Origin of the sequence: Bacillus luti, from assembly GCF_009739945.1 — a bacterium.
GTDB lineage: Bacteria > Bacillota > Bacilli > Bacillales > Bacillaceae_G > Bacillus_A > Bacillus_A luti.
On record NZ_CP040336.1, the window covers coordinates 2735767 to 2966452 of the forward strand.

A 230686-nucleotide genomic window follows, 5' to 3' on the forward strand; every position below is an offset into this window, starting at 1 on the left:
GATTTATCAGTAATGTTTTTCACTTCTTCTTTTGTACCGTGTAATACATCTTCATATCGTTGTTCAATATAACTTTTTCCTACACGATCATTCCGGTTATATCCACGCACCAAATAAGAATCTAAGTTTTCTTTCGGTAATCCTTCTTCACTACTCGTAATATTTCCTAATACGGAACGAAACAAATTACCGTTTACATAATTACGTTCCCAATCAACCGTCGCATCTACTCCTGGAAAATTCGCAAGGTTTTCACTTATACGCGCATACTCTTCATCTGTTACATCTTTTTTAATAATTTGTGGCGTTAGTTGATAACCTGAACTCATTTTACTTTTAATAGCTAACACCTTTAAATCTTGTGCTGTTAATTCTGCCAATTCTACTTCTGTAACGCGGCCTCGTCTTAAGTCTTCTATTTTTTTATCTAACTCTTTTCCCTCTATTCCCTTTTCCTTAAACTTTTCTATATCTTTTTTAGTAATCTTTGTCTCCGCACGTTTCGGATTCAACTGCATCCAGAAATCCTTTTTATCAATTTCAGTTAACTTATTTATATCTTGCTCAGGCATTTCAAGCATTTCCGCCAAGTCTTTTGCTGTTTTTAAAATATCTTCACTCGTAATCCCCTTTACCCTTGTATACGTAATCGTTCGAAGAGATTTATTATTAACGACTGTTTTCCCTTCTCGATCTAAAATTTGTCCACGTGGAACTGGAATACTAGTTATTGCATTTTGACTGCTTTCTACTTGGTTCTTATAAGCCTCTCCCTCAACGATTTGTACTTTCCCTAGCTGCATAATAATAGCTGCGAATAGTAAAAATATGCAAAGGAACATTATATTTAATCGAATTGATATATATGTCTTCTGCTTCTTTCCTTTTTGTTCTTTCATAAATCCTCCATTTAATCCTTTCCGGAATTGCTACAAATACTAAAAGCATTCCTTATATATTAGATACCGATGACCGGTTATAAATATCGTCTCAATTTTTTGCTTACTCCTTGTAAGCTTCCATTCCTTTTCGTTTAGCTACGTAATTCATAACTCTCCCTCCCTATTTTCTCTCTATTTTTTTGTGGCTTGTATTAGAAATGCTAAACTGTATAATGACTCTTATTAAACTTACACATAGACTTGCTAGTAAATTTTCATACGGATTATTCCTTTCTTCATGCTGTAATACTTAATAGACAACCTAAATAAGAAAGTTGTTCCACATTTACAAAAAAAATAATTAACTATAATATGGAATAGGCTAAAAAGGGAGGGTTTTATGTTACATACAAAAATAAAAAAATGGAGATTTATAGCGGTTCTTTCTATTGTGGGTGTGATTTTAATAATTTTATTAAAAAGCCATTTCGTTTCAATAACTATCGAAACTTCTTCAGCTGAAAGAGGAGAAATACTTGATCAAAATGGTGTAATACTAGCTACAAATAAGAAAGTTAAGTCTCTATATTGCACTTCTAATGATGACAAGCTATCGAAACAAGATACAGCAAACACATTAGCTTTTTTCAATCAATTTTCAAGCGAGTTTCAACATGATATTTCTACAGAGAACATAAAATCTCAATTACAACATTCTTGTAAAAAACAGACTATGAATGATATACCGTTATACTCTGATATAACTGAGAATGAACTTGCATTCATAAACAAAAACAAACCGAATAATGTAATAATTAACGATGAATGGATTCGATATTATCCTAAACACGAAATTGGTTCACAGATAATTGGGTATATAGAACATGATCTTAATTCAAAACATATAGCTGTTGGAAAAAGCGGGATTGAGTTGCAATATGAAAATGATTTAAAAGGAAAAACAGGTAAAACTCTTATTTTTAAATTGAATAATAAAAAGTTCTTATGGAACATTCAAAAAGTTCAAAAAGGAAAAGATGTCCGGCTAGCTTTAGACTCTGAGTTGCAGCAAAAAACAGAGGAAGCATTAAGATCTCAAATTAAGAAAACACCTGATGCTAAGGCTGGTTATGCTGTGGTGAGCGATGCAAAAACTGGCGCAATTTTAACTATGGCCAACTCGGCAGTTTTTGATCCAAATATATTAAATACACATGTATCACCTAAAATAGATAACATAAAATCACTTTCGCAAAATAAAACAATTCAAAAATTAAAGTATGGTGAATCTTATGTAAATATGGCTTCTACTATAAAGCCACTTACTATTTTAATTGGATTAAATGAAAAGCTTTTTCAGCCTGAAGATACTTATTTAGATAAGGGTACTTTTCAGTACGATAATCAAAATAACATTACGAATGCACCTGGAACACCAACAGGTGAGATTACACCACGGCAGGCTATCATTAATTCATCTAACACATTTATGACAGCAAAAGTAGCTTTGCCTTTATTCAACCAAAATAATGGCAATATAGAAAAAGTGGCAAATATATGGACAGATTATTTAATGCAATTTGGCCTACGTTCTAAAACCGGGATTGATTTACCCTTTGAAGAAGACGGACAATATGAATTCCATCCCTCTAATAAGTTTGAAAATGGAATCTCCGCTTTATTAAATGCCTCTTGGGGAGGAAATGAAGTGCATACTCCTCTTCAACTTGCTCAATATGCAGCAACTTTGGCAAGTAAAGGTGATAAATATAAACCTCAAATCGTAAGTGCTATTATTGGTCAAGATGGTAAGGAAACAAAAAAGTTTAAACCAATTTTAGAAAGTTCAAATCGTTACCCAATGAACTTTTGGCGTGTCGTACAAGGTGGAATGAGTCAAAATATAGAGGAAATTAAAAAGCTGCCCTTTGACGTCGCAGGTAAAACAGGTATTACAGGTTTTCCGAATGAGCAAGAAAGAATGATAAATCATTCTCTTTTCATTGCATATGCTCCTACCAAAGATCCACAGATTGCCGTTTCTGTCGTTATTCCTGGTAGTAATTCAGAAAAAAACATCGCTGCTCTCGTTACATCAGAAATTTTAGAGTCCTGGAATACTCTTCAAAAAGAAAATAAAAACAAAGAGGAAGGTTCATTTTAATGAACCTTCCTCTTTTACCATATAGAATCTATATTTATAATTTTCCACACACCTTCATTATTCTTTTCAAACATAAATGAATATTTAATATCAGTTAAAACATACTCTTTTTGTACATATCCAGTATTACCGTTAATTGTCGATATTTTTATATATCCATCATTCTGCACTTTTTCTGGAATCCAAGCCTTTACCATTTCATTAGATACTTCATATAAAACTTGTGATTCTCGCTTTGGTTCAGCTAAAATTTTTGTTTTATTTCCAGTGACAGTTGCATATATAAAATGGGCTTGCTTCGGTTCGTTACTTTCTGTCAATCCACTTGGTACTTTATATACTTGTTTTGTATCATTTGCAAACTCTCCCCCCATTGTAAGAGCGACTTGCAACTCATGAAAAATATCTTCATCAAACTTCAATTCATCCTTCTTATAACTCTTCCCTTTAAATAAAACTTCATCATTTAACGCTCTATACAAGTCATTTTCATTTTTTGCATTTGTACTTTGATATAAATCGTTCATAAATTGTTTTAATGTTGGATCTTGAGCAGACTCGTCTTTTGTTTTAGGCTTAATTTGAGTACTACTTTGTACCGGTGATTTATTATCATCAAGCCAAGGTTGTTGAACAATAAAAAATAAAAATGTACAAGCTAAAACCACTACAATTGGCAATGCCTTTTTACGAAATGATCTTGTCTGTTTTGGAGAATCTACCTCATTACTTTGATATATAGATTTCTTTATTTTATAAATATATTCTTCTTCATCTTTACGGTGTTCCATTGGGCCTTTTTTTAATTTTCTATACCAGTCAGGATTTTGTTTATTGTTCATCACTACTACCCTCCTCTATTAATTTTGAAACCTTACTTCTTGCTCTACTTAATCTAGATTTCACAGTTCCAATGGATACTCCTAGTGTTTCAGCCATTTCTTCATAAGATAATTCATATTTTGCGTCCAATATTATTATTTCACGGTGCTTTTTAGGTAGTTTTAATACAACTTTCCACACATCATTCATTTCTTCTTGCTTAAAAAATTCTTGTTCTGCCGACTGGGATTGCTTATCGTCACTAAAAAATCCTATTAAAGAAATCCTTTTAAAATAGGAGGATTTCAAATAGTTTATTGCCGTATTTCTTGTAATTTTTAATATCCACGTTTTAATAGATGACTCCTTTCGAAATGAATTCCAATTTTTAAATACCTTTATAAATACATCTTGCGTGATATCATCCGATAAGTGTGGATCTTTCGTAATAATAAATGAATAATTCCATACATCTTGCCAATAGTCTTTTATAATATAGTCCAGCTCATCATGATTACACTTTTCAATAAACGTCTGTTCCATTTCCACACCTCAAACTTATTTGAATAAATATAAAACTGCCCTCACTTTTATTATGGTTTCAATATATAGACAAGATACAAGTTTCATTTGTTCCATTGTTTATCTTTTTTTGATAGAAAAATCCTCTTGAGAATGTAAAGGTGTGCAATGACAGGATCCTAAAAAACAAGTAAAGCATACGATGTTAAAAATACACTCATAAAAATCTGATTATTATTTGTGAATTTCACGCAACACTCCACTTTTATCACCTTTTTTCTCGGAGACGTCAACCTTTCAAAAATGAAAATAAAGATGATTTATCAACTCTCTGTAGCCATAGTAAAAAAGCATTCTCGATTAACAAGAATGCTTTTTTAAAATATAATTGTTCTATATTTCACGCAATTTATACCTTTGAGTTAAGCAAACCTATAGTGAATTTACTAGAAGATTTCAACTTATAATAAGGTATTATTTCTGAAAAACATGTTTCACTTTTTCGCTTGGAACATTGCTCCCTCCTCTTCCTTTTACATCTTCAATCATCATGGTTACAATCATGTCTGGCTCATTTGCATCAAAAGCCGCAAACCATCCCAGTTCTTTTCCGTCTGCCTCTTTCGATTCTTTCAATTCTGCTGTACCTGTTTTACCAGCAAGAGTTACACCATCAACCTTAGCAATTCTACCAGCGCCATCAGGGTCATTAATGACTTTTATTAATGCACTCTTTAATATGTCTTGATTCTTTTTAGAAATCACATTTTCTTTCCAATTCCCCGTAACTTTCGATTCTTTTAAAAGATGAGGCGACGGAATATTCCCTTCATTCACAATCGGTGCATATGTTAGTGCTAAATGAAGTGGTGTCATTAATACTTGTCCTTGCCCGTATCCCGTGTCTGCTAGTTGAATATCATTTTTTATCCCATCTTTTGCAATGATTGAAATAGGAAATTCGTATTCGATTGGTAATTTTTCATGAAATCCGTATTTCTTAAATTCATTTACATACTGATCTTTCCCCATTTTCAAAGCTTGTTGAGCAAAATAAATATTATCAGAGTACTTCATTGCCTTATCAAAATCAATTGGACTTGCATCCTTCACACGTGTTACATAATAATTTCCCCAAGATGAATCTTTTGTCCACTTTAATCCTTGAATTTTAAATTCTTCCTTAGGATTTATTGTATTTGTTTCCAAACCAATTGCACCTGTAATCGTTTTAAATACAGAACCTGGTACGAATGCTTGTGTGAAGCGATTCATCATTGGTAGTTTCGAGTCGTTATTCCATGCTTCTCGTTGGGCTTTTGATGCTCCTCTAACTATTATATTTGGATTATAAGCAGGGCTACTTACAAGCGCGATTGTTTCACCTGTTTTAGGATTGACCGCTGCACTAGAGCCTGCTTCATTTTTCATCTCATTATAGATCTTTTCTTGAATTGCAGCATCAATTGTTAACGTAACATTTTCTCCTGCTTTTGCTTCTTTTTTTGCTACATTTTTAATTTCTTTCCCATTCTCATCTTCTATAAATACGCGCCCTCCCTTTTCACCACGCAATTTATTCTCCAGTACTTTCTCTAAACCTGTCTTACCTATTAAATCATCTGCTTGGTAACCTCTTTTTTGAAGTGATTTTAACTCTTCTGCATTCACCTTTCCTATATATCCAGTTAAATGTGCCGCTGCTTCTCCTAATGGATACGTACGAATATTTACTGGGTGAGATGATACTCCTTCTAATTCTATATAATCATTCTGTCTAGCTCCCTCTTTTAAAATACCAATTGGTACAAAAGAGTCTGGTTTTATCCATTTCGCTGTAAGCTTCTGATCGACCTCTTCTATAGACATATCCAGTAACTGTGCTACTATTTCTTTTGTTTGCGCCGCCGTTTCGCCTAGTTTCTCCGGAATAATTCCAACCTCAGTCGCTTTACCATTCGTTGCAAGACCTTTCCCATTTCGATCATATATTTCTCCACGTTTTCCATGTTCTGTTTGCATACGTACTTTGTAATCATTTTTCATACCTGGAAAAATGAAATCTGGTGTCCAATCTATTTTCCAAGTATCTTTATCTTTCACAAGTTTTGCTTCATGGATAAATGAAGCTGTTCCTCCATCCGTATCCATCTTAACTTCAAAAAGAAAAAGCCCTTTATCGTTCGTATTCTCTCCTTTCGTTTTAACTTTTAAATTCTTAACTCCAATACCCTCATAGATTTTTTGATATTTCTCTGTGAATTCCTTTTTAGAAATCGTTTTTTTAGCATGTTCTGATAAATGATCATACATATTTGCAAATTTTTTATCATTCCATAAATTGATATATTCTTCAAATGCTTGTTTTGGCGGTTCGTTTTTATTACATCCTACCAACATAACTACAAAACAAAAGAAAAGTAGCATCCATATTTTTTTCAATTCAATCTTCTCCCTTAGTTAAAAAATATTTATTCCTTTTTTGATATATTAAACAAAAAATGTTCTAACTCTTAATAGACAGTATAAGTAATGAAATTGTTCCACATTTATAAAAGAATTTTGTTTATGTTTAAGTTTCATTTGAAGCGGAAGATTTTAAGATTCTTACAAACAAAAGAAGTATATCTATTTAGCAATGACCATCATTACTAGTTTTGTTTTAACAATTTTATTTAAAATACTTTTTAGTTCGAGTTTTCCGATCGTATCTTTTTTGCAGATATTTGATACAAAAAAGAACCCTTATACTAAGGGCTCTGCAACAGAAAATATCAAAAATATAAACAATAAAAAGAATAACTTAAAAATTTATAGGCACCCTATATATTTCTTTTCGCATCAAAAACCCCTGCGCTATATGCGACAGGGGTTTAGCTCATTCTAAAGTTTATTTAGAAGAGTCATGTACAGGCAAACTATTAAAAATCAATTCAGCAACTTTTACATAGCCTTTTGAGTTTGGATGAATTAAATCAGTAGACCAAAGCGTATTGTCATTAACTAACTGATGATTCCAAAAGTCGATATGATGAAGCTTATATTCTCTACTCAGTGAACGTATAACATCATTTGCCTCTAATAATTGTTCTTGTATTACTTGTTTTTTTTCAGAAGAAAAAGGAAGCCTCACTGTAAAATCTGGAAGGTTTGCTATAATAATATCAGCATCTGTTTTACTTAATTTATCTATCATAAATTCCATTTCGTTCTTATATGCTTGATGATTCCAACGTCCTTTTAATACATCGTTTGCACCTGCAATTAGACTAACCAAATCTGGTTTAAAAGTTAATGCTTTTTCCAATTGCTGCAAGCGAATTTCTTTAGTTACTAACCCACGCTTTGCAAAATTAACATATTCTATATCGTTTACACACAGTTGAACAAAATGATCTACCCAGCTTTTTAATGCAATTCCCTCTACTTCATCCCCTATCCCCTCTGTAAAACTATCACCAATCGCTACAAATCGCTTCCACATATGTACTCCCCCTTTATTATTATCCATATCTATACTATACAATAGCTCTCTACGTAATTGTTATTTCTATGTGTTTTTCGATTTCATTTACATTCCATTTTAGTATGTTTACATTTAGAATCCAAAATTGACCGATTCCAAATATACTCAGGAATCGGTCATATTCGTTTACTAAAGAAATAAAATCCCTATAGGTATTATACTTTTTTCAAAAAATGTGTTGTTCTTTGTTTTGCCCAGTTGATACATTTCTTTTCGATGAAATGATACGAAACTATAAAAAAAGTAGTGTCATTGCAATGCACAAAGTGGTTTAGAATATCTAATTTCGTTATAGACCCTTGCCACTATCCTAGAACCAATCCCGTAGTCCTACCACTTCATACGACGAAAATAAAATAAATAAAACAAAGGTAACGATTATCCAAAAATAATAAGGAATATAGATTCTTACAAATCTCTTAATTAAATATCCCCAATAATTTGTTTGCCCCTTATTAGACACAAGAACAGGAAATTTAGTTTATATAATAATCGGCCATTCATTTGTAGAATCTATGGCAATACTCATACAGATCTTGCATAAATTAATGATATAATAAATCTTGATATTTTTTGGGTTTAACATAATTTGATTTTTTACTCGTCTTTAATCAATGGGAGTCTCAAATAATGAATGTCTCTATTTCATTAATCTTTTAAGAATAAAAATCAATTTTCCAGAAAGGAGAGTATGTATGATAGGGATAGTGGCATTATTCATACTGTCATGGATTGCACTTCAAATCTTCGGAAAACAATCTCTCTCAGTATTAGGTTTACTGCCAACAAAAAAACGAACCAAACAATTTATTTTCGCATTCCTATTTACAAGTATGTTATGCGCGTTGGTACAAAGTATAGATTTCTTGATTACACATCAATATTGGAAACTCAATCCAACCTATTCATTTATGAATTTTCTCACAGTTTTTTGGTGGAATATAAAATCTGTTCTCTTCGAGGAACTTATTTTCAGAGGAGCATTACTATATATAATAATGCAAAAAATTGGAGAAAAAAAAGGGGCTGCTTTTTCTGCTATTTGTTTTGGTATCTATCACTGGTTTTCTTATGGATTATTTGGAAGTTTCATACCAATGATTCTTATCTTTTTAGCAACCGGATTCTCTGGTCTTGTCTGGGCTTATGCTTTTCAAAAAACAAAATCAATGCTATTACCCATTGGATTTCATTTAGGATGGAACTTCACACTCAATCAAATTTTTTCAAAAGGTCCATTGGGAGATCAGCTTTTTATCTCTGTAAAAGGATTTGACTATGTCCAGCTCGTAGGAATTCCTTCCTTATTTCATTTTTTATTACCCAACATAGCCGTGCCACTCTTTACTTATTTATTCATTAAGTTTTATATTTGTAAAACTCAAACAAAATCAATAGCTTCTACACAAAAATAATTCAAAACTCAAATAAAAAGGAGCATGATAGCTCCTTTTTATGTTGAATCTCGTATTGATACTAAAAAACAGTATCCTTAATAGTTTTTCTAATAAGAATTTATAAAACTTCGAAGCTCTTTTTTTAAATTAATATTTAGTTTTATCCTATAAACTTAGCCTTTTACTATATCAACCGCACTATCCCATATACCGCTAAAGAAAGATCCAATTTGGCGCATAAAACGTGTAAACCAATTTGCTTGTTCTACATCAGTTTTTGTTACAAGGTCTATTTGTAATGATTTACCTGATAAAAACCCAGGATCTGTACTATCTTTAGGTAAGATAATCATTTTACTTATTGTTACACCTTTTTTAATAGGCGCTTCTTGTTCTTTATTCGATACTTTAAATTCTTTTTTATAAACGTCTTTGTTGCCCTTCGGCATTGGAAGGGAAATAGCTTGCTTCGTTTGAACTACTACATCTTTGTCTTTCGCATTTGCAACTCGCAAAGTTTCATGCCCTTTTATTACTGCATCTTTTCCGTAGATATTCTTCATTTCAAAATTCGCAAATCCATAATCATATAATTTCTTTGTTTCATCAAAACGTGCTGTATGAGAGTTTGCTTTTATTACTACAGAGATTAGACGCATACCGTTTCTTTCTACTGTACCAGTGAAGCAATCACCGGCTTCTGGAGTAGTCCCTGTTTTCAACCCATCTACACCTTCGTATTGCTTAATTAAACCTTTTAACATCATGTTAAAATTCACCATATCAATTGGATACTTGCCACCCTTTTGGAATGTTTTTTTTGGGATTTTTGCTGTATCTAACATTTTTGGAAAATCTCGAACGAGACGTTGTGCTAAAATTGCACAATCTCTTGCGGACATTTTATTTTTCTCGTCTAGGGTTGTCCCTTCTGGATGATGTCCTTTTAAATCATAGTTTGTTAAGCCAGTAGAGTTTACAAATTTATAATTTTTCATTCCAAACTCTTTTGACTTATCATTCATCATTTTCACGAAATCGGATTCTTTTCCAGCAATTTCTTCAACTAAAGCAATTGTTGCACCGTTTGCAGAGTAAATTGCCATTGCCTCATATAACTCTTTTACTGTATAAGAGCCACCATTTTCTAATGGAACGTTTGATAATGAGCGATCCTGTGAAATCTTATATGCATATTCAGAGATTTTAACTTTTTGATCCCATTTAAGTTTTCCTTTATCCACCGCTTCATGAACTAAGTATTCACTCATCATTTTTGTCATACTAGCAATTGCTAGTGATTCATCCGCATTTTTTTCATATAAAATTTTTCCGGAATTTGCTTCTACTAAAATTGCTGATCCTGCTTCTACGTCTAAAACAGGAACTGTTTCCGCTGATGCGCTCCCAGATGTAACAACTATGCTACAAAATAGTGTAAGCACTGTTACTATTACAATGATTTTTTTGTAAAACATACCTTCCAATTTTCTTACCTCCAATATCTTTGTACTCAAAAAAACGATATTCTTGCATAATCCCTATAAAATAGACAGTTTTATCAAATTCTATACATATAAAACGTTAGAATCGCTTTCATATAGACCATCTCATCCTACACTTTTAGGCGCACTGATACTTTGTATTCCTACACACGTCCCTATTTTTAATACCTTTGTATTTTTTAAAATGATTCGTACTTTCATATTTTTTAGGATTACAATTAATAGACAATCTAAACAATACATTTGTTCCACATTTACAAAAAATAAAAAAACTACATCCTATATAGAATGTAGTTTTCCTCACAGACTTATCTATTTTTTACTTCCTTGTTATAAAAATCATATAATAATTCAATAGATGAACTAGATAAAAAAGGAATTGCCTTCTCAACTAATTCTCTATCCCAATCAAACCAACGCATTTCCATTAGCATATTCATTTCCGTATCAGTGAACCGTTTCTTTATTTCTTTAGCAGGATTACCAACAACTATTGTATACGGCGGAACATCTTTACATACGACAGATCCTGCTGCAACGATTGCACCTTCACCGATTGTAACGCCAGGCATAATAATAGCATTCATCCCAATCCAAGCATCGCTTTTAATGACTGTATCGCCCTTCGGTTCATATGAATTTTCAATTTGCTTAGCGAATGGATATACTGTAATCCATTCTGAGTGATGATTATGATTACCACCCATTAAAATGACTACTCCACTGGCAATACAAACATAGTTCCCAATAATGAGTTTATCAAGGTGCCATCCCATCTGTTCAATCGGATTGAAAAGCGCTCGGGATTTAGCATCGCCCCACAAATACCTTACACAGCCATCTTCAAAATTTTGATGACCATAATATCCGGAATAATAGGAGTACTCACCTACTTCAATAAATGGATTTGTTACTATATCTTTTAAATACTTCGTTTCTGACCAATGGTTATATAATGGATGCTTCATAACTTTATTCCTCGCTTCTAAGTATTGTAGATTTTTTGCAATTTACTTAGAAGCTTAATACGACTGCGACATTTTTTAGCTTTCTCAAACGACGAATCATTATCTTCAAGCCTTTCTTTTATAATAAAAAAATCATAACGTGATAAATTACATAAGTCAAATTGTAAAATTATGTACTGAAACTTAAAGTATGAATTGAAATTTCAGCATTAAAACCATCGAGTTTTCAAATAGCAAATCCCAATTACATATAATACAGATTTCTTAGCTATACATCTAACTTCTTTCTTAAATTAGCCTTAACTCCCTCGATATAGTTTTATTTTTTATTGATTTGTCTGATAAATCAATAAATGTTAATATGATTATAGAAGATATTATCATCCATTAGATTTCACAGCTAGTTTTTCACAAAAACGATTTCTGAATCCTTAAGTAAATAGGAGGTTTAGAACATGAAACTTTTAAGGCAATCAACAATTATTGGTGCATTGACTGTTGGAGGATTTTTATTTTCGAATACAATTGGTACGCTCCCACCTGTGTCTGCTGAATCGCAACTTACACAAAAAGAATCACGATTTTTAGATAATTGGCGGTGGCAAAGCTATTTTTTATTACACCATAATGCAGATTTTATAGAAGAATTGGCAGTTGGTGACTTAAAACATGGAGATACATTCGATGTTACTATATATACTGGTGGTAAAGATACTGGTATTGTAAAAATATATAGATTAAGCGAAAATGAAAATGATGAAATAAACTTGCATAGATATAAAACCATTTATGACTCAGGTTTAAAACATAATTATGGTAGATTTGTAACACCTATTACTACGGTTTATAATCCAGGAACATACGTAGCCGTTATGAAACTTGGAGAAAATTATTATTATGGGGGCAGCTTTAAAATCTCAAAATAATTTACGTTTATCTAACCAGTAAATATATATTGCATACTATTGTTATTAGATAAAAACTATTTTAAAAGCTCCTCTACCTTATATAAGATAGAGGAGTTTTTTCATTGTTTGCCCTTTTTAAGGGTTAAAAAAACCTTACTTTCTATATAAAGTGAAACTTTAATCAGTGGGGGTTTTCTTCATCCCCCACTGATTATTAGCCTTCACCAATCGGAATTTTATGGGCAGCCCGACCCCCACCTAACTTCTTTGCTTCCGCTGAATTTTGAGGTGGGGGTCTTACTGCCCATTAAAGCGGGATAAATTATCATTTTTATTCAACAACTGTTTCCACCTCTTTAAGTTCTACAATTCAATATGCAATATTGCATATTCTATATGTTAGATTTAAAAACATGTGATAATTAATTTATATAAATATCTTAAATGGATATTGAAGGGGGAATGCTACATGTCTTTCTATTCTTGGTCTCCTCTTATTTTCTTAGTAGTTGTTGCAATCATCATTTCTATTAAAGGGATTAAGAAACAATAATTTATTATTTGGAGGTGAAATAATGTCATTTGCAGCATGGAGTGCAATTTTTATGACTTTAATCGGAGCAATATCTGGAGCAATCTTTGGTACAATTCCTTCTAGAAATAAGAACAAAACTATCAACTAAAAAACTCATAATGAAAATTAACATCCATAGTTCTCATAAAGTGGAACTTAAATCAGTGGGAGTTTTGTTCACTCCCCACTGATTATTAGTTGAACCAATCGGGCTTTTACGGGCAGTTGATCCCCACCCTAACTTCTTTGCTTTCGCCGAATTTTGAGGTGGAGGTCTTACTGCCCGTTAATGCGGGATAAAATTCAATGCAAAAAAGTAGCCTATAAAATTATATAGGCTACTTTCATTATTACTTAGCTAATTCTTTCGTACCCTTCATTACATCAACGAAAAATCCCCAGTTATTCACTACAGAAGAGATACTGATATGTTCATCTGGAGTGTGAACATTGAATATATCTGGTCCGAATGAAATCGCATCTAATTCAGGCATTTTTTGAACGAATGCGCTACATTCAATTCCAGCATGTACAGCGAAAATTTCAATATCTTTATTGTATTTTTCTTGATGCACTTTTTCAAACAAATTACGAATTTGTGAATTCGGATTGTATGGCCATTCTGGATACTCTGACTCTATTTCAAATGTAGCACCAACTAATTCGGCAATATATTTAATTTCCTCTGCAACATGTTGTTTTAAACTACTTACAGAACTTCTCACTTCGTTACGTAATTTAATTTCATCTTGCAACGTTTCAATAACACCTAAATTTGTTGAACTTTCTACAAGACCTTTAATATCCATGCTCATGCTTTGAATGCCATTTGGAGTTAAGAATATTGATGAAATAAGCTGCTTTTGTGTTTCTTTAGCAAATACTTTTTCTACTTTATCATCCAATTTTGTAAGTGTAACATGAACATCTGGATCAACAGCACGCATTTCTTCTTGTAATACTCGTGTCCATGACTCTAGTTTTTCTTCTACTTGCTCCAAATCTTCTTGACGTAATAAAAGTGTAGCTACACTTTCACGCGGAATTGCATTCGTTTTTAATCCGCCGTGAACTTCACTTATATTAAAGTGAATATTGACTGATAAATCACGTAAAACACGTCCTAATACTTTGTTCGCATTCCCGCGTTGTTTATCAATCTCCATGCCAGAATGTCCGCCTTTAAGTCCGCCAACATATAGACGATATGTATCCATATTTACCGGTGCTTCTTCCCAAATTACAGGAATTGTTTCAACTGCCTTTGCACCGCCTGCACTACTTACAAGTAATTTATGGTCTTCTTCAGAATCAATATTAATAAAAATCTTTCCGTCAAAGTTATTTGCATCAACTGCAAAAGCTCCGCCCATTGTTGTTTCTTCTTCAGTAGTTATAACAACTTCAAGTGCTGGATGCGGAATATCTTTTGAGTCTAATAAAGCTAATGCATATGCAACTGCAATACCATTATCAGCACCTAAAGTTGTTTGATTCGCATATAACATGTCTCCAATAATTCGTAATTCAATTGGATCTTTTTCAAAATCATGTACCGTTGCTTGGTTTTTTTCGCATACCATATCCATATGCCCCTGAATGATTATAGCTGGTACATTTTCATAGCCAGCAGTTGCTTCTTTTTTAATGATGACATTTAATGCTTCATCTTGAATAACTTCTAAGCTGCGCTCTTTCGCAAAATTTACTAAGTAATCACTAATTTCTTTTTCATTACCAGATCCTCTAGGAATCTTTGAAATTTCTGCAAAATGATAAAATACAGGGTGCTTTGTTAATTGTTCTAAAGTAGAATACATTTTTAAGCTCCTCTCAAAATGACAAAATAATATGTAAGTCTTTTATCATTATACCATGATTCATTATTTTACCTTTCTTTTAACTTTTTAATATGTTGTTCATTTTATGTACAACACTCTTACAACATTGTAAGGATGTTGTAATCTATTTCAATTTTTCTCATTTCATAATAGCCTTATACTGTGTAAAGAAACCAATTGAAGGAGATACCGAAAAAGTAGAAGATAGAAACTTACGAAACTTTACGCTACCCGCATATGATGAAGACGGAGTCAAAAAACAAATTACATTTAGAAGTACAAAAAAAGAAAACGACCATAAATTAAATGAAAATGCGTTTTTACGCCTTTATGTAGATCAAGATGATGATAATAAAAAGGAAATATCATCAATTGAAGTAAAGTCCTATGAAGAAATTCAGAAATCAGATTTACCTACAAAAGTACAAGAAAAATTTAATATTAAATAAAAATAAAAGAAAATGCGCTATGCATTTTCTTTTATTTTTTTCACCTGTATAAATTTCGAACTATTACTATTCATAAGTTTTTCTAAACGATTTATATTTTCCGTTAATGCACCTTTCACAAGAGAGAAATCTGTATTTGATTCTTCTTTTTTTTCTTTAAAAAACGAAGACTTTTGTACATTTATTTCAGCCATCTCTTCTCCCCCTTTTCAAAAGATACAACCTTTTATTTATATTATATAGCAAATGTAGACAGAGTGTACACTTATGATTTTCTTTTTAATTCTTCTTCTAAATCTTCTACTTGCTGCAAAGTATCTCCTTTTATTAAAGAAAAATCTGTTATATCTTCATTTTCTTCTTTAAAAAAATCATTATCATAATCTTTTATCACTACAATCACCTCTACGTGCTAGTGTAGGAATGATTGTCCGATTTTATACAAGGTTATCTAAATTTACTTTCCCTTTATGTATAAGTGAAAAGGACAGTAGAAAACCCTGTCCTTATTTACTAAAATAACTATGATGTATCGTTAAATTATATACATTTTCAAAATCTCGATCTTGCAGGTTATGTTTCTTCCCATCAATAACAATGAAAACATCACTCACTATTTTTGCTGGTATAATTCCGACATTTTCTACTTGCACCGCTTTCTGCTCATTCAATTGCTCGATGTGTTCAAACGGAACGATAATACTAAATTGAGAACGGATACCGCGAAAGTTTGTATTTAATTCCTTTGCTGCTTCAAATACAACAATTTTCGCCCCAATCTTTTCCCCATATGAATCTAAAAATGCATTTAAACTTTTGTATATTCTTCTTCCGTATGCCATTCCATTGTACCGAATACTGCCGGATTAACATTTTGAATAATTGTTGTGTAAATTTCTCCTCTTGCTTTAGAAGCAATTAATGATCGTTTTATCGATTGGACAGTCTTGCCGATATCACTAAATTTTGCTCCCCATATTTCTGAAATATTTGGTGTTAAAATAAATGCGATATCAACGAAAATAACCATTGCAGTGAACATTAAAAGATTTTTCCAGAGGGTTAAATCAATTCCTTTTATCATGAAATACACGGTGACTGATATTATAAACAAACCATACCAAGTCTTTCTAATACGTTGCTTTTTCTCCTCGTATAACTCTTCATTTCTCCAATAAAAGAAAACAAGTACTAGAAAAACGATTGCTAAAATAAATAAGCCGATTCGAATGTTAGAGATCACCAATGACATCACCCTCCATTCAAAAACTACTCACGATATCATTACATGCACAAGCAGCTCTCTTTATGACAAAAGACGTGGACAAGCTTCTAAATTTAGCTATAACGCATATACATTAGAAGGTGCCACGTCTTTGATCATGAATCTACATTGTATATGTAGACAAGCATGCGTTTCAAATTTTCATGTTAAAAAGAAATATGTTTCGGAATTTCCCCTTCAGGTACTTCTCCGTCCATACTTAAGTAATAATGACGAATTGGACGTAAATCATCATCTAATTCATACACGAGTGGTATGCTCGTTGGAATATTCAACGAAACAACACCATCGCTTGAAAGGTTATCTAAGAATTTCACTAGCGAACGAATCGTATTACCGTGCGATGAAATAATGACCTTTTCACCATTTTTTAATGATGGCGCAATTTCTGAATGCCAATAATCAAGTACTCTTTTCTCCGTATCCACTAAACATTCTGTCAATGGAAACTCACCTTTTTTAAGTGCTTTATATTTTGGGTCATTCATTTCATACCTAGGATCATCCTCAGTAAGAGCAGGTGGTCTCACATCGATACTTCTTCTCCAAATATGAACTTGCTCCTCACCATATTTTTTCGCAGTTTCATCTTTATTCAACCCTTGCAATGCACCATAATGTCTTTCATTTATCTTCCAAGATTTATGTACTGGAACCCAGGCAAGATCCATCTCATGAAGTACAATCCATAACGTCCGAATTGCTCGTTTTAATACAGATGTATAAGCAACATCAAAAGTATATCCGTTTTTCTTTAATATTGCTCCTGCTTCTCTTGCCTCACTTAGTCCATTCTCTGATAAATCTACATCTGTCCAACCAGTAAAACGATTTTCGAGATTCCATAAACTTTGTCCGTGACGAATAAGTACAAGTTTTATCATTATAATTCCCCTCTCGGAAATGTGAATTTTGTTGTTCCATTGCGTACACCTATAAAGTTTTTGGTAATGTAATTTTTTTATTCATACATACTATGGTTAGGTTAATCCATAGTTTCCACATACATGGATAGAATTTGTTTTTATTCATACTATAAAAACAGAAGCTTTTTCATTATTTTTGCTCAACTGGTAGTTCCCGTTTTGATATCCATGCATCAAAACCAGAACGACTATTTGCCATTTCATTCATAACTTGATGCCAATTTTCTTCACACGATTCACCAAATTTTGAAAAAATGGCACCCATTTGTTGTCTTTGTACATCACTCAGTTTTTTCTCTAAATCGGCACCTTTTTCTGTTAAAGATAACTGTTTCACACGACGGTCATGTGTAGCTTCATTACTCTCAATTAATCCCTTTTCCACAAGTTGACGCAGCGGCCCGTGAAGAGCTTGTTTACTTATTTCTAGCAGTGATAATAACTCATTTACACTTATTCCTGGAAAGCGTGCGATAAAAAATAAAATTCGGTGATGCACTCGTTGAATGCCATACTCTTTTATAATTTCATCTGGCTTTTCAGTAAATGTTTTATATGCAAAGTAAAATAATGCTAATGCTTCATTCATCTGTTCTTCTTTATGTTGTGTCATCTACTTTCCCCCTGTATGTAAATTATACCACAATCCAATAATCAATATTTTAATGACCGCATTGGAACTTCTTTAGTCTATTGAAATATTCATTGCAGAATTAGGAGATGATTCACTTGAAAACGCAATATACTGTAAGTACATATTTATTAGACCGACTAAGTGAATTAGGAATTGAGCATATTTTTGGGGTCCCTGGTGATTATAATTTGGCTTTTTTAGACGATGTACTAGCACATGAAAATGTAGAGTGGATTGGCAATTGTAACGAATTAAACGCAGCATATGCAGCAGATGGGTACGCTCGCATAAAAGGAATCGCTTCTCTAATTACTACTTTCGGCGTTGGAGAGCTAAGCGCCATGAACGGAATTGCTGGCTCATACTCAGAAAACGTACCAGTTATAAAAATCACAGGTACACCAACAACAACAGTAATGGAAAACGGAGCACTTGTTCATCATACGTTAGGTGATGGAAAGTTCGATCATTTTTCCAATATGTATCGAGAAATCACGGTGGCACAGACAAATTTAACAGCTGAGCATGCTGCTGAAGAAATTGACCGTGTACTACGTGCATGTTGGAATGAAAAACGACCTGTTCATATTAATTTACCGATTGATGTATATAATAAACCAATTAATAAACCGACAGAACCTATTATAAATAAACCTATTTTAAGTAATAAAGAAGCATTAGATAAAATGCTTCTACATGCCATTTCAAAAATAAATAATGCCAAAAAACCTGTTATTTTAGCTGATTTTGAAGTGGATCGATTTCATGCCGAATTAGATTTACTGCATTTCGTAGAAAAAACTGGGTTTCCTATCGCAACGTTAAGTATGGGGAAAGGAATATTTCCTGAAAAACACCCACAATTTATAGGAGTTTATACTGGTGATGTTAGTTCTCCATACTTAAGAAAAAGAATTGATGAATCTGATTGTATTATTAGTATCGGTGTGAAATTAACTGATACTATTACCGGCGGCTTTACACAAGGTTTTACGAAAGAGCAAGTGATAGAAATCCACCCCTATACTGTGAAAATTATAGATAAAAAATATGGACCAGTTGTAATGAAAGATGTTTTACAACAGTTAAGTGATGCAATTGAACATCGCAATGAGGAAACACTTGATATTAAGCCATTAATTTCAGAATCACTATCTATTACTGAAGAATTTAACCCAAAAGAACAAATGATTACACAAAAACGTTTTTGGCAACAAATATACCACTTTTTACACGAAAACGACATTTTAATTGCAGAGCAAGGAACACCTTTCTTCGGTAGTGCTACTATCCCTTTACCGAATAACACAACATATGTAGCGCAACCATTATGGGGATCAATCGGCTATACATTACCTGCCCTACTTGGTACACAGCTCGCTAATTTATCGCGGCGCAACATTTTAGTTATTGGTGATGGTTCTTTCCAATTAACTGTCCAAGAGTTATCGACTATACTACGGCAAAATTTAAAACCGATTATATTTTTAATCAATAACAATGGATACACTGTTGAACGTGCAATTCACGGCCAAAATCAACCGTATAATGACATACAAATGTGGGATTACACAAAACTAACGAACGTATTTGGAACAGAAGAAAAAAGCCAAACATTTAAAGTAGAAAATGAAACAGAGTTAGCAGAAGTCTTAACAAAAATAAGTATTGATAAGAATCAACTTACCTTTGTTGAAGTTGTAATGAGCCAAGGGGATCATCCTGAACTGTTAGCTAAACTTGGGAAAAGATTCGGCCAACAAAATTCTTAAAAAGAAAAGCGTAACTGTAAATAGGTTACGCTTTTCTTTTTTAATCTTTATTCAGCAAGAGTTAACTGCCAAGACACACCATATTTATCATTTAACCAACCAAATTTTTTACTAAACGGATAGGCACCTAAAGGCATAAGTACTGCTCCATCTTGAGCTAGTTTATTAAAAGCCGTTTCAATTTCTTCTTCCGTATCACAAGTTACATAAAGAGACATAGCTGGTGTAAATGTAAAATTATGATTTACATAACTATCAATGCACATGAACTCTTGCCCGTGTAACGTAAAAGTTGCATGAATTACAGTTCCCTCTTTACCAGGTCCATTTTCATCGTAGCGAGAAATATTTACAATTTCCGATTGATCAAATAGCGACGTGTAAAAGTTCATCGCTTCCTCAGCTTTTCCTTCAAACATTAAAAACGTAGTAATTTTTTGATTTGTGTTACTCATATAGAGACAACCCCTTGTTATGTATTTATGCAAAATATACATCAGTCAACAAAACCGAACGTATATTCTTATAAGTGTATTGTCTATAAAAACGATGAGTTTGTCAATTATCTACTTTCTTACTTCTTCTTAAATAATGCTGTCCAAAGAAATGATTCTCCAAACATAGTATTTGGTTGTTCAATTTGTTTCATCTTTCTAATTTCAATCACTTCAAATTCTTTAAATATCTCTCTTAATTTCTCTTCTGAATATGCTAGACCACCTTGTAAACTCCATCCTCTATATACGTCCCAATCTGTTATTTCTGATCCATTTCGCTCATCTAAATCGCCTGCCGCAAAACATGTTAATCCAAAATAACCACCCGATCTTAAAGATTTTTCAATTAACTCTATATAATTCATTCTTCTATGTGGTGGAATGTGATGAAGACAACCTGAATCATACACAAGATCAAATTCATTTTGAGCCTCTAAATTAAAAATCGAATCACAAATAAATTCAATTTCTACCCCTTTTGCTAAAGCCCGCTCTTTCGCCCAATTAATGCCTTCTATAGATAAATCCACTGCGGTTACATCAAATCCTTCATTTGCTAGATAAATTGCGTTTCTACCCGGACCACATCCAAGTTCTAGTGCTTTTCCTTTTGAAACCCACTTTTTTTGTATATACGAAACTAGGTTCTCATCTGGTACATTTTCAAAAAATGGAACATCTTTTTCTCTATTCGTATAAAATTCATTCCAAAACGGTTCTGCCGGTCTTAATAATGAATCTAGCATTTTTAAAATATCTTCATGATTATGCAACGTTTCATTTTTCACTTGTATCCCTCCAAATTTAAATAGCCAGAAAATTATTATATATCTTTTAGAACTTTCAGACAAATGGAAAAACTCCTACATTCAATAGGAGTTTTTCTATTTAAAATCCAAGTATAGATAACCATTTTAACAACTTCTCTTCTCGCGTTTTTAAATCATCGTTCCAAAGCTTACCTAACTGTATTTCACTTACAATTTCTCCGTCCACCATAAATAGGGCTCTTTCTGTTTTCGCTGCTACCTTTACATCATGAGTCACTAACATAATAGTAGTTCCATCACGGTTAATATTTAATAGGATTTGCATTACTTCTTCTGTTGATTTTAAATTTAGAGCACCCGTTGGCTCATCAGCAAAAATAATATTTGGATTATTAATGAGCGCTCTACATATAGAGACCCTTTGTAATTGCCCTCCAGATGCTTCGGTTATATAATGAGACGCTATATCACTTATACCCATTTTCCTCATTAGCTCTAGAGCACGTTTATTTATTATTTTCTTACTCTCACATTTCACTAAATATGCAGACAAAATGATATTATCAAATAGATTCAAGCTTCTAAGAAGGTTGCTCTGCTGAAAAATAAATCCTATTTCAGTAAGGCGCAATTTGGCTAACGCTTCTTCTTTCATATATGATAATTCTTTACTATCAACTTTCACACTTCCAGATGACATTTGATCCATTCCGCTAATAGTATAAAGTAACGTCGATTTTCCGGAACCAGAAGGTCCCATAACCGATACAAATTCTCCCTCGTAAACCTCTAAATCTATATTTTTTAGCACGTGATAATTTGCATTTCCAACTATTGAATATGCTTTGTTTAATTGCTTTACTTCTAAAATTTTTTTCAAGTTATACACCCCTACTCCCCATTTGGCTTTACATCGTTTGTTTGCTTCATAGTAAAACTACTGAAAAGTGCTGTTGCAGTCACAGATATAAATAAAATAGCTGGACATATTACATAAGAAACGATAGGATTTACGACAAACTTTATATGAGCTGCTCCCATAAACGAGCCCAACCAACTTACTAATATTTCACCAAACGTAGCAGCTAAAAATGTCCCAGTTAAAATACCTATTAATACAATGACAATTGAGCGAGTTACATACTGTATACGAATATCTTTGCTAGAAAAACCAATACTTTTCATTATTAATATTTGGGAGGAGTCTTTTGCCAATAACATTTTAAAAAACATTGCAGTAATTAAAACTGATATCAATATTGAAATCCAAATTGACACTTGAGTCACGAGTCTTAATTGTTTAATTGTCTCTCCTAAAGTTTGCTTTAAATAATCATCCGTATCTGTTATTTTTGCTGAATGAAAATTTTGTTTATATTCCTTCACTTTTTCTTGCAAATTTACATTAGGATTCAAATCTACATTTACTACATACCATAATATATTTTCAGTATTATAAGAAAAACTAGCTTTAGCTGTTTTCCCACCGTTCGTTACATCTTGATACATACCACTAATAGTTAGTGTTTTCTCTTTCCCATCAACAAATAAAACAATATTATCCCCTACATTCTTTTTTAATTCATTTGCGTTCATATAAGAAAGAGCAATTTCATTTTCATTTTTTGGTGCCATACCTTGAATATAATCTAATGGAAATTTAGTAAAGTCCCCCACTTCTACATTTAAGTTTTCATGTGTACCATCAGCGTTTACCATTTTAAATGTACTCGTTACAAATGCTGCATAATTTTCTACTTCATCATCATTTTGTAAATATGATATAACGTCCTTAAACCGTTTCTCTATATTTTCAGTTTGCTGTAAATCTATTCGAATATCACTTTTTCCTGTTCCCATATAATTTACAAACTGCGGTGACTGAATCGTATACAAAAAGTTAACAGGTACAACAATCATGAACACCGCTATTATTAAAACGAGACTTAACACTCTGTATAACTTAAATCGCTTCACAACATCTTGTATACCAATAAATATATTTACATTTTTAATTTTTGATTTATTGAGTGAAAAGGAGTTTTTAATCTTTCTTTTTCCTAGTTTATCTCTTGATCGTAAAGCATCTATTGCTGTAATTCCCCTAAATTTCCGCAAAATGATGCGACAAAACAGGAGAATGACTAAAAATAACAATGTTGTGATTATTAATGGCACAACATTGTGTAAAATACTTTTATCTGCCGCCCCCATATAAAGAGTGATATTAGAAGTGAATATCTTTGTAACAAATAGTGAAAGTATATATCCACATATACATCCACCAGCTGAAATAACAACATATTTTGTTACATATAGTTTTTGAATATCTTTACTTGTAATGCCGATAGCTTTCATAACACCAATTTCCCGATAGTCTTCTTCCATCGAAGTAATGATCGTAAATCTAATACATAACATTGCAATTAACATTAATAATACGCTTATTATGATAAGCACTGTAGCTATTATTCCATCTGTTAATGAATTGAGTGTTTTAAATAGTGAATACGTAATAGAGGGGCCTTTTTGAGGTAAATTCGATGACTCGTATAAATTTTCAAATTCATTTATTTTATTTACATCTGTTAACTGAAATTCAATAAGGTATTCACTTTCTTCAAAATTTCGTTTTATGCTTTCAAATTCTTCATCGCTTATTACAAATCGTTTTGAACTAACAATTGATGGGTTCATTTGAACATCACGAACGAATGCTGATATCGTAAATTCTTGTTCAATATTATTTTTTATAATCCATATTTTATCTCCAATACGCAAATTATACTTTTGCATATAATAAATGGGTACACCTATTTCCCCTTTCCTAACATCGACCACTTCATTATTTAAATTTAATAAAAAGTCAAACTTACTATTTTGTTTAACGAAGCTTATATCCATTACACTATGATGTTCTGCTTGATTTTTCTTCTTTATAAAAATGTTAGATCCATTTATTTGAACCATCTCAGCCGTTTGCTGTTCTTTTACAAAAGGAGTTTTCGCTACAAACGAATCAATTGATTTTTGGTTTATTTTTCCGGCATGCATTTGTACGAAGTGAGGTGCGCTTGATACTTTAAACAATTGATCCATGGAGTTCAATAGATTGATAACATTACTTGAGGCACTAGCCATTAAAAGACTCGATAACATGATAAACATAAATAAAATGGTAATTATCATTTTATTTTGAGAGAAATCTCTTTTTAATATTCTCCTAATCATATGAAGCTAGTTCCCTTCATTCGATAATATTTTCTTCGTCACAACCGCTATTAATATCATTATGAAACTAATTGCTAATATAGGTAAATAAATTTTCATACTGAATTCTTCAAACATAAAACCATAAACGACTTGCCCAATCGGTGCCATACATTGAGATACAGCTGTTATAATTGCCATTACTTTTCCTAGATTTTCATTTGGTGTTTTCTTTTGAACTACAGTAATCACATAAATGGATACAATTGTCATAATCATTGCAATTAGAATAGAAGAAAGCATAAAGAGGATAAATGGTGGGTAGTATCCTAAATTAAGAATAAATGGTGTAACTGATAGTGCCATTGGTATTACTAATAAAGCTATTAAAAGCATCCAATAATACAATGTTTTCATCTGTAGCTTTTTCGCAAAAAAACCTATTGATAATGCACCTATAATAGTTGCAAAATCGATCAATCCCATTCCGATTCCATATAACGTGTGGCTACTTTCCAATGTTACTCGTATAATAATTGGAGCACCAACAACAAACAGCGGTGTTAGTATTAAATTTAGTAATGCGGCTAAAAGCATAGATTTCAAAATAAATGATTGTTGTAAAACATATACAAAACCTTCTTTCATATCCTTTACAATTGTCGGTATGATATGGCTTTCTTGCGCTCTTTTTATAAAAGGTATTGTAATAAACATCTCTAAAATCGCAGATAAAAAGAAAGCGAGGCAACTTATTATTACGAGCATTTTCAAACCAATTATGCCGTACAATATTCCTCCTAATACAGGAGAAACTATATTAGATAATGCTTGCACACCATTTACGATACCGTTCGCTTGTTCTAACCTTTTCTCTGGAACTAATTGCGGAATACTCGCCATTACAACTGGTGCGTACATTGCACTAATGACTGCTAGTAAAAACATAATTGTTCCAATCAATAGAATAGATACAGATCCATTAAATAATAAAACTATAAAGCTTAATACAATCACAGCATTGATAAAATCAAAAATAACCATTAAATTACGGCGATTGAAACGATCTGCTATTGCTCCGCCAAGAGGTGCTAGCAGAAACGGAATACTCGTTATTGCATATAACCCTGCGAATATATCTGCACGCCCTGTTATATCTAATACATATAAAGACAGGGCAAAACGTAATAGTGTTGAACCTAAAATAGTAATAATTTGCCCACTCACCATTAAGTGAAAATCTTTTATAGAAGATTTTATGCTGGTTGGCACCTTAATCACATCCTTCATGTGAGTTAGACCGACTGTCGGTCGATAAACATCAAACAGAAAATTACTATTTCTGTTTGATTAAAACTTCCATCATGTAATCAAAAGCTCCCTCTTTCGCTCCAACAGATGCTTCCATCATTTTAATATAAGCCTTAGCTCTTCTCATCACTTCTTCTGGTTTCCACTGGAATAAACCATCATCAAATATGACTTGTGCTGAAGAGAGTAATAATTCAATTGTTTCTTGTGGGTATGGAGTAGAAAATATGCCTTCTGCGATTCCTTGTTCTAAAACTTCCGCTAATACAGGAGATAAATGAATAATGGATTGTACTAAACTTTTTTGATGCATTTCTGCATTATTTGGTTGATGAAATTGCTCAATCATTTTATCTTTTACATCCCCTGATTTCGGCGATTGTTCCATCAAAACTCGAAATAACTTTTCTAATACTGGGATATTTGAATTAGAAACGATTACTTTCGCTTTTGCAACATCTTCTTTAATGATCCTCATAATAATTTCATCCATTACTTCTTCTTTCGACTTAAAATAGTGATAAAACGTCCCTTTTGCTATCCCTATTTCTTTTAAAATGTCATTTACTGTTGTTTTCGTATAACCTTTCGTAATAAATAAACTTTCAGCAGTTTCTAAAATTTCCTTTCGTCGCTCCTCATACTCCTTTACAATTCGCATTCACGTTCTCCTTCCTGCCAGACCGACTGTCGGTCTATTTAAATTATATGTTTAGTTAGTAAAAAGTTTCCTAATTATTGTACATATACAACACCACACTTTTTATTTCCTTTATGTATTTTAAAAATTATTTTAATACGGTAAATGAAATTTTAAGATTACTCCTTAGCATCCCCCTCCACTCATATCGACTTCAATGTACAAACAAAAAAGAGCCGCAACGCATTGCGACTCTTCCATAATAACTATTTAACGGCCACGTCTTTGCTGACCTTGTTTTGTACTACTTTTCTTATTACTTGGCTTATTAAATGATCGATTGTTATCATTTCTCGAACTATTTCTTGAATCGCTTCTTGAGCCATTTCTCGAATCACGTCTTGAATCACTTCTTGAACCTTCGCGGCTATCTCTTTGACGATATTGATCTGATTTCTTTGGAGCCGGCTTTGGTAACGGTTTTCCATTTTCATCTACACGTTTTATCTTCGGTTGTTCGATTATTTCTCTTTGCAATGGTGCACCAAGCGTTTTTTCAATTTCTTCTAAATGTTTTTCATCTTTCGCTGCAACGAACGTAATTGCAAGACCAGATCCACCAGCACGTCCTGTTCGGCCAATGCGGTGAATATAGCTTTCTACATCCTCAGGAATATCAAAGTTAAATACGTGCGTTACACCATCTACATCAAGTCCACGAGCTGCTACATCAGTCGCAATTAAGTACTGAATTTTAGCTTCGCGGAAACTCTTCATAACTCTTTCACGTTTCGCTTGAGGTATATCACCATGAAGTTCAGCACAATTATAACCTCTCCCTTTTAAATCATCATATAGCTTACTTGCTCTAACCTTTGTACGGCAGAAAATAACAGCTAAAAATGGCTGGTCACGATCCATAACAAAACGAAGTGCATCTGGCTTTGCACGATCCGTCGTCTCAATGACACGCTGTTCAATGGTATCTACCGTTACTTCTTCACTTTGTACTTGAATCATTTGCGGCTCTTCCATATAACGCTTCGCCAATTTTTTAATATCCTTTGGCATCGTTGCTGAGAATAACATCGTTTGTTTACTACCTGGTGTCTCATCTAAAATATCTTCAATATCATATAAGAAACCGAAATAAAGCATTTGATCCGCTTCATCTAGTACAATCGTTGAAAGATTACTTAAATCAATTGTTTCACGTCGTATATGATCTAATAATCGTCCTGGTGTCGCTACAACAATATGTGTATTACCTTTTAATTTTCTCAATTGTTGCGCTACATCTTGTCCGCCATAAATTGCTAATACATTAATATCTTCTCTTTGAACAAGCATTTTTTTAATTTCAGTTGTAATTTGCAGTGCTAGCTCCCTTGTTGGTGCAACAATTAAAGCCTGAACATCACTAGACTCTGGATCGATTTTTTCTAAAATCGGTAACACGAATGCTAACGTTTTACCCGTCCCTGTTTTCGCCTGCCCAATAATATCTTTACCTGACATAATAACAGGAATTGCCTTCTCCTGAATCGGTGTTGCTTCTGTAATTCCATTTTCACGTAATGTATGATTAAAAGTTTCACTAATTCCTAATTCTAAAAAGTTTTTCAAATAGACCACTTCTTTTCCTTATTTTTCACATTAGCTTTCATTGTACCATTTGTTTCGCCAAATATGAAAAATAAAAAAATTCTTATCTTCTTTTTTTATATTCATCCTGTACTAGATGAACAAATTCTTTTTGTTTTTTCTCGGAATTCATTAATGCCCCCATGTTAGTAGTAGACAAAATGAACTTTTTAATTTTTCTATTACTCCAAATTAGTCTTGTATACTTTTTATCTTCGTGTAGCCTTCGAAACCACTCGTATTCACTTAACTTTGCAATATGATGTTTTAATTTCATATCATTTCGTGGATAAAATATAATTATATCCATTATTAGATCAAATAATAAACTCATCTTCTCTCCTCCTATACATATATATTTCAATGTTACGGAAATATAGTTATAGGGTGATAAAATTGACCACTACATTCATAAAAATTTTTTGCATATTTATCTTATTATATTTTCAATCCACCACAATTATTATGGCGAAACCTCAAACAGATGTAATAAGTGCATTCAAACATGCCTTACTCAAAAATGATAAAAAATTAATGCAGTCATATGTAACAGAAGGAGTTGAACTACCTACTTTCCAAAAGGAAAAACCTATTCATGAAATTAAAATAGTACCATCTCCAAAAGAAGATACCACAATTCTTATTTCTTATTTCAAAGGCACTAATGATGAATTTACTATCGGTTTCATTTTAGAAATAGTAACAAAAAATAATAAAATATCTCAAATGAATCAAATTTATGATGGGAATCCACTTATGAAAGAAGCTACTATCGTAAAAGAATATGAAATGAAGCGTAAGGAACATATACTTACTCCTACAAAATTCCCGTTCGAAATTCACGAATTTCAAGGGTACATCTATAACGATTACTTAAACCTCCAATACTACAATGAAGATATTAATGGGATTTTTAAAATCACTGTTTCACCAGTTCAAAACAAATTAGGCTTCTATGTACTTAGGGGAGCTAAGTTCTACACCTTAAAAAATAATATAAAAGCATTATATAATCCTCATTTTGATTCAGCATATAAGCTTATCTTTCAGCAGAATGGTTTTCAATATACAATTGCAATTGGTAACAAACGCTATATACAAGGAAAATATAACGTAAAGGATTTACTTCAAATTGCAGAATCTATGAATTAAAAAACCGATCTTTTCTATATAAGAAAGATCGGTTTTTTATTATTTTATATATTGAAATTCCCTCCATGATAGCAATAATACTGCGCTGCTTTAAGACTTTTAATCCTATTTAAAGACTGTTCCGCCCTTTCTATATCTAAACAAAAATTCGGATTAGCTATAACTAACTCTCGATTCTCTTGAACCGCTGCATCTCCTGTAATTACACAGTCTAAATTCGGAAAATATAATGAAATATGCCCCGAAGTATGTCCTGGCGTTTCCACTACTTGACATTCATTATTCAAAATCATTTGACCATCATGTACTTTTTCATCGACGGAAATATGTTTTATATTTTTTAACTGTTGTATAAACCATTTACCAAATTCTTTTTCTTCATTTGGCATACGTTCTAACATTTCTTCAGCTTGAACTAATCTCTCTGATTTTATATCACCATTAATGTAGTGGGATTCAACTTCACTAGCAATAATATTAATGTGAGGATATTTCACTTTGAAATCATATAAAGATCCTATATGATCGTCATCATAATGGGTAATAATTATATTTTTTAAGTTTTTCATCTCATATCCATGTTTTAATATTGCATTTTCAATTAAGGGTAAAAAACTTGGATATCCTGTATCGACTAACGCTAATTCATTATGTAATATAATTAAACTTGGATAAATACATTGTTTTTGCCCGTTAAATTCGAATTCAATTGGTAGTTCTATTATTTTCATTTTTCTTCCCCCATACCGCTTATAAAATGCATAATAATAACTAAATCATACACATACATTTTACTATACATATCAACAAATAATTTGCATCCAAATATCCATTTAGTTCAAATCCACGTTTAATATGTCATTTCTATATAACAAAGAAAAAAGCACCCGTTATGGATACTTCCTTATCTTACCTGCTCAACTACATAAATCAAATTGGGTCTATCCGAAACCTGATATGTATAGTCTTCATTTTTATGCATATATGTTTCTATCCTATTTATCACTTCAAACATCCTGTCTGAATTCGCACTGAAACGAGATACTGAATCACATAAAACTATTGACCCTTTCTTATAAAAATTAATAATTTCATAAATATCTCGTTCTAAACAAACTTCCCCTACTTGCAAATCCTCTTTCGCTTCATAGTTATAAATCCCCATTCTCATCTTCCCCTCAAATTGTATTTTTTCTTACAACATCCCCTTGTTACATAAATAATACCACGATAAAATTCTAAAACTCAAACTCGTCGGCTTCATTTGAGAAAATAAAAAGGCCATCACCGAAGTGACAACTTTCAAGAAGACGGGAGAAAAGAGAGGGAAAAATGGTTCAAAACAAATTAACACCTGAAATGCTAGATGAAGTGGCTAATCTTGCAATTAATACCAGAATTACATTAGAAGCTTATGAATCACCAGCGAGTAAAGGGGCTATTCAAGAATTACAGCAGAGATTAATGTAAAAAATGAACTTTAATACGTATTACCACCAAACGTTACCTGCGTAGTCCCTTTACTTGGAACGAACACATACTATGTAACGGAACATTGTTCAAAATAATCCACATTATATTATTTTGAACAGGTATTCCCCTATTTTTATGGAAGTATATAATTAAGAAAAACAATAAAATTGATTAATCTCTCACTTCTTTGTCCATCCTTTTAAAAAATCTATGTTTTTATAAAAGGAGTGTTTATATGGAGAAACAGACACTTTGGAAAAAGTTCAAAAAAAGCTCTGTAAACCTCGGTAAATCCAGCGTATATGAAAGTATTATTTTATTCTATACAATGAAAAAGAAAGAATTACCTACTAAAGCGAAATTCATAATATTAGCCGCTTTATCTTATTACGTATTAACAATCGATTTCATTCCAGATATAGCTGCTATTATTGGGATTGGCTTATTAGATGATGTTTTAGCAATTGCTATAGCGCATAAATATGTTATGCGCTATAGCAATTGCTAAAATTCGAGAAAAGAGTAAATTGAAAATGGAGTCATTATTTACTTCCACACAAGCATAATAAAAAAAGAGCTAAGATAATTTCTCTTAGCTCTTCTTTCATAAAATTAATGTTTATAAATACTATTTCACTTCATTAGCGACAAAAAAGTGCTCACATACACTTGATATGCGCTGTAAGTCTACGTTCCCACCAGATATAACAGCTACTACTTTTTTTCCTTTTATATAACTATCAACTTTTCTTGCAAGAAGTGCAGCAGTAGCTAGTGCGCCTGCACCTTCTACAACAGCTTTCCCGCGTTGTAATAAGTCTTTCATCGCTACTTCTAGCTCTTTTTCTGATACTGTTACAATATCATCTACTAATTCTTTTACAACTTCAAAAGTTAAATTTCCTGGTATTTTAACCGCACAACCATCTGCTATAGTAGGTGCCTCATAATGTTCTACAATTGTGCCTTTGTCATAAGATGCCTTCATCCCATGAACATTGTCTGCTTGGACACCAATTATATTAATGGATGGATTAAAAGATTTTAATGCAACAGCAATACCAGAAATAATCCCGCCGCCACCAATTGGTACAATGACAGTATCAACATCCCACATATCATCAAGAATATCTAATCCTATTGTACCTTGACCAGCCATTACTTCTACATCGTCATATGGATGTAAGTATGTTTCACCTGTTTCCCTAATAATCTCTTCACATTTTGCTTTCGCATCATCAAAGGTTTCACCATGTAAAACTACTTCAGATCCATATCCTTTAGTTGCATCAACTTTCGCCTGAGGTGCAGAAATCGGCATAACAATTTTACTCTTAATACCGAGTAAATGAGCAGATAAAGCAATTCCTTGCGCATGATTACCTGCTGAACATGCAATAACTCCTCTTTCTTTTTCTTCGTCTGTAAGCTGTGACATTTTATTAAATGCGCCACGGAATTTAAAAGAACCCGTTAATTGCATATTTTCTAATTTCAAGTGAATTTCTCCACCTGTTTTACTAGTCAAATAAAAAGATTTTACTAATGGCGTTTTACGGGCATTTCTGTCTAAAATGTTTTGAGCTTTTTTAATGTCTGCTATATGTAATGGTAGTTTTTTAGTTATCATATTAACACCTCTTCTAATGTTCTATTCCTAAGTTTTCGTAAGTCGCAGCTCCTTTATACGAAACCATCTATGTTAAAGACAATTCTTTATATATGAACCCCGCTCTGTAATACACACATTTGCAAACAATTCAACATCCTCTTCATATCACGCTCTTTATAATGATTTAGGCATGCAATTTGGATCCAATTATTCTTTTGTGAATACGCTGATTCATAATGGACAATATATCCTTGTAACGCTAACGCATCTCCTACTGCTTTAGAAGAGAGACCTTCGCTTAATACAATAGTAAGTATAATTGGCGCGGCATGTTCTTTAGGTGAAACAAGTTTTAATCCTATACTAATAATAGCTTCTTCCATATAATCATATGTCTCTTTAATTTTCACATATACTTTTTCATCCTCAAATCTCTTCAATGCTTCTTGCAAAGCATAAATTAAATTCCACGAATGAGAATATGGAATGCTTTCATTTTCTTCGTACATACCAATGTCCATATAGGCCGGTAATGTCTCGTTTACTTTCACATTGTGATTATGAAAAACGAAAGATACTCCAGTAAACGATTTAATTGCCTTTCCACTAACACCGCTTGCAAAATACACAGCCTTTAAATCTATCGGTATTGCTCCAATCGAACTAATACAATCTACACATAGTTTCATTTGATGCGTGTTACAAAGAGCATTTAGCTCTTCTAAATTATTTAACATTCCAGTTGATGTTTCATGGTGAACGAACCAAAGCCATTCATAATTTCCAGTTTCCACTATTTTTTCTAATTCTGTATAAATAAACGGTTCTCCCATTTCTTTTTTATACGTATCAAAATGTAATTGCGCGCGTTTTGCGTGTCCAACTAATCTATTACCAAATTCCCCATTTGTTAATACTAGTCCTTTTCCTTTTAAAGAACGTAATTGTAAAGCAATTGCATCATTCGCTAATGTCCCTGTTCCTAACATTATTTGTACACGCTTTGCTTTTGTCATCTGAAGTAATCGTTTCTTTACATTACCTATCGTCACTTGAAATGACTTAGAACGATGAGAAATAGGCTTCGTAGCAAAAGCCTTTTGAACATGCTCTTCAATATCTACTGGGCCAGGTAAAAACGTATATTCTTTCATCATAATGCTTCCCACACTAGATTGTTCAAACATAGCAGGTGTTACATACATGGGCTGAAAAGCAGCTTCTTCTGTACCTACTAACGTATGGAAAGGTTTGAATCCCATTTGCTCATATAAAGGTAGTTCGCGTGTTGTAGCAGAAATGAGTGCCAATTCATATCCATTTAGAAGCAGATAACGATGTAGAAAACGAATTAATCCTAACAGCGCTCTCCCATTTCGATATTCACGCTCTACTGAAAGTAAACGAATTTCATATACATTTTCTCCATATTCTTGCAAATAAAAATCTAGATTTGAAATTTTATAATCTAACGAGAATGGTCGTTTTCCTCGCAATGCAACCATACCTACTAACTTATCATTATCTAAACAAATTAAATATGTATTTTCTTCATGAAAACGATCAATACGAACACGCTCTTTCGTTTCTTCATGTTGCGGAATTTCTTCTACAAATGTTTTATAATTCAATTTATGTATACTTTCAAATTCCCAAGCTTGATCAGCCACTTTATAAATTAACCCCATGTTTTATCTCCTTTGTGTATTTAATAAAATGATAAGTGGAGATTAACCCCACTTATTAAAAGTTCATTTCATTCTCGGTTTACATATAAAATAAGTACAATTATGAGAGCACTTAAAATAGTCGTAACAATAGAGTATGAATACAAAATCATGCAAACTGGCAAACAAGCGATTGTAATTAAACCTGGCTTCGTAAATCCTTTAAAGATTAAATAAAAAATAATAAAAACAGCAACAAGAGTAAGCGCTATCAAATAATCAAATGCGATTAGTCCTCCAATAAATGTCGAAATGCCTTTACCGCCCTTGCCTTTAAATAAAATTGGATAGATATGTCCAAGTAAAACAGCCAGTAAAGCTAACATTACAAATGTAGAATCTTCAAAAAGGTATTTTGCAATAGAAACTACAATCGCCCCTTTAATTGCATCACCTAAAAATGTAGCGATGAAATATCCTTTTCCATATACGCGCCCCATATTTCTTGCACCAGGATTTCCGCTTCCTTCATCTCTAATATCAACGTTATGTCTCCACTTTGTTACTATATACGCGGTCAATATGTTGCCAAATAAATAAGAAGCCACCAAATATAAAAACTGCATACTATTAATCATGTAATCATTCACTTTCTATATGGGAATACATATACAATATTCAATGACTATATATATTGTACTTTTTTATCTACATCCCTTTATACATTTTAACATCATATTTTTACAAATCATACAAAAATTCTCATGCTTCTATTTTTTAAAATATAAACCCTTCATTAAATGATATGTTCCTTTCACTGCTGATTGTGATATAAATGTAACTTCTCCTATACTCTTCTCACAGCATTTCTTAAATTCATCGTATATTTCAGGAACGAAACGCAATATGCTGCCACTTACTGCAATTGGAGTGGATAAATCAAACTGCATCTTGTTATAAATATCTACTGTAATTCTTGCTAATTCTTTTCCAGCTTGCATCATAATTTCATGTGCGTCATCATTCCCATTTCTCGCTTCCTCAATAATGAATGGTGCAATTGCTGCAACTTTGTCTTTTGAAGAGCTATATACTAGACTTTTTATGTGAGACGATGTCAAAAGTTGAAACTGATCTTGAATACTTAAGCTTAATGGGCAAAGTGGAATTCCTTGATCAAATTGATTTGCTATTCTCTTTAAACCTTGCAACGCAATCCAATATCCACTTCCTTCATCACCTAAAATATGTCCCCATCCACCGCTATACTCGTACACTTCTCCTTTCTTTCCTAGACAAATCGCGCCTGTGCCGCCAATTGTTAAAATTCCATCCTTTCCTTGTAAAGCAGCTGTATGTGCAACCATTGCGTCATTAAAAATTTCAATTTGTGTTCCGTACTTCTTTTTTAGACGTTCTGTTAATTCATTCGTATGTGCTCCACCTACACCTGCTAATCCTAAACAAATACAAACGCAATATCCATTTAATAAACCTTTTTGACATTGATCAATCGCCTCCATAATATGAAAAAGCGCTTCTTCAAAATCTATTAATATGTTTCCAAATCCACTTGTAGCTCTTACAAGTTCGTTTCCGTCTTTATCAAATGCAATTGCTTCTGTCTTTGTTCCCCCGCCGTCTACTCCAATCATATACTTCATATGTTCGCCTCATTTTCATCATCTTATTGGAGGGAATGTTGTATTCCCTAAAACTACAGATTGCTTTGCACCCGTTGCACTTGGCACATTACTCGGATTACGATGATGCGTTTCGTTCGCTAAAATTGCAAAGGCAATTGCTTCTTTCGCCTCTGAAGAATAGCCTATATCTTCTTGGTTGAATATTGCGCACTTTTCTTCCTTCAATCCATTTCGCACCATTTCAACAAGGGTACGATTATAACTGCCGCCACCCCCTAAAATCACCTCATTGATTTCATAATACGGCAAAATAAACTCCTTATAATGATGAACAATTGAACTTGCTGTAAACATCGTGACAGTGGTCAATATACTTTCTTTACTATACTTTTCAAATCGTTTTAATAATTCACTTACAAACTCTTTTCCAAATTGTTCTCTACCTGTTGATTTTGGTGGTTTCAAGTTCAAAAATGGATGATTCATACAATATGTCAAAATTTCATCTACAACTACTCCCTGTTTTGCAATCTCACCATTTTGATCATACGGCAACTGAAATAACCTTTGACATACTTCATCAATTACCATACTCCCTGGACCAGTATCAAAAGCAATTACACTCTCATTACTTCTTTTACTTGGAATCACTGTAACATTACCGATCCCGCCAATATTTTGTAGTAGTCTATTTTTAGTTTGATGACGATACAAAATGACCTCTGAATACGGCACAAGTGGTGCACCTTGTCCCCCTGCTGCCATATCCATCGTTCGAAAATTAGAGATAACTGCCGTGTTCGTTTCGTATGCTATTACTGCTGGTTCCCCAATTTGCAATGTGGACGGTATCATATTACCATCTTGCTTTGGTTGATGATAAATCGTTTGTCCATGAGAACCTATTAAATCTAACTGTTCCAAAGAAAAATTGGCCTCTTTACAAACTTCCTTTACAGCATTGGCAAAACATAAACCAAGCTTAAAATTTAAACTGCATATGAGTTGGACATTTGAACTTTCTATCGATAATGATTGTTGTATTTCCTTTTTTATCTCATCACAAAATAGAACAGTAGTAAAATGTAGAAGTTCGACCTTAGACTTTACACCACTCCCTTCTATATGAACGAGCGCTACATCTATTCCATCTAATGAAGTACCGGACATTATCCCTGCAATATACATAACATGCATGACCTCCTATTTACTAAAAAACAATCATGTAAGTGAAAAACGTACAACCAACTGAAAATAATATAAATCGAAAACACAACTGAGCTTTTGATGCAAACGAGCCATCAATGAAAGAAACAACTACAGTAAGTAAAATACTTGCCGCAATGCTTGTAACGAGCCATATACTATGCATTTGTGATAGATTAAGCATTCTTAATAAGGGTACAAAAAGTAAATTCGCACATATTACTCCAAATAATAATAAAAATACACCTTTATAACTAAATTTTATATGCATCCCATTTCACCCTCTCTGGATTTCATGTGAAAGAAGTGATAGGCAAAATGCCTATCACTAAAAAATAAAACATAAAACTTACGAATTAACAGATTCTCCGTCACCATTCTTTTCAATTTCAAGCATATTTTTGTCGTACATTTTAAAGAATGGTAAATAAATAAGGAATGATATTGCTATATTTATTAAAACTAATACAACTGCACGCCAATCTCCTCCTGTAGCTAAATAAGCGCCTATTGGGGCTGGTAATGTCCACGGCGGCATTATATGAGTTGGTGTTACAAGTCCCATTGTAGTTGCAGCATACGCTATCGTAGCTGTTACTAGCGGTGTAATAACGAAAGGAATAATTAAAATTGGATTCAATACAATCGGTAAACCGAAAATAACCGGTTCGTTAATGTTAAAAATTCCAGGCACAATACAGGTTCTCGATAATGCTTTCGAATATTTTGATCGACCAAATACGATCATAGCTAACACAAGCCCTAACGTTGCTCCCGAACCACCAATCCATATAAACCATTGATAAAACGGCTCCGGTGCAATGAATGGAAAGTGACTCGCACCACTTGCCACAGCTTCACCATTCTTTCCTAAATATACATCCCAAAGCGGTCTCGCCACTGTTCCTACAACAGATACACCATGTATTCCGAAAGACCAGAAAAACGTAATTAAAAATACGGGTATAATAACGCCAAAGTAACTGTCACCAGCTTTTACTAACGGTGCGGCTAATTTATCTACAACGTAATGTACATCCACTTTAAAAACGACAGTAATAAGACTCATAATGATAATAACGAAAGCGGCAGGTATAAGTGCTTCAAACGAACGAGATACTGATGGTGGCACTTGTTCTGGCATTTTGATTGTGACGTTTTTCTTCTTACAAAACCTTAAAATCTCCACTGATAAAATGGAAACAATCATCGTCACGAATAATCCATGACCTCCGAGATTTGTCATTGGAAGCATAAATCCTTTTTTATCAATTAATTCAGGCGTTAATGTTAATAGCAGTGAACATACTGCAAGCTGTGCTCCTGATAAAGCATCTAACTTATAACTTTTCGCTAAATTATATCCTATTCCAAATGCTATATATAAAGACATAATAAACATCGTTAACCGATATGGTATTAATATACTTGTTTGATTCTTTAATGCCCACACTGATATGAAACTATCTTTCGGTAATGGTGGAAATGCTACTATTAAAAAGAAACTTCCTACGATAATAAATGGTAACGCCGAAATAACTCCATCTCGAATTGCTTGTAAATGCCTCTGTTCAGAAAGCCTTGCCATCGGTCCAGATAAATTTTTATCAAGAAACGTGACAAACTTATTCATAACGCTTCCCCCTAACTCATTAATTCATTTACAGTTTTCAATAATGTTGGTCCACCAAGCGGTGTGTATGCTTGCGGCGGTATGATACCGCAAGGAACAGACTCCTCTTCTGCAAATTTTTTTACTGAATCAAATCGATGTCTAATTTGAGGTGCAACCATTACAACATCCCAACCATTCTTTACTTCTTCCTCTACCTCACTTGTTCCAATTGCATGCACTTCCATGTTCACACCATTTTTCTCCGCTTCTTTTTTTAAAGCGTTTACAACAATTGCGCTGGACATTCCTCCAGAACAAACGAATAAAACCTTCATTATTGAATCCTCCTATACTTATAAATTGTTTCCTTCAAATGAAAGAAAGTTTCACTTTACTAACAAGCATATGAAGTAGTGAAAGAATTTAGTTGTGATGAAAGTAAATTTCACCAAAAATATTTTTCCTATTAAATTAATGTTTCAATATTTATTTTTCTCAATTGTCAGAACAACCTCATCTCGGATATTATTTTAGTTAACCATATAATAAGGAGGCGTATAAATGATCATGAAACGTTTATTAATGATATGTTGTATCGTCATCTTTTTTATTCCTTTCTCTTTCATTTCCCCTCACTCTACTTACGCTGAAGTAAATACTACGTCCAAAAAACACGAATTACGTGCTGTATGGATCGCATCTGTTCTTAATATTGATTGGCCCTCAAAAACTAGCTTACCTATTGAAAAGCAGAAACAAGAATTTATTAGATTGCTAGACGATGTAAAAAACACTGGTATGAATGCAGTGGTTGTACAAATTAAACCAACTGCTGATGCTTTTTATCCTTCCAAATACGGTCCTTGGTCTGAATACATTACGGGTACACAAGGAAAAGACCCTGGAAACGACCCACTCGCATTTATGGTTGAAGAAGCACATAAAAGAAATATAGAATTCCACGCATGGATTAACCCATACCGAATAACGATGAATCATACTGATATAAATCGATTATCAGACAATCACCCTGCAAGACAACATCCCGATTGGGTTGTACCATATGGCGGAAAGTTATATTACAATCCCGGTATTCCAGAAGTGAAAAAATTTATAACAGAAGGTGCTTTAGAGATCGTGCAAAATTATGACATTGATGCCCTTCATATGGATGATTATTTTTATCCATATAAAGTAGCGGGCGAACAATTCCCCGATCAAAAAACGTACGAAACATATAATAACGGTAGCTTTACAAATATAGAGGATTGGCGACGTGACAATGTAAATGAACTTGTCAAAGGTTTAAATACTGCTATTAAACAAGAAAAATCATACGTAAAGTTTGGCATAAGTCCGTTTGGCGTATGGCGAAATATAGCCGACGATCCGACTGGTTCTAACACAACCGCAGGTCAAAGAAACTATGATGACCTTTACGCTGATACACGTGAGTGGATACAAAAAGGATATATAGATTACATTACACCGCAAATTTACTGGAATATTGGTTTCACACCAGCTGCATATGACATATTAGTAGATTGGTGGGTAAAAGAAACAAATAATAAACCGATCCACCTATACATCGGTCAGGCGGCTTATAAAATTAATAATAACTTTGTCCCTGCTTGGTCTGATCCTGAAGAATATCCAAAACAAATTACATTAAACCGGCTATATCCAGAAATAAAAGGAAGTATGCATTTTAGCTTAAAAGATATTAATAACAACCCACTAGGAGTAAAAGATAGACTCGCAAAAGACATATATAAACATCCTGCATTAATCCCGCCTATGCCTTGGCTTGATCATGAACCACCAAAACAACCTACTTTAAAAGGTGCTATTCCAAGAGAGGGAGGTATTGCTGTAGGTATCATTGATGATAGAGAGAATGATACTGCTTATTATGCCATTTACCGCGTGAATGGAAAAAATGAAGTGGATATAAAAAATCCGAAAAATTTACTTACTACTGTAAGAAAAATAAAACTTGGAGAAATTTATGTAGATAAAACAGTTATTTCTGGAGAGACGTATACGTATGTAGTAACTGCGGTTGATCGATTGCACAATGAAAGTGTTGCATCTAGTAAGACCACTATAAAAGCAAAATAGTATACAACAAAAAACTACCTATTCTTTTATGAATAGGTAGTTTTCATACTATCATTTAAATACTAAACTACATAATTTCTTTTAATAAAGTGTTAGCACTTTTAAGTATTTCTCCGCCATCATTCATTAAATTCGTAGCTTTTTGCATTTTATTTGTGTTTCCCTCATCTAAAGCTTCTGGAGTTAATTTCGCAGACTGATTAAATTTCTCTAAAGCCTGCATATATAAACTATTAACTTCTTTAAATTTATCAGGTACCTGAACATTTGGTGGATTTTCAGTTACATCTTGTAACATGATTAAGCTAGCAGCTAATTTAATCGTCCATTCTTCATTCCCAATCTTATTATTAATTAATAGATTACCCGTCTGATTTAAAGAATCTGTAAGTTTTTTACTATGAGTAGCATATGCTGATCTATAATTTGATTCCAATACTTTTTGTTGTGTTTCTACCTTGCGTGCCTCCGCTTCAGCTTTCTTTTTCACTTCCTCTTCTTGCTTACGTTGCTCTTCTTCTGCCTTTTTCTTTGCTTCTTCTTCTTTCTTCTGTTTCTCTTCTTCTACCTTCTTCTTTTCTTCCTCTTCTTTTAACCTATCTGATTCTTCCTTTTGTTTAATCTTTTTTTCTTCCTCTGCTTTTTCGGCTGCTTCTTTTTCAGCTTTTTCTTTTTCCTTTTCCTCAGCTGCTAATTTCTTCTCTTGTTCTTTTTTCGCCTTTTCAGCATTTTTTTCTTCCTCTAGTTTTTCTTTTTCCGCTTTCTTTTCATCTTCTTTTTTAGCTGCTAATCGCTTCTTTTCTTCCGCTTTTTTATCCATTTCAGCTTGTTGTTCCACAGTTATTGGATAAAAGATATGACTTAAAGTTAATGAAACTATAAATACCGATAAACATGAACCAAAAATAATAGCAAATTTTTTCAAGCGTGAACGATATTTCTTTATAACTAACGTCCCTATCATAGCAATAAAAAATACTATCGCTCCAATTAAAGCAATCATCCCAATAAACATTAACAAAGTATCCACTATTTAAATGTACTCCTCTACTTATGTATTTCATAAGACCCAAACTAGTTATCTATACATGACTTTGGATATTTTTATATAAAAACACTTTTTTTTGGAATCTTACATTTTCAACATTTGTCAGTATAGCAATAATAATGTCATATTAAAAGTCTTTTACTTACTTATTAATACTTCAACTAATTCCGCAATTTCTGATTAAACTATAATTTTTATCAAAATAAAAAGAGACCCCTTAAAAAAGCTATATTTATCAGCTTTTTTAAGAGAATCTCTCCTACTTATTTTTAAACTTCTCAGTCGCTGCTCTCATCTTCACATTCAAATCATGATCAATGGCATCGCGAATATCTCGCTCTACTTCTTCCAGTTCTTTTTGGAAATTTTGCAAGTAGATTTTTAATTCTTCTTCTTTTTCTGGTCGTTGTGATGGTGGTAATTGTACAACTAAAGATAACATCGCTGTTAAATCTTTCATTAAGAACGTTTCAAGTTTATGTTGTTGTTCAAACATACGCTGCTCTTGATAGTACGGCAGTGCATTTAATACTGAGATTGTAATATCATCAACCGTTTTTTGTAATGAAGGATTTATTGAACGTTTATACGCTTGAATTGTATTTAGTGCATCTGGATATCGATCATAAAAATACAATTTATAAAACGATAGGTCTGTCGGTTTTACTGTTTGTTGTGATTCTTGTCTTAAGAAATCTTTCACTTTCATAGTTGCTAAGTCGATATCTTCATTTGTAAGCTTTTTTGTTGTTTTTGCCATTACATGTACTTTTTTCTGCTTTTCTTTCGGTAACATTGAGAAAACTTGCTCTCTCGTACGTTGTCCTGATGCACAGAAAAGAGTATTTAATGTATGCTGTTCTTTCTTCCCTTCCGTACGAATCCAGCGATAAAAGAGTGGATGTTGTGTAAATTCTTGTAGAAACGGTAATGATTTATTCGACAACTTATCTAAAGAATCGTGTGCTCTTTTATATGGTTTCGTCCATGAAAAATACAGTTTTCGTCCGAAATATACAACTAATACAACGACAGTAAATGCGATTAAAAGTAATGTACCTAACAGTACTAGTACTGTTTGAATGAAACTCATTTTTTCACCTCCTCTAATAATCTGCTATTTCCTTGGACGCTGAATGAGTTTCTGCTTCATCTCATCGTTAAATGTGTCTAGTTCAATAACAAACTTCTTACTTGACTCGATAATACGTTCTGATGATTTCTCAGAAGCTTCAATCGCAGCGAATACGTTTTGGAATGATTCACGTAATTTATCCATACTAATTGCAGGATTTTCAAGAAGTTTTGTTGTTTCTTCTGTATTTTGTTTTAAAGCTTGTGAGTTACTTAATACCATTGATTCAATTGCTTCATTTGTCGCATTTACAGCATCAATTGTTTTACGTTGATTTGTTAATGCCAGTTGGATAGCAGCTGAAACTGTTACAACGTTTTGCGTCATCGTAATTGCATTACGAATTGCTTCTGTTAATTTTTCGTTATTTTTCTTAATGATGTCTACAGATGCGATAGATTGTAATAATACACTTTTCGCTTGCTGCATATTACGTGTACGTACAAGTATCTTTTCTAATGCATCATTAATTAATGGAATATCTCTTTGACGCTCTGGATTTTGCTTCTCAGCTTCGAGCATGCCGGCAAGCTTTTTCCCTAAGTATACTTGTTTATCAAGAGCGTGAATTTTATCGTGCGATTGCTCCTTAAGCATCTCAAGACCAACTGTATCTTCTTGTAAGTTATCACGGCCAATTAAAAGTGATCTTATAATCTCCTCGATTTGCTTATCTATAGATTGATATTTATGCACGTATGTTTCAAGAGGGTTTTTCTTAAATACTTTAAACATTATTTTTTTCATACCACTTGCTTTTAATGAGTTTGGATCTAATTCAGATACTACTTTTCGTAACTCTAACAATGTATTTGGAATTTCTTCATTTTTCCCATTTATCATCGCTGTTACAGGACGTTTTAACGCTGATAACGTTTGTCCTGCTGCTTGTTGCTCTTTATCCCCTAAATCTCCTAGCTGAGACAATACTTTTGATAAATCTGTATTTTGCTCGCTATTTAACTTTTGTACATAAAGATCAGCTTCTTTATTCAGTTCTTCTAGTTCTTCATCTTTTATAACTGTATCTACTACTACCTCTACATTATTGTCTTTCACAATCGATACAGGTTCTTTTTTCTCGAGTTCAGTCAACAAAATCGCTCCTTTATTTATATGTGCGAATTTATATGCACTATATTTCATCTATTATATCGTATTTCATATACATTCTGACTGCTTGAAATCGATTTTTTAGAAATGCCTGTTTATGCAGTCATTCCCTGTTTCTTACTATAAGTATACCTGTAATCAACATAATTTTCCTCAGACTTAAGACCTAGAGAACAACATGCTGAAGACGGATTCTTCGTATGTTACCTATATAATTTGCGTTCTTACCCTTATGCAGTGCTCATCTTTTGACATCTATCCGATTTCAATGTGATACTTATATTACGTTCCCTTCTATTTATTCTTGCGCGCTACAAATGCTCCCTTTTGAAACGCTAATAACACTGTTTCAAATGTATCATCTTCTTCGATCATTTTTATAAACTCAGCTAATTCACTCGCATGAGAAGTTGCATTATCGACAACAAGAAGGCCTTTTGGTTGTAACATACGTTTAATATGCTCAAGCCACCACATATATTGTGTTCGCTCTGAATCTAGGAAAATAAAATCAAATGAATGATCTAATTGTGCATCTAAAAATGCCCCCGCTTCTTGATTATGAACATCGATTCTTTGTAAAAGATTTGCCTTTTCAAAATTTACAAGTGCCTCTCCTACTCGTTCCGAAGAAAGCTCGACAGTTGTTACATTTCCATTAGTTTCTTCTACCGCACTTGCTATCCAAAGTGTAGAATAGCCATTAGAAGTTCCAATTTCTAAAACGTTTTTTGCATTACTCCCTTTAACTAAAATCGATAAAAATTGCCCCATCTCACGAGAAACATTCCTTAATTTTTCTTCCCGTATTCTTTTATTCCGATCATGCTCTTCTCCATATTGTTCAAGTTGCAATAATAATGAATCTAAAGTATCCATTCTTTTCATCACCTTTCCAAGCAATATGATGAAAAAGCTCTTGCTGCCCGTCTACTTTTTATTATATGCGAAACAAAAACCTTTTTCCCGTTATATGACAAAGATTTATAATTTTTTATAGCATATTGTTTCGTTTTTTGGTAAAGTTAATTTCTACGTGCAATTATTCCATTCATATTATTTCACATTGAAATTGCAGTTATAAAATAATATAAACCCCATTTAAATGAATCGGTATTTCAAATTCAATTAAGCGCCCTTTTCGGACGCATTTTCTTTTGTTTATATATTTCTTAGAGGAAAGGATGCTTACTTATGAACGTGATTAGCTTAGATGCTGCTAGAAAACGAAAGCAGCATAAACAATTAATGATTACTATACCGATTATTACACGTATTTATGAAGAAGACGGGGAAATTAAATTTGAGGTAGCCGGCGAAAAAGATGTACCTCTTGAAATGTTAGAAAAGTAATAAAATAAAGACGCATTTCAGTTGAAATGCGTCTTTATTTTATATTTAAATGCATAAGTTTTTCAGGATTAACCATCATATAAATGTTTGAAATTTTCTCATCGTCAAATGTAAATGAAAGTACATAAGTCACTTTATTATTTATTGAAACTATAACTCCTGGTGTACCATTTACCTTTTTGAATTCAACTGTATACTCCTCTGTCAATCGTTTTGCAATTCCAAAGAGCAAACGTATAATTTTATCCGCAGAATAAATCGGATTAATAGCCGTTGTAACTTTACCGCCACCATCTGATTTGAATATCGCATCTGTTTTTAATACTTCTAACATACCTTGTGCATCTCCACACTGTAAGGAAGATACAAACTTTTCAACATAAGCAGCCATTTTCTTTGTGCTTAATTGTGATTCCTTCGGTTTCTCCAAAATGCTTTTTCGTGCACGTTGAAAGATCTTTCTGCAATTCACACTACTCTTATCAACAATCGAAGCGATTTCTTCGTAGTCATAACCGAAAACCTCTCTTAATATGAAGACAACCCTCTCTACCTCAGACAATTGTTGTAAAAGTAATAAATATGCCGTAGAAATTGATTCTTTCATTACAAAGGACTCTGATGGGTCATCACTCTCTTCCACAAATGGCTCTGGTAACCACATTCCGACATATACGTTACGTTTATGTGCTGCTGAACGTAATTTATCAATTGAGCGATTGGTTACCATTTTACATAAATATGCTTTCATATTTTCTATAGATTGAACATCCTCCAAATTATTAAGCGATATAAATACATCATGGACGATATCCTCAGCATCCATAACACTCCCAAGGATTCGGTATGCTAACGAAAATAATAATGATTGATACGTTTCATATAATTGCTCCGTTTCCATGATAAACTGCCCCACTTTCGGATTGCTTTAAAATGTGTAAGGCTGCACGTTTTCCGCTTGCTACCGCAGCATCAGCTAATATTTCATCATGCCCTGCCCAATCTCCTGCAACGTAAACACCTGGCATTTCTGGTATATTAGGGCCCGGTTTTTCAACACGGTCAATATGAGGAAAATCATGTACTACCGTTATTTTCGGTAAATATTGCCTTGCAACAACTTCCCTTTTCCAATTTGGATGTAACAATTCCATCGTATTTTCTAACTGTTCTTTATCTTCATAAATATGATTCATCTCTAACACAGGATTATGATACTTAATTAAACTCACTGCAATTGATCCATCTTCACTTAATTTAGCTGCTCTTGATTGATTCGTAAAAAATATAGGTTGATCTAATCCCAATGCAAAATGATGCAAAGGATTCGGCAATTGTTTTAAACCAATATCTAACGCTGCCACGGTCACTGGTATAGATTGTTCACTCCATTTTTGCAAACTTGTTCCTTCAGCACCTTTTATCATTTTACAAGCCTCTTTCGGTGAAATTGTTACAATGACTGCATCTGTTTCAAATACTTCATCGTCAAAACAGTATATTCTTTGTTTCCCTTCACAATGCTCTATTTTCAAAACATGCTTTTTAGTCAGAAATTGCACACCATTCGTATTCGCTATATCCCTTAAATTTGTTATTATCGTCTCCCAACCACCATCTACATAAAGTACTCCTTCTTTCATAGAAAGCTGTATTTGCTTTAGTACTGAAGATGCTAATTGTATTGTTGGAGCATACGTATATGTTGTTGTTCGGCATAATGCATAAAATATATTTCGAACCATTGGATCTTTAATTTCATTTTCTGCCCATGTAGTTAGACTCATTTTAGGAATTTTTCCTACATCTAAATTCCCTAACTGAATCATAAGACGAGAGAACTGTACTTTTGCAGACCATGAAAGTAACGGCGTTGATAAAATAGAGCGAAAATCTGTTGGGATGGTGAAAATATCCCCTTTCCATATTCCGTGTGCTTTTGTAGATGGGATTCCACCTGGAAGATTCATACCTAGTTCATTAAAAGCTATAAACGCTGCCCCGCCTCTATATAAAGCATGTGCACCAAGATTCATACAAATGCCATTTTTATTTATAGTCATCCCTCGACCACCTAAGTGACTGGACTTTTCTAATACAATAACTTTCCTTCCAGCTTTCGCTAAATATATAGATGCTGTTAATCCAGCAAGCCCACCACCAATAATTGCTACATCAAAATTTTTCATAATAAAATCCCTCCTTATCCGTTCTACATACGAGACGAACGATTAAGGAGGGATGTGACATTCCGTTACACATAATTTATTTTTCCTAACCACTTTATTGCAGTATCACCTGTCAAACAGTGGCTTAAAACTAATTTATATTCCAGAAAGTGTTCGTGAACCTTTTCTGGAATTGTAACAGTTATACCTTCTACAAATGAATTTGTTTACATAATAATATTATTTTCTAACTCATTACATGCTGGTGCCAAATTTCACTTTCTTCTTCACTCATCCCTCCTATTACTTTTGAAAAATCTATTTTTCTATCAAATGAGTCTTTTAACATATAAAATTGTTCAAACGATCCTGTAAATATTTCTAATGAATGAGAACAACAAATCGTTTCAAGGTTATCAATTGTTGCGCCATCTAATTCTAATTCCTTTATTCCTTTCATTTTACCTAATGCCGCTCCATCCTTTACCTTTGTATCTGTCAACTTTATATTTTGAATTGACGCATTGTGTTCAAAGCAATTTAAATTAGCAATGATGCTATTTTCAAATTCAATTGTTATTAACTTATTTAAATTTTGTAAAACAAGCAAATCCAATTCACTAACATTTTCTAAACCTAAAATATGTAAATGCTTTAAATTATCTACTTTTGAAATTGCATAGAGCTGCTCACGATTTGAAATATGTACAGTAAGCGATTCTAACTTTTTAAACTGCGTTAGTAACGAAAAATCTTGAATACTAGTATGTGAAATATCTAATTTTTTTAATGATGGCATTTCTACAAGTGCCGATAAATTATTTACATTCGTCTTCTTCATGTTCATTTCTTCTAAGTGCTGCAAATGTAATATTGGTGTTAAATCTTGTACCGGATTATTAACTAAATATAACTTCTTTAAAGAATTCATTCGTTCTAATCCTGTTAAATCTTTAATTTCATTTCCAGATAAAATTAGTTCTCTCACTTCTGTGCACATCTGTAGTGGACTTATATCTATCAACTCATTTCCACCTAAATATAACCTCTTCTCTCTAATAAACTTGTCTGCACGTTCAGATGTCCCCACTATATCTTTCCAATTCTCATCTAAACTATCGTACCAACCTTTAACGTTTTTTTCAGATTGAAATATAAATTGAGGATGTAAAACAGGTAATTCAATATTAAATAAAGCGTCTAAAAAATGTATATTATCGTTAGCGCCATAACTCCAATATAAATAATCTTCCTCTTGGTGAATGGTGAAATCTTTATTTTTTAGCTTTTGTAAAATAAATAGTAACAAATCTGAAATTCTATTTGCAATTACATATTTTACTTCTTCATCTCGTCCAAAATTAATAACTTGTCCCACTTTCCCCTTTTCCCCCGGATCAACATCTATTCCAATATTATTCCCTCCATAATCCTTACTAATAGGTATCCAATTGCGATTCACATAGCTTTCCTTAATGCATTCTGTTGGTATTGAAAATGCATCAAAATTAAAAAACGCATCATCTTCAATACTTTTCCATACTCTCCACTCATCCAAAACTTCATCTAATGAGAGAAATGGCAAACCAAAAAATAATCCTGGTCCTGATTTAACCTCACCGTTATGCGCGAGATACAGATTACGTAATTCGTCTGGAAATGAAATCCCCATTTCACTTTCGGCATATTGAATTTCTTCTATTGTTGCAGGTGCATTCAAAAACGGTTTAAAGTAATTTTTCAATTCAACTTCCAACTCTTTTAAAATAGTATGATTCATTTTCTACACTCCCCTTGCATTCCATAATAAAAAAGCGCTATCAATTACATTAATTGTAATTAATAGTGCTTTTTTTCGCAACGAAACTAATTTTATACTATTTCTTCTTAATCCAATCATACTGTATACGTACTAATAACAGTATAATTTAACAAACTAAAAGCAGCGCCCTTTCACATTTCACCAACTAGACTCATACCCTAATTTCAGATTGCAATCCAGCACAAGAAAGGCGGGTAATACGAATGACTTCTCATATTGACTACACCTCCCCCTCAACTAATTTCACTTATGATTTAAATAAAAGTAATTTTTTTCAGAAAGATGCCCAAAATTATATAAATGTACTTGGCATGAAACAATTAAACACTTTAGAAAATACTTCTTTATTAGATATTTATTTAAGTTCAGGTAATGTTGTAGAACCACATATTCATCAAAATGCAGCTGAGCTTGTTTACTGTATTTCAGGATCTGCTGTTGTTTCTTTACTTAATCCTTTTACAAATCAAATATTAAACTTACCGATAAACCCAGGGCAAGTTGCCAACATTCCACGAGCGTGGTGGCATTACGAAATCGCTTCAGCGGATCATACTCATTTATTAGCGATTTTCGATGCACCTACCCCAGAAGTTATTTTTGGTTCTGATATTTTAAGATTAACTCCCGCTAGTATGATGGCTCATACGTATTGTCTCAATGAACAACAATGGAAACAAGCAGTATCTCCTATTCAATCCACTACAGTAATTGGTCCTCCGGTAAACTGTAACCAAAACCGTGAAATAAAAAATCAGCCAACTCAGCCCCCTGTTCAACAACATAATCTATATTATCAAGATACCTATTACTTCCCTCCTTACTGGGGTTATTAATAAATATCTTTTAAATAGAATCATCATTTATCTCTTCGGAAAATACTGAGGAGATATTTTATTGTACCTTCTCTTCCTATTCTTTATCGTAACAATTAATAGTGTACATACATATAATATTTATATAATTAATTGGAGGTGATAGTACTATGAGTAATTATAACTATCGAAAAAACTACTCTCATAATAAAAATAGTAGCTCGTCAGCATCCTCTCAGTCTTCGAATTCCCAATCTTCCAATTCCCAATCGCAAAGAGATTTAGCTGAGCAAGGCTATGTAAAGAAAAAAGGATGTAACTGTAATAAAAATAAATAGTTTATTTTATGGATGAATTCTATTTTAGTAGAATTCATCTTTTTTGTTTTATGAGGAATTTTTCAAACAATATAACATACTTCATAAACTATAAAATGGTCATTATCCTTATTTTTTATACAACCTAACAAAGAATAACTAATCTATTAATTTATGACTTATTCTTCGCAAAAAATATAGTCCTTCCTAGATTGACTAGGAAGGACTATATACAAATCTCTGTTTAATTTTGAACTAAACATTGTAACGAATTAAACGATATTAATACCTGCACTTACAAATCCAGCTACTGCTGCTACTGGACTTGCTGCTGTTAATGATACGTACAGCAGTATTTGATCTCCCGCAACTACTGGAATATTTTCAGCTATGATACCTGATGCTGTATCCAAAATAGCAATTGTAGTAAATGTTGGTGTTAATAATAAAGGTGCTCCTTGTACTGTAAACGTATTACTTCCTGCAGGTGCAATTAATATTTGCATCTGAATTTGTACCGGTGTTAATACCGTTAATGCAGCTGTTGCACTAAAGAAACCTGCCAATGACGTAATAGTTCCTGCACGTGGTGCTACAAATGCATAATCACCTACACCTAAAGCTAACGTGATACTAGTTCCACCCGCTATTCCTACGCCAGGTTGGCTAAAACCAAATCCGAGAAGAGTTCCAGTGTTAGCTACTAACGCGTTTACTAGCGCAGCTGGAGTTGTACCTGAAGCATACGGAATAATAGCTCCTCCGCCAGTTGCTCCTGTCACTCCTGTTGCACCAGTTGCTCCCGTTGCACCTGTTGCTCCTGTTGCTCCTGTGTCTCCTGTTGCACCTGTTGCTCCCGTTGCTCCTGTTGCTCCTGTGTCTCCTGTTGCTCCTGTTGCTCCTGTGTCTCCTGTTGCACCAGTTGCTCCTGCTCCTGTTGGGCCTGTTGCTCCTGTGTCTCCTGTTGCTCCTGTTGCACCAGTTGCTCCTGTTGCTCCTGTGTCCCCAGTTGCTCCTGTTGCTCCTGCTCCTGTTGGGCCTGTTGCTCCTGTGTCTCCTGTTGCTCCTGTTGCACCAGTTGCTCCTGTTGCTCCTGTTGCTCCTGCTGCTCCTGCTCCTGTTGGGCCTGTTGCCCCTGTTGCTCCTGTTGCTCCTGTTGCTCCTGTTGCTCCTGCTGCTCCTGCTCCTGTTGCACCTGTTGCTCCTGTTGCTCCTGCTGGACCTGTCGCTCCTGTTGGACCTGTTGGGCCTCCTCCTGGAGTAGCACCGATTAGTTGAACTAATAAGTTTAATAGCATTTGTAAATTTGCAGGATCAATAATTAATGAAAAGAAGAATGGTGCAAGAGCACTGTAGAATTGTTGTAACAAGGAAAGTAACTCGCTTAAGTTTGGATTAGGAGATTGTAATACAGTGATAATGCTTGTAATTAATTCTTTTAAATATTTACCTTCTGGAGAAGGTGGTAATTCATTTAGTAACGCGAGTAGTTGCGTAAACAAATTGAGTAAAACTAATCTGTTTGCGTCACTTGGATTTGCAAAAAACGCTGCAACTGCCGAAATCAAAGAATTTAGTATAGCTTTTAATCTATCTAATTGCTCGCTACTAATTGGAACCGTTTGTGGATTATTACAACAATCTGGTGTAAAAACTATCGGATTGCAGTTATTATGACCAAAACAATTATTATGTGTCATTTATTTCCTCCTTACTTATTTTGTATTCGAGTGTTTTCCTATTTTAAGAACAATATGAAATGTAATAAAAAAGAGTCTGCGTTATATGTCTAACTTAAAATAGAAAACATGAATTATAATTAAACTTTAAAACATTATTTAATTATGTTCATGACTCACATATTAATTATATGTTTTTAATAATTGACTGCTTAGATTAATCACCTAAACTGAAGAGTTTATTTTATTTTTCCACGTTTATCTCTTAGGTCCAAACACACATTTTAATTTGAATACAAAAACTCAAATTCACCATTAATTTATTTCCCGCAAGTAATAATACTACTTTTTGCATATAAATATAGATTATTTCCTTGCTAAAATTGGGTTCATCCTATAAACATGAAGCCGTTTCTATTATAGAGAGTTCTCATACAATATAGTGGACAAGTTATTCTATACTTCGATCCAATAAAATATGAAAAGGGGTGAAATTTAATTGCCTATCATTCAACCATTTATGGCATCTAGAAGATTTACATCTACACTAAGTGCTGGAACAGGTACAGGTGCAGCTTTCGCGATTGCTGCCACAGCTTGTTTAAACGATGCCGGTACTACTGCAACTGCCTTTCCGAATTTTACGTATTACAACTTCTATGTAAATGGCATTCTACAGCCAAGCGTGAATTCCAGTGTTACTACTGGTCCTACTGGTGCGATTACAATTCCTGGCGGAGATGCATTAGACGGCGGAATTCCCATTACAATTGAGTTTATCGTCACTTAATTTTATTAATGTAATTTTGAACAAAAAAGACAGATTCCCTTTCATCGAAGGATCTGTCTTTTTTAATTAATAATAATAAATTGTAGTATAATTGAAGACCCTTGAGAGGGTGGTTGATCATCTAATATGGAGAGCTTCCCTGCACTAACTTCATAAAATGGTTGTGGCTGTAAAATTCCATTAATAAACAAATTAATATACGAAACCTCACTTGGAGATAATATCTTTGTTGTTCCATACTCTACTATCCCATCTTCATCTGTAAATATCAGTTTTTCTCCATCTGCAAAAGTGTAATATAATAAATTGGTTGTTGGTATAGGTCCAATAAATCCAGGTTCTCCTGTTGGTCCTGTTATACCCGTTGGCCCCGTTACTCCTGTTACTCCCGTTGACCCTGTTACTCCCGTTACTCCCGTTGACCCTGTTACTCCCGTTACTCCCGTTGATCCTGTTACTCCCGTTACACCTGTTGATCCCGTTGCTCCTGTTACTCCCGTTGCTCCTGTTACTCCTGTTACTCCTGTTACTCCTGTTACTCCTGTTACTCCCGTTACTCCTGTTGATCCTGTTATACCTGTTACACCTGTTGCTCCCTTTGATCCTGTTGCTCCTGTTATACCTGTTACACCTGTTGCTCCCTTTGATCCTGTTGCTCCTGTTACTCCCTTTGATCCTGTTGCTCCCGTTTCTCCTGTTGCTCCCGTTTCTCCTGTTGCTCCCGTTTCTCCTGTTGCTCCTGTTGCTCCCATTGGAATATAAATTGGTGGAAGAGCTGGAAATGTAGGTCCAATATTCTCAGGTCCTACCATACCTTTATTCATCGATAATTTGTCATTCCGTTTCATAACACTACCTCATTCCACTTAATTTTAACAAATTCATATTAGGCTCTATCATTAAGGAATACTTTCAACTATTCAGCATAGTATCCATCCTTAGTTTAGTTGGAGATAATTCAACAGGTTCCTCTTTAACAATTATACGAATCAATCAAAAAATGATTCATTTATTTCCATAGTCAACTACCCCCCACTGAGATAAAACGTTTCAGTGGGGGCTTGAGTTTGAATGCTAGGTCTTTTCATCTATCGCTAGACAGTTTGACGCTCTAGCATTCATGCCACCTGACGGTAACACCCCAAGTATGTTTTTGGTTGGTACTGGCAACGAACTATCGTTTTCCCACTTGCACCACCCTTTCGAAAAAGAGCAATTCTTCCTTGTGGAAGAAGCCACCACTCAGATGAATCCGGCGTGTGCTACAAGCCCCGACAAGTCGAGTACACATGGATGGTTGACGCACCCACTAAGCTATGCGCGAAGCAACTGCCTTACGTTTTTGCACTTTTAATAGAATCGGCGTTTTCACTTTCAGATTGTCATCTAATTCTACAACTTTTGATTTTTCCAATGTATTCAGCGCACCATTAATATCCGCATGGATACATGTTCCTGCTTTACTTTGGTACAGACCGCGCGTGATTCGTTTGCCACTAAAGCGATAATGGGTCCTATCCTCCTTAGACCAAACTGGAACCGGATCTTTATCAAGAAAACTGGCTTTTGAGGTATAGCTTTCTTCTTGTTTTAAAAATCGTATACCTTCTTTTATACATTTATTCTCAATCGCTGCCATCAGTTTATGAAATGGGATTTGAACAAATGTTTGATTATTCTTTTTTCCCATATCAGCTTTTTGTTTCCAACCAGCGCTATACCCTACGACAACCGTATCTATGTTGTATGCTCTCACTTTTTTGAACAACAGGCCTACAGTTTGTGAAATGTAACCATTTATTTGTCGTTCTCGTTTATGCCAAAGTGCAGCCATTTGATTCGTTACAACACGTTTAGAAAGTCCATTCTCCATATTTTTCTGTTGCAGATTACGTATCATTTTGTTGAAGTACTGGTTAATGGATTTTAATTTTTTCCCATCAATTAAAAATGCATCACCTGTATTTGTCACACAACTTAACAATCTGTCTACACCTAAATCGCAACTCAAAGCGTTACTCGTAGTCGTGGATGGTTTCTTCATTTGAGAAACGTGCATGTCATATGTGTAATGCACCTCAAAGAACCGACCTTTTTGCTTCGGTACAATCTCAATGTAGGAGATTTCTTTATTTCTTAAGTTCTTTGGCATACGTATTTGAATGGAACCGAATTTTTTTCTGAATGCCACATTCATCGGAATCATCCAATACCCGTTCTCATCCACTTTTGGAACTTGATAGATTTCAATGATTCGTTTGTCAGTGGAACGAGAATAATTCGGAAACTTCGGACGCCCCGTGAACTTCTCAGGATTTTTCTTCCACTGTTCCATTGCTTTAAAAAAGCTCTTCACTTCTGTAAATAAGGCTCTACGAATCGCTTGAACAGAGTTTGATTGCATGCCCCAGTAGTTTATATCGGCTTGCATAGCAGTGTCCACTTCTTTTACGGTAGCCATTTTATTATCGTTCAAATAACTTTGTTTCATCGTGTACAATCCAACATTTCGCAACGCTTTTGAGCTATGTGACATGCGTTGCAGTAAACGAAATTCTTCTGCAGTAAGGCAAGCTCGTCCGATATTCTGTTTCTGCGTGAATCGCTGTATATTTTCTCTTTTCTTTTGTTTCCGTAATACTTTCACTGCTTTCTTTCTAGCCATTGTTTTCACCACCTTTCTTAGAGAGTTCATTACAATTAATTACTTTTGACAAATCAATATTTAGAACGGAACAAAATGTGAACATGGTCTTCATCGTAATTCTTTTTGTTTCAAGTAGCTAAATGATTATGATTATCATTATCTAATTTCGTTGTCCTACGATATATTCCCTCCTTATCTAGGGCAGATTATATCGTAAGACAAAAGAAACAAAATTGTTTCGTCTACCTGTTGACAGCAATTCATCTCCACCTGAATTGTTGGGCTTCACCCGTAACACAAATCAGATGGAGTCTTCTTGCCGAAAAGGATAAAAATAATGATATTCAAATGATTATATATCGATGATCAAACAATAAAAATAAATTGTACTATATGTATAGTAGAAAATATCTATATTAAGTGTTATGTTGACACTCAAATGAGTGTCTTTTTTGTAAATTACAAAAAATAAAAAACCATCCCTTAAAGATGGTCTTATCGTTACACCTTTCTTTATATTACTTAATATAAGTACAAGCTTAAGTAACAGGATAATAAATTGTCATACTTAATCGAGTTAATGTTTGTCCTGAGTTTTTATAAGTGTGCGCTCTATCTGCCATAAAACGAATTGAATCTCCGTTACTTAATTTATATTGGCAATCATTTACTTCAATTGTCAATTCCCCCTCAAACACAGTAATAAATTCTTCCGTTCCTTCTTTATGCGCTTCGGAGCTTAATTTTCCTTCTGTTTCAATTTCAACTGTATAAATTTCAAAATGTCTATCATCTTGGAAAGGAAAAGAGGTATAAACTTTATATTTTCCATTGTCTTCAGACAATACTTGAACATCATTTCGTAAAACTACTTTCGTATCCGGCTGTGGATTATTGATTAAGGAAGTAAAAGAAACTTTCAATCCATTTGCAATTTTCCATATTGTAGTTAACGTAGGACTTGATTCTCCTCTTTCAATTTGTCCAATCATCGTTTTACTTACACCAGTTAATTGTGAAACCTTTTCTAAACTTAATTTTTCTTTCTCTCGAATTGTTTTTAAATTTTTCGCCAGAATAAGTTGAATTTCTTCCATAAAAAACACCTCTACACTATATACAATATAACGACCGTTATGTATAATAAAAAGCACACGTTATATTGTTCTTTTCGGTCATTATAACATACCATTTTATCGGGAGGGTTTTGAAATGCCTATATTTTCTTTTTTATTATTTGTTTTTATAAGTAGCTTCACACCCGGTCCTAACAATTTTTTAGCTATGACATATGCCAATCAACATGGGTTAAAGAGGGGCATACAATTTTGCATTGGCGTAGCTTTCGGTTTTTTCATCCTCACTTTCTTATGCAGTTTCTTTAATGTTGTACTCATTAATATACTACCCACAATCGAATTGCCTTTAAAAATTTTAGGTGTAGCGTACATGCTATATTTAGCTTTCAAAATACTTACTAGTAAAGGCAATACAGAGCCCACTGAAAAAAATAATACAAACTTATTTACAGTGGGGATATCCCTTCAATTTGTCAATCCTAAAGGGATATTATTTGGACTGACTGTAGTATCGACTTTTATACTCCCTTATTACCAATCTTATTTAAGCTACGTTTTCTTTTCCTTATTTCTAGGTTTAGTCGGTTTAATGAGTACGTTTAGTTGGAGCCTATTCGGTTCAATGTTTCAAAAAATATTATTAAAACATAATCGATTATTTAACATCATTATGGCTATTTTATTAGTTTTCAGTGCATTTTCAATTGTAGTAAATTAAATTCAAATACTATATTTCTTTTCTTATTAAAAATATTCTATTCCAATAAAGTTGAAATTCTCTATGTATCTTCCACTTACGGGCAGTCCACCACCTCACCTAACTCCTTTGCATTCGCGTAATTTTGAGATAGACATCTTACTGCCCAGCAAATAGCGGGATAAAATTAGAAAAAGAGGATTACTAAAAACAAGTAGTCCTCTTTTTCGATCTATCGATATTTAACTCTGCCGCTAAACCACAATCTTTTTATTTAACTTCATACCACCAACCTTTACGATCAAGGTAGTCCGTCATTCCACTAAGTTGGGCATCTGAAGTTGGTTCAGAAATAAAATACGTTAAACCATCAGATTGTAAGATAAAATTAGCTGTCATTTTTAAGGATGTTAATGCTCCCATAACATCAGGCGTTTCATATGGTGAAAAAGCTCCTGATTGGATGATATTTTGTTTTGATGGCGGAGTTGTCCCGCCTGATTGTCCCGTTAAAGCATAAACGATTGAATTAGAGATCTTATCCACATCCCATTTTGCCATATCTGATTCGTTATCGATAAATCCAAGTTCAATTAAAATTGCCGGTGCTTTTGTATTTGCTAACACATAAAGATCTTTTCGTTCCTTAGCACCACGATTTGACCAACCAATATCTTTTGAAAGTTGCGCCGCTACTTTTGCTGCTAACGCCTGCTGGTCATAGTAAAGCACTTCAACACCATTAGCATTCGTATCATACGAGTTTAAGTGAAATGAAATGACTAAGTCTACATCGTGCGAGTTCGTTTTTGCTACAATGTTACTTAAATTTTGTGCTTGTGTTGTTCCTACCTCATCAGTATCATCATAAACTGTATGTCCCAAAGCTCTTAATTTATTTACAACCGCATCCTTAATTTGTCGATCCATAATGTGCTCTTTCCGATTCCCATAATTTGCACCCTGTACTATACTATTGTGGCCTCCATGTAAACTATATCTAGCCATTGTTCTACATCCCCTTTTTTATTACTATATTCAAAGCTCGTCTTATTGTCCGGCCAAATATTCAATATAGTTACAACAAACAATAAATAGGGCGCTAATCTGTTTGATAACTTTTGAATTCTAAATTATCTATCCTCTCAAACAAAGAATCTCCAAAATAAAAACCACAACTGCCATTTTAAGTTGTGGTTTTTATTTTGAAAAAGGCCATAGTTTACTAACCCCTTTTGTAATTATTTTTCGATTTATCCTGCCACTTATCACCTTTTCACAATCCTCATTCGTAAATTCCTTTATTATAATACAAAAAATAAGATATAATATAAGGTACTGTTCTTTAGGAGGATTATAATGGCTGATAAGTATAAATTTTTCATTCTCATTGTTATAACATTTTTTTCTTTCTTTTCTTTAATAAAAGATTTCCGTAACACTTCAATAAGTTTCTTTTGGGGAAGTTTTGTAATTCTGACCAGCTTCATATTACTATTAACACACGCTTTAGAGTTAACGCATATTCTTCTTTATTCAACCAAAATAGCTCTTGAAATTGTTACAATACCACGTAAATTATTACTTCCATTTATGACTTAATTTCTATTTCGTTTCTATTTACGTAACATGTATAGAAATGGATATCTATTTTCTAATTATCGTTGCAATTTTAAAAATGAAACGTTAATGAGTGACAGTTTTATTCCTCCCCCACTCATTATTTCTCCTTAAATAATAGAATACATCCTTTTCAATTCATTTCTTCGCGTTCTGTAATAAAATATGCAATATTTCATATTTTATTATCTCAATATTACTTTATTAACTTTCGATTAATAAAAAACCATCCGTATCATGCGGTAAATCAACATTTACAATTTAATTCCATATTTTATTTTACTAATTTTATTTTTAAACATTATATTCAAATAATTATATTGGAATTTCCTGTTCTATACATCCACATATATTTTATGTATTATGTAACAGAAGGGTAATTAAAAGACTTACTCTTTGCTATTGAGGGAAGAGCCTGAGAGCCATATCAGGCTCTTCTTTGTCTATGTACCCTGTCAAATAATGATTTGATAACACAAACAAAATACTACTTCCTTAAATCCGACTCATTATTTACATCCAATTCTTTCGTTGTTAATTCCTCTTCGTAACTTAAAAACTTCCATTTTAATTCATTCATTTGAACTAAGCTGCTTTACATATAATGGATGTGCAAAAATATTAAAAATGCGATTTCTCCTTTCCAGAGAAACCGCACCATATGAATTTTTTATTAAATTTTAAACTGACTTGTATATAAATCGAAATAAAACCCTCGATCCTCCATAAGAGATTCATGATCTCCCCGCTCTAAAATACTTCCATCTTTTATTACAAGGATTTGATCTGCCTTTTCAATTGTTTTGAGTCGATGAGCGATTACAAAACTTGTTCGACCACTCATTAAATTGTTTAACCCCGCTTGAATTTGTAATTCTGTTCTCGTATCAATATTTGAGGTCGCTTCATCAAGAATTAAAATATCTGCATCCGCTAAAATTGCACGTGCAATCGCAAGAAGTTGTTTTTGTCCTTGACTTAAATTCGATCCTTCTGAGGCAATCTCTGTTTCATATTGATTCGGTAAATGTTTAATAAACGAATGTGCTGATGCTGCCTTAGCTGCATTGATTACTTCTTCATCACTAGCATTTAATCGGCCATAACGGATATTATCCATAATCGATCCAGCAAATAAATACGTATCCTGTAAAACTACTCCTATTTTACTTCGTAAAGAATTAATGTCATAATCCTTTATATCTTTTCCATCAATTTGAATTTGACCTTGCTGTATATCGTAAAAGCGAGTTAACAAATTAATGATTGTTGTTTTTCCCGATCCAGTCGGACCAACTAAAGCAATTGTTTCTCCTGGCTGCGCTTTAAGGCTCACTTCTTTTAAAATCATTTTATTTTCCGCGTAGCCAAATGAAACATTCTCAAGTGCGACATGCCCCTGTAAATTTTGTACAACGCATGCATCTTTTTTATTTTGAATTTCTGGTACTTCATCCATAATTTCAAAAACACGTTCTCCACCAGCAACTGCCGCTTGAATTGTATTCATTAAAGTTGCAAATTGACTTAATGGTCTTGAGAATTGACGCGAATAATTAATAAAAGCTGCAATGACACCTACTGTTGTCATTCCGTTTAAAACCATAACTGATCCAGTTCCAATTACAAGCCCCATTCCTAAATTATTAATAAAGTTCATACTCGGAAAAATAAAGGCTGAAAATGTATCCGCCTTCGTAGCTGAAATTCTTAGCTGTTCATTAATTTTATTGAAATTTTGTACGGTTTCTTTTTCTTTCCCATATAACGTTGTAACATCCGCACCAGTTATAGCCTCCTCAATAAACCCATTTAATTCCCCTAAATCTTTTTGACGCTTCGCAAAATTTTCACCACTATAGGCGACTAGTTTTTTTGTAACAATAAACATAATAGGTACTGTAATTAAAGTTACAATTGCTAAAATCCAATCTAATGCAAACATCGCAATCGTCACACCTATAAAAGTTAACGCTGATGAAATAATTTGCACAACGCTTTGTGTCAACGCTTGATTCAAATTATCGATATCATTTGTCACACGGCTCATTAAATCGCCTTGAGAACGTACATCAAAGAACCGTAAAGAAAGCGTTTGGATTTTCTCAAAAATATCTTGGCGTATTTTTTGAATGGTTTTTAATGCAACGTTAATCATGACGTATGTTTGTAACCATGTTAAAAACACCGTTACACCGTAAATCGCTATAAGTAGCATACACATTCTTGCTGTACCACTTAAATCTTTCGGTACAATATATTGATCTATAGTTACCCCCATAAAATAAGGACCTAACAACCCAAGTAGCGTCGTAACAACTACTAGAAATATAACGAACATAAGTGCAGCCTTTTGATACCCCATATAGTTCCATACTCGCATTACAGTTCCTTTAGTATTCTTCGCTTTTCCCATCTTCGGTGCGTTACGTCCACCTTTATTTGCAAATTGCCCTTGAAAATTACGCATGTTCTTTCCCACCTTCTTTATCTAAGTTGCCACCTTGGGAAAGATAGATTTCCTGATATACATCACATTGTTCTAACAGTTGTTCATGGGTACCATCACCAACTAATTCACCATTATCTAGTACGAGGATTTTATCAGCATCTATTATAGATGAGATTTTAGAAGCAATTAATAATGTCGTAGTTCCTTTATATTCTGTTCTTAATGCTGATTGAATTTTTGATTCTGACCTAGCATCAACCGCTGATGTAGAATCATCTAATATAAGAATCGATGGTTTTCTTACAAGCGCTCTTGCAATAGATACGCGTTGTTTTTGTCCACCTGATAAATTTGTCGCACCTTGTGTTAAATTGTATTGATAAGATTCTTCCAGCTTGTTGATAAACTCCGTCGCACAAGCTGAAGAAGCTGCCATTTCCAGTTCATCACGCGTGGCATCTTCTTTACCATAACGTAAATTCCCTTCTATACTGCCTGAAAATAACAATGCCTTTTGTGGTACAAAACCTATTGATGCACGCAATTTTTGTAAATCATACGATTTAACATTTATTCCATCTATACATATTTCACCATGATCAACATCATAAAGACGTGGTAATAGTTTAGCTAAAGTAGATTTCCCACTACCTGTTGATCCAATAATCCCTACTTTTTCCCCTGTTCGTATACTAAATGAAATATCCTTTAAAACATATTCATTATTTTTCGTGTAACTATAACTAACATTTTTAAAGTCAACATTTCCCTCGATTTCCACAGGGACGAATGCTTTTGTATCACTCATAATATCAACTTCCGTATTTAAAACTTGCTGTACACGGTCTGCAGATGGAAAAGCTCGAGCAATTTGAATAAATACCATACTAATAGACATAAGTGACATTAAAATAATATTCAAATAGTTAATAAATGCCAAGATCGCTCCCACTTGAAGAGTTCCATTAAATACTTTTTCTCCACCAATCCATAATGTCGCAACAATCCCACCACTTACAACTAACATAATGATTGGCATCATTATGGAAATAAGCTGCACAGCTCGAATATTTATCTTCGTTAAATTTGTATTAACATTTCCAAACTGACCAATTTCATATTTTTGTCTTACATACGCTTTTATAACACGGACACCAGATAAGTTTTCTTGTAACTTTGTATTCACTTTATCTAATGCTTCTTGTACTTTTTTAAACGTTCCGCTTGCTTTACTTGCAATGAATATAATCGCCAGTAATAAAATCGGAACGACTACAAGTAATATAGGAAATAACTCTCGAGCTGTTACAAAAACGATAATTATACTTCCTATAAATAACAACGGGCCACGAACAAGAACACGTAATGTCATCGTCATCGCCGATTGAATTGAAGTAATATCATTTGTCACAATCGTTAATAATTTTCCTGTTCCAAATGAATCACGATTATTGCTAGAAAAAGTTTCTATTTTCGCAAAGACATCTTTTCGTATGTCTGTTGCAAAATTAACAGCTGCTTTTGTAGAATACATCATACACCCAAGTCCTCCAACTAAACCGAGCGCCGCTGCCCCTATCATAAGAAGCCCCATTTTTATTACATAATTTAAATCCCGATTTGCAATCCCAACATCAATAATATGTTGCATAATAGTCGGTTGAATTAAGTCCATCGCAACCTCAAGTACCATAAATAGCGGTCCAATAATAGCGAAGAACATGTATGGTTTTAAATACTGTAATAGCTTACGAAATGATTTCATACATAATCTCCTTTTCCCATGAAATTACCACTGAATAATCTTTATCCCTCCTTATTTAAGCAATATAGTTTGTAATTTCTTCATTACTTCTATTATATTATGTAAATTAATATTTAACATTATTAAATGATAAGTATTAATTTCTATCTGGTCAATAAATTTGCTTTTTATTACGGAAATATAAAAACCGCATTCTTCGTTATAAGAATGCGGTTTTTCATCTATATTTGTTAAATTTTAAAATTCAGTCTCGAATTCATTATTACTAGATGGACTACATGTGTAAAAATCTATTTTAATAGGCTTATCATCTATGTCCTCCAGCAAGATACTTTTTAGAACTCCGTTAATACTGGGAATTTATAACCTTTAAAATCTAACTCTTTACTGCTTCGAACCATTAAATACTTACTAGACTGTACTTCTGTAAATTGTACATCCTCAATTCCTAGTTGATCTGGAGAAAAATAAAATTCAATTTCTGTAAATTCTTCATTAATTTCTTCACATAATTCATCTAAAACTGGAAGTACAGGTGCGAACACTCCAAATAATTTCAACTTTTGATCTTTTACTTCATATACAATTAAAGCATCTAGTTTTTCTGAATAATACAGTTTTTCATTCCAGTTTGAGTTATTCATATTCAAATAAAACGAAGACTGGAAGTTTAATGTTGAAAATATGTTTGAAAGCCTTTGACTACTATCAACAGTCTCATGTATTAACTGTCTATCCTCTTCAGTATGATAGTCTAACTTTCTAAGTAAAGAATCCTTATTATTACTTTTATCGTATGGTATAGTCATCAGATGTTCCTGCACAACTTTAAACCCAAATGATTTATATAATTCTGGGGTTTCAGTAAACAATAACGCACAATTACATTGCTTATCGATTTCTTCTATCATCCTACTCATTAATTGCGTCATTAATCCTTGTCTACGAAAATTAGGATGCGTCATTACTGATTGGATGCCCGCTGCATTTATTCTTTCACCATTTATTAGCAATGGTAGTGAAAATGCCGCAACATTTGCAATTACCTTATCTTCTTGTAAAAAGGACAAAGCTTTATATGTATCATCCCAATATCCTTTCTCCGAAAAATCATTCAATGTTTGACTTGTAATACCAAACACTTCTTCAAATAAAGGAAATAACTGCTCTCTTTCTGGTTCTTCTATTAGAAGATTTGCAATTTTTTCAACATTCCCCATGCTGTACCTCCATACGTCAATTCCATTAATTTAGATATACTTGTATGACCTACTCATAAAATAATAGGCCTTACAAATCAATATAGTATCATAAAATATAAAAAAATAGTCTAATAAATTTTATGTTTCGATCATTCGAAAATAAGTCGAATAAACCAATATTAAGATTTTTGAATATTAATAAGTTAATTACATAAAAATAGTGCTTTCTAGTTAGCTTTTACTAATAGAAATGCACTACTTATAATAAAATTTATTTATTCTTTTTCCCCTTCAATTCTCTCTTTCGTACTAATTTCTTCTCCCTTCATTCGTTTTTCAAATGTTTTTCGCCAACTAGTAGAAAGTGCTTTTACTCCCAAAATTCTATGTACGCCTTCAACATTTTGTTTCTCCTTATGCATAATGCGATTAGCAAACGCTACTGTAACACCTTTCGGGTCAGAATCTAGCCATTTTAACGTATCGACATGTGATACCCATCCTTCTTTTAATACTCGAAAATAAAAACCTGTATATCCTGTTTCTTGAAAATATAATGGCAATTTCGGGACATTGTATTTCTTCGCTAATTTAAAACAAGGTTGCCTTGGCTGCGTTACTTGTACAATTGCTTCTCCAAGTTTAAAAGTATCACCAATACAAACATCTTCTTCCCGCAAACCACTCACCGTTATATTTTCTCCGAAGGCCCCATATACAAGATCTTGATTCAATTCTTTTTCCCAATATTCATAATGATCTCCCGAATAAACACAAACAGCTTTATCTACTCCGCCATGATGAACCAAATCCGCCTGACCATCTCCTTTAAATTTTAGAAAAGATAAATATATAGGTTCCTTTGTTTCCACTTTATTAATACCTGTTTGAATTAACTTTCCTCCATACATAACTTCCTTGGGCAACCCTATATTTAAAGATAGTACCTCATACACTTTATTCATCGTAATCGCTCCTCTTACTTATCGCACAATTTTCGAAAGGTTAATCTATTCTTTCAAACTCTCTGCCTATTTTTTAATTTTAAATGACAAGAGGTGGGAAAAACGTAATACTTAATCAAATATCTCTGCTACGATACTTATCTAGACTTACTTCCAACACCCTTCAATTTATTTCTAATAAGGTGATTATAAACTTTACAAAATCATTGTTCAATTCGATTATTTATATAATAATGATAGGTATAACCTATCATTAAACTTGAGGTGATTCCAATCGAATTACGACAACTAAAATACTTTTTAGCTGTTTCAAAAGAGTTGCATTTTACAAAAGCAGCTGAGAAATTAAACATTTCACAACCTTCACTCAGTCAACAAATACGTGCATTAGAACACGAATTGGGTATGCCACTTTTTGATAGAATTGGCAAAAAAATATCTTTAACTGCAGCAGGTAAAATTTTGTTATTACATACTAAAACGATTTTTCGTGAAATTGAACAAGCTCGTTCTGCTATTCAAGATTTAAATGGATTACAACATGGCTCCTTAACAATCGGCTCTTTATTAACTGTCGTAAATTATTTACTGCCACCAGCCATATTAAATTTTAACAAACTATACCCAAATATCGAGCTTTCTGTGTTAGGGCTTCGTACTGGAGATATTCTAGAAAAATTGTTACAAAACGAATTAGATATTGGTATTACATTTTTACCAGTGCAAGATAAAGAAATTGTTTCTATCCCACTATATAAAAGTGAACTTACATTAGTTGTCCCAACCGGTCATACATTAACTGAACGTAGCCATATATCTATTGTAGAATTACAGGACTATCCTTTAATTCTGTTACCCAAAAATTTCTTTTTAACTGAACTCATTACATCTCATTGTCAACAGTTTGACTTTACACCAAAACCAATTCTAGAAATTAGTACAATGGAATCTTTAATTCAAATGGTCTCAAAAGGTATGGGAATTACAGTGTTACCAAAACCGTATATAGACTTTTTGCAAAACACAAACATTCAAGCTCTTAAAATAAAAGATCCTACTCCAACGATTGATATCGGACTTATCTACAGGAAAGATAAATATATGTGTGCTGCAACTCGAGCATTTATTGAGCAACTAAAAATAACCGTGCATTCTTTACAACACTAAATGAACAAAAGAGATTGTCCTATAAAGCCATTTCGCAACGACCTAGTAGAATAATCTCTTCTCATAATAAAATAAAACTTTACATTTTTTGTTTTTTCTATAATAACCTATTATTCATTTAATATTTTGTGTTCCTTTCTATATAAAATAAGGTATTTTTTACAAGTGAACGATCTTGTCACTAGAGCACTTTTTTAAGTGCTCTTTTTATTTATTAAACTTATACATAATGAATTTTTTATTAGACCTTTTCATTTGCTTATAACATTTCCAACCACTATAATCGTATAATTCTTCTTACATTTTCCTTTCACGTTGTATCTCACTTTCGATACATTCTTTAATTTCCCTTAATAATCCTTGAGATTTTATATACTTGCTTTCCAACTTTATGATTCGCTTTTTGCTAACTTCACCTCCTATGATTGCTCGTCATAGGAGGTGAAGTTATAAATGAAGAAAATATTGGTTTACATCGAACTGCTGTTAAACTAAGTTTAATTAGTTCAACACTCCTCCCTATTTTTCGTCATTCACTTTACCAACAGGTTCAACGGTATTGATTCAGGAAGCAGAACCCTTATATATAGTGAACCCATGTTCCTTATATAAGGGTTTATATTTATGACATTAGAACTTATTTTTATTTTTAAAGGCTTTTTCCTTATACGTGTGTGCAAGCTAATTCATAAACTATATTGTGTAAGTGGGTGAATGATAAGGATGGTGTAAAATGAGTGAATTTAAAAAGAAATTTCATATTCCATGCGAATGTTTTGGCCCCCCTTTACCTCCACCGGAAATTGGTCCGACAGGTCCAACAGGTCCAACGGGTCCAACGGGTTCAACGGGTCCAACAGGTTCAACGGGTCCAACAGGTCCAACAGGTCCAACAGGTCCAACAGGTCCAACAGGTCCAACAGGTCCAACAGGTCCAACAGGTCCAACAGGTCCAACAGGTCCAACAGGTCCAACAGGTCCAACAGGTCCAACAGCAGTAGGGTGTTGTCCTTGTACTAATGTTCTTGACAACCCTGGATTTGACGAACCACCATTAATAGGCGATTTAGTTCCAGGTTGGAATCAAGTTGGGAATGTTGCAGAAGTAGGTGTTCCAAACGTTCATAGTGGTCGTATTCTTTCAAATGGGACACTTAGTCTCTTAGCTGTGGCAATTGGAGCAGGTGGAAGTATTAATCAATTAGTTGATGTCGACGAAGGTTGTTGTTATACACTTTCTTTTGCTGCAGATGTAAGGGATGGTGCATTTCCTATAGCTTCTGTATCTTTCCCAGAACTTGTTGGACACGGATGTCCTCCTCTTGCTTCAACTCTTGGCACATTAAATATTCCACATATTATACCAGTTATGAACCAACCGCAATCTGGTTTCCAACATTTTGTTCTTGTTGTTTGTATACCTCCTGGTGTTACTATGGCATGTGTCGCTTTTCAAAATATTGCTACAGGTGGAGAAGGCCCAACAGCTTTTATTGATAATGTTGTATTTCAGCCTACAGGTGGGCCTTGTACTTCATGTTCACAAAATTTCTAATGTATTGATGTACTTGAAGCTTTTCATTTTGCTGGTGAATCCCACAATTATTAAAGAGAGCCTTTAGGCTCTCTTTTCATATTAAGCATCACCATATACTCCCATATTCTGAGCACACTCCTGTATAGTCCCAATACGTATGAGCGATTCACCTTTGTAAACGGTATACCCTCTTAGGTGCACTATTCCGCTCTCCCCCCGCTATTAAAATATCGTTTTGGTCCAAATTTATAAAGCGGATTTTATCTTTCTGTATAAGCAGTTCTCCTTTCTAATGAATAAAATATATAGATATTCCCCAAAAAGGAGAGTAACATAAATATGGCAGATTATTTTTATAAACATGGTAAAAAGTACTATAAAAACCATTCACATTCTCACCATACAAAAGAGGACTGTTTCATTAAAACGCATACGATTGCTGGTTCAAATATACCGTTAGATATTATCGTACCAGCTAACACCTCAAGAGTAGTTTTTGAAGATTCTACTAATAATCATAATAAAACATTACTTCAGTTTCATGTTCCTGGTACTTCTACGCCCATTGTAGTAACTATTCGTACAAGAAATTCTCGTAGACCAATTACCGCTACAATAGCTACAGGTGAAACAAGGATTCTTCAAGTGGAAAATTTTGAAAGCCTAACAGTCACAAATAATACAAATACAAGTAGCGATATTGGTATTTTTATTCAAAAAACGTTTTGCATCTGCTGTAATAACTACAATGATTATTATAAAGAACAATCACGTTCTCTTAACCAAAATGATAACTGTTTTATCGAAACCCATACCATAGCCGGTTCGGGAACCCCCTCAACCGGAAATGTGCCTCTATCTATTATCGTACCCCCTAACACTTCAAGAGCGGTTTTTGAAGATTTTACTAGTAATCACAACAAAACATTACTTCAGGTATCTGTTCCTAGCGGTTCCGGTTCTATTGAAGTAACTATTCGTACAAGAAGTTCTAGCAGACCCATTATCGCTACAATAGTTCCTAATGAAATAAGAATTTTTCAAGTAGAAGATTTCCAAAGTCTTACTCTAACAAATAATTCCGATGTCATTGATTTTATTGATATATTTATTCAAAAGACATTTTGTATTTGCTGCAATGATCAGAACAATCCTTGCGATGAATGTTGCCATAAATACGACCATGATTATGAGTGTTAGATTAACCGCCAAAAGAACCCTTTATATAAAGGGTTCTTTTTCTTTCACTCCACTCGTTTTCCTGTTTTTTTATTAAAATGACGTTTTTAGTGAACTACCATCACTTAGTATTTCTTACGATTTTACTTAAAGTGGGGGCTTCTCGGTTAATCGCTACTTTTGATAGCTAATGAATTTGTCTTAGGGTAGCCAAGCTAACTCCCTTGTTCTAAAGGTTATTTTGTTACTATTGATGCCAACGCTAATAAGCGGATAGATTCCTCATTATTTAATTTCATTGTTTTACCAAAATTCACCTCTTATAAGACTGATTATAAGTTAAACCAATCGGGATTTTATGGACAGTTAATCTAAATCCCTCGTATTCGTCGAATTTTGAGGTGGGAGTCTTACTGCTCGTTAATGTGGGATAAATTTCAATGTACCTTTTTAGATATTGGAATATATTTTGTGAAATATGCCCCAACTAGCAATAATACGATTGAAAATAGCCAAGTAATAATACCACCAAAATGAAGCCAATATGCTGTCAAATTTAATATTGCGAGTAATAAACAACAAATAGAAGTTAATAAACTTTTCAATCCTGTTACCCCAGCTCTTTTTCTCTTTTTATAAATAACATACATTGAGATAACCAAAGCAGCAACAATAAAAATTGGTAATATAACTTCTAACAATGACATCCCCTCCAATATATTTCCATTTCCCTTCATTTTATCACCTTATTCTTATCCCTACGTATCTTTTTATCTTTTAGGTATACAATCATTTTTCTCTTCTCTCCAAAAGTTAGTATACGTTTTATTTTTAAAGTTCACATTCACCTCAGAAAACGGCAGACTTTCTCCTACTTTCAATGAATACCAATCATTTAACAGTGGCGATCCAAAACAAATATTCATTGTACGATTATGTAAATCAAATAAGACGGAATGCAAAGTTCCAAACCATTCTTCATAATTATGTACTGTCAGCCCAGTAGGATACTCTCTTTCTACTAATCTTTTTAAAGACTCCATACTCACTTGTTCATTTCGATTTAAATGTTCATGTAAAATGTGATATCTCTTTGTAGATTGTTCTAATTTTCTATTATTTAATTTCTGAATAGATGAACTAACTGCATGATTCGTTGATACGATGAAAGCTTGATTGCCATCTTCATTTGTTGATATGGATTTATGCCCGTCAAATATTTCAATATTTGCTGCATTTATAGGATCAGCTACAATTAAATTAATATTACTTGCAATAGGCAGTTCTTTTATTAATGATATAGCTTCCTGAACATTTTTACATGTCTCCAATAATACCCGGATTACGACAAAACATTGTAATCCATTTACCTTTGGTTTTCTTAAACCTTCAATATTCCCAACTGGTTGACCACATGCAGAAAATGTAACAGATAACCCATGCTCGTTAACCCCTTCCGTTCGGCCAAAATATTGAGTAGAAAAGCCACTATGAGCATGCGCCCCTTCAACATGAGTTGAACAAAAACGCATATCATCTATTTTTGGTGACAAATCATAATTTCTTAATACATATGTGTGTTTTGAATCTGTCTTTTTAGGTAATACGGCACAATGACTACAACCTGCTTTTAATAGTGTTTGATAATAATACATCATATTCTCAGATGGAATTTTTAACACTTCACAAAACCCTTCAATCTCTTCATTAATTCCTGGACAATATTGATTTAATATATTTCTAGATTCTGTCCAATGGTTATGCGATATTAAGTTTTCTTCCTGTATAAATTGCGGAATAAGATAAGGATGTTGTTTCACAAATTCACCTTGTTGCTTACCGATTTCATAATGACTTCCTTTGAGCGATGAAAAATACCCCTTTACTTGATACATCTAATTCCCCCTTATTGAATTTATCCATATCGTACCAAATAACCTTTATTCATTCTTGATGTTTTTTGCTACCTTCCCTTAACGCCATCCTATTTTAAAATCTCTACTAACAATTATTTGCTAGCTAATTAAAACCTTGCTAATATTACGATAATAGTAGTATTTCAAAACAAAGTAGATTTATATCAAACTGGCAAAACAGTACATTGAACCAATTTATAAGCAATGATCCTATTCATGAAATTAAGAAACTTATTTAACAGAACAAAAGGAGAACATACCCATGAGTAAATGCAAACCAATTGATGAATTAACGATTGAGGATTTGAAACAAAACCCAATATGGGAATGGGCAATAGATGAAGAAGAAAACGAAGAGTATGATGAAACATGGGTAACACCTGCATTAACCACTAATTTTACAGAAGAGTTAAATGGTTCAATAGTACTAGGCGAATTACTCTTACATAACGGCGAAAAATTCCCTATGATGTGTGAAATTGATATTGAAAATGATGAGGTATTAATTAGGTCTGTAGTTTACTATACCGAAAAAGAAGATAAGTATATTGCTATAGCAGATGTAGTAAAAAACCTTGAACTACCTTTAACAATTCATATAAATCTTACTATTAATGAAGAACATAAAACTTTAATATTTTCCGCGAATAAAATAGATATTTATAAAAACGCTATAAAAACTAATTTATATTAAATTCTCACAAAAGTAAGAACTAGGAATCTATAGCTTCCTAGTTCTTATAGTACTTGTGTAATTCTATACTAAATAATCCCTTCCTCCACCAACGCTTCTGCGATTTGAACCGAATTCCAAGCTGCACCTTTTAATAAATTATCTGAAACAATCCAAAGATGGAATCCGTTTGGCGTATCAAGATCTTTACGTATTCTCCCGACAAATGTCTCTATTTTCCCTTCTGCATATAATGGCATTGGATACAACTGTTCACTAGGGTTATCTTGTAAAATAACACCTGGTGCATTTCGCAATACTTCTTTAATTTCCGCTACAGTTGCTTCTTTTTCAAGTTCAATATAAACCGATTCTGAATGTCCTGATACAACTGGAACCCGGACACAAGTAGCTGCCATTTTTAGGTTGGAGTCTTCTAAAATTTTCTTCGTCTCTTGAATCATCTTTACTTCTTCAAAGGTGAAATCATTATCTGTGAATATATCTACTTGAGGCAGTACATTAAAAGCAATTGGGTAATGCTTTTTATCTTTTTTTGCTGGTAATATGGTACTCTCCATCTCCTCACCTGCAAGCATAGACTTAGCCTGTTCTTTTAATTCATGAATCGCATGAATGCCAGAACCTGATACAGCTTGGTATGTGGAAACGATAATTCGTTCCAATCCGAGTACTTTTCGAATTGGTTGGAGCGCTGTTACCATCTGTAATGCTGAACAATTTGGCACCGCTATAATACCTTTATGCTCCTTTAAAGTGTGCGCATTTACTTCTGGAACAACGAGTGGTACATCGTGCGCCATTCGGTACTCACTCGTGTTATCAATTACGATTGCACCACTAGAGACTGCGTGATTAACAAATTGTCTAGATACCTCTCCCCCAGCACTAAAAAAAGCAATATCTACACCTATAAAGCTATCTGTTTTTGCTTCTTTTATGACTATCTCCCGCCCTTTAAATTGTATCGCCTTACCAGCAGAGCGTTTTGACGAAAGCAACGTAACTTCACCTATATTAAACTTTCTTTCTTTTTCTAACAGCTCAATGATTTTTTGTCCTACTGCTCCTGTAGCCCCAACTACAGCTATATGATAGCCCTTTTCACTCATTTTTTCTCCTCCAATATCAAATGAATAAATATTTCTATAACTTCATTTTATAAAGAATTTAATCATTTGGAAAATTGAAATATATGATATAATCATTCACAAATCATGATAATAAAAGAGGGATCATTTATGGAAATGAGACACGTTAAAACATTTTGTGCCATTGTGAAGTATGGTAGTTTTTCTAAAGCTGCTCATGTATTAGGTTATGCGCAATCTACTGTTACAGCGCATATGAAAGCATTAGAAAACGATTTACACATTCCTCTTTTCGATCGGTTAGGGAAAAAAGTACTTCTTACAAAAGCAGGTCATCAATTTCATCCTTATGCATTAGAACTACTTGCAATTTATGAAAAAGCACAAGAAATCCCTCAAAATGGTGATTATTTGGAAGGTACATTAAGTATTACTTCTAATGAATCATTAGCGGTGTACCGATTACCACAATTATTACGTACTTACAAACAGAAAAATCCGAAAGTAAATATCGTACTTGAAACAAACACAAATGAACAAGCATTACAAAAATTACGTGAAGGAGAAACAGATGTTATCTTTATCATTGGAGAAAGTATAGAACATAATGATTTTATTACGCGCACTTTTTGTAAAGAAACATTTGGTTGGATTTTGCCTATCCGTTCTCCCATACACGCTGATCCATTTCGTTTATTACAGGATACTCAGTTTATTTTTACTGAGCAAAGCTGCGGCTATAGGCCAATGGTCGATTGTTTTTTACGTCAAAGCGGAAATATTCCAGAGAAAACATTTGAAACTTCCAATGTTGAGGTAATTAAACAAGCTGTAATGTGCGAGTTAGGAATTTCAATTCTTCCTCACATCGTTGTACAAGAGAATTGCCAAAAGGAACAAATACAATTTCAACCTATTGAAACTCCAGCTATTATTCAAAGTCATGTAATCTACCATAAATCTAGATGGGTATCCCCTGTAGTACAGTCGTTTCTTTCACTATTAAAGGTAATAAAAGTATAAAAATAATATTAAAGAAAACATGAGTTGAAATCCTTTGAAGAATATCAACCCACGTTTTCTTTAATACTACTTATATAGTCATCTTCTTTTTATTAGATGATGCTTTTTCTTTAACTAGAACGAATATGATCGGAAGGACAAGTAAACTAGCAATTGCACACATTATTCCCAAAGAAGAAAACGGAAAACCATTACTTACGGTAAGTGACGCTACGCCAGAAGCAATAGTCATCCCAATATACATAGCAGAGCTATTTAATGCCATCACAGTCCCCCGCACATCTGGTTTTAATTCTGAAATTAGTGCCGTTAATGATGCTTGACCAAACCCAATAAATAAACTCCAAATTATATGTAAAGCTATTGCAATTACTAGATTTTTTATAGAAATCGAGAATAATATTACACTAATTGAGGTTGCAATACTGGCAATGAATATAACATTCTTCTTTCCAATTTTATCAGCAAACTTTCCACCCAAAATATTACCAGCTATACTACCAACTCCCGCCAGAAAGATTACAATACCTATTTCACCAACGGAAAGTCCAAAGTTATTCCCATAATAAACACCTATGTACGAAAACATGCCATGTAATCCAATTGTCCATAGAAACGTTGCTAATAATGCAAATAAAACTGAAACATTTACTAAAACTAATTTAAATGGTGCACCTAACGTTTTCGCTATAGAAACATGCACATCATTTCTCTGTTTTTCATTTCTTAATATGTGATTAACTAGTAATGTAATAAATAAAGTTAATAGTCCTATACTATAAAATGTCCACTGCCATTTTCCTACTTCAGATAAAAATGCGCCTATAGGTACTCCAATGACTGTCGAACCTACCATTGCTCCCATAATTGTTCCCATCGCTTTTCCTCTTGACTCATATGCAACTTTATCTCCTACTAATGCAAAAATACTTGGCATAATCATCGCACCAGATAAACCTGTTAGACCACGAAATAATAAAAGCATTTCAAAATTCTTCGCTAATCCCGTACAAAATGTAGAAATAGAGAAAATAGCAAACCCTATTATGATCATACATTTCCTTCCAACTCTATCAGACATCGTTCCAAATACGGGTGCAGTTATTCCATAACAAAGTGCATAAATAGTAATTAATAACCCTCCACTCCCATCAGGGATGCTGATTGTTTCTGTAATTACTGGTAATAAAGGTGCCACTAATAATGAATCTAACCCAACAAAAAAAGCTACAATTGCCAAAATACGTATCATTGACTTTAACTCCATATATAACTCCCCTTTATTTCATATATGAAATAATTCTTTGTTATTATTCCTTCTTCAATTTTTACTGCACCAGTTTTTATTTCATATATGAAGTATTTATATAAATAAAAATGTAACAGAGTGTTACATTTTTACTATATTTCATTCAAATGCTTCTTCCACTTTAATAATAAAGCCTCTAAATACCCTTCTTCTTCCTTCGTAAAACAACCACAATTCTCTTTTAAAAAATCACTATATTGCACATCTACTTGCTTTTTCGTTTCTTCACCTTTTTTAGTTAAATAAACGAGCGTTTCACGTTGGTCATTGGGGTTCTTCTCTGTCATTACGTAACCATCACGCTTCATCCTTTGAATCATTGTTGTCATATTACTTGGAACACATCCCATGTTTTCAATTAACTTTGACATAGATACTTTCCCAGATTTTGCGAGTACTTGAATCACTCCAAATTGTACGTAACTTATATCATACTGTTCAATTTCCTTATCTAGATTTTTTTGGAGTAAATGATAAACATCACGAATATTACCGTAAAGCTCTCTATTATTCATATGTATATTTAAGCCCCTCTAATTTATTTCACATATGAATCATATTCCCATTTATTTCTTGTGTCAACAAAAACACCTTTGTAATTATGGCAACAAAGGTGCTTCAAAACCAGCATATCTCTTATTTATTAGGCTGTCCCCCACCTGCAATTAATTTACTACCTGAATATGTACCTTTTTGTATAAACACTTGATTAATTAATTCTTTTTGCTCCTTTTCTGACATTACTCCTTTTCCTTCGCCTAAATTCCCACTTTGTAATTTCCAAATCTTATTGTGATCCGCATCAACCTTTTCGTATTTCCCTTGTTTCCATCGTTCTAAAATATCCACATATGTACTTTTCTGTGTTAGATCATTACTGTTTACGATATCTAGTAAACTCTCAATACGTTCTTGTGTAATAAAAATATAGCCCCACTTTTGATCTGCTTTCGTTTTTTGATGTGCCATTTCATGTAGCGCTGTCTGTATGTTCTCATCTGTCCATTTAAAGTTTTTATTAAAACCACTATTTGGTAAGGAATGATTGCCATTTTCTAAAACCTTTGCATCTTCTGCCTTTACGTTACTATCAGCTAGTACTTCTACTGCTGGAGCCGCTGGTGTTGTCTTCTTCGCAACTGGCTTACTATTATTCAAATAATATATCATACCATATGTTAAACCTACTCCAATTACCGCCATACCAGCTATAATACCTATTATTTTAAATAATGTTTTCATCTTGCTTGCTTCCTCCCGCATATCCCATTCATAATATCTATTTATCAAAACAGATGTAGCGTCTCTTTTTCGCAACTTAAGCTTACTGCAATTTTTTCATACTAATTAGCATAAACATAACTTTTACTTTCTAGAAATGTAGCAACTCCATCCTCATCGTTACTTTTAGTAATAAATTTAGCAACTAACTTTAATTCCTCAACAGCATTGCTCATTGCTACACCAATCCCACACTTCTCTATCATTTCCATATCATTGTAGTCATCTCCAAAGGCAATAACTTCAGATACGTCTCGATTTAAGTGCTGTAGAACATGTTGAATACTATTCCATTTTGAAACTTCTGCATGCATAATTTGACACAATGTTCCGTCATCTGTAATAACTGCCTTGCATTCATCAGGCAATTCTTTAATGAATTCCTTATTTATTGAGCCTTTAGTACAAATAATTGCTTTAGAAGCTGTTTCAAAGTCTAAATCTCTTACATCCATAATTTCACATGGTACATTACCAAAATAATTAGTAACATCAAAATTTGAATACAACTTATCACCTATTTCAATACAAATCTGATGAAGATTGTACTTTTTTGCTATTTCTATGATTTCTAAAATGTCATTTTTAGAAATCTTCATTTCATATAAAATATCACTACCTTTAAGAACTAGAGCCCCGTTATAACAAATGATAATCTCACTCTTTAACACGCTGGGAATATACTGTTTTATAGCTCTTGGCGGCCTTGCTGTAGCAAAAATTAATTCGTCTCCATTATTTTTACATTCCCTTAAAATATTAATGGATTTCTCTGAAATTGTTTTATCACTTCTTAATAAAGTCCCATCAAGATCTGAAATAATAATCTTTTTCATACTTACCTTTATTCTCCTTTCGCAAATAATAACTCGAAATATTGATTATTGATTGAATCAACAGATCTTCTGCAGGCAGTTAATCTTTACCTACCTTTTCCTCAATTCAATTTCATATCTCATTTTCATTTATTACATATTTCCTATTTCCTGAACCACATATATATTTCCTTATATTATATTTCTTTTCTTTATAAATTGAAAGATTATTCTGTCAAAATAACTCATCTATTTCAAATACAAATCCATCTCTAAGCATTTGGTTTTAAATTTATAAACATATATGCTAGCCGAAATATAAAGGAGATGAATAAATATGAGTTTATTTTATAGCGGTTTAACTTTTTTAAACTTTGATGATACGTATTTATTACAAAATAAACTTCATTCTTATTCACATGAAGATATTGATTTTAGCCATTTAGCACACTCAAATCTGTATTGCGAGATTCCTTCTTTAATGCGTATAAAACGGAAGTTATATCATAGAAAGCAAAAAGGAGTCACTTTTATCGGTTCTGGAAATTATCATTATGTATCTTATTTACTACTAAAAGAAATAGATGAACCATTTAGCCTTATTTTATTTGATCACCACACTGACATGAACTTAAAAGAAGAAAATGAGCATACTCTTATTTCTTGCGGTTCATGGGTATCATTCGCTCTTCAAAATAACCCGAAATTAAAGAAAGCAATTATTATTGGACCTTCTTCTGTAACGATCCATTCTAATGATTATTCATGCGTTGAAGTGTTCCCGATAGATACATCAAACGAATTATCCGTACCTACAATACTTTCGCATATTCATACAGAAACTATATATGTAAGCATTGATAAAGATGTTTTAGATTCAAAAGCAACAATTACGAATTGGGATCAAGGATATATGCAACTCTCTACACTTTTAAAATGTATTCATTCTCTTATTAGGAATAAAGACGTCTATGGTATCGATATTTGTGGTGAACTACCAGTTTATCCTTCTCAGCTCTTTCTAGCTAAATATACAAATGCCATTAAGAAAAACGAAAAAGCAAACTTACAAATTTTACAATCAATATATAATACGTCAACTACCCCCACTGAGATAAAACGTTTCAGTGGGGGCTTGAGTTTGAATGCTAGGTCTTTTCGTCTATCACTAGACTGTTTGACGCTCTAGCATTCATGCCACCTTATGGTAACACCCCAAGTATGTTTTTGGTTGGTACTGGCAACGAATGATTGTTTTCCCACTTGCACCACCCTTTCGAAAAAGAGCAGTTCTTCCTTGTGGAAGAAGCCACCACTCAGATGAATCCGGCGTGTGCTACAAGCCCCGACAAGTCGAGTACACATGGATGGTTGACGCACCCACTATGCTATGCGCGAAGCAACAGCCTTACGTTTTTGCACTTCTAATAGAATCGGCGTTTTCACTTTGAGATTTTCATCTAATTCTACAACTCTTGATTTTTGCAATGTATTCAGCGCACCATTAATATCAGCATGGATACATGTTCCTGCTTTACTTTGGTACAGACCACGAGTGATTCGTTTACCACTAAAGCGATACTGAGTCCTATCATCCTTAGACCAAACTGGAACCTTATCTTTGTCTAGGAAACTGGCTTTTGAAGTATAGCTTTCTTCTTGTTTTAAAAATCGGATGCCTTCTTTTACACATTTATTCTCAATTGCTGCCATCAGTTTATGAAATGGGATTTGAACAAATGTTTGATTATTCCTTTTTCCCATATCGGATTTTTGTTTCCAACCCGTGTTATACCCTACGACAATTGTATCTACGTTACATTCTTTCACTTTTTTGAACAACAAGCCTACCGCTTGTGAAATGTAACCATTTATTTGTCGTTCCCGTTTATGCCAAAGTGTAGCCATTTGATTCGTTACAACACGTTTTGACAGTCCGTTTTCAATATTTTTCTGTTGGAGATTACGTATCATTTTGTTGAAGTACTGGTTAATGGATTTTAATTTTTTCCCATCAATTAAAAATGCATCACCTGTATTCGTTGCGCAACTTACTAATCTATCTACACCTAAATCGCAACTCAAAGCGTTACTAGTAGTCGTGGATGGTTTCTTCATTTGAGAAACGTGCATTTCATATGTATAATGCACCTCAAAGAACCGACCTTTTTGCTTCGGTACAATCTCAATGTAGGAAATTTTTTTATTTCTTACGTTTTTAGGCATGCGTATTTTAATGGAACCAAATTTTTTTCTGCATGCAACATTCATCGGAATCATCCAATACCCGTTCTCATCCACTTTTGGAACTTGATAGATTTCAATAATTCTTTTGTCAGTGGAACGAGAATAATTCGGAAACTTCGGACGACCTGTGAACTTCTCAGGATGTTTCTTCCACTGTTCCAACGCTTTAAAAAAGCTCTTCACTTCTGTAAATAAGGCTCTACGAATCGCTTGAACAGAGTTTGATTGCACGCCCGGGTAGTTTATATCGGCTTGCATGGCATTGTCCACTTCTTTTACAGTAGCCATCCTGTTATTGTTCAAGTAACTTTGTTTCATCGTGTACAACCCAACATTTCGCAACGCTTTTGAACTATGCGACATGCGCTGCAGTAAACGAAATTCTTTAGCTGTGAGGCAAGCTCGTCCGATACTCTGTTTCTGCGTGAACCGTTGCATGGTTTCTCTTTTCTTTTGTTTCCGTAATACTTTCACTGCTTTCTTTCTAGCCATTGTTTTCACCACCTTTCTCAGAGAGTTCATTACAATTATTTCTTTCCTAAGATCGTGTTTTTTCTTAGGAAAGAAATAATTTTGTAACTGTTAATTACTTTTGACAAATCAAGATTTAGAACGGAACAAAATGTGAACATGGTCTTCATCGTAATTCTTTTTGGTTCAAACATCCAAATGATTATGATTATCATTATCTGATTTCGTTGTCCTACGATATATTCCCTCCTTATCTAGGGCAGATTATATCGTAAGACAAAAGAAACAAAATTGTTTCGTCTACCTGTTGACGGCAATTCATCTCCACCTGAATTGTTGGGTTTCACCCGTAACACAAATCAGATGGAGTCTTCTTGCCGAAAAGGATAAAAAAACAACGAGTGCCTCATATGGCACTCGTTGTTTTATGCACGATGTTCTTTTAACCACTTCGTAATATTACCTAACCTCGAAACATCAAAACGTCTTTCTTCACACACATTTAAACTGTTTAATTTTTTTACAATTTCTAGTTCATTCGTTTTTACACTTTTCGCTTCAATTATTTTGCAGTACCCGTCTGTAACGGTATTTAAATTTTCATAATAACGTTGAAACGATTTTGATATATGTAAATGTTTTTCAAAGTTTCTTCTTCTTTTTGTCTCGTCAGATTCTTTCCGTTTTCTAAGTTCTTCATCATTCGTATATAAATAAAAATATTGATCTGGAAAACCAATTTCCCTATGTATCATCTTTTCTTTATAAAAGTTTTCTATTAAAGATAACGGTTGATTAAATATTTCAAAATGGAAACACCAATTATAACTAAGTGGCTGATAAATGTCGCCATCAAGTATTACTAATTCATATTGCTCTGACTTCTGCACTGCTATTTTCCAGCGCTCTACTTGTTTTTCAAAATACCATGTTCTATGTTCATTTTTTGGTCTTTCAAATAAAAAATTCACTTCCGGTATAATGTACGCACCATAATTTTTTTCTAACTCACGACACGTGCTACTCTTACCAACCGCACTAGCTCCCTCAAACGCTATAATCCCCATAGTTTCCCCCTCTTTTATTAACTAAAATCTCGTTGTTTCGTTTTTCTCCCCCATAACTGTTTCCATAAAACAATTGAAGCGATAGAGAGCATTATTGTTGTAATGATACTCCCCTCGATTCCGAATGAACCTCCATGAAGGATTTCTGCTCCATTTGTTACAGGTTTAAATAATGGCGTTGAATATATCGTCATGCCACTAACTGCAAAACCGTATACATTATATTGCGACCAATTCCACAGCGAATGCCACGCGCATATCCCCCAAAGACTACTGTCTTTTAAAACGTAAAAAGCTGCGAATACACCAACTAATATTATATTCGATATCGAAAGAATTGTAATACCTGGATTAAGTAAATGAAGAAAACCAAATAAAAAAGACGTCACAATAATCCCAACCCATATACGGCTTCTAACAGAAAGAACTGGGAATAACCAACCTCGAACAACAATCTCTTCTGTTGCACCTTGTATTAAAAAAGCAACTAAAGATTCTACAATTCCAAGTATAGCGGTTGGTGTAATTTGTTGCATTTGTAGTTGTACAATTCCTGTTAATACAAGTATCATTACTGGTATTGAAATGAAAACAAAACCTATTAATGCACCTCTCAAATATTTTCCAATCCACTGATTTCTCCAAAATCCAATTGATGAAATTGATCTTTTCTCTACAAATCTAATCCAAAAAAACACAAAAAATATAGCCCCGCCAAACGTAAGTATCATCTCAATATCACTATAAATCGCCTTAGAAAACGTTGTTTCTGCTTTCGGTAAAAACAGCATAAATAACATAAATAATTCACCTAACGTTAAAAATACAATTGCAAGTATAACCGCGAATACAGGATGAACCTTTCTTCTTCCTTCTTTTGCTGCTTCAATTATTTTAAATTGGGTGAGTTGCAATATTCTCTCCTCCTTAACAATTACATCACCTTTATTCTTAAATATATATCTTTTCCCTCATACAAATTTTTAATAAAAATGTTCTTAGTTTAGCATAAACCAAAATTAGGAATAATATATAAATAAAAGAGATGCCTTTGTGTCTTTTACCAATTTCCCATCCTATTTCTTACTGGTATTACCAGCACTTGCTATTTCACACCATTTGTTGTAAGATAGTAATTAAGGTCAATTTAACACTGCATTTTCTTTGCATATTATCAAGTATCAATCAGGGACATTTCGTCCTCCTTATGGGTCTTTGATAATATGTGAAATTTTATTTTCATTCAAATAAGGCCGATCATATTGTAATCTTTTTAAATTTTAGGAGGCATTACCATGACATTAACAGGTAAAGTAAAATGGTTTAACAGCGAAAAAGGTTTCGGTTTCATCGAAGTTGCAGACGGTAACGACGTATTCGTTCACTTCTCAGCTATCACTGGCGACGGCTTCAAGTCTCTTGACGAAGGTCAAGAAGTTAGCTTCGAAGTTGAAGACGGTAACCGTGGACCTCAAGCTAAAAACGTTGTAAAGCTATAATTCAAACAATAAAAAGGTTGTTACCAGCTCGGTTAACAACCTTTTTAATATATAACTAAAATTTTTACATAAAAGGAGTGGTTACATGTATCGCAATCGAAAGAACGATGTAGCAGAAGTACCACCAGAACAAACCCCTGTTTGGGAATGTGAATCAGAGGATTGTTTAGGATGGATGAGAAAGAACTTTTCATTTGAAGAAGAGCCTAAATGCCCTTTATGTAAAAGTAGCATGAAAAGCGGAGAACGTTTATTACCTAAGTTAGGTTAATTTTACTTACCCCCTCTTTTAATAAGAGGGGGTTTTTATTATAAATTTATATCCTCTAAATCAGTTCGTACAATAGAATATACTAATGCATCATGTTGCCTATTTCCTTGATGAATATACCCACGTAATAATCCTTCCTTATGAAATCCTATTTTAGATAACATATTACACGAAGTTATATTTTCAGGATATGTAATAGCTCCTATTCTAAATAAACCTAAATCTCGAAATCCGTAATGAATAATTTCCTTGGCTGCCTCTGACGCATAACCATTTCCCCAATATTGAGGGTGTAAATCATATCCAATCTCAGATCGTTTACTCCATAGTTGTAAATTATTTAGTCCGATTGTTCCTATTAAGGTATTTGTTTCTTTTAACACAATCCCCCATCGTATCGCTTTTTTCTCAAAGTAATTTTTTGAAAAAGACTCAATCATACGAGAAGCTTGTCCAAACTCTGTAAAAGAATTCATACCATAATAACATGTTACTTCATCCAATGAAAAGATTTCATATATTTTTTGACAATAAGATTGTTCTATTTCTACTAAACGTAAGCGTTCTGTTTCTAATATAGGAAATGCCATAACCATAGGATCACTCCTTTCTCTCTACTCATTTATTATAGCAGAAAACATAGGTATAATTAGGAAAGTCCTCAATGTCCCATTAATCAAATATTTCAAGAGAAGCTTATCCTCTTAATTCAATACGAACTAAGAGTAACCCTTCTTACTTTTGCATGATTAGAAAAAATAAAGAGATGATCAAAATACTGTGATCACCTCTTTATTCCTATTTATGTGCAACTAATGCCCAATGACATGGAGCTGTTTGTCTCCAATTTATACTTGAAAAACCAGTTTCTCTAAGTAGTATATCTAACTCATTAACAAACGGATATACTTCTGTACTATCCCACTTCCTCCCGATTCGTTCTCGCGCTTCATTTAATGCAAAGTTAGATGCGAACATAATATCTAAGAGAAGAAATTCCCCTTCTAAAATAACACCCTACCCCATACATTTATGGTAAAATATAGTTAATATATTATTTTATTGCGGAGGTGTAAATTTCCTATGTATATTTTCATCGGCTTATCCCTCTTACTCATATTACTCATTTTTTTATTTGCAAAAAAGGTCGCCCCAAACTCATTCATGATGACTAGTTTTAAAGGCAATAGCTTTAAGACATTTTCAATCAGCATTTTAATCGCTGCCACTCTTTCTCTTTCATATGGAATCTATCACGCAGCAACATATCAACCTAACTATTTAGATATCACATTGCAAAACCAAAACTTTACTGTTTTCGGTAATGTTGGAGAGCTTGGATATTTTTCAGAAGAATTACTAAAAAAAGATAGCGAAGCTGAACTACATTTTGCCTCTTGGGAACCAATGCAATTAAATAATCCAGTAATAACAGTAAAGTATCCTTCAGGTAAACAGGAAACATGGAAACCGAACATAACATTACTTCCTACCAATAAATTAAAAAAGAAACATGGTATAAAAGAACTTTATCAATTCTCATCATATTCATTTAAAGAATCCGGTAACATAACATTAACAATTACCGAGAATAATACAACTAATAAAAAGGTCTCAATTCAAGTGAAATAAATAAAATGTCTCTCCAGCATAACGGAGGGACATTTTATTTATTTATTTATTTATTTATTTATTTATTTATTTATGTATTCTATATTAATTTGATGTTTCATTTAATGTTGCAATTATTTCATTTGCAGTGTTCTTTCCATTTCCAATACAAGCACCAATTCCAACACCGTAATAAGAAGCGCCCGCTAAGTATACATTCGGATAAAGGTCCGTCATTTTTTCTTGTAATGATTGAACTGCTTGATTATGTTCTAAATGATATTTCGGCATTAAATCTTTCCAATTCGTAACTTCAACTACTTCTGGTTCACCTTTTATTCCAAGACTTTTTTCAATATCATATAAAGCTACTCGTACTAATTCTTCTTCACTATAATTTTTAATCGTTTCATATACCGGGTTTGTGCTCTTATAAAACATTCTTACTAATAGTTTTTGTTTGCCCGATGTATGTTTCCACTTCCGACTTGTCCATGTACAAGCATCACAATGCAAATCACTGTTTTCCGTCACGATAAACCCTGTTCCATCAGCCGGTAGTTGTTCATCTAGTATGTCAAAACCTAAGTAAATACTTATTAGAGATGAGTTTTTGAATGTATTAAACTGTTCATTCAACTCATTAGACTGTAATAAAGTTTGCGCGATATCATGCGGAGCTGCTAAAACAACATAATCTGCTTGGATTGACTCATGATTTGCAAAAGAGACCTCATATCGATTTTCTCGTTTACTTACAGCTGTCGTTACAGCACCTTTTTTTATGTCAGTCTCATTCAGCATTTCTTCTAAGCGATCTATTATAGTAGATAATCCTCTTTTAAATGATACAAACTTTTTATTTCCTGCTGATTGAAATTGTTTTTTATTCTCTTCAAAACCTTTAATAATACTTCCATATTTATTTTTATAATCCAGTAAATACGGTAATGTAGATGCCATTGTAAGTTCATTCAATTTACCAGAATATACACCTGAAAGTACAGGGGCAATTTGTCTTTCTACTAACTCTTTCCCTAAAAAGCTTTCTAAAAATACAGCAAGTGATGTATCTTTCGTAAACTCTTTATTTTTCGTTATGAAATCTTTTAAAGCAACAATTTTCCCTTTCGTTGAGACTAGCGTACTGCTAAACAACGACCGGGCGCTCATTGGTATCCCAAATATAGTGTCAGAAGGAATTGGATGTAACATGTTATTAGAATATATGTAAGAAATACCTGTTTCATTATATACCATTTCTTCTTCTAAATTTAAATCTTTTACAAGCGGCATAACATGTTCATTACGAGCAACGATCGAATCTGCTCCTGATTCCATAATAAAATCTTTTTCTTCTACACTATGGATTTTACCACCTAAATACTCTTCTTTTTCGACAAGGACTAAATTTAAATCGATATCATAATCCTTTTTTAATTTTTCTAAATAAAACATAGTAGAAAGTCCAGTTATACCTCCACCGATAACAACAACTGTTTTCATATTTGCTGCGCTCCTAACCGATACAATTAATAATTCCTTTTTTATTATACCCAAAAGTCCTCATATCCGACTAGCAGCTTGATCATTCTGTAAGAAATTAGACAATATATTTGAACACATTTATGTTTATACTCTTAATTAATAAATGCCCTAAATGTATTATTACTCAATAAAAAAGAACTATAACAGTTTCAAATCACGTCATAGTTCTTTCTATTTTACAAACATAAAGTAATTAATCAATTTGTCTATTTCTTGACTCAATGTCAGTACTTTTTCATGTTGAAATCCATAATCCGATACTAAATATAAAAGCTCTTCTTTTTTAATCTCAATTACTTTTTCTAATTTCGATAATTCCATGTCGTTTTATTTCTCTCCAATAATAAAATGTATGTATTTTAGTATAGCCTACTTACATAATTAGTAAAAGTAAAACGAGCATGTAAAATCTTACAAATTTCAAAATAATATACTACCAACAAATAAGAGACTCAAATTAAGTCCCTTCCGATTATCACATACCATTAAGAATTTATAATATAACAAAATTTTTCTAATGTTATATCTTTATATTCTGGATCCTTCTTTATATGATCAAAATAACTATATGAAAATTTAAAGACATGCCCAAAATCCCAATCTAATTCACTATAGTCTTTTGCCCAAAATATATTTTCAATTGGTAATACATTTGCACGTTTAGATTCGATTAAAGGTAATCGATCTATAGGTGAGTGTAAATTTATTTCAGTATTCGGCTTGAGTTTTTGGCTCGCTCGCAGTACGTATACTAGTTTCAAAAGTGGACGTATCCCTCGTTGAAATATATCTCTATGCCCTAAATCATACATAATATTGATTGCGTGAGAATAAGTAAGCATATGCCCAATTAAATCATGATGCGATTCCGCTCGATAAATAATATTAAATTTTGTTAGCTCATTTAAAATAAATTTCGATAATTGTTTCGGACTTTTCAATTCACTTTGTATCTCGTCCTCAATACGTAATTGCTTTACTTCTTTCGTCTTAAAACCAATCCATGATCTACCGGGAATTGTTTTTTGAAACGATAATATCAAGTTAGTAATCCCCTCAATATCTTGATAATTTCCCCAATTTCGCAACTCTTGCATAGCTAATAAACTTAATGCTGCATAAATGACGTTATGGCCCACCCAATGAAGTTCATCAATCGTATGTTCCAAAGATTTTATAATCATATTCTCGGCAATTTGAAAATCAATTTCTTCTTTATGATTAATAATCTCACCTATCTTTTGCTTATTCAGCATCATCCTTGTTTGCGAATAAATATTACGTGCTGTTTCTTCATCAATATTATTATCTTTCACGAAAAAATAACTAGCAATTGCAGCTGCTCCGAAATGTGCGTGCCAAATATCATTTGTTTCTTTTTTACATTGAGATATAATTGAAAGCCCATCTTTTAAAACACTATTATTTTTCATCTTTCTATCTCCCCATAATAAAACTCAATTTATTTTCATCCTAAAGATGGTGTCAACACAAACAAGATGTGATTCACTTTATCACTCTTATTCAAGAAGCGATGCTTCACGTTCGGCGGGATACGCACAACATCACCTTCTTCTAAAAAGTATTCTTTTCCTTCTAATTCCACATACACTTCTCCTTTCATAACAACAGCAATTTCTTCCTTCTCTTCATGTGAATAGTGACTTTCTGTTGTATTTGCTTTTTTATTTAAATCCATCATTAACATTTCAATACGTGCTTTCATGAAATCCGGTGTTAACACATCATATACGATGTGATCGCTATTTTCCCTATATACTTTCTTTCGATCTTTCTTCTTAGAAATGAGTGAATCTGTATCAATATCGTTAATAAACAGTGTAAATAGTGGTACATTTAATGCTTTCGCTATTAATTCCAAAACACTTAAAGAAGGATTGGCATGTCCTCTTTCAATTTGACTAATTAGTGACGTACTAATCCCTGCATAATCAGCAAATTCACGAATTGTCATATTATTTTTCTTACGATAACTTAAAACAGTTTGTCCAAGTCGATAGTGAATCAAAATAACTACTCCCTTTCGTCCATCATAATGTATGTTTCATTCCCGTTGTGCTGACATAATAAACAAAGTCAAATAATACTTCCTTTCATCTTCTAGCCCTTATATACTTACCTTTGTACATTATATCGTAAATATTACATTATAATAAACAAACTATCGGAGGGACAGACTTTGAAATCATCTACTCTTTCATATTTCATCTTATTTTTTGGCGTATTCGCCTTATCAACTTCAGCAATTTTTGTAAAATTGGCCGCTGCTCCTGCAGTAATCATTGCTTTTTACCGCTTATTATTTGCAGCAATCATTCTACTACCATTTCTAATATGTAATAAAAATAATCGAAACGAGCTGAAAACATTAACGAAAAAACAGTGGAGATTCGGTTTCATATCTGGGCTATTTTTAGCTGCACATTATGTATTATGGTTTGAATCATTACGATATACTTCTGTAGCAAGCTCTACAGTTATCGTAACGTTACAACCTTTATTCTCAATGATTGGTGGTTATTTTTTATTCAAGGAGAGGTTTACGAAAGGAGCGGTTCTTGGTTGTTTCATCGCTATTTCAGGAAGTATCGTCATTGGATGGCAAGATTTCCAAATAAGTGGAGAAGCTTTATACGGAGATATTTTAGCGTTTATTGCAGCCGGAATAATTACTGCTTATTTTTTCATTAGCCAACACGTTCGTAAAGATTTATCACTTATTCCGTATTCAGTAATTAGTTATGGAAGTAGCGCCTGCTTTCTCGGTATATTTGCTTACATGCAGCAAGAATCTTTCTTCCATTACTCTACACAAACATGGTTGTCCTTCATAGGATTAGCTTTCATTGCAACGATTTTAGGACAAACGATATTCAATTGGTTATTAAAATGGATGAGTACTACTGTAATTTCAATGAGTATTTTAGGAGAAACAATTGGAACATGTATTCTAGCTTATTTTATTTTAAATGAAACAATTTCATTACAACAATCACTAGGAATCTCACTCATTTTTATTGGATTAGCCTTATTTTTATTACAACCGAAACTACCAAATCACAAATAACAATCCAAAAAGCATGACATTGATTTGTCATGCTTTTAACAATTAATTATGTACAAGTAAACCATCCGGTCTAAAACGACTCATCATAATTTCATTAATAAACTTTCCGTGAGCCTTTAAATTCCCTACCTTTATCCCCTCTTCTACAAATCCGAATTTTTCATATAGTGCTTTTGCTTTCGGATTTGTTTCTAAAACACCAAGTTCTACTCTCTCTAACATTAACCAATTATCTGCTAAATCAAGCATCTTTGTAAGAAGAGCTTTCCCTACACCTTTATTATGATATTTGCTATCTACCCCGATAAACAAATCAGCCGAATGAGATCTTCGTCCCGGACTTTGGGTTAAGCCAATAAAACCTACAACTTTTCCATCATACTCTGCAACGAATTCAAATTGATTTGGTGCTAAGTTTCGAATTCTATTTTCCATAGCGTCCACACGCATGCTAGGTAAAAAAACCATATAAGGTAAAACGTCATCTTGTACACATATATGATGAATCGCTCTAGCATCTTGTATTTCTACTGCTCTAATGTTAATCTCCATTTTCATTCCCTCCATATAGACCTACATTCTTATAACTCATATTAAATCTCTTCTCATTCGTATTTCTTTATGTTATTTTTATATAATTATATTTATATATCATCCAACTAACTAACTTTCCTTAATTGTTGGTTTGTTTAATTATTTACTCGATTATACAATGCCAGCAAATCTTCTATTGGAATACCATTTATTTTCATACCGTTTACATCACAATTTTCTATTTCCATATTTTTAAGATTACTATTACTTATCATGCTACGTTCCAAATCACATCTATTAAATGAAATAGGAGCCTTCTCTTTCCCAAGGTTTGTATCTTTAAATTGAACTCCACCTAAAGTCACCAAACTAAATTTACTGCCAGAAAGATTTAAATCTGCATATGAAGAACTTCTAAAATTAATATTTCTAAACTTGGATTGACTTACATTACAATTGCTCATATTCATATTCATTACATTGCTACCAACAAATACACTATTTTTTAAATTCACTTGATAATACTCTGTATTTTCCAAGTTACAATTTTCGTATTGGCCATTTTCCATATCTTCATTTTTAACTACACTTTCTTTGTTTGAGCTCGTCTCTATTCTTTTCACGTAACAATACTCATCTTCCGATTCAAAAATTGTTTGGTAGCCCATCTTTGTATAAAAGTGGTGATTATTAATTTGTCTACTCGATGTTTCGAGATCCCAAATCCTTACACTTATAAATTGATCTTCTATTAATTTTATAACTTGTGATCCTATTCCTCTTCCTTGGTATTTAGGATCTACAAAAATACGATCGATTCTGCCGTAAGATTTACCAGAGATCGTAATTATAATTCCTCCGATTATTTCTTTATCCATTATCACTTTGAAAGAATCCAATTCTTCAATCGAATATTTCATCATTTCAACGGAAGAATATCCTGGTGGTTGAATGTTATAATCAATGACATCATCTTGACCACATAACCATTGTTTTACTTCTTCATCAAAAGTTCTTTTCATTATTTCCGTTAACTCTTCTGCGTCTAAAATTGTAGCTTTTTCTATAGATATTATCGTCATTTTTGTTTTCCCCTTTATGCTTACAAACCAATAACTTTTGTTTTTAATATTTTCCCCATTATTACATAAGGAACATCATCTTTACTTGGATAAAATGGATCCAATATATTTACCCAATCTAATCTTTCATATAACGAACGTGCCTTTACATTGCTTATTTGTGTTGTTAATACACTCGTTCTATTTGAAATACCGTTTAATAATCTATTATGTAATTTCGTTCCAAGACCTTCCTTTTGATATTTTGGGTGAACTGCTAACTCTACAAATTCAAAACAATCTTGTAACCATTCCTCTACTTTCTCTATATGTAATGCTTCTCTCATTAATTGATTATAGTACTGTCCTTCTAATGAGCAATAACCATACGTAAAACCAACTATTTCATTTTCATCATTTATTGCTACTATCCCTTTAAAATCTTCATATTCTATATGTCTTTTCACTCGCTCGATCATTTCATTGAAATTTGTTTTCTCAAATGCTTTACAATATAAATTTGCTATATTATGAATTAGGATCTCATCTTTTTCAATGCTTACGAATTCCACTTTACTTCCCCTTATTAAAATATTTAAAAACAAAGAAAATTAACACTAATCACTCTCTTTACTATTAAACTACAAATCACCCTATATTTTCCACAATTACTTAGTATTAATGAATAATAGAAGAGACCATGCAATATAAACATGATCTCTTCTATTATTCATTTTCAATTGTATATAATTAAAAATTGGTTGTTATTTCAGCCACTCATTGCAAGTATGACTTAATTCCTGCAAACCTTCTATAAATCGACTCGCATGATATCCATCACAAACCGAATGATGAACTTGCAATGAAACTGGTAGCATAACCTTATTTTCTTCATTAAAATATTTCCCACAAGTTATAATTGGTACTAGAAAATCAGCATCATTATTAATATTAAGATTAAATCCAGTAAAACTAGTCCAAGGTATGCTAGAAATCGGAAATACATTCGGCGGAATATTTTCTTTCGTGAAAAGACCATGAACATTAGCATAGCATCTCATATCTTCTTCATAGTTTTTATAGAAAATATGGAAATCACTATAATAATCCGTCCATATACTCGAAAAAGATTTATCATCTTTATGAAAAACTGTATAGCTGGGTATCATTTCCTCCCAATAGCCTAAAACTCCTTCATCATTAAAACATGTTCGAAATTCTTTATGTTTATTTATTATTCTCGAAATTATATAAATAAAAGTCGGATAAAATTTAATTCCCTTTTGACGTACTTTCTCTGTCAAAAGTGTAATATCAACATTTGCTGTCATACTAAACGTACATTTTAATTTTAAATAATGTTCAAAATACTGCTCTCTATTCCAATTTTCTCTATCAATTACATGAAACTTCATTTTAATAGCCTCCTAAAATTTTCTTTTTATTTTAGAAGGCTAATTTCCTTGCTTTCACCATAATTGTTCACTCCTAACCGTTTACATTTCAACCTAATTGTTTATTTAATTATATAACATCTATAAGAATCAATTCACATATTTCTGGAAATCCATCCACATACTATACATACATCAAATGAAATTTGGAGGATTCATACATGAATAACAAAAATGTAAATAAAAAAGAAACTGTTACCGAAAATGCTACACCAATTCAAAATAATAACACTGTAAATCTTACTATCGAAGAACAAGCAATGAACGGCTTATATGGAATGCCAGAAACCGATATTGAAGATACTGATCATGCTGCAACTGATGATTTGACTTCAAAAAATTAATTACATTGAAAAAAGCCAAGGAAAGTATCCTTGGCTTTTTCAACTATGCATCCACTTTTGGGATTTCTTCATTCTTTCTTGAAAGTTTTCCTGGCCAAAAAGCAAAGCGGCCTAAAACAACTGTAATTGCCGGTACAAGTAATGGTCTTACAATAAATGTATCTAGTAATACACCGATTGCTGTTACAATACCAAATTGTACTAAAACTTGAATTGGTAACGTACCTAACACCGCAAAAGTTCCTGCTAAAATTAAACCTGCCGATGTAATGACACTACCTGTTTGTATAACACCATTTTTTACTGCATCCAAATGATTTTGTGTCTTTCTGTTTTTCCATATTTCTGAAACCATAAAGATATTATAATCTTCACCTAAAGCAACTAAAAATACAAATGCGTATAACGGTATTGCACCCTGAATAGCCGGTGCTCCCATACCGAAATGAAGTAATATCCATCCTGCTCCTAATGCCGAGAAGAATGATAAAACGACCGTTACAATTAAATAAATCATCGCAACAATTGATCGTAAGTAAACAAGTAACAATAAAGCTATAATACTAATCATTACTGGAATAATAACTGCTTCATCACGTTCTGTAATTTGCTTTGTATCATATAATGAAGCCGTTTCTCCACCAATCCATAGTCGATCTTCAGCATTACTAATCTCTGCATCTTTTAATACTTTTTCTACACTGTTTTTCAATTTAGGGATTTGATCTAACGCTTCAATTGAGTATGGATTTTCAGCTAAAGACACCTCGTACATTTTAATTTGCTTATTTTCTTTACCCTCTTTTGGATCTTTCACTGTTTTTACGAAAGAAAATTTCTCTAATTCCTGTTTAATAGGAAGCTCTTTTCCTTTCGTATCAACAACAACTTTTACTGGTGCTAGTTCTCCAGCTGAAAAATGATCACTAATTAACGTAAACCCTTCGCGTGAAGGCATATCTTTTGGAAACGATTCTAATAAGTCATACGTGTATTGAATACGTGGTACAAATGAAGCCAATCCACCTAATATAAATACAGTGAGCATAATTATTGTCCACGGTCTTCGTACTACAACATCTCCAAGTTTTTCACTAAAGATACCTTTTGATTTTTTAACTTTTACTATCTTCTTTTTCTTTCTTGCAAATTCCTCATTCATTGAAGCTGTTCTTGGGATAAATGGGAAGAATGCCGCTCTACCGAAAATTAATAAAAACGCAGGTAAAATTGTTAAAGCAGCGATTCCCATAATGAATACAGCAACACTAAATGGTATTGCAAATCGATGAAAGGCTCCATAATGAGCAAGTAATAATGTTCCTAATCCAAGTACGACAGTTAATGCACTCATTATTATTGCTCCGCCAGATGCTTTAATCGCAAGTTGCAATGCTTTGTATTTACTTTCTTCTTCTAACAAGTACTCCCGATATCTCGAAATTAAAAATAGACAATAATCCGTTCCAGCGCCAAACAGTAATACTGTCATAATTGATATCGCCTGGGCATCTACTTTAATCCATCCATGATCGGCTAAAAAACCAAGTGTAGGACTAATAATACCGTATGCAAAGCCAACAACAAGTAAAGGTAAAATTGCTAAAACCGGTGAACGGTACAATAAAATTAATAACACTAATACGAGTAATACGGTAGCAACTAATAATTTCACATCTGCTTGACTAAATAAACTAACTGCATCCGTTTGAATCCCTACCGGTCCAGATAAGCGAACATGTAAACCGGAGTCGTTTATTTTTTGTTTAAATGGATCTTCATCCACCTTACTATTCACTATTTTTCTTAAATCTTCAAGATTTCCTTTTAATATATCCGTCCCAGCAGATTTATTAAAGAATACCGGCGTAACAAAAGATGTACCATCTTTTGATGCGCTTTTTGATAATACTTGTTCCGGTATTGTATCAAATGGTGGTAACATTGATTGTTCTTTTAAAGGATTAGTCTTTAACTCTTTATAAACATCCTGTATGAGCTTATAGTCCTTTGACTGTAGTCCACCATCTCTATGCCATACTACTAATAACGGATTCCCTGCATTATTCGGAAATTCTTTTTTCATTAATGCTTCAGCTTGCTGCGACATAGCAGTTTCAGGTAAATTTTTCGGATTCGGTTCTTTCGTATTATTTACTTGTGGTAACGTAAATGAAAGTAATAATGTAATAAGGACCCAAACCGATAAAGTTATCCATTGCGTATTTTTCCCTGCTACAAGTCTCCCTAACATATGTAACGGGTGCTTTTTCATAAAAAACCCACCTTCCTTTTTTCCTCCATTATTAATTATATATACTGGTCGGTTAATTAATCAAGAATGAATAAAAATTTGTGTTATAATTATCTTAACAATACATGTCAGGAGCGAATGAATTTGGAACAAAAACAACGTCCTCTTGGAAGGCCTCGTCAAAATAAAAATACAAAATCTACAAAAGAACTAATTTTAGAAGTTGCAACTCGATTATTTCTTACTCAAAATTATCAAGTAGTTTCCATGGATGAGGTCGCGAAGGAATGCGGTGTTACGAAAGCAACCGTCTACTATTATTATTCAACAAAAGCCGATTTATTTACCGCTACTATGATTCAAATGATGGTGCGTATACGAGAAAATATGTCTCAAATACTCTCTACAAATAAGACTTTAGAAGAAAGATTATTGGACTTCGCTAAAGTCTATTTACATGCAACGATGGATATTGATATGAAGAATTTCATGAAAGATGCAAAACTATCGTTATCTGAAGAGCAATTGAAAGAATTAAAAGAGGCTGAAGACAGCATGTATGAAGTATTAGAAAAAGCAATCGATAATGCAATGCAAATTGGAGAAATCCCGAAAAGAAACGCCAAATTTGCCGCTCATGCTTTCGTATCTTTATTATCAATCGGGAATTTTAAAGATGAAAATCACAATCCTATTCTTCCAAATATAGATGAATTAGCACAAGAAATCGTATCTTTTTATTGGAACGGGTTAAATCATTAATATTAAATAAATTTCCTTTAATAAACGAGCACGCTTGAAATAATTTCAAACATGCTCGTTTATTATTTATTAAGATTGTAAATGCATGTAATAATTAGATTGTTTTTTAGCATCTTTTCATATGTTTTGTCATTCCAATCGAGAATGCTTCAAATCCGATAGCTTCATAGTAAGGTTGCAATTTTTCTACACACATAAGTTGTGGAATAACCTTATGTTGTTCACAGTGCTGGATTAATCGTTTCACTATTTCTTTTCCGATGCCACTAGACTGATATTTTGGCAATACACCAACTCCACAAATAATGCCTGTTATGACTCCATCTGATATGACACGCCCCATCCCTACTAACTTCTTATCATCAAAAACATAAATTGCATACCAACTTTGTTTACACATTCGTTCTAACTCGTTAACCGTTAATTTAAGAGAATTCCATCCTAAAGATTCATATAACGCTAATAATCCATTGAAGTCTGTTGGGTGTTCAATTGTGTAGCTTATACTATTATTCATGTGAATACTCCTTATTCTCTCGTTTGTTTGTATTTCGTAAAATTACCCTTAATATGAAATGAACTTAAACAAACTTCCATAAGAACAATATAATTCCTTCTCAACATATAATAAAAAGAAGTTAACCTCACCACAGTTAACTTCTTTTATATAAAACTACCATTATATTATCAACCAAAAATCATACAGCTACATACGATAAGAACGAACAAAACTAATAAACTATTTGAGAAATAACCCATAAAATACTACCCCTTTATTAAATTATGTAATAGATTTTATCATAAAATGATTTACAACATAATAACTGAAAAAGACATTATATTCATTAGTTATATACGTTTAGTAATATTTTATTTTCGATCATATTCTCCTTTCCTAAAACAACTACTCAAACACATCCACTTCAGTCCACATAAATTCAAAAACGACAAATTAGTAAATGAAAATTTACCATATTAAATTAAATTAATTGATTTATAGTTAAATTAGTAATAAAATAATGACTAAATCCATAAAGGAAGAGAAAACAATGTCCCATAAAAAATTATTAAACGAATACATGAATTTATTATTAAACATGTCAGGTACTTTTAAATTACTATCGGAGAAATCCTCTGAATTTACACATTTGGAGCAACATGTAGTGGAGTATATCGCTCAACAAAAGGTGCCTGTAAATTTAAAAATGATTGCTAGTTATTTAAACATCCCTAAGCAACAATTAAGTGTGACAGTACGTAACTTAGAATTAAACGGATATATTGTAAAAAAACAAGATACTATAGACAAAAGAGCTATATTAATTTCTCTGACAGAAAAAGCTGAAAAGGTACACTATGAGAGGTGGAAACAAATTTATAATAATTTCACAGTTAATCTCGATAAATTATCTGAAGAAGAGCAACGAGATTTAACTTATGGACTATATAAAACAAATAGAATGCTTTCAAAAATGTTAAATAACGACTAAATATATTGTTTATTATTAAACGGAGGATGTTTCATGGTTAAAGAATTAGATTTACAATCCGTACAAGGTACGATGCTTATTCCGCTCTGGGGGCGAGCATATGGTAGTGAGAAAAACAAGGATATTTTAGATGATACAGAAGCTATTCGGATTATTAAAGAATGTGATTTTAACTTTTCAACAATAGCAAATACCTTTGGTGAATACGGATGTATCACATACATTACCCGGGCACGAAAAATAGACGATACGATAAAAAGATTTATAACAAAACATCCGAATGCTACTATTGTCAATATCGGTTCTGGACTAGACACTACTTTTTCAAGAATTGATAATGGTACAATACACTGGTATAACCTTGATTTACCCAACGCAATCTCTTTTCGAAAAACGTTAATTGAAGATACACCGAGAAATATTAGCATTTCTAAATCCTTTTTTGATACTTCTTGGTTTGACGATATAAAATATGATCCGAACGATGGTATTCTTTTTATATCAGCAGGTGTGTTTTATTACTTTAAAGAAGAAGATTTAAAAGAAATCATAGTCGCTATGTCAAACCGGTTTCCTGGAGGAGAATTATATTTTGATGCTGAATCAAAATTCGCATTGAAGCTTTCGAATTCTACTGTAAAAAAATCTGGTAATAACGGTGCTATGATGTATTTTTACGTAAACAATCCAAAGATAATAGAAAAATGGTCATCTAACATAAAAGTGTTAAATTGTTCCCCGTTCTTTAAAGATATACCTACAAATAAAGATTGGGATGGAAGCACACGTATAATGATAAAAATTGTAAACTTAATAAAAATGTTGAAATTTGTTCATTTGCGGTTCGAAAAATAATAAATAAAGTAGACCTTAATAAATTTTAATTTAGGGCATAGATGTTAAACTTAATAAAATCAAAGGCAGGACATATTTGATATGTACAAAATGTTCCTGCCTTTTTATTATGGGGATCGGTTCATCACCATCTAGCTAAGAATTTGAAATATGTCAAAATCAAAAGTTTCATCACACTACAATTTCCTATGAGAATCCAGTGCATGATTGAAGAAAAACAAGCTAAATAAAAAATCACAATAAGCTGCCCATACGGACAGCTTATTTAGTCGGGTAAGCGGGGGGCATCGCTGCCCCCAACTCCCCTCAGAACCGTACGTGACAGTTTCCCATCATACGGCTCAAGCCTTCTTTTTATCCGATTTCAGTCCCTTTAGTATAGGCAAGGTAAGTGAACTAATTTTAAGTTTAAATTAGACAATATGAGGTGTTGCGGAACAGGCATGTCTTTTACGACTACCTTTTCCCCGTTTTGTAGTGGAGTTTTGCAGATAGCGCAGCGGTAACCTTGTTTTCTAGCCAGCTTCATTCTATCCATCGTGTTTTCCGTATCAAATACCTTACGGTCTCTTTTTTCCCAGTATTCTTTCAATGTTGGGTCATCAGGACTATTTTTGAATTTCACCATGTTGTGTCTCTCAATCTTAATCCATGACATATGTAAGAGTTGGATATTTGTTTTCGGGCAGGTTGGTGTCCAAGCATTTCCACCATGATGTGGATGCCTGTAATATCTTGCATATATCCATTTCCACGACTTCTTTGGATGGAGCTGTCGAAGATGTTTGCCGATTCTCCAATAGATATAGCTATCCATTGTACCAAAGATTTTCTTAGAAACGACATGTTTCCAGTATTGCCCGTATCCTCTGATAATAGGATTAAGCACTCGGATGATTTCTCCGATGGGTTGACCCCTCATGACACGTAAAGTATCTCCAATTTTCTTCTTCGCTTTCTGTCTACTGCCCTTACTTGGTTTGATGAACAGTTTATTCCCCTGTTCAGTTTGGTACTGCCGAATCAAGAATCCTAGGAACTCAAATCCTTCCTCAATATGTGTAACCTTCGTCTTTTCAGGGCTTAATTCCAATCCCCTGTCCTTTAAGTAGGGACGAAGTCTCATATATACAGAGAGTGCTTGTTCTTTTGTCTCCGTTAAGACCACAAAATCATCTGCGTAACGGATAAGGGTAAATTTGCAAGCAGGATTCATAATATAACTATCATTAGCTTTATAGTTTTTCTTGTAAGTAATTCCCAAGGTTTCTTCCATTCCATGAAGGGCAATGTTAGCGAGAAGTGGCGAGATAATTCCTCCTTGCGGAGTACCTTCTTGCGTTTCCGCGAAAAAGCTTTGCTCCATGTATCCCATCTTGAGCCATCGCTTCAATAGTTTTCTTCCTGGGAAGTAAGAAGTTTGTTTGAGTATCCACTCATGGTTGAGATGATCAAAACAGCCCTGAAAATCTCCTTCAAATATCCATTTCTTCTTTGTGCCCCCGTTGATTCTATTGAAAATGCTTCGTATGGCATCATGGGTACTTCGCTTAGGACGAAACCCGTAAGAAATAGCTTCAAATCTGGCTTCCCACTGTGGTTCAAGGGCATTTCGCACTATATTTTGATATACCCTATCCTTTATAGTTGGGATGCCCAACGGTCGCAATTTTCCGTTTTTCTTCACAATGTATATACGTTTTGCTGGTTTTGGTCGGTGTTGTAGCGTATTTAACTTTTTGAGTTGCTCATAGAGAAGATTTCTTTCTCTGCGACTCAAGGCTGTATGTTCATCAACACCTGCTGTTCGCTTTCCTTTATTCTGCTGTGTTACTCGTCTAATTGATAACAGTAAGTTTGCTTCGCTTCTCATGAGTAAGCGTTGAAGTTTTCTTACCTTTCTTTGTTGCTGTAACTGTTCGGCACGGTAAATTCTTTGTCGTAACTTCGTCACATACATCTGAACTGCTTTCCAGTTTGTATACGAGACGTGCGCCGACGCTCGTTCTGAGGTGTTCATAACTGCACGCTCCTATTCGTCAGAAGATAACTTACAAATGTATTTCCATGTTGAAGACCTATAAGAAGTGGGCTCCCTTTCAGGCTTGTCATGGGTTTGTCCGTAAGGACGACAATATCCGCTCAGTTATACATATTTCTATGCTTTCCTGTTTCCTTTCGGCTAGCGGCTTTTGCTTTCTCTTATATCCTTTACCCTCTGCCACATCGTTTGACTTTACAGTCATCCTACTGCTTGCGCAGATGACATAGGGCTTACCAAGTTTCACATTCCACAGATACGACAGGGTTAGGTGGACTCTTTACTCCGGATAAGTTGCGGGATGCAACGCGGCAGTATTATGAGAATGCCTTTCCTCTTATCAAGACCTGGGTAGAGCTGTACATTATCCCAAGCTAACGATTACGAAGCTTACGAGCCTTCACTCTCGTTCACCGTACCTGTCTTCTCCTAGCGGTATTCCGAGTCATGTACAGACTCTCTGTTTCCACATTTCCTCATGCAACCCACGAGCCCGTTACCAAGTCCGCAGTTTCGGATGGAGATAGACTTTGCATCTAATCTAGTAGCAGAAGCTACCCTGTGGGAATGCGACTTCTTGTCGCACCATAATTATCGTTATTGGAAGCTAATTTTTAATATTGCAGCAATCCCTTGCTCATTTTTGGATAACGAATAATTAATATTAATAAATCTCCGTTTCATTAAACAATTTACTTTATATATTCCAATAGTCACTATTTATATCACTGTTATATTTATATTCAATTTTTTCCTTTCCACACTTTTCACACTTATAAAAACTAGCTGTACCGATCTGTCCCGTTTTAAAATTTTCACTATCTTGAGTTTTAATAAAGTTATATATATGAATACATTTAGGTTCTTTTACCTTATTTATCAATTCCCTTAACATAAAGTAATCACTCTCCTTTAAAGAATATTCCTCGTGGATTTCTACATTTATAAAATTCTACGAAATATTTTCAATCAATGACTACGTTATGCCTTAGCGTACAAAATTCGTGAGATGTTGGTGCTCCCTCTTCTATGCTTAACTTGCATACTTTGCAAATTTCTTATCTATGAAATGAGCAATGATAAAGATAGCGGGAATAAACAGTAATTTGAGCAGGGAAATGTGTGTTATACCTGTTTTTTGGATATAAACATTAAGGAAAATTGCTATCAGTACCAGAGTGAACGCCCATTCCTTCAGAAATATTCTTCTTATAGAACCCTTTTTCATACATACACCTCCCTCTTCTCAATTATATCATTTAGATAATACACATATAAAAAAGTTTTCTTGTATATCCTATACATGCTTGGTTAACATACCGTCTCATTATCGGTAGCAAAAAAAAGGTGGAACCCTACTCTCACAAGGGGGCCTCCTTTTTTTGTTTTATGGATCTATGCATTTTTTTATACATTCCTATCCTGGCTCGGTTTTAGGGTTCTTGTTTGTTACTGAATTAACCAAAAAGCTGTATAAAATTCCGTATGCTCTTAGCGTGAGGATTTTCCAAAATGCTAGCGATTCCCCTATCGTTCCAAAAACTCAATAATCGTTTCACATACTTTATCCGTCTCCTCTATATCTGGGAAATGCGCACTATTTTCAAATATAACAAGTTTACTATTTTTCAATTGTCTCGTTATTCTATTACTCATTCCTACACCCGTGTTATAGTCATGCGCCCCGACTATGACACACGTATCAATTTCTAAATCTTTAATGCGCCCAATAAGCGGTAAAGGTGATTTTGTTTCAAAAATAACTTTACTCATCTTCCCTGTATTACTTAACTTACTTTCCTTCCAAAGACTGCGATTTAACTTTGCAAATTCTTCATTTTTAAACAATAATCGATCTATAGTTACTGTATCAACTATACTCCAAACTTGATTGTATTTTTCTTTTAACGCAATTTCCGACTTACTTATTTTCGATATTTGTTCTTTCATTTCTCCTTTCGTTATTTGTAGAAAACCTTCTATCTGCACCGTATACATATCATTAAAATCATCTAATAATGGTGCTTGTAATACCATTTTTTCAATGTTTTTCGGATATTTCAAAGCATACTCTAAACAAAGTTGTCCACCAAAAGAATATCCTAACAAATTTACTTTCTCTACATTTAATTGCTTTCTTAATTCCTCTAAATCTTCAACTAGAGTATTGATTGAGTACTCACCATCATCTTGTGGTGCCTCACTTCGTCCACATCCTCTTTGTTCATAATAAACAACAGTCCTATTTCCTTCTAACCTCAACCCAAGTGTTCTTTCGAATACATAATGATTACCACCTGGACCACCATGTACAATAATAAGAGGAACTGTATTATGAGCTCTCCCTGCAACTTTACACCAATGCAAAATCCCATTGATTTTCAAATAGTGTACACCATCTTGCAACATAAACTGGATCATTTATTTCTCTCTCTCCTTATCGCTCACTTATTACTATCTAAATGTATAAGTTCTGACCATTAACACTTTTTCCCTTTATATTCTTTAGACACTATCCTCATTTATATGGATATCTTTTTTATTCGAAAATAGATTTTTAAAAATTCCTACCCCGACAATTAATAGACCTATGCCAACTAATTTATTTATTTGTAATGGAATGCTCTCCATTCCAAATAATCCGAATGAATCAATGCATAAGGCAACGACCAATTGAGTAATAAGGCTAATTAGCACCGTATACGCTGGACCTAAACTCTTTATTGCACCCATTATACAAATAATTAATCCAATGCCAAACAATCCACTTACGTAAAATAAATAATTTGTAGTATAAAATTTAATGCTAATACTGTTCTCTGTAATGATATAAAATAAAACCGAACTTATGAGACCTACTCCAAGAACACATGCAGTTGTTAACCACTGTCCCACATTTTCATTCACTTTTGCATTAAACACAGATTGTAAGCTAATTAATACTCCAGCAAATATAGCTAAACTAAATCCAATCATAATCTTTCTCTCCCTTTTATTACTCATATATATTATCTTTCGCGACTTCCTTCATTCTAGAAATTTCTTTAATTACAATAACTCCATTACTCTTTTCAATTAATTTTTCATTATAAAATTTTTGTAACACACGAATTACGTGTCTATAGCTTACTCCTATAAAATCTGCGATACTTGATACCGAAGTTGCATCCAAATCCTCTTTATACATATTTCCATTACTATCAGTAGAAATGGAAAGTAAATAACTAGCTACACGTACTTCTACTGGATAAAGTAAATTAAGAGCTGTAAAACGAGTCGATATCTTTAATGTGTTCGCAATGTTTTCAAGTAGGAAGTTCATAAATATAGGATCCTGTATTAACTTGTTTCTAATTACCGTATTAGAAATGGAGATAGCTATAACATCTGAACAAGCTTCAACGACATTATGTGTCTTACTTTTTTGTATTAATTCAATATCGCCAACAACCGCCAATGGATTAATAAAGCGAAGGATGAGTTTCTTTCCTTCTGGTGTAATCGTGTAAACTTTTACTTTACCTTTAACAACAAAATATAAACGATGAATTTCCTCATCTTTATCACAAATAAGTGTACCTTTTTTAAAATGATTTACTTGAAAATAATCTGTGTCTATTTCCGAAAAAACCTCAAGTATTTTATAAGTTTTCAAATAATGCATAATTAATTCTGATTTATTCTCCACTTTCATTTCCTCCTTTCATTTACATATTAAATACAGCGATACCTATAATCATTACTATTGTTCCCACAATGTGATATCTCTCCATTTGTATCTTTTTTATATGAAACAGTCCTTTCATTTCAATAACAGTTGCTGTTAATAATTGTGCAACCATAAGTGTTCCAGCCGTTAATGTAACTCCCATTGAATATATCGCCATAGTTTCTGCACAAATAATCAAACCACCAAATGCACCGGCTGCTAAATATACTTTTTTCACACCCTTTAAATCCGTTACTTTCTCTTCTTTCTTTACCAAAAATACAGCAGTTGCAATAAGAAACCCAATTAAATGAGTTATAATACTCGTTGACCATATGCCGATATGTGAACTAAGTTTCGCATTAAAGGTTCCTTGAAGTGTTATAAATAAACCAGCAAAAATAGCAAATATAATACCTTTCAAAAAATCATCTCCTCATCTTTTATTTCTGACTTAATTAAAAGCTATAACCTTATAAAGGCAAAAGGACAAATGTCACATCAGTTTGAAAATAACTAGGAATGAACAAGAAAAAGCACACCTCAGAATATTTGAGGTGTGCTTTAATTATTTTATTTATATATAATATTTTATAAATGAAAATTACGCTATAGTAATAGATTTTTTCTTCATAACAAACCTTGTAAATAAGAAACGTACTAACGGTCCCATAATAATTAATTGTAGTGGATACGCCATCATAAAGTTTTTAATAAAAATTGAAAAGTAAATAGAAATAAATGAGTCGCCATGTAGCCCATTATGTAAATACATCATAGCCATACCGAAAAATGACATAAAGAACACCATTCCGATTACCATTGCTGTCGCCATCGCAACAATAATATTTATTTTCTTCGATTTATCAAACGGTAACGCGAATACAATTTTTTTCGCACAAGGTCCAACGATACATATTTCAATTAATAGTGCAATTATAAATCCAATGAGTAGTTCTAATACGATCTCCTTAATATGAATTGGTCCTCCTGCTCCATTCATCAATACATTGTAAAACGTCATTACGATAACCATCCCTAGGCACATCATCATGCCAAATTGGAGGTTTTCCTTTCTTGTTGTTGGCAATTTTCATCATCCCTTCTCTTTGAGTCTTTGTCATTATATCGATATTGGAAACCTCTTCGTAAGTGAACATTTTGTGAACAAATTTAAAACGTTTTCATATATTTTCTTTCCTCTCAACTCGAACTCTCACTTTTATTTATAGAGGTTTTATATATTTCAATGTTGAATTATTAAATTTAACATTGAAATATATAACTACTAGGAGGATAACCATGCATAAAGCAGAATTTTACGCATATCACATCGTTACAAGGAAAAAAATGAGTATTGGACAAATCATTCATTTTGACAAAAATCAAACGAATACCCTATATCGCTTCTTTTTTGAAAGAGAACAATTAAATTCTAACAGTGAAGATTCGATGCAAATTTTAAAAAATCATTATGTAAATGGCGGATTACATATAAAAAATGAAAATGCGAAAGTAGTTATGAGTTATATGGATCAAACAATTAGAGCAGTTAGGGAAACAATTGTAGAAATGGTTAGGCTACAAGAATATCCTGAATACCCATCAAGATTGTCTTGCTTATATGCTGCTAAAAACTATGAAGATGCTTTGAAATGGAAAGCATTATTTGATTCCTATAATCGAGAAGTTTTGCAGATTGTTAAACTACGAGTGACCGGAAATTCTTTTGAAGGTGACGGTAATCTTTTACCAAAAGAAGATGGTATTCCTTTCTCTCAAAAAATTGAACAAGCTAAAGAATATTGGAAAGGAAACGTTGAAAATGAACTTCCTGAGCTATTGATTAATGGAAAAATTGAAGTGATGGAAATTATTGATGATTTTTCATCACTTCAATTTTAATTTCAAAAAGAGTATTGCACTTACTCTCAATACTCTTTTTGTGTAATTTAATGCTATTTGATTAGATTTGTATTTTACAGATTGTTCATTTCATAGCCATTTACAAAAAACGTTATTGTTTCTAGTTCATCTTCATTTAATTCTCTATCTATGTCGCGTATATACGCTTCCTTGATTTTCTCTTCATCGCCTTTATGTATTTCTGTATAAGTTCCTACTGTTTTCAGTAAATGCATTTCTTGTAAAAACTCATCCCGATTTATAGCTGTTCCATGAGAAAGAATATATGTCTCAGCATCAAACTTCTCTAATTCATCTATTAATTTAAACGTTCGTTTCGTCGTATAATTCCACTTCGAAGAAAAAATATCTGCATATATACAGTCTCCTAAAAACAAAATCTTTTCTTCTTTAATATACATAACAACTGAATCATGTGCATGATCTCCGCCAACATGTTTTAACACACATGTCACTTCACCAAGGTCTAATTCAATTTGATTTTGGAACGTTACAGTTGGAGGAATAATTTTAATGTTTCTCGTTTGTTCACTAAACTCTTTTTTGATACAATCCGCACAAAATTCAATTTCAGTACCTTCTTTTACACGTGCGTCCAGCGCATCATCTGTCCATTCATAAGATATTAGTGTCTGCATCTCCTTTTTTGTTTCAGTATGCGCAATAGTTAATGCATCTTGCAATACAGGCAACCCAAAAATATGATCCCAGTGCCAATGCGTTAATGCTACAAAGTCAGGACTTGATACATTCTGTTCTTTTAGCATTTCTAAAAATAATTGTGCATGTGCTTCTGAATTCCCTGCATCAATCATTAAAGTTTTTTCTTTTCCAACGACCATTCCTAATATAGGTCTATCTGTTTCGGAAACAGGTGTCATATACCAAAATGAGTTTCCTATTTTTTTAATTTGCTGCATAACTAATCCCTCCATTTACTACTACTCTCTTCAATTATTATCTGTACCAGCGCATAGCATGAAATAATATATATTGCTTTCTTTAAAACGTAGTAACTTCTACTATCCATTTAAATAAGTATCCCAATCATAGTCTTTAATCTTATAAAATCTACCTCTATCATTTCTTTCATACGCACATAAAGGCGGTTCCCCAATAAATTCTAAAATAGAATCATCCATATTCAATATGACGCCAATTGAAATAATTTGAAAGTTTTTAGGATTATTTACATAGTCATCACTTTCATAGCCACTTAATATTGACCAACCAGAGTCACCCTCTTCTCTTGGATCCTCTTTAAGCATGAAGTTAAATTCTCTTTTGTCAAGTACATCATTACTAACAATTACCTTCGTGTCAAAATAAAAATCCCAATCTTTTGAAGCTGGATCATTATATTCCGTATCACCTATATTTTCAATTCCAAATGAAATTTCATCACCTACTTTTAAATCTAAACGATACGGATTATTGCTCAGTTTCCCTACAAACTTCTTATCATTTCTTTCAGTGATTTCAACCCACATTCTTTCACCATGAAACCCATCTTCTTCTTCATTTTTAGTTACAAAAATTAACTTTACCAAATCTCCGGCCTTTAATTTCTCTAAAACTTCTGCACCGGGAACATAAAATGTATATGGAGATTCTTTATTTAACTCATAAACGTTATCTAAATACCAGGACATTTTTTCACCCTCTTAAAAATAATATCATTTATTTAAAATATTAATTATGTAAGACACCAATTTAATCCTTAGAGGTTTTTTATACTATTATTTCTTCCGACAAACAACCACCATTGAATAACAATCCTCTCCTAACTCATTCCCTTCCCAATCATTATATATGTAGCAACTCGAACCCGTTCAATTCTAACAATCTTTCTAATTCTTGCGGGTACGTATAACGAAAATCAATCGTTGTTTTTAGTTCTTCTACTAGCGTATCACCCTCATAAAACTTTCTTGTTGTTATGTAGTGCTGTATTTGCTGAATTGAATCGTATGTCATCTCAGTATATAAATCACATTTCCTACCCTTTTCATCATTAACTGTTGTCCAATATTCTTCTGTAGATGGTTGTATTAATTCTTCTTTTGAAGGGAAACGTGTATGAAATATGAATATACCATTCTCAGCTACCACATGATGAATAGATGTTAATAATTGATTTTGAAATGCTGGAATCCATGCCCTACCATAAATGCTAGCGAAATGGTATCTTCAATGTTCAATTGTAAGCAGTCTTGTTGTAACCATTTTACCTTCTTACAATCCGTAGTTTTTCTCTTCGCTTCAGCAAGCATTCCTTCATGTATATCTACACCGATCATTTGATATCCGTTTTCTATAAATGGAATTGTAATTCTTCCTGTTCCACAAGCAATATCTAGAATCCATTCATTTTGTATATTTAGTTTTTGTGCCCATGATAGTAAGAACGGAAAATCTGACAAACTTTTATTTTCAATATCATATCGTTTTGGATTTTCGTATTCAGATAAACTCCATTTTGTTTGCATTTATATTCTCCATTTCATTTCAATATATAAATTATAATGAATTTACAGTTTTTTCTCTATAATTAATCATAATAATTTGGACTAATCTGACTTTCCTTCTCGTAAGCTAAAAACAAGGGTATAGAATCGGAGTGTGATACGATGGAACGATTATGGATTCCAATGATTGTTACGTTTTTTTCGTTCGGTGGATTACTATTAGGGGGGGCAGTTGGAGTGGCAACACGCCAGCTAATTGAAGAAAAAATGCATCGTTTATACGCATTATGTGGCGGAATTTTACTTGGGTTATTATCGCTTGAAATTATTCCTGAAACATTTTCAAGCTATGAAATAATTGGGCCTATACTTGGTATAGCTATCGGTATTTTAGTTATGAGCTTATTAGATAACTATTGTCATCATCCAATAATACATAAAAAAAATCAACAAGCATGGCAAACTTTCCTTTTTCTTTCTTTCGCTATATTCATTCACAATATGCCAAGTGGCTTTGCGTTAGGTACAGCTTTTATTAATCATGCTGACTCTGCCATTCCCTTTTTAATGGCAATCGTTATTCACCATATTCCAGAAGGATTAGCTTTAATTATCCCCTTTCTCTTTACAAAGCATAAATATATTTCATTCTTATTAACAACTTTATTACTTTCTCTTATTCTCGGTACAGGTACTATTTTTGGAATTTTGATGGAAGGAAAAGCTCTTCACCTGCAAGGACTTATTATGGGAAGTGCTATCGGTTCTCTTGGCTATGTCACAATTCATGAAATGCTTTGGAAGGCAAAGAAACAGCTCTCTATCCTTTCATTTCTAACGTGGGCAACTAGTGGATTTTTATTAATTTCAGTATTTACTCTATTCACTGGTCATCACTAAGGTGAATTAAATTATCATTTGTATATTTTTCCTTTTTCTCCAAATCATAATGTTATCTACCTATTTATAAGGAGGAACAATTATGTTTGGAAAAACAGCCGGTGAAGCATTAGTTGATCTATTAATTGACTGGGGAGTAGAACACATATACGGAATGCCTGGAGATTCCATCAATTCTATTATTGAAGCTTTAAGAAAAAAACAAGATAAAATTAAATTCATTCAAGTTCGCCATGAAGAAGCTGGCGCATTAGCAGCGGCTGCCTATGCGAAATTAACAGGAAAACTAGGCGTATGTATGGCTATTGCAGGACCAGGTGCAATCCATTTACTCAATGGTTTATATGATGCGAAACTCGATAAAGCCCCTGTGTTAGCAATTTCAGGACAAGTGGAATCTGATTTACTCGGAACCGATTTTTTCCAAGAAGTAAACTTAGAAAGAATGTTTGATGATGTTGCGGTTTATAACCAGCGCATTATGTCTGCAGAACAGTTACCTGCTGTCGTGAATCAAGCAATTCGAATGGCATATACGAAAAAAGGTGTATCGGTTCTTACGATTCCAGATGATGTTCCGAAATTCGAAGTGAAAAATGGTGCTCGTGTTACAAACACTTCTTTTACACTCCCTGAGCTATTTCCGCAAAAAGAAGATTTAGCTGCCGCGAAACTCGCGATAAATGAAGCGATAAAGCCTGTTATTTTAGCTGGAAAAGGTGCAAAACATGCGAGAGAATCTTTACTTGCATTTGCAGAACATATTGGTGCTCCAATCGTACTTACCTTACCAGCTAAAGGAATTATTCCTGATGAACACCCTCTTTGCATCGGTGGGTTAGGGTTAATTGGGACGAAACCTTCTTATGAAGCAATGAAGCATGCGGATACTTTAATTATGGTTGGTACTTCTTATCCGTTTACTGGTTTCTTACCTGAAAAAGCAAAAACAATTCATATCGATACGGACCCTGCACAAATCGGAAAACGTTATGTGACAGATATCGGTTTAGCTGGTGACGCTGATAAAACATTAAAATGGTTAATTGCAAATGTTGAAAAACATGAAGATCATACTTTCTTAGAACACCACCAGGAAATGATGAAAAAGTGGGAAGAAAAATTACACAATCAAGAAGAAGACTCTTCCACTCCAATTAAACCACAGCGAGTTATGCATGCCTTGCAGAAAGTAGCAGAAGATGATGCAATTCTATCAGTCGATGTCGGAAATGTAACAGTATGGACAGCAAGGCACTTCCGTATGACAAACCAACAATTTATTATTTCTAGCTGGCTTGCAACACTTGGCTGCGGTTTACCTGGTGCCCTTGCTGGAAAAATTGCGTTCCCAGATAAACAAGTATTTGCAGTTTGTGGTGACGGTGGTTTTGGAATGACAATGAATGATTTTGTAACAGCTGTTAAATATAAGCTACCAATCGTTGTCGTCGTATTAAACAATAATAAGATTGCAATGATTAAATTCGAACAAGAGGTTATGGGGAATATCGAATTCGGTACAGACTTAACAAATCCTGATTTTGCAAAATACGCGGAAGCTTGTGGGGGTATTGGATACCGTGTTGAAAATTTAGATGAACTACTTCCTGCTTTCGAAAGTGCAGTAAAACAAAACAGACCGTGTATTATTGATGTAGTTGTAGATGTAAATGAAGCACCGATGCCAGCAAAAATCACATTTGGTCAAGCAGCTGGTTATACGAAACATATGATAAAAGAATTATTTGAAGAAGGTAAAATTGATTTACCTCCCCTTTAAACGAAAAAGATAGCTGAAAACAATTTGTCTTCAGCTATCTTTCTTTATTTTTGTACCTCTCTATAAAAAGAAAAATTATTCACATTAGACTGTATTTTCTTTTCTACTTTCACTTCTTTATTTTCCCTCTTCGGCCTTTTCACATTTCCTAGCTTAACTGCATCTTGCATACTATTACTAACATCACGAATGATTTTTTGAGTATTTACATTAATATTACCTACTTAATTAAGTCTGTTTTTTCAAGTGACATATCAGCGATATTTTATATCTATTTCGTATACGTGTTAGCAAGTTCGTTTGCAAACTTGTTAGCGCTTTTTTACAAAAATTGTATAATACTTTAAAAAGTATGAATCCGTTTTAATCAATCTTTTTCAAAATGGATTCATTTTGTCTCTTATCAATATTCATATGTTACAATAGTACCAGTAGTATCAGTAAAACCATTAAAACAATTAGAGCAACCACCACAACCGCCACAGCCGCCACAATTAAAGCAACCGAAGCAACCAAAACAACGGAATCCACCACAACGAAATCCACCACCACCACAACGACCACCACAACCGCCACAACGACCACAACCGCCACAGCGACGAGCAGCATCTTCTATATAGTAATATGGATATTGATTTTGCTGGTCCCAATACACAATATTTCCAGAATGGTAATCATTCAGGCTTAACGCTTGTAGTTCTTGTTGAAAATTATTCATTTTCATAACCTCCGTTTGTTAACTACGACCCCATCGATGCTTTCCTATATTTCTGTTTGTTAAATCTAAGTAAAAATAGCGCTATAAACTAAGTTCAATACGTACACCAACAAAATATGACCTATCACTAGATGATGCACCTTGTTCATATACCTATTTTTAGTTTTTTTACTATGGATTCATTTTTATAAATGGAAATTATAATTTTCCTGGTACACTTGCTGGGAAAATTGCATTTCCGGATAAACAAGGATTTGCAGTTTTACCTCCCCTTTAAAATATAAGAGAAAGGTAGCTGAAAACTTATTATTTTCAGCTACCTTTCTCTATTTTGATACCTCTCTATGAAATGAAAAATCGTTCACGGTAGGCTGCGATGGTTTCTCTATTTTCACTTCTTTATCTTTCTTCTTTGGCATTCTTACGTTTCCTAGTTTTATCGCATCTTGCATACTATTACTAATCAGATTTCCCGACAATATTGTCATACTATAGAAAGCGATTGGTATTAGTACAATCCATGTGTGTGTAGTTAAGTGACGGAAATTTTGGCCAATTAAGCCTGTCCATTCTTTTGTTACACTATCTGGATCTAATCCAAACAATATCGTTCCTCCGAAAAACAACTTAAGTAAACCAAGATGCATAAGAAGTAATAGCACACTTACAAATTGTTGAGCTACTAATAAAAGAAAAGATGGTAACATATGTGGCCATACATGGCGCTTCAGTCTCTGCCATTTACTTCCTCCAAGCACTGTTGCCGCCAACATAAATTCTTCTTTCTTAATACGCTTCACTTCTTGCGCTACGTACAACATAACTGTCGGTACTGCAAGACATGTAAGAACTAAAATTTGAAACGCAACTCGCAAATGAAACGGAGCAGCTGCCTCCCCACTGTCGAACATTAAAACTTCCTTTAATATAAAATAGGAAATCATAATCATCGGTACGATACTAAACGGATCAAAAAAAGATGAGATAACTGGAAATGAGCGTTTACTGTACATACCAAGTAATAAACCGATAGCTCCGCCAATTACTACACGTAAAACGGCGATAACGATACTCGCTCCTACGGTCCATTTTGCCCCTTCTATTATTAATTGAAAAAGATCGCGTCCTTTCACATCAGTTCCAAACCAAAATTTACTAGATGGTGAAAACGGAGCAGCCTCTAATTGTCCCTTTTCGTTATACATCATCGTTAGTTCACGAATATTCCCATCAAAAAACACCGTATTTCCAATACTAACAATCATTAATACACTCAAAAAAGTAACACCTAGCCAAAATCTAACATCTCTTTTTACAACTTGCCACATGTTACACACGCTCCTTTATAACATTTTGCAGCAACGTATGTAATATACGAAATAGTATAAAAAGCGGTACGTATAATATAACTAAACTCACTGTAAATATTTCTAATTTAGAATTTTCTTTTACAAAAACAAACATGCCGTACGTATTAAATAGCCATTCAATAATATATAAATTTGATAACATAAATAAAATATTTGTTTTTGCATAATAGACTGTTGTTAACAAGACATTCCTTGAAATATGGTGCATCAAAATATGTCTTAAACTTAGTCCTTTGCTCTTTGCAAATATACTATAATCTTTCTCTAATTCTTCCCTAAAACGTAATAATAGTAGCTTAATAAATAATAATGTTGTAGGTATAGCAAGGCATATTATTGGTAACATACGTACTTTTTCTTCACCTAATCCTGCATGTTTCACCGGCATAAGTCCTGTTTTTTGAAAGATAATTACTACTAGAAGCTGAGATAGTAAAATTAATAAAATATCTGGAATACTTTCAAGCGCTACAAAAACTCCATTCCATATTCGTTGCTTTGATCGAGAACGTTGTAATACCCACACAACGATAAGATACGCAATGAGTAAAGATAGTATAAATGCGGAAAGAAACACAAACATTGTCTCTACATAATGAATCCATATTTGTGGAAATAACTTTCTTGAATTCCGAAATCCATAAGTAATTTCACCCGGTTGAAGTAACTTCTCTCCAAGAAACACAACTGTATTCCAAAAACCGATTAAATCAATTTGCAATCCCTTAAATAAACGCGGAAGTGCCCCTAAAAAAAGAATACAAATAAATGCGGCAAACAATTGTAAACATGTAACCCCACACCACTTACCAATTCGAATAAACATAACAATTACCCCTTTTATTTAAATGAATATTCAGAAATAAATCCCGTGTATTGTGCCTATACCTTGTAATGAAATCACCGCTCTCTCGACAAAACGTTGCGATTCCTGTCATTTCTCGGAGCTGTATTATATTTTTCGACCATTATCCAACATTTTCCTTCTTAATTCATTACATACTAGAAAAGAGTCCTTGTTTTCAAAACAAGGACTCTTTTCTTAAACTATTTCGCTACCTCTTCCTTCGGCATTACCATACCTTTATAAAGTTGAACCGTTATCCAGTAATACATAAAGTAAATGACTAAGAAGATCCCTATCGGCACCCATACTTTCACAAATGGGTCAACTAATATAAAGCTGAATAAGTTAAGCCCTACTAACACGTGGGAAATGCCAATAATCGCTGGGAAGATAAATAAATATGAAATTTCTTTATATATACTTTTCGTTAACATACTGCGTCTCACACCGATTTTTCGTAACATTTCATAACGACGTACGTCGCGAGAAGCACCTGTTAATATTTTGAACATAAGGGAACTTGCCATCATTGCTAAAAAGGCAATTCCGAGGAAAAATCCCATAAACATTGTTCCGCTCATGAAACTGTTCATGAACTGATAAATTGTCATTTTCGTATATAGTTCTACTTTTGCACCTGTTGTTTTTTCAATTAATTCTTTTTGTCTCTTATCTATGTCGAGCAACAATGGTTTATATTTTTTCATGTCGTCTACTTTTACTAACGTTACACTATGTTCTGTTCCTTGAACTCCCTTATAATGCTCCTCATCAGCAATTCTTACAGGTTTTCCGTTAAATTGATTATGCGTAATTTGTATTTCTCTTACAACTGCATCTTCCCAATCTTTTGGCATAGGAGGAAACTTTTTCGCTGCTTCGGGAGCTTCCAAAGCAGAATAGACCGGTTCAGTTAAAGGTTCAGCCACACGTTTACGTGCAGGCTCTTTTAAAGTTTTTGTATCAAAATGATCGGAAACTAGTGGCGGTTTTGCAGTTAAATCGTTACGTAAGTAATAAACCGCTTCTCCATCTACTTTATACTTATACTTGCTTTCTTCAACAATTTCCATTTCTTTTAATGCTGCTTGATCTTGTTCATTTGGATCATGAATGACAACATCATATACACGTGAGAAGTCTGTCATAATACCTACATTTTTTTGAAATGCCATACCCGCTGTCATTGCACCTGCACCTAATGCAATTAGCATCGCTACAGTGCCTAATACTCTCGATAAACTATTTACTCGAAAACGTAGCTGTGCATATGTAAAACTATTTAAACCCGTTTCATTTCGTTTTTTATTTCCTTTAATTTTCATCACAAAAAATGGGAGCAATGAACTGAAAATAAAATACGTTCCAAGTGTTGTAACGATTGTCGCTATTATAAAACCGACTTCCGCAAATAATTTTATATTCACCATAAAGTAGTATCCTGTACTTACTAGTAATACACCAAGCACCGTCATGATGATAATGCGAGTTTTACTTTTCTTCACTTCATCTAATGTTTCATCTTCACGAATTAACTCTAGTTCTGTTTTACGTAATAAACGGATGCTATTCATTAAACCAGTAATAAAAAATAGTATTAAGAAGAATATAGCTGTAACTATAATTGCTGGTGTATATACAGATGAATAACTACCTTTTGCTGAAATTTCCATGCCATTCATTAAAAAGTTTCCTGCTACACTTGCTAGTAACATTCCTACTAAAATACCGATAATAATACTAACAATACCCATACCAAATGTTTCAATAAATAATAGCTGTGCTACTTTTTTCTTTTTCGCTCCAAGCATCATGTACATGCCGAGTTCTTTTCTTCTTAATGTAAGTAAAAATGAATTAGCATATATAATATAAAATACGGTAATAAACGATAGTAATATGGCACCTACCCAGAATACGAGTCTAATACTACTAATCAGACTATTATCTTTCGTAAATTCACTATTCATCGCCATCGTTTGGAACATGTAAAAAATACTAATACTAATAACGAGACCAATAAGTAAAACCATATAATCTTTTAACATTTTTTTCATACTATGACGTGATAATTTGAATAACATTGTCTCGCCCCCTACTTAGACTCAGCAGCTGAGCCCATATGAGCAAGCACACCTAAAATGTCTTGATAGAAATTTTCTCGCGTTCCTTGACGCTTTAATTCTTTATATAGAAGACCATCTTGAATAAATAAAATACGCTCACAATAACTCGCACTAAATGCATCGTGTGTAACCATCAAAATACTTACATTGTGATTTTCATGTAAATCTTGCATCGCTTCTAATAAGCTTTTTGCATTTTTACTATCAAGCGCTCCTGTCGGTTCATCTGCTAATACGATTGCCGGATTATGTACTAAAGCTCGTGCTGCCGCTGTTCTTTGCTTTTGTCCACCAGAAACAGCAGTCGGATATTTCGTTAAAATTTCGGTAATCCCTAATTTCTTTGCCACTTCATTTACCTTTCCTGTAATCTCACTTGACGGTACACCTTGCAAAGAAAGTGGTAAAGCAATGTTTTCATAAATTGATAAGTTTTCTAGTAAGTTAAAATCTTGAAAAATGAATCCTAATTTTTGAGATCGAAAATCTGATAATGCATTCCCCTTCATAGAAGTAATATTTGTGCCCGCAATTGTCACACTGCCACCTGTCGCTTGATCAAGTGTACTAATCACATTAAGTAATGTCGTTTTTCCAGATCCAGAAGGACCCATAATCCCGACGAATTCTCCCGCTTTAATACTTAATGAAACACCCCTTAACGCTTTCGATTGATTTTCATTTCTTTTCCCATACGTTTTTTCTACACTTTCTACAGTCACTACATTTGTTGACATCTCTTTCACTCCATCCCTTTTGTATAGTATAAATTTCTCATATATTTCTTATCTTTTTCTCATGTAAATCCTTAATATTTTTTTAATTTTTCAAACAAAAATAATTACACGGGGACCATGAACCTTTTGCCTACTTCATATTCTCATTTTTCTACAACTCGTTCCCTCGATTTCGCTTACATTTACCTTACAATTTTGTAAGGTAGAAAAAATACACCCCTTTAATATGAAGTGAAACCCAAAACGTGACACCTATCAAACACCTAAACCATCTGCTCCAATTCAATTTGAGAAACATTTTTAATTCGGAGTAAATGTCCCTCGATTAATGTTGGCTTTAGATTTAATATCCTTAAATGTAATGGAATCAATCCCTTTCTCATGTATTAATTTAGTTCGTGCATCACGTATTGCTTCTTTAGGACGAGCTATACGTATATCAGTACATTGATGTGTAAATTTTTCCTTTCTAAATTTTTTTAGACATATTTATATAAGGTGTTCAGAATACAACAGATCCGCTATTTCTGTTTATTGAACCTAGAAGATACAGCTACTATAATACTTAATATAAATAACCAACACTGTGTTGGTTAAAAAATAGGAGGAACAAAAATGAAAAACCAAGTATCACTAGTAGTTGAACATGATTTGAAAAACGTAACACCAGAAATGATTGACTGGTGGTGGGATAATATTGATAACTCTGAACGATATAAACTATGGCACCCAGAAGAACATGTTGATTTTAAATGGTTAGTTGACCCTAAAGTACATGGACATGTAGGAGCCATATCAGCTTCAATTGAATCTGCAGGGGATGGACTTGAATTCCCACTAAGAATTAGATGGGAAGACCCTAAAAATTGTCCTATAAACACCCATTACAGTCATGTTTTAATGGGTTCATGTTTAGATGATGACGACGATGTAATTTCACAAGTAATACATCAATACGAAAAATACGAAAACGGTACAGTAATGACTTCTACATTCATTTTTCCAAAAGGATTACCCCCATTTATTAATCTAAGTGGTTTATATAAACACAATGTAGAAGAAATGAGTCAGTTCAGTATATTTTTACCAGAATTGTTTGCAGAAAATCTGTAAGACAATTTAACCAGCTTTCCATTTAATAAATGACTAAATAGAAATCAAATTGGCCTCCAATGTGTTAGATACATCTAACATACTGGGGCCTGTCAATATAAAATCAATCACTCGCCACCTTGCTTATTCTGAGCAATTTACGCTCATCTTCAAATGAAAAACACCTCCGTTGAATTTACATACTTGGTATGCCAATTCAGGAGGTGTTTTTTCATTTACCACTATTCGGGTTCACTTTATTAAAATGGTGTAATTTCTAATCAATTATTATTTTCTATTCTTTATTTCCTCTTCCATATTTGCCACAAATATATTTAGCGAAACAACTTCTGACTTTTCTTCCCCATATTTACGTACATTTACAGCTTTACTTTCCATTTCTTTATCTCCAATAACAAGAACATACGGTACTTTTTGCATTTGTGCTTCTCTTATTTTATATCCTAATTTTTCCTCTCGTATATCCTGCTCAACACGAATACCAGCTTGCGCTAATTTATTTACAACCTCATTTGCATATTGTTCATGTACTACATTCGAAACTGGAATTACTTTCACTTGAACTGGTGCTACCCATACTGGGAACGCACCTCCAAAATGTTCAATTAATATTGCTAAAAATCGATCTAAAGATCCTAAAACTGCTCGATGGATAACAACTGGTCTTTTCTTTTCATTTTTCTCATCTATATAATTCAAATCAAATTTCTCTGGCATTTGGAAATCAAGCTGAATTGTTCCGCACTGATGACTTCTATTTAAAGCATCTTTAATATGGAAATCAATTTTTGGTCCGTAAAATGCACCGTCACCTTCATTTAGTCTATATTTATAATTCAATGAATGTAATACATTTGCTAACGCCACTTCTGCTTGCTCCCATAATTTATCGTCACCCATTGAATCTTCTGGACGAGTAGACAGCTCTACTTCATATTCGAATCCAAAAGTTTTATATACGTAATCAATTTGTGCCATTACGGATTTAATTTCATCTTCAATTTGTTCTGGTGTTACAAATAAATGAGCATCATCTTGGCAGAAAGTACGTACTCTTAATAATCCGTTTAACGCACCACTAAATTCATGTCGATGCACTTGACCGAACTCACACATACGGATCGGTAATTCACGATAAGAATGCAATTTATTTTTAAACATAAGCATATGTCCTGGACAGTTCATCGGTTTTAATGCAAAACTTTTATTATCCACTTCTGAGAAATACATATTATCTTTATAATGTCCCCAGTGCCCTGACTTCTCCCATAATTCTTGGTTCATCATAAACGGAGTGCGTACTTCTTGATAATTGTACTTTTTTTGAATTCCTCTTAAAAATGCTTCTAATTCGTTACGAATAATTTGTCCTTTCGGTAAATAAAACGGCATTCCCGGTGCCTCTTCAGAAAACATAAATAACTCCAGTTCACTACCTAACTTACGATGATTTCTCTTTGCTGCTTCTTCAACAAAGTGCAAATACTCTTCTAACTCTTTTTGAGAAGCAAAAGCAACACCATATATACGCTGAAGCACTTGATTGTTACTATCTCCTCGCCAATATGCACCAGAAACGTGAGTTAATTGAAATGCTTTCAAATAACCAGTAGATGGTAAATGTGGTCCTCTACATAAATCTACAAATTCACCTTGTTTATAAAGTGTTACACTTTCCTCATTAGGAATTGCTTCTAAAAGTTCTAATTTCAATTGATCGTTCATTTCTTGAAATAATTTTTCTGCTTCTTCTCGAGAAACCTCAACTCGCTCTATATTTATATTTTCACTTATAATCTTTTTCATTTCCTTTTCGATTTTTGGTAAATCTTCAATGTTTACACTACTTGGAAGATCCATATCATAATAAAATCCATTTTCAATAACAGGCCCTACTCCAAGATTTATATCACCATACAATCTTTTTACAGCTTGCGCTAAAATATGTGCAGCAGAGTGTCTTGCAATTTCTACACCGTCATTTGAATCTATAGTAATGATTTCAACTTTTGCATTTTCCTCAACGTTTCTTCGTAAATCAAAAAGCTGATCATTTACTTTCCCTGCGACTGCTTTCTTTTTTAAACTACTGCTAATGGATCCAGCAATTTCTTCTAAAGTAATTCCTTTTACAAACTCTTTAACACTACCATCCGGAAATTTAATTTCAATCATCTGTTCTTTCATTTTTCATCTCTCCATTTCATAATAAAAAGCACACTCATCCCTAAAATAGGGACGAGCGTGCTTATACCCGTGGTTCCACCCAGATTCCCACCGTAAATATACAATGGCTTCTTTTACGGTAACGTCGTTTACACGGCACTAGATACTTCGTTTCCCCAGTGCAGCTCTAAGGTGGTAAGTTATTTTTCTGTGTTAGGAAGTTCTCAGCTTTCCTTCCTTCTCTGTATAACCGGATAAAATAACTCGTGTCCTTTTCTTCGCTTATTATGAAATTGAATGCAAAAAAGCATATTCATCCCTAAAATAGGGACGAATATGCTTATATCCGTGGTTCCACCCAGATTCCCATCACAAAATGTAATGGCTTCTTTTGCGATAACGTCGCTTACACGGCACTAGATACTTAATTTCCCCAGTGCAGCTCTAAGGTGGTAAGTTATTTTTCTGCGTTAGGAAGTTCTCAGCTTTCCTTCCTTCTCTGTATAACCGGATAAAATAACTCGTGTCCTTTTCTTTGCTTTTATAAGTACATCCATTAATTGTTATTTACTATATCTTATTCATTTTATTTTTGCAAGTGTTAAAAAAAAATTTTATTTAATAAAAAAAGAAACCAAAAATAGATTTTTGGTTTCACTTCACAATTTTACCAATCTTGTGGTTCGTAATTTAAGTCTGAAAATAGACGTCTTTTCTCTTTCTTCGTTAAATCTCTCCACTGTCCAATTGGTAAATTATTCAATTCGATATTCATAATTCTCGTACGTTTTAACGTGTATACTTGATAACCTAAAGCTTCACACATACGGCGAATTTGGCGATTTAGCCCTTGTGTCAAAATAATTTTGAACTCATATTTTGATAACTGTGTGATCTCACATGGAAGCGTTTTTGTATCTAAAATTTTTACACCAGCTGCCATTTTCTCTAAAAACTCTGGTGTAATCGGCTTATCTACTGAAACGATATATTCTTTCTCATGTTTGTTTTCCGCACGTAAAATTTCATTAACGATATCGCCATCATTCGTTAACAAAATTAAGCCATCTGAGTCTTTATCGAGACGTCCAATATGACTAATTCGTAAAGGATGATTCACTAAATCGATAATATTACCTTTTACTGATTTTTCACTTGTACATGTAATACCTACTGGTTTATTTAAAGCAATATATACGTGATCTCGAGCAATTCGAAGTTGCTCTCCATTTACACGTACATCATCACCTGGATTTACTTGGTCACCAATTTTTGCAACCTTACCGTTAATAATTACTCTTCTCTCATTAATTAATTTATCTGCTCCACGTCGAGACGCTTTTCCAGCTTCACTAATAAATTTATTGATACGCAAATTAGGCACATCCTTTTCTAAACAATATTTCAAGCTCACACTGCTACTACCGTACAATACAAAAGGGTAAGCCTTCTATTATAACTTAAATATATTAACATGAAAGGGTATATGACGTCTTCTATTAATTACTCGTTTATAAGAAAATATCTTTATTATACATTCATTTATGCACGTTTTGTACACTTAATATACAAGCCATTCTTCCTTACATACAGCTTGTTTTCCTCTTATATATTCTAAATCCTCATGAATATTAGCTAGTTTATACAACTCTGGGAAAATCTCTTCTACATAATTTTGATGTGCCATTTCATCTTTCCAATAAGTTAACACGATGTAACGATTTTCAGTTTTTAAAGACTTCCCAACTACTCCACATAACATCCCTTTTGCTTTTTCCATTCCTTTATTCCAAATTGTTTCTTGTTTATGTAAAAAGTACTTTTCCTTTCCTAACTTTATATCACATATAGCAACTCTTACGAATGATCCTTCTGTAACAACATCTTTCAAAGGCGTATTAGTTATATCATACAACGTTTGAAACAATTCAATTTCACATGAAAGGAACGTATCCTCTTGTTTACTATTTAAATAAATTGTATCGTGAACACCATTCATAAATGATTGATATTTACTTCTATCTTCCCATAAAGTAAATACACATGCCTCATCTTCATTCCATCCACCAAATTGTCCATGAAAACCATCTAGGTGCTGTATATCACGCCATTTTTCTTGTGCTCTTGAAAACAATTCCTTTTTCTCTTCTGCTACCTTACAGTAGATTGTTTTTAGTAACATTTTTAATTCCCCCTTATCTTACATTCCATTTCCCATCTGCAATACTTTCTACTTTTTCCCCTAAACGAATATTATTTTTACTCTCTATTTGTTCAGCTCTTATATGTATTAAAGAAGGCCTTTTCATCTCGTATCCTTGTTCAACACACAGATTTATCTTTTCTGTTCCAAAAATTACGATACTTTAAAAGATACGCTGCTAAACATCCATTTGAACTTCCTGTTGTCACATCTTCCGGGATCCCATAATAGTCTGCAAAATCACGAACATTTAGATCATTTGTTTGTTTACATAACATGATTATATTCTTCTAGTTATCTATAGTATTCAAAAAAGCATCCGCTCTTTCTATCAGCCATTCACCAAACGTATTTAAAAATAATAAAATTTCATTTATATCATTTATTGGTTCAATTACATATTGTAATGCCTTTCTCATATTTTCTTCTTGTTCGGGAAAATGCTTACTGAATAGTGTATACGCTGGGTATAAATCTCTTGAATACAGCCCTTCTCTATCAATAGTTAATGCTAGACCTGCTCTAATTATGATCTTCATTATCCAACGGCAACAATCCGCAATATCATCCACGCCTTTATTATGAATTAATTCTTTGCGTGCTTGTTCAATTTGTTTCCGCAATTGAATAAGGTGTTCATAGGCTAACTCCTGACTAACTTTATATTTAGGTAAAGACAATGTTACATCTTCACCAAATATACATACTCCATGTGTCTGTATCATGAAGCTTATAAAAGAAAAACTCTTGGAATTTATCACTTCTTTTTCACTGTAAAAACTCAATTCCACTCCTGCTATACAATTAAACTTTTGCAAACTTTGAACTTCTAGTTTCTTTCGCCAGCTTAAGTCTATTAATTTAGGATCCTTTCGTACTATTATAATTGCATCTATATCTGCGATTCCTTCAATTCCAATCCCCCTTGGAATTGAGCCTCTTATATAAACACTGTGTAAATCATCCTGTAACAATTCACAACAGGTATTTTTTATTTCTTGTATTACCACCATAAATATAGGTTGAACTTTTTCAATATGTGCATCATTTATAATATACCCTTCATCATCAGTAGGACAAAAACGACCTATCTTTTTTATACCTGGCAAATTATCATCTCATCTCCATACTAAATATTATTTTATTCTATACACATAGTAATTATAATTCAAATAATTCAGAATTAAAATTCAAAAAAGATAGGAAGTAAACAATCCTACAATATTATTCACTTCCTATCTCTTTCATTATCAATTATTTTTCAAATATATAATATGTAATTTCTCCCGGATAATGTAATATCGTTACCTTCCTTTCCCCTTTTTTAAAACTAACAGTATGCCCGTTTTCGCCTAAGTCCTCCCATCCAATTACCTTCTTAATAGGCATTACACTTATATATTTATAATCCTCTTCATTATCATCATTAATATGAATTGCTGACATTGGCACTGGAAAATCTTTAATTTTAGATTCTTTATTCATAAATATGAATGCAATTAAACTAACTAATAACACAGCAATTGAAATATTTGAAACTAGTTTTCTTCTATTCATTTTCAATAAAAATCCTTTCTTCTCGCATAGTACTTTCATCATTTTACTAAATTCGATTATTTAAGTATACAGTTAATTATATCCTAAATTACCTACCTTTAATAACATTACTGTTGTATATTGTAATTATAGAATTTTTAACTTTGGAGGCGTTACACATTGAAGAAATGGCTTTTAAATAAATGGACAATTGTTATTTCTATTTTTATCATTACCAGTACAGTTTTCTACACAATTAAAGATAAAAATAATAACGAAAAAGTCACTGTAGAAACGGTTGATACAAAAACATTCAAAACTAAATTGCAACCTAAAATTAATGAATTAACTAATAATTATAATGATATCATCGAAAAAGATTGGTTACCTGCTTGGGAAGAAATTAACACGAACGGAGATTCTGTAAACAGAGATAAACTATTAGTTACAATGAGTACTATTTCCAAACAATATGAAAAAATTATGAACGAAATAGACACTATGAAAATTAAAGAAAATATATCGGAAGTACAAATACAAGAACAACTAGTTTATTTCACAACTGAATTTAAGACTGCTTCTAAATTTATGAAAAACGCGGCGGATTTAATTATAGACGGAACCACTAACTCTACTCCCAACAGTGCAATAATTGAAAATACAAAACATGCTTTAGGGCTTGCAGATCAACATATTGTCATCGCTTTATCTACTTTAACTGAAGTTGAAGAGAAATTAGGACTTGCAAAAAATAAAACTGTTTACTATTTTAAAATAAAAAAAGATTGCATTTCACATTTTGTCTGTCTATAATGTTTTTATTGATTTACAATCAATATTTTTATAAATTTTATAATTCGGATGAACCATTCAGGAGAAGGTCTATTGATCTACCGACGGGGCAAAAAGTTGCTGAATCAACTTTGAAACTCTCAGGTCTTGGTTACAAGTAGAACTGCATGGGGACGAATCTCTGGAGAGACTCCCTCTCGCTTTTTTGTAGCGCGGAGGAAAACGAGCACCGAAGGAGCAAATCCGCTATTTTAGCGGATAATCTCTCAGGTAAAAGGACAGAGACAAGCGAAAGAAAAAGCCGATTTGTATCGGTTTATTTTTCTATTCCTTGTTTCTCCAGAGACCATTTCATTTACTTGAAGTGGTTTTTATTTTTTCTAAAAAAAGGAGAATAACGATGGAGACAGTAAGTAAAGTATTAGAACAAATGAATCAATACGTGTGGGGATTACCAACTTTGTTGTTACTCGTTGGGACTGGTATCATTCTCACAGTGCGTCTAAAAGGTTTGCAGTTTAGTAAATTATTATACGCTCATAAACTTGCATTTAAAAAATCAGAAGATACATCTTCCTCTGGAGATATTAGTCATTTCCAAGCACTCATGACAGCTATGGCAGCAACGATTGGTATGGGAAATATAGCTGGCGTAGCAACCGCAGTTACAATTGGTGGTCCTGGTGCAATTTTTTGGATGTGGATTACTGCTTTGTTCGGTATGGCAACAAAGTATGCCGAAGCAATTCTTGCGGTGAAATACCGTGTTAGTAATGAAAATGGCGAATATTCAGGTGGACCAATGTATTATTTAGAACGTGGTTTAGGTAAGAAATGGCTCGCTGTTTTATTTGCTATATTTGGTACTACTGCTTCTTTCGGTATTGGTAATATGGTGCAATCAAACTCAGTTGCAGAGGCAATGCGGATTAATTTCTCTTTCCCCCCTGCTTTAACTGGTATATTAATGTCATTTTTAATCGCGATTGTTATTTTAGGCGGTGTAAAAAAAATCGGGAAAGTAACTGGATATATCGTTCCTATTAAAGCTTTCTTTTATATCATCGCTGGCCTTATTATTATTTTCTATCATTACGATCAAATTCCAGAAGCATTTTCACTTATTTTTTCTGGTGCATTTAATGGGACTGCAGCTGCTGGTGGTTTTATCGGTGCAACGGTTGCATCAGCTATTCAAATCGGGATGGCACGCGGTGTATTTGCGAACGAAGCTGGTTTAGGAAGTGCTCCTATCGCGGCAGCGGCAGCAAAAACTGATTCCCCTGCAAAACAAGCACTGGTTTCTATGACTGGTACTTTTCTTGATACATTTATCGTATGTACCATTACAGGGCTTGTATTAATAACTACAGGTGCATGGAAATCAGGTAAAACTGGCGTTGAAGCAACAACTCTAGCATTCCAATCTGTATTCGGCACTGCTGGTAGTATGATTCTTGGTATCGCAATTATTTTATTCGCCTACTCTACTATTTTAGGTTGGTCGTATTACGGTGAGAAATGTGTAGCGTATTTATTTGGAGAAGGTGCAGTACGATATTACAAGGCAATCTTCATTGTTATGATCGCTATTGGTGCCAATTTAAAACTAGGCATCGTATGGACATTTGCTGATATTGCAAATGGACTTATGGCGATTCCAAACTTAATTGGTCTAATCGGATTAAGTGGTATTGTTGTCGCTGAAACAAATCGCTTTTTACAAGCAGAGAAATTGAAAGAAAATCATAAAAAACAAGCAAGTTAGTCACTTAAAAAGGAATGGCTCATTTAAAACAAGCCATTCCTTTTTCTCTATTTCAATTCTTTTCCCTTCTGAACCATATGTAAATAAAGTACAAAATCCATCATTGTCGACGAATGACCAAGTTGACGAAGCATCGCTGTTATATTCCCTCTATGATATGTACCATGGTTTACGACGTGTTGTACTAATTCTAAAATTGAAGTTTCTAATTTCCCTGCATATGGATTCTCGATAACAAATACCGTATTTACGTCTTGTATTATACTTAAAAATTCTTTATATTGATTTGCCATGTTTTCAAACATTTTTTCTAATTCATGTAACGATTTAGTTTCGATTTGTTTTCGTAAATGTTCTCGGTCTTGTATTGCCTCATTCATACTTTTACCATGTAATATGTGTAACCACACTTGATCTGTAATATAAATATGCGAAAAAGTATCCTTAATTGATGGGAATACACTCCGTATCTGTTCATTAAAAATTGTCTCATAGTTTGGTAATTCCTTTAGTCGATTGAATAATTTTGTATTAGCCCAAGCATGGTAATCAAACTGTTTTAACATGTAATCCTTCAATCTAAATCGCCTCCCTATCCTATAAAACGAATTTTTCGTTTCTTCATTTCCGATTCTCTATCAGCCTTTATAATCCCTTTTTCTTCTATTGAACGTTTATTTATAGTTTTATATTTTACATACGTATAAAATTCTCTTTTAAATGGAAACGGTGTAATTCGAATTGTTTCTTCATCCAACCATTCAGCTTGAATAGGTTGCTCCTCTTTACTATTAAACATTTCTGATCCCTCAAAACCATATTTAAATAAGTCAATTTCATCTTTCTTTTTGACACCAGGTTTATTCATACACACATATAAAGAAAGCTCATCACAAAACTTCAGTAATCTATAATGTTTATCAATTATCGTAAATTGTTCTTTTGTTAACTTTTTCAATATTCTTTTTTGTCGTTCCAATTCATGTTTATAAAAAGACATCATCTCTTCATCTTCCTCGTTTAATGGAAATGATAAAAAGTGCTTACTACAAAGTAATGCCCCATATGGATTAGACTCTTCAATTTCATTCAAACCAATCGTATAAAAAACGAAGCGCAATGAGCTTGGACAATCCATAAATGTATACGGGATATTTTTGACATCATTTAAAATTGGTACTTTATCAAGCCCTATCCATCCTCTATCATGTTCATATATTGCATCAATAGTTTCCATTAAATATTCTTGATTTTCAAAGAAATTTTCTTTTATATGACTAGCAATCTCACCAGCTAAAAAACCGTGATCATGTTGACGAATTAATATACTCTCTTTCTCATTTTTTTCACGAAAAATCATCTGTATATTCCCCCTCATCTTCATCATACAGCTTGTTCTATACATCAATTCTTAATAAATCCCCAATTATTAGCAGGGATTCAGTCTCTAGCAACGAAATTAACATAACTATATAGCATTCTTTCTAATCATAGTAGTAGCTTTATCTTTACTATCCATTATACTAAAACATTCATTCCAAAATTTTTTTATGAGGTGAAAACATGAATAAAACAGAATTAATTAAAAATGTGGCACAAACAGCTGATATTTCTCAAAAGGATGCTTCTGCAGCTGTACAGTCTGTATTTGACACAATTGCTAATGCATTACAATCTGGCGATAAAGTTCAATTAATTGGCTTTGGAACTTTTGAAGTGCGTGAAAGATCTGCCCGTACAGGACGTAATCCACAAACTGGCGAAGAAATTCAAATCGCTGCTGGTAAAGTTCCAGCATTTAAAGCAGGTAAAGAATTAAAAGAAGCTGTTAAATAAACAAAAAAACCAGCCATTTTATCGGCTGGTTTTTTGTTTATTTAAGCATTTCCTTTATATTTTCCGCATGATATACTTCACAAATATAAAATATACATTTGCAATTACTTACAATTTGATATTTTCTAGTTAGATAAACATTCGACGTAACAGAACATCCATCAAACAACTCAATAATATTTCCAGAAGGCTGATACCCTTCATATAATACGTTTCTTCTTACTTCCATCTTTTCAATAAGCTTTTCAACTGGAATATTTCCAGTCTCTAATTCACTCTTAATTGTGTCCGGTAAAAACGAAGTGTCCGCAAAAATTAGATTTTCAGATAACACCTTACCTTTATAACTAACATTAGATACACGGTAAAGAAATGTTCCATCTTTATCAAAGAAATTCTTTACTTCTTTCGGAATGTACTGTCTATCAAGTATCTCTTGTTCGAAAACATCAAACTGAACTGTATCATTCAAAAGCTTTTCTAAAGCATGAATAGATGACGTATCTCCAGAAAATAAAATATTTTTAATTGCTTGTACATTATAAGTGGATTCATTTGTTCTATTTTCGGCTACTAACATGAGGAACACCTCTTCTATAAAATATTTTATTAAACTTATTTAAGATTTAAAAGCGATACTGCGTCTAATTGTGTAATTTCGGTCACTTCTTTACTGAATATTGCTACGGAAGCCATATGATCTAAACAAGGGCTTACATCTTCTATCACTGTATTTTCAACTAACTCTTGCCTATCATTAAAATTCAACAATTTTGGAGGATCATTTGGAGCTGATACTGTAATATGTACTGGTGGAATCAATAATCCTTCACCTGTCGCTTTCAGTACCGCTTCTTTTCGAGTCCAATATGTTAAAAAACCTTCTATTTTTTGCTCATTAGGTAATTTCATAACTTGCGCTATTTCAATGTCTGTTAATACGCCCTCTGCCATTTTCCTAACATCTACATTTGGATTCATTTGTTCAACATCAACGCCCACAGGTGCAGATTTTGTAAATGCAACGACAACCCAATCGCCTGAATGTGATACTGATAGTTGTGGCATCCCTTCTGGCAATTGTGGCCTGCCATGTTGTAACTTACATACTGGGCACATTCGGTCAATCGGTACTTGAACTGGCGACATAGAAAGTATTTTACCAAGAACTAATCTACTAATTACACAACCTATTATAAAACGGGCACGATCTGCCGAATGATGATAAGAATTTGCTTTCTCTCTCTCAACATCATTTAGTAAATTGTAATGCCATGATTGTAAATCTGAAATTCTGGCCCACCATATTTGACAATCATTCTCATTCAGAGTTGGTATAGAATCTACAACTTTACTTTCTATCATGTAAACTCTCCTTTTTACTACTAATATCAAATTTTATTAAAAAGCTTACGTATATTGCTATTCATTGACAAGTTCTTTCTCTGTTTGTGATACAGATAATATTTTTTCTTTCTTCTTTGACATTACCTCTTTATCAGAAATACGTAAAGAAAATAGTAATGCTACTAGTAAAAATAGTGCAGATCCAATTAATGCTGCTTGATATGGTAAGAAATCGGCTGGAGCATTATTTTGTACACTATTATTCCCAAAACCAGCTAGTATACTAGCTAAAACAGCAACTCCTATTGCAGATCCTAATCGATTTTGTACGTTAAAAATAGTAGTCGCTCTCCCCATAGAAGGTGGCGTTATATTGTTAAATGCAGAAAATTGAACTGCTCCAACAGACTGACCTAAGAAAATACCTATGCCAAACAATAATGTCCGTATTTGCCATGGATTCGTATCATGATTTACAAAACTTAATAAAACAAAGATAATCGCCGTACAAATTAACCCTATAGAAATTACCTTACGAGCTCCTAATTTCTTATATGACCATGGCACAATCTGTGACGATATCATTAATCCAATCGCCTCTGGGAATGTCGTAAGGCCTGATTCCAGTGCGGAAACCCCTATTACATTTTGATACATAAGCGGAAAAACAAATAACATTCCTAGTAAACCAGCTGATGAGAACAATGAAATAAGACTCATTTTTCTAAAGACTGGTTCTTTTAATAAGCGTAAATCTAACATCGGTTGCTCTACTCTAAGTTCTACAATAATAAACAATGTAATGAATACAATCCCAACTATTCCAGTACTTATAATCCCTGGAGAAACCCAACCTTTTGATGGTCCTTGGCTAAGCGCATAGATTAGCATCGCAAATCCTGGTGCTGAAAGAATAAAACCGAGAGAATCAAAGCGACCAGCTGATTTTTCAATATGCTCTTTTAAAAATAGAAGACCGAATAGTAACGCCATAATTCCAAATGGTAAATTAATATAAAATGCCCAGCGCCAAGACATTTGATCTACAAAAAATCCACCAATAATTGGTCCTACTGCCGGTGCGACAGCAATTGGCAACACAATAAACCGAGAAATTTTCGGCCTTTCCTCTGGTGAAAATGTTCGGAATAACATCGCCATCCCAACTGGTGTTAAAAGCCCCCCACCAGCACCTTGAATGATGCGATATATATTCAATGAAGTAATATCGTTTGCTATTCCACATAATGCAGACGCAGTTGTAAATACGAAAAGAGCAGCTAGAAATACTCTTTTCGTACCAAAGCGATCTCCTAACCAACCGGAAATTGGAAGGAAAACAGCTAAGCTAACTAAATACCCAACATTAACTGTCCCCATCGCAGATGGTGGCACTTGTAGTTCCTTACTTATCGTTTGTAGTGCTACATTTACAATCGTTGCATCCATTGCAGCCATAAACATCGCTGTAATATAAACGATACTTACAACTACTTTTGGGTTTATTTTTGCCTTCATTATCGTTTTCCTACTAATATTTTTCCACCAACTTGATTTCTTTTTGGATTCAAATCTTTCCAGTTAGTTTCAACATATTGTAAGCAAACTTGTCTGCTAGCTTCTTCATGTACGACATTCCATCCAATAGGTACATCAAGAAAGGCAGGCCAGAGAGAATACTGGCCCTCCTCATTTTTTAATACTTTGTATGTGTAATTATCATTTTCAAACGGATTCGTCATATTTTACTTACTCCTTTCTTTTCCTTCAAATATTTCGCCAATACTTGTCCAATTTCTGTAAGCGGAACTGGCTGACATAAATCTTTATGTCTACAATCAATATCATGTTGCACAATTTCCCCATCTAAATAATTTAACCACGTATTTGGAGGAATAGGATCAAACCAGTCTGGTATAACGGTGGATCTAAAGAATAAAATATCTCCGTTATAAACTTTCGGTACATATCTCCCTAACAATCCTACTGAATTTACATATGTTTCCTTCAAGTTCAAAATAGTCTCTTCTTCAAGACTTGCTAATGCACTTCCATCTTTACGAAGTATTTCAACCGCACTTTCCATAGTAAGTGGTTTACCATCCATGTTATCTGGATCATATCCACCTAAAGCAAGTAATGCAATTAGTGCTTCTTCTTCAGTAGGTGCTTCTGTATTCGGTAGGAAGTGACCAGGATAAGAGTCTAGCATAACGAGTAATTCTACTTCTTCCCCTTCATTTTGTAGTTGCGCTGCCATTGCATGAACAACATTTCCTCCAAGTGACCAACCGAGCAAACGATATGGTCCGTAAGGCTGTACTGTACGCACGTATTTTAAATAATCCGCCGCCATCTCCTCTAAACTTTTTGGAAGTTCTTCATTTTTAGCGATACCACGTGCTTGGACACCGTAGATTGGATAATCTGTTCCTAAAGATTTCATAAGTCCTGCATAGCACCAACTTAATCCACCTGCTGGATGTACACAAAATAGTGGTAATTGGTCTCCGCTTGTTCGTAATGGAAGCAACACATCAAGTGCACTTTGACCATTCCCCATTTCAAGCCTTTCAGCTAATCCCGCAACGGTAGGTGCTGCAAATAAAGTCCCGATATTTAGTTCCACCCCAAGCGCTTCTTTAATGCGGCTCATAAGCTGCACTGCAAGAAGTGAATGGCCACCTAAATCAAAGAACCCGTCATCAATTCCAATTTGCGGCACACTTAAAACTTCTGTAAACAAATCACACAACATTTCTTCTTGTGGTGTTCTCGGTCCGCGACTAGATGATGATGCGATAAATTCTGGAGCTGGCAATGCCTTTCTATCTAATTTACCGTTTGGAGTTAAAGGCAAATCATTTACTACTACAAAAGCGTATGGAACCATGTAATCTGGTAAACTACCACCAGCATACTTACGCATTTCATTCGTATCAATCATTTCATTATTTGATGCGACGATATAAGAAACTAACCGTTTATCCCCTGGTTGATCTTCCCGTACAATAACGGCTACTTGTTCAACTTTAGGGTGTTTCATTAGTACCGCTTCTATTTCCCCTAACTCAATTCGGAATCCACGAATTTTTATTTGGTGATCTGCACGTCCTATATAATCTAGCGTCCCATCTTTACGCCAGCGAGCTAAGTCTCCTGTACGATACATTCTTGTACCTGGCTTGCCAAATGGATCTGCGATAAAGCGTTCAGCAGTTAAGCCTGCTCTTCCTAAATATCCACGAGCAAGCCCTGCACCTGCAACATACATTTCTCCAACTACTCCAGGTGGCACTGGTTGTAAATAGTTATCTAATACGTATACTTTCAGGTCAGGTATACTGCACCCAATTAAACTATTTGCCCGTAAAGAAACGATTGTTTCGTCTAACTCAATATAACTAACATGTACTGTCGTCTCAGTAATACCGTACATATTAATGAGCTTCGGTGCGTTATGAGGATGTCGACTATACCAATCTTCTAATCGACTTAGCTCAAGTGCCTCTCCACCAAAAACAACATATCGTAACGATAATTTTTGGCCAATCTCTTCATTTTCACGATCAGCTTGCATCAATTGATAGAACGCTGATGGAGTTTGATTTAAAACCGTAACCTTTTCTTTAACGAGAAGTTGTAAAAATTCTTTCGGCGAACGACTTACAGTATGTGGTACTACGACTAAACGCCCCCCGTATAATAAAGGTCCCCAAATTTCCCAAACCGAGAAATCAAAAGCATATGAATGGAACATCGTCCATACATCGTTTGCGTCAAATTGGAACCAATGATCAGTTGCACCTAACAGTCTTACTACGTTTTGATGTGGTATCATAACGCCTTTCGGTCTACCTGTTGAGCCTGACGTATAAATAACGTAAGCAACATGTGAAGGAGTTAACGGCTTTATACGCTCCATTCCATCTATATTATCGTCACTATATTTCTCAATTTCTTCGATTATTTTTACATCATCAACTAAAATTTTCAGTTCCTCATCACATTCAATTTTCACATCTGAATTTGTTAAAACGCATGACGGTTTCGCATCATGGAGCATAAATGAAATACGATCAGACGGGTAATCTGGATCTAATGGAAGATAACCTGCTCCTGCTTTAAGAACCGCAAGTAAACTTACAACCATATTTAAAGATCTTGGCATTGCCAAAGCAACGAGTTGATCAGGACCGATTCCTTTCGCTATTAGCAATCGAGCTATTTTATTTGCTTTTTTATTCAACTCTTCATAAGTTAACTGTTCATCTTCAAAGATGACAGCAATAGAATTTGGATTTATATGAGCCTGTTTTTCAAATAATTGCGATAATGTCATTTCTGGTATAATTTGAAAACCACCATTCCACTTTTCTAACACTGTATTTCTCTCTGCTAAAGTTAATATTTCTAATCTACCAATTGATTGATCAGGATTTTCCGTTGCATCATCTAATAACAGGATGAATCGTTCAACTAATTTTTGAACCGTTTCACGTTTATATAAATCAGTACTAAACTCTATTAACCCATGTAAACCATTTGGAGTACCATCAACTCCGTTACTCTCGCTAATTTCAAATGTAAGATCAAATTTCGCAGAGCCAACGCTTTGAATTTCAAGGCTAGCTTCTATATTTGGAGCATCAAAAGTTGCTTCTGGCGTATTTTGAAAAGCTAACATAACTTGAAACAGCGGATGACTATTTCGAGTTCGCACTGGGTTTAACACTTCAACGAGTCGTTCGAATGGAACATCTTGATTTTCATAAGCTGCAAGATTTGACTGCTTCACTCTATTCAATAATTCTTTAAAACTTGGATCTCCTGAAGTATTTGTACGTAACACTAATGTATTTACAAATAAACCGACTATGTCAGAGAGTGCATCATCGTTTCTTCCAGCAATGGGACTACCGATTGGTATATCAGTACCTGCACCTAATCTTGTAAATAGCGCACTAAGTCCTGCTTGCAACACCATAAATAAACTAACTCCGCTTTTTCGTGCAAGCCCTACTAACCTACTATGCATACCTGCATCTATTTGAAAATGAATTGTTTCTCCGCAGTAACTCGTTTCAATTGGACGCTGGTAATCTGTAGTTAACTCCAATTGATCTGGTAAACCTTCTAATTCTTTCTTCCAAAAATCTAATTGCTTTGAAATAAGACTCTCTTGTGTAGTTTCATCACCGAGTAATTGTTGTTGCCAAAGGGCATAATCTGCGTATTGAACTGGAAGTGTCTCCAGCTGGACTTTGTCACCATGACATCGTGCTTTATACGCCGCTGTAAAATCTCTCGTTAACGGTTGTAATGACCAGCCATCCCCTACAATATGGTGTAATAAAATTAGTATTACATGTTCGTTTTCACTCACTGTAAAAAGTTGCAAACGAACTGCTGGTTCAACATCGAGGTTAAAGCTATATCTTACCGCCTCCGCAAGCACACTTTCTAATTCATCTTTACATGTTTTTGTTTTAATCATTTCTAGATTTAAATTTTCCATATCTAAAATTTTCTGATAGGAACTACCTAGTACGTTAGGAAAAATTGTTCTAAGTGTTTCATGTTTCTCAACTACATCATAAAATGCACCTTGCAATGCTTCCTCGTTCAGCTTTCCAGAAATACGAATGACTAACGGAATATTATAAGTAGGGCTCGGACCTTCTAAGCAATTTAAGAACCATAACCTGCGCTGTGCAAATGAAAGTGGAACTTCATTTGGTCTACTTACTTTCTTAATTGCTGGTCTTGCGCTTCTTGCCAGTTCCAATTGCTTCGCTAGTTCAGCAACAGTTGGCGATTCAAATAGTTTTCCAATTCCTAATTCGACACTTAATGTTTCACGAATCCTTGCCATCAAACGAGATGCAAGAAGCGAATGACCACCTATTTCAAAGAAATTATCATCTATGCTAATGTGTGAAACACCAAGTACTTCTGCAAATAAATCACATAATATTTCTTCTTTCGGATTTCTAGCAACTCTCTCATTATTTGTTCCATTAAAATCTGGAGCAGGTAATTTCTTTCTATCAACCTTTCCATTTGGTGTTAATGGTAATTCTTCTAGCGATACAAATGCTGATGGCACCATATAATTCGCTAAACTTTCTGAAACATAAGAACGAATTTCTGTAAGGTTAATCGTTTCCTTCTCTTCCACAACGATATACGCAATGATTCGTTTATCATTCGGGCGGTCTTCTCGTACTATAACCACTGCTTGCTTAACATTTTCATGTCGTTGTAATACCATTTCAATTTCAGCTAATTCAATTCGGAAACCACGAATTTTAATTTGATGATCTGCTCGGCTCATGTACTCGAGCACACCATCGTGACGCCATTTTACCAGATCACCTGTGCGGTACATACGCTTCCCTGGTTTTCCATAAGGATTTGCAACAAACCGTTCAGCCGTTAACTCCGGTTTTCCTAAATATCCGTTCGCAAGTCCTTCCCCTGCAATATATAATTCACCAATAACTCCAGGTGGAACGGGTTGTAATCCTGTATCCAGCACATACACTTCTGTATTCCAAATTGGCTTTCCGATAGGAGGTATACTACTTTCACTCTCAGTAATGTTCATGACAGTAGACCAAATTGTCGTTTCAGTTGGTCCGTATAAGTTTGTAATAGAGCAACCTAATTCTTTTAATTGATTTGCTAAATGTGCTGGTAGAGCTTCACCACCAACGAGCACGTTTAGTCCTTGTAACCTTTCTGGATATTCCGTTACTAACGCCTGCCATAACGTCGGTGTCGCTTGTATAATTGTTACTCTTTCTTCTTGTAAAAGTGTCGTTAACGCCGACGGTTCTTGGATTACCTCTTTTTGTACAATTGTTAAACTCGCACCACTAATAAGAGGTAAATAAATTTCTAAAGCAGAAATATCAAACGCAAATGTTGTAACTGCTAATAAATGATCGTTTTCATGTAATGAGAACATATCATCCATGGCCAATAAAAAGTTACTTAAAGCTTTCATAGGAACAATTACACCTTTAGGATTTCCGGTTGAGCCTGAGGTGTAAATTGTATAAGCTGGGTTTAAAAGTGATTCATCATTTTTTAATGGTATATTCATATAAGAATATGTGTTTAACGCTATTTTCATTTCTTCACTATCTAATTCGATTTTTTTCATATCATTTTCTATAACTAAAGTAGATGAAATAGATGAATGTGTGATGATACATACTGGTTTTGCATCATTTACTATATAATTTATTCGCTCAGCTGGATATTCTGGATCTATAGGTAAATACGCTGCACCAACCTTTAAAACTGCTAGCATACTAATTACCATTTCTGTTGACCTTGGAAATACTAAAGCGACAAACTGATTTGGGCGTATTCCTTCTTCTACTAAATAGTGTGCTAATTCATTCGCTCGTTCATTTAGCTCTTTATACGTAAGATCCACACCGTTACAAGTAATCGCTATTTTATTTGGATTTTTTTGTACTTGTCTTTCAAATAATATAGGTAGAGGGCTTAACTTATCAGCTTCCTTAGTCTCATTCCATTCCAATAAAACTTTATGATTTTCTTCAGGAAGAGTAATATTTATTTTTCCAATCGACTCGTCTTTCTGATAATTTTTTATCACTACATCTAATAGATTCATAAACCTGTCTTTATGCAATGCTAGTTCCGCTCCATTATACACTTCTGGGTTCGCATCAAAATGAATCATTAACTCATTTTGATCAAAACGTTTATACACATTTATCGATAAATCATCGACAGGTCCTGCCGATAAATTATGTGTAACACCACGATTTCCAGCAAAATTAAGTCCGTAATCAAAAGGCATAACATTCACTAACGGACCAAATAACCTTTGATTTTCACCTAATAACTTTAAGTCTCTTCTTAATTCCTCATGACGGTATTTATGATGACGACGTACGTCTCGAATTTCTTTAGACACTTGTAGTAATAATTCTGCAAGAGTTATATTTGGAGTTACAGTAAGACGGAGTGGAACTAAATTCATTACCATACCGGGTGTATAAATAGATGCCGAACCTAGACGTCCCATCATCGGTAAACCTAAAACAATATCATTTGCACCTGTTAATTTATGCATATAAATACTTGTTACAGCGATAAGAAATTCCGGCCAACTTGTTAATGAAACATTGATATCTTCTAGTAAAGTTTTCGTGCTAGAACTAGATAAATAAGCTGTTTCTCGTGAAAATCCATTTGATGTTCTCGGTGCTCGTTCTGCCAAACTTACAACTTCTGGTTCATCCACAAACTTTTCTAACCAAAAAGTACGATCTTCTTGAAATTGATTAGACTGACGATACTCAATATCTTCTTGTACAATTTTTGCAAGAGAACCAAATGGCTTTTCATTTTTGTTTGTTTCTTCTATAAGTGATGTGTACTCATTCGCTACCTTTTGGCTAAGAAGTGAAAATCCATAGCCATCCATCACAATGTGATGGATGCGCTGATACCAAAAGAAACGATTATTTTCAACTTGAATAAGTGCTTCCGTAAATAATTTATCTTTTTTTAAATCAACTGGCATAGACAAATCTTTTTTCATCCATACTTTAGCAGCTTCTTCAGGATTTTCTTCTTTACGAACGTCAATAAAATGCATATGAAACTGTGATTCCTTAATAACTTGCCATAGGCCAATTTCATCATCTTCGAAACAAACATGAAGCGCTTCTGCTTCCATTACAACTTTACGTACAGCTAATTCAAAAATTTCTTGATGAATATTTCCGTTTATTTCTACATATTCTCCAGTATTATAAATCGGATTAAGTGGATCTAATTGCTGCGCAAACCACATACCAGACTGCGCAGACGATAACGAATGACGAATCTTTTGACTGTTAGGCATTCTTTACTACCCCTTTATTATGTAGTCTATTTATTACAGCACCTGTGCTGTTTGTGAAGATAGTAAACTGTACCAACCCGCAACGGTTGGACGTTCTGCTAAATCTGCAAAAGTGATTTCTTTCCCTTCGCGACGCCACTTCTCTACTAAACTCATAATTCTGACCGAATCAAGTCCTCTAGTTAATAAGTCCTCATCAATATCAATGCTCTCCACTGATTCACGAAGTAATTGTGCAACTAGTTCATGTACTTCCAATAAAGTAAGTTCATTATCTTTTAAACTTTGTAACTCCGTTAACAAAATGTTTGTTGATGTCGTTACTGCACATCTATTAGATGCATACTCTAACGCGTGTTTATGATGCTCTAGTGAAAAGTCTGCAACTGCATCAGCTATAAAGAACGGCTCTATACCATCCATAAATGCTTCACAAGCTGTTAATAGGCAGCCAATATGCGCATAAATACCGCAAATAATGAGTTGGTCTCTTCCTTGTTCATTTAAAATTTCTAATAGATTTGTCTTTTTAAATGCACTATATCTCCATTTTGTTAGAAATATATCATCCCCATCAGGAGTAAGTTCATCAACAATTTTCTTTTTATCTGGTCCCGCAGGAATACCGTCACCCCAAAAGTCTTGTAATAACCCTCGTTGTTCTAACGTTTGTCCACCTGGTTGTGCTGTATAAACAACTGGTATACCAAGTTCCTTACATTTTTCTCTTATCACCTTAATATTTGAAATGAGTTCTACTTTTGGTGACTCTTTATCGCTATATGCATCGAGAAAATATTCTTGCATGTCATGAATTAGAAGAACCGCACGTTTCGGATTTGGCGTCCAGTTCACTTTATTTTTTGGTAGTTCTGATTCAACTGGCATTTTGTATACTGAAATAGATGGGATAGCCATCTAATCACTTCCTTCCAATTTTTATATTTTTTATCGTTTTACTGTCATAAGTTTTTCAGCAATGACTTTACGTAATTCTTTTTTGCTGACTTTTCCAACACCTGTTTGCGGGAATGATTCAATAAATTCAATTCGGTCTGGAATCTTATACGCTGCTATACCGCGTTCTCTTAAAAATATTTTTAATTCACTTACCGTTGGAGCTTGTCCGCGGGCTATAACAAATGCACAAGTACGTTCTCCTAAATAATCGTCAGGCATAGATACAATTGCTGCATCATGGACTGCATCATGTGCTAATAGATGATTTTCAACTTCTTCCGCAGCAACCTTCTCACCACCACGGTTAATTTGATCTTTATCTCTTCCTTCTACAATGATGTAACCTCGTTCATTTACTTTCACAAGATCACCTGTACGATAAAATCCATCCTTTGTAAATGATCGTGCATTATGCTCTTCTGCTTTATAATAGCCACGAATTGTATATGGCCCTCGCGTTAATAAACGACCTACTTCTCCTGGTTTTACATTGTTATCATTTTCATCAACAACCCTTACTTCATCAAATGTAGACATCGGTCTACCTTGCGTGTGAATAATAACTTCTTCAGAATCATTTAATCTTGTGTAATTTACTAACCCTTCTGCCATACCGAACACTTGTTGTAACGTACAACCAAATGTAGGGCGTATACGTTTTGCAACTTCAGCACTAAACTTAGCACCACCTACTTGAATAACTTCTAGGCTCGAAAAATCGTTATTACGAGTAGATGCAGCATCAAGCCATATCATTGCTAATGGCGGAACGAGAGCAGTAATCGTAACTTTTTCTTTTTCTATAAGTGCAAATGCCTCATCTGGACTACCGCCAGTTGCTAAAACTACTTTTCCACCCGCATAGAAAGTCCCAAATGTCCCAGGAGAACTCATCGGGTAATTATGCGCTACTGGAAGAACGGCCATATAGACGCTATCTGTATTCAAATGACAAATTTCAGCGCTAACACGTAAGCTATAAATATAGTCGTCATGCGTTCTAGGAATTAATTTAGAAAGTCCTGTTGTCCCTCCTGATAATTGGAGAAATGCAACATCACTCGAATGAACTTCTGGTAATGGTACGGAATCTACATACAGATCACTTATGTTTACAAACTCTTCTTCTTCCCCCACTACAATTACATGTTGTAAAGTTGGCACTTTCTCTTTCACTTCTCTTGCTAGTTTTCGATAGTCAAAGCCAAGAGCCTTATCTGAAATAACGTACGCACTCGCCTCACCAAACTCACAAAAATAACTAATTTCACTGCTTCGATGTGAAGGTAGTGCAAAAACAGGAAGTGCTCCAATTCGAAATAGCGCAAAGCATATTTCGAAAAACTCGATAATGTTAGGTAATTGGATTACAACTCGATCTTCTTTCTTTATTCCTAAATTCAGTAAACCTGAAGCTAAGCGATCTACTTTTTTATCAAGCTCACTATACGTTATATGCGTATTACCGCTTACAACTGCAATTTGATCTCCATATTTTTCAGCACGCCCTCTTAACACTCCGCCAAATGTTTCACCAATCCAACACCCTTCCTCTCGGTAACGATCGGCAAATTCTTTTGGCCATTCCGTATATCCTGCTAACATTCTTTCTTCCCCCTATTTTTCATTAAGTGAACTATCTCCTAGTCCTAAAGCCTTCAGCATCGTTTGGAACTTAGCTGATGTTTCAGCTAACTCATCTTCTGGTTTTGACTCAGCAACAACTCCAGCGCCTGCATATAAACGAAGTGTATTTTCTTGTACTTCAGCACAACGAATTGTAACAATCCATTCACCATCTCCATTTAAATCGCTCCACCCTAGCATTCCTGTAAAGAATTCACGGTCAAATGGCTCAATTTCTTGAATAACCTCCCTCGCTTCTTCCATCGGCGTTCCGCAAACTGCTGGCGTAGGATGAAGAGCAATTGCTAATTCTAAAGAAGTAGTATTTAGATCTTTTAGTTCACCTTTCACTTCAGTAGACAAATGCCACATCGTTTCACTATGAATAACGGATGGTTTTTCTGGAACATGTAATGTATGACAGTATGGACGAAGCGCAGCAGCAACCGCTTCCACTACTACCGCATGTTCATGTAAATCTTTTGGAGAAGCAAGTAATTCTTCTGCTCTTCTTTTATCTTCCACTGGATCATCACTACGAGGTCTTGAACCAGCTAACGGATTAGAAATAACTTGCATACCATTACGTGAAACGAGTAATTCAGGGCTTGCTCCAATTAACGTCTTACTATTCTCATTTTCATCTTTCGGTAAATTCACAGCAAATGTATAACCGTGCTTATTACGCTCTGCTAATTCTCGAAGAAGTTTTTGCTTATCAATCTTTTCGGAAGATTTAACATCTAACGATCTAGATATAACGATTTTATTTAAATCGCCGTCCTGTATTTTTTTAATTCCTTGCTTCACACCATTCATATACACCTCAGGATCTGGTACAGGCGTCAGTTTAAATGTCAGTTTTTCATTTTGTTTCATCTCATTTGTTGCCTCTAACTGTAATTTCTTAGCAATTCTACTATGTTCTGGTACGATAAGTTGAACTTCTTTTCTGCGATCAAATGGCAAAGCACCAACAACAATAGGATGTGGATTTCCAGCTTGTTTCGCATTACATAATACGGCTTGCACAAGCTCTGGGAAACTTTCAATTTCACGATGCTTTACTGTAGTAAACTCTCCTTCTGTCAATATCGTTCGATTTGGTGAAGTGAAAAAGAATGAAGATTCAGTCTTATAATCTTCTAATAATTTTTCTGACAGTTCCTTTACAGCCGTAAATTCATTCATAGTATAGTATCCCCCTAAATTTTTTTTTAAACTCCTAATGTTGCTCCGCCATCAACACATAAATTGTGCATAGTAATATGACTCGCTTTATCTGAAGCTAAAAACAATACTGCTTCAGCAACTTCCGAAGGCTGTGCAATTTTTTGTAACGGTATACCGAGTCTATATGTACTTTGAGAGCCAGCAATTATATTTTTTGCTCCATTCTCATCAGCCCATAGTAATTTTTGCATTTCAGTTTCAGTAGAACCTGGTGATACTAAATTACAGCGAATATTGTATGCTGCAAGTTCTAATCCTAAACACTTCATAAACATCGTCGTTGCAGCTTTTGATGCAGCATACGCTGCCATTTCCATTCTTGGAGTACTTGCTGCATTTGAACCAACTGTAACAATTGTCCCTGACTTTCTTTGCATCATATGTTTACTTACTGCTCGGGACATAAAGAAAACTCCTGTAGAATTTACAGAGAATGTTTTATTCCAATCTTCATCACTTAAAGAATGAATCGCTCCCATACGTAAAATCCCTGCGACATTTACTAAAATATCTATCGGTGCGATGTCATTTTCAATACGGTTTACTATCTCTTCAACAGCTGTGCTATTACTCACATCTAATTGAAACGTTTTAATACGTGGTTCATTTAATTCATTTTGATTTAGGAGTACGTTTAACCCCTCTTCATTTTGATCCACCGCAATAACTGTAGATCCTCTTTCTAAAAACATTTTGGTAACAACACTGCCTATGCCTTGGGCAGCACCTGTTACTAAAACGAGTTTCCCATCAAATTCCCCTAAGTTCATTTTCTCTATCCTTTCATTTGAAAATTAATCTAGTGAAACAACATCAATGATAATGATTTTCATTATCATTGATGTTGTAAAAAATAATACACTTACTAAACTAATTGGTCAAGTGTACTTTTCATCAAAACCGAACTAACTGATAATGTTTTTCATTTATAACTGTTACACCGAAATGATAATGTTTCTCAATATACTTGTCAATCTTTTTTTATTTTTCAGATAAAACTTTTTAATGCTTCTTAATAAAATCATATCTAAACACATTAAAAGTACTTACTTTATAAACAGAATTCAAAACCCTCTTTGTAATATTGTCGATGATAAACTGTAGATATCTTTATTTACAATGCTTTACCAAAAACACGAGTATATATTTTCTCAATATTTTTCTGAAAATATATCTTGTAAATACAATTGAATATCTTCTTTAGCATTTAGGATTTAATTAATGTTTCAAATATGATGTACCAGTTTATTATATTCCAATATAATCCAAACGAATACTTTACTCTCTTTTCTCTCAAGAAAATGCCAAAGGTTAAATAGTCTCGTTAAAGTAATTCATAAAAAAAGCACCCTATTTAACAGGATGCTTTTTCATAATCATAGTGTTATAGAAGATTTAAATCCTTACGCTACGCTGCGATACTCTTCCTCTTGTTCTTTTTTCTGATTAGGTGCTTGAATTAAAATTGCGATAATAAATGACACGACACATAATACGCCGATCACCATGAAAGTTGGTTTGAATCCACCTAGAAGTGCACCGATAAAGGAACCTGCAAGTGCTCCAAATCCAAATCCTTGATACACAATTCCGTAGTTCTTACTATGATTTTTCATACCGAAGAAATCACCAACAATAGCTGGGAAAATCGTGATATTTCCCCCAAAGCAAAACGCTACACTTGCAACACATACGAAGTAGATACCATAATTTAAATCTACGAAACTTAGAACCAAGACTGAAGACGCCATAGCAACAAAAGTACCAGTAACAATTTTTAAACGGCCGATTTTATCTGATAACGGTCCAAGAATAATACGACCTAATGTATTGAAAATTGCAACCATAGCCACTGCATTAGCTGCTGTCGCTGCGTTAAGCCCTACAAGTTGAACACCGATGTCTTTTACCATACCAATTAAATATAAACCACTCATACATGATGTAAATAACATAATAAATAATAAGTATACTTGTTTTGTACCTAGCATTTCTTTTGTTGTATAGTCCTTACTGTTTGTTTCACTCACTGCACCTTTATCTGCAGCCTGATGAATTAAGCAAGCACCAAGTACTATCATACCTGTAACAATTAAGCCCCAGTATATAAACGCTTGCGATACACCAACTGTATCAATTAACTTTGCATTTATGTATTTGAAAATTAAGCTACCTGTACCATATGCAGCTACAGATATACCAGAGATTAAACCTTTACGCTCTGGGAACCACTTAATTAAATTAGATAGTGAAGTAATATAAGCTGTACCATCTGCGTAACCTACAACAACTCCTGCTAATACATAAAGTAATATTAGTGAGGACGCTTGTGAGCTAAGCACTAACCCCATTCCTAATGCTAGTCCAGCTATCATAATAAGTTTACGAAGGCCCCATTTTTCTTGCAATTTACTCGCAAACAAAGTTGAAAACGCTAAAGAAAGACTAGTAATTGAGAAAGTAATAGCAACTGCGTTAAGACTCCAACCGTATTTACTTACTAAAGGCTGATTGAATAAGCTCCATGTATATATCGTTCCAAGCCCCATTTGTACAATGACTGTGCCAAGGACAACAAGCCATGGATTTACATTTGATTTTTTCATATGATCCCGCCTCCTCTTTCTATTTCAATGCCATACGCCAAATTTGCTTTTTTAATGTTCATTTTGACCACCTCATTTGATTTAACACCTTCATTGTATAAAATGTTTCCCTTTATGTAAGCACTTACAAGCTAGAGCGTCAAAAACATGGAATCAGTTACAGAAAACGAATGACGAAATACAACAAAATGCTTTTTAAATACGTAATAGTTATTTATATTGTTTTGTATAAGTTCGATTTACATGTGTTTTTGAACCCCTTTTTAAATAGTGAAACAATAAAACCGTCTCTTTAATAATTTATTAAAGAGACGGTTTTATTAGGTCAATTCATAAGCCTGACTTTCTTTATACGTTTATAATTGTTTCTTCAAATGTAACAATTGGCTCTACAAATTCCATCATAATGAAAGCATTTTTAATACGTCTTGTTAAAACTTCTTTTAATTCTGTACACATTTCTTCTGTAAGTGATTTTACAAATACAAAATTGTGACAATAAATCACACTCTTCTCTTTACTTAAAGGATTTAAAAACATTCCCTCTTTTGTAACGAAAGCGTTAGAATGCCCTGCTAAAGTTGAAAGCAACGTCTCTAAAATTTTTATTTCTCTTTTTGAAAACGATTCTTCACAAACTACTTTAATATTCATTTCTGTTATCATTTATATATTCCCCCAACCATTTTTTCACAAGGGGATACTATAATACTATTAAATTCTCACCAGACTCCCCTTGTCGTTCAAAAAATTCACCAGAAAACTAAGTTGACGAACTTGTTTTTTCTCTTTATTCATATAAATCTCTCCTTTCGTATATATTACTTCTTCATTTGTAATTGATTACCTTTTTATATTAAAGTTTTTCTATGTTTTTAATTGGAATTTGACCGAAATGAGATTTTATTCCTAAACGTATATTTTTTCTTGCGCTCCTACAAAAAACTTTACTTATCTACTTTACGTTTTTGGCTACATAGTATCTGTCTTTTGAATAATTTATTTAGCTGCAGTATTTACATAGAAACATTTTTTCGCTAATGCTGAAACAATTTACATTGCATATAATAAACGTAAATAAAATATAACTTTTAATATAGGAGTACTCTATACTATTTTATTAGACAAGAAATATTTTATTGATAAACAAAACTAAATATTCACTAATATATCTATCCGTGGTTTAATATATATAATAAAAAAATATTTCTGTCTTTTATGAGGAGGTACTATGAAAGCAAACGTAGGGGATACTATACTTTTTCAACGAAATAATTTAAAGATTACAGGATCTGTACTAAAACTATATACTGAATCGGTCTTAGTTGAAATTACAAATGTAAGCGGTGGTACTTTTGAATTTGATCGAACAATTGTAAATCATAAAAACTATAAAATTTTAAATGCAAGTACATAAAACAATATAAAATAGCCCCTGCCTAGCAGCAGAGGCTATTTTATATTGTTTTACTTCATTAATTTATATATCCTAAAACACTAACAATCTTGCTCGCTTTTAAGTTATTAATGTGATAATAAATTTCTAAACCCCTTCTCTCTGCACGTAACACTTTACCTTTCATTTTTGATAAATGTTGCGAAACAGTCGATTGTGGAATATTTAGCAATTCTGTTAATTGTGTTACGTTACACGTTTTTCTTGTGCTTAATTCATTTACAATTTGTAATCGGATTGGATGCGCCATAATTTTTAAAATATCTACATCTTCTTCTGAAACTAAAGTTTTCTTCATCTCACTCGTATATGTTGTCATAAGACATTCCCCTTTTATATGAATTCCTTTTTATTAAGAACCATTTCCAAAACTAAAAATTCCTAATCAAGACCTTTATATAAAAATAATAGGATTTTCAATTTTCAAAAATAGAACTTACTATTATTCACTTTATTTATTTGGTACATATACATAATACAATTTTAATATGTGCTGTATGTGAAGTTTACATAAATTTATAATGAAGATTTGTTAAACCACTTATATCCTAAATTGATACTCCACCTATTAAACTATCCAGTGATTTTAACATATTTTAGGCGTTTGTATATACTATTTACAAAACAATTATGTAAAGGAGGATTTCATATGCCTACAGCGTTACAAGAACAAGTAGAAGAAGCACGTGAGACATATGTCAGTCGGATCATTTTAGTTGGTGGATCAACTTTATTTTTAGCTGGTGGTGTTATATCGGCAATTGCAGCTTTTAAGGCTTATAACCGTTTGGCAAATACGCCGCCATCTTCTGATAATTCATAAACATTTAGCAAAACAAAACGTCGCCTCAATTGAAGAGACGACGTTTTGTTAATTATACAAACTACACTAAAAGTATCAAATGGGATCCTACTCTGTTTCCAGAACTTACTTCACCACAAACCTAGTCTCACTACACCCATCCTTCTGCTTCGTTACTTCTAATACAGCTGGCATTGCGTTTTTCAGCTCTTGTACGTGCGAAATGACACCGATAAATCGGCCTGATTTTTGTAAGTCAATTAAGGCGTCAACTGCTTTCGTTAATGACTCCTCATCTAATGAACCGAATCCTTCGTCGATAAACATCGTTTCGATGGAAATACCGCCTTCATACGCCTGAATGACGTCTGCCATTCCAAGCGCTAAGCAAAGCGATGCGTTAAATTTCTCACCGCCAGATAATGTTTTTACATCGCGTGTTTGACCGGTGTATGCGTCGTATACGAAAATGGCTATTCAAAAGGCTTTTTAGGAGGTATTTAGTAAGGATATTCGTACAAAGTGTGACCGATAGAACGATAAAACTTATATTATAAACCGTTACAAATCAAGAGATTATAACGTCCATTACGTAGGGATTTTTCCTACGTTTTTTTATTTTAGTCGTTAAAGTCAAATCTGTATAATGTCTAAATAATATTGGTTAGTTCCTCCACCTTTGTAAAGAGTGGAGTTCAGAAATTGGACGTGCGTCGTGAGAGTTTGGCTTACAATGTATAACTACCCATTTTCTTAATTATTTTGGGTCTGGAACGCTCGCTAGGTCATTACCATATTTATCAAACAATTCTTTAGATTTATATCTTAATTCTAATCCTTCTTTCATTTTATCTGAATTTGTTTCATTGACTGCTTGCAATATTTTTATCCCACTATCCATCATTACTTCATAACTTTTTATTAATGTTTCATGATGTTGTTTATATGCATCTGGAATATGTTGTTGTGGGTATGTTTTTAATGTACCATAATCATTTCCAATTGCTTTGTATCCATTTATTATAGCATCTTTCCACTTACTATCCCCAAACAACGCTGGATTTGATTCTGCTTGATTTAGTAACTTTTGAATAATATCATTTGCCATTGCAGTCTTATCCATAATGATAATAATATTATCAACATATTTTTTTCTCTTCTCTTTCTCCTCTTCAACTGAACTAACTTTTGGTTCTTCTTTAACTTGTTCAACTTTAGTTTCTTCTACTTTTGATTCTTCATTTTTAGTTTCTTCTTTGACTGTATCTGTCTTTGACGAACATCCAGCCACTAATGCCACTATCAATAACGTAACTCCCCATTTTTTCAACATATATATATCCCCTTTTTTAAAATTCTCACTGCAACTAGTAAAGTATCATATTTTACCATATATATATAAACTTCATATTATGTAATATTTTTCATTCTTCTTTAAAATTCATTTAAAGCATTCTTTTTATTGTGTGAAGGAAATCTCATTGTACCGTGACATCCCTCATCCCCTTGTGCCTTCCTATTCAATACTACCTGAGATTTATTTATCACCCGTAATATTTCCCATTCTTCTTTTTCATACTTTATAGACACGAGACGTTATAAGATTAAATATTTCAAATATAAACTTCATTATATACACCATTTAAATGTTTGAGCAAATTGAGAATGACGTTTTTAGGTATAAAATAAACCTCTGCGTAAACAGAGCTTTATTTTAACAACTATATATTTATTTAATACTTTCTCTTATATGTATCATTGTTTACTTGGAGTAATCACCAATGTAAACCATGGAGCAGAATCCCCTCCTGGACTAAGCTCGTATCGTATATCATGCTTTATTATAGAGTGTTTTTCTCTATTCGTAATATAACTATTAAAGTTTAACTCATTTGTAATCAAATGTTGTACATCTTCTTCTGATAGCTTAGGATCATTTATTCTGATAATGTGCTGAATCAGTTCTTGATATTGTCCTATCGTTATCTCATTTATTTGACTACCAGGCTTAATCCCTATTAAAAATGGCATCGTAATATTATTGTCTTTATCTACACCTGCAGAAATCCCCATCCCATTCCAACTAGCAGTATATAGACTTTTATCTTTCGATATTAATGTAACTTCAGAGTCTACGATTGCAATTTTGCCATCTGACATTTCATTCAGTTTATCCTCGAATTGCTCTTTTGTTACTCCATTAGTTCTACCAAAAAAGAAGTACCCAATTATTAATAACCCTGCAATCACCAATATCCACATCTTATTCTTGAGTGCAAACTCTTTTAAATCCATAGAACTCCCCCATTATCTTATAATTCTATATTCTAATATGATTATATCACTCAGTTTTATAAAATAGTTGAATGATATTTCAACAAAAAAAGAACCAATAAACAGTAGGTTCTTACCAAACTTCTAATATCGGAGCATTCACTACACTTCCATTGTTTCTTTTTTCGTTAGGCTATATATAAAAAAACAAGAAGTGCAGTGTTCTAACTGTAACTACATGCGTAGAATGGAGATAAACAAAAAACATCCTAACTACTAAGCTCCATAGCCGTTGATAAGATATTTATTTCCATTTCCAGTTTACCCAATTAATTTTATCTACACATAAATTCTCAGTGGTCCATTTTAAATACGTTAGAAAGTTGTCGCAGGATTCAAAGTCTCCAGTTAGGCAACCACTAGTGAATTGATGACAATTATCGAATACTAAATTGTAATCTCTTGATTTGCCAACACTATTTAACGCTCTATGATAAGCAGATTCAAAAGAGATCGGCATACAAAAAGTTTTGTCTAGTGGTATTACTATCTCTTTGAGTGTTGATGTCACATTGCTAGTAAACTCATATAGGTTTACTTTTTCAATTTGACCTTTTCCATTTAACTGAACAGCTTCATTGTTCCCCACGTATATACCTGAATGTTCCATTGTCCCAAATCCTAAGTCACAGTATATTGGAGAACCCAAACCTGGCTCTAGCTTTGTTCGAGGCTTCATAATGAATTTAGGGGGAATACCTGTTTGAAATGGAGAAATAATATCATACTCTAGATTACTAGTACTAAGTTCCTTCTGGAATTTTCTTTGTTCGATGGCTTCTTTCGCTGAATATGTAACATCTGCTATTTTGTCTTTTGCGTCACTTACCGCCCATCCTACCTTGCTGTATCTTACTGCATCTTTTGTTTCTGTGATTTTACATCCTAACTTTGAATTTTGTACATTATATAGAAAATCTCTAAATCCCATTTTTAAATTCTCCTTTTATTAATTGTCACATTAATCTATTCAAAGTAATTAGCTTATAAATAATATAGAAGACTACATTTACAGTATATGTTAAATTTAAAATACATTCAATTATTTATATGTTACATTTAAATTGATACCATTTACTTTTTATTTTAAGGATCTATTTTCATATTATAAAGTAATATCTACGGCATCTAAAAATACTATTGAAATGGGGGTTGTATTAAATGAATAATAGACTTACTAATGAAGATGCATACGAAAGAAGAGAAATGAACACAAGGAGAAAGATTAATTTCACATTCAAATGTCCAACATGTGGTGGAAAAGTAAATATCCAAACTCACAAATACTTTTACCTTGTGAATGAATATCTAACTAATCAATTTGATTCAAGTCGATACTGCTCTAAAGAGTGTGTATTTAAGTTTTTAGAAGATAAAAATGTAAATGTGGAGGAAGCCGTTAAAGAACACAACCGACTGATGGATCTATTAGACGAATTAGATAAAAAATAATAAATTCAACAGAAGTGTAAACAACTTAATGGACCAGTTCTACTTTGATAGTGAATTTATGTTAGCATAAAAAACAAAAATACTAAACATTCAGAATTATAAAAATAAAAGGGGGGATTCATATTATTTATTCAATCTATATCATGGTACAATATATTAATTAATTGAAATGATTTCCAAAAAGTAATACATAATGAAAACCACGAAACTCGTATCATTAGCAATACCTATTCTATTATTAGTAGGTTGTGGAGTAGGAGAAAAAGATTCTATCCCTAAGACTGAGGAAACTAGTAAAGCTATGTTGAAAACAGGAACATCTGAAAAACAGTATCCGTATTATATTTGTGAGCAACTGGTAGAATTTCAATTCAAGAAGGATGAATTATTGTTAAAACTAGGAGAAGCTCCAAAGGATAATAAGAAATATAAAGATGTATTTAAAACAGCAAACGATATGGATGAAGCCTTAGATCGTATGGAGAACATAAGAGTACTTGATAAATACAAAGACATTCATAAACTCGTAACATTCGCTTTACCAATTATGTTAATGGCAGGGTGGACTTTAAACACCTATGGTCTTACACATTTAGAATTTCAAAAAGTGAACAAAGCATATTAATCAAGTAAACTAACAATATAACAAGGAGATCATTACATGAGTTATGATACTATAGCATCGCTACAACGCATGAACAACCAACTTTTTATTAAAAATAAACCTTTTAACAAACAACAATTTGAACCTATAAGCAATCATTTAAATCGTCCTGAAGGTGGACTTTGGACTGCAGATTATAGTGTAGCAGATGGATCTAAATGGTTGCTATCTGGGCATGTAGATTTTGAATACAGTAATCCTTTAGGATTTGTATTTAACATCAAACCCGAAGCGAATATTTTAACCTTAAATACAGTAAAAGATGCGTTAGAAATTCTTCCGTCTTATTTAATTTCTACATTTGTTCAAGCCCCTACAAATCTCCACGGAAAAGAAATTGCTATAGGGATTTATAAAATTGATTTTGAAAACATGTCTCAAACATATGATGCAATTAGTGTTTCGGATGAAGTTGCAAATGGTGATATTCAATATAACGGAAAATTTTCTCCTTTTGCTGACTGGGGAATTGCTTCAACCCTATGGTTTAATACAAATCACTTGGAACAAATAGATGAACTTTCTACCGAAAAACTAAAAGAGCTACTTATGAACGCTCAAGTATAATAAATACTTGATATATTTTTTAAATTTAAGAGGCATCTTCATAAAGGTTGTACGCTCTATATTTAAAGGTTTTCGTTTAATAGGTTTAATTGTTAAACCTATATTAAAAGCATTATCTAAAAGTAAATTCTAAGTTTAATAGCAACAAAAAAGGCCGTTCAATAGGACGGCTTTTACTTATTTTAATTTTTTTCGTTCTTCAAATTTTTATTCCCCTTTGAAAATGAGTGAGATTTTTAGTATACGTTAAATAGTAAATCAGTAAAAAATTCTCCCATCTCTTTATCATTTTTTGAAAATACATCATGTTTTGCAACAAGTAGTTGCCTTAAAATATCATCTAACTTTTTGGAAATCTCAATTAAACTACCTTCTTCACCTTTCAGGTGTTGGCCATGAACTAACAGAGAACGATAATCATAAGCTTTTTTTATAAGTTTAAAATACTCCTTCTTTGATTCACTTGATGTACCTAACATCAAGCCAACACGTTCTGCTATTTTATGGTTAACTTCAGATGTTCCAATTGTAAATAAACATTCTAATGCATTGCAATAAGATACTATTTTCATTGGTAAAATACAGCTGGTTCTTGCCATAAGGGTAAAATAATATGCTCTATCTATCCGATTTGATCCTTTACTCTTGAATAGATGATCCGCATCAGGATACTTACCTCCAAAATGTCTATCTTCATACTCATCTATTGCAAAAGGGGTAAACTCACGAGCTACCGATTGAATTTCACTTTTTGAAAAAGATGATTCCTTGTGTTCACACGTAGAATAATAACATATTTCTGATAGCGATGCTTTATAAGTAAAACCGTCTTCGAACTTATCATAATATGCCAGTAGAAAGCCATCTCTGACATAAATATTGTTATCTTTGATTTTCCATAATTCATAAATAAAACTTTGGGCAAGTCTTAGATAATAATAAGTGTACTTTGCTCCTATTTCATCCATTTGTTCTTTGTTCTTGATAGAGTCCATTTCTCCATCTATGTATAAATATGTTGCATCATCAAATTCCCATATGGAATGAATTCCAAGAGTATCTTTCATTAATTGTGTATTTGTTATTTTTAATCTCTCTTCTGGACCATTTGTAATTCTTGCTCCTGGGAAAATACCTATTCCTCTATTAAGTACAGTATCTAGCTTCAACTTGTAAAATGGTGTAATAAATCTAAACTTCATAATAGTTCCCCCTTCAACGAATAAGAGTAGAGTTTATTGTATAATTTATATTATTTTAACATATAGATGGTACATCGTAGCTATTAAAATATTCATTTTGTTATTTAATAAACAGATATACAATCCAACTTAAATGATAGTTTGGTGTATTGTAATACGTGATTTATTCAATTTTCGGGAACTAATTAAATAAATTCGTCTAATCTCTTTACACTATCAATCCAATCACACTTTATTGTCCAAACCTCCCTCCTACTCTTCACATAGCATATACTAAAAAGGAGGTACGTGATTTTTATGTAAAACTATTATTACGACCGTTCGCATAAGTGCTATCGGAAGAAGCATAAAAAATGCGACTGTGATTGTCATTGTGGGCCTCGCTACCAAACGTTAACATCTGAACCTTTATTTCGTAATGCGGACACAGACTTCATTCAAGTTTCTGTACTTAATCAGACTGACGAACCGCAAACTATAACTATAGCGGTACAAAATTATCAAGATACTTGTGATGGTGATATATACCCTTCTAATGATGGATACCTTTGCGGAAAACTCGTTATCGTTAGGATGGCATTAGCACAACGGTACAAAACAGGGAATGTGACGACGGGGAAAACGATATTTACGCTCCACCTGAAGGAGTTAAACCATTTGTTGGATCGGTTACATTTATGATTCCACCTCGGCAGGTGTTTAGCCCAATGGACCCATTTTCGCCAGGTGACCTTTACTACCCAGCAACCCCTCACTCCCCCGCTATCATAAACACATGGGGCATTAACTTGCGGGAATAATTCAGCAAGACAATACAGCGCTAAACGGGCCGTTTACGAGGTTTTCAGGCGATCCTCTTTAATACGGAATAAATACGAAAACCAACTCTATAATAGGAATCGGTTTCTTTTTTGATTTATCTATAAAGTGCTCCATTCATAGTCTAAAGCATAAAATACATGATGTTTACACAAAAAAATCCCCTCAACTTTCAGCTGGGGGAAATTAGAGTTTTTAATGCATACAGTCTTCGAGCTTTAAATGCAATACAATCAATTCTTTAAATAATTCTTGTTCGACAGGAATTGAAACAAAATATCCCTTCTCTACTTCTCGCTCTTGAAACTTGAACTCAGGGTTAAGTTTAATTCTTTCGAAAATGCGAAAAGGTTGCTTCACAATAATAACTTCTTTAATGTGTTCCAAATATTCGTCCCAATATATCCATGTAAAGTATTGTAGGTTCGGTAAGCTATAGAACTCACATGCTTTATTTGCTGTTTTAGTTTTTTTTGAGATTGTTACAGTCGTTGGATAAGCATCATTTGCTGTTAATACGCGATATCCGTTACTCAACGAAATCGGTAAAACTTCTTCAGGGAAATACACCTGAATTATATTATCTATAAACTTCTCGCAATCTAGTAATATTCGTTTTTGTGCATCTTTTTCATCAATCGTTTCTCGAATTTTATATCGAAATACGCTCCCAAATTCTTTTTTTAATAGCTCACTATACATGTTTAAATTGTTCATTGCCAAATCATGAATATCTCTAGACCACTTTAACTTCTCTTCAAATGTTTTCTTTTGATTTTGCGAAATACGTTTCATTTTAATTGTTAAAGCTTCAACACTTTCAATGTCGAAATTAACAGGTTGTTCGCCGAAATTCATCAACATAATCACGTCCCATCTAATTTTTCCAAAAAAATTAGCATGGGTAGACCGTGTTCTCTTTTGGAAAAGAGGAACTTATCGGTTTATTACCCATGCTTTATTAGGCAGAAATCGATAAGTTCCCTTCCTATTTAATTACAATGATTTCTCTTATAATTTATAGCGTTACTTCTTTTATATGTTTTGTCCCTCCTGCTTCTTAGTTCCTTTATCTTATTTTCACCTTTCTCCTTTTCCCATATCTCATTATATGTATGACACAATTATATATTCTTAATTTATTTTATTATACAAGAAAGACAGAAAATAGAATTTCTCCATCTACACCATCTTCTATCTCACTTTTTTATTTTAGTGAAGAATAAAATTTATGAATTTGATAGCAATTGTACACTCCTTCTAAAAGTATATTTCATTTCCCCACTGATTCTGCAGCATAGCTCTTATCTATAAATTGCACATATTTTTGTAAATACATATAGTCCTTTTCTTGCAGAAAAGGAGCCCAAATACACAATAGCTTTCTAGCTCTGGAAAATGCCACATACCCTACGCGTGCTTCTTCAAGCACTTCATTTTTTTCAAGCCACTCCATAAGCTGCACTCCTGATTCAGCCATTACTAATACGCATTCTGCTTCTTGACCCTTGGCATCATGAATATTTAAAACACTCTTGTCATTTTCAAAAAAACACCTTGTAGCTCTACTTGTTCTACAAGATTAGAGATTATTTTACTCCTAGATGCTTTAACTTGGTTCTTCCATTTGTAACTAAGCATATTTAATTTTTCACCTACAGACTTTTCATACAGTTTTTTTGATTCTTCCATCAAAAATTTTTTCAATTGTAAAAACAATTCTGCAACCGATATCTCTGTTAGTACAAGGTTATCTAAAAAATGAAGTGTGAAAATCTGCAATTTTCTCCACATAAACATGCTATATCCAATTTCAGCTAGAACTACATAGTTAGGATTTTCATTAAAAAATAAATAACTAAAAGCTTCACTCATTCTTTCTAAAGCTTTTTTCAAACTCATTTCTCCTTTTATACGAGATAGCCAATATAAAATTTGTAAAATTTCACAAAAATGATAATGTTCTTTCGCTAGTTTTAAAAAAAAGGATTTAACTCTACTTTTTTTCTTTTAATAGACAATTAATCTTTTCCATTTTTGATTAAAAAGAGAATTTTATGCAAGCCGTATTGCAGCATTTGAATGAACATCTTCTATTATATCTCTTAGATTTATTCCTGTTTCCTTTTTTATATTGTTTACAGCTCTATTGACTTCCATAACTCTTTCGCCTTCTTCTTGAATATCTAACAACGATTGTATACCTGATGGTGTACTAATTTTTGTTTCGCCTATCGTAAACTCTACTTTCCATTCATTTGTACCCATTATATATTCCTCCTTAATTTGTATAAAACTCTTATTTTATTTAACTATTGATTTTAGTATAATCTCAAGTCAATCTATTTCTTGATCTTCCATCAAAAACAATTGCTGGTAAATCTTTATATATACCTAATTCTCCAAAGTCTACTGTATATTTTTGCGACCTATTCTCTTCTTCACTCTTTCTATCTATAACGATTCCACTTTTACCTCTTAATTCCTCATTTGCAAATATTGAATGTCTGCCTACTCATATCTTCTTACCTATGTCAAACATCCAGGGTATAAAACTCATGTTATCGCTCCTTTGAGTAAAATTAAACTTTTATTTAACTGCAAAACAGAAAATCATTTACTTCTTCAATCAAGCTATTATTGTTGTGTTCCAGGAATAGTAACTTATGATTCTCTCTTTGATATTTATACATAGTTTTTTCATTGGTAGATTTGTGAGAAAGGAAGTTAATCATAATTGAATTTAAATTATTTACTCTAATATTATCAATTCGTTGTAAGTCCTGATAAATAATTTTATTATCTAATTCATTAAAAGCTTTCACAGAAACCAATGTATGTATTTCATTGTTCTTATAAATTAACAGGTCAGGAATATTGTAACTTTCTACTCCTTCTACTCGTACCTGTGATTTAAGAGTAAAACTTTCTTTGTTATCTATTAAATATAAAAATATTCTATTAGCTAAATACTCACTAATTCCAGTAAGGTTTTGTGAAGTACCGCATCTTTCTTTGTGGATTCTTAAAAAAGACTTATATAATTGAGAATAGTTGTTACAAGTGAATTTATTTATATTGCTTTCAATATAGGAATCCAGTTGATCAAACCATAATTTCATAAAGTCCATATTAATACCCCTTTGTGTAAATAGATTATTATTTAACTAAACCTGCATCATTCTCTTCCTTTTCTAGATCTTCCAGTAAGAAATCCAATTCTACGATTGTTTGTAGTGCGTTAAATAGCCTTAAAGCATCCACTTGTTTCCAATTACTCGGATAGTCACGACCATGCAACACCCAATCTCGATTTATCATTGGTAAACGGGTTGGATTATTGTCGAAATTGCCAAATTCAAATATTCTATTTAAAAATGCTGCTACTGAAACGTAGAATACAATATAAGTCCTGTCTCTTTTAATTTCTCTATGGACTTTATTATACTTGGTCTTTAAAGAAGTTTTTTTATCAGGCTTTAAATATTTTTGAAATCTCGGTGAAATAAGAATATGTGCGATATTTTCAATAATAATTAATAAATTAGGAATAACTATTAGATAATTACCTTTTTCATAACTATCAAAACATTGTATAAGAAGCTCTCTCCACTCCTTAGTTAATTCATGTTCAAGAATATTTGTCTTTATAAATTCGAATTCTTCGTCTTTTGAGTAAAAATCTAAAAGTGTTAAGTCTAATTCATCTTGATCTGCAATTTCTGACAGTCCAATGGTTTCTCCTGATGTCATGTTCATTGGAAGAGTCCAGCCTCTTCTCCCTAGATTTTCAGCTGACTTCTTTTCCTTTCGCTCAAACTCTTCCCAATCTATATCAATTATAGGTCGTAGAGATACGTTAATTGATTCTATCAAATGCGTACGTAGTTCTGCGATTTTTTGAAGTATTTCCTGAGTTTTTTCATTCGTATCAATTCCTTGTGGGAAGAATTTATGTTTATTTTTATTTAGAAAATCAGTTTTAATTTGATGTTCCCTATCTTCCATTAATGCATTCTCTCCCCTTTGTATAAAATATAGTTTTTATTTAATAGCCTTTACATTATTTCCCTATATTCTATAATATCATATATTTCTTACTCTAGCTTTCTACAAATATCGATCCCCTATGTAATTGTCTTCATCTTATATATCTCTATACAAAGCGTGACCAAAACGTTAAAATACGGATAATGGATGGTATAATTCTCTTTCTTGTGACTTTTTAAAGAAGGACATAAGATTGAGTGGTACAGTAAGTAAAAATACGGATATAGGTAAATGGGACTTTGTCTTCGCTATTAAAGATCCAATGACAGGCAAGCGTAAACAGATACGCCGTAGAGGTTTCCCTTCTAAACGGAAAGCAAATGAAGAAATGACGCTTTTATAGGCTGAATATCTTAACGATGATTTTCTTAAGCTTTCTCATATGTCATACGAGGCATTTATGGACCAATGGTTTAAAGAAAGGCAAAATCAACTTCAAAAATCTACCTTTCGAGCAAATTACACGCATTACTTAAATATCATAAAACCTCGTCTCGGTCACTTGAGGATTCAAGACATTACAATTATGCATCTTCAGCACTATATCAACTCATTAATTGAGGAAAATCGATATTCAAAAGGTACAATAAATTTAGCTTTCAGTTTTATAAGAACATCTTTGAAAAGAGCGAAGGTACTTAAACTTATAAAGGATAATCCAGCAACCGATGTTGTTTTGCCTAGAGTATCTAAAACTGAAATGGACGTTTGGACGTTGGATCAGGTAAATTCCTTTTTGAATGGTAGTAAGACAATGAGGAACGCTACAAGATTTCGTATTAGCTTTTCAATAGCGGTATTTACCGGAATGCGTCAAGGTGAGATTTTGGGGCTACGTTGGAAAGATATCGACTTTGAAAATAATAGAATTTTTGTCAGACAAACGTTATCTGAGCGTGGGGAATTAAAATATGGTGCAAAGAATAAAACGAGTATACGTACGATTCATTTTCCGAAAATTTTATTAGAAGAGCTAAAAACTCACCGTAAGTTCGTCGAATATGAAAAAGAAAAAGCCGGCGTTAAATACACCGACTTAGACTTGGTTCTCCCATCTAAATATGAGAAACCTTTAGATTCTCGTAGCATACGTAGATCCTTTTACAATGTAACTGAAAAACTTGGATTACCTAGAATAAGATTTCATGATTTAAGACATACGCATGCTACTTTATTAATCCAACAGAATGTAAATGTAAAACTCATATCAGAGCGTTTAGGTCATGCTAATATAGGCACGACGTTAAATACGTACAGTCACGTGCTACCTGATATGCAACGTTCTGTAGCTGAAAAACTCGACGAAGTATTCGAAAAGTGTGACCGCTAGTGTGACTCGAACCTAAAAAACAGTGGAAACGATCGATAAATCAGATAGGTTCCAGAACTTACTTCACCACAAACCTAGTCTCACTACACCCATCCTTCTGCTTCGTTACTTCTAATACAGCTGGCATTGCGTTTTTCAGCTCTTGTACATGCGAAATGACACCGATAAATCGGCCTGATTTTTGTAAGTCAATTAAGGCGTCAACTGCTTTCGTTAATGACTCCTCATCTAATGAACCGAATCCTTCATCGATAAACATCGTTTCGATGGAAATGCCACCTTCATACGCTTGAATGACGTCTGCCATTCCAAGTGCTAAGCAAAGCGATGCATTAAATTTCTCACCGCCAGATAATGTTTTTACATCACGTGTTTGACCAGTGTATGCGTCGTATACATCTAGACCTAATCCACTTTGACGATTTCTCTTTTCAACTCGTTCACTTCGTTTTAAATAAAATTGTCCATTTGATAACTTACGTAGTCGCTCATTGGCGATTTGAACAATTTGTTCTAAATACTCAATTAAGATGTAACGTTCAAAGGATATGCGACTTTCATTATCACCTTTCATTACTTCATATAAATCAACAAGTTCTTGGAATGCTTTTTCTTCTTCATGAATTTGTTCATCAATACGTCTAATATTTTCATGTAAATCAGAAATATATGCGACAGCATTTTGCGCGCGTTGACGTTTTTCTTTAATTATATCAAGATTAATTTCTAATTCTTGTATGTGTTCACCTAACGAAGTAATATCCATATACTGTTTATCTTTCAATTCAGCATGTAATTCTTCGATTTGCTTTGCAAGTACTTCAAGAGATGAATAGTAACTTTGAATTTCTTTTTGTAACATTTCCATCTCAGCATCACTTAATTTAGCTTCTTTATACGTAGTTTGATCTGTAAATCCGCTTTGCTCAAGCTCTTTCATAAAGCGCGTGAAAGTCTCTTCTTTCTTCAATTTTGCACTTTCAAATTGATTAGAAGCACCTTCCTGCTCTGCTTGAATACGTATATGTTCATTTTGCCAATGTTGATATGCTTCTTGTACTTTCTTCCATTCCTCTTCCATTCTCTTACTTTGTTGCATTGCTTGGTCAAACTGTATTTTCCAATCTTGAACTGTTTGTAAGTTATCTGGAATATTTTGCTTATCATGTTCATATGACATACGAAGCTGTATACATTCCATTTCTGTACGGTGTTGCATAGTTTCTACTTCACGCTTTTGTTTCTGAAGTTCATCTACTTTTTCTTCTATGCTTTTTATATTCACAGCAATTTGTTTACGTCTTTCTTCGCTTTCTTTTAACGCATTCACTTCTGCTGCTAATTGTTTTCCTTTTTGAACGAGCGCACTGTATGTTTCAACTAATTGTTCTGAGTGGTACCCTCGTTTCATCACTTCTTCTATCACTTGTTCATATTGTAGTCGATAGAAATTCCATTTCTCCTCTACTTGAACATGTAATTTTTCAGCAACGTTCTTCTTTTCTCTTAAATCGTTTAATTCTTTTTCATCGATCGCATCACTTTGCTCTGTCGCTTTTTTCGGGTGATTCGTACTACCACATACTGGGCAAGATTCACCATCATGTAAATGAAGTGCTAATATACCTGCTTGTTCACTTAACCAGCGGCGTTCCATATTTTCATACGCACGAACCGCCTCTTGCATCTTAGTAAATGCAACTTCTTTTTCTTGCTCGAATTTTTGTTTTTCTTGCCAAACATCATATGCTTGCTTTAAAACCTTTGCATCTTCTCGCATATTTGTTAGTTCTTCTACTTTAGTTACATATTGCTCAAGTGCATGTTCTAATTGCTGTAATTCACCGGACATTTTCTGTTTTTGATTTGTATGCTCTTCTAGTAGTTGATCGAACTTTTGCATACTTTCTTTAAATTTCCCTATTTGAATTTCAGCATTTTGTAAATTCAACTTTTTCTCAGCTAATGATGCGATAATTGGTTGTAACTCTTCTAATCTTTGAACAAGTTTTTTAGCATCTTCTCGTTCTGATTCTTTATTCTTTATTGCTTCATATTTCTCCTGAGCAAGTTCAAAATTGTTTAGTATATGTTCTTTTTTTACGATTATCTGTTTTAACAAACTTTCAGCTTTCTGCTCATTTTGCATTGCTTCCTCATACCATTGCTCAAATGGTAATAAACGCTTCGCTTGTTCCGCACGTTTAAAAGAGTTCTCTTTCATTTCAATGACTGTACGGTTTTCTTGTAATGTGTTATATCTCTCATTCTTTTGCTGTAAATCTGTAAATTTCTCATTTACAGATTTTGCTGCATGAAAACGTGTTTCTGCATCCTTTAATTGCTTTGTTTGAACATCTTGTTCTACTTGTAATTGCTCAACCTCTGCTTTATACGCGCCTGTTTCTTGTTCTAATGCTTCTACTACTTGATGCGTATTTACATGCTCTTGTTCCACTAATGTCTCTAATAATGCTCCATCGCGAATTGGTAATTTAAAAACATTACGGAAATATAGTTCTCGTTCTTTTTGTTTTTCTTGCAGAACATCTTTCCATTGTTTACGTTTTTGATCTAGTAACTCACGCATTAATTTATAACGATCTGTTTTAAAAATACGACGTAAGATCTCCTCTTTGTTTTCTGTCTCAGATGTTAATAGTTTTCGGAATTCTCCTTGTGGTAACATAACAATTTGACTAAATTGATGTTTGCTTAAACCAATTAAATCTTCCACTTTGTTATTTACATCCGTTACATGAAAACGATCTACAGCTGGTACCTTTTCTCCATCAATAATTTCGTATAACTCTACTGCATGCCCTGTAATCGTCTTATTCCCTTGTTTTTTATGACCAAGTTGTCGTTTTATTTCATAGCGTTTCCCTTTTAACTGGAAGGTTAGTTCGACACTTGTATACACATTATCATCAGCAAATTGACTTCGAAGCATACTCGTATCACTACGTTCTTCTCCACTAGCCTCACCATACAACACATAACAAATCGCATCAAAAATCGTTGTCTTTCCAGCTCCTGTATTCCCAGAAATGGCGAAAATACGATGCTCTCCAAGATCGTTAAAATCGATTACTTCTTTCTGTTTATACGGCCCAAATGCCGTCATAATTAGCTGAATCGGCCTCATCCTCGTTCACCTTCCCGTTCTTGCACTGTTTGTAATACTTCTACAAATAGACGTTCTTTCTCTTCTGATAAATCTAAGCCTTTCATTTCTTTATAGAAAGCCTTTAAAAGAGATAAATCATCCGTTTTATGTCTAGAAACAGTTACTTCATTTGACTCTGTGAACTCTCGTCTTTGAATCGCTCTTTCAACGTGCATTGCATTTGGATATACAGAGCGTATTTTCTCCATCGGCTGTAAGACAGGATTTTCATCTAATAATTTAACAAATACGTAATCTTCACTTATTGAATGCTGTAATAAATCATCTATTTCCGCTTCTACTGTTCGCATTTTACGACGTGGTGAAAGTAGCCTTTTTTCAATTGTTGCTTCACCTTTCTCGTCCAGCTCCACAATGTAATATCCTTTTTTATGTTTTTCTTCAGAAATAGAGTATGCAAGTGGCGAACCTGAATATCGAATTGTCTCATTACGTACGAAATGCGCTTGATGTAAATGCCCAAGCGCTGTGTAGTGAAACTTATCAAAATAATGACTATTTACATATTCAGCACCACCAATTGAAAGTGGTCGTTCCGCATCACTTGTATTCTCCTCTGCTTCTCCAGAAGAAGTTACAAATGCATGTCCAACAAATACATGTCTAGCCTCTTTATCCATCGTTTCAGAAAGCTCATTCATAAAAATACGCATCGCATCATCATGAGAACGTACGTCTTCGTTTTTCAATATATGTCTAACTATACTTGGATCTGCATACGGAACGAGATGGAAATGAACCTCTCCATATTCATCATTTAATACAACAGGTTCATATGGGAATTGAAATTGTCCTACAATATGTAATCCCTGTTTCTTCATTAAATTACTTCCAAAATGGATACGATCTGGACTATCATGGTTTCCAGCTACCGCAATAACTGGTGTTTGTAAATCTATAACTAATTTTTGCAGCACATCATTTAATAAGTCTACTGCTTCTGTCGGTGGAATTGCTCTGTCATATAAATCCCCGGCAATAATTACGGCATCTGGCTTTTCTTCTTCAACAGCTTGTACAAACTGATCTAATACAATCTTTTGATCTTCAGTCATATATACGCCATGAACAAGCTTACCTAAATGCCAATCCGCTGTATGGAATAACTTCATGATTTCCTACTCCTTTAATTTACTGATTTTAGTGATACGAGTTGGTAGGTTACCGTAGTTCTTCCGTTCTCCCACTCTAACTTTTGTATCATTGCACTACCAATTCTTTCTTCATTTGATTTATATAAAGGTAATATTTCTTGCACTGTAAATAAGTGATAACCATCCAAAATGAATTGAAATATGTTTTCTTCTATATGTAATCTTACTTCTTTCTCATTGGAAACAATTTTTGTGTGCATCTCAAATTTCATGATAGATACAACCCCTTTTTATAATCTCTACATTTTAATAGTATAGTGGCTATGCAAGATTGACAAGTAAATACACGACAAAGTAAGTACTTTTCTATTATGAGATGTTTTATGTATTTATGTAAAATGCGGTATATGAAATTTTATATATTCTTAAAATAAAAATGCCTATTACAGCATCTTTACTTTTGTATAAAGTCTTTCATTACATAATATAAAACTGTAATTAAAACGATTGCTACAAAAAATGAAAATACAGCAACAATGTATCCATCCTTATTTAATAGAATGCAAAAGGAAATAGAAATTATAAAAATCGGAAATACGAGACGTACTTTATCCTTCACTTCTTCTGTTGTATCTGTATGATGAAAATACTGAGTTATCCCTATGATTAACGAAGACAAAATAATAACCGATAATAGTAAAGGTCCTGGCATTCCGATTTCTCCTTCCCCTATTTCTAATTAACATGCAAACCATTCTTTTGAATTTCAACAATTTTATTTTGGAGTAACTATCCACATTTTACACATATATAATAGCGCTTTTATCACCATGACTTCAAATATTTACTCTTACAGTAATGTTGTAATATTCATCTTCAATCTCCGAAATCCTGCAAATATTACTCGTCAAAATATGCGGTGGACATTTTAACACATACCGTCAACTTTAGACAAAATTTATAGAGGACATTTCACTACATATAAAGAATTAAGAATAAGAAGATATGTAAAGGAGGATGAATCATGACTGAACACGTTTTATTTTCTGTTAGTGAAAACGGTGTTGCATCAATTACTTTAAACCGTCCAAAAGCACTTAACTCTTTATCCTATGATATGTTACAACCAATTGGACAAAAACTTAAAGAGTGGGAGCACGATGAGCGTATTGCCGTTATCGTATTAAAAGGAGCTGGCACAAAAGGATTTTGCGCAGGTGGTGACATTAAAACTCTTTACGAAGCACGTTCAAACGAAGTTGCCTTACAGCATGCTGAACGTTTTTTTGAGGAAGAGTATGAGATTGACACTTACATTTATCAATATAAAAAACCGATTATCGCTTGTTTAGATGGTATTGTAATGGGTGGTGGTGTCGGTCTTACAAATGGTGCGAAGTATCGAATTGTGACAGAGCGTACAAAGTGGGCAATGCCTGAAATGAACATTGGCTTCTTCCCAGACGTCGGTGCTGCTTATTTCTTAAATAAAGCACCTGGATATTCAGGTCGTTACGTTGCTTTAACGGCATCCATTTTAAAGGCTCCTGACGTATTATTTATTCATGCTGCTGATTACTTTATGACTTCTGATTCATTACCTGCTTTTCTAGCCGAACTTGATAATATAAATTGGCATGCTGAAGATGTACATACTCGTTTAAAAGCTGTTATTCAAACATTTACATCTACTCCTAACCTAGAAAGCGAACTCGCTACTTCATTAGAAGAAATTAATACTCACTTTACATTCGATACAATTGAAGAAATTATCCAATCGTTAGAGAACGAACACGATCCTTTCGCTTTAAAAACAAAAGAAATATTATTGTCTAAATCTCCTATCTCCTTAAAAGTAACATTAAAGCAACTTATTGACGGAGAAGGAAAATCAGTTGAAGATTGTTTCGCAACAGATCTTATACTTGCTAAAAATTTTATGAGGCATGAAGATTTCTTCGAAGGGGTACGTTCCATTGTCGTTGATAAGGATCAAAATCCGAATTATAAATATAAGCAGTTAAGTGATGTTTCAGAAGAAGATGTAAATCGATTCTTTAACTTACTTAATGCATAAAGTGACACTTTAATAAGTGGAGGTTCATCTCCTGCTTATTATTTGTCCTCACCAATCGCCCGTTCAGACGGGATAAAACTGAGGCTATATAGTCATGTAATTAAATGACTATATAGCCTTTTTATCATTTAATATTTTTTAATAAAATTTAATTTTATTAAATCAGAATGTATGCTACACTAATTTTAATCAAATATTCTAAAAATAAAAAAGGAGGAGCGACTGTGATTGAAAATTATTTTCTTTTCATCATTATGTCTATTTGTCTTATTATTTTACCGGGCCCTGATACTGCAATGGCTACGAAAAATACATTAGTTGCTGGTAAGGTGGGTGGAGTGAAAACAGTGTTCGGTACATGTGTTGCACTATTGATTCATACTTTAGCAGCAGTAATCGGACTTTCCGCACTTATTGTAAAGTCAGCTCTTTTATTTTCTATTTTCAAGTACGTTGGAGCTCTATATTTAATTTATATTGGTATTAAAGCCCTTTTAGCAGTAAGAAATAAAGAAGGCGTTGATACGAACGATATTTCTTTGAATAATGAAGACGAACACACTTCTTGCTTTCGCCAAGGGTTTCTTACGAATTTATTAAACCCTAAAGTTGCAGTCTTCTTTTTAACATTTTTACCGCAATTTTTAAATCCAAATCATAATACACTTATCCAACTTCTCGTAATGGGCCTTACTTACCTCGTTTTAACAGTTATTTGGTTTGCTTTTTATATATTTTTAATTGATAAAATTAGTGCTTTTATGAAGAAACCAAAAACACAGCGTTATATTCAAGGGCTAACAGGGATTGTCTTAATTGGATTCGGTATTAAATTAGCATTTGAAAAAAATAATTAATACACAATAAGAAAGCCACTCTTTTGAGTGGCTTTCTTATGTAACAATTTACATGCTTTTTTTAAAACCAGCGCTCAGTTACAACTTTTTTACGTGTATAGAATTGAACGCCATCTGTACCATTTGTACCTAAATCGCCAAAGAAGGAAGCTTTATTTCCTGCAAATGCGAAGAATGCCATTGGTGCTGGAACGTTTACGTTTACACCGATCATACCAGCATCGATGTTATCACGGAACGTTTGTGCATGTTTACCATTTGACGTATAAATAACCGCACCATTTGCGAATTTAGATTGATTTGTCAGTTTGATACCTTCTTCTAAATCTTTAACTCGTACAATGCTTAATACAGGAGCAAAAATCTCATCTTGCCAAATTTTCATTTCTTGATTTACATCATCAAAGATTGTTGCACCAACAAAGTAACCTTCTCCAACTTCTTCATTAATTTTGCGGCCATCTACTAATAAAGTTGCCCCATCAGCTACACCGCTATTAATATAGCCTAACACACGTTCTTTATGAGATTCACGGATTAATGGACCAACATAATTATCTTTGTGGAAACCATCGCCTACTTTTAGCTTCTTCGTCTCTGCTACTAGTACGTCGATGAATTCATCAGCAATTTCATCTACTACCGCTACAACAGAGCATGCCATGCAGCGCTCTCCACTACTTGCAAATGCAGATCCAATTACACCTTGCACTGTTTTCTCAAGGTTGCAATCTGGCATTACAATTGCATGGTTTTTCGCACCAGCTAATGCTTGCACACGTTTTCCATGCTTCGTACCTGTTTCATATACGTAACGAGCTACTGGCTCAGAGCCAACGAACGAAACAGCTTGAATATCTTTGCTTTCTAAAATACTATTTACAACATCTTTTCCACCTTGCACTAAGTTTAATACTCCCTTTGGAAAACCAGCTTCATAGAATAACTCTACAAGTCGCTCTGCTAAAAGTGGCGTTCTTTCTGATGTTTTTAATACGAACGTATTACCACAAGCAATTGCAAGTGGGAACATCCATAATGGAATCATCATTGGGAAGTTGAACGGTGTAATACCAGCAACAACCCCAATTGGATAGCGCCAAATCGATCCGTCAATTCCGCTTGCAATATTCGGAAGGGCTTGTCCCATCATTAAATTTGGCGTAGATGTTGCCAGTTCTACTGCCTCAATACCACGCTGTACTTCACCAGTTGCATCCGTTAGCGTTTTTCCATTTTCTAACGTAATGATTTTTGCAAGTTCATCTTTGTTTTCTTGTAAAAGCTGCAGATATTTGTATAGTTGTCTTGAACGATTCGGAACTGGTACTTTAGACCATGTTTCATATGCTGCTTTTGCCGCTTCAACAGCTTTTTCAACATCTTCTTTCGGAGATAGTGGAACGTAAGCGATAATTTTTCCAGTTGCCGGATTTGGAACTGCTTCTACTTCTGTCCCTGTAGATTCTACCCACTCACCATTAATATGATTTTTTACTCGTTTAATTTCAGTTGTAATCATTATATTCTCTCCTTTTTTATGATGTTTATAAGTCTATTATTTTTGATTAGAAATTAGTTGTTCACTAACTTTCTTATATAAAGCAGCCATATCGTTTTCACCATACCCTGCTTCACTTGCTTCTTCATATACGTTTAATAGCATTTCGCTTACTGGTAAGTGGAGTTCACTTTCCTTAGCTAAATCAACTGCAAAACCTAAATCCTTTTTTAATAGATTTACAGTAAAGCCCGGCTCGTAATTTTCTGATGCAATGAAAGTTTTATAATTACGCTCATAAATTCTACTTTGACCGTAACTTACATTTAAAATATCAAACATTTTATCTAAATCCATATTGTTCTTTTTCGCTAATGTTAAAGCTTCACTCACACCAGCTGTATAAAAACCAATTAATAGATTATTAATTAATTTAACTGTTGTACCACTATCAATTTGCTCACTAACGTGGAAAATATTCGCTCCTAGCACTTCCATGATAGATTCAGTTTTATCATATACCTCTTTTGATCCACCAACCATAAACGTTAATGTACGGTTTTCAGCTCCAATTACCCCACCACTAACAGGTGCTGCTAAAAAGTCTACTTTCTTTTCCTTTGCAGCTTCCTCTAACTGTTTGTTTAACTGTGGAGATACAGTACTTGTATCAATTAAAACTACATTCGAATGACTGTTTTCAAATAATCCTTCTTCTCCAAAATATACTGCTTCTACAGCACGAGGTGAAGGTAAACTTGTAAAAATCACATCACATGTTTCTGCTAGTTTTGAGATTGATAAGCCAATAATTCCTCCTTCTTTTTCAAAGGAAGCTTCAGCCTCTTTATTTAAATCCACTCCATATACTGTGTAACTTGATTTAACTAAATTTTTAGACATCGGAAGACCCATGTTACCTAAGCCGATAAAACCAATCTTTTTCATATCGCTTTCCTCCTAATTACACAATATATTTTCCGCGATTTATACTAACCTTCGCAATTTCCCTCTTTTTCGTAAATACGTTCGTGTATAAAGGTACTAATAATTGACGAATTTCAGCTAAAATTACGTGTCTATCTCGTTCTTCTGTAACAGCCGCTGAAAGTATAGAAATCGCCGCTTCTTCTACTTTACGATAGCCTTCTTCACAAATAACGTCCGTTATCATTTGTTTCGTACGTTCTTTCTCTTCACCATTTTTACTAATTGCTTTACTCGTACGTAAAAATGCTGATTCCATGACGTACACGTCCGTTAACATATTTGATAATACACGTGAATATTCTTGCTCTTGATCAATTTTTAACCCTGGAGTTTTAGAGAGCGTTTTCAAAGATTGTTTCAACAATTGTTTCGCTAATAAAATGTAACGATGGTTTCTTTCGACGTTTTCTAAATCACTTTCTACTTCATGATCTTCAATTTGCTCCATTTGTTTCATTAACATTTTGGCAACTGTTAATCTATTAATTTCATTCGTACCTTCAAAAATACGACTAATTCGAGCGTCACGATATAAACGTTCTACTTCGTATTCTTGCATATAACCGTAACCACCATGAATTTGTACAGCTTCATCTACGATGTGACCAAGTGTTTCAGAAGCATTTACTTTATTTAGTGCACATTCAATTGCAAATTGAGACATTTTCTTCATAAGATCCTCATCACTCTCATGAATTGCTTCATCAATTACACCTGCTGTACGATACGCTGCACTTTCTGCTCCATAAGTAGCAATGATCATATTTGCAATTTTCTCTTGAATCATCGTAAAGTCTACTAATTCCGTTTGGAACTGTTTGCGTTCTTTTCCATATTGAACGGACAATCCAATTGCTTGCTTTGCTGTTCCAATATTTCCAAAGGCAAGTTTTAGTCTAGCAAAGTTAAGAATATTAAGAGCTACGTGATGCCCTTTCCCAACTTCTCCCAAAACATTTTCTGCAGGGATGACAACATCTTCTAAAATAAGAGTCGCTGTTGAAGAACCTTTAATGCCCATTTTCTTTTCTTCTAATCCAATGGATACACCTTCACATGTTCTTTCGACAATAAACGCTGTCATTCCTTTATTTGTCTTCGCAAAAACAACGTATACATCTGCCATATGAGCATTTGTAATCCACTGCTTCTCACCATTCAACTTCCAAGCAGTACCATCTTCATTTAATACCGCACTCGTTTTTGCACTTAAAGCATCAGAACCAGCATTTGGCTCAGTTAAAGCATAAGCGCCAATCCATTCTCCAGACGCAATTTTCGGCAAATATTTTTCTTTTTGTTCTTTCGTTCCGTAATATATGTAAGGCAATGTACCTACACCAGCGTGTATATTAAATGAAACGCTAAATGCACCAGCATAACCCATTTTCTCTGCTACTAGTCCTGAAACTGCCTTTCCTAACTCAAACCCGCCGTATTCTTCTGGGACCTCGATACTTAATAACCCAAGTTCCCCAGCCTTTTCAAATAATTGACGAGAAACCTTATAGTTATGTTGTTCAATGTTCTCCATTTGTGGAACAATTTCTTGTTTAACAAATTGTTCAGTTGTTTTTGCGATTAATTCCTCATCACCTGAAAAATCTTCTGGTGTAAAGTACGTATGATTTACATCTTTATTGAGTGAAAAAAATTCAGCCCATGGTAACTTCGTTTTCTCCATATGTATCCCCCTATCATTCGGCTTTCATAGCTTTTTGCTTATGCTCGTCTACGATGAGTGGAATATCTTTTTTTGAAAATAGAAGGCGATGATTTTTCACATCAAGCATTTTATTTTGCCAAAGATGTATTTTCATCGCCTTCGCTGTTTTATCTATTGATCTTCTGATAATACTGTTTTTGCAATACCAGTATCTAACTCTTCAAAGTCATGATATGAAATTGTTTCATATAACTCACTTCTCGTTTGCATATTAGAAAGTGCATCTTTTTGAGAACCTGTTTCCTTAATTAAAGTAAACACATTCTCATACGCTTTCGCTGCTACGCGAAGTGAAGTTACAGGATAAATAACCATTTGGAAGCCCATGTTCGCAAATTCTTCTGCACTATAATATGGTGTTTTTCCGAATTCAGTCATATTCGCTAATAAAGGTGCATTTACCTTGCTATTAAATAGACGGAATTCCTCTTCTGATTGTAGCGCCTCTGGGAAAATCGCGTCTGCTCCTGCTTTTACATATGCATTCGCTCTTTCAATTGCTTCATCTAATCCTTCTACACCACGAGCGTCTGTGCGTGCTACAATATATAAGCTCGGCGCAACTTCTTTAATCGCTTTAATTTTTTGAACTAATTCTTCTGTCGTAACGAGTTTCTTACCATTTAAATGGCCACATTTCTTTGGTAACTGCTGATCTTCAATTTGGACAGCTGCTACTTTCGCTTCCACCATTTCTACAGCGGTTCTCGCTACATTTAATACACCACCAAACCCTGTATCAATGTCAACAAGAACAGGTAAATCTGTAGCTCTTACTAAATCTCTTGCTCTCTCTGCTACTTCAGTAGACGTCACGATTCCTAAATCTGGTAGCCCTTTGCTTGCAGTATAAGCAGCTCCCGATAAATAAAGAGCTGAAAAACCTGTATTTTTCGCAACAAGAGCTGCCATTGCATCATGAGCACCTGGAATTTGTAAAATTTCATTTGCTTCTACTAAAGCTCGGAAGCGATTCGCAAGCTCTTCTTGTGTTGACTGTTTATCCACAACCCAAGCCATTCTAGATTCCCCCTATTATTTAATTAAGAATAAATCTACAAATTCGTTTACATTCATATTTTCTAGTTTTTCTTCATTTAAACAAACTTCATGAATTTGTTCTTGTTGCTTATTAGAATAATGACCTGCCATATTCGCAGTGAATTTTTGAACAACTTTTGGAATCGCTTCGTCTCTACGGAAACGGTGACCAAGTGGATATTCACATTCCACGCTCTCTGTTACAGTGCCATCCTTGAAATGAACTTGAACAGCGTTGGCGATTGAGCGCTTGTTCGGGTCAAGGTAATCTAAACTGTATTGTTTGTTTTCAACAACAACCATCTTATTACGTAATTCATCTACACGTGGATCATTTGCTACTGCATCCTCGTAATCATCCGCAACGATATCTCCTTTTAATAAACCAATTGCCGTAATGTATTGTAAGCAATGATCACGATCAGCTGGGTTATTTAATGGACCTTCTTTATCAATAATACGAATTGCTGATTCATGAGTTGTAATTGTGATACGGTCAATTTCATCTAATCTTTCTTTAATTTCTGGATGTAATTTCACAGCACATTCTGCAGCTGTTTGTGCATGGAATTCTGCTGGATATGAAACTTTAAATAATACATTTTCCATTACATAAGACTCTAATGGTCTAGCTAATTTTAATTCTTGTTTATTGAATAATACATCTTGGAATCCCCATCCTGGTGCAGATAATGCTGTAGGGTAACCCATTTCACCTTTTAGAGCAGTCATTGCAAGATGAACACCGCGGCTCGTTGCGTCACCTGCTGCCCATGATTTACGTGATCCAGTATTTGGAGCATGACGATATGTACGAAGACTAGAATTATCAATCCACGCATGCGATAATGCATTAAAGATTTCTTCACGTGTTCCACCAAGCATTTTCGCAACTACAGCAGTTGTTGCTACTTTTACATATAATACGTGGTCAAGACCAACACGGTTTAAGCTGTTTTCTAAAGCAAGTACACCTTGAATTTCATGAGCTTTAATCATCATTTCTAATACTTCACGTACTTTTAGCGGTTCTTTTCCTTCTGAAACGCGAACACGGCTAATATAATCTGCAACTGCTAAAATTCCGCCTAAGTTATCAGATGGATGTCCCCATTCTGCTGCAAGCCAAGTATCGTTATAGTCTAACCAACGGATCATACATCCAATATTGAATGCACCTTTCACTGGATCTAGTACGTAAGACGTTCCTGGCACACGTGTACCGTTTGGCACGATTGTTCCTGGTACAACTGGTCCTAATAATTTCGTACACTCTGGATATTGAAGTGCTAAAATTCCACATCCAAGTGTATCTAATAATACATAGCGAGCAGTACTAAATGCTTCTGCACTAGTAACCTCTTTATTTAATACATAATCCGTAATTTCTTCTAATAATGCATCTTTTTGTTTAATTTCATTTGTTTTAATCATGCTAATCTTCCCTTTCTGTCGAAAATTCGTTATTATTAATGATGGGTGTCGGTCAAACACCCATCTGGCGGGCGGTGCTAACAACTCCCCAGTTGTTCTTATTTACTAAGCACATGTCGCTCGCCAATATAATTTACACGTGGACGGAACAATCGATTTTTTGCATGTTGCTCAATCACGTGCGCACATAGTCCTACTGTTCTAGAGCTAAAGAAGATTGGTGTGTAAAGTTGAATTGGAATACCAAGCATCCAATATACTGGAGCTGCATAATAATCAAGGTTCGGATAAATTCCTTTTTCCTTCTCCATAATCTTTTCTCCAGCTTCACACATTTCATATAGTGTATAATCACCTTTTACATCACATAACTGCTTTAAAGCTTCCTTCATCATAAGTGCTCTTGGATCCATTTTCTTCATATAAACACGGTGTCCAAAGCCCATAATTTTTTCTTTGTTATATAATTTCTTCTGAAGTAACTCTTCAAACTTCTCAACATTACCAGCTTCTAAAAGCATGTACATAACTGCTTCATTTGCACCGCCATGTAAGCTTCCTTTTAATGATGCAACTGCACCTGTTAGAGCACCATATAAATCTGATTGTGTTGATGCAATTACGCGAGCTGTAAATGTAGAGTTTGGCATTTCATGTTCACTATATAAAACAAGGGAACGATCAAAGATCTTCTCCTCAAGTTCAGTCGGTTTTTTTCCAGTTAACATATAGAAGAAATTCGCACTATACGATAATTCCTTAAGAGGTTCAATTGGATCCTCATTATTTAAAATATGATAGCTATTTGCTACAATGTTCGGTACTTTACTTAATAGCTTGTACCCTCGGCTTTTATTCACTTCTAAAGAGCGGTTTTCGATATCATTATCGTAACCAGCTAATGCGGACACACCTGTACGTAATCCATCCATAGGGTGCGTTTCTTTAGGTAATGCCTTTAGCACGTTGAATACACCTTCTGGTACCGCATATTCTTCTTTTAATTTCTTTTCAAGTGTTGCTTTTTCATCTTCATTCGGTAGATGTTCTTCCAATAAAAGGTGCACAATGTCTAAATACTCTTTTGTTTTTGAGAGTTCAATTAAATCATACCCTTGAATTACAATTTCACCTTTTACTGTGTCGAGAAACGATATCTTCGTCTCCGCTGCTACTATACCATCTAATCCCGGGGAAAATTTTTCTTCAGCTTTCATCATTATTTCCTCCAATCCTAATAGATCTTCGTGCACATAACTGTAAGCCTTTACAATACTGTGAAACTACATTTCTATTTCAATGTATCAGAGTTTTTAGAAGATTTCAATTTATTTTATAATGATAAGTTTCCTATACTTTTACCGATGTAACAATAGCATTTTTCAAAAATAATTTTCATATTTTCGAAAGAAAGGACAGACTTCTTTATATTTATTTTCAAAACAACATATAAAGATGATTCATGTAATCCCGCCAAATATATCATTATTCCAAAGTTATTTATGAAATAGAAAAAACGAGCTGTACACATATACAGCCCGTTTTTATATGATATTTATTTCACTATCCCATAAATACAATTCTTATATAAAACTTATTCATTTTTAGTAAAGTTATTATTTTACATAATTAAATTAAATTTCTTACGTTTCTTTATGATAACTGGCAATTAAATCATAGTTTTGGGAGTACCAAAGTTCATCAACATGTAAAAAATAACATACCATCTTTCTCACCCGACACTATTTCACTAGTTTTGTCTTCCGTACCTTACAGTAAATCAAATAGATTCATCATGCTTTATAAGCAATTCTTCCTTAAACCATTGTAGAGTATCACGATCAAGTAAAAATTTCATCTCTACTCCTATCGATTAAGCAAAATCCCTTTTGCCTAATCGCTGCTTTACCAAAATCACAAATATAACTAAAGCTATTAATCCTGAAATTGCACTGCCGGTGAATAAAATACGGTAACCAAATATTTGTGAAACAAATCCAAGTAAAATTGCACCTAGTCCAATACCTAAATCAAATGCAGTAAAGAATGAAGCGTTAGCAACCCCTCTTTTACTCGGAGGAACAATTGTAAGCATCGCTGCTTGCAAAGCAGGCTGTGCTGAACCAAATCCAACACCGTATAATGCCGCTGCGATAATTACACCCGTTAAACTATTTGAAATAGTTAATACAACTATAGCTAAAATGGTAATACATAGTGCTGGGAGTATGATAAATACTTCTCCATATTTATCTAATAATTTACCTGAAACTGGTCTTACAATGGTTAGAGCAATTGCATATACAAGAAAGAACGTCCCAGGATTCACCTCAATGGATGATGCAAATAACGGTAAAAAAGTTGTAATCCCCCCATATGCAAACGATAAAAAGAAAACAACAATTGTAATTGATAAAACGGATTTTTCAAACAGCTGAATTTTTCCTTTTTCTTTTTGTGGCGTGAATGGCATTTTCGTTATTAATGATAATATGACTGCTATAAAAGATAAAAGAGTTGCTAATAAGAATAGACTATGAAATGAATAATTTTCTACAGCCCATAATCCCATCATCGGACCAATGGCCATTGCAATTGTCATCGCCATCCCGTACCAGCCCATACCTTCACCGCGTCGTGAGTCTGGAATAATATCAGTTATTGCGGTTCCTACAGCTGTTGTAGAAACAGCCCATGTCACTCCGTGAATTACACGTAAAAAAGCTAAAAGGAGAATAGACGATGCTAAATTATAAGAATACATCGTTATTCCAAAAAAGATGAGTCCGAAAATAATAAATGATCTCCTACCATATAGATCTAACATACCTCCAATAATTGGACGTATAACGACTGCCGCTATTGTAAATATTCCCATCATGAGTCCAACTTGTGATTCATTTCCACCAATCTCTTTAATAAAAAGAGGCAGCGTTGGAACAAGTAAATAAAACCCTGTAAATAAAAATAACATCGCGAAAGTCATTTGAATAAATGATCTCGTCCATAATCGTTCCATAAAAACACCTCCATAAATACGTACAACATTGCGATTAACATCTTTATTTTATATTTTCTCCATCTCTTTTCCCTCAGCAAATAGACGTATCTTTTCTTAATAAATGGTCTACTACCAATCTAGATTGGTCTTACGACTTTGTACTTATGTTCTAAACGAAAGTCCTGTATATGTACCTTTATACGTTCAAAAAGAATATATTATTTTATTATTTAACTTAGGAGTGATCGTTTCATGAAACTACCATTAAGAATAACCACTGCAGTCCCATCTGTTCCCTCAATACATGCTCCTGCTGTCCATACAGCAAGTTCCGATGTTGGCATTGAACTTCCCGCAACTTGGCAACAATACCAATTACCAGGTCAAGTCACCCCCTCATTTTGGCATCATGGTACGCATCCAAGTAGTACTACCTTTTATCACCACAGTTATGCTCCACTCCCCCCGGCTCAAGTCTTTTATCATTTTCCATCCATTTATTTCCAAAATTTCTATGGTACGTTTAACATTTAAAAATAATGTTACTCGTTATAATACAAAAAGCACCAAAGAAACCGTTTTTCCCGGTATCCTTGGTGCTTTTAAATGCATTATTTATTGTCCATTATTGACAGGAACCTCTCCTGCATTCCCACTATTACTCGGTGGGGTTGTCGCTGGTGGAGTTGGGGTTGTATTCCCTTGACCTCCACCATCATTTGGCGGCGTTGTATTTCCTTGGCCTCCTCCGCTATTTGGCGGCGTTGTATTCCCTTGATTTCCTCCGCTATTCGGCGGCGTTGTATTTCCTTGATTTCCTCCGTTATTCGGCGGTGTTGTATTCCCTTGATTTCCTCCGTTATTCGGCGGCGTTGTATTTCCTTGATTTTGTTCATCTTGTTTCTTTTGTTCTTCTTGTTTCTTTAATTCTTCCTGTTTCTTTTGTTCTTCTTGCTTACTTTGCTCTTCTTGTTTCTTTTGTTCTTCTTGTTTCTTAAGTTCTTCCTGTTTCTTTAATTCTTCTTGCTTTTTCTCTTCTTCAGTTTTTTGCTGTTGATCTTGCTTTGGTTGTTCCGTTGTATCCGGTACGCTCGTATTTGGAGAGGAATCGCGTTTCTCACCTTTTATACGCAATTCACTACCTTCTTGAACAACACTACTTGGCATTTTAAAGCGTGATTTATCTGTAGCCATCTCGCTCATCATTTCTTTAAAGATTAACTGTGCAATTTTCGTATTTTTACTACTAATATACTCTTCTTTACCATCTTTCATATATCCAGTCCATACTGCCATCGTATATTGAGGTGTATAACCTGCAAACCAACTATCACGAGTTGCACTTTCTGGAATGTTATATTTCGCTAATTGTCTTGGATCATAGTTCGTTGTACCTGTTTTACCAGCTACATCTAAAGAACTTATATTTGCCGCTGTACCAGTACCAGATGTAACTACAGAACGAAGCATATCGGTAATCATATACGCTGTATAATCTGACATAACTTGTTTTGGTTTTTGTCCAAAGCTTTGTGACTTACCATCTGGATAAACTACTTTCTTAACGAAATGTGGCTTCGTATACTTACCATCATTACCAAAAGCCGCATAAGCACCTGCCATTTCAGTTGGCGATACTTCATTCGTACCAATAGCTGTAGATTCATCCGGTGTTTTTTTTAATGGAATACCTAATTTCTCGGAGAAGTCTTTTGATTTACTGCTTCCGACTTCTTTTGCAGTTTTAATTGCCGGAACATTTCGCGACATTTTTAATGCTTCACGCATTGTAATTGGGCCTAAATGACTTCTGTCTGCATTCCGAACTTCTTGTCCAGTTGAGTATTTAAATGGAGAATCATCAATTTGATGATACGTAGCCCATTTTAAATATTCAATAGCAGGACCATAATCATAGATTGGCTTCATTGTCGAACCAGCTGCACGATCTAATTCAATTGCCATATTGTGTCCTTTAAATACTGCTTTATTTTCACCACGTCCACTACCTATAGCACGAACTTCTCCTGTTTTCGTATCCATAAATGTGAAAGCACCTTGGAATTTATCATTTGGATAATTAATAATATTTGTATTCAAAATATTATCAGCCAATTGCTGTGCTTTCGGGTCTAATGTTGTATAAATTTCTAAACCATCAGAACCTATATTTACATCTGGTATTTCCTTTTCTACTTCTTTCACTACTGCATCCATAAATGCTGTATGTGGCATGGCTTGTAGTTCAGTTGCTGGCTTGAGCCCATCTGTCACTGGAACTTTTGATGCTTTTTCCATCTCTTCTTTTGTAATAAAACCATGTCGATTCATTAAACCTAGAACAACATTTCTTCTTTCTGTTGCCCTCTGAACATTTTCTGGTTTCGTTGGATCATAATTATTTGGTGCTTTCGGTAAACCTGCAAGCATCGCAACCTCTGGTAATGTTAACTCTTTTAACTCTTTATCATAGTAGTTTTGTGCTGCCGTTGCGATTCCATATGAACGATTTCCCAGGTTGATTTTATTTAAGTACATCTCTAATATTTCATGTTTTGAATACTGCTGTTCTAGCTTATACGCTAAGTACACTTCTTGCGCCTTACGCTTTGGTGTTTTATCCATAGATAAGAAGTAGTTCTTAATAACCTGCTGCGTTATCGTACTTCCACCTTGAGAACCATAATCTCCTTTAAGACTAACTAACACCGCACGTGCAGTACCTTTATAGTCCACACCACTATGCTCATAAAAACGCGCATCTTCTGTCGCTAAAAAGGCATTTTCTACTAATTTAGGAATTTGATCGTACGTAACATTCGTCCTTTTTTCTTTCCCATATTCATATACCAAATCGCCATTTTTATCATAAATTTTTGAGGATAACGGATTAACAAGTTTTGCTTTCTCAAGTTTTGGTGCGTCCTTAATCATTACAAAAAAGGTAGCAACCCCCGCCACTAAACCAATTATACCAAGCAATAAACAACTAATTAAAAACTTACGAAAAAATGATGTTTTACCTTTTGGTTTTTGATTTTTAGAAGCTGGCTGTTTTTTCTTTTTAACTTGTCGTCGCTCCTCACGAGAACGATAATTTTCTGACATGTTACTTTCTCCTGCCTTTCAATTCTCCCGTTGATTTACTTAAAAATATTGAGGTCACTTTCTAAAAAATTTTATTAAGAAAGTATATCGACCTGGAGCATTCAATATTTTCCCAATTCACAGATTATAAATTTTAGAATACTTCTTATACAAGCTATTTTCACTTCTATTTTTCCTAATAATGCTGCCCCTTAAAGCATAGAATGTAAAAAGTGAATTTTTAATACCTCGTATAAATAATAAACCTTTTTTTCAAATGGTCAATATTTTCTTATTTATAAATCAAAGGTGAAATAAAAATAGCACAACGATATGTACTTCGTGTGAACTTCCTTATAATTACGTATAACGAACATTTAATATATTGCATATAAGTATAATACCTCTTTAATTATTTGAATTTCAACAACATAATCCCAATATTTACAAGAAATCAACAAAAATGAAAAGTAAGGAGTTGCGTAATGATGAAGTTATCTCCCATTATCTCAAAAAATATAGTTGCTGTTGGCTATAATCCTTTGTCTATGATTTTAAGAATTCAACTTAAGAATGGTATGTATGATTTCTTTAACGTACCAGAAAATATTTACACTGGTTTATTAAATGCACACTCTAAAAGTTATTATCATAATACTTATATTAAAAATTCTTACCGCTACACGAAAATTTAAACTTAAACACCATATAAAAAAGAAAGGGGGACAATTCCTCCTTTCTTTTTAAAAAATTTTCACGATCTAGTTACCTTCTATTTCTCCTATTAATTTCATCATATGCTTGAATTTGTTTCTTCAAACGTCGATCAGCTTTTTTTTCATGTACAACAAAAATTGCATGTATAACTCCTGGTACCCAAAATATTAATGTTAATATAAAATTTATTATTGCTTGAAATGGCTTTCCGCAAAATAATACCGCTACAGGTGGAAGAAAAATTGCTAATAAATACATCATCGCTTGAAAACTCCTTGTTTTATTTTTTTATTTCTCCTCTTTCCATGCGCTAATCTACCCGTTTATTTGGGTGTCTCATACATTTCAAGTGAACAATAAAAACTCCTTTACTGTTATATATTCTATTCATATGAAAGAAAAACCTACTATATCAATTTTGTCCCGTACGTAAAACTGAAATTTTACATACTTTCTTTAAATGGATATTTTAACACCTTGATTGTTTTCTACCCTCTCTTCTCCCTCTATTATTGTTAATCCAATTGCAGAAATAACAGTTCCTATTGCTTGTATCCAAATACCAATGAGTGCTATTATCCTCTCATTCTCCTTATCCATGATACTGTCTTCATTTTCAACTTCATCCTTTGATACATTAATAATGCCTTGATATGCTTGAAGCCCAGCCCCTAAACTTTGCATAGAATTTCCTAGAATAATGATTCTTTGTATAGCTTTTCTCTCCATCAATGCTGCTTCTACTCCTAAAAAAGCACCAATTGACTGTAAACTGTTCCCGACAATTATAAGATAATCATTCTCTTTCAGTTGTTCCTTTATATTAAAATACGTTCCTATTACATTCGATATATTTCCTAATGCTAATAACTCAATCCCCATTTTATCAAGTATTTTACTTCTATTCTCCAAATATATATTTTGATTTTCTTTTTCCCCATCATCTTTACTACAATTACTTTCCACAATTTGCATATATACCCAAGGGCTTGTAATGAGCTTCCTACAATAACAAGATCCGATTCAACCTTTTCTTCTCCATGAAATCCTCTTGTTGTTCCGATAGCCGCTGTAAGATTTCCACCTACTTGAAACCATGCCCCTGTCACTTTTAAACTGCGCAGATTCATTTTTATCACCCGTACAAAAATTTTCTACTGCTTTCGAAATAAACAAACATCGCCCTTAATCTCTTATTTTATTTTGCACATGTAATTTTGTGCATTCTATAGAGTGTTAATCATACAAAAAAAGCACCTTTACGGTACTTTTTTATCAACACATTTCTCAATGAAGATATATGCAGTTAAAAACATTTATATCAGTCAATATACACTTACTTTTGATGCTATTCTGGGCACGTCAACGAATCCCCATTATTCTCTACTGTTATATTTAATATATATTGAATTGCTTTATGTGACCACATTTCAGGTGTAGGTGATTCCTTTACATATTGTGGTGCACATGAATACAGCATCGGGGTCTTAATGCTTCCTCCTGGATCTAAAGCGACAACAGCCATTCCACGAGGCAATTCCAGTGCCATAGATTTCGTAATACCTTCAATTGCAAACTTTGAAGCACAGTACGGTGCAAGCTCAGCCTCACCTTCTCTCCCCCAACTAGAACTCATATTAATAATAATTCCTTCTTTCCTAGCTACCATCGCTGGGACAAATGCTCTTATTACATTTACTACACCATTAACGTTTATATTCATTACATTATCAAATTCACTAGCTGTAACTTTCCAAATTGGTGAATTTTGATTAACAATTGATGCATTATTTATTAACAAATCAGGGGTTCTATACTTATGAAGTACATAGCTTGCCCAACTACTAACTTGCTGAGAATCTGAAACATCAATGATTTGAAAATCATGTGTATTACCGTAATGTTTTTTTAGTTCTTCAATTTTATCTTTTGAACGTCCACATCCACATATATTCCATCCCAATTCATGAAATCTTTCAACCATTGCGCGTCCTAATCCTTGCGTCACTCCTGTAATTAGTACAAGTTTCCTAATTTCATTTTGCTTCAATTCCCTCGCCTCCCTTTCCATATTTTACTCTCTTCACTTTTATTCAGCCATTTACTAAAGTATCAACTCACTTCATACTTTAGTAGCATTTTTGATATTGAAAAAAAAGAATAACCATAGCGGTTACTCCTGTTTATATATCCATAAATTTAATATTACTTTTAATTCCTCAACATTTCTCACACTGAAAAATGTGAGCTACACCTAATATATCAGTTTAAAAACCTCACTATCTTGCATCTAAATAAAAATATATTTATGTTTACAGTGCGATTCCTCCAAAAAATTTTCACCACAAAACAGTCCACTTTCATGCAAGAATCTTCATCTAACCTATTTACATACTTTTATGTAAATACTCAATTTCATTTTGCAACTTTTTGAATTGTTCAAAATGCATAGTAATAGATTGATTACTACTATAATCAACATTTTGCTTCACTAATAAAACACCAGTATCATGAAAAATCACTTCGAGGTCTTTCCTAATAGATACTTTCGTAATATGTGCTGTTTTAATTGCCGATAAAATTGCTATTTCATTAAACTTTAATTTTATTTCATTTGGACAAAATGCTTCTTCAACCAATATAACTTCATTGCTATAAATAAGTGCAACAAGAGGACTTGATTTTGCATCTGTTAAATCCACTTTTTTTATAACATTATTCATAACATTTTGCCTCCTTTTGTTTTCATATATATTAATTATACAAATTTAATCTTTGAATTACTTAAACTTACATTAATTTTAACACACTTTTATAAAAGGATTAAACGATAATTCAAATGTTTTACTATTCCACAATTTTTGTTAAATGAACCATTTGGACTATAGCTCCATATATTAGTGTTAACAATTAAATGTAAAGCAGGTGAAAATTATGCCATCAGTTGTAGGGAATTTAGTTGTACAAAATAGTAACGGTTCATTTAACTTAGGTGATTTCTACAACGTTTCTCCGAAAGAAAATACGAAAGCTTATAATGGATCTGGCGCATCGAATGTTGGTTTTGTCGTTAATACTTTTAGCGGTGTTAGTGCGACTAATACGTTTGATTCTGACCTTGCAGATCAAAACCAAGTAGGTACCGCCTAACGCTATATTTTCATCATTCTGTTTAGGATTTTTAAATTTGTCTATACTATAATCAGGCTGTTATACAGCTATTATTGATTTTTGGAGTACCCTATCTTTTCTCCCTTTCCCTGGGGCTCAGCAGCTAGTATGAAGCTAGCTGCTTCTTCGTATGATTTTTTCCTTTTTTCCTTATTCATCAATCAAAAAACCTACATGTTACATTTCAACTTCTTGTACGTTAATAATATCCGTACCATTAAATACATACGTTTTGTAAAAAGCGTCTGTACACATTACAATTTGCTTTACTGGATTTATATGTACGACTGTCATATAGCTTGTTAGTATGTAACCATCTTCAAAATATGTAACCAACATCTCTTTCTCAGACAAGAAGGAAGTTAACAATTCATCAGAAATTTTTTCTTTTGCTTCGTTTGTTAAAATCGGCTTTTGTACTTTTAATTTCTCACCAACAATTTTGCGCACACTTAACAATTGTTCCGACATGACTGTAAATGGAACCCACACTTTTTTTTCTTTCTGCACCTTTACCTCATTCATTTCTTTATCTCCTTGCTCATTTATCTATTCTATTTCAAACATTCTGTTCCTCAATCATTTTTTCGTAATTACTAAGATTGTATGTATTTCTAAATCATAAAACGCCCCACACAAAGAACGTTTGTTCTAATTATACACGAACATACATTCTTTTGAGAAGAGGCATGCTTATATTTTTTAATTTAACGTAATTTTTATTATGGAATCATACTTATAACCTTTGTTTCTTTTTCCTTTTTCAAACAAAATTTTTTCACTCCCAAAATTAAGTACATGTAATAACGACAAAAGCGACTTCACTCAGTGTGAAATCGCTTTTTCTAATACTTGATGTTATCAACATTTATTTTTCTATCCTAACTAGTGTTCTTTCTGGAATACAAATTTCATCTATATTAAAATGATTTATTTTCAATTTCAAATCTCCTACTCGTTCCTGATCTTCATCACCAACCCAACAACTAAATAATTCAAAATAGTCCCCCTCATTCAAATATCCTTCCATAATCGAACATAAAGTTAAAAGCTTTTCTTTAGCTTCTTTCTTCTCCTTTAAAGTTTGCCACTCAACTAGTTCAATTCCCCAACCAGATGAAACTTCATACGTATAATTTGTTTGGAACTGAAATTCTTGCACAACTTCAAGTGCACTATCATCTGAAAAACATAGTCCAAAAACAATTAGAGTATTAGAATCTGGATCTGTTAGCGGGATTTTAACGTTACAGCCTACATAACTTGCTAAACTCATTTTTTGCCCTCCAATATTCCATTAAAAACTATTTTCTTATATATTTATCTACCTAAATATAAAATCCCTGCCTATACTACAAAGTTTTGATCTTTTGTATTAACCATCCTTACAAAAACACATATATAATAATGAACGAACTCACAAAACTTAAGAAACTTATAATGAAAAAAATCCATTCCTTATAAGTTTTTATGAAAAGAGAGCAATAGCAACACTCTCTTTTCATACATACTCGATTAAATATGTTTAGGTTGTATTATTATATGTAACTCTCTCTCTGTTTCTGCTTTTTTCGGATGACGAAAATACTCCAGTTTATATTTTATAACTCCATACTCAACCATCCCGATTTTAATCCCTTTCGTTTCTTTTAATATCACCATTAAATCACTTATATTTTCATCATACGATTCAAAAACTTTCCCTCCGCCTTCTCTTTGAAAAATGACTTTCATAATATCTCTCCTAGCTTAATTTTTTTAATAACTAATTCAATTACAAATAAGCATTCTTTTTCACAGAATGCTCAGCTTGTCATTTCTTATAACGGCAATATTTTTTCAATACAATTATATGTATTATTCTTCAAATAATGTTATCCACTTTAATAAAATTAATTAACTAAAACATTATAATACCAACAATCTATAAAACAATTATTTTCTCCCCTTTAATTATATCCATAATTTTACATTGTAATTCTTAATATTAAAATGTAATATTGTATTGTCTTACTATCTATTTATAACTCACACACTAATTAGAAAAGGGAACTCTATATGAGTTCCCTTTTCTAATTTATTTCTTTTCTAGAAATTCAAATGTCTCTTTAAATTCTTTATCATTTACCTTAATATCAGCAGCTTTCAATAAATCAGTGACTACTTGTTGTTTCCATTTACCTGTCGTATCTTGTAGTCTTTGTTCTTCTAAATCTTTACGAATCTTATCCTTTACTTCATTAAACGGCTTCAACTCTTTTTTATCAGTCGCTTTAATAATATGGTAACCGTAAGTAGTTTTAATTGGCTCACTTACTTGTCCTGCATCTAATTTATACGCAGCTTCTTCAAATTCTTTCACTGTTTGTCCAGGAGCGAACCCAGGTATTTCCCCGCCCTGTTCTTTTGAACCAGTATCTTCTGAATATTGCTTCGCTAAAGCAGCAAAATCTTCACCATTATTTACTTTCTCTTTTACTTCTTTAGCAGTCTTTTCATCTTTTACTAGTATGTGACTTACCTTCATTTCTGGTTTATAGTTCTCTTTTACATCTTTTTCTGTAACAGTCTCTTTAATCGCTTTCTCAAATGCAATTTCTGGCTTCATTTTCTCTTTTAATTCATCCTCATTTTTCAATCCTAATTGCTCTAAAGTCGATTTAAAGTTGTCACCCATTTTATCTTTCGCTTCTTCTACTTTCTTTTGTGCTTCTTCATCTGAAACTTTATATTTATCTAGCAATGCTTTACTTAACATCATTTGATATAAAGTACTTTCACCATATTTTTCATGCAGTTCTTTACTTAACTCTTTCTCTGAAATGTTTCCTACTTTTGATGTTACTACGTTGTCAGAGGAACCACATGCAGATAATGCCAGCACTACGCATGAAATAATCGTTCCCAAAAATAGCTGTTTCTTTTTCAATTCAAATACCTCACTTTTATCAATATGTAAAAGTAACTATACACTGCTATTGTGAAAACAGTGTGTTTTCTACATGTAATTCATTTCATTTGAATCGACTATGTTCTTTTACCTTCTAATGTTAATAGTCTTCCTATTTTAATAGTAAGAAGACTATTTACGTATTCATTAAAATACATTTCATTACTGACTAATACAATGTGTTTGCCCGATATCCACCATATTTTTTACTCTTTCCCATACGGAAAGATTTTGATCCAGCTATATTCCCCTTAACATTCATACATTCAAGCTCGTCCTATTAATTTGCTCCGTACCTAACAGAATATTACTTGACTACTGCGTGTCCACTATGCTTATTTGATTTACTTAATTCGAACCTATAAACCAAGAAAGTGACTTATTTCCTATTAATTGATTCACATCACATTTTCCAATGCCAGAAACAGTTCCAGAATCCGTATATTGCCAAATATCACATGGGTATGCTGGCTTATTTCCTCCATAACGAGGAATCCAAACGAAATCAGCCTCAATATTTCGTGCTCCAAATGATACATACGTATGATGCCCTACATATAACCCCACTTTTTCCGCACCTAAACGACGTAATTCATCTATAAATGCTTGAGTTCCCCCTTGCATATCTACCATCGTTTGAACTTCTACATCCGCCACCCAAAACTTAGCAGCTTTATCACCACGATCCCAAAAATCTTGTGCTTCTTTCTTTGCATCAGCAATAGATATAAAACGACAAAATGCATAATTACCAAATGGAATACTGCGCTTTTTCATTTCATCCACATAGCTTCGATACATAAAGTCCACTGTGTTCGAGCCATCTTGAACTCTAGCAATAACTAAATCTAATTGAGGTGTTGCAATATCCCAATTAATAGTTCCGTTCCATTTTGAAATATCTACAATAAAACCCATACAATTCAACTCCTTTTTATTATCATATTCACTGCTTTCTTTTATTGTAAGTCTCATATGCCTAATGCTAGCAATCTATTATATAAATAAGGAGAATCATTATTTTCCAAAAAAAAAAACCATTTTTTTATTGATTCCATAATAAAAATGTCTTTTCACATTATTACAATCAACTTCACTAAAATTACATATTATATTAATACACCTATTCACATGAATCAAAAAGTGAATCGTAAGTCACACTCAATATTAGGAGCTGATTTCATGGAAAAAAAACCTATCGTATTCAAAGTTCCACCAAATTCAAAACTAAAAGTTACATTTTTCGGTCCTTGTAATGAAGTAATTACAAATGTTTCTATAATTAATCAACTTCGCATCCCTAAATGCCAAACTATCACTCAATACCCAGACTATAAGAAATATGAAACCGAAGTACAATCCCTATCCCGTTGTTAATCCACATAATTCGCAGTTTTACAGCTTAGTTACTTCGATAATTTTGAAAAACTACTTCATTAATTGGCTTAAATTACTCATTTCATGATATTTCATTGATAATTTATTGATTCCTTACACGTTTTCATTAAATGCACATATATTATCGTATGGAGATTATCCACTCATAAAACCTATCTTTCTTTAGAGCGTACTTTTTATGTATGCTCTTTTTTGTTTAACCATCATCCATATCCTTCTGTATATATAAACTTGTTAACCGTTTTATTAATTAGAAGTGCATCTCGCTTTTATTCAACTTTGTATTTTCATAATCCTAAAGGCACGGAATTATGCTCAAATAACAATATATTTCATTAATTCACTTATATATATTAGAAAAACAATAAAAATCCCTCACCATTTGATGAGGGTCTTAAAACATTCTTACAAAATATCTAATCTTCAGCTTCATTTAGTTGGAGAAGGAAATCTCGCAGCCTCAAAGTGAACCGTATTGAAACCATTAACATTTTGTACGATTACACCAGCAATGCTACTCTCTGCAAAAACTTCAACGAAATCCCCTGCTTCTAATTGAAGAATAGAAGTTACTGAGACATCATTATTAAAAAATACCCCTGTCCCAAAAAAGTCATTGTCTATCGCTATTGCTGGATTTCCATTCACACGAATTTCAACTCTAGCTCTGTAATTCACAGCAATATCATTTGGAGAAAATGTTATATTCCCCAATACACTATAGACCCCTCTAGTTTTCGGAATAAAAGTAGACGCTGCTGGATTATATTCATTTGCTAAATCAAATTGCTCATTTTGAAATAATACTTTAACAGAAGTATTTGCCGAAACAGGTTGATTCATTGTATTAACAGCTCTAAATGCAGACGCCCTTATAAGCTCGTCCTTCTTATCATCGCAGCACTTTACTTTTACATACTTCCTATCACATTGACTACTTTTCCTAAAACAGTCATGACTTTGCTTTTTGTAATCTTTACAATACTTACAATAATAATAAGACGTAGTAACTCCCCCTTTAAACTTATTATCATATAATATGTAAAATAGATTAGAATTGTTTGGACAAACTATTACTATTTTTAATAAAAGGTAAAACCCATGATGAGGCTTTACCTTTTATCTTCTGTATACTCATTATTTAATTGGAGAAGGAAATCTTGCAGCTTCAAAATGTGCCCCATCTTCTAAAGGACTTAAAACTCCATCTATACTACTTTGCGCATAAACCTCTACTTGATCTCCTTCATTCAATTGAATTATCGTCGAAACACTTACTACATTCCCAAAATTTATCGGACCAAAAAAGTCGTTATCTATAGCTATTGCAGCGTTTCCATTCACACGAATTTCTACACGCGCTCTATAATTTAAGTTGAGATTGTTTGGAAAGAAACCAATTGTTCCAATAATAGAATAAACCCCTCTAGTCTTCGGAATAAAAATAGACGTTGCCGGATTATACTCATTTGCTAAATCAAATTGTTCATTTTGGAACAATACCTTTACAAAAGTATTAGCAGGAACAGTTTGATCCACCGTATTTCTAGCTCTAAATGCAGATGCCCTTACAAGCTTGTCTTTATTGTCATTGCACTTACTTGTGTTCTTACAACAGTCATGCTGTTTCTTTTTGTACTCCTTACAATATTTACAATAGTAATAACAAGACATACTAGTTCCCCTTTCATGTTTATTACTGCATATTATGTAAGAGTGATTAGTAATGTTTGGACGAGCTAATATTTTTTTCTAGTAAGGGTGCCCTATACTTGCACCCTTATATTTTTATATACAACTAGATTCCTTCCAGTTTATAAATTGTAAACAGTTCCATATGGAATAGTAAGAAAAGAACTTCCGTACGGTGTTATATGATGCACCGGGTAATAATACTCCACGGATGAATAATACGGTTGTACACCTTGCTGCATTTGCATTTGTTGCTGCATTTGTAGTGCTTGTTGAACAGCTTGAACTGTACTTTGTGCTCCGCTATACGTTATTGACGTACCATACGCTGGTCGCATGCCAGCCTGAGAATAAAAATATGAATGAAACATTTTTTCAACCCACTTCCATATTAAATATTACTAAGTATGATATGATTCATTATTTCAGTGCGTGCTACAAGCTAGTCCGCCAGCTTATATTCAATGAATATATTAATAATGAATCAAAACTACGATAAATTTGATTAAATTCCCCTCTGATTACATATTTTAATTACAATTTTCATCTAATAATAATACTTTGATTTTCGGAGGTGATTGTATGGCAAAAGAAAATAAAAACAATTCAAATGAAATCCTTTATGGAGCTGCATTCGATCCTAACTTAATTGGACCGACACTACCACCATCTCCAACATTTACAATACCAACTGGAACCACTGGGGCTACTGGCGATACTGGAGCTACTGGAGCTACCGGGACCACTGGAGCTACCGGAGCCACTGGAGCTACCGGAGCCACTGGAGCTACCGGAGCCACTGGAGCTACCGGAGCCACTGGAGCTACCGGAGCCACTGGAGCTACCGGAGCCACCGGAGCCACTGGAGCTACTGGGACTATTGGGACTATTGGGACTACTGGCGATACCGGGGCTACTGGATTAATTGGAGCTACTGGCAACACCGGGGCTACTGGATTAATTGGAGCTACTGGCGACACCGGGGCTACTGGATTAACTGGGACTACCGGATTAACTGGAGCTACTGGCGACACTGGGACTACCGGATTAACTGGAGCTACTGGATTAACTGGAGCTACTGGCGATACTGGGACTACCGGATTAACTGGAGCTACTGGATTAACTGGAGCTACTGGCGACACTGGGACTACTGGGGTTACTGGGGTTACTGGAGCTACTGGCGATACCGGGGTTACTGGACTAACTGGAGCTACTGGCGACACTGGGACTACCGGATTAACTGGGACCACTGGAGCTACTGGCGACACTGGGACTACCGGGGTTACTGGGGTTACTGGAGCTACTGGCGACACCGGGACTACTGGATTAACTGGAGCTACTGGCGATACCGGGACTACTGGGGTTACTGGAGCTACTGGCGACACTGGGACTACTGGATTAACTGGGACCACTGGAGCTACCGGGACCACTGGCTCGACTGGAACTACTGGATTAACTGGAACCGGGACTACAAATGTATCAAGTTTCGCTGCCAATACTACCGGCGCAACAATTGCTGTAATTTTAGGTGGAACCGATGTACCTCTTCCTAGTGATCAAACTTTCTCTGGTGGTATTACAGTTGATGGTACAAATACTACTTTCACCGTTCCAAATGCTGGTCGTTATTTAATTAACTACGGAGTCAATTTAACCGCAGCTCTATTATTAAGCACACGATTAATTATTAATGGTGCAGCTAATACAGCTTCTACAATTGATCCAGTACTTTCAGTTAGCCAGTTTAATAATACAATTATAGTATTGTTAACAGCGGGAAGTACTATAAAGTTACAATTTTTCGGATTACTCGGCGCCGCTGTTTTATTACCCGGAAGTGCTGGCGCTACATTAACAATAGTGCAAGTTTCATAATCAATTTATGTGTAAACAAAAGAGAATGCCCAATTGGATTCTTTTTTGTTTTGTTGTTAACAATTTCCGGGCACTTTTTGACTACATTTTCTTCAAATGACAAAGTAAAAAAGCAGCTGTTAGGCTACTTGTAATTCTTATTATCCCCAAATGAAATGATATGTATATTCTCCCGTTACAAGTTCATTAATTCCAGCTACTCTAACGAATCTCAGTAAGTCTGCCCCTTGAAGAAAATACACCGAAATCGTAACCGGTACTTGTGACCACATAGATTGATAAAGCTCATTCACTCTCTGATTGGTTGAAACGATTAAATCATTTACAGGTCCATGATTCCATGCAGAGGTTTGAACTGAAGTGAACGGAAGGTCTTTCCCATTAACCACTATTCTTACCACACTTTGAGTTATGTCCACAATAATCCCCTCCACCATTACAAAAATTGGACCTATTTCTTTATTCATATTGTTATAAATATTCTTGACTGCAATTAATGTTTAAGGCAAACCCCTATTTTTCATTTAAAAAACTTGAGTTCTACACCATCCCTTTTTCACATATCTTCTTTCATACAATTTTCCGTTTAAAATTACCTTAAATCTTACTCAAACAACCTAATCACAAGAGAAATCCCTTTATAATACAATTAAGTAATTTATAGGGGTATTATTCATGACAGATACATTAAGACTCGTTGTCTTTATTATTGTTGCAATTGGTGCAATTATTAACTTATACCTAGAGTTTAAAAAACCGAAAAAAAGTATATTATCAATTGTTTTTCTGTCGATACTCCTAATTGGGGCTTCAGGATTAATCAAAGATATTTTATCTCGACTTTTATAAAACTCAATATTCCATGAGTCGCGCAGTTAGCTTTTGCTAACTGCTCTTTTAGGAAGGATTTCCTTCCTATTATCGAATTGGTAAAATTTAGAAAGGTGGTGTACTATGGCAGAAATTAAAGTGAGCCTTACACAATTTTTAGACTTCACACTGAAAGGTAGTGCTGCTAAAACAACCTTTGTAAAAAATCTAAAATCTCAACCTGAATACCAACCAATTTTTGATTACTGGAAACAATTACGAGAAACTGTTATTAAATTTCATCAAAATGAACTACCTTTTGAATGTTTCGAAACATTAGTGCAAACAGTTGATCAGAAGAAAAAGCAAAACTACATTGACGTCATAAAACAGTACAAAAAATTTATTAAAAACAAAGACATCTCTTGGTTCGATCCAGGTAAATCACATTGGATATCAGATGATTTAATCGTCCGCTCATCACCTGAACTCGGTTTGCTCATTAATGATGAGCCGCATCTTATCAAACTATTTTTCAAAGGAAAAAGAGAGCGAATTGATAAATACAACATCAACTCAACACTAACATTATTAAATGAATCAACATTTTCAAATGAACATAACGATGTGAATTATACAGTCCTTAACATCCAAAAAAACAGAATGTTCACGAATAACTCTATTAATAATGAGCATTTAATAGCACTTGAATCAGAAGCTAACCAGCTTTGTTATATATGGAATAAAATAGACTAGATATGATGCATCTCTTTCAATTCCTTGTTCATGTATAATTTGAAAACAAATTCAATCCGTTTCGTTTCATTGAAGCCTACCTTGTATTATGTCTCAAACAAGGTGGGCTTCAAATTAGTTTCTTTCCCCATTTCAACAGCCTAACTCACCTCCTCCGAAAAAGAGATGTAATGAGCTATTTTCACCTCATCAGCGTTTATATCCTGATTTTTCACTACATACCCCAAGAATATTGTACGATTTCACGTTTCTCACTTTCCACATCGTGCTTTTTTTCAAGTTTATTAATCTTTAACTGCAATTCTTTCATTCGTATTAACATTTACTGTGTAATCATCCAATTTATAGTTATTCTTCTAAATTGACCAACAATATATTAAAATCTTCTATATACAAAAGGAGGTTTACCATGCTCAACTTTCATACAAAACTACCTATATTCGGATTCTTTTTGTTTTTATATGGTTTTATTGGTATCATCGTTTTGTTACTATTCCTTAACTTGTAGTAACAAAGGCGATTAATATATGTTTAGTGTGTAATTTCTATATATCAAAGAAAAAAGCATCCATGTGCTTTTATTTAAGTAAATACTTTTGGATTTTATTTATAGTGTTAATAAATCTCTCGCAATCTTCAAATTCCATTTGAATAATTTCATTGCCCAAAGAAATTGAAGTACCAATTTCTAGTTTCTCCATACTTTTTTGCACTTGTCATTAATAACGGTACTAGAATGTTATGACGCTCGGTACAATAATTATGATTTAATTTGCCCTTCCTATAACGGTAATCCCTGTAATTCATATGTTTGACACAGCTCATAAAAAAGCTTATAAAGAAAAGTGAGGTTCCTAGTGTTCGTTTCTAAGATTTAAGATATATATCCAAAAATTGCAAATGAACGCTTAAGACATACAAGAGTAGGTATCAGACTGGACACCTACTCGCTTGTTGTACCAGGACTTCAAAAGATCGCGGTGGATCAATTCGCTAACGAATTATTCGGAAAGAAAAATTCTCGTTAGAATTTTGTTAAAAGTTTTCGTTTCTAACCGAAAACACCACCTAAATAACTTCAAATATTATAAGTGAAAAAGGAGCAACAAAACATGAAAGAAATCAAATCTGAACAAGAATTCAAAGACATCATCGCAAGTGAGGAGCCAGTAGTTGTTAAGTTCTTTACGACTTGGTGCCCAGATTGCGTTCGTATGGACAACTTTATCGGAGATGTAATGGAAGAGTTCAATAAATTTGAATGGTATTCTATTAATAAAGATGAGTTCCCAAGTATCGCTGAAGAGTATCAAGTAATGGGTATTCCAAGTTTACTTGTATATCAAAATGGCGAGAAGCTAGGCCACTTACATAGCGCTAATGCAAAAACTGAAGAGCAAGTTACTGAGTTTTTAGAAGCATACTAAGATGAAAAACCTCTGAAAAATATTTTTCAGAGGTTTTTCTCTTTTTTCACAATTATCTTTCGTAGTTATTTTGTTTCATTTCATCCACTGTGGCCTTTAAAAGTATATATCAATAATTTAGAAATACTATACTTCTTCATATTTTCATCACTTGATGAATTACACCCAGTCATTATAAGAATAATACATATTAAGAAAAGTATTCGGTTCTTCCCCCATCTACCTCCTATCCCTTACTTTGCACTTTACAACATATTTTTCCTTCGCGAAACTTTGTTATCCGCTTCTTAAAAAGCTATAAAACGTCAACAATGTTTGTATAGACCCACACGAGTTGCGTTTGATACTCTATGTATAGAAAGAAATTCCTTTAAAGAAAGGTGAGTGATTAAAATGGATACTCTTTCTCATAAAGAAGCTGATAAAGGTGCTATTGTCAGCATTATGGCCTACATATTTTTATCCTCTATGAAAATCATCATCAGTTATATTACCCTCTCTAGTGCATTACGTGCTGACGGTTTAAATAACTTAACGGATATCGGTGCTTCTTTAGCGATATTAATTGGTCTAAAAATTTCTCGTAAACCTCGTGACCCAGATCATCCATATGGGCATTCACGTGCAGAACAAATCGCATCACTTGTTGCTTCCTTTATTATGGCAACAGTCGGATTAGAAGTTGTTATTAGTGCCATTCAATCGTTTTTAAATCCGAAACAAGCAGCGCCTAATTTACTCGCTGCGTGGGTCGCTTTATTTTCTGCTGTCGTTATGTACTTTGTGTATTTGTATACGAAAAAGATTGCAGCGCGAACAAAAAGTAAATCATTAGAAGCCGCTGCAAAGGATAATTTATCAGATGCGCTCGTAAGTATTGGTACTGTAGTAGGTATTGTCGGTTCACAGTTCCAAATGCCTATTTTAGATCCTATTGCCGCTTTAATTGTTGGCCTTATCATTTGTAAAACCGCATGGGATATTTTCGTAGAAGCTTCTCATATGTTAACGGATGGAATCGATCCTGATAAAATGGAAGAATATGCCGATGCGATTGAACATATTGGTGGCGTGGAAAAAATCGTAGATATTCGCGCTCGTATGTACGGGAATCAAACGTACGTTGATATAACAATAGAAGTAGATGCCCGTATGGATGTGGGTGAAAGTCATTGTATTACTGATAACATCGAGGCTATGCTTCGGAAAAAGTTTGGCATTTACCATGCACACATTCATGTTGAACCAATGGAAAAAGAACCTATTTTGATATAGGTTCTTTTTTAATGAACGCTTTATGAAATATAACACATAAAACGAGCCAGCTACCGCCAGCTGCCCATCCCGCTAATATGTCAGATGGATAGTGAACGCCAAGATATATTCGGCTAACTGAAATAGATAATACAACAAAGCTCGCTATAAAAATAATTAACAATTTTTTATGCAATGTAATACGCTCTTCTGTAATTGTGACGTATGCAATAAATCCTAAAAAAGCAGTAGCATTCATCGTATGACCGCTCGGAAAACTATATCCAGTTGCAGTAACAAGCTGCGTTACATCTGGTCTTGCTCGTTCGTACCATAGTTTAAGCATACTGTTCAAATAACGAGATCCGTAGTAATTAATTGTTAGAAGTAATGCACTAAGTAACTTTTTTCTAACGAGAAAATACATTACAAGAATTATGAGTAACGGGAAATATATTCTTTTGGAACCGATAAAAGACACCCAAGTAAAGTAGGCTGTCAAGTAATCGTTTCGAAAACTTTGAATAAAGTGTGCAACTACATCATCAAATTTTTCAATACAAGCGGTATGATACGAAAGTGATAGTGCGACAAAACAAATAAGTAAAGTACAGCTTAACAAGTATAAATGTCGATATCGTTTCACATACATAACCTCACTATGCAAAAAAATGGAGCGGTTGTTTTAGTTTCCCACTCCATTTCTTTTTTATGCATAGATTATTAAAAAAGATAATTGTTAATTTTTTGCTTCATCGTTGGGATATCTTCATTCGTTACTATGAAGCGAATAATTTTCTCATCAAGATCAAGCGCTTCTGCAAATAACCCAGCTAATCCACGAGATTTTCTATCTACTTCCATAACGATTTCTAGACGGTCATAAGCACTCGGCAAGATTAATAATTCTAACTCATCTAACTTCCCATAATGCTCTCCAGAAACCGGAATAAACTCAAATTCTTGTGCGAATGGAACTTGCTTACGTAATCGATACGGTAATTCTTCGCATTCTATATGACGTGCTTTAAAGCCTAATTGATTTACACTATCTAATACGCTACTTAACAGTGCATTTGGCAACACTTGAATGTAATCACGGTCAATTGGGTCAATACTTCGTTTAATATCAAGACCCGTATGTACCCAAACTGTTTTCATTCCGAGTGTAAGTGGAGCTTCCACTGGCATTTTAAATGAAAAAGGAATTTCCATCTTTTCATTCGGCTCTACCAAAAAAGGTTCTGTTAAACGAACTCTCTCTAAATCGTACGTTGCTGTTATTTTTTTATCATCGACTTCTCGTACATACGAGGTCGATAACGTTAAGTAAATGCTTTCAATTTGTTGGCTAACTGAACCACCAGTTATATGCACCTTACCTACTATCTCTTCTCCAACAATATACTCATCTTTTTCAAGAACAGTATCTACTTTTGCATTACCAATACCAACGCTTGCTAAAAACTTTTGAAACATGGGGCCCCCATCCTTTCTAAAGCAAAAGCTACCTCTTTTTTTAAATCTTGTACATTCTCATAGTACGGCGTTTTTATTTGTAACATCCGCATGAGTATTTCTCGATTATAATTTTCCAAAGTTAACTCTTCATACCATGGTTTTTCATGTTTTTCAGTAGATTCATAACTGGCATATAATAAAAATAACGAGAAATGACCAAGAGCATAAAAATCACTTCGAAAATGAACTTCTCGCATCAAAGCTTGTTCACCTTCATAAGTTGTAACTCGCTCATCACCCTCACCTTTATATTTAGCCAATCCAAAATCAATAATACTAATCTGTTTTTCTTTCATTAATATATTCGGAATACGTAAATCTCTGTGAATAATGCCTTTACTATGAAACACCGAAACAATTTCTAATATTTCGTATAAAATTTCAAAAACTTCACGTTCTGTATATATATGTCCATCTAAAAAAATATAATCTTCGAAATTTTTACCAGGCATATATTCCATTACAAAAAAGCTCTTTTTCTCCCATACGAAATGATCATATAAACTAGGAATTGTATGATGATTTAATGTTTGTAAAATCATTTTCTCTTGTTCAAATGATTTTCTACCAGATTCGTATCTTTGTTTACTTCGTCTTAATTGTTTTAAGACTTTATATCTATTTATTTGTAAATCATTAACGACATATGTAACCCCATAACTGCCCATTCCAATTACTGATTCAATTTTATAACGTTCTGCAACGATTGTATTTTTTCGCAGTGGTCTATCAAATAAAGCTAGTACACGACGCCATTTCATCAGCTACTTGAAAAGAAGCTACGGCTTTTACGTTTTCTTTTATAATGATGATGTCCATAACCAGATGAACGTCGTTTATAATCGCTACTTGAATAAGAGCGCCCTCTATGACGATAATCACTACTCGAATACGAACGATATTTTTTCTTTCCTAATAAAGAATCAATAATTTTTTTGAACATCCCTTCACCTCTTGAGTAAAATTTTCTTTTAATTATACCAACAATTGCCGACTATGTTTGTGACAAGTTTGTAAAGAGTAAAAAACGACGAGTTAAGCCCGTCGTTACTTTCACTCATCCTCTTCATCAAAAACTTCATCAATCATACATTTCTCTAATAAATACTCGAATGTAATATCTGCGAGATCTTCAATTTCTTCTCGTTTTGGGACGTATCCTCTTTCAATTAGTTGCTCATAAAAAAACTCCGCAATCTCTTCCGTATCAATTACGACTTCAATTTCCTTCATGAGCATCACTCCTTTATTTCTGTTTTATGAAAAAATCTCAAAATTATGTATATGAGATTAGAAAAATAGTTTTTATTTTTTTATAGGTCATATCATTCGGACAAGGTGCATACGATGGTAGTACAAGCTATCCAAAGGGGGAAATAAGAATGGAATATCAATATGAAGTAGAGCAAACAAAAGAAGAGTTCATGCATGAAGATCAATGGGCAGACTCTCTTATTAAATGGCTTTTTATTTTTTAATAATTGTAGGCATACCTTATACTGCATATGTTGTTGTTCAATTTATTCTCTCTTTCTAGTTAACTATTTTTTCTCTGTCAATTTAACTAAATAATTATGAACAACATCCATTACAATTTTATATTCTTCATCTTTAAATGTATCAAATAACAATTGATAATCGTTATAAATATCAAGTAATCCATCAATGATTTCTTGACGATTCGTCTTAACACTCACTTTTTTCGAGTTGTTAATTGACTTTAATTTTCCTAAATCTAATTTATTCATACCAGCTTTATCTTGCTTCATTTTCTTCAAAATTGCATTTGCCGTTTGAGCATTGGCAAGTAACGTTAAATCTGATTCATCCGCTTCTAACCATTCACCATCTGTAATTCGTGACAATTCATATATGGTGTCTTCCCATGCGTCATTTTTATATCTCCATACTTCTGTTCGGAAACCGACAATACGGAAAACATCTTTATCATATCCTGTTACTTGCACGAGATCACCAAATGTGAAATTATAATTTAATTCAATCCACTCTGTGTCGCCCTTTTTCATTTCTTGTTCTGAAACATGCTGCAATGTTTGTTCTACGTAAAACCCATCGTGATTATTTACTTCGTATACGTAAACTCCATCTAAAACTTTCATATTTGTGATTTTACCAACGGTTCCATATAGCGTAATCACGACTATGTCCCCTACGTTGTATTTAGGTTGTTTTTTTCTTGCCATCTCTATCTCTCCTTTTTTTGACGTCGTGATTTTGATATCAGTATATGCAACCTACATAAAAACGCTTATCACAGAAGCTTATATTCATAAATTTTTTCGATAAAAAAATATCACTACATAAAATTTTATGTAAAACACAAAAAAAGCTAGTAAATAGACTAGCTCCAAATCAAGATATTTCATATAAAGCGAAACTTTAATCGATAGGGGTTGTATTCAACCCACACCGATCGGTCGTTTACCTTCTTTGCTCTGCGTTGGAAGTCTTACCACCAACAAATAGCGTGATAAAAAACATACAGAATACTTCACTTTGTAAAAGTAATGTATTCTGTATGTTTTATCTCTCTTGTATGTATAAATCCCATGCTTCATCAAATATAGACATACTTTCTAGCATTCCGCTCAACTCTAAGTATGAACTAATTTCATCATAGTCTTCAGATTGCTTCGGAAAACTTAAATCATCATACATCGCCTCTGCTAAATCTGAAATTTCATTTCTAAATAAAGCTGCACGATGCTTCATCATATAATGGTAAAATGTCTTTTTCAAACGTATTCCCTACCTTTCTAACTTGGGTACATTATACAAGGCAAAAAAGAAAAAAACCAGCATAAAAGCTGGTTAAAAGTCGAAATAATTCCTTTTTAATAAACGTGGTCTTCCCATTAATTCTTCGTATGTTAGTTGTTTTGGCAAATCTTTCGTATAAATTAAAAATAACTGATCTTCAATTTCTTTTACTGTGTGATCTGATTGATAGTCCATTCCACATGAGGAACAAGAAATACATGGTGTCTCTTGGATTTCAATGGCTTTCGTACCATCTGGTAGTTCCCAATATACAGTATTCAAGCTTTCTTTCGCTTCTGTACTGTCACACCACATACAATTCATACTGCATCACCCTCGGTTTTTTTGTCATTTTCTTCTAATTTTGCCATTTGCGCTTGATATTTTTTATCTTTTAATTGGTCGCGCTTATCACGTTTATCTTTTAAAGATGCATGCGTGTCATTATCTTCATAGTCTTTACGACGGGTCATACGCTGTAAGTCGTCTGGAACAAGGTTAAATTTCTTATCGCTCATAAGACCTGCGATACCAACATCTGAACGTTTTTCTTCGTAGTTTGGATAAATCTCTTTAAAGTATCCTTCCGCTCTTCCTGGGATGTAGCTCTCTGGCTCTGGATACGTCGTAATAACACCTTCGAAGTTACGAAGTACCACTTTATCTGCACTTTGTGAGATTAAATAGTTTGGCTGAAGCGCAATTTTACCGCCACCGCCTGGTGCATCGACAACGAATGTCGGAACCGCATAACCAGACGTATGTCCGCGTAAGCCTTCAATAATTTCAAGACCTTTCGATACTGGTGCACGGAAATGACCGATACCTTCTGATAAGTCACATTGATAAATGTAGTATGGACGTACACGGATTTTTACTAAGTCATGCATAAGTTTTTTCATAATTGGAACGCTGTCGTTAATACCAGCTAAAATTACTGCTTGGTTTCCGACTGGAACACCTGCATTCGCTAACATTTCACATGCTTTTTTCGATTCTTCTGTAATTTCAATAGATGTATTAAAGTGCGTATTTAACCATACTGGATGGTATTTTTTAATAATGTTACATAAATTCTCTGTAATACGCTGCGGGAATACTACTGGTGCTCTCGTTCCAATACGAATAATCTCGACATGCGGAATCTCTCGTAAACTTTTTAATACATATTCTAAAATTTTATCGTTAATTAGAAGACCGTCACCACCAGAGATTAATACATCTCGTACTTGTGGTGTATCACGAATGTAACCGATCGCATCGTCTAATTGTTTCTTCGGTACACCCATTCCAATTTGTCCACTAAAACGACGGCGTGTACAGTAACGACAATACATAGAACATTGATTCGTTACTAAAAATAATACGCGGTCTGGATAACGATGCGTTAACCCTGGAACTGGTGAATCTTCATCTTCATGAAGAGGATCTTCTAAATCATATTTCGTTTTATATAACTCTTCCGAAATCGGTACTGATTGCATCCGAATCGGACAGCGTGGATCATCAGGATTCATTAGCCAAGCATAGTACGGTGTAATGTTTAACGGGATCGTTTTTGTTGAAATTTTAACGCCCTCTTCTTCTTCAGGTGTTAAATTAATTACTTTCTTTAAGTCATCTAACGTTTTGATCGTATTCGTTAATTGCCAAACCCAATCATTCCATTGCTCTTCAGTAACATCCTTCCATAATTCGATATCCTTCCAGTGACGATTTGGTTTGTATACATCATGTAACATTGCTATTCCCCCTTTTTATACGCTCATCCTTTATATAAGCAATAGTTATGCCAACTTTACATTGTTGATAAGTAAATGTGCGGAGAACCCTATTACATAAGCGAAAAAATATTTTTAAGCGTTTTATGAAATCAATACTTAACATCATATTCATTACTTTTTATATATGTAAACGCTCTTTTATTGGTGCAAACACACAAAAACCGCCGATTATTCGGCGGTTTTGTCGTACTTGCTCAGTTTATATTGAAGCGTTTGACGAGGGATGCCTAACATTTTTGCAGCTTGTAATATATTCCCTTCCGTTTCAATTAACGCTTGATCTATTAATTCCTTTTCCGTTTGATGAAGTGCTTCTCTAAGTGGTAAAACGCTCTTCTTCTTTGGAAGATTCTCTTTCCGAAATGTACGTGGTAAGCAATTGGCTGTTAATGTATGCCCTTCTGCGATAATGACTGCATGTTCAATCGTATGTTTTAACTCACGAACATTTCCAGGCCATTGATAAGCTTGTAATCTTTCTTTCGCTTCCTTATCCATTTGAAGTACACCTTTTTTATAACTTTTATTATATTCTTTCAAAAAATAAGAAGCTAATAATACGACATCCTCCGTTCTTTCGCGTAACGGTGGGATATATAACGAAAAGACATTTAATCTATAATATAAATCAGTGCGAATTTTATTCTCCCTTAAACATACTTCTGGTGGCTGATTCATTGCGGTAATAACGCGAACATCTACTTTTCTTGTCTTATTATCACCAATACGACGAATAACCCCATCCTCTAATACACGTAGCATTTTTGCTTGTAAATCGAGCGGCATTGAATTCAATTCATCTAAAAATAATGTCCCTCCATCTACAAGTTCAAATAACCCTGCTCTTTCAATTGCACCTGTATAACTTCCTTTAGTCGTTCCAAACAATAAACTTTCTAATAGCGATTCCGGCAACGCTGCACAGTTTTGTGCAATGAATGGCTTATTTTTCCGTTTAGAAGCTTCATGAATCGCTTGTACAAATAGCTCTTTCCCTGTTCCTGTTTCCCCATATATTAAAACATTTGCATCAGTTGGCGCTACTTTTTGCGCTAATTCTTTCGTCTGTTTAAACCGAGCATCATTAGTCACTATCGTCTCAAACGCAACATGCTTTTTAATCACTTTATTGTTAGATGATCGCTTTATTTTTGACTGTAAATCGACAATTGTATCAGTAAGTTGTTGAATTGTAGAATAGTCTTTTGCAATTTCAACAGCACCAGCAATATTCCCATCAATAAATATAGGTAATGTCGTATTTACTGTACAAACGTCTTCTCCGTTTAAATTTTGATAATGCTGTACTTGATGTACAATTGGTTTTTTCGTATCTAATACTTTCATCAATGTACTTGTTTCCCTAGATAGAGAAGGAAATGCTTCTAACAAATGCTTACCTAATACTTTTTCAATTTTGGATCCATCATGTTTTGCAGCAACTGTATTATAAAAGATCGTAATCCCATTTTCATCCACTGCGTGTATGGCCTCATCTATACTGCCCAAAATCGCCTCAATGACTTCTTGTGTCGAAACTGCTAGCAATGTCATCCCCCCTTTTGCCAAAAATTCAGCAAATTAAGCGCCGAATTTTTGGCATCCCTCTGTGCGATTATAAGCATGACGATTCCGTCCTATTATTTTTATGATGCTTATATATTTCTTTCACCTATTTATGATTAGATAAGTCTTTCACCCATATATTCATATCTTCCAACTTATCGAAAATATAACAATTGTTCGCGAGTCTTCCTGTATACGTATATCCTAACTGATGAAAGGCCGCATTCATTCCAAAAGAAAGCGAACGAGCAATTGTATAAGAACAGAAAATCGATTTTTCTTGGAGCTCTTCCTCTAACTTAATGAGTAGACTTTTCATAAACCCGTGTTTACGATATTCAGGTAAAGTAGCACAATTTGTTAATTCTGCATTTCCTTCTTTTATGTTCATTTCTGCGGATGCTGTACTAATGATTTTCCCTTCAAATTCATACACGTAGTAAATTGTATCGTCTTCTCTCATCGTCTGTAATACATAACTCGCTTCATTTAAAGGTGTCGGATACACTTCAAATACTTGTCCAAAGACAGCTGCTAACTCTTCCGCATCCGCTTCTGTCGCTTTTCTTAACAGAAATTCCTTCGGGACTATTTTTTCCGTAACCTCTTTTGCTTTTACACCACTTAAAATGGTATCTTCCTCAGCCCAATGAATACTATTTCGTCTTTCATCATTATTATATTTCACAAAGAAGTATGCATCGTGTCCTTGAAAATAATGTGGTATTGTTGCTTCCAATAAGAAACCGAAAGAGAGCCATGTTGAAACATGCTCTCCCTTTCCTTTTATAATACATTTAGTGAAAGAATGTTTCTCTGCTAGTTCATCAATAGTTTGTATAATGCTCTCAACATTTCCTGTATAGTGATCTACTCGAATACGTTTATTAAAAAAATCTAAAACGCCTTCTACTGTATAGTAATTCGACTGTTCTTTAAAAGATTCATAGTATTTCATTTTTTCACCTCACACCAATCTAGTAATGTACATGCAATAATTTTTGCGGCAGCTATCATTTTATCAACTTCTATATATTCATTTGGATAATGCGCTACTTTCGTCTCTCCTGGTCCAAACACTATCGTTGGTACACCTGCGATTTGTGTAAATAAGCCTCCATCAGTCCCCCACGGAGATGCTTCTATAATTGGTTCGTTCCCTTCGAGTTTAACAAAGTTATGCTGAAGTGTTGTAATCAGTTCATGATTTTCTTCTAGCTCGCCAGGAACCCACCTCGCTCCAAACCATTCTACTTCTACTGGATTTTCTACAAACCAATTGTCCACATCATGTAATTCACCAATCCAACTCTCAAACTCTTCTTTTGCTGCCTCTATAGTCTCATTCGGCGCGATTCCGCATCTTCCTTCTAAAATTAATGAATCGGGAACAGAACTTGGCCAACTACCGCCTTCAATTTTTCCTATGTTAATTGGGATTGGAATCGGAATCCCGTTAAATAACGGATCTGTAATTCTACTATTTCTCTTTTCTTCTAATTTCCTCAAATGATCCACAACGAACATACTTTTTTCAATTGCACTTACACCTTCATAACGCGTTCCACCATGTGCTGCTTTTCCTTTCACATGTAGGCGAAACCACATGGATCCTTGTTGCTTCGGGAAAAACTTCATATTTGTCGGTTCTGGAATAATAACACCATCTGCCTTATATCCTCGCAATATAGTCGCTAATGTTCCTGCCCCTCCACTTTCTTCTTCTATTACACTTTGAAAATAGATGTCTCCTTTTAATTCAATACCCGATTCAATAATTGCTTCCATCGCAAGCATAAGTGCGACATTTCCGCCCTTCATATCCGTCGTTCCACGACCGTATATACGATTCCCTATTTTCTCACCACTATAAGGATGATGATCCCACTGATTCACATCTCCTTCTGGAACTACATCTATATGCCCATTTAATATCATAGATTTCCCATCGCCGCTTCCTTTTAAAGTAGCCACAATGTTTGGGCTGTCTGAAAAGCTTGTACGAGGTGATACAAAATAAGGATGATCTTTCATTTTAGAAAAAGAAGGCTCCCAAATATCAAGATCTAAACCTAACTCACGTAGCTTTTCAATCACAATTGCCTGTGCACCACTTTCATCACCAGATACGCTTTTTTCTTGAATTAATCGCTTTAAAAATTTCACACTTTCCTCTTCATGACTCTCAATATAATCGCAAACCTGCTTTTTTAATTGCTCCATATATTATGTCTCCCCTCATTCAATTACTAGTAAATTCGAGCCAATTTGAAAATCAGCTTCCGTATGTCGTTTTATATCTTCCACTGTGTATGGGCTCATTAATTCTTGTAAAATAAGTCCATCCTGCGTCACTTCCATTACCGCCATATCCGTAATAATTAAATCTACACATTTCTTTGAAGTTAATGGCAATGTACACGCTGAAACAATTTTTGCATTTCCATACTTATCAACATGATTCATCACAACAACGACACGCTTCGCTTTTTGTGCTAAATCCATCGCTCCCCCAATACCTGGAACACGTTTCCCTGGTACAATCCAGTTTGCTAAATCACCATTCTCACTCACTTGTAATGAGCCAAGAATTGTTATGTCTAGTAAGCCTTTTCGAATCATCCCAAACGCTGTGCAGCTATCAAAATAACTTGCTCCCGCAATAAGAGAAGTTGGTAAACCTGCTGCGTTACATAAATTTTCATCTTCATTTCCTTTACTTGGCGTAGGCCCCATACCAACGATTCCATTTTCCGCATGAAACATGACGTTTATATCTTCTGGTAAATGATTCGGCACTAGCGATGGAATTCCAATACCTAAATTTACAATCATTCCATTTTGTATTTCTTTCGCCGCACGTCTAGCAATCTTATCTCTCACTTCTACGCCCATACCCATTTCCAATTCACTCCTTCCGATGGCACGATATAATTAACGAAGACACCTGGAACCACGATTTCCTCTGGATCCAAACTTCCAAGTGGAACAATTTCTTCTGCTTCTACAATCGTTATATCCCCGGCCATAGCCACGTGAGGATTCATGTTACGAGCGCTCTTATCAAACACAAGATTACCAAACGGATCAGCTTTTTTCGCATATACAATCGCAACCTCAGCAGTTAATGCTGTTTCAACTAAATATGTCTTTCCGTTCATTTCAACTGTCCGTTTTCCCTCTTCTACAATCGTATCCAAACCAACGTCAACCAAAACTCCACCAAGCCCAACACCTCCAGCGCGAATACGCTCTGCTAATGTTCCTTGGGGAGAAAACTCGATTTGTAACCTTCCTTCGTTTAGCTGTCTTCCTGCATTTGGATTTGAGCCAATATGAGAAGTAATTAATGATTTTACTCTTTCATTCGTAACGAGACGACCGATGCCTACATCAGGAAATCCCGTGTCATTTCCTATTAAATTTAAATTTGTAATTCCTTTTTCTAAAATAGCCTGTATTAAAGATGGAGGGGATCCAATCCCCCCAAATCCCCCAAACATTAATGTCATATCATCGTGGAACAAAGAAATTACTTCATCTATCTCTTTTAATTTATCGAACGTATTTGTAATTGTTGTCATGCGATACTATGCCCTCCTTTTTGCATCATTTCTTCTACACTTTTTGCAAAAATTGAAAGTAATTCATCTAACTCGGAATATGTAGTTGTCATTGGCGGTGCTACAAGCAGTGCACTATCTTCTTTTCCTGCTTGCCCTGAAACAGCTTGGTATAAAAGAAGTCCATTTTTAGCTGCAACCGAAATAAGTTCCGAAGCCTTTGTAAACGGTTGCAATTCTACTCCAATCAGCAACCCTTTTCCGCGCACATCAGCAATGATTGTCGATTGTTGCTGAACTTTCTGTAATCCTTTTATTAAATACTCTCCCTTTTCCGCTGTTTTTTCAGGTAGATTATGTTTCTCCATATATTCAATAACAGCTAAAGCTGTTGCTGCCGACAATGGATTCGCACTTAACGTATGCCCACTCATAACAGAACGTGATCCTCGTAAAATCGGCTCCATAACACGGTCACTTACAACCGTCGCTGCCATCGGTGTATATCCAGCTCCTAATCCTTTACCAAGTGTCATAATATCTGGTTCTACACCCCAATGCTCCATTGCAAACCATGCACCAGTACGACCAAGCCCAGTCATTACTTCATCAGCAATAAATAAAATATCGTAATGACTACAAATATCTTTAATAACTTTATAATATTCTTTCGGCGGAACAACTGCGCCTCCAGCTGCTCCAATAATCGGCTCAGCGATAAAAGCTGCAATATGTTCTGCTCCAATTCTTTCAATTGATCTTTCTAGTTCAGTCGCACAAGCAAGCTGACAAGTTGGATATACCTTTTGCACCGGACATCTAAAACAATATGGAGCCGGAATAGTTGGATAATCTTCTAAAATTGACACGAAACGTTGTCTGCGCAGTGGATGCCCAGACATTGATAAGGCTCCCATCGTAATGCCGTGATAACTCATCCATCTTGACATAATTTTATGTTTACCTTGAATACCACGTTCCTGAAAATGCTGAATTGCGATTTTCATAGCTGTTTCATTCGCTTCCGTACCACTATTCACAAAAAAGCTCCAGTTCAAATCTCCTACACTTAAATCACTTAACTTCTTTGCTAATTTTTCAGCTGGCTCACTCGTAAACTGTGATCTATAAACGAAAGCAATCTCCTCTGCTTGCTTTTTAATAACGTCTGCAATCTCCTGTACACCATGCCCAATACCTGCCGTAATTGCTCCTGACGAACCATCAAAATATTTATTACCGTTCTGATCATACAAATAAACACCTTTTCCATGTGAAATCATTGGATACGGCTGACCAACAAGTGGTTTAATTAAGTAATCGCGCATAGCGCTCCCCCATTTCTCCAATTTGTATATATATATGAAGAAAATTGACGTTTCTTTCATAAAAAAGAATCCTCTGCGAAAGCAGTGAATTTATCAAAAAACTATTATAAAATATACAAATGAGTGCTAAGTATCAATTTTAAAAACAGAAAATTCAGAACTCTATTCAAAGACCAACCCTTATTTATACGCTCAAATAACCCTCCCTTATATAAAATTAACACTCTACTAAATATTTTTCTAACATAATGCCAGCTTCCCTCAAATGCCGGCATTGTGTAAACTTCGACGAAACTCCCTTTAAACTCCTTCCTATTCTCCTACTTTATATTGCATATTTTCAAACAAATCTCGACAATTAATCCTACTAAATGCATAGCAATTATTCTTAAAGCAACCGATATTTCACATACATTCCCCTTCGTTTTATACAACAAAAAAAGAACCGATTAACCACATTAATCAGTTCGGCACGACGCTCTTTTTTCAGTTAATACCGTCACTTGCTAAAATAAATAGAAACAGCAATACTTCAAATTTAAAATGCATCCTACAGCCTTTCGCACAAAGTTCTCCATAACTCCGTTCACCATTACTATCGGGATATCCCCACTCCTTTCCTCATAGTCAAACTACCTTTCCTTTATAATTTATGTAGGACAATTATCACTTTGTATGTGTATTCGCCTATAATTTAAAAAATCCCTAGTTTGACATGCTTTCGATTTACCGATTGATACTTAAAAACCAAGTTTTTCGCATAACCTCTTTCTCCCTTCGCATATAGTTTTAATGATGATAAAGGAGGAATGTTCATGTCTCAATCTGAAATCGAAAAATATGGACAAGAAGCTGCACGTTACGAACAGCTCGCTCGTTACTATCAATTTCATAATCCGAAAAAATATGTAGAACTATATATGAAATATTATGATGCACTTACGAAACTTGTACAGGCATATGAAAAAAGAGATGCACAAGAAGCTGCTTTACCGTCACACATAAGATTTTTCCACTCAGCTTCAAATACACCTGCAGTTGATATTTTAGTAAACGGGCAAAAGGTTATTAAAAACATTTCATTTAAACAATTTAGTCCCTATTTAACATTAGTGCAAGGTAAATACCGTATAGATATCGTTCCTGTCGGAAATGAGACTCCCATCTTTTCAGCTTTAGTACCAATAATGGGAAATCACACTTATACTTTTGCCGCAATAAATAGTGATAATCATATACAATTACAACCTATGCTTGATAATACACATTTACCAGCAGGCCAAGCAAAAATACGATTTGCGCATTTTTCTCCAGATACGCCTGTCGTAAATGTAGATTTAAAAGGTGGAGATCATTTATTTGAAAATGTACTCTTTAAACAAATAACAGATTTTTTAGAAGTTAGTCCTGGTACAGCAGATATTGAAGTTTCACTCGCAGATAATCCAAGCGTCTTGTTAACTATACCGAATTTCAAAGTGGAACCGAATATTATTTATACAATTTCCATAGTGGGTTACTCCTCTAAAGATCCTAAATTAGAAACCGTTATTCTTACAAATTAAAACAGTCTACACCATTTATTTGGTGTAGACTGTTTATTTTTGAAATGCAATTTGAAATTCTGTCCAATCGTTATCTGAACGACACATAATGGACCCATTATGTTTTTCTACAATTTGTTTACATACAAACAATCCAATACCAGTTCCTAACTTTTTAGTAGTTACAAATGGTTCAAAAATCGTTTCAACATTTTCTGCAGGAATCATTGGTCCATTATTTTTTATTACAATTCTTATAGATTGATCTTCCTCAAATACATCAATAATAATTTTTCGTTCTTCTTTCATTGATTCCAGAGCGTCGATTGAGTTCATTAAAATATTTAAAAATACTTGTCTCACTTCACTCCGATAGCCAACAAGTGGAATTGGATACGGCAAATTCTTTTCAATTGAAACATTTGCATTGACCAAACTTGGGTATAAGAATTGTATAATATCTTGAAACAAGTCATTAAGCCAAAACCGTTCCGATTCATTCCACATTTCTTTTTTCGATACGAGTAAAAATTGCGAGATTCGAAAATTTAATTGATCTAATTCATGTGAAATGATATCTAAATACGATAAACTAGGATGATCTGTTTTTAATAATTTGACAAACCCCATTATTGAAGTAAGCGGATTACGAAATTCATGTACAAAACTAGCCGACATTTGTCCTAAAATCGTCAGCCTTTCTTTATGTGTTTCGTTAATATATTGCTGTTTTTCTTCTAAATTTCTCGTAATAATTTCCGAGTATTTTAAAACAGTATAATAAATTAATTTGTCAAAACAAGTATGTACTTGAGCCATTATTGGTTTTAGTTCCCGAGCACTTACATCTAATTCACACATCGCTTCAAAAAGTTCATTTCTTCCCACGTTTGCATTATAGACAAAATCTCCAATATTCGCATCTGCTCCCGCACGCTCAATAGCAATTTTCTCGCATAATGGTTGAAGATATTCAATACCTTTATCTTCCATAGTCAGCTCAATAATTAACTCGAATAACTCTTCTCCATTTTGAACTACTTCTTGTTTAAATGGATCTTTTTCGGAAATTATCATTTTGTTTTTCCAGTTCTCTACGAATTGGTGCCTATTGTTTTTCAAGTACGTACAAAATACTTCTTTAATATCCTTATCGATTGGAAAAACCCCCATTCCCTCCATTTCCATACGACGAATACCCTTTATATTTTGAATGTTAACACAAAAAAAGCATTTCGTTAATAGATTATTGTCACATTTTGTTAATATCTGTTGATAAAATTTTTTCGCTTCTTAATAAATTGTCATATTAATAAATCCTGTTTTTCTTCCCCATGTTCAAACTTCATTACATTTCATACAACTTTTTTGCATCCTGCTTCATTCTTGCGTACAATAGAAAATGAAAGGTGTGAAAAATATGGTAAATAAAAATGTGGAAGATTATCTCCAAGAAGGCATTTATGGCCAAAAGCAGAACAAACCAGAAGAACGTAATATGTATTTAACTACATTACGTGAGCGAGTAGAAATCGCTTTAACTATCGGTCAAGTAATGCAAAGTAATGTATATTCTGAAGTAGCTAGTAGCATGCGCTCTTCTCAATCATTACAAATATTCCTAAATGGTGGCATTGCTTACCCACATTTATCAAAATACATTAAATTAGCAAATGAAAAAAATGTTCCTTTCACAATTGTTCAAAATAAAGGTACAGAAACACCAATCGGTTTAGTATTAGCTCACAGCACCGCTGTTGACAAAGAACAAATTTATGTAGAGGATGCTATTTTCAAACAAGAAATGAAGTAAAAGGTACACTTCATTAAATGAAATCGTTCTAAAAAATGTAAAACAAACAGTAAAAAAACGAGTATGGAATCGTAAACATCCCCTACTCGTTTTTTATTGTGATGCTTAAGTTCTATATACTTTATTTTTTAATACATACAAATTTCATTTCTGTCATTTCTTCTATTGCATATTTAATTCCTTCACGCCCTGTGCCACTTTCTTTCACACCACCGTAAGGCATATGATCTACTCTGAACGTTGGAATATCATTTATCATGACACCACCAACTTCTAACTCATCAATTGCACGCATTGCTTTAAACAAATTATTTGTAAATACGCCTGCTTGTAGACCGTAACGTGAATTATTTACTTGCTCTATGGCCTCATCAAATTCTTTAAATGTATTTACTGTCATAAGTGGACCGAATACTTCTTGGCACTGTACAGATACATGCTCTGGAACATTTGTTAAGACAGTTGGTTCAAAAATCCTTTCATCACGTTTGTGACCACCATATAAAACGTTTGCTCCTTCTTTAACTGCTTCTTGCACCCAGTTATCGATACGCTCTACATCTTTTTTCGAAATTAAAGCTGATACATCCGTTTCCTCAATCAGCGGATCACCAACAACAACTGTTTCCATCGCTTTCTGTAACTTCGATAGAAATTCATCCATTCTCTTTTCATGTACAAAAACACGTTGTACTGAAATACAAACTTGTCCATTATTAACAAATGCTCCCCATTTTACACGTTCAATTATTTCATCTGTCAATTCTATATCTTCATCAATAATAACTGCAGCATTTGATCCTAGTTCTAACGTAACTCGCTTTAATCCAGCCTTTTTCTTAATTCCAATTCCAACTTTCGGACTTCCAGTAAAAGTAATGAAAGCAACATCATCATTTGTAACTATTGCCTCACCAACAGTTGAACCGGGACCAGAAATAATATTTAAAGCTCCTTTTGGCAATCCTGCCTCTTCAAATAATTCTACTAATGCGTAAGATGATAATGACGTTTGATCAGCTGGCTTTAACACAACTGTATTTCCGGCAGCAATTGCAGGACCAACTTTATGCGCCACTAAATTTAATGGGAAATTAAATGGTGTAATAGCTCCTATAACGCCTATTGATTTTCGCATTGTATATGCAATACGCCCATCTGCACCAGGTGCTGCATCTAACGGCAATGTCTCACCGTATATACGCTTCGCTTCTTCAGCTGCAAATTTGTATGTCTGAACCGTACGATCTACTTCTCCCCTTGCAGCACGTATTGGTTTTGCAGCCTCTTTCGCAATAATTTCTGCAAATTCTTCTCTTCGTTCATCCATTTTTTGCGCAACCTTCTCTAATATAGTCGCACGATCGTATGCAGATAATTTATTCATTTTTTTCATTGCATTTTTTGCAGAACTTACAGCCTCTTGAACATCTTCTTCCGTTCCTTGTGCAATTTCCGCTAGCGTTTCTTCAGAATATGGTGCATATAATGGTTTATATGTGTTTACTGACTTCCAATCTCCATTATATATAAATGCTTTTTCATATTTCTTCTCCTTCCGAATATATGTATACATTAATACTTCACCTAGTGAAAGGTTTGACTTGTGTCATTGTATCATAGCCCTTACGTCTCTAAAAACATTATGCTCAAAAAAACTCTGCCATATAGCAGAGTCTACGAACTAATTTGTTCTTGTAACGAAATCTGTTTTTCATCTTCTAAAATAACAATCGATTCTACTTTTTTTGTCACTTCTAATCTTTTAATATAATGTCCATCTAATTCTTTCACACAAAACTTATAATTTTCAATTTCAATGGAATCCTCTTCAGCAATCTCTATATTCTTCGTTAAAATCCAACCACCGATTGTATCAACACCATTATCGTCAATCGTTAAACCTAATAACGTATTCACTTCACTAACAAGTACTTTACCCTCTAGTATCGTTTTCGTTTCACTAACTTGTTGAATTTCTGGCTGTTCATCCGTATCAAATTCATCTTGAATATCTCCAACTATTTCTTCTAAAATATCTTCAACAGTAACAAGTCCAGACGTACCACCATATTCATCTATCAATATAGCAATATGCGTTCTTTCTTTTTGCATTTTTAAAAATAAATCATGGATTGGGATCGAGTCGATAACTAAAATAATTGGTCTAATATATTGTTCTACTTTCTTTTTACTAACAGCTTTATGTTGCACAAAATCTGTAAAAATATCTTTAAAGTTTACAAAGCCTATTACGTGGTCTTTGTCGCCATCTACAACTGGATATCTCGTATATTTTTCCTGAGACATTTTTTGCAAAGCTTCTTCAGCAGGCATTTCTTTACTAATAATATGCATCTCAGTTCGAGGTACCATTATTTCTTTTGCAATACGATCATCAAACTCAAAAATTTTATTTACATATTTATATTCAGACTGATTAATCTCGCCATTTTTATAACTTTCTGAAACTAACAACCGTAACTCTTCTTCTGAATGAACCTCATCATGTCCCTTTGGTGGTTTCAGCCCTAGCAACTTCGTAATGACTCGAGCTGATCCATTTAGGATCCAAATAAATGGGAATGCAGTACGATAAAAGAAAATTAACGGCTTGGCAACAAACAAACTTACTTGTTCAGCTTTTTGAATTGCAAATGTTTTTGGGGCCAATTCCCCAATTACAACATGTAAAAAAGTAATAAACAAAAATACTAAAATTACAGCAAAAATGTCTGCAAGCTGAGTAGAAATATTCCAATTTGCAAAAAGCGTGTCAAACATTTGCTTTAATGCAGGTTTACCAAACCACCCAATCCCTAGAGCTGTAACTGTTATTCCTAGCTGACAAGCAGATAAATATTCGTCTAAGTTTGTAATGACTGTTTTGACAGATGTTGCGCGATTATTTCCCTCTGCAATTAAATAGTCAATTCGTGAACTTCGCACTTTAACAATTGCAAATTCTGCTGCAACGAAAAATGCCGTTAAGGCAATTAAAACAATCACTATACTTATACTATATATGTCCAAATACTTTTCCTTACTTACAGTGTAAGCAAGGAAGCCACCTCCTACTTAATTTTATTCAAGTGAAGTAAGCATTCTAATACTCTAACAAAATTCTACATTAGCAACCACCTTTTTATATATTATATGCATACATAAAAAAGATATTTATCATTATGATAATCTAATTCATTTCCCCTCGTCAAATCAAATTCTTTTAACTCTTAAGACAAAACAATTTGATATACACGATATATTTTTCACAATTAAATTTCGTGAAAAAACACTTTCTTTGCCGATTCCCCACTTCTTTTGTCACACTAGAAGGGAACTTACTTCATAGATCGAAATCATTCAACAGGATATATATAGGAGGGATTATTTTGGAATATAAAACACCATTTATCGCAAAAAAATTAGGTGTTAGCCCAAAGGCTGTTGTCCGGATTGCACAACAATTAAATCTTACGATAGAAAAAAATAAATATGGTCACTTTATTTTTACACAAAATGATCTAGAACAAATGTTGGAATACCATCGTTCTCAAATGGAACAGACTGAAACCACTCAGCCTACTCAAAAAACCTCATTAAGTGATGTTGAAGAATTAAAAACTCAAGTAAACACAATTGTTCAAAACTCATCATCGAATGATTTTGAGCAACTAGCTTCTCAATTAAACACCATTTCGAGAAGGCTAGATCGCATGGAAGAGCAAATGCAAGATAAGGCAAATGATGTCGTTACGTACCAACTCTTACAACATCGCCGCGAAATGGAGGAAATGTTAGAACGAATTCAAAAGCTAGAAACCGCCCTCAAGAAAGAAGAACCAATATATATTACTCCTGATTCAAAACCGACATATGAAAGAGAAAAGAAGCCAAAGCGCCGTAAAATGATTTTTAGTATATTTGGATTATAATTTTTAGACCCTTATTTAAACAATAAGGGTCTTTTTTTATAAAGAATTATATCCTATTAATATCATTCTCTATACTTATACATATTCACTTCTCTTTATTTTGTTAACATAATATTTTTACTGTATTCTGCAATTAATGCTTGCGCATGTGCATTCCCTTGAATTACATCGCGAAATTCTTTTAAAGAATACAAATGGGTAACCCCTTTTCGAGCATGAATTCGTACTGGTACACCTTGTAAAGTATCATGAAACTGAAATGGATTATCAATCGGCTCAATTGGAAAACCGAGTGTAAGTAAATACATATACATTCTTTTTGTAACTGCTGCAATATACCATTCCGCTTTCGTTTCTAATGCATGCACAAATAAAATAGCTGTTAACCTTTTGAAATGCCCTCTCCCACGAGACGTTTTCGCAATACTTAACTTACCTATTTCATACACATTCTTCAAATCTTTCACTAGTTCATTTTTAGAAAACGGATAGAAAAACTCAGAATTCGATTGTTCGGGTACCGTATACTTAATACATTCTACTGTACCAATATGATGTTCATCCTCTATTAATAAAAATCGTGATGGATTTAAATTACGTTCTACAAACATTAAGTTTCTTTCTTCACAAAAATCTCCCCATAGTTGCTCGAACCAAAAATGTTCTTCCTTTGTTTGAACACGCTGGAACATATTTAACCGCCTTTCCCATCGCCGCTCTGTTTTGACAACGCTTTCACTATCTATCATATAAGAACAAATCTTCGTATGCAACTAAAAATATTTATGACTTATTATATTCTGCAAAATGAATTAAATTCCAACATAATCGTCTTTTATCCCACATGCACAGTTCTTTTCTCAACATTTGTGTCTCATTTTACAAATTCAAAACACATCGTGCATCTGTCTATACAGCATATAATTCTTCTTAATCTAAAAAAATCCTTTATGAAAAAGGATTTCTTTTACTACTTTATACTTTTTAACCATTTATCAAAAATTTGAACCATTCCATGTTTTCCAGCTAATTTCTCTTCCCCTTGTTTCGTTTTATATGGATATAATTGCAAGAAAACACCGCATCCAGATTCAATTTTTTTACTATGCATATGACTTCCTGGATATACACAGATAACTTCATAGATTGCCCTTCGATGAAATACTCGCTTTCCATTCTGTTCTTCTACATACTTTATAGACCAGTACTTATACATTTGCTCAGTTGCTTTCGTATTTCCAACGTGCTGAAAAATATTGTACATTGGGCTATACTTCACTTCAATAATAATAGAGGATTTATATACGTATTTCCCTTCCTCCCTCACATAACCGTCTAAGCGAATATCTGGCTTTTTTGTATCTTCACCATTATAAAAATTACTCCCCTTACTTAATGCAATAAGAGGATGTGTTTCAATTAAGTCATTAAATGCGACATGTACCATTATATCCTCTTGATGTAAGACTACTGTCGTTCCATCTTGTAATCCATCTACATAAAAATGTTCTTGTATTTGTTCACGAATGGAATGCTTAGCTTCAAAACCAATTTGCTGCAGCATTGAAATAACGATAAAAAAAGCGTAATATTCATACACTAAAAACGTTGGTTTATATACAAATAGTAAAGATGGTGATTGTTCTATATGTTGTGGAAGTAAATCTAAATGATGCAGTAATTGCTGATGTGGTATAGGTAAATCATTCGCACTCATATTACCCGTTTCCGAAACTTCTCTCCAAAATGGAGAATACATTAAAGTTTTAAAGTATTGTACACTTCCATGCACAATATGCGCTAATATTTTATACTCTTGTATTTTCACAGAGTTTTTCCGTACATCCGCTTCTTTTAGTAAATGTATATTTTTATATTTTTGCTTCTCTCTATCTGTCACAGATCCATTTCGCTCAATTGTTTGCATAATCGTTTTAACAGCTTGAAATTCTTCTAATTTTTTCTTTTTTGCTCTTTCTAAAATTTCAATTGTTTGACGTAAAAAACTTTCGGCCTCAAGTAGATACTGATAAAATTGCATCGCTTTAAATTTAAGAAATGCATTTTCCTGACTATTTTTTTGTTCTATAAACTTGCGGTTATAATATTTTGCATAAGGTTTTCTTTCCGCCATTATGGTTCCTTTTCGTGTTGCCTTCCGTTCCTTCGTTTCCCATTTATATTCATGTATAAATTTAAAATTCGATTCTATCTTCTTAAAAATTTGCTTTATCTTTTTCATTTTTTGCGGCAACTTTCTTAGTAACACTAAATAAGAAGAATCCTCAATATCGCTTAGTGCAGAGAATGTCTTTTTATAATAGCCTCTATCTAAAATTAACTCATTTAAAATGGATTTTACATAGTTTTGAATCATTTCAAATTGATCATCAAAAAAATTTTTTGGTACGACTTGAAAAGCACCGTAATACGTTTTATCTTCTATACGAACTTCAAAATGATATAAACCACATCGCCATGGATAAAAGAACTCCGTTTTTCCGTGTTCATATATTAATACCCTTTGTTTTTTTTCATTTATTTCGTATTGTGACTCTTTTATATTTTTTTGCCCCTCGTACACTTTATTCCATATAAAAGTTATATTCACTGGATTCTCATAATAGTAATGCAATCTAATCGGTTTTAATTCTTGTATTTTATAAATACATTGAACTAATGCTGTAGTAGATGTACAAAGACGATTTAATAAAATATGATCCCCTTTTCCTTCTGTCCCAATAATTAACTTCAATACAAAAGGGAGTGTTTCTTTCGTATCAACAATTTCTGTTTTATACTGCTCTTCATTTCGCATATCCATACAACTCCAGTTCTCTACGTTTTTCTCTTATATATGCTAAAGAGTGTTCAAATGTAGAGACTCTGTTTGCAAGTGGAGATTGCAAAAGAGGTACTAAAGTCGCTCCTCTTTTTACTTCTTCAGAAAGTAATGAGCCAACCGTCATTTCAGTCCCTCTTAATTTCGTTAGTACACGTTGCTTTATTTGTAAATCAAAACCCTCTTCCCTACTGATCATATAAGAATGATTATTTTGGAACGGTATATTTTGCAAGTAAGTAGCAATTGCATTTGCACATCGAAAAGAAATTCCCTTTGACGCATCATGTGATGACAATACAACATGCAACTTATCTAATAGCTCCAACTCTTCCTCTGAAAACACCTCAATCATCGCTTTATTTCTAATCCAATTTATCCGAAATTCTCCCGCTGTTACTTTCAGAGGTGGTTGTAATACAGCTTTCTCTTGTGCAATACCCATCTCACAAAACGGAATTTTTTGTAGAGTAATTAAATTTGTTCGATCTAATAATCGATCGGAGAGCTCTTTCGTTGTTTCATCAAAGTTTACAGTACCTACAAATATAATATTTTCTCCGATTTCAATTGTTGATGGAATTTGATTTTCTTGCTCCTGCGCACCCACATACAAATTCAACATACGATTTTTCTTTTCTAGTTGAAGAACCGATAAAAATGGAGTAAACCAATGCTCAATATGTGACATATTCATTTCATCAAAGACGATTATATACAATTGATTTTGATTTTCTTTCGCCTTCATTAACGCTCTAACTAACTTTGTTTCACTTTCTATAAAAGTACCATTTGGATGAAGATATCCAAGCAAATCATGCGGTTCTTGGTACGAAGGAGAAATCGGAATCCAAATCAATTCTTCCCCATACTGTAATCCAAGTGCTTCTGCATAAGCTTGCACGAAACGCGATTTTCCAACGCCCGGTATTCCACCAAGAATCGTTAACATATTTGTTTTCGCACTGATATGGAAGTTATAAATATCCGTTTCATCCAAATATAGCCCTTTATTGCGCACCATACTTTGTACATACTGTAAAAAGGATAATTCACGCTCATCCCATTCCCATTCATCTTTTTGTACTTTTATATCCTCTATTTCAACTAATTTACCTTCTTCAGTTATTCGTTTTTTTAATTGCTCATACACTTGATCACTTACAAAATACAATTGGTCTTCTACGGCTATTTCTACATGCTTCATCCAATCATTAAAGTCTATATATTTGCATTCCCGGTTCTGTTCAAAATACGCAATGGAACTAATCGATGACTTTAATGCTATATTTCCATATAACCTTCCATCGTGCCACAATAATTCGGGAGGCTCAAAGTCTTTCGGGAATTTTGGCATAAGAAATGATAAATAACCTTTACTAAGTTTTCGTTCTAAAGACTCTCCTTTTTTATAATCGGAAATTTTAGGGGCTGGAATCATTTTATAACCAGTAGCTATTTCTCTCGGTTCTTCTGTACATATTAACTCCGCATACACATTTCCTCTTTCATAGTAGAGACGAAACATGACCAATTGCTTTTCTAACTTTCTTTTCTTTAATTCCAAAAAGATTTTTTCATTTTTTTTATTACTACATAACCCTTCAAATACATAATGTTCATTTTTAAATTGTTCTTGTAAAGTGAATGGTACCGGTGATAGACATTTTACAAAGAAATTTTCTCCATTCTTCTCTCTCTCCGCTTTTACAAATGTTCCGATAAACCTCATATAGTACATTCGTTTTATAAAGCTTGGCTGAAGAGCTTTATGTAATTTCACCTTAGTCACCTTCTTTTTTCATACTATTCTTAGTGTATGAAAGAAAAGAAAAACTAGAAATAAAAAACCTGACGTTATCCGTCAGGTTCATAATTAAAACATATATTAATGAGAAGGAAACGCTTTTTTCTCCTGTAAAATAGCGTTGTGAGCAATTTTCATTTTAGCAAGTACGTATCGTAATCGATCTTCTGCATTTTCATCTTTATTTTGCTGTAATCCCGCTAAATTCTCTACAGAACTCGCTAAATTTTCAATCACTCCTCGTAGTTCAGGATGATGATTAAAAAAGATTCTTGTACTAATACTTTCCTTAACTCGCTGGCTAAATCAATTATTCGAGACAACTGTTCTTTTTCTTCCATTTTCATCCCTCCTGAATATCTTATGTATTAAATATTCTCCAAACAAAGAAAAAAGCCCTTTAAATGAAAAGGACTTTTACATTTTTATATTTCCAGTTAACAACATATAAAGAGATGTGACAGCTGCAATTACAATTGCCCACATTACATATCTCTCTATGCCAGTAAAACAACGATTCCCTTTTTCTTTTCTTGCATACATGTAAACAATGATCCCGATTCCATATACGATTGAAACGAGCAATAAATTCTTCAAACCAGCTGCATAAATAAGCCATACAGAGTAAATAGAAGCAATTAAAGCTAGCGAACCATTTTTTACTTTTGCATCTTTTAGTTCATTTGTAATTACCAATTTAAATTGGAATAAAGCTGATAATAAATATGGTACTAAAATTGATGTTGATGCTATGAAATACATAATTTGATATGTTGATTCTGAAAACAGAACGATTATAAATATAGTCTGGGCAACACCATTTGAGATCCATAATGCCATATGCGGCGTTTGCTTTTTATTTGTTTTCGTAAAGACTTTCGGAAACACACCATCTTTTCCTGCTACATGAGAAATTTCAGAAACAAGTAAAAACCAACCAATTAGTGTACCTACTAGTGAAGCAACTAAACCGATGTTAATCGCAACTGCCCCCCATGGTCCAACAACATGTTCTAATACATGTCCCATTGACGGGGTTTCTAAAGCGGAAAGTTCTCCTCTTGTCATCGCTCCCATTGATAAAACTGAAATTAAAATATATATAGACATTACTAAAATTAATCCAAGTACTGTCGCTTTTCCAACATCTCGGCTATTTTTCGCTCTTCCAGATAACACAACTGCTCCTTCAACCCCAATGAACACCCAAAGAGTTACAAGCATTGTATTTTTCACTTGACCAAGTACAGAGGAAACTGAAATTGTTCCTTCTCCCCAAAAGTCATGTGTAAATGTATCCCAACGAAACGCCGTCACCATTACAACAATAAATAATACAATCGGAACAAGTTTTCCTATTGTTGCGATAACATTCATAATGGAAGCTTCACGAATTCCAAATAAAATTAGAAAATGAAGTGTCCATAATAAAAGTGATGCACCTACAATTGACGCAACATTATTTCCCCCTTTAAAAATCGGGAAGAAATAACCTAATGTACTAAACAGCAACATAATGGTTGCGACATTTCCTAATATTCCTGCTAGCCAATATCCCCACGCACTATTAAATCCAATATATTCACCGAAACCAGCTCGTGCATAACTATAAATTCCGCCCTCAAGCTCCGGTTTTTTTCTTGCTAACGTTTGATATACGAGCGCAAGTGGGATCATTCCCATCGCTGTAATACACCAACCGATTATTGTTGCACCACTATTTGCTCCTACTGCTAAATCATGCGGTAAGCTAAAAACACCGCCACCAACCATTGTTCCAACTACTAATGCGATTAATGGAAAAAATCCTAACTTCTTTTCTATTTGTACCACCCCATCTGTCATTCTAGGTGTTATGTTCGTTCAACTATTAAAGTCACCTTTTTCTCTAATAGACGTTTCTCTTATATTTTTTCAGGAAAACATTACTTATTCTAAAAGAAAATGAAGAAAAATGGAATACTTTTTTGAAAAAATGTATAAGTATGCACAAAAAAACCGTTCATTTTGTAATGAACGGTCATTTTAGACAGATAAATTTGTATATTTATTGTAAAATTAACGAAGTAACTTCTCTTTTTGTAAAAATTGTTTTGCGACTTCTTCGCTACTTTTACCATTTACATTTACTTCATAATTCATTTTTCTCATTTCTTCATCTGTAATCTTTCCAGCCAATTTATTTAATACTTGTTCAAGTTCAGGATATTTCTGTAATGTCTCTTTTCTTAATAATGGTGCCCCTTGATAAGGCGGAAATAGCCCTTTATCATCTTTTAACACTTTAAGTCCGTATTGCTCCAGTTCACTATCTGTTGAATATGCATCAATTACGTTAACATCCCCAGATTGAATTGCGCTATAACGTAGCTTCGGTTCCATCGTTTTCACATTTGAAAACTTATAGTTATATAACTTTTGCATACCTTTATAACCATCTTCACGATCAGCAAATTCTAATGTAAATCCTACTTTAGCACTTTGTGCAACATTTCCTAAATCAGAAATTGTATTTATATTATTTTGATCTGCTATTTTTTTCGGCATAGCTAATGCATATGTATTGTTATACTCCATTGGCTTTAACATTTTCATATCATATTTCTTTTCCATTCCAATGCGAGCCTGTTCATATACTTCCTCACGATTTGTGCTCTTCGGTTCTTCTTTCACAAAAGTAGATAAAGCTGTTCCCGAAAATTCAGGGTATATATCTACTTCTCCGGATTTTAGCGCTTCAAATACAAATGCTGTTTTTCCAAGACCTGGTTTTAATTCTACATGTAAATCGGTATCTTGTTCGATAAGTTGCTTATACATTTGGATTAAAATTTCAGGTTCTGATCCAAGTTTGCCGGCAATAACAATATCTTTCTTTTGTGTATTCCAAAGAAATGGAGAAGCAATCATTATACAAACAATACATATCGTCAATATAACACGCTTAGAAGAGCGTTTTGGACTCTCAAGTACTCGAAGCACTACATCAAAGAATAAAGCGAGTAACGCGGCTGGTACGGCCCCTAAAATGATAAGTCCATGATCATTTCGATCGATACCTAATAATATGAGTTTACCGAGCCCACCAGCACCTATAAGAGCTGCTAATGTAGCCGTTCCAACAATTAATACCATCGCCGTACGAATACCGGCCATAATAATTGGTAATGCAAGAGGAAGCTCTACCTTCCACAGTCTTCTCCAGCTATTCATCCCCATAGCTCTTGCTGCTTCTATTAGAGATTCATCTAATTCCCGTATCCCTGTATATGTATTGCGTAAAATAGGTAATAGTGCATACACAACTAATGCAATAATGGCCGGAAGTTTTCCTATACCTACTAACGGAATTAATAGTCCGAGTAATGCAAGTGATGGCACCGTCTGCATAACTGCAGACGTCCCGATTATAAATTCAGCCATTCGTTCTTTTCTCGTTAATAAAATGCCGAGCGGCACCGCAATCATTACTGCAAAAAATAGTGAAATAAGTGATATTTGTAAATGCTCACTTAATGCACTTAATAATTCTATTTTTCGTTCTTGGAACGTTTGAATAAAATCAGTCACTGTTTAACCTCTTTCCTTCATTTGTTCAACAATATATTTAACAATATGCCGACTTGTTAACATGCCAACATATTCCCCATTCTCTTCAACCGGCACTGATTCTTCAGCTTGTAAGCGGACTAGCGCCTCTTGTAAAGAAGAATGTACAGATAAAGCAGGCCCCTCTACTCGTATACTATCGTCTAGTGGCAATACATCTTCTATATTCAGCCCTTCATACCAATGTCGTCCACGATTTCCAATGAACTCCTCTACGAATTCATTTTTCGGATTATGTATAATCCCTTCTGGTGTATCTAATTGAACAACTTTTCCTTCTTTCATAATACAAATACGATCTCCAAGTGATAATGCCTCTTGCATATCATGCGTTACGAACACGATTGTTTTTTGAATCTTTTTTTGTAATTGTACGATATCCTTCTGAAGTTGTTCCCTACTTAATGGATCTAATGCGCTAAACGGTTCATCCATAAGAACAATTTTCGGGTTTGCGGCTAATGCCCGTACAACACCGACACGTTGTTTTTGCCCTCCTGATAATTCATCAGGCATACGATCGCGATAAACATCTGGATCGAGCCCAACCATCTGTAACAAGTCATCGACTCGCGCTTTTATTTCTTTTTTGGTCCATTTTCTCATTTCAGGAACAACTGAAATATTTTCAGCGATTGTCATATGCGGAAATAAAGCAATTTGCTGCAACACATATCCTATATTCCAACGTAATTCGTTTATATTATATTGTTGAATATCTTTTCCATCGATTAAAATTGAACCTTCTGTCGTTTCAATTAAACGATTAATCATCTTCATTGTCGTTGTTTTCCCGCAACCACTCGGACCAATGAGAACAAAGAATTCTCCTTTTTTAATTTCTAAATGCAATGAATCCACTGCTTTTGTGCCATCATCATACGATTTTGACACATGATTAAACTGAATCACAAACACAACTCCTTTATTGTTGTTTCCTTTATTTTGATGGAATATGGAATTCTTTTCAAATGATACGCTTTAAAATTAAAAAAGAGCTCCCATTTGAGCCCTAACGGTCGAACAATATTGTTTTCATTATTGCAGCATATTCACGCACATACATTTTTCTCTTAGAACGTATTGGTGTTTCAGCAGCTAATGCCTCCATCTTCATTCCTAAACGTTTTGCAATTATTTTCGTTCGATATAAGTGATACGTATTGCTTACAACTACTGCATGCTCTAAATCATATAAATCCATACTAAACTTTAAATTTTCATACGTATTTGTAGAGCGATCCTCCATTAAAATACGACTCTCGTCTATACCGTGTACTATTAAGTAGTTTCTCATACTGTGAGCTTCTGGTATATCTTCATCTTCTCCTTGACCACCTGAAACAATTACTTTCACTTCAGGATGAGAATATAAATATTCCAACGCTATATCTAACCGATTTTGAAGAGATAAAGATGGTTTATCACCAAATAACTTTGCACCTAATATAAGAACGTATGGAGAGTGATGACTCAACTTTTCACGAGCAACTTTCTTCATTCGAAACGTCATATAAAGGATGTATAGTGGAGGTAATAATAAGATTATAAGTAATATCCATTTGTTCATATATACGTTTGCACTCCCTTTCTTTTTATTATATAAAAAAAGAAAGGAAGGCAGAAGGTTTTTTTAAACGATTGATTTATTAGAAACGTTCGTCCCTACTTTACGTTGTGAATATACATAATAAAGAGCAATTCCTAATGATAGAATCAATATACAGCTAAGTACGTAAAACGGGAGCATTACCCCAGCTTTAGATACACCAGCTGTAAACAGCATTAATAATACAATTCGTATTCCTGTACCAATTAATCGAAATAAACTGTCTACACGTCCCATTATTTCATTTGGGATTTCCTCCATCATCAATACATTTCTCGCCACTCTTGTCCCCGCATTTCCAATCGCATGAAAAATCGCTAGTCCATATAAAAATAATACTGAAGGTTCAATAATCATTGCGGTAATTGAAATTACATAAATGAACATCGTCATTACGATTGAAACTTCTGTTTTGACATATTTCATTATGAGTGGGATACAGATCCCTGCAACAACCGCTCCGACACCGTACATCATGCCCTCTATTGCGTATACAGAGGCCTTGGCTTTGAGTATATCCGAAATATAAACCGGAATTAAATAATTTGCCATCATGACACCTATAAATGGCATATAAGTGGCAAGTAAGAACCAAAAGAGCTTAGGACGTTTTTTCATAAAGTGAATTCCTTCGAACAATTGCTTCTTAAATGTTACTTTCCTTTTTACTTCCTTTTTCTTTACGTAGGGTATACACAAGAAAAGGGCGAAGGCTCCTGCAAAAGTTAACATATCTACTAACAAGATCCATTTTAAAGAAATGATTTCAATAAGGAAGCTAGCAGCTGCTCCAGAAATAACTTGAGTTAACTGTCCTTGTATTTCCATTGTCCCACTTAAATTTTTATAATGTTCTGCTGGAAATATCTCTTGGTTGAACGCAAATATTGTAGGATAAAATAATAAATAGTAGAATGATCCAGCTATATAAATAAGTATATAGTGAATAGAATGATACGATTGCCCAGTAAATCCCCATATAGCCATCATTCCTATAATGACTATCCCAATACCTTCATTACATAACAATAAAGATTTTCTTGAGAAACGATCAATACTTTGCCCAATAAACGGTGTTAGTAAAAACATAATAAGAGTTGAGAGGATGGATACATAACCAAACGTTGTATCTCCTCCACTCTCTTTAATCAACAACCACGGAATCGTTATCATAACAATCCCGGAACCAATAGCGGATAAACTATTGGCTCCTAGAATGTAATACAAGCGAGAATCTTTATACAGAGTTGACACGTCACTCAACCCCTAGTTGTTTTTTCACCTCTTTATAAACGCTCATATATGCTTTTAATTCTTTAACAAGATCATGGATTAATGGTTTTGCATCTTCCCCAAGTTCACCGTCTTGCACATGAAGTCCATCAAGTACTACTTGTTTCGGGATTGCATTTGCGTAAACACCTCTAGCTACAGTGCGCATACTATTTAACGCGTTAATTCCTCCTTTACCGCCTCCTGCAACTGCAAGTAATGCAACAGGTTTATGGATGAATTCACTACTACTTAAGTAATCTAACGAATTTTTCAGCGCTCCGCTCATCGCATTATGATATTCTGGTGTACATAGTACTACACCATCTGCTGCTTTCACTAACGCTTTTAATTTTTTTACTGCCTCTAAATCACGTTGCGATTCTTCACCGTTATATAAAGGAAGCTCTTCTACTGCTAAATCGTATAAATCCCCTTCAAATTGATCTGCAATATATTTTGCCACCACTCGCGTTCTACCAAATTTTCTTGGTGTACCGTTAATAACAACTAGTTTCATAATGCTTTCTCCCCTTTGTTTTCAAGTTATACTTATATATTATCAGAAATTTCTATACAAAACACAATATAAAGAGTGAACTATGTTGATAAAATAGTATGATAGACGTAAAAAAGAACTCATACTTTCGTATGAATTCTTCACAATTTATTTTCCTCTCTTTTATTGCTCAGTATACTTATGCTTCTTTTACAACTTTTTTATTTTAAAAAAATAACAATATAGAATACATTGTTTAATGAATGTACGTTGAAACTATTATTTGTATTAAAGAAACGATGGTTGATTCATATTTTTTAAAATAGTAATTTCGTTAACTACGCATTATACACTTGCAAAAAAGAAACTTGTACATACGCACAAGTTTCTTTTTAAACATCATTTTCTATTTCTTCACAACTTCATGTCCGCCGAACTGATTACGTAGTGCTGAAACTACTTTTCCATGGAATGTATCATCTTCCTGAGAACGGTAGCGCATAAATAATGACATTGCGATTACTGGTGCTGCCGCTTGCAGTTCAAGTGCAGTTTCAACAGTCCACTTCCCTTCTCCTGAAGAGTTCATCACACCTTTAATTCCATCTAGTTTAGGATCTTCTGCAAATGCTTTTTCCGTTAAGTCCATTAACCAACCGCGGATAACTGATCCGTTCGCCCATACTTTTGCAACATCTTCATAATTGAAGTCAAAATCACTTTTATCTAACACTTCAAATCCTTCAGCGATTGCTTGCATCATTCCGTATTCAATACCATTATGTACCATTTTTAAGAAATGTCCACTACCAACGCGTCCTGCATAAGAATACCCATTCTCTACTGCTAAATCTTTAAATAAAGGTTCTAATTGATCGTAAATTTCTTTTTCTCCACCGACCATTAAGCAAGCACCGTATCTAGCTCCTTCTACACCACCAGATGTCCCGATATCTACATAATGTAATCCAAAGCTTTTCGCTTCTTCAGCACGACGTAACGTATCTTTATAGAATGAATTTCCGCCTTCAATAACGATATCGCCTTCCTCTAATAATGGATATACATCTTTTAGTACCGATTCAACAACTTCTCCCGCAGGTACCATCACCCAAATTGTACGAGGAGCTTCTAGTTCAGCAATCATTTCTTTTAATGTGTGACGAGCAGTAATCCCTAAAGCCCCTGCTTTTTCAACAAGTTCTTTATTTACGTCATATACAACTACATCATGCTTATCTTCATATAAATGTTCTGCTAATGGGAATCCCATTTTTCCTAATCCAATTAAACCTAGTTTCATATTAATCAATCTCCCATTCTATACAAATATATTTAATAACGAAATTAATCCAAGTGCTACAACAGATAATATCGTCTCCATTGCAGTCCATGTTAATAATGTTTCTTTCACAGTCATTCCAAAATACTCTTTAATCATCCAAAATCCTGAATCATTCACGTGTGATAAAATTAATGATCCGGCACCTGTTGCAAGTGCAAGTAACTCTACATTTACTCCTGGTGTACTTGCTGCAATTGGCGCGACAATTCCAGCCGCCGTCATCATAGAAACAGTAGCTGACCCCGTTGCAATTCGAATAAGTGCAGCAATTCCCCACCCTAATAATATCGGAGAAATATGTGATTCTTTCGCCATTTCTGCGATTGTCGTTCCAATTCCTGAATCTAATAACACTTTATTAAACGCGCCGCCTGCACCAATAACTAACAGTATGTTCGCAATCGGCCCTAAGCAATCGTTTGTAAATTGTAATACTTTATCTTTAGAAAATCCTTTTGCATAGCCAAGGCTAAAGAAGGAATATATCGTTGCAATTAATAATGCGACTATTGGATCTCCAATAAAATGCAATACTTGTGCAAGTTGACTTGTTTTGTTTAGCCCTACTTCCGCAATCGATGCACCTAGCATTAGAAATACTGGAAGTAAAATAGTAAACAATGTATTTCCGAAACTAGGAAGTTCCTTCTTCTTATCTCTTTCAATGAATTGCTCTGCTATATCTAAAGGCACTTCTTTATGTATGCGAGCACCGATCCATTTCCCGTAAAGCGGACCTGAAATAATTGCAGTTGGAAGTCCGACAATTAATGCATATAAAATTGTCTTCCCTACATCTGCTTTAAAAATACCTACCGCTGCCATCGCTGCTGGATGCGGCGGCACTAGTCCGTGTACAACGGATAGCCCTGCTACAAGCGGAATACCGATTGTAATAAGTGATACCCCTGTTTCTAATGCAATTGTAAATACCAATGGAATTAGTAGTACAAATCCAACTTGGAAAAATACCGGAATCCCTACTAAAAATGCAACGAACATCATTGCCCAGTGAACACGTTTCTTCCCAAAACGGTCAATTAATGTGTTAGCAATTCGTTCAGCACCGCCAGATTCAGCCATCATTTTTCCAAGCATCGTTCCTAAAGCTAAAACAATTGCCAAAAATCCTAACGTACTTCCAAGCCCCGATTTAATAGAATCAATGATCCCTGGATGTTGTGGTGAAGTTGCAACCAAGGGCATCCCCATTGCTAGCCCAACTCCGATTGCTGTTAAAATTAACGCGACAAATGGATGCCATTTCACTACCGTAATAAGTAGAAGTAGTATGACAACTGCCGCTAATACGATCCCAACTACCATTTCTCCCAATCCCCCTATTGTTTACGTTGGAAAGCAGCTATACAATCAAATTCTTCTTTCAAGCGATTGTAAAGTCGTTCATACATATAAAACATTTCTAAATAAATTGCCGTATTTTCTTTATTCGGTACATGGTGATGAACGATATCAATCCAATCTTTTACCTCTTCAAGAGAATCAATTTTTCCTATAGCATATAAAGCAACTGCCGCTGCCCCAAGCGCAGATGCTTCATGGCTTTCAGGTACAAGCAATTCTTTCCCCATCATATCGGATAACATTTGTCTCCAAAATGCAGATTTCGCAAATCCTCCTGAAACGCGTATTTCAGTAAGTGGGCCTGTACAATCCCTGATTGCGAGTGCAACAGAATATACGCTCATACAAACCCCTTCCATGACTGCACGTATAAAATGTTCTCGTTTATGCTGAAGATTAATTCCAAAGAATGTACCACGAGCATTTGCATTCCAATAAGGTGCACGTTCTCCAGATAAAAAAGGTAAGAACAGTAATCCACCCGCTCCAGCTGGTACACTTTCCGCATACTTAATTAATAAATCATACGGATCAATTCCAAGCTTCCTTGCTACTTCTTGCTCCGGACTACCAAATTCATCACGTAACCATCTCAGTAATATTCCGCCATTATTCGTTGGTCCACCAATAACCCAGTGCTCATCAGTTAATGCATAACAAAACGTTCTACCTTTTTCATCTGTATTAACACTTGATGAAATTGTTCGAACTGCACCACTTGTTCCAATTGTAATCGCAGCTGATCCAGGCGATATTGCACCAACACCTACATTTGCAAGAACTCCATCACTTGCACCAATAACAACTGGAGTATCTTCATGAATGCCCATCTTTTGCGCTAATTTCGGTTTCATTCCCGATAAAACATATGTAGTTGGTACAGGTGTTGATAATTGTTCTGATGATATTTGTAACATCGTTAAAACATCTTCATCCCAGTTTAATATTTCTAAATTAAATAACCCAGTAGCAGAAGCAATCGAATAATCAACTACGTAACGTGAGAATAGTTGGTAAATAACATATTCTTTAATAGAGATAAATTTATAAGCACTCTTATATAACTCTGGTTCCTCTTCTTTCATCCATAATAATTTAG

At 33.7% G+C, this 230686-nt stretch carries 214 protein-coding genes, 16 pseudogenes, 1 riboswitch and 2 other annotated features (2 of these 233 running past the window's edge); of the genes and pseudogenes, 57 read left to right on the forward strand and 173 right to left on the reverse strand.

Annotated elements, in window-relative coordinates; all coding sequences use genetic code 11:
• Window positions 1-899, reverse strand: the start of a protein-coding gene (locus EUC40_RS14015; RefSeq protein WP_156575718.1) for a peptidoglycan D,D-transpeptidase FtsI family protein. It extends 1234 nt beyond the left edge of the window; 899 of the gene's 2133 nt are visible here — the first part of the coding sequence; its start codon is at window positions 897-899; its stop codon lies off the left edge, out of view.
• A 382-nt stretch (window positions 900-1281) separates the two neighbouring features.
• Between EUC40_RS14015 and EUC40_RS14020 the strand changes: the two genes are divergently transcribed.
• Window positions 1282-3045 (forward strand): peptidoglycan D,D-transpeptidase FtsI family protein, encoded by a 1764-nt coding sequence (locus EUC40_RS14020; RefSeq protein ID WP_156575719.1) that lies wholly within the window; start codon window positions 1282-1284, stop codon window positions 3043-3045.
• A gap of 14 nt (window positions 3046-3059) precedes the next feature.
• On the opposite strand, the gene EUC40_RS14025 is transcribed toward EUC40_RS14020, so the two are convergent.
• The 5 genes and pseudogenes from EUC40_RS14025 to EUC40_RS14045 form a co-directional block, all read right to left on the reverse strand.
• Window positions 3060-3887, reverse strand: coding sequence for an SH3 domain-containing protein (locus EUC40_RS14025; protein ID WP_156575720.1), 828 nt, complete (start codon window positions 3885-3887; stop codon window positions 3060-3062).
• Window positions 3877-4410, reverse strand: a complete 534-nt coding sequence (locus EUC40_RS14030) for an RNA polymerase sigma factor (RefSeq protein ID WP_071712210.1) — start codon at window positions 4408-4410, stop codon at window positions 3877-3879. Before EUC40_RS14030 ends, EUC40_RS14025 begins: the two co-directional genes overlap by 11 nt.
• A gap of 453 nt (window positions 4411-4863) precedes the next feature.
• Complete coding sequence (locus EUC40_RS14035) at window positions 4864-6831, reverse strand: penicillin-binding transpeptidase domain-containing protein (RefSeq protein WP_156575721.1); 1968 nt, start codon at window positions 6829-6831, stop codon at window positions 4864-4866.
• 448 nt (window positions 6832-7279) lie between these two features.
• Entirely contained in the window at window positions 7280-7900 is a 621-nt protein-coding gene (locus EUC40_RS14040; protein WP_156576945.1) for an SGNH/GDSL hydrolase family protein, read from the reverse strand.
• Window positions 7901-8136: 236 nt separating this feature from the next.
• Window positions 8137-8363 (reverse strand): annotated as a pseudogene (locus EUC40_RS14045) (acyltransferase family protein); the annotation flags it as partial.
• A gap of 247 nt (window positions 8364-8610) precedes the next feature.
• Between EUC40_RS14045 and EUC40_RS14050 the strand changes: the two are divergent.
• Window positions 8611-9330 carry a CPBP family intramembrane glutamic endopeptidase gene (locus EUC40_RS14050; RefSeq protein ID WP_244322162.1) on the forward strand — a complete coding sequence of 240 codons (720 nt, stop codon included), beginning with the start codon at window positions 8611-8613 and terminating at the stop codon, window positions 9328-9330.
• 155 nt (window positions 9331-9485) lie between these two features.
• Here EUC40_RS14050 and EUC40_RS14055 read toward each other — a convergent pair whose 3' ends face one another.
• Window positions 9486-10799, reverse strand: a complete 1314-nt coding sequence (locus tag EUC40_RS14055; protein ID WP_280115220.1) for a D-alanyl-D-alanine carboxypeptidase family protein — start codon at window positions 10797-10799, stop codon at window positions 9486-9488.
• Window positions 10800-11125: 326 nt separating this feature from the next.
• Window positions 11126-11785, reverse strand: a complete 660-nt coding sequence (locus EUC40_RS14060) for a CatB-related O-acetyltransferase (protein ID WP_156575723.1) — start codon at window positions 11783-11785, stop codon at window positions 11126-11128.
• Window positions 11786-12240: 455 nt separating this feature from the next.
• On the opposite strand from EUC40_RS14060, the gene EUC40_RS14065 reads away from it, so the two are divergent.
• Entirely contained in the window at window positions 12241-12711 is a 471-nt protein-coding gene (locus EUC40_RS14065) for a DUF5065 family protein (protein ID WP_156575724.1), read from the forward strand.
• A gap of 906 nt (window positions 12712-13617) precedes the next feature.
• On the opposite strand, the gene pepD is transcribed toward EUC40_RS14065, so the two are convergent.
• Window positions 13618-15087: a beta-Ala-His dipeptidase gene (gene pepD / locus EUC40_RS14070; RefSeq protein WP_156575725.1), complete on the reverse strand. Its 1470-nt coding sequence runs from the start codon at window positions 15085-15087 to the stop codon at window positions 13618-13620.
• A 92-nt stretch (window positions 15088-15179) separates the two neighbouring features.
• On the opposite strand from pepD, the gene EUC40_RS14075 reads away from it, so the two are divergent.
• On the forward strand, window positions 15180-15557 hold the full coding sequence (locus tag EUC40_RS14075; protein ID WP_156575726.1) for a DUF1093 domain-containing protein: 378 nt from the start codon (window positions 15180-15182) through the stop codon (window positions 15555-15557).
• A 17-nt stretch (window positions 15558-15574) separates the two neighbouring features.
• Here EUC40_RS14075 and spoIISB read toward each other — a convergent pair whose 3' ends face one another.
• The 5 genes and pseudogenes from spoIISB to EUC40_RS14095 all read right to left on the reverse strand — a co-directional run bounded on the left by spoIISB (window position 15575) and on the right by EUC40_RS14095 (window position 18381).
• On the reverse strand, window positions 15575-15751 hold the full coding sequence (gene spoIISB / locus EUC40_RS26960; RefSeq protein ID WP_167520150.1) for a stage II sporulation protein SB: 177 nt from the start codon (window positions 15749-15751) through the stop codon (window positions 15575-15577).
• A gap of 71 nt (window positions 15752-15822) precedes the next feature.
• Window positions 15823-15951, reverse strand: coding sequence for a D-alanyl-D-alanine carboxypeptidase (locus EUC40_RS14080; protein WP_156575727.1), 129 nt, complete (start codon window positions 15949-15951; stop codon window positions 15823-15825).
• 112 nt (window positions 15952-16063) lie between these two features.
• Window positions 16064-16803, reverse strand: a pseudogene (locus EUC40_RS14085) (type II toxin-antitoxin system SpoIISA family toxin).
• Between the two features lie 185 nt (window positions 16804-16988).
• On the reverse strand, window positions 16989-17726 hold the full coding sequence (gene gpmA / locus EUC40_RS14090) for a 2,3-diphosphoglycerate-dependent phosphoglycerate mutase (RefSeq protein ID WP_156575728.1): 738 nt from the start codon (window positions 17724-17726) through the stop codon (window positions 16989-16991).
• Window positions 17727-17898: 172 nt separating this feature from the next.
• A complete protein-coding gene (locus EUC40_RS14095; RefSeq protein WP_156575729.1) occupies window positions 17899-18381 on the reverse strand; it encodes a MarR family winged helix-turn-helix transcriptional regulator in 483 nt (160 codons plus the stop codon).
• 107 nt (window positions 18382-18488) lie between these two features.
• Here EUC40_RS14095 and EUC40_RS14100 point away from each other — a divergent pair, with 107 nt between their 5' ends.
• Entirely contained in the window at window positions 18489-20174 is a 1686-nt protein-coding gene (locus EUC40_RS14100) for an alpha-keto acid decarboxylase family protein (protein ID WP_156575730.1), read from the forward strand.
• A 47-nt stretch (window positions 20175-20221) separates the two neighbouring features.
• Here the strand turns inward: EUC40_RS14100 and EUC40_RS14105 are convergent, their stop codons facing one another.
• The 8 genes from EUC40_RS14105 to EUC40_RS14140 form a co-directional block, all read right to left on the reverse strand.
• Window positions 20222-20629 (reverse strand): VOC family protein, encoded by a 408-nt coding sequence (locus EUC40_RS14105; protein ID WP_000072477.1) that lies wholly within the window; start codon window positions 20627-20629, stop codon window positions 20222-20224.
• Window positions 20630-20748: 119 nt separating this feature from the next.
• On the reverse strand, window positions 20749-21459 hold the full coding sequence (locus tag EUC40_RS14110; protein ID WP_156575731.1) for a class I SAM-dependent methyltransferase: 711 nt from the start codon (window positions 21457-21459) through the stop codon (window positions 20749-20751).
• Between the two features lie 100 nt (window positions 21460-21559).
• The gene (locus EUC40_RS14115; RefSeq protein WP_156575732.1) at window positions 21560-22321 is read right to left on the reverse strand and encodes an ABC transporter ATP-binding protein; all 762 of its coding nucleotides are present in this window, start codon (window positions 22319-22321) and stop codon (window positions 21560-21562) included.
• A gap of 11 nt (window positions 22322-22332) precedes the next feature.
• A complete protein-coding gene (locus EUC40_RS14120) occupies window positions 22333-24672 on the reverse strand; it encodes an ABC transporter permease (RefSeq protein ID WP_156575733.1) in 2340 nt (779 codons plus the stop codon).
• A 6-nt stretch (window positions 24673-24678) separates the two neighbouring features.
• On the reverse strand, window positions 24679-25941 hold the full coding sequence (locus EUC40_RS14125; RefSeq protein ID WP_156575734.1) for an MFS transporter: 1263 nt from the start codon (window positions 25939-25941) through the stop codon (window positions 24679-24681).
• 46 nt (window positions 25942-25987) lie between these two features.
• On the reverse strand, window positions 25988-26623 hold the full coding sequence (locus tag EUC40_RS14130; protein WP_156575735.1) for a TetR/AcrR family transcriptional regulator: 636 nt from the start codon (window positions 26621-26623) through the stop codon (window positions 25988-25990).
• Between the two features lie 249 nt (window positions 26624-26872).
• Entirely contained in the window at window positions 26873-28237 is a 1365-nt protein-coding gene (locus EUC40_RS14135; RefSeq protein ID WP_156575736.1) for a DEAD/DEAH box helicase, read from the reverse strand.
• A 73-nt stretch (window positions 28238-28310) separates the two neighbouring features.
• The gene (locus EUC40_RS14140; protein WP_156575737.1) at window positions 28311-28580 is read right to left on the reverse strand and encodes a hypothetical protein; all 270 of its coding nucleotides are present in this window, start codon (window positions 28578-28580) and stop codon (window positions 28311-28313) included.
• Window positions 28581-28609: 29 nt separating this feature from the next.
• On the opposite strand from EUC40_RS14140, the gene EUC40_RS14145 reads away from it, so the two are divergent.
• A complete protein-coding gene (locus EUC40_RS14145; RefSeq protein ID WP_156575738.1) occupies window positions 28610-29398 on the forward strand; it encodes a hypothetical protein in 789 nt (262 codons plus the stop codon).
• A gap of 44 nt (window positions 29399-29442) precedes the next feature.
• Here EUC40_RS14145 and EUC40_RS14150 read toward each other — a convergent pair whose 3' ends face one another.
• Together EUC40_RS14150 and EUC40_RS14155 are read right to left on the reverse strand one after the other, a co-directional pair.
• Complete coding sequence (locus tag EUC40_RS14150) at window positions 29443-30129, reverse strand: MBL fold metallo-hydrolase (protein WP_156575739.1); 687 nt, start codon at window positions 30127-30129, stop codon at window positions 29443-29445.
• A 173-nt stretch (window positions 30130-30302) separates the two neighbouring features.
• On the reverse strand, window positions 30303-30563 hold the full coding sequence (locus tag EUC40_RS14155; protein WP_071712235.1) for a hypothetical protein: 261 nt from the start codon (window positions 30561-30563) through the stop codon (window positions 30303-30305).
• Between the two features lie 167 nt (window positions 30564-30730).
• On the opposite strand from EUC40_RS14155, the gene EUC40_RS26965 reads away from it, so the two are divergent.
• Window positions 30731-30868 (forward strand): hypothetical protein, encoded by a 138-nt coding sequence (locus tag EUC40_RS26965; RefSeq protein WP_167520151.1) that lies wholly within the window; start codon window positions 30731-30733, stop codon window positions 30866-30868.
• Window positions 30869-31106: 238 nt separating this feature from the next.
• A pseudogene (locus tag EUC40_RS14160) lies at window positions 31107-31437 on the forward strand (YkvA family protein).
• Between the two features lie 62 nt (window positions 31438-31499).
• On the opposite strand, the gene tdcB reads toward EUC40_RS14160, so the two are convergent.
• The 8 genes from tdcB to EUC40_RS14200 form a co-directional block, all read right to left on the reverse strand.
• Window positions 31500-32501, reverse strand: coding sequence for a bifunctional threonine ammonia-lyase/L-serine ammonia-lyase TdcB (gene tdcB / locus EUC40_RS14165; protein WP_156575741.1), 1002 nt, complete (start codon window positions 32499-32501; stop codon window positions 31500-31502).
• 86 nt (window positions 32502-32587) lie between these two features.
• A complete protein-coding gene (locus EUC40_RS14170; RefSeq protein ID WP_156575742.1) occupies window positions 32588-34171 on the reverse strand; it encodes an aminotransferase class V-fold PLP-dependent enzyme in 1584 nt (527 codons plus the stop codon).
• Window positions 34172-34239: 68 nt separating this feature from the next.
• Window positions 34240-34788 carry a glycerol-3-phosphate 1-O-acyltransferase PlsY gene (plsY, locus tag EUC40_RS14175; RefSeq protein WP_156575743.1) on the reverse strand — a complete coding sequence of 183 codons (549 nt, stop codon included), beginning with the start codon at window positions 34786-34788 and terminating at the stop codon, window positions 34240-34242.
• Between the two features lie 132 nt (window positions 34789-34920).
• Entirely contained in the window at window positions 34921-35814 is an 894-nt protein-coding gene (locus tag EUC40_RS14180; RefSeq protein WP_156575744.1) for a BadF/BadG/BcrA/BcrD ATPase family protein, read from the reverse strand.
• 18 nt (window positions 35815-35832) lie between these two features.
• Window positions 35833-36984 (reverse strand): anhydro-N-acetylmuramic acid kinase AnmK, encoded by a 1152-nt coding sequence (gene anmK, locus EUC40_RS14185; RefSeq protein ID WP_156575745.1) that lies wholly within the window; start codon window positions 36982-36984, stop codon window positions 35833-35835.
• A 22-nt stretch (window positions 36985-37006) separates the two neighbouring features.
• Complete coding sequence (locus EUC40_RS14190; protein ID WP_071712242.1) at window positions 37007-37273, reverse strand: hypothetical protein; 267 nt, start codon at window positions 37271-37273, stop codon at window positions 37007-37009.
• 78 nt (window positions 37274-37351) lie between these two features.
• Window positions 37352-38635: a PTS sugar transporter subunit IIC gene (locus tag EUC40_RS14195; RefSeq protein ID WP_156575746.1), complete on the reverse strand. Its 1284-nt coding sequence runs from the start codon at window positions 38633-38635 to the stop codon at window positions 37352-37354.
• An 11-nt stretch (window positions 38636-38646) separates the two neighbouring features.
• On the reverse strand, window positions 38647-38952 hold the full coding sequence (locus EUC40_RS14200; protein ID WP_000865910.1) for a PTS sugar transporter subunit IIB: 306 nt from the start codon (window positions 38950-38952) through the stop codon (window positions 38647-38649).
• 226 nt (window positions 38953-39178) lie between these two features.
• Between EUC40_RS14200 and EUC40_RS14205 the strand changes: the two genes are divergently transcribed.
• Window positions 39179-40738, forward strand: a complete 1560-nt coding sequence (locus tag EUC40_RS14205; RefSeq protein WP_156575747.1) for a glycoside hydrolase family 10-like protein — start codon at window positions 39179-39181, stop codon at window positions 40736-40738.
• 67 nt (window positions 40739-40805) lie between these two features.
• Here EUC40_RS14205 and EUC40_RS14210 read toward each other — a convergent pair whose 3' ends face one another.
• The 4 genes from EUC40_RS14210 to EUC40_RS14225 all read right to left on the reverse strand — a co-directional run bounded on the left by EUC40_RS14210 (window position 40806) and on the right by EUC40_RS14225 (window position 44922).
• Entirely contained in the window at window positions 40806-41768 is a 963-nt protein-coding gene (locus tag EUC40_RS14210) for a hypothetical protein (RefSeq protein ID WP_244322163.1), read from the reverse strand.
• 277 nt (window positions 41769-42045) lie between these two features.
• Window positions 42046-42879: a DUF3974 domain-containing protein gene (locus EUC40_RS14215; RefSeq protein WP_098663404.1), complete on the reverse strand. Its 834-nt coding sequence runs from the start codon at window positions 42877-42879 to the stop codon at window positions 42046-42048.
• 24 nt (window positions 42880-42903) lie between these two features.
• A complete protein-coding gene (locus EUC40_RS14220; RefSeq protein ID WP_156575748.1) occupies window positions 42904-44016 on the reverse strand; it encodes a toxic anion resistance protein in 1113 nt (370 codons plus the stop codon).
• A gap of 312 nt (window positions 44017-44328) precedes the next feature.
• Window positions 44329-44922 carry an O-methyltransferase gene (locus EUC40_RS14225; protein WP_156575749.1) on the reverse strand — a complete coding sequence of 198 codons (594 nt, stop codon included), beginning with the start codon at window positions 44920-44922 and terminating at the stop codon, window positions 44329-44331.
• Window positions 44923-45228: 306 nt separating this feature from the next.
• Here EUC40_RS14225 and EUC40_RS26970 point away from each other — a divergent pair, with 306 nt between their 5' ends.
• Complete coding sequence (locus EUC40_RS26970; protein WP_071712245.1) at window positions 45229-45387, forward strand: hypothetical protein; 159 nt, start codon at window positions 45229-45231, stop codon at window positions 45385-45387.
• A 34-nt stretch (window positions 45388-45421) separates the two neighbouring features.
• Here the strand turns inward: EUC40_RS26970 and EUC40_RS14230 are convergent, their stop codons facing one another.
• The 3 genes from EUC40_RS14230 to EUC40_RS14240 all read right to left on the reverse strand — a co-directional run bounded on the left by EUC40_RS14230 (window position 45422) and on the right by EUC40_RS14240 (window position 49335).
• Window positions 45422-46288, reverse strand: coding sequence for a sigma-70 family RNA polymerase sigma factor (locus EUC40_RS14230; RefSeq protein ID WP_156575750.1), 867 nt, complete (start codon window positions 46286-46288; stop codon window positions 45422-45424).
• Window positions 46266-47576: a phytoene desaturase family protein gene (locus EUC40_RS14235; RefSeq protein ID WP_156575751.1), complete on the reverse strand. Its 1311-nt coding sequence runs from the start codon at window positions 47574-47576 to the stop codon at window positions 46266-46268. Before EUC40_RS14235 ends, EUC40_RS14230 begins: the two co-directional genes overlap by 23 nt.
• 226 nt (window positions 47577-47802) lie before the next feature.
• Window positions 47803-49335 (reverse strand): SMI1/KNR4 family protein, encoded by a 1533-nt coding sequence (locus tag EUC40_RS14240; RefSeq protein WP_156575752.1) that lies wholly within the window; start codon window positions 49333-49335, stop codon window positions 47803-47805.
• Between the two features lie 245 nt (window positions 49336-49580).
• Between EUC40_RS14240 and EUC40_RS14245 the strand changes: the two genes are divergently transcribed.
• The gene (locus EUC40_RS14245; protein ID WP_156575753.1) at window positions 49581-50213 is read left to right on the forward strand and encodes a cupin domain-containing protein; all 633 of its coding nucleotides are present in this window, start codon (window positions 49581-49583) and stop codon (window positions 50211-50213) included.
• Window positions 50214-50781: 568 nt separating this feature from the next.
• On the opposite strand, the gene EUC40_RS14250 is transcribed toward EUC40_RS14245, so the two are convergent.
• On the reverse strand, window positions 50782-52209 hold the full coding sequence (locus tag EUC40_RS14250; protein WP_156575754.1) for an exosporium glycoprotein BclB-related protein: 1428 nt from the start codon (window positions 52207-52209) through the stop codon (window positions 50782-50784).
• Between the two features lie 478 nt (window positions 52210-52687).
• On the opposite strand from EUC40_RS14250, the gene EUC40_RS14255 reads away from it, so the two are divergent.
• The gene (locus EUC40_RS14255) at window positions 52688-52978 is read left to right on the forward strand and encodes a DUF4183 domain-containing protein (RefSeq protein WP_098663785.1); all 291 of its coding nucleotides are present in this window, start codon (window positions 52688-52690) and stop codon (window positions 52976-52978) included.
• Between the two features lie 62 nt (window positions 52979-53040).
• Here the strand turns inward: EUC40_RS14255 and EUC40_RS14260 are convergent, their stop codons facing one another.
• The 3 genes from EUC40_RS14260 to EUC40_RS14270 form a co-directional block, all read right to left on the reverse strand.
• Window positions 53041-53826 (reverse strand): DUF4183 domain-containing protein, encoded by a 786-nt coding sequence (locus tag EUC40_RS14260; RefSeq protein ID WP_156575755.1) that lies wholly within the window; start codon window positions 53824-53826, stop codon window positions 53041-53043.
• A 461-nt stretch (window positions 53827-54287) separates the two neighbouring features.
• A complete protein-coding gene (locus tag EUC40_RS14265) occupies window positions 54288-55643 on the reverse strand; it encodes an RNA-guided endonuclease TnpB family protein (RefSeq protein ID WP_156575756.1) in 1356 nt (451 codons plus the stop codon).
• Between the two features lie 521 nt (window positions 55644-56164).
• Complete coding sequence (locus EUC40_RS14270; RefSeq protein ID WP_156575757.1) at window positions 56165-56779, reverse strand: helix-turn-helix domain-containing protein; 615 nt, start codon at window positions 56777-56779, stop codon at window positions 56165-56167.
• A gap of 58 nt (window positions 56780-56837) precedes the next feature.
• Here EUC40_RS14270 and EUC40_RS14275 point away from each other — a divergent pair, with 58 nt between their 5' ends.
• Window positions 56838-57422, forward strand: coding sequence for a LysE family transporter (locus EUC40_RS14275; protein WP_156575758.1), 585 nt, complete (start codon window positions 56838-56840; stop codon window positions 57420-57422).
• Between the two features lie 249 nt (window positions 57423-57671).
• On the opposite strand, the gene EUC40_RS14280 is transcribed toward EUC40_RS14275, so the two are convergent.
• The gene (locus EUC40_RS14280; RefSeq protein ID WP_156575759.1) at window positions 57672-58409 is read right to left on the reverse strand and encodes an N-acetylmuramoyl-L-alanine amidase; all 738 of its coding nucleotides are present in this window, start codon (window positions 58407-58409) and stop codon (window positions 57672-57674) included.
• 351 nt (window positions 58410-58760) lie between these two features.
• On the opposite strand from EUC40_RS14280, the gene EUC40_RS14285 reads away from it, so the two are divergent.
• Window positions 58761-59003 carry a hypothetical protein gene (locus EUC40_RS14285; RefSeq protein WP_071709658.1) on the forward strand — a complete coding sequence of 81 codons (243 nt, stop codon included), beginning with the start codon at window positions 58761-58763 and terminating at the stop codon, window positions 59001-59003.
• Window positions 59004-59694: 691 nt separating this feature from the next.
• Here the strand turns inward: EUC40_RS14285 and EUC40_RS14290 are convergent.
• The 5 genes and pseudogenes from EUC40_RS14290 to EUC40_RS14305 all read right to left on the reverse strand — a co-directional run bounded on the left by EUC40_RS14290 (window position 59695) and on the right by EUC40_RS14305 (window position 65405).
• Complete coding sequence (locus EUC40_RS14290; RefSeq protein WP_156575760.1) at window positions 59695-61491, reverse strand: ABC transporter ATP-binding protein; 1797 nt, start codon at window positions 61489-61491, stop codon at window positions 59695-59697.
• Window positions 61484-63238 carry an ABC transporter ATP-binding protein gene (locus tag EUC40_RS14295; RefSeq protein ID WP_156575761.1) on the reverse strand — a complete coding sequence of 585 codons (1755 nt, stop codon included), beginning with the start codon at window positions 63236-63238 and terminating at the stop codon, window positions 61484-61486. Before EUC40_RS14295 ends, EUC40_RS14290 begins: the two co-directional genes overlap by 8 nt.
• A gap of 237 nt (window positions 63239-63475) precedes the next feature.
• Window positions 63476-63565, reverse strand: a pseudogene (locus EUC40_RS27270) (DUF1349 domain-containing protein); the annotation flags it as partial.
• 8 nt (window positions 63566-63573) lie between these two features.
• The gene (locus EUC40_RS14300; RefSeq protein WP_000528658.1) at window positions 63574-64458 is read right to left on the reverse strand and encodes a GNAT family N-acetyltransferase; all 885 of its coding nucleotides are present in this window, start codon (window positions 64456-64458) and stop codon (window positions 63574-63576) included.
• Between the two features lie 257 nt (window positions 64459-64715).
• Window positions 64716-65405, reverse strand: a complete 690-nt coding sequence (locus EUC40_RS14305; protein ID WP_001045579.1) for an MOSC domain-containing protein — start codon at window positions 65403-65405, stop codon at window positions 64716-64718.
• Between the two features lie 264 nt (window positions 65406-65669).
• On the opposite strand from EUC40_RS14305, the gene EUC40_RS14310 reads away from it, so the two are divergent.
• The 3 genes from EUC40_RS14310 (at window position 65670) to EUC40_RS14320 (ending at window position 69309) form a co-directional block, all read left to right on the forward strand.
• Window positions 65670-66572 carry a LysR family transcriptional regulator gene (locus EUC40_RS14310; protein WP_167520152.1) on the forward strand — a complete coding sequence of 301 codons (903 nt, stop codon included), beginning with the start codon at window positions 65670-65672 and terminating at the stop codon, window positions 66570-66572.
• Between the two features lie 733 nt (window positions 66573-67305).
• Complete coding sequence (locus EUC40_RS14315) at window positions 67306-68127, forward strand: collagen-like protein (protein WP_156575763.1); 822 nt, start codon at window positions 67306-67308, stop codon at window positions 68125-68127.
• Between the two features lie 321 nt (window positions 68128-68448).
• A complete protein-coding gene (locus EUC40_RS14320; protein ID WP_156575764.1) occupies window positions 68449-69309 on the forward strand; it encodes an exosporium protein D in 861 nt (286 codons plus the stop codon).
• A 416-nt stretch (window positions 69310-69725) separates the two neighbouring features.
• Here the strand turns inward: EUC40_RS14320 and EUC40_RS14325 are convergent, their stop codons facing one another.
• Both EUC40_RS14325 and EUC40_RS14330 read right to left on the reverse strand, forming a co-directional pair.
• Window positions 69726-69989: a hypothetical protein gene (locus tag EUC40_RS14325; RefSeq protein WP_098663671.1), complete on the reverse strand. Its 264-nt coding sequence runs from the start codon at window positions 69987-69989 to the stop codon at window positions 69726-69728.
• A 69-nt stretch (window positions 69990-70058) separates the two neighbouring features.
• On the reverse strand, window positions 70059-71183 hold the full coding sequence (locus EUC40_RS14330) for a C45 family autoproteolytic acyltransferase/hydrolase (RefSeq protein WP_156575765.1): 1125 nt from the start codon (window positions 71181-71183) through the stop codon (window positions 70059-70061).
• A gap of 283 nt (window positions 71184-71466) precedes the next feature.
• Between EUC40_RS14330 and EUC40_RS14335 the strand changes: the two genes are divergently transcribed.
• Entirely contained in the window at window positions 71467-71898 is a 432-nt protein-coding gene (locus EUC40_RS14335; RefSeq protein ID WP_156575766.1) for a hypothetical protein, read from the forward strand.
• A gap of 68 nt (window positions 71899-71966) precedes the next feature.
• On the opposite strand, the gene EUC40_RS14340 is transcribed toward EUC40_RS14335, so the two are convergent.
• On the reverse strand, window positions 71967-73010 hold the full coding sequence (locus tag EUC40_RS14340; RefSeq protein ID WP_156575767.1) for an aspartate-semialdehyde dehydrogenase: 1044 nt from the start codon (window positions 73008-73010) through the stop codon (window positions 71967-71969).
• 105 nt (window positions 73011-73115) lie between these two features.
• Here EUC40_RS14340 and EUC40_RS14345 point away from each other — a divergent pair, with 105 nt between their 5' ends.
• Window positions 73116-74012, forward strand: coding sequence for a LysR family transcriptional regulator (locus EUC40_RS14345; RefSeq protein WP_156575768.1), 897 nt, complete (start codon window positions 73116-73118; stop codon window positions 74010-74012).
• Window positions 74013-74082: 70 nt separating this feature from the next.
• Here the strand turns inward: EUC40_RS14345 and EUC40_RS14350 are convergent, their stop codons facing one another.
• The 4 genes from EUC40_RS14350 to EUC40_RS14365 form a co-directional block, all read right to left on the reverse strand.
• Window positions 74083-75279 carry an MFS transporter gene (locus EUC40_RS14350; RefSeq protein ID WP_156575769.1) on the reverse strand — a complete coding sequence of 399 codons (1197 nt, stop codon included), beginning with the start codon at window positions 75277-75279 and terminating at the stop codon, window positions 74083-74085.
• A gap of 134 nt (window positions 75280-75413) precedes the next feature.
• Entirely contained in the window at window positions 75414-75836 is a 423-nt protein-coding gene (locus EUC40_RS14355) for a MarR family winged helix-turn-helix transcriptional regulator (RefSeq protein ID WP_156575770.1), read from the reverse strand.
• A gap of 121 nt (window positions 75837-75957) precedes the next feature.
• Entirely contained in the window at window positions 75958-76563 is a 606-nt protein-coding gene (locus EUC40_RS14360; protein ID WP_000853585.1) for a PRK06770 family protein, read from the reverse strand.
• A gap of 101 nt (window positions 76564-76664) precedes the next feature.
• The gene (locus tag EUC40_RS14365; protein WP_156575771.1) at window positions 76665-77438 is read right to left on the reverse strand and encodes an HAD family hydrolase; all 774 of its coding nucleotides are present in this window, start codon (window positions 77436-77438) and stop codon (window positions 76665-76667) included.
• A gap of 316 nt (window positions 77439-77754) precedes the next feature.
• On the opposite strand from EUC40_RS14365, the pseudogene EUC40_RS14370 reads away from it, so the two are divergent.
• Window positions 77755-78516 (forward strand): annotated as a pseudogene (locus tag EUC40_RS14370) (arginase family protein); the annotation flags it as partial.
• A gap of 284 nt (window positions 78517-78800) precedes the next feature.
• Here the strand turns inward: EUC40_RS14370 and EUC40_RS14375 are convergent.
• The 3 genes from EUC40_RS14375 to EUC40_RS14385 all read right to left on the reverse strand — a co-directional run bounded on the left by EUC40_RS14375 (window position 78801) and on the right by EUC40_RS14385 (window position 82116).
• A complete protein-coding gene (locus tag EUC40_RS14375; RefSeq protein WP_156575772.1) occupies window positions 78801-80156 on the reverse strand; it encodes an RNA-guided endonuclease TnpB family protein in 1356 nt (451 codons plus the stop codon).
• A 404-nt stretch (window positions 80157-80560) separates the two neighbouring features.
• Window positions 80561-81202, reverse strand: coding sequence for a nucleoside/nucleotide kinase family protein (locus EUC40_RS14380; RefSeq protein ID WP_156575773.1), 642 nt, complete (start codon window positions 81200-81202; stop codon window positions 80561-80563).
• A 17-nt stretch (window positions 81203-81219) separates the two neighbouring features.
• Entirely contained in the window at window positions 81220-82116 is an 897-nt protein-coding gene (locus EUC40_RS14385; RefSeq protein ID WP_156575774.1) for a CPBP family intramembrane glutamic endopeptidase, read from the reverse strand.
• A gap of 381 nt (window positions 82117-82497) precedes the next feature.
• Between EUC40_RS14385 and cspD the strand changes: the two genes are divergently transcribed.
• Complete coding sequence (cspD, locus tag EUC40_RS14390; protein ID WP_000176365.1) at window positions 82498-82701, forward strand: cold-shock protein CspD; 204 nt, start codon at window positions 82498-82500, stop codon at window positions 82699-82701.
• 85 nt (window positions 82702-82786) lie between these two features.
• A complete protein-coding gene (locus EUC40_RS14395; protein ID WP_000286203.1) occupies window positions 82787-82972 on the forward strand; it encodes a cold-shock protein in 186 nt (61 codons plus the stop codon).
• A gap of 38 nt (window positions 82973-83010) precedes the next feature.
• On the opposite strand, the gene EUC40_RS14400 is transcribed toward EUC40_RS14395, so the two are convergent.
• Window positions 83011-83562, reverse strand: coding sequence for a GNAT family N-acetyltransferase (locus EUC40_RS14400; RefSeq protein WP_033665482.1), 552 nt, complete (start codon window positions 83560-83562; stop codon window positions 83011-83013).
• Window positions 83563-84055: 493 nt separating this feature from the next.
• On the opposite strand from EUC40_RS14400, the gene EUC40_RS14405 reads away from it, so the two are divergent.
• On the forward strand, window positions 84056-84604 hold the full coding sequence (locus EUC40_RS14405) for a hypothetical protein (protein ID WP_156575775.1): 549 nt from the start codon (window positions 84056-84058) through the stop codon (window positions 84602-84604).
• Window positions 84605-84688: 84 nt separating this feature from the next.
• On the opposite strand, the gene EUC40_RS14410 is transcribed toward EUC40_RS14405, so the two are convergent.
• The 4 genes from EUC40_RS14410 to EUC40_RS14425 form a co-directional block, all read right to left on the reverse strand.
• Window positions 84689-86089, reverse strand: a complete 1401-nt coding sequence (locus EUC40_RS14410) for a protoporphyrinogen oxidase (protein ID WP_156575776.1) — start codon at window positions 86087-86089, stop codon at window positions 84689-84691.
• Between the two features lie 213 nt (window positions 86090-86302).
• Window positions 86303-86452, reverse strand: coding sequence for an aspartyl-phosphate phosphatase Spo0E family protein (locus EUC40_RS14415; protein WP_071709645.1), 150 nt, complete (start codon window positions 86450-86452; stop codon window positions 86303-86305).
• 164 nt (window positions 86453-86616) lie between these two features.
• Window positions 86617-87564, reverse strand: a complete 948-nt coding sequence (locus tag EUC40_RS14420; protein WP_156575777.1) for a hypothetical protein — start codon at window positions 87562-87564, stop codon at window positions 86617-86619.
• Between the two features lie 35 nt (window positions 87565-87599).
• The gene (locus tag EUC40_RS14425) at window positions 87600-88193 is read right to left on the reverse strand and encodes a helix-turn-helix domain-containing protein (protein WP_341874034.1); all 594 of its coding nucleotides are present in this window, start codon (window positions 88191-88193) and stop codon (window positions 87600-87602) included.
• 138 nt (window positions 88194-88331) lie between these two features.
• Here EUC40_RS14425 and EUC40_RS14430 point away from each other — a divergent pair, with 138 nt between their 5' ends.
• Window positions 88332-89219: a DMT family transporter gene (locus EUC40_RS14430; RefSeq protein WP_156575779.1), complete on the forward strand. Its 888-nt coding sequence runs from the start codon at window positions 88332-88334 to the stop codon at window positions 89217-89219.
• A 42-nt stretch (window positions 89220-89261) separates the two neighbouring features.
• Here EUC40_RS14430 and EUC40_RS14435 read toward each other — a convergent pair whose 3' ends face one another.
• The 4 genes from EUC40_RS14435 to catA all read right to left on the reverse strand — a co-directional run bounded on the left by EUC40_RS14435 (window position 89262) and on the right by catA (window position 92229).
• Complete coding sequence (locus EUC40_RS14435; protein WP_000405099.1) at window positions 89262-89771, reverse strand: GNAT family N-acetyltransferase; 510 nt, start codon at window positions 89769-89771, stop codon at window positions 89262-89264.
• 137 nt (window positions 89772-89908) lie between these two features.
• On the reverse strand, window positions 89909-90835 hold the full coding sequence (locus tag EUC40_RS14440; RefSeq protein WP_156575780.1) for a GNAT family N-acetyltransferase: 927 nt from the start codon (window positions 90833-90835) through the stop codon (window positions 89909-89911).
• A 20-nt stretch (window positions 90836-90855) separates the two neighbouring features.
• On the reverse strand, window positions 90856-91386 hold the full coding sequence (locus EUC40_RS14445; protein WP_156575781.1) for a GNAT family N-acetyltransferase: 531 nt from the start codon (window positions 91384-91386) through the stop codon (window positions 90856-90858).
• A gap of 192 nt (window positions 91387-91578) precedes the next feature.
• Window positions 91579-92229 (reverse strand): type A chloramphenicol O-acetyltransferase, encoded by a 651-nt coding sequence (catA, locus tag EUC40_RS14450; protein ID WP_071709639.1) that lies wholly within the window; start codon window positions 92227-92229, stop codon window positions 91579-91581.
• 200 nt (window positions 92230-92429) lie between these two features.
• Here catA and EUC40_RS14455 point away from each other — a divergent pair, with 200 nt between their 5' ends.
• A complete protein-coding gene (locus EUC40_RS14455; protein WP_098915716.1) occupies window positions 92430-92612 on the forward strand; it encodes a DUF4021 domain-containing protein in 183 nt (60 codons plus the stop codon).
• A gap of 43 nt (window positions 92613-92655) precedes the next feature.
• Here EUC40_RS14455 and EUC40_RS14460 read toward each other — a convergent pair whose 3' ends face one another.
• Window positions 92656-94887: an MMPL family transporter gene (locus EUC40_RS14460; protein WP_156575782.1), complete on the reverse strand. Its 2232-nt coding sequence runs from the start codon at window positions 94885-94887 to the stop codon at window positions 92656-92658.
• Between the two features lie 123 nt (window positions 94888-95010).
• On the opposite strand from EUC40_RS14460, the gene EUC40_RS14465 reads away from it, so the two are divergent.
• Complete coding sequence (locus tag EUC40_RS14465) at window positions 95011-95628, forward strand: TetR/AcrR family transcriptional regulator (RefSeq protein WP_000436010.1); 618 nt, start codon at window positions 95011-95013, stop codon at window positions 95626-95628.
• 106 nt (window positions 95629-95734) lie between these two features.
• Here the strand turns inward: EUC40_RS14465 and EUC40_RS14470 are convergent, their stop codons facing one another.
• Window positions 95735-96145 (reverse strand): GNAT family N-acetyltransferase, encoded by a 411-nt coding sequence (locus EUC40_RS14470; protein ID WP_071709636.1) that lies wholly within the window; start codon window positions 96143-96145, stop codon window positions 95735-95737.
• Between the two features lie 532 nt (window positions 96146-96677).
• Between EUC40_RS14470 and EUC40_RS14475 the strand changes: the two genes are divergently transcribed.
• Together EUC40_RS14475 and EUC40_RS14480 are read left to right on the forward strand one after the other, a co-directional pair.
• A complete protein-coding gene (locus tag EUC40_RS14475; RefSeq protein ID WP_156575783.1) occupies window positions 96678-97118 on the forward strand; it encodes a MarR family winged helix-turn-helix transcriptional regulator in 441 nt (146 codons plus the stop codon).
• Window positions 97119-97151: 33 nt separating this feature from the next.
• Window positions 97152-97973 carry a class I SAM-dependent methyltransferase gene (locus EUC40_RS14480; protein WP_156575784.1) on the forward strand — a complete coding sequence of 274 codons (822 nt, stop codon included), beginning with the start codon at window positions 97152-97154 and terminating at the stop codon, window positions 97971-97973.
• A gap of 373 nt (window positions 97974-98346) precedes the next feature.
• On the opposite strand, the gene ltrA is transcribed toward EUC40_RS14480, so the two are convergent.
• The 7 genes from ltrA to EUC40_RS14510 all read right to left on the reverse strand — a co-directional run bounded on the left by ltrA (window position 98347) and on the right by EUC40_RS14510 (window position 104813).
• Window positions 98347-99993 (reverse strand): group II intron reverse transcriptase/maturase, encoded by a 1647-nt coding sequence (ltrA, locus tag EUC40_RS14485; RefSeq protein WP_001097732.1) that lies wholly within the window; start codon window positions 99991-99993, stop codon window positions 98347-98349.
• 718 nt (window positions 99994-100711) lie between these two features.
• On the reverse strand, window positions 100712-100909 hold the full coding sequence (locus tag EUC40_RS27275) for a hypothetical protein (RefSeq protein WP_167520153.1): 198 nt from the start codon (window positions 100907-100909) through the stop codon (window positions 100712-100714).
• A 632-nt stretch (window positions 100910-101541) separates the two neighbouring features.
• Window positions 101542-102435: an alpha/beta fold hydrolase gene (locus EUC40_RS14490; protein ID WP_156575785.1), complete on the reverse strand. Its 894-nt coding sequence runs from the start codon at window positions 102433-102435 to the stop codon at window positions 101542-101544.
• Between the two features lie 84 nt (window positions 102436-102519).
• Window positions 102520-102990: a DMT family transporter gene (locus EUC40_RS14495; RefSeq protein ID WP_000579000.1), complete on the reverse strand. Its 471-nt coding sequence runs from the start codon at window positions 102988-102990 to the stop codon at window positions 102520-102522.
• Window positions 102991-103009: 19 nt separating this feature from the next.
• Window positions 103010-103702 carry a Crp/Fnr family transcriptional regulator gene (locus tag EUC40_RS14500; protein ID WP_151627580.1) on the reverse strand — a complete coding sequence of 231 codons (693 nt, stop codon included), beginning with the start codon at window positions 103700-103702 and terminating at the stop codon, window positions 103010-103012.
• A 19-nt stretch (window positions 103703-103721) separates the two neighbouring features.
• The gene (locus EUC40_RS14505) at window positions 103722-104147 is read right to left on the reverse strand and encodes a DMT family transporter (protein ID WP_156575786.1); all 426 of its coding nucleotides are present in this window, start codon (window positions 104145-104147) and stop codon (window positions 103722-103724) included.
• A gap of 180 nt (window positions 104148-104327) precedes the next feature.
• Window positions 104328-104813, reverse strand: a complete 486-nt coding sequence (locus tag EUC40_RS14510) for a DUF2798 domain-containing protein (protein WP_098663549.1) — start codon at window positions 104811-104813, stop codon at window positions 104328-104330.
• A 212-nt stretch (window positions 104814-105025) separates the two neighbouring features.
• On the opposite strand from EUC40_RS14510, the gene EUC40_RS14515 reads away from it, so the two are divergent.
• The gene (locus tag EUC40_RS14515) at window positions 105026-105628 is read left to right on the forward strand and encodes a DUF2441 domain-containing protein (protein ID WP_156575787.1); all 603 of its coding nucleotides are present in this window, start codon (window positions 105026-105028) and stop codon (window positions 105626-105628) included.
• A 74-nt stretch (window positions 105629-105702) separates the two neighbouring features.
• Here EUC40_RS14515 and EUC40_RS14520 read toward each other — a convergent pair whose 3' ends face one another.
• The 3 genes and pseudogenes from EUC40_RS14520 to EUC40_RS14530 all read right to left on the reverse strand — a co-directional run bounded on the left by EUC40_RS14520 (window position 105703) and on the right by EUC40_RS14530 (window position 108138).
• Window positions 105703-106569, reverse strand: a complete 867-nt coding sequence (locus tag EUC40_RS14520; protein WP_098663551.1) for an MBL fold metallo-hydrolase — start codon at window positions 106567-106569, stop codon at window positions 105703-105705.
• 102 nt (window positions 106570-106671) lie between these two features.
• The gene (locus tag EUC40_RS14525) at window positions 106672-107301 is read right to left on the reverse strand and encodes an immunity protein Imm33 domain-containing protein (protein WP_156575788.1); all 630 of its coding nucleotides are present in this window, start codon (window positions 107299-107301) and stop codon (window positions 106672-106674) included.
• 87 nt (window positions 107302-107388) lie between these two features.
• Window positions 107389-108138, reverse strand: a pseudogene (locus EUC40_RS14530) (class I SAM-dependent methyltransferase).
• Window positions 108139-108279: 141 nt separating this feature from the next.
• On the opposite strand from EUC40_RS14530, the gene EUC40_RS14535 reads away from it, so the two are divergent.
• Entirely contained in the window at window positions 108280-109017 is a 738-nt protein-coding gene (locus EUC40_RS14535; RefSeq protein ID WP_156575789.1) for a ZIP family metal transporter, read from the forward strand.
• A gap of 82 nt (window positions 109018-109099) precedes the next feature.
• Window positions 109100-110800 (forward strand): pyruvate oxidase, encoded by a 1701-nt coding sequence (locus EUC40_RS14540; RefSeq protein WP_156575790.1) that lies wholly within the window; start codon window positions 109100-109102, stop codon window positions 110798-110800.
• Between the two features lie 44 nt (window positions 110801-110844).
• Here EUC40_RS14540 and EUC40_RS27280 read toward each other — a convergent pair.
• The 6 genes and pseudogenes from EUC40_RS27280 to EUC40_RS14565 form a co-directional block, all read right to left on the reverse strand.
• Window positions 110845-110982, reverse strand: a pseudogene (locus tag EUC40_RS27280) (peptide ABC transporter permease); the annotation flags it as partial.
• A 221-nt stretch (window positions 110983-111203) separates the two neighbouring features.
• Window positions 111204-111524 (reverse strand): heterocycloanthracin/sonorensin family bacteriocin, encoded by a 321-nt coding sequence (locus tag EUC40_RS14545; RefSeq protein WP_156575791.1) that lies wholly within the window; start codon window positions 111522-111524, stop codon window positions 111204-111206.
• Between the two features lie 320 nt (window positions 111525-111844).
• Window positions 111845-112846: an ABC transporter permease gene (locus tag EUC40_RS14550; protein ID WP_156575792.1), complete on the reverse strand. Its 1002-nt coding sequence runs from the start codon at window positions 112844-112846 to the stop codon at window positions 111845-111847.
• A 1-nt stretch (window position 112847) separates the two neighbouring features.
• Entirely contained in the window at window positions 112848-113714 is an 867-nt protein-coding gene (locus EUC40_RS14555; protein WP_156575793.1) for an ABC transporter permease subunit, read from the reverse strand.
• A gap of 221 nt (window positions 113715-113935) precedes the next feature.
• Entirely contained in the window at window positions 113936-115819 is a 1884-nt protein-coding gene (locus EUC40_RS14560) for an FtsX-like permease family protein (RefSeq protein ID WP_156575794.1), read from the reverse strand.
• A gap of 11 nt (window positions 115820-115830) precedes the next feature.
• Window positions 115831-116598, reverse strand: coding sequence for an ABC transporter ATP-binding protein (locus tag EUC40_RS14565; protein ID WP_156575795.1), 768 nt, complete (start codon window positions 116596-116598; stop codon window positions 115831-115833).
• Window positions 116599-117213: 615 nt separating this feature from the next.
• On the opposite strand from EUC40_RS14565, the gene EUC40_RS14570 reads away from it, so the two are divergent.
• Complete coding sequence (locus EUC40_RS14570; RefSeq protein ID WP_156575796.1) at window positions 117214-117711, forward strand: DAPG hydrolase family protein; 498 nt, start codon at window positions 117214-117216, stop codon at window positions 117709-117711.
• A gap of 267 nt (window positions 117712-117978) precedes the next feature.
• Here EUC40_RS14570 and thrS read toward each other — a convergent pair whose 3' ends face one another.
• The 6 genes from thrS to EUC40_RS14600 form a co-directional block, all read right to left on the reverse strand.
• Window positions 117979-119898 carry a threonine--tRNA ligase gene (thrS, locus tag EUC40_RS14575; RefSeq protein WP_156575797.1) on the reverse strand — a complete coding sequence of 640 codons (1920 nt, stop codon included), beginning with the start codon at window positions 119896-119898 and terminating at the stop codon, window positions 117979-117981.
• Window positions 119899-119942: 44 nt separating this feature from the next.
• Window positions 119943-120165: a binding site (T-box leader), on the reverse strand.
• 35 nt (window positions 120166-120200) lie between these two features.
• Window positions 120201-120422: a binding site (T-box leader), on the reverse strand.
• Window positions 120423-120544: 122 nt separating this feature from the next.
• Window positions 120545-121252 carry a pseudouridine synthase gene (locus EUC40_RS14580; protein ID WP_071709615.1) on the reverse strand — a complete coding sequence of 236 codons (708 nt, stop codon included), beginning with the start codon at window positions 121250-121252 and terminating at the stop codon, window positions 120545-120547.
• A gap of 186 nt (window positions 121253-121438) precedes the next feature.
• The gene (locus EUC40_RS14585; protein WP_156575798.1) at window positions 121439-122059 is read right to left on the reverse strand and encodes a YdbC family protein; all 621 of its coding nucleotides are present in this window, start codon (window positions 122057-122059) and stop codon (window positions 121439-121441) included.
• A 140-nt stretch (window positions 122060-122199) separates the two neighbouring features.
• The gene (locus tag EUC40_RS27130) at window positions 122200-122358 is read right to left on the reverse strand and encodes a PhzF family phenazine biosynthesis protein (RefSeq protein ID WP_071709612.1); all 159 of its coding nucleotides are present in this window, start codon (window positions 122356-122358) and stop codon (window positions 122200-122202) included.
• Window positions 122359-122370: 12 nt separating this feature from the next.
• A complete protein-coding gene (locus tag EUC40_RS14595) occupies window positions 122371-123189 on the reverse strand; it encodes a nucleotidyltransferase (protein ID WP_156575799.1) in 819 nt (272 codons plus the stop codon).
• 145 nt (window positions 123190-123334) lie between these two features.
• Complete coding sequence (locus EUC40_RS14600; protein ID WP_071709608.1) at window positions 123335-123679, reverse strand: hypothetical protein; 345 nt, start codon at window positions 123677-123679, stop codon at window positions 123335-123337.
• Window positions 123680-123796: 117 nt separating this feature from the next.
• Here EUC40_RS14600 and EUC40_RS14605 point away from each other — a divergent pair, with 117 nt between their 5' ends.
• Entirely contained in the window at window positions 123797-124429 is a 633-nt protein-coding gene (locus EUC40_RS14605) for a hypothetical protein (RefSeq protein ID WP_156575800.1), read from the forward strand.
• 150 nt (window positions 124430-124579) lie between these two features.
• Window positions 124580-124700: riboswitch (glycine riboswitch) on the forward strand.
• A 108-nt stretch (window positions 124701-124808) separates the two neighbouring features.
• Window positions 124809-126176 (forward strand): alanine/glycine:cation symporter family protein, encoded by a 1368-nt coding sequence (locus EUC40_RS14610; RefSeq protein WP_156575801.1) that lies wholly within the window; start codon window positions 124809-124811, stop codon window positions 126174-126176.
• A 47-nt stretch (window positions 126177-126223) separates the two neighbouring features.
• On the opposite strand, the gene EUC40_RS14615 is transcribed toward EUC40_RS14610, so the two are convergent.
• Together EUC40_RS14615 and EUC40_RS14620 are read right to left on the reverse strand one after the other, a co-directional pair.
• Window positions 126224-126754 (reverse strand): DinB family protein, encoded by a 531-nt coding sequence (locus EUC40_RS14615; protein ID WP_156575802.1) that lies wholly within the window; start codon window positions 126752-126754, stop codon window positions 126224-126226.
• 14 nt (window positions 126755-126768) lie between these two features.
• Window positions 126769-127536, reverse strand: a complete 768-nt coding sequence (locus tag EUC40_RS14620) for a DUF3891 family protein (protein ID WP_156575803.1) — start codon at window positions 127534-127536, stop codon at window positions 126769-126771.
• Between the two features lie 203 nt (window positions 127537-127739).
• Between EUC40_RS14620 and EUC40_RS14625 the strand changes: the two genes are divergently transcribed.
• Window positions 127740-128012: an HU family DNA-binding protein gene (locus tag EUC40_RS14625; RefSeq protein WP_001043908.1), complete on the forward strand. Its 273-nt coding sequence runs from the start codon at window positions 127740-127742 to the stop codon at window positions 128010-128012.
• A gap of 37 nt (window positions 128013-128049) precedes the next feature.
• Here the strand turns inward: EUC40_RS14625 and EUC40_RS14630 are convergent, their stop codons facing one another.
• The 11 genes from EUC40_RS14630 to EUC40_RS14680 form a co-directional block, all read right to left on the reverse strand.
• Window positions 128050-128592 carry a cold-shock protein gene (locus tag EUC40_RS14630; protein ID WP_156575804.1) on the reverse strand — a complete coding sequence of 181 codons (543 nt, stop codon included), beginning with the start codon at window positions 128590-128592 and terminating at the stop codon, window positions 128050-128052.
• 35 nt (window positions 128593-128627) lie between these two features.
• Window positions 128628-129377, reverse strand: a complete 750-nt coding sequence (gene sfp, locus EUC40_RS14635; protein WP_156575805.1) for a 4'-phosphopantetheinyl transferase Sfp — start codon at window positions 129375-129377, stop codon at window positions 128628-128630.
• A 57-nt stretch (window positions 129378-129434) separates the two neighbouring features.
• Window positions 129435-130877 (reverse strand): MDR family MFS transporter, encoded by a 1443-nt coding sequence (locus EUC40_RS14640; RefSeq protein ID WP_071709592.1) that lies wholly within the window; start codon window positions 130875-130877, stop codon window positions 129435-129437.
• The gene (locus EUC40_RS14645; protein ID WP_071709590.1) at window positions 130877-131101 is read right to left on the reverse strand and encodes an MbtH family protein; all 225 of its coding nucleotides are present in this window, start codon (window positions 131099-131101) and stop codon (window positions 130877-130879) included. Before EUC40_RS14645 ends, EUC40_RS14640 begins: the two co-directional genes overlap by 1 nt.
• A complete protein-coding gene (locus EUC40_RS14650) occupies window positions 131098-138255 on the reverse strand; it encodes an amino acid adenylation domain-containing protein (protein WP_156575806.1) in 7158 nt (2385 codons plus the stop codon). Before EUC40_RS14650 ends, EUC40_RS14645 begins: the two co-directional genes overlap by 4 nt.
• Before the next feature lie 33 nt (window positions 138256-138288).
• A complete protein-coding gene (locus EUC40_RS14655; RefSeq protein ID WP_156575807.1) occupies window positions 138289-139173 on the reverse strand; it encodes an isochorismatase family protein in 885 nt (294 codons plus the stop codon).
• 30 nt (window positions 139174-139203) lie between these two features.
• On the reverse strand, window positions 139204-140820 hold the full coding sequence (locus EUC40_RS14660) for a (2,3-dihydroxybenzoyl)adenylate synthase (RefSeq protein ID WP_156575808.1): 1617 nt from the start codon (window positions 140818-140820) through the stop codon (window positions 139204-139206).
• 12 nt (window positions 140821-140832) lie between these two features.
• The gene (gene dhbC, locus EUC40_RS14665) at window positions 140833-142032 is read right to left on the reverse strand and encodes an isochorismate synthase DhbC (protein WP_156575809.1); all 1200 of its coding nucleotides are present in this window, start codon (window positions 142030-142032) and stop codon (window positions 140833-140835) included.
• A gap of 26 nt (window positions 142033-142058) precedes the next feature.
• Window positions 142059-142844 (reverse strand): 2,3-dihydro-2,3-dihydroxybenzoate dehydrogenase, encoded by a 786-nt coding sequence (locus EUC40_RS14670; protein WP_156575810.1) that lies wholly within the window; start codon window positions 142842-142844, stop codon window positions 142059-142061.
• Between the two features lie 633 nt (window positions 142845-143477).
• A complete protein-coding gene (locus EUC40_RS14675) occupies window positions 143478-144680 on the reverse strand; it encodes an L-lactate MFS transporter (RefSeq protein WP_071709578.1) in 1203 nt (400 codons plus the stop codon).
• Between the two features lie 348 nt (window positions 144681-145028).
• On the reverse strand, window positions 145029-145346 hold the full coding sequence (locus tag EUC40_RS14680) for a hypothetical protein (RefSeq protein WP_071709576.1): 318 nt from the start codon (window positions 145344-145346) through the stop codon (window positions 145029-145031).
• A 565-nt stretch (window positions 145347-145911) separates the two neighbouring features.
• Here EUC40_RS14680 and EUC40_RS14685 point away from each other — a divergent pair.
• A complete protein-coding gene (locus tag EUC40_RS14685) occupies window positions 145912-146097 on the forward strand; it encodes a YkvS family protein (RefSeq protein ID WP_000646790.1) in 186 nt (61 codons plus the stop codon).
• Between the two features lie 58 nt (window positions 146098-146155).
• On the opposite strand, the gene EUC40_RS14690 is transcribed toward EUC40_RS14685, so the two are convergent.
• On the reverse strand, window positions 146156-146455 hold the full coding sequence (locus tag EUC40_RS14690; protein WP_000214795.1) for an ArsR/SmtB family transcription factor: 300 nt from the start codon (window positions 146453-146455) through the stop codon (window positions 146156-146158).
• A 330-nt stretch (window positions 146456-146785) separates the two neighbouring features.
• On the opposite strand from EUC40_RS14690, the gene EUC40_RS26990 reads away from it, so the two are divergent.
• Window positions 146786-146959 carry a hypothetical protein gene (locus tag EUC40_RS26990; protein ID WP_001141670.1) on the forward strand — a complete coding sequence of 58 codons (174 nt, stop codon included), beginning with the start codon at window positions 146786-146788 and terminating at the stop codon, window positions 146957-146959.
• Window positions 146960-147064: 105 nt separating this feature from the next.
• On the opposite strand, the pseudogene EUC40_RS14695 reads toward EUC40_RS26990, so the two are convergent.
• The 4 genes and pseudogenes from EUC40_RS14695 to EUC40_RS27135 all read right to left on the reverse strand — a co-directional run.
• Window positions 147065-147415, reverse strand: a pseudogene (locus EUC40_RS14695) (SbcC/MukB-like Walker B domain-containing protein); the annotation flags it as partial.
• A 280-nt stretch (window positions 147416-147695) separates the two neighbouring features.
• Window positions 147696-148271, reverse strand: coding sequence for a hypothetical protein (locus EUC40_RS14700; RefSeq protein ID WP_156575811.1), 576 nt, complete (start codon window positions 148269-148271; stop codon window positions 147696-147698).
• A 422-nt stretch (window positions 148272-148693) separates the two neighbouring features.
• A complete protein-coding gene (locus EUC40_RS14705; protein ID WP_156575812.1) occupies window positions 148694-149188 on the reverse strand; it encodes a hypothetical protein in 495 nt (164 codons plus the stop codon).
• A 328-nt stretch (window positions 149189-149516) separates the two neighbouring features.
• Window positions 149517-150203, reverse strand: a complete 687-nt coding sequence (locus tag EUC40_RS27135; protein ID WP_208814608.1) for a lecithin retinol acyltransferase family protein — start codon at window positions 150201-150203, stop codon at window positions 149517-149519.
• A gap of 230 nt (window positions 150204-150433) precedes the next feature.
• On the opposite strand from EUC40_RS27135, the gene EUC40_RS14715 reads away from it, so the two are divergent.
• From EUC40_RS14715 to EUC40_RS14725, 3 genes and pseudogenes are all read left to right on the forward strand, one after another.
• On the forward strand, window positions 150434-150724 hold the full coding sequence (locus EUC40_RS14715; RefSeq protein ID WP_156575813.1) for a hypothetical protein: 291 nt from the start codon (window positions 150434-150436) through the stop codon (window positions 150722-150724).
• A 193-nt stretch (window positions 150725-150917) separates the two neighbouring features.
• Window positions 150918-151253 (forward strand): annotated as a pseudogene (locus EUC40_RS14720) (hypothetical protein); the annotation flags it as partial.
• Window positions 151254-151385: 132 nt separating this feature from the next.
• Window positions 151386-151955, forward strand: coding sequence for a hypothetical protein (locus EUC40_RS14725; protein ID WP_156575814.1), 570 nt, complete (start codon window positions 151386-151388; stop codon window positions 151953-151955).
• A gap of 236 nt (window positions 151956-152191) precedes the next feature.
• On the opposite strand, the gene EUC40_RS14730 is transcribed toward EUC40_RS14725, so the two are convergent.
• The 7 genes from EUC40_RS14730 to EUC40_RS14760 all read right to left on the reverse strand — a co-directional run bounded on the left by EUC40_RS14730 (window position 152192) and on the right by EUC40_RS14760 (window position 157984).
• Window positions 152192-153157, reverse strand: coding sequence for a HEPN domain-containing protein (locus tag EUC40_RS14730; protein ID WP_156575815.1), 966 nt, complete (start codon window positions 153155-153157; stop codon window positions 152192-152194).
• 1014 nt (window positions 153158-154171) lie between these two features.
• A complete protein-coding gene (locus tag EUC40_RS14735; protein WP_156575816.1) occupies window positions 154172-154840 on the reverse strand; it encodes a hypothetical protein in 669 nt (222 codons plus the stop codon).
• A 409-nt stretch (window positions 154841-155249) separates the two neighbouring features.
• Window positions 155250-155456: a hypothetical protein gene (locus EUC40_RS14740; protein WP_244322164.1), complete on the reverse strand. Its 207-nt coding sequence runs from the start codon at window positions 155454-155456 to the stop codon at window positions 155250-155252.
• Between the two features lie 44 nt (window positions 155457-155500).
• Window positions 155501-155872 carry a hypothetical protein gene (locus EUC40_RS14745; RefSeq protein ID WP_156575818.1) on the reverse strand — a complete coding sequence of 124 codons (372 nt, stop codon included), beginning with the start codon at window positions 155870-155872 and terminating at the stop codon, window positions 155501-155503.
• Between the two features lie 159 nt (window positions 155873-156031).
• Window positions 156032-156244: a hypothetical protein gene (locus EUC40_RS14750; protein WP_156575819.1), complete on the reverse strand. Its 213-nt coding sequence runs from the start codon at window positions 156242-156244 to the stop codon at window positions 156032-156034.
• A 326-nt stretch (window positions 156245-156570) separates the two neighbouring features.
• The gene (locus tag EUC40_RS14755; protein WP_156575820.1) at window positions 156571-157107 is read right to left on the reverse strand and encodes a hypothetical protein; all 537 of its coding nucleotides are present in this window, start codon (window positions 157105-157107) and stop codon (window positions 156571-156573) included.
• 28 nt (window positions 157108-157135) lie between these two features.
• On the reverse strand, window positions 157136-157984 hold the full coding sequence (locus EUC40_RS14760; protein WP_156575821.1) for a hypothetical protein: 849 nt from the start codon (window positions 157982-157984) through the stop codon (window positions 157136-157138).
• Between the two features lie 235 nt (window positions 157985-158219).
• Here EUC40_RS14760 and EUC40_RS14765 point away from each other — a divergent pair.
• Window positions 158220-159356: pseudogene (locus tag EUC40_RS14765) on the forward strand (site-specific integrase).
• Window positions 159357-159414: 58 nt separating this feature from the next.
• Here EUC40_RS14765 and EUC40_RS14770 read toward each other — a convergent pair.
• From EUC40_RS14770 to EUC40_RS14785, 4 genes are all read right to left on the reverse strand, one after another.
• Entirely contained in the window at window positions 159415-162504 is a 3090-nt protein-coding gene (locus EUC40_RS14770; RefSeq protein WP_156575822.1) for an AAA family ATPase, read from the reverse strand.
• The gene (locus tag EUC40_RS14775) at window positions 162501-163658 is read right to left on the reverse strand and encodes an exonuclease SbcCD subunit D (RefSeq protein ID WP_071709572.1); all 1158 of its coding nucleotides are present in this window, start codon (window positions 163656-163658) and stop codon (window positions 162501-162503) included. Before EUC40_RS14775 ends, EUC40_RS14770 begins: the two co-directional genes overlap by 4 nt.
• A gap of 14 nt (window positions 163659-163672) precedes the next feature.
• Window positions 163673-163912 carry a DUF2584 family protein gene (locus EUC40_RS14780; protein ID WP_000667354.1) on the reverse strand — a complete coding sequence of 80 codons (240 nt, stop codon included), beginning with the start codon at window positions 163910-163912 and terminating at the stop codon, window positions 163673-163675.
• Between the two features lie 182 nt (window positions 163913-164094).
• Window positions 164095-164352, reverse strand: coding sequence for a hypothetical protein (locus EUC40_RS14785; RefSeq protein ID WP_071709570.1), 258 nt, complete (start codon window positions 164350-164352; stop codon window positions 164095-164097).
• Between the two features lie 312 nt (window positions 164353-164664).
• Here EUC40_RS14785 and EUC40_RS14790 point away from each other — a divergent pair, with 312 nt between their 5' ends.
• Both EUC40_RS14790 and EUC40_RS14795 read left to right on the forward strand, forming a co-directional pair.
• Window positions 164665-165717 carry an enoyl-CoA hydratase/isomerase family protein gene (locus EUC40_RS14790; protein WP_000134904.1) on the forward strand — a complete coding sequence of 351 codons (1053 nt, stop codon included), beginning with the start codon at window positions 164665-164667 and terminating at the stop codon, window positions 165715-165717.
• A 224-nt stretch (window positions 165718-165941) separates the two neighbouring features.
• Window positions 165942-166574, forward strand: a complete 633-nt coding sequence (locus tag EUC40_RS14795; protein ID WP_000572337.1) for a LysE family translocator — start codon at window positions 165942-165944, stop codon at window positions 166572-166574.
• A gap of 61 nt (window positions 166575-166635) precedes the next feature.
• On the opposite strand, the gene EUC40_RS14800 is transcribed toward EUC40_RS14795, so the two are convergent.
• The 7 genes from EUC40_RS14800 to EUC40_RS14830 form a co-directional block, all read right to left on the reverse strand.
• Window positions 166636-168096, reverse strand: a complete 1461-nt coding sequence (locus EUC40_RS14800) for a CoA-acylating methylmalonate-semialdehyde dehydrogenase (protein ID WP_000633349.1) — start codon at window positions 168094-168096, stop codon at window positions 166636-166638.
• Window positions 168097-168132: 36 nt separating this feature from the next.
• Entirely contained in the window at window positions 168133-169023 is an 891-nt protein-coding gene (locus EUC40_RS14805; protein WP_156575823.1) for an NAD(P)-dependent oxidoreductase, read from the reverse strand.
• 16 nt (window positions 169024-169039) lie between these two features.
• The gene (locus EUC40_RS14810; RefSeq protein WP_156575824.1) at window positions 169040-170749 is read right to left on the reverse strand and encodes an acyl-CoA dehydrogenase FadE; all 1710 of its coding nucleotides are present in this window, start codon (window positions 170747-170749) and stop codon (window positions 169040-169042) included.
• A gap of 153 nt (window positions 170750-170902) precedes the next feature.
• Window positions 170903-171811: a methylisocitrate lyase gene (gene prpB / locus EUC40_RS14815; protein WP_000312630.1), complete on the reverse strand. Its 909-nt coding sequence runs from the start codon at window positions 171809-171811 to the stop codon at window positions 170903-170905.
• Between the two features lie 15 nt (window positions 171812-171826).
• Window positions 171827-173266 carry a 2-methylcitrate dehydratase gene (prpD, locus tag EUC40_RS14820; protein ID WP_156575825.1) on the reverse strand — a complete coding sequence of 480 codons (1440 nt, stop codon included), beginning with the start codon at window positions 173264-173266 and terminating at the stop codon, window positions 171827-171829.
• Between the two features lie 98 nt (window positions 173267-173364).
• Window positions 173365-174486 carry a citrate synthase gene (mmgD, locus tag EUC40_RS14825; protein WP_156575826.1) on the reverse strand — a complete coding sequence of 374 codons (1122 nt, stop codon included), beginning with the start codon at window positions 174484-174486 and terminating at the stop codon, window positions 173365-173367.
• A gap of 653 nt (window positions 174487-175139) precedes the next feature.
• Window positions 175140-176285, reverse strand: coding sequence for an MFS transporter (locus EUC40_RS14830; protein ID WP_156575827.1), 1146 nt, complete (start codon window positions 176283-176285; stop codon window positions 175140-175142).
• Window positions 176286-176519: 234 nt separating this feature from the next.
• Here EUC40_RS14830 and EUC40_RS14835 point away from each other — a divergent pair, with 234 nt between their 5' ends.
• The gene (locus EUC40_RS14835; protein WP_156575828.1) at window positions 176520-176801 is read left to right on the forward strand and encodes a hypothetical protein; all 282 of its coding nucleotides are present in this window, start codon (window positions 176520-176522) and stop codon (window positions 176799-176801) included.
• Between the two features lie 81 nt (window positions 176802-176882).
• Here EUC40_RS14835 and EUC40_RS14840 read toward each other — a convergent pair whose 3' ends face one another.
• Entirely contained in the window at window positions 176883-179375 is a 2493-nt protein-coding gene (locus tag EUC40_RS14840; protein WP_156575829.1) for a transglycosylase domain-containing protein, read from the reverse strand.
• 464 nt (window positions 179376-179839) lie between these two features.
• Between EUC40_RS14840 and EUC40_RS14845 the strand changes: the two genes are divergently transcribed.
• Complete coding sequence (locus tag EUC40_RS14845; protein ID WP_000977078.1) at window positions 179840-180049, forward strand: KTSC domain-containing protein; 210 nt, start codon at window positions 179840-179842, stop codon at window positions 180047-180049.
• A 70-nt stretch (window positions 180050-180119) separates the two neighbouring features.
• Here the strand turns inward: EUC40_RS14845 and EUC40_RS14850 are convergent, their stop codons facing one another.
• The 4 genes and pseudogenes from EUC40_RS14850 to EUC40_RS14865 form a co-directional block, all read right to left on the reverse strand.
• Complete coding sequence (locus EUC40_RS14850) at window positions 180120-180332, reverse strand: YqaE/Pmp3 family membrane protein (RefSeq protein ID WP_000990214.1); 213 nt, start codon at window positions 180330-180332, stop codon at window positions 180120-180122.
• 195 nt (window positions 180333-180527) lie between these two features.
• Window positions 180528-181201: pseudogene (locus tag EUC40_RS14855) on the reverse strand (DUF6944 family repetitive protein).
• Between the two features lie 218 nt (window positions 181202-181419).
• Complete coding sequence (locus EUC40_RS14860; RefSeq protein ID WP_156575830.1) at window positions 181420-182142, reverse strand: SDR family oxidoreductase; 723 nt, start codon at window positions 182140-182142, stop codon at window positions 181420-181422.
• A gap of 316 nt (window positions 182143-182458) precedes the next feature.
• Complete coding sequence (locus tag EUC40_RS14865) at window positions 182459-182794, reverse strand: hypothetical protein (protein ID WP_001066875.1); 336 nt, start codon at window positions 182792-182794, stop codon at window positions 182459-182461.
• 211 nt (window positions 182795-183005) lie between these two features.
• Between EUC40_RS14865 and gerPF the strand changes: the two genes are divergently transcribed.
• Window positions 183006-183221, forward strand: a complete 216-nt coding sequence (gerPF, locus tag EUC40_RS14870) for a spore germination protein GerPF (protein ID WP_001141569.1) — start codon at window positions 183006-183008, stop codon at window positions 183219-183221.
• A gap of 198 nt (window positions 183222-183419) precedes the next feature.
• Here the strand turns inward: gerPF and EUC40_RS14875 are convergent, their stop codons facing one another.
• The 5 genes and pseudogenes from EUC40_RS14875 to EUC40_RS14895 all read right to left on the reverse strand — a co-directional run.
• Window positions 183420-183767 (reverse strand): YolD-like family protein, encoded by a 348-nt coding sequence (locus EUC40_RS14875; RefSeq protein WP_156575831.1) that lies wholly within the window; start codon window positions 183765-183767, stop codon window positions 183420-183422.
• Between the two features lie 343 nt (window positions 183768-184110).
• Complete coding sequence (locus EUC40_RS14880; RefSeq protein ID WP_156575832.1) at window positions 184111-184518, reverse strand: hypothetical protein; 408 nt, start codon at window positions 184516-184518, stop codon at window positions 184111-184113.
• 239 nt (window positions 184519-184757) lie between these two features.
• A complete protein-coding gene (locus tag EUC40_RS14885; protein ID WP_156575833.1) occupies window positions 184758-184976 on the reverse strand; it encodes a hypothetical protein in 219 nt (72 codons plus the stop codon).
• 343 nt (window positions 184977-185319) lie between these two features.
• Window positions 185320-186171 carry a peptidylprolyl isomerase PrsA gene (locus tag EUC40_RS14890; RefSeq protein ID WP_156575834.1) on the reverse strand — a complete coding sequence of 284 codons (852 nt, stop codon included), beginning with the start codon at window positions 186169-186171 and terminating at the stop codon, window positions 185320-185322.
• A 372-nt stretch (window positions 186172-186543) separates the two neighbouring features.
• Window positions 186544-187110 (reverse strand): annotated as a pseudogene (locus EUC40_RS14895) (glycoside hydrolase family 25 protein); the annotation flags it as partial.
• Window positions 187111-187374: 264 nt separating this feature from the next.
• On the opposite strand from EUC40_RS14895, the gene EUC40_RS14900 reads away from it, so the two are divergent.
• Window positions 187375-187569: a hypothetical protein gene (locus EUC40_RS14900; RefSeq protein ID WP_000412565.1), complete on the forward strand. Its 195-nt coding sequence runs from the start codon at window positions 187375-187377 to the stop codon at window positions 187567-187569.
• Between the two features lie 450 nt (window positions 187570-188019).
• On the opposite strand, the gene EUC40_RS14905 is transcribed toward EUC40_RS14900, so the two are convergent.
• The 3 genes from EUC40_RS14905 to EUC40_RS14915 form a co-directional block, all read right to left on the reverse strand.
• Window positions 188020-188631 carry a hypothetical protein gene (locus tag EUC40_RS14905; RefSeq protein WP_156575835.1) on the reverse strand — a complete coding sequence of 204 codons (612 nt, stop codon included), beginning with the start codon at window positions 188629-188631 and terminating at the stop codon, window positions 188020-188022.
• Window positions 188632-188727: 96 nt separating this feature from the next.
• Window positions 188728-189264, reverse strand: coding sequence for a C1q-like domain-containing protein (locus EUC40_RS14910; protein WP_156575836.1), 537 nt, complete (start codon window positions 189262-189264; stop codon window positions 188728-188730).
• A gap of 140 nt (window positions 189265-189404) precedes the next feature.
• A complete protein-coding gene (locus tag EUC40_RS14915) occupies window positions 189405-189653 on the reverse strand; it encodes a DUF3947 family protein (RefSeq protein WP_000469110.1) in 249 nt (82 codons plus the stop codon).
• 211 nt (window positions 189654-189864) lie between these two features.
• Between EUC40_RS14915 and EUC40_RS14920 the strand changes: the two genes are divergently transcribed.
• A complete protein-coding gene (locus tag EUC40_RS14920; protein WP_156575837.1) occupies window positions 189865-191157 on the forward strand; it encodes a BclA C-terminal domain-containing protein in 1293 nt (430 codons plus the stop codon).
• 140 nt (window positions 191158-191297) lie between these two features.
• Here the strand turns inward: EUC40_RS14920 and EUC40_RS14925 are convergent, their stop codons facing one another.
• Window positions 191298-191651, reverse strand: coding sequence for a hypothetical protein (locus EUC40_RS14925; protein WP_395592173.1), 354 nt, complete (start codon window positions 191649-191651; stop codon window positions 191298-191300).
• Between the two features lie 181 nt (window positions 191652-191832).
• Here EUC40_RS14925 and EUC40_RS27000 point away from each other — a divergent pair, with 181 nt between their 5' ends.
• The 5 genes and pseudogenes from EUC40_RS27000 to EUC40_RS14940 all read left to right on the forward strand — a co-directional run bounded on the left by EUC40_RS27000 (window position 191833) and on the right by EUC40_RS14940 (window position 195425).
• A complete protein-coding gene (locus EUC40_RS27000) occupies window positions 191833-192006 on the forward strand; it encodes a hypothetical protein (protein WP_167520155.1) in 174 nt (57 codons plus the stop codon).
• Between the two features lie 105 nt (window positions 192007-192111).
• On the forward strand, window positions 192112-192723 hold the full coding sequence (locus tag EUC40_RS14930; RefSeq protein WP_156575839.1) for a hypothetical protein: 612 nt from the start codon (window positions 192112-192114) through the stop codon (window positions 192721-192723).
• 707 nt (window positions 192724-193430) lie between these two features.
• A pseudogene (locus EUC40_RS27520) lies at window positions 193431-193751 on the forward strand (site-specific integrase).
• A gap of 84 nt (window positions 193752-193835) precedes the next feature.
• Window positions 193836-194150 (forward strand): thioredoxin family protein, encoded by a 315-nt coding sequence (locus EUC40_RS14935; RefSeq protein ID WP_000658777.1) that lies wholly within the window; start codon window positions 193836-193838, stop codon window positions 194148-194150.
• 393 nt (window positions 194151-194543) lie between these two features.
• On the forward strand, window positions 194544-195425 hold the full coding sequence (locus tag EUC40_RS14940; protein ID WP_156575840.1) for a cation diffusion facilitator family transporter: 882 nt from the start codon (window positions 194544-194546) through the stop codon (window positions 195423-195425).
• On the opposite strand, the gene EUC40_RS14945 is transcribed toward EUC40_RS14940, so the two are convergent.
• The 5 genes from EUC40_RS14945 to EUC40_RS14965 form a co-directional block, all read right to left on the reverse strand.
• On the reverse strand, window positions 195412-196050 hold the full coding sequence (locus EUC40_RS14945; RefSeq protein ID WP_156575841.1) for a phosphatase PAP2 family protein: 639 nt from the start codon (window positions 196048-196050) through the stop codon (window positions 195412-195414). The genes EUC40_RS14940 and EUC40_RS14945 overlap by 14 nt on opposite strands.
• Window positions 196051-196127: 77 nt before the next feature.
• Window positions 196128-196883 (reverse strand): sporulation protein, encoded by a 756-nt coding sequence (locus EUC40_RS14950; RefSeq protein WP_156575842.1) that lies wholly within the window; start codon window positions 196881-196883, stop codon window positions 196128-196130.
• Complete coding sequence (locus tag EUC40_RS14955) at window positions 196865-197686, reverse strand: serine/threonine protein kinase (RefSeq protein ID WP_156575843.1); 822 nt, start codon at window positions 197684-197686, stop codon at window positions 196865-196867. Before EUC40_RS14955 ends, EUC40_RS14950 begins: the two co-directional genes overlap by 19 nt.
• The gene (locus EUC40_RS14960; protein ID WP_000473370.1) at window positions 197686-197868 is read right to left on the reverse strand and encodes a hypothetical protein; all 183 of its coding nucleotides are present in this window, start codon (window positions 197866-197868) and stop codon (window positions 197686-197688) included. Before EUC40_RS14960 ends, EUC40_RS14955 begins: the two co-directional genes overlap by 1 nt.
• Window positions 197869-197978: 110 nt before the next feature.
• Window positions 197979-198158 carry a YozD family protein gene (locus EUC40_RS14965; RefSeq protein WP_000658451.1) on the reverse strand — a complete coding sequence of 60 codons (180 nt, stop codon included), beginning with the start codon at window positions 198156-198158 and terminating at the stop codon, window positions 197979-197981.
• A gap of 149 nt (window positions 198159-198307) precedes the next feature.
• On the opposite strand from EUC40_RS14965, the pseudogene EUC40_RS14970 reads away from it, so the two are divergent.
• Window positions 198308-198462, forward strand: a pseudogene (locus EUC40_RS14970) (DUF3930 family protein).
• Between the two features lie 4 nt (window positions 198463-198466).
• Here EUC40_RS14970 and EUC40_RS14975 read toward each other — a convergent pair.
• From EUC40_RS14975 to EUC40_RS15020, 10 genes are all read right to left on the reverse strand, one after another.
• A complete protein-coding gene (locus EUC40_RS14975; protein WP_000101497.1) occupies window positions 198467-199129 on the reverse strand; it encodes a hypothetical protein in 663 nt (220 codons plus the stop codon).
• A gap of 340 nt (window positions 199130-199469) precedes the next feature.
• The gene (locus EUC40_RS14980; protein WP_002171816.1) at window positions 199470-199685 is read right to left on the reverse strand and encodes a YozE family protein; all 216 of its coding nucleotides are present in this window, start codon (window positions 199683-199685) and stop codon (window positions 199470-199472) included.
• Between the two features lie 72 nt (window positions 199686-199757).
• Window positions 199758-200030: a YokU family protein gene (locus tag EUC40_RS14985; protein WP_000995763.1), complete on the reverse strand. Its 273-nt coding sequence runs from the start codon at window positions 200028-200030 to the stop codon at window positions 199758-199760.
• A complete protein-coding gene (gene kamA / locus EUC40_RS14990) occupies window positions 200027-201448 on the reverse strand; it encodes a lysine 2,3-aminomutase (RefSeq protein ID WP_071709534.1) in 1422 nt (473 codons plus the stop codon). Before kamA ends, EUC40_RS14985 begins: the two co-directional genes overlap by 4 nt.
• A 210-nt stretch (window positions 201449-201658) precedes the next feature.
• A complete protein-coding gene (rocR, locus tag EUC40_RS14995) occupies window positions 201659-203044 on the reverse strand; it encodes an arginine utilization transcriptional regulator RocR (RefSeq protein ID WP_079999564.1) in 1386 nt (461 codons plus the stop codon).
• 118 nt (window positions 203045-203162) lie between these two features.
• Entirely contained in the window at window positions 203163-204014 is an 852-nt protein-coding gene (gene ablB / locus EUC40_RS15000) for a putative beta-lysine N-acetyltransferase (protein ID WP_156575844.1), read from the reverse strand.
• On the reverse strand, window positions 204011-205279 hold the full coding sequence (locus tag EUC40_RS15005) for a peptidase (protein WP_000436686.1): 1269 nt from the start codon (window positions 205277-205279) through the stop codon (window positions 204011-204013). The genes ablB and EUC40_RS15005 overlap by 4 nt, the downstream gene beginning before the upstream one ends.
• Before the next feature lie 15 nt (window positions 205280-205294).
• Entirely contained in the window at window positions 205295-205957 is a 663-nt protein-coding gene (locus EUC40_RS15010; protein ID WP_071709531.1) for a CoA transferase subunit B, read from the reverse strand.
• Window positions 205942-206640, reverse strand: coding sequence for an acetate CoA-transferase subunit alpha (gene atoD, locus EUC40_RS15015; protein WP_071709530.1), 699 nt, complete (start codon window positions 206638-206640; stop codon window positions 205942-205944). The genes EUC40_RS15010 and atoD overlap by 16 nt, the downstream gene beginning before the upstream one ends.
• A complete protein-coding gene (locus EUC40_RS15020; protein WP_001205901.1) occupies window positions 206637-207947 on the reverse strand; it encodes an aspartate aminotransferase family protein in 1311 nt (436 codons plus the stop codon). Before EUC40_RS15020 ends, atoD begins: the two co-directional genes overlap by 4 nt.
• Before the next feature lie 815 nt (window positions 207948-208762).
• On the opposite strand from EUC40_RS15020, the gene EUC40_RS15025 reads away from it, so the two are divergent.
• Window positions 208763-209512 (forward strand): DUF4397 domain-containing protein, encoded by a 750-nt coding sequence (locus tag EUC40_RS15025; protein WP_156575845.1) that lies wholly within the window; start codon window positions 208763-208765, stop codon window positions 209510-209512.
• A gap of 33 nt (window positions 209513-209545) precedes the next feature.
• Here the strand turns inward: EUC40_RS15025 and EUC40_RS15030 are convergent, their stop codons facing one another.
• Window positions 209546-210679, reverse strand: coding sequence for a BA2291 family sporulation histidine kinase (locus EUC40_RS15030; RefSeq protein WP_336576876.1), 1134 nt, complete (start codon window positions 210677-210679; stop codon window positions 209546-209548).
• 232 nt (window positions 210680-210911) lie between these two features.
• Between EUC40_RS15030 and EUC40_RS15035 the strand changes: the two genes are divergently transcribed.
• Entirely contained in the window at window positions 210912-211304 is a 393-nt protein-coding gene (locus tag EUC40_RS15035) for a YueI family protein (RefSeq protein ID WP_071709528.1), read from the forward strand.
• A 121-nt stretch (window positions 211305-211425) separates the two neighbouring features.
• Here EUC40_RS15035 and EUC40_RS15040 read toward each other — a convergent pair.
• Window positions 211426-212849: pseudogene (locus EUC40_RS15040) on the reverse strand (aldehyde dehydrogenase family protein).
• A 132-nt stretch (window positions 212850-212981) separates the two neighbouring features.
• Window positions 212982-214337 (reverse strand): hemolysin family protein, encoded by a 1356-nt coding sequence (locus tag EUC40_RS15045; RefSeq protein ID WP_071709527.1) that lies wholly within the window; start codon window positions 214335-214337, stop codon window positions 212982-212984.
• A 359-nt stretch (window positions 214338-214696) separates the two neighbouring features.
• Between EUC40_RS15045 and racA the strand changes: the two genes are divergently transcribed.
• Window positions 214697-215239 carry a chromosome-anchoring protein RacA gene (gene racA, locus EUC40_RS15050; RefSeq protein WP_071709526.1) on the forward strand — a complete coding sequence of 181 codons (543 nt, stop codon included), beginning with the start codon at window positions 214697-214699 and terminating at the stop codon, window positions 215237-215239.
• A gap of 95 nt (window positions 215240-215334) precedes the next feature.
• On the opposite strand, the gene EUC40_RS15055 is transcribed toward racA, so the two are convergent.
• From EUC40_RS15055 to gntK, 13 genes and pseudogenes are all read right to left on the reverse strand, one after another.
• Window positions 215335-215931 (reverse strand): hypothetical protein, encoded by a 597-nt coding sequence (locus tag EUC40_RS15055; protein WP_071709525.1) that lies wholly within the window; start codon window positions 215929-215931, stop codon window positions 215335-215337.
• A 278-nt stretch (window positions 215932-216209) separates the two neighbouring features.
• Window positions 216210-218057, reverse strand: coding sequence for a hypothetical protein (locus EUC40_RS15060; protein ID WP_071709524.1), 1848 nt, complete (start codon window positions 218055-218057; stop codon window positions 216210-216212).
• Window positions 218047-219864 carry a DUF8727 domain-containing protein gene (locus EUC40_RS15065; RefSeq protein WP_156575846.1) on the reverse strand — a complete coding sequence of 606 codons (1818 nt, stop codon included), beginning with the start codon at window positions 219862-219864 and terminating at the stop codon, window positions 218047-218049. The genes EUC40_RS15060 and EUC40_RS15065 overlap by 11 nt, the downstream gene beginning before the upstream one ends.
• A 105-nt stretch (window positions 219865-219969) precedes the next feature.
• Window positions 219970-220229, reverse strand: a pseudogene (locus EUC40_RS15070) (LemA domain protein).
• A 76-nt stretch (window positions 220230-220305) separates the two neighbouring features.
• Window positions 220306-221733: an arginine-ornithine antiporter gene (gene arcD / locus EUC40_RS15075; protein WP_071709522.1), complete on the reverse strand. Its 1428-nt coding sequence runs from the start codon at window positions 221731-221733 to the stop codon at window positions 220306-220308.
• A gap of 213 nt (window positions 221734-221946) precedes the next feature.
• Window positions 221947-223458, reverse strand: a complete 1512-nt coding sequence (locus EUC40_RS15080) for an ABC transporter permease/substrate-binding protein (protein WP_156575847.1) — start codon at window positions 223456-223458, stop codon at window positions 221947-221949.
• Window positions 223459-223461: 3 nt separating this feature from the next.
• Window positions 223462-224409 (reverse strand): ABC transporter ATP-binding protein, encoded by a 948-nt coding sequence (locus tag EUC40_RS15085; RefSeq protein ID WP_156575848.1) that lies wholly within the window; start codon window positions 224407-224409, stop codon window positions 223462-223464.
• 100 nt (window positions 224410-224509) lie between these two features.
• A complete protein-coding gene (locus tag EUC40_RS15090) occupies window positions 224510-225067 on the reverse strand; it encodes a YdcF family protein (protein ID WP_071709519.1) in 558 nt (185 codons plus the stop codon).
• A gap of 63 nt (window positions 225068-225130) precedes the next feature.
• Window positions 225131-226360, reverse strand: coding sequence for an MFS transporter (locus EUC40_RS15095; RefSeq protein ID WP_156575849.1), 1230 nt, complete (start codon window positions 226358-226360; stop codon window positions 225131-225133).
• Window position 226361: 1 nt separating this feature from the next.
• The gene (locus EUC40_RS15100; protein ID WP_156575850.1) at window positions 226362-226898 is read right to left on the reverse strand and encodes an NADPH-dependent FMN reductase; all 537 of its coding nucleotides are present in this window, start codon (window positions 226896-226898) and stop codon (window positions 226362-226364) included.
• Between the two features lie 385 nt (window positions 226899-227283).
• Window positions 227284-228180, reverse strand: a complete 897-nt coding sequence (gene gnd, locus EUC40_RS15105; RefSeq protein WP_156575851.1) for a phosphogluconate dehydrogenase (NAD(+)-dependent, decarboxylating) — start codon at window positions 228178-228180, stop codon at window positions 227284-227286.
• An 18-nt stretch (window positions 228181-228198) separates the two neighbouring features.
• The gene (locus EUC40_RS15110; RefSeq protein WP_000260215.1) at window positions 228199-229548 is read right to left on the reverse strand and encodes a GntP family permease; all 1350 of its coding nucleotides are present in this window, start codon (window positions 229546-229548) and stop codon (window positions 228199-228201) included.
• Window positions 229549-229562: 14 nt separating this feature from the next.
• Window positions 229563-230686 carry the 3' portion of a gluconokinase gene (gene gntK, locus EUC40_RS15115; protein ID WP_156575852.1) on the reverse strand. Its footprint extends 415 nt past the window's final position, so only the last 1124 of its 1539 coding nucleotides appear in the window; the start codon falls outside the window, past its right edge; the stop codon is at window positions 229563-229565.

What these genes read in the sequence shown, in the direction of transcription:
- EUC40_RS14020 (WP_156575719.1), top strand. Translation starts at nt 1,282, where the DNA reads ATGTTACATACAAAAATAAAAAAATGGAGATTTATAGCGGTTCTTTCT.
- EUC40_RS14025 (WP_156575720.1), bottom strand. Translation starts at nt 3,887, where the DNA reads ATGAACAATAAACAAAATCCTGACTGGTATAGAAAATTAAAAAAAGGC.
- EUC40_RS14030 (WP_071712210.1), bottom strand. Translation starts at nt 4,410, where the DNA reads ATGGAACAGACGTTTATTGAAAAGTGTAATCATGATGAGCTGGACTAT.
- EUC40_RS14040 (WP_156576945.1), bottom strand. Translation starts at nt 7,900, where the DNA reads ATGGATAATAATAAAGGGGGAGTACATATGTGGAAGCGATTTGTAGCG.
- EUC40_RS14050 (WP_244322162.1), top strand. Translation starts at nt 8,611, where the DNA reads ATGATAGGGATAGTGGCATTATTCATACTGTCATGGATTGCACTTCAA.
- EUC40_RS14060 (WP_156575723.1), bottom strand. Translation starts at nt 11,785, where the DNA reads ATGAAGCATCCATTATATAACCATTGGTCAGAAACGAAGTATTTAAAA.
- EUC40_RS14065 (WP_156575724.1), top strand. Translation starts at nt 12,241, where the DNA reads ATGAAACTTTTAAGGCAATCAACAATTATTGGTGCATTGACTGTTGGA.
- pepD (WP_156575725.1), bottom strand. Translation starts at nt 15,087, where the DNA reads ATGTATTCTACTTTAGAACAATTAACAAAGCACCCTGTATTTTATCAT.
- EUC40_RS14075 (WP_156575726.1), top strand. Translation starts at nt 15,180, where the DNA reads ATGTTGTTCATTTTATGTACAACACTCTTACAACATTGTAAGGATGTT.
- spoIISB (WP_167520150.1), bottom strand. Translation starts at nt 15,751, where the DNA reads ATGGCTGAAATAAATGTACAAAAGTCTTCGTTTTTTAAAGAAAAAAAA.
- gpmA (WP_156575728.1), bottom strand. Translation starts at nt 17,726, where the DNA reads ATGATAAAACTTGTACTTATTCGTCACGGACAAAGTTTATGGAATCTC.
- EUC40_RS14095 (WP_156575729.1), bottom strand. Translation starts at nt 18,381, where the DNA reads ATGACACAACATAAAGAAGAACAGATGAATGAAGCATTAGCATTATTT.
- EUC40_RS14100 (WP_156575730.1), top strand. Translation starts at nt 18,489, where the DNA reads ATGATTCACTTGAAAACGCAATATACTGTAAGTACATATTTATTAGAC.
- EUC40_RS14105 (WP_000072477.1), bottom strand. Translation starts at nt 20,629, where the DNA reads ATGAGTAACACAAATCAAAAAATTACTACGTTTTTAATGTTTGAAGGA.
- EUC40_RS14120 (WP_156575733.1), bottom strand. Translation starts at nt 24,672, where the DNA reads ATGATTAGGAGAATATTAAAAAGAGATTTCTCTCAAAATAAAATGATA.
- EUC40_RS14125 (WP_156575734.1), bottom strand. Translation starts at nt 25,941, where the DNA reads ATGAAGGATGTGATTAAGGTGCCAACCAGCATAAAATCTTCTATAAAA.
- EUC40_RS14130 (WP_156575735.1), bottom strand. Translation starts at nt 26,623, where the DNA reads ATGCGAATTGTAAAGGAGTATGAGGAGCGACGAAAGGAAATTTTAGAA.
- EUC40_RS14140 (WP_156575737.1), bottom strand. Translation starts at nt 28,580, where the DNA reads ATGAGTTTATTATTTGATCTAATAATGGATATAATTATATTTTATCCA.
- EUC40_RS14145 (WP_156575738.1), top strand. Translation starts at nt 28,610, where the DNA reads ATGTTACGGAAATATAGTTATAGGGTGATAAAATTGACCACTACATTC.
- EUC40_RS14150 (WP_156575739.1), bottom strand. Translation starts at nt 30,129, where the DNA reads ATGAAAATAATAGAACTACCAATTGAATTCGAATTTAACGGGCAAAAA.
- EUC40_RS14155 (WP_071712235.1), bottom strand. Translation starts at nt 30,563, where the DNA reads ATGGGGATTTATAACTATGAAGCGAAAGAGGATTTGCAAGTAGGGGAA.
- EUC40_RS26965 (WP_167520151.1), top strand. Translation starts at nt 30,731, where the DNA reads ATGGTTCAAAACAAATTAACACCTGAAATGCTAGATGAAGTGGCTAAT.
- tdcB (WP_156575741.1), bottom strand. Translation starts at nt 32,501, where the DNA reads ATGATAACTAAAAAACTACCATTACATATAGCAGACATTAAAAAAGCT.
- EUC40_RS14170 (WP_156575742.1), bottom strand. Translation starts at nt 34,171, where the DNA reads ATGGGGTTAATTTATAAAGTGGCTGATCAAGCTTGGGAATTTGAAAGT.
- plsY (WP_156575743.1), bottom strand. Translation starts at nt 34,788, where the DNA reads ATGATTAATAGTATGCAGTTTTTATATTTGGTGGCTTCTTATTTATTT.
- EUC40_RS14180 (WP_156575744.1), bottom strand. Translation starts at nt 35,814, where the DNA reads ATGAAGTATATGATTGGAGTAGACGGCGGGGGAACAAAGACAGAAGCA.
- anmK (WP_156575745.1), bottom strand. Translation starts at nt 36,984, where the DNA reads ATGTATATTGCAGGGATAATGTCCGGTACTTCATTAGATGGAATAGAT.
- EUC40_RS14190 (WP_071712242.1), bottom strand. Translation starts at nt 37,273, where the DNA reads ATGCATATAAAATTTAGTTATAAAGGTGTATTTTTATTATTATTTGGA.
- EUC40_RS14195 (WP_156575746.1), bottom strand. Translation starts at nt 38,635, where the DNA reads ATGAATAAGTTTGTCACGTTTCTTGATAAAAATTTATCTGGACCGATG.
- EUC40_RS14200 (WP_000865910.1), bottom strand. Translation starts at nt 38,952, where the DNA reads ATGAAGGTTTTATTCGTTTGTTCTGGAGGAATGTCCAGCGCAATTGTT.
- EUC40_RS14205 (WP_156575747.1), top strand. Translation starts at nt 39,179, where the DNA reads ATGATCATGAAACGTTTATTAATGATATGTTGTATCGTCATCTTTTTT.
- EUC40_RS14215 (WP_098663404.1), bottom strand. Translation starts at nt 42,879, where the DNA reads ATGAGTTTCATTCAAACAGTACTAGTACTGTTAGGTACATTACTTTTA.
- EUC40_RS14225 (WP_156575749.1), bottom strand. Translation starts at nt 44,922, where the DNA reads ATGAAAAGAATGGATACTTTAGATTCATTATTATTGCAACTTGAACAA.
- EUC40_RS26970 (WP_071712245.1), top strand. Translation starts at nt 45,229, where the DNA reads ATGAACGTGATTAGCTTAGATGCTGCTAGAAAACGAAAGCAGCATAAA.
- EUC40_RS14230 (WP_156575750.1), bottom strand. Translation starts at nt 46,288, where the DNA reads ATGGAAACGGAGCAATTATATGAAACGTATCAATCATTATTATTTTCG.
- EUC40_RS14235 (WP_156575751.1), bottom strand. Translation starts at nt 47,576, where the DNA reads ATGAAAAATTTTGATGTAGCAATTATTGGTGGTGGGCTTGCTGGATTA.
- EUC40_RS14240 (WP_156575752.1), bottom strand. Translation starts at nt 49,335, where the DNA reads ATGAATCATACTATTTTAAAAGAGTTGGAAGTTGAATTGAAAAATTAC.
- EUC40_RS14245 (WP_156575753.1), top strand. Translation starts at nt 49,581, where the DNA reads ATGACTTCTCATATTGACTACACCTCCCCCTCAACTAATTTCACTTAT.
- EUC40_RS14250 (WP_156575754.1), bottom strand. Translation starts at nt 52,209, where the DNA reads ATGACACATAATAATTGTTTTGGTCATAATAACTGCAATCCGATAGTT.
- EUC40_RS14260 (WP_156575755.1), bottom strand. Translation starts at nt 53,826, where the DNA reads ATGAAACGGAATGACAAATTATCGATGAATAAAGGTATGGTAGGACCT.
- EUC40_RS14265 (WP_156575756.1), bottom strand. Translation starts at nt 55,643, where the DNA reads ATGGCTAGAAAGAAAGCAGTGAAAGTATTACGGAAACAAAAGAAAAGA.
- EUC40_RS14275 (WP_156575758.1), top strand. Translation starts at nt 56,838, where the DNA reads ATGCCTATATTTTCTTTTTTATTATTTGTTTTTATAAGTAGCTTCACA.
- EUC40_RS14280 (WP_156575759.1), bottom strand. Translation starts at nt 58,409, where the DNA reads ATGGCTAGATATAGTTTACATGGAGGCCACAATAGTATAGTACAGGGT.
- EUC40_RS14285 (WP_071709658.1), top strand. Translation starts at nt 58,761, where the DNA reads ATGGCTGATAAGTATAAATTTTTCATTCTCATTGTTATAACATTTTTT.
- EUC40_RS14290 (WP_156575760.1), bottom strand. Translation starts at nt 61,491, where the DNA reads ATGCGTAATTTTCAAGGGCAATTTGCAAATAAAGGTGGACGTAACGCA.
- EUC40_RS14295 (WP_156575761.1), bottom strand. Translation starts at nt 63,238, where the DNA reads ATGAAATCATTTCGTAAGCTATTACAGTATTTAAAACCATACATGTTC.
- EUC40_RS14300 (WP_000528658.1), bottom strand. Translation starts at nt 64,458, where the DNA reads ATGGGGAATGTTGAAAAAATTGCAAATCTTCTAATAGAAGAACCAGAA.
- EUC40_RS14305 (WP_001045579.1), bottom strand. Translation starts at nt 65,405, where the DNA reads ATGAATAAAGTGTATGAGGTACTATCTTTAAATATAGGGTTGCCCAAG.
- EUC40_RS14315 (WP_156575763.1), top strand. Translation starts at nt 67,306, where the DNA reads ATGAGTGAATTTAAAAAGAAATTTCATATTCCATGCGAATGTTTTGGC.
- EUC40_RS14320 (WP_156575764.1), top strand. Translation starts at nt 68,449, where the DNA reads ATGGCAGATTATTTTTATAAACATGGTAAAAAGTACTATAAAAACCAT.
- EUC40_RS14330 (WP_156575765.1), bottom strand. Translation starts at nt 71,183, where the DNA reads ATGTATCAAGTAAAGGGGTATTTTTCATCGCTCAAAGGAAGTCATTAT.
- EUC40_RS14335 (WP_156575766.1), top strand. Translation starts at nt 71,467, where the DNA reads ATGAGTAAATGCAAACCAATTGATGAATTAACGATTGAGGATTTGAAA.
- EUC40_RS14340 (WP_156575767.1), bottom strand. Translation starts at nt 73,010, where the DNA reads ATGAGTGAAAAGGGCTATCATATAGCTGTAGTTGGGGCTACAGGAGCA.
- EUC40_RS14345 (WP_156575768.1), top strand. Translation starts at nt 73,116, where the DNA reads ATGATAATAAAAGAGGGATCATTTATGGAAATGAGACACGTTAAAACA.
- EUC40_RS14350 (WP_156575769.1), bottom strand. Translation starts at nt 75,279, where the DNA reads ATGGAGTTAAAGTCAATGATACGTATTTTGGCAATTGTAGCTTTTTTT.
- EUC40_RS14355 (WP_156575770.1), bottom strand. Translation starts at nt 75,836, where the DNA reads ATGAATAATAGAGAGCTTTACGGTAATATTCGTGATGTTTATCATTTA.
- EUC40_RS14360 (WP_000853585.1), bottom strand. Translation starts at nt 76,563, where the DNA reads ATGAAAACATTATTTAAAATAATAGGTATTATAGCTGGTATGGCGGTA.
- EUC40_RS14365 (WP_156575771.1), bottom strand. Translation starts at nt 77,438, where the DNA reads ATGAAAAAGATTATTATTTCAGATCTTGATGGGACTTTATTAAGAAGT.
- EUC40_RS14375 (WP_156575772.1), bottom strand. Translation starts at nt 80,156, where the DNA reads ATGGCTAGAAAGAAAGCAGTGAAAGTATTACGGAAACAAAAGAAAAGA.
- EUC40_RS14380 (WP_156575773.1), bottom strand. Translation starts at nt 81,202, where the DNA reads ATGGGGATTATAGCGTTTGAGGGAGCTAGTGCGGTTGGTAAGAGTAGC.
- cspD (WP_000176365.1), top strand. Translation starts at nt 82,498, where the DNA reads ATGACATTAACAGGTAAAGTAAAATGGTTTAACAGCGAAAAAGGTTTC.
- EUC40_RS14395 (WP_000286203.1), top strand. Translation starts at nt 82,787, where the DNA reads ATGTATCGCAATCGAAAGAACGATGTAGCAGAAGTACCACCAGAACAA.
- EUC40_RS14400 (WP_033665482.1), bottom strand. Translation starts at nt 83,562, where the DNA reads ATGGCATTTCCTATATTAGAAACAGAACGCTTACGTTTAGTAGAAATA.
- EUC40_RS14405 (WP_156575775.1), top strand. Translation starts at nt 84,056, where the DNA reads ATGTATATTTTCATCGGCTTATCCCTCTTACTCATATTACTCATTTTT.
- EUC40_RS14410 (WP_156575776.1), bottom strand. Translation starts at nt 86,089, where the DNA reads ATGAAAACAGTTGTTGTTATCGGTGGAGGTATAACTGGACTTTCTACT.
- EUC40_RS14415 (WP_071709645.1), bottom strand. Translation starts at nt 86,452, where the DNA reads ATGGAATTATCGAAATTAGAAAAAGTAATTGAGATTAAAAAAGAAGAG.
- EUC40_RS14420 (WP_156575777.1), bottom strand. Translation starts at nt 87,564, where the DNA reads ATGAAAAATAATAGTGTTTTAAAAGATGGGCTTTCAATTATATCTCAA.
- EUC40_RS14435 (WP_000405099.1), bottom strand. Translation starts at nt 89,771, where the DNA reads ATGGAGATTAACATTAGAGCAGTAGAAATACAAGATGCTAGAGCGATT.
- EUC40_RS14440 (WP_156575780.1), bottom strand. Translation starts at nt 90,835, where the DNA reads ATGACGATAATATCTATAGAAAAAGCTACAATTTTAGACGCAGAAGAG.
- catA (WP_071709639.1), bottom strand. Translation starts at nt 92,229, where the DNA reads ATGAAGTTTCATGTAATTGATAGAGAAAATTGGAATAGAGAGCAGTAT.
- EUC40_RS14455 (WP_098915716.1), top strand. Translation starts at nt 92,430, where the DNA reads ATGAATAACAAAAATGTAAATAAAAAAGAAACTGTTACCGAAAATGCT.
- EUC40_RS14460 (WP_156575782.1), bottom strand. Translation starts at nt 94,887, where the DNA reads ATGAAAAAGCACCCGTTACATATGTTAGGGAGACTTGTAGCAGGGAAA.
- EUC40_RS14470 (WP_071709636.1), bottom strand. Translation starts at nt 96,145, where the DNA reads ATGAATAATAGTATAAGCTACACAATTGAACACCCAACAGACTTCAAT.
- EUC40_RS14475 (WP_156575783.1), top strand. Translation starts at nt 96,678, where the DNA reads ATGTCCCATAAAAAATTATTAAACGAATACATGAATTTATTATTAAAC.
- EUC40_RS14480 (WP_156575784.1), top strand. Translation starts at nt 97,152, where the DNA reads ATGGTTAAAGAATTAGATTTACAATCCGTACAAGGTACGATGCTTATT.
- ltrA (WP_001097732.1), bottom strand. Translation starts at nt 99,993, where the DNA reads ATGAACACCTCAGAACGAGCGTCGGCGCACGTCTCGTATACAAACTGG.
- EUC40_RS27275 (WP_167520153.1), bottom strand. Translation starts at nt 100,909, where the DNA reads ATGTTAAGGGAATTGATAAATAAGGTAAAAGAACCTAAATGTATTCAT.
- EUC40_RS14490 (WP_156575785.1), bottom strand. Translation starts at nt 102,435, where the DNA reads ATGATCCAGTTTATGTTGCAAGATGGTGTACACTATTTGAAAATCAAT.
- EUC40_RS14495 (WP_000579000.1), bottom strand. Translation starts at nt 102,990, where the DNA reads ATGATTGGATTTAGTTTAGCTATATTTGCTGGAGTATTAATTAGCTTA.
- EUC40_RS14515 (WP_156575787.1), top strand. Translation starts at nt 105,026, where the DNA reads ATGCATAAAGCAGAATTTTACGCATATCACATCGTTACAAGGAAAAAA.
- EUC40_RS14520 (WP_098663551.1), bottom strand. Translation starts at nt 106,569, where the DNA reads ATGCAGCAAATTAAAAAAATAGGAAACTCATTTTGGTATATGACACCT.
- EUC40_RS14525 (WP_156575788.1), bottom strand. Translation starts at nt 107,301, where the DNA reads ATGTCCTGGTATTTAGATAACGTTTATGAGTTAAATAAAGAATCTCCA.
- EUC40_RS14535 (WP_156575789.1), top strand. Translation starts at nt 108,280, where the DNA reads ATGGAACGATTATGGATTCCAATGATTGTTACGTTTTTTTCGTTCGGT.
- EUC40_RS14540 (WP_156575790.1), top strand. Translation starts at nt 109,100, where the DNA reads ATGTTTGGAAAAACAGCCGGTGAAGCATTAGTTGATCTATTAATTGAC.
- EUC40_RS14545 (WP_156575791.1), bottom strand. Translation starts at nt 111,524, where the DNA reads ATGAAAATGAATAATTTTCAACAAGAACTACAAGCGTTAAGCCTGAAT.
- EUC40_RS14550 (WP_156575792.1), bottom strand. Translation starts at nt 112,846, where the DNA reads ATGTGGCAAGTTGTAAAAAGAGATGTTAGATTTTGGCTAGGTGTTACT.
- EUC40_RS14555 (WP_156575793.1), bottom strand. Translation starts at nt 113,714, where the DNA reads ATGTTTATTCGAATTGGTAAGTGGTGTGGGGTTACATGTTTACAATTG.
- EUC40_RS14560 (WP_156575794.1), bottom strand. Translation starts at nt 115,819, where the DNA reads ATGTTATTCAAATTATCACGTCATAGTATGAAAAAAATGTTAAAAGAT.
- EUC40_RS14565 (WP_156575795.1), bottom strand. Translation starts at nt 116,598, where the DNA reads ATGTCAACAAATGTAGTGACTGTAGAAAGTGTAGAAAAAACGTATGGG.
- EUC40_RS14570 (WP_156575796.1), top strand. Translation starts at nt 117,214, where the DNA reads ATGAAAAACCAAGTATCACTAGTAGTTGAACATGATTTGAAAAACGTA.
- thrS (WP_156575797.1), bottom strand. Translation starts at nt 119,898, where the DNA reads ATGAAAGAACAGATGATTGAAATTAAATTTCCGGATGGTAGTGTTAAA.
- EUC40_RS14585 (WP_156575798.1), bottom strand. Translation starts at nt 122,059, where the DNA reads ATGTTACTAAAAACAATCTACTGTAAGGTAGCAGAAGAGAAAAAGGAA.
- EUC40_RS27130 (WP_071709612.1), bottom strand. Translation starts at nt 122,358, where the DNA reads ATGTTATGTAAACAAACAAATGATCTAAATGTTCGTGATTTTGCAGAC.
- EUC40_RS14600 (WP_071709608.1), bottom strand. Translation starts at nt 123,679, where the DNA reads ATGATGAAAGTACTATGCGAGAAGAAAGGATTTTTATTGAAAATGAAT.
- EUC40_RS14610 (WP_156575801.1), top strand. Translation starts at nt 124,809, where the DNA reads ATGGAGACAGTAAGTAAAGTATTAGAACAAATGAATCAATACGTGTGG.
- EUC40_RS14620 (WP_156575803.1), bottom strand. Translation starts at nt 127,536, where the DNA reads ATGATTTTTCGTGAAAAAAATGAGAAAGAGAGTATATTAATTCGTCAA.
- EUC40_RS14625 (WP_001043908.1), top strand. Translation starts at nt 127,740, where the DNA reads ATGAATAAAACAGAATTAATTAAAAATGTGGCACAAACAGCTGATATT.
- EUC40_RS14630 (WP_156575804.1), bottom strand. Translation starts at nt 128,592, where the DNA reads ATGTTAGTAGCCGAAAATAGAACAAATGAATCCACTTATAATGTACAA.
- sfp (WP_156575805.1), bottom strand. Translation starts at nt 129,377, where the DNA reads ATGATAGAAAGTAAAGTTGTAGATTCTATACCAACTCTGAATGAGAAT.
- EUC40_RS14640 (WP_071709592.1), bottom strand. Translation starts at nt 130,877, where the DNA reads ATGAAGGCAAAAATAAACCCAAAAGTAGTTGTAAGTATCGTTTATATT.
- EUC40_RS14645 (WP_071709590.1), bottom strand. Translation starts at nt 131,101, where the DNA reads ATGACGAATCCGTTTGAAAATGATAATTACACATACAAAGTATTAAAA.
- EUC40_RS14650 (WP_156575806.1), bottom strand. Translation starts at nt 138,255, where the DNA reads ATGCCTAACAGTCAAAAGATTCGTCATTCGTTATCGTCTGCGCAGTCT.
- EUC40_RS14655 (WP_156575807.1), bottom strand. Translation starts at nt 139,173, where the DNA reads ATGGCTATCCCATCTATTTCAGTATACAAAATGCCAGTTGAATCAGAA.
- EUC40_RS14660 (WP_156575808.1), bottom strand. Translation starts at nt 140,820, where the DNA reads ATGTTAGCAGGATATACGGAATGGCCAAAAGAATTTGCCGATCGTTAC.
- dhbC (WP_156575809.1), bottom strand. Translation starts at nt 142,032, where the DNA reads ATGAATGAATTTACGGCTGTAAAGGAACTGTCAGAAAAATTATTAGAA.
- EUC40_RS14670 (WP_156575810.1), bottom strand. Translation starts at nt 142,844, where the DNA reads ATGAACTTAGGGGAATTTGATGGGAAACTCGTTTTAGTAACAGGTGCT.
- EUC40_RS14675 (WP_071709578.1), bottom strand. Translation starts at nt 144,680, where the DNA reads ATGAAAAAATCAAATGTAAATCCATGGCTTGTTGTCCTTGGCACAGTC.
- EUC40_RS14680 (WP_071709576.1), bottom strand. Translation starts at nt 145,346, where the DNA reads ATGATAACAGAAATGAATATTAAAGTAGTTTGTGAAGAATCGTTTTCA.
- EUC40_RS14685 (WP_000646790.1), top strand. Translation starts at nt 145,912, where the DNA reads ATGAAAGCAAACGTAGGGGATACTATACTTTTTCAACGAAATAATTTA.
- EUC40_RS14690 (WP_000214795.1), bottom strand. Translation starts at nt 146,455, where the DNA reads ATGACAACATATACGAGTGAGATGAAGAAAACTTTAGTTTCAGAAGAA.
- EUC40_RS26990 (WP_001141670.1), top strand. Translation starts at nt 146,786, where the DNA reads ATGCCTACAGCGTTACAAGAACAAGTAGAAGAAGCACGTGAGACATAT.
- EUC40_RS14700 (WP_156575811.1), bottom strand. Translation starts at nt 148,271, where the DNA reads ATGTTGAAAAAATGGGGAGTTACGTTATTGATAGTGGCATTAGTGGCT.
- EUC40_RS27135 (WP_208814608.1), bottom strand. Translation starts at nt 150,203, where the DNA reads ATGGGATTTAGAGATTTTCTATATAATGTACAAAATTCAAAGTTAGGA.
- EUC40_RS14715 (WP_156575813.1), top strand. Translation starts at nt 150,434, where the DNA reads ATGAATAATAGACTTACTAATGAAGATGCATACGAAAGAAGAGAAATG.
- EUC40_RS14725 (WP_156575814.1), top strand. Translation starts at nt 151,386, where the DNA reads ATGAGTTATGATACTATAGCATCGCTACAACGCATGAACAACCAACTT.
- EUC40_RS14730 (WP_156575815.1), bottom strand. Translation starts at nt 153,157, where the DNA reads ATGAAGTTTAGATTTATTACACCATTTTACAAGTTGAAGCTAGATACT.
- EUC40_RS14735 (WP_156575816.1), bottom strand. Translation starts at nt 154,840, where the DNA reads ATGTTGATGAATTTCGGCGAACAACCTGTTAATTTCGACATTGAAAGT.
- EUC40_RS14740 (WP_244322164.1), bottom strand. Translation starts at nt 155,456, where the DNA reads ATGGCTGAATCAGGAGTGCAGCTTATGGAGTGGCTTGAAAAAAATGAA.
- EUC40_RS14750 (WP_156575819.1), bottom strand. Translation starts at nt 156,244, where the DNA reads ATGGGTACAAATGAATGGAAAGTAGAGTTTACGATAGGCGAAACAAAA.
- EUC40_RS14755 (WP_156575820.1), bottom strand. Translation starts at nt 157,107, where the DNA reads ATGGACTTTATGAAATTATGGTTTGATCAACTGGATTCCTATATTGAA.
- EUC40_RS14760 (WP_156575821.1), bottom strand. Translation starts at nt 157,984, where the DNA reads ATGGAAGATAGGGAACATCAAATTAAAACTGATTTTCTAAATAAAAAT.
- EUC40_RS14770 (WP_156575822.1), bottom strand. Translation starts at nt 162,504, where the DNA reads ATGAGGCCGATTCAGCTAATTATGACGGCATTTGGGCCGTATAAACAG.
- EUC40_RS14775 (WP_071709572.1), bottom strand. Translation starts at nt 163,658, where the DNA reads ATGAAGTTATTCCATACAGCGGATTGGCATTTAGGTAAGCTTGTTCAT.
- EUC40_RS14780 (WP_000667354.1), bottom strand. Translation starts at nt 163,912, where the DNA reads ATGAAATTTGAGATGCACACAAAAATTGTTTCCAATGAGAAAGAAGTA.
- EUC40_RS14785 (WP_071709570.1), bottom strand. Translation starts at nt 164,352, where the DNA reads ATGCCAGGACCTTTACTATTATCGGTTATTATTTTGTCTTCGTTAATC.
- EUC40_RS14790 (WP_000134904.1), top strand. Translation starts at nt 164,665, where the DNA reads ATGACTGAACACGTTTTATTTTCTGTTAGTGAAAACGGTGTTGCATCA.
- EUC40_RS14800 (WP_000633349.1), bottom strand. Translation starts at nt 168,096, where the DNA reads ATGATTACAACTGAAATTAAACGAGTAAAAAATCATATTAATGGTGAG.
- EUC40_RS14805 (WP_156575823.1), bottom strand. Translation starts at nt 169,023, where the DNA reads ATGAAAAAGATTGGTTTTATCGGCTTAGGTAACATGGGTCTTCCGATG.
- EUC40_RS14810 (WP_156575824.1), bottom strand. Translation starts at nt 170,749, where the DNA reads ATGGAGAAAACGAAGTTACCATGGGCTGAATTTTTTTCACTCAATAAA.
- prpB (WP_000312630.1), bottom strand. Translation starts at nt 171,811, where the DNA reads ATGGCTTGGGTTGTGGATAAACAGTCAACACAAGAAGAGCTTGCGAAT.
- prpD (WP_156575825.1), bottom strand. Translation starts at nt 173,266, where the DNA reads ATGATTAAAACAAATGAAATTAAACAAAAAGATGCATTATTAGAAGAA.
- mmgD (WP_156575826.1), bottom strand. Translation starts at nt 174,486, where the DNA reads ATGATGAAAGCTGAAGAAAAATTTTCCCCGGGATTAGATGGTATAGTA.
- EUC40_RS14830 (WP_156575827.1), bottom strand. Translation starts at nt 176,285, where the DNA reads ATGGAACGATTATGGACGAGATCATTTATTCAAATGACTTTCGCGATG.
- EUC40_RS14835 (WP_156575828.1), top strand. Translation starts at nt 176,520, where the DNA reads ATGAAACTACCATTAAGAATAACCACTGCAGTCCCATCTGTTCCCTCA.
- EUC40_RS14840 (WP_156575829.1), bottom strand. Translation starts at nt 179,375, where the DNA reads ATGTCAGAAAATTATCGTTCTCGTGAGGAGCGACGACAAGTTAAAAAG.
- EUC40_RS14845 (WP_000977078.1), top strand. Translation starts at nt 179,840, where the DNA reads ATGATGAAGTTATCTCCCATTATCTCAAAAAATATAGTTGCTGTTGGC.
- EUC40_RS14850 (WP_000990214.1), bottom strand. Translation starts at nt 180,332, where the DNA reads ATGATGTATTTATTAGCAATTTTTCTTCCACCTGTAGCGGTATTATTT.
- EUC40_RS14860 (WP_156575830.1), bottom strand. Translation starts at nt 182,142, where the DNA reads ATGGAAAGGGAGGCGAGGGAATTGAAGCAAAATGAAATTAGGAAACTT.
- EUC40_RS14865 (WP_001066875.1), bottom strand. Translation starts at nt 182,794, where the DNA reads ATGAATAATGTTATAAAAAAAGTGGATTTAACAGATGCAAAATCAAGT.
- gerPF (WP_001141569.1), top strand. Translation starts at nt 183,006, where the DNA reads ATGCCATCAGTTGTAGGGAATTTAGTTGTACAAAATAGTAACGGTTCA.
- EUC40_RS14875 (WP_156575831.1), bottom strand. Translation starts at nt 183,767, where the DNA reads ATGAATGAGGTAAAGGTGCAGAAAGAAAAAAAAGTGTGGGTTCCATTT.
- EUC40_RS14880 (WP_156575832.1), bottom strand. Translation starts at nt 184,518, where the DNA reads ATGAGTTTAGCAAGTTATGTAGGCTGTAACGTTAAAATCCCGCTAACA.
- EUC40_RS14885 (WP_156575833.1), bottom strand. Translation starts at nt 184,976, where the DNA reads ATGAAAGTCATTTTTCAAAGAGAAGGCGGAGGGAAAGTTTTTGAATCG.
- EUC40_RS14900 (WP_000412565.1), top strand. Translation starts at nt 187,375, where the DNA reads ATGGAAAAAAAACCTATCGTATTCAAAGTTCCACCAAATTCAAAACTA.
- EUC40_RS14910 (WP_156575836.1), bottom strand. Translation starts at nt 189,264, where the DNA reads ATGTCTTGTTATTACTATTGTAAATATTGTAAGGAGTACAAAAAGAAA.
- EUC40_RS14915 (WP_000469110.1), bottom strand. Translation starts at nt 189,653, where the DNA reads ATGTTTCATTCATATTTTTATTCTCAGGCTGGCATGCGACCAGCGTAT.
- EUC40_RS14920 (WP_156575837.1), top strand. Translation starts at nt 189,865, where the DNA reads ATGGCAAAAGAAAATAAAAACAATTCAAATGAAATCCTTTATGGAGCT.
- EUC40_RS27000 (WP_167520155.1), top strand. Translation starts at nt 191,833, where the DNA reads ATGACAGATACATTAAGACTCGTTGTCTTTATTATTGTTGCAATTGGT.
- EUC40_RS14930 (WP_156575839.1), top strand. Translation starts at nt 192,112, where the DNA reads ATGGCAGAAATTAAAGTGAGCCTTACACAATTTTTAGACTTCACACTG.
- EUC40_RS14935 (WP_000658777.1), top strand. Translation starts at nt 193,836, where the DNA reads ATGAAAGAAATCAAATCTGAACAAGAATTCAAAGACATCATCGCAAGT.
- EUC40_RS14940 (WP_156575840.1), top strand. Translation starts at nt 194,544, where the DNA reads ATGGATACTCTTTCTCATAAAGAAGCTGATAAAGGTGCTATTGTCAGC.
- EUC40_RS14950 (WP_156575842.1), bottom strand. Translation starts at nt 196,883, where the DNA reads ATGTTTCAAAAGTTTTTAGCAAGCGTTGGTATTGGTAATGCAAAAGTA.
- EUC40_RS14955 (WP_156575843.1), bottom strand. Translation starts at nt 197,686, where the DNA reads ATGAAATGGCGTCGTGTACTAGCTTTATTTGATAGACCACTGCGAAAA.
- EUC40_RS14960 (WP_000473370.1), bottom strand. Translation starts at nt 197,868, where the DNA reads ATGTTCAAAAAAATTATTGATTCTTTATTAGGAAAGAAAAAATATCGT.
- EUC40_RS14965 (WP_000658451.1), bottom strand. Translation starts at nt 198,158, where the DNA reads ATGAAGGAAATTGAAGTCGTAATTGATACGGAAGAGATTGCGGAGTTT.
- EUC40_RS14975 (WP_000101497.1), bottom strand. Translation starts at nt 199,129, where the DNA reads ATGGCAAGAAAAAAACAACCTAAATACAACGTAGGGGACATAGTCGTG.
- EUC40_RS14985 (WP_000995763.1), bottom strand. Translation starts at nt 200,030, where the DNA reads ATGAATTGTATGTGGTGTGACAGTACAGAAGCGAAAGAAAGCTTGAAT.
- kamA (WP_071709534.1), bottom strand. Translation starts at nt 201,448, where the DNA reads ATGTTACATGATGTATACAAACCAAATCGTCACTGGAAGGATATCGAA.
- rocR (WP_079999564.1), bottom strand. Translation starts at nt 203,044, where the DNA reads ATGACATTGCTAGCAGTTTCGACACAAGAAGTCATTGAGGCGATTTTG.
- ablB (WP_156575844.1), bottom strand. Translation starts at nt 204,014, where the DNA reads ATGAAATACTATGAATCTTTTAAAGAACAGTCGAATTACTATACAGTA.
- EUC40_RS15005 (WP_000436686.1), bottom strand. Translation starts at nt 205,279, where the DNA reads ATGGAGCAATTAAAAAAGCAGGTTTGCGATTATATTGAGAGTCATGAA.
- EUC40_RS15010 (WP_071709531.1), bottom strand. Translation starts at nt 205,957, where the DNA reads ATGGGTATGGGCGTAGAAGTGAGAGATAAGATTGCTAGACGTGCGGCG.
- atoD (WP_071709530.1), bottom strand. Translation starts at nt 206,640, where the DNA reads ATGACAACAATTACAAATACGTTCGATAAATTAAAAGAGATAGATGAA.
- EUC40_RS15020 (WP_001205901.1), bottom strand. Translation starts at nt 207,947, where the DNA reads ATGCGCGATTACTTAATTAAACCACTTGTTGGTCAGCCGTATCCAATG.
- EUC40_RS15025 (WP_156575845.1), top strand. Translation starts at nt 208,763, where the DNA reads ATGTCTCAATCTGAAATCGAAAAATATGGACAAGAAGCTGCACGTTAC.
- EUC40_RS15030 (WP_336576876.1), bottom strand. Translation starts at nt 210,679, where the DNA reads ATGGAAATGGAGGGAATGGGGGTTTTTCCAATCGATAAGGATATTAAA.
- EUC40_RS15035 (WP_071709528.1), top strand. Translation starts at nt 210,912, where the DNA reads ATGGTAAATAAAAATGTGGAAGATTATCTCCAAGAAGGCATTTATGGC.
- EUC40_RS15055 (WP_071709525.1), bottom strand. Translation starts at nt 215,931, where the DNA reads ATGTTCCAGCGTGTTCAAACAAAGGAAGAACATTTTTGGTTCGAGCAA.
- EUC40_RS15060 (WP_071709524.1), bottom strand. Translation starts at nt 218,057, where the DNA reads ATGCGAAATGAAGAGCAGTATAAAACAGAAATTGTTGATACGAAAGAA.
- arcD (WP_071709522.1), bottom strand. Translation starts at nt 221,733, where the DNA reads ATGACAGATGGGGTGGTACAAATAGAAAAGAAGTTAGGATTTTTTCCA.
- EUC40_RS15090 (WP_071709519.1), bottom strand. Translation starts at nt 225,067, where the DNA reads ATGAACAAATGGATATTACTTATAATCTTATTATTACCTCCACTATAC.
- EUC40_RS15100 (WP_156575850.1), bottom strand. Translation starts at nt 226,898, where the DNA reads ATGAAACTAGTTGTTATTAACGGTACACCAAGAAAATTTGGTAGAACG.
- gnd (WP_156575851.1), bottom strand. Translation starts at nt 228,180, where the DNA reads ATGAAACTAGGTTTAATTGGATTAGGAAAAATGGGATTCCCATTAGCA.
- EUC40_RS15110 (WP_000260215.1), bottom strand. Translation starts at nt 229,548, where the DNA reads ATGGTAGTTGGGATCGTATTAGCGGCAGTTGTCATACTACTTCTACTT.